Below are 220,792 nucleotides of genomic sequence, written 5' to 3'. Positions count from 1 at the left end.
CAACGAGCATCACGTGGCCAACAGCGCTGTCTTCGTGCCAGGCGATGATGTTCAGTTCCTCCGCGGTCATGACGGCGTCAAGCCAGTCTCGGATGTCTGGCTCTCTCGTCGGAGGAATCCCCTGTGCCCGGTCCTCGGAGTCGAAACTGAGATACATCTCGACAAGTGCCTCAGTGTCACTATCGGCCTGTCTGAGTTCGATTTCGCGACCCTCGCCGTCGGTAATCGTTCGGGGCGGGGCTGGGAAGCCGTCAACAGGTTCGTCGGGATATTCCACGCTCATCTGATAAGTTTCACCGTCGTTCGGGAGTTCATGAGGACGAATTCGTGAACGTCGTCGAGTTTGATTTTCCCCAGTGGACTTCGTTGCCCGCCTGAGAGGACAATTTGGTCGAACTCTTCGCGCTCGGCGAGTTCGACTAATCGACTCCCTGGGTCTGATTCGATGCGTTTGATTCCACAGTCGACGCCGAGTGTCTGAATACGGTCGCGAACGGCTGACACTGTCTCGTCGAGTGGGCCGTCGGCCGCATAGATGGCGATTGTCAGTTGGTCGCCGGTCTGCTTGGCGCGTTCGACTGTCGATTCCAGCGCCTCGATGCCGTGGGTGGTATCTTCGATCCCGACGAGGACACGCATATCTGAACTGTCGGCCGCCGTATATAAAAGCACAGCGGCGGCACCCGGTAGAGCACGTACGTTTTTCACCACGGCGAACCAGCCTCGGATATGCCAACGAACGCAGGCGACGACGCCGACGCAAACCCCGAGGGCGAGGAAGCCGAACCGAGCCAGAACCCCGAGAGTCCGACACCGGACGCCGAGGAGTTCGTCAGCGACGATGAGTCGGCCAACGCAGAGACGACCCCAGAACCAGACGTCCCCGAAGATGTCCAAGCCTACACTAAGTTCTCGAAAATCGACGGGAGCACCTACGACCGGGCGAACGAGTTTCTCCGTGAACGCACCTACATCACGGCCCGTGAGTGGGCGATTGCCCGTCTCTGTGCTGACTTCCGGACCGAGACTGGTGTCGAGATGACCAAAATCGGGGAGAACCTTCCGCATCTCGTCCCTTTCATGACCGACACCTACAGCCCACAGGCTGTCAATCAGGCCCGGCACTCCTTCGAGGAGAAAGTCCGCAAGTCCGGCGCAACCTTCCTCTACGGCGCAATGTCTGAGTTCTTCACCGCAGAAGAACTGGACGATGTGATGTACGAAGCCACCGAGGTGGCGAAGTTCCTGCTGGAAGTCGAAGGCGTCAATCTCTCTGTCGAAGAGGAACTCGAAGCCGAAGACCGCATTACCGAAGTGATGCGGGATGTGCGCCAACACAGCGTCGAACTCAGACACGACGACGTCTGCTGTCCGGAGTGTGGACACGAGTTCGATGCCAGCGACACGTGAGACCAAAAGTACTAATTTGTTGTCAATGCCAGTCAGTCGTATGACCGAGCGTGGCTTTCCGACGACCTGGCGAGACCCGGAGTATCTCGGGGCAATCGCCGGGACAGTGTCGACGGCCGCACTCTTCTATTACAGCGCCGTGGTGAGTTCCGCGCCCTCCTCAGAGACAATTGGATTCGTGCTGCTGTGGGTGTTCGCTCCGGCAATCGCAGTCTACTGGATCGCACAGCAAGCGCTGTAATCAGAGCCGGTCGGAGACATACTGGAAGTCCACACCAGCGCGGTCGGCGGCGATCTCGTCAGTCTCGGAGTCACCGATAAACAGTGCTGAGGCTGGTGAGCAATCGAGTGACTGAATCGTGTGCAGGAGTGGCTCTGGGTCTGGCTTGTACGAATCGAGGGTATCGCGCCCGACAATAGCCTGAACGTGCCTGTCGAGTCCGTGCATCTCGAGTGCGATTCGACAGGCTGCCTCGCAGTTGAGCGAACAGACCCCAATGGGAACGTCGAGGGGAAGTTCGTCAGCGAGAGCCAGTCGTTCAGAGCGGCGCGCGCCCTCGCGTTCGTGTTCCTGAATCGCGTCCTCGACGGCGCGCTGGAGGGGGCCGCCGTGAGCGTGCTCGAACAGTTCCCACAGGTCCATCTCCGCGACATCCACATCACGAGCACGTAGTTTCGAGGCTACGTCGTCACGGACCTGCCCCCAGTTGACAATGAGTCGGGCGAGTGTTCCGTCAAGGTCGTAGACGACTGCCTCGTACTCCGCTGTCACGGCTGGCCGTAAGGCAAGCCCAATCATATGGGCTTCGGTCACGAATACGGGCAGCCTTATTAGGGCGGCCGTCGAACCAGCGCAAGATGGGTATCGACAAGCCAGATCTTTCAGACAGCACAGCTTTCATTACAGGTACAACCCGCGGTATTGGCAAGTCCATCGCACTGGACCTCGCCAAGCAGGGTTGTAACATCGTCTCGACCGGCAAAACCAGCGAGAACGACGACTACAAAGAGGAAAAAGACCTCGAAGGCAGTATCGAGCAGACCGCCCGCGAAGCCGAGGAACACGGCGTCGAGGCACTGCCAATCAAACTCAACGTCCGCGAAGAAGAAAACGTCGAGTCTGCTGTCGAAGAAGCAATCGACCACTTTGGCGAAATCAATATCGTCATCAACAACGCCAGCGCGATTCAGCCAGAAAAGATCGAAGACCTGCCGCCGAATCGCTTCGACCTGCTCAACGACGTCAACGTTCGTGGCACGTATCTCACCTGCCACTACTTCGTTGACCACCTCAAGAGCATCGAGGACAAAGACACGTGGGTGCTGACGAACGCGCCGCCGATCAAGACCGACCGCGCACCTGGCAGTGGGCCCTACACGTGGTCGAAACTCGGGATGACCTTCATGACGCTCTCGCTGGCCGGCGAGTTGAGCAACTTCGACATCGGCTGTAACGCCTTCTGGCCCGCAACAGCTATCGATACACGCGCGACCCGGTACTTCGGGATGGGGACGGAAGATGACTGGCGAACGCCACAGATTGTCTCCGACACAGTGCTCGAAATCCTGAACCGCGACCCTGCCGAGTTCACCGGCAACGCGGTCTACGACGAAGAACTGCTCTGGGAGGCCGGCGTCAAGGACCTCTCGGAGTACAATCTCACCGAGGGCGACCCGGCACCGATGTCGGCACAGATGACCAACCCGGATTACGAGAGTCCCAAATAAGCTGCGACTCGCTCCCCGGTTATTCGGTCCAGTACCGAGCAGCCCGACAGCGCCAGCACTGCCATACTACTCCGACTCGTCCGTGACCGAAACTGTGTCGTCAGTGTCGACGGCACCAGGTCCGTCTGGCTCCGGAGGGGAGTCGTCACGGTCCAGTTCCTCAATTCGGCGCTCGATACGCTGGAACTGCTGGCGTTGTTGGCGGTTTGCTGTGACGATCAGGTCAGACAACACGCCGAACATCACCAGTTGCAGGCCAAAGAGGATAGCAACGCCGCTGGCCAGCGCAATCACCTCCCGGGAGATGCCATATACAACCCAGGAGAACGCGACGAAGCCTGCGAGAACGAACCCAACGAGGCCGCTGAGGAAGCCGACACTACCGAAGTAGAAGATTGGATTGTTCTTTTTCGCCAGTCGGTACAGCGTTATCAGGATGTTGCCGCCGTCGCGGAACGGCCGGAGGTTTGTCTCCGACCCTTCGGGACGGGGCTCGTAGGTGACCGGAACAACCGTCGTGACAATGTCGTGGCGGACACACTCGACGGCGAGTTCGGTTTCGATGCCGAAGCCGTCGGCCGACAGCGACAGTCGCTCGAAGGAGTCGGTGGTGAACGCGCGGTAACCACTGAGAATGTCCTGCAGGTCCCGGCCGTGGACGACGCTGAACACGCGGTTGATGATGCGGTTGCCACTCTGGTTCAGCCGACTCATGGCGCCTGGTTGCATGTCGGCAAAGCGGTCGCCGATAACGTGGTCGGCCACCCCATCGAAGAGTGGTCCGACCAGTCTGTCAGCCTGCTCTGGGCGGTACGTCGCGTCACCGTCGATCATGAGCACGTACGGTGCCTCGACCAGTCCAACCGCCTCCCGGACGGCTTGGCCCTTTCCGTCGCCGCTCTGCTGGACGACGCGTGCGCCAGCGTCGGTGGCAACTTCTCGTGTCCCATCTGTCGACCCGCCGTCGATGACGAGAATGTTCTCGTAGCCGACCGCTCTGAACCGCTCGATCACATCACCAACTGCTGTGGCCTCGTTGTATGTCGGGATGAGGACACAGACCTGCTCTCGGTCGACCATACCCACAGTTGATGACTGACACAAAAAAACGTACGTGTTCGTCCGGTAGCGGGTGGGCAAAATTGACCCGTCGTCGTGGGGACGTTCAGCCAGATGGACGGCTACTGTGTGCAGTGGTCACGAACACCAATCAATACCACTTTGAGTATTCAGACCCTATTTACAGTATGGAATACGTCACAAAATCAGGCGTCGACGTCCCGAAAGTCGGTGTCGGGACGTGGCAGATGGAGACCGAAGTTGCCTACGAGAGCGTCTCGATGGCACTGGAGGAGGGCTATCGCCACGTCGATACCGCACAGTTGTACGAGAACGAACGCGGTGTCGGGCGAGCCATCGCCGAATCAGACGTCGACCGTTCGGAGTTATTCCTGACGACGAAGGTCAATCCCCAAAACAGAAGCGTCGACGATATCGTGGAGTCAGCGCGAAAGAGCGTGGCGCGACTCGATGTCGAGCAGGTCGACCTGCTGTTGATTCACTGGCCGCACCCGCTGGCGGACCTGCCGACAGTCATCGATGGACTCGACGAGTGTGTGCGCCAAGACCTGACCCGCTTTATCGGTGTCAGCAACTTCGGCGTGGACCGACTCAAACGGGCCCAGCAACTGACCGATACGGGCATCTTCACGAACCAGGTGCTCTTTCATCCGTGGTGGCCACAGCGCGAACTGCTCTCGTACTGCCAGCAAGAAGATGTGATTCTGACGGGGTACAGTCCGCTGGCAAACGGCGGTGCCATCGACGACGAACTGCTCGCCGACATCGGCACCGCGTACGGCAAGAGCGGTCCACAGGTTGCGATTCGGTGGGCGACTCAACACGAGAACGTGATGACAATCCCGATGTCGACCTCTCGGTCACATCTGGCCGACAACATCGACATCTTCGATTTCAAACTCACGCGAGCGGAGCACGACCAAATAACTCGTCCTTCCCTCCTCCAGACGGGCATGTCGATGGTTCGCGGGCAGCTAGGCGTCTAAAAGTGCCACGGGAACTGCCGGAACTCCGGTTCCCGCTTCTCGTTGAAGGCGTCTCGACCCTCTTGGGCTTCCTCGGTCATGTAGCCCAGTCGCGTGGCCTCGCCGGCAAAGACCTGCTGGCCGACCATCCCGTCATCAATCATATTGAAGGCGTACTTGAGCATCCGAATCGCCATCGGTGACTTGCGGGTAATGGCGTCGGCCCACTCCAGCGCCACATCCTCGAGTTCCTCGTGGTCGGTGACTTCGTTGACCATCCCCATCTCCGCGGCCTCTTCGGCGTCGTAATCGCGGCCGAGGAAGAAAATCTCGCGGGCCTTCTTCTGGCCGACCTGCCGGGCGAGATACGCAGAGCCAAAGCCAGCGTCGTAGGAACCAACGTCGGCGTCAGTCTGTTTGAAGACCGCGTTCTCGCTGGCAATCGTCATGTCACAGACGACGTGCAGGGAGTGGCCGCCGCCGACCGCCCACCCCGGCGCGACGCAGATGACCGGCTTTGGCATAAATCGGATGAGTCGCTGGACTTCGAGAATGTGGAGGCGGCCAACGCCGGCCTGTGACGCCGTGTTGTCGTCGTCCTCGTACTCGTAGCCCGACTCGCCACGGATCTGCTGGTCGCCGCCGGAACAGAACGCCCAGCCGCCGTCTTTCGAGGAGGGGCCGTTGCCAGTCAGGAGGATACAGCCAACGTCAGGCTGTTTGCGGGCGTGGTCCAGCGCCGTGTACAGTTGGTCAACCGTCTCCGGGCGGAAGGCATTGCGCACATCCGGACGGTCGAAGGCGATGCGGACCGCGGGCACGTCAGTCCCGCGGTGGTAGGTAATGTCGGTGAAATCGAACGCCGAAACAGACTCCCAGCGCGAGTCGTCGAACAGTTCCGAAACCATATCTCACATCGGGACGGGCCGGTCAAAATGGTTGTTGTCGACCAGTCGGGGCTTACTCTCCGTCGTCGGCGTCCGCACCGTCGCTCTCTGACGCGCCATCTTCGACAACATCAATTTCGACACTCTCGCCGGTCTCTGTAGAGCCTCCAAAGGCAGCCTCGAAGGAGTCGACGAGCGTTTGCTGAACATTTGCGAACGGATTGCCGGGATAGCTCCGGTCAGTCGGCCGCGTCAGCGCCGTCAGGTCGATGGATTGGCCGTCGCCGACTACCTGCTGGACGGCGGCGAGGACAGCAAATGCTGGCCCGCCAAGTTCGCTCGGCGACCCCGGGTCTGTTGGGAGTCTGTCGGCGGGTTTGCCATCGAAGGCGTCGAGTTTGCCGCCCGCGGTCGGCCAGTCCAGTTCCTCGGCGACCAGTTCGGAGGCCTGCCGGATTGCACCGACGGAGCCGAGATGACCGACGCCAATTGCGGCTTTGGCCGCCTTGGCTGGTTCACCGCTGAAGATGAAGGGGCCAACCTGTGCGACTGCGCCGTCGCCGATGCTGACGACCCAGCCAGCCGTTTCGGGGTTGTAGACAGACAGTTCGGGGCGAGATTCGAGCGGCGTCTCCGAGACATCGTCACCGTCATTGCCTTCGTCGGAAACCGCGGTGTCGACCGAGATATCAGCACCGTCTGCCCCGGCAAGCGCGGCGATGTTTGTCGCCGCGACGCGGGCCTGGCGGGTAGCAGTCTGTGCGCTTGCCGGCACAGGTTGGCCGTTCTCGTCAGTGAGGGCTGCTGCGTCGCCGACGACGAAGGTACTGTCGCTGACTTGGAGGTCCCGGGCAGCAGCGCGGCGCTCGCCACCCATCGCCGCTGGGCCGCGGATGCCACCAGTCCAGACGAACACCGCTGCGCCGAGCGAGCGTCCATCGTCGAGATTGACCGTTTCCTCGTCAGCGGAGTCTACCGCAACGCCAGTCTCGATGGTGACGCCGCGGGCTTCGAGTTCTTCTCTGACTGCCGTGGCGAAGGCTTCGTCGAACCCCGGTGCGATACGGTCGGCCATCTCGACAATTCGGACATCGAGGTCCAACTCCTCGCGGTCCGAGAGTGCTGCGAGTTCGCCAGCGGCCTGAATCCCGGAAAGTCCGCCACCGCCGACGATGGCGTTTTCTCCCTCGCTGTCCAGCGCTGACTCCCGAATTGCTGTGGCATCGTCGACTGATTTCAACGGCGTGGCGTACGCTTCGACACCATCCAGCCCGTAGAATTCAGTTTCAGCGCCGAGACAGACCGCAGCGAGGTCGTATTCGAGCGCTTCGGTTCCATCGGGAGTCTCAAGCGTGGCAGTGCCGGCGTCGGTATCGAGGTCGGTTACCGTTGCCTGTCTGAGTTCGGCGCGAGAGAGAATCTTCTCGAGCGAGACAGTGATGGCTGATTCGAGGTCAGGATAGCGAATGAGTCGATGGAGTTCGTGCTGAACGAGGTGGTCGGTCGACTCGTTGACGACGACGATATCTACCGCTGGCGGGAGTAAGCGTTCGAGGCGGCGGGCGACTGTCAGTCCGGCGTATCCTGCGCCGAGTACGGCAACACGCATACCTAACTCTTGGTCCGGGCGGACAAAGACCCTGTGTCATCCAACGGTAACTTACAACGGAGCGACGAGGTCCTGCAGCGCCGCTGCGGGGTCGTCAGCTTTGGCGACGCCGCTTGCCAGCAAGACGCCATCTGCACCGAGTTCGCGGGCGGCAACGACATCTTCACCCGTCGAGATTCCAGCGCCGCAGTAGACATCGACGCTGGGGTCGACCGACTCGGCGGCCTCGACAGCGTCGCGGACGATATCCGGGTCGGCCTTGCTGACGGGCGTTCCGGTGCCGATGAGCTCCGGCGGTTCGACAGCGACAGCGTCAGGACCGAGCGCCGCCGCCGCGCGAATCTGGTCGGGATTGTTCGCACAGACGCAGGTTCCGAAGTCGACACGGTCGGCGGCGGCCAGACTGCCGTCGATGTCGGCGAATTTCAGGCGGTTCTCGGAGTGGTTGAGCAGCGTGCCAGTCGCGCCGGCGTCGGCGGCGGCCTCGGCGAGCGTACTTCCGGTATGGCTGCCGTGCTCGACTGGGCTGACGTGTTGGGCCCATGTTTGCACCCCAGTGTCGGCGACGGCCGAGAGGTGAGCGGCCTGCGGGGCGATAGCAACCTCAGCGGGACCGCTGTCGACCGAGGCAGCGGCCTCGGCCACCGCAACAGGGTCACAGGGATAGGCTTTCAAATTGACAAGGACGAACATACTGCTGTTCGTGACCGGCGGAGACAAATAGGTTGCGTCGTAGCTGTGACGGCCAGCACACTGAAAACGGGTCACCCCCAGAGGGCGTTGGGACTAATTCGTGACCTTTAATTGTCCCTGCCATCAACTGGTGATTGCAAGCGAGGGTTTGTGGTCTAGTTCGGTTATGACACCTCCTTGACATGGAGGAGGCCGGCAGTTCAAATCTGCCCAAACCCACTCCCCAAATTTCTTACATATTCTCTCAAGAGTCGGCAACCAAGTTTATATCATCATGAATCACTCGGGTCAACAGTATTACCGGGTGCATCTGGATGGTGTGTCCGGCATACAGTCGTGAGATTCCGCAATACATGGGCGTCTTCTGGAGATTTGTCCCACTTTTTAAATAACCGAACAGGAGTCTCATGATGGACCTCCAGCCCACGGCCAAATTTCGCTCGATGTGCTTCGTCTGTGATTCCACAAACCGTGCACTCATAATTATCACGTGTTAGGGCTTTTTCTCGTTGTTGTCGCCAAAGTCCGAGATAGTAGCCGTCAGTGTTAGTTTTGTAATCTTCGCCCCAGCAAGCCATGGAACAGTATTCAGTGTCAAGTGACGCCCAGCGCTCGAAAGACGTCTCACAGTTCGGGCAGGTGACCTCAACCTGCCGTTTCCGTGTTTCATTGGCGCACGTAGTTGAGCAGAATGTTCAGTCTCCAACAGAGGGATAGTACCGGAACGATTTTCCGCAGGACTCGCACGTATCAGATTCCATAGATTCGCCATCAGTGATTTCGTGTCGTGAGAGCCAGTAACAGATTGTCGTCTTTGCGACCCCACAATCCGCTGCTATCTCCTGTTGGCCACGCCGTCGGAAGACATACTGTCGGAGAAGCCATTCTCGGTCCTGATATCGACGGTCGCGCTCGATTTCATGACGATCCAGCCAGCGGCTGATCGTACTTGAAGAGACGTTACAGAGGACTGCAATCTCAGGAGCCGATTTCTGCTTGCGAACGTACTGTTCACGAAGAAACGCAGCGTCGCGATATCGCCGAGTCATCTGCCTCTTCCCAATGATGTGTGTCGGTGGTCGTTCGAACGATTCCCAGTAACTTCTTTGTGTGATTCTCTTGTATCTTGCATTGCTTCTCGCCTCCGAGAAGCGCGGTCGCCTGTTCCAGCAGGCGGCCACAGTTACGCTCCTGTGGCGCGCTTCTCCGATTCTCGTATGTATACATTCGTGTTGTATTTTACCATCTGTAAAGTGTGTTTGTAACCTCAGTCTAGGAAGTTAGAAAGTAATACGTGTGGCCCTCGTGAGTGAACAGGTACTGTGTCCGTAGACCTAACCGAAGCCGATTGCGCTATTGTGGAGATGTTGGCCGATGGTCGATGTACGGTCGGCTATCTGGCAGCGGAGTTGACGTATTCACGCCAGCACATCCACAATCGGCTTAACGTACTCCTTGCGGCAGAGTACGTCCAGAAGCGGCACGAGGGGACTGGATTGTACGAATTGGTACGAGACCCTCGAAAAGAGAGCTAGTCTCCTTGCGACGTCGTTTCACAATCGTTTAGCGGTTGACCATTCAACTGTGTAACAGTACATATGCCAGAGGATGACCCAGAGTACGATATCGTCGTGTGGGGCGCCACCGGCATTGCCGGTGAACTCGTTGCCGAGTATCTCACCGAGCGGTACAGTCCAGCAAAGCTTGCGCTGGCGATTGGTGGCCGCAACGAGCAGAAACTGGATGACGTGGCCACAGAACTGCAGGAAGCGAGTGACGAGTGGGACGAGGTGCCAATCGTACTCGGTGACGCAACGGACAAGGATAGTCTGGACAGAATTGCCGAGAAGACAGCAGTCGTCTGTACGACCGTCGGCCCGTACACGAAATACGGGACGAAGCTGGTCGAGGCCTGCGTCGAGGCAGGAACAGACTACTGTGACTTGACCGGCGAGGTCACCTGGGTGCGTGAGATTATCGACCGCTACCACGACAGCGCCGTCGAGAACGACGCCCGCATCGTCCACAGTTGCGGGTTCGACTCGGTACCGGCCGACCTGGGGACACTCCGTGCCCAGAATTTCGCACGCGAGGAGTTCGGCGCGCCCTGTGATACGGTTCGGCTCTACGTCGAGAACACCAGCGGCGGAGTGAGCGGCGGGACACTCGCGAGCGCGGCAGAGATGTTCGAAGCGGCCTCAAGCGACCCAGTCGCCCGAGAGACACTGCGGAACCCCTATTCGCTGGCTCCGGCCGGAGAGCGAAACGGTGTTGACCGCGGTGAGCAACGCTGGTTCAAAAACGACAGGCTCCGCGGGGCGTGGACCGCACCCTCGCCGATGGCGCCAGTGAACGAGCGAATAATCCGCCGCAGTAACGCCCTGCTCGACTATCCCTACGGGCGGGAGTTCCGCTGTTCTGAGGTCATCCCAACCGGTCGGAGCGTCGGTGGTGCGACTGCCGCAGGACTTGTCGCCGGGGGCATCAACCTGTTCACGCTCGGGATGTCGTTCGCACCCACCCGGTCAGCACTCGAACAGTTCGTCTTCCCTGACCCCGGCGAAGGACCGTCGGAAAAGCAGATGGAGAACGGCCGCTTTACCGTGCGAGCACTCGGCCGTGGTACCGGCGAGGACGGGCCCTTCGTGGTCGAGTCGGTCGTCGGAGCAAACCGAGACCCAGGGTACGGCGCAACTGCTCGAATGCTCGGTGAATCTGCGGTCTGTCTCCTGCGTGGGGAAGTCGACTCACCGCTGTCCGGTGGCGTCCTGACGCCTGCGTCGGCGATTGGTGAACCACTGGCTGACCGGCTCCGTGACGCGGAGTTTACCATTACAGTCGGCGAATACGACGACTCTTCAAACTGAGGGTCGCCGGGTCGGCCCGTTCCCAACGCCACTGGGAACTGGGCCGAGTCCGACTCCCCGAGCAGATACGCTGTGAATTTGGTCGTCGTGGCACGGATAGCGTGAATCGAAGCGTGTGCGTACCATACCCATTCGGCTCTACTTTTATCAAAACCGAGCCCTAGTGTATAAACGATGACAACACCACAGACCGGCGACGACGCACCGACATTCACCGCGACAGTTGGAACGAGCGACCACGAACCGTTCGACCTTGCCGACCACATCGGAGACGGTCCAGTCGTCCTCGCTACCTTCCCCGGTGCCTTTACGCCACCGTGCACCAACGAGATGGTCGCATTCCAGGGCCATCTCGACGCCTTCGAGGATGCAGGCGCGACGCTGCTTGGACTCAGCGCAGACTCTCCGTTCAGTCAGGGGTCGTTCAGAGAAGAACACGGTATCGAGTTCGACCTCGTCAGCGACATGTCCGGCGAGGCAATCCGCGCCTACGGGCTGGAAATAGATATTGCCGACCTCGGTCTCTACGGCATTGCCAACCGTGCGGTGTTCGTGATCGACAACGACGGCACAGTCGTTTACGACTGGGTCGCCGATGACCCGACCAACGAACCCGACTACGAGGAGATTCTTGGCGTCGTGCAGGAGCAGTAACTGGGTTCCCAGCGGCCGAGAAGGTGGACAGCACTGAAGTGTAACGAAACTGAACAGTGGCGTATGGCATCAGCAGACGACCACGACGCGAGACCAGTCACCGACGAGATACACGACAACTCTTGGTCTGTTAATCTCGAAACAGACGCCTACGCTGACGCCCCGGACCGAGCGGTTCGTGACGGGATCAGCGCGATCAAGCACACGACCACCGGCAACCACGTCAATCTCGTGACTCACGGCGAGTTAGGCCATCCGTCGTCATTTCTCTACGACGCGCTGGCTGAGTACGACGGGCGGTCCATTGACTGGGAATACATCGACCAATGTGGCTGTGGCGGCCACGTCACTCGCGTCCACGTCGAGTGAGTTCCGCAGATTGACCGCGCAAGATTAGCGGCCACGCCGACGAGGACAGCATGTCGTGACACCAGCCGTGTATTTATTCGTGTGCGCACCAATCTAACACGATGTCAACAGAATCAACGAACCCGTTTATCGACTTCGGGACGCGGTCGGTGATAACTCACGGGATTATGGCGGTGACGTTCATCGGCGCGGTTGTCACGGGGTTGTTCGTCGAGGGGGAAATTGGACTCGTCTCGTTTGTGGCGTTCGTGAACTTCACCGCGGGGATGTGGATCTGCCAGTCGATCCACTCGCTTGGCGGGTCGGCACAGGACGAGGACTACGAGGGCGTTCTCAAGGAACTTCAAAAGTATGTCCAATAACGCAACCGTCGATACCGGGCGATTCGCCCGGATTCTCACGCTGGTCGTCTTCGTGACAACAGTGTTCATCGTGGTGGCGTCCCAGCGCTTAAATGGTGTGCTCTTCCGAATCGGCGCCCTCGCTATCGGTGCAGTTGGGTTCATTACCGCGATAATCGGATTTCTGGTCGCCGCGTCACAGTTCTACGAGGCGACAGCCTGAATCGGGGGGCGTCTGCGAGCACCGAGTTACATGTAGCCCAGGTCGCGCAGGCGCTCCATCAGGTCCTCTTTGTCCTGGGCGCGGCCCGCGCGTTCGGTGGTGTTGGCCATGTCCTGTAGCCAGGCAGGCTCTTCGGCGGATTTGTCTGTGCTCACTTCGCTGCCGAGCGAGCGGAAGCCAGCGAAGTACTTCGGACTCACAGGAATGTCCTCTTTAGTCAGGTCGCCCGGCAGGTCGTCGTCGGCCTGCGGGACGTAGCCGTCGTCCGGATAGCCTTCGACGGTTTCGGGGACGACGAAGTGCCAGAACGCTTCCCACACGTCAGGCTCTGCGAACTGCAGGATCGGCTGGACGCGGTCGTGCGGTGGGTAGATGTCTGGGTCGTGACGCGGCGAAAAGAACGTCTCGTCGGCACGGGCCTCCTGTTCGTCCCAGCGAACGCCAGAGATGACGCCGTCGACATCGTACTCCTCGAGGGCGTCGTTCAGGGCAACCGTCTTGAGCAGGTGGTTGCCGACGTAGGTGTCGAGCAGGAACGGGAAGGTATCTTCCTCGTACTCCAGCAGGTCACGAATGTGGTGCTGGTTGTGCTCGGACAGTTCGTCGACCGGGATGTCGTCGCCGGGAGTCAGGTCGTTCTCCTCGACGTAATTACCAACGTCCTCGTTACGTGCGTAGATGACGTCGAGGTCCCACTCCTCAGCCCACTTGTCGACGAAGTCGTGCAGGTCGTCGAAGTGCTGGAAGTGGTCGATGAAGACGGCTGGCGGGACTTCGAGGTCGAACTTCTCTGCGACCTCCTTGATGAAATACAGCGTAAGCGTGGAGTCTTTCCCACCAGTCCACATGACAACCGGATTCTCGTACTCTTCGAGACCCTGACGGGTTACCTCGATGGCTTTCTCGATTTTGTCTTCGATGCCCGGGTAGTCGGCCGGCTCTTCGCCGTCACCGGCGTCGTAATCGACGTTCAGGTACTCTGGGAAGTCAGATTGCTCTGGCATAATGTAATTAGATGTAATTAGAGTGTGCGTTAAGTACTTTTCGAGTTCTCCGAGCGAGCGATTTCCGTGAGTTTGACCGGAAATCACACGAGAGACACCGGTCCACGAGTCAGGGAATCTCGGCTAACGAGTCGAGTTCACTCCAGCAGGGACAGTCCAAGTCCTCGATAGATTCAACTTCGTCAGGGAGGTCAGAAATCGGCATTCCATCACCCACTTCGTCACAGCCATCGCGGTGAATTGAGAAGTCGTCGCTCGACATGATGGGCATAGATATCCCTTACCTGTCGGTAAACAAAATATTACCGCCGAGTCGGATTTGGTCCCAACTTACTTGTGGATATCATTACAACTACACACGTATCAGGGAATGGGTGCGAGACGACATGAGAACAGAGTTATCGTTGAAGATTCCTCGCTCGACTGTGCTGCGTCAACTGTGACCACCAACATATGACAGACAACTCGACGACAGTGCTGATCGTGGAGGATCAGGAGGGACTGGCAGAGGCCTACGAAACCGTCGTGGGGACAAAGTACGAGACGCGGGTAGCAACCAGCGGAGCGCAGGCGCTCGAAGAAATTGACGACGCCGTCGACGTGGTGTTACTCGACCGCCGAATGCCTGGGATGGCGGGCGACGAGGTACTGGCTGAGTTCGTCGAACGGGGCGTGACCGCGGCCGTTGCGATGCTCACGGCAGTCGAACCGGATGTTGATATCGTGGAGATGCCTTTCGACGACTACGTAACCAAACCGATAGACAACGACGAACTGCTTGCACTGGTCGAGACACTACAAAAACGCAGCCAACACGACGAGCAGATTCAGCGATTTTTCAGACTCGCGGCAAAGAAGCAGGCGCTCGAAAACGCCAACAAGGAAGACTCCACAGAGTACGACCAGTTAGTCGGCGAGATGCGAGCGCTCCGGACCGACATCGACGCCGCGCTCGACGAGGTGGTCGGTGACGCTGACCCGCGCACCGACCTGTAGGCTGGCGGAACCCAAAACCGTCTTGTCGGCCCCTCGCTAGCGTCTTTGCATGCCCTACTCACGGACAGTCGAACTCGACGGCCACATTATCGATTCCGGCAAGATGGAGACATCCTTCCGGGTCATCATGGATATGGGTGGCTCCTTCGAGGTCGAAGAGTTCAACATCGGCCGCAAGAAGACCGAAACCTCTCACGCGCGACTGCTGGTCGAGGCTGAGGACGAGGAGACCCTACAGTCGATAATTCACGAACTCCACCAGAACGGCGCGAATCCCGCCAACCCTATCGACGCAACGCTCGAATCCGCTCCCGAAGACCAGGTGGTTCCGACGGGCTTCTATTCGACGACAAACCACCCAACTGAGATTCGCTACGACGGCGAGTGGCTTTCTGTCGAGGATATCGAGATGGACTGTGCTGTCGTCGTGGACGATGGTGACGACCCCCGAGCCTACACGAAGGTCCTCAACGCTGTCGAAGAAGGCGATATGATCGTAACTGGCAACGCGGGAATTCGCGTCAATCCCCCGGACCGCCCCCGAGACTCCGAAGGGGCCTTCGGCTTCATGCAGGGTGGCGTCTCCTCCGAACGACCATCAGAATCGACAATCCGGAAGATAGCCGGTGCAATCGAGGAGACCAAACGCGAAGACGGCAACGTCCTCGCAGTCTGTGGCCCGGCGCTGATTCACTCTGGTGCGCGTGAGGACCTCGCTGCGCTCGTGCGTGAGGGGTATATCGACATGCTCTCTATCGGCAATGGCTTCGCCGTCCACGACCTCGAACGAGACCTCTACGGCACCTCGCTGGGGATGGATACCGAAGAGCTGGACCACCCCCGAAAGGGACACAAACACCACATCTACACGATCAGCGAGATTATCCGGGCTGGCGGTATCGAGGCCGCAGTCGAGGATGGACTTGTCGAGTCGGGCGTGATGTACGAGTGCGTGAAAAACGACATCCCCTACGTCATTGCCGGGTCAATCCGTGACGACGGCCCACTTCCCGGTACGATCACCGACGCCATCGAGGCACAGGACGCAATTCGCGAGCAGGCCCATCAGGCCGATTTCGTGATGATGCTCTCGACGCTGTTACACTCGGTGGCGGTTGGCAACTGCTTACCGTCGACCACTCGGACGGTGTGTGTCGATATCAACCCCGCGACGGTAACCCAACTGGTCGACAGAGGGAGCGCTCAGGCTGTCGGTATGGTGACCGATATCGGGACGTTCGTGCCTATTCTGGCGGAACATCTCTTCGACGAGCGCGAGTAACTGGTGTGTCAGTGCGGAACAGCAGTCTGAGCTGGCGCTCTCTCAGGCGACGTGAGTCTGCTCACTGGTTTTGGTAGCAGCAAGAACAGAAACGGGGAGAACGCTTACGAGTCGGACTCTGAGCCCATCCCTGAGCCGGACTCCTGAACGATTACGGCACCCATCATCCCGACCGAGCGGTGAGGAATACAGACGTACGGCGCGACACCGGTTTCCTCGAAGGTGAACGAGTAGGTCACGTCACTCCCGCTCTCTGCGGAGCCACTGTTGAGTTCGATATCGACAGGCACGGAGTCTGAGTTGATATCTGTCACGACGTTGTGACCGCCGCCGGCACCGGTCCACTCCCAGGTAACTTCCGTGCCGGGACTGACCAGCATCACCGGCGGGTCGAAAGCGAACCCGTTGCCGGCACCGACGGCCACTGTCGCGCTGTCCTGGCCGGTCATGTCTGCCGCGGACGGCTCGCTGGAGTAGATTTTGGCCGCCTGTCCACCGTCACCGTTCATCATCCACGTGTGGACGGCTTCCGGAACGCCCTCTGGAATTTCACTGCCGCTGCCGTTGTCTTGGCCGCCGTCGTATTCGCTGCCCTCTGTGCCCGGCACACCGCGGCCGTCGACGAAAAAGCCACAGCCAGCCAGCGTCGCAGCCACTCCAGCACCGGCAGTTCCCAGCAACTCTCGTCGGTTCAGGTCAGGTGTCATCGGTGAGTCTAGCTGAGAGTTACTACTTTGCCGGATTGAAAGCTTCGATTTCGAGAGCCGGATAGTGGGGCGGTCGGCGAACCTGTTCGGCTATCAGGCCGAATCGGTCGCCCGGAGGAAGGCAGCGGCGTCCTCGGCCGTCTGTTCGGGAGCCTCTTCCATCGGAATGTGGCCAACTCCCTCGTAGCTCTGGAACACTGAATTCGGCGTTGCGTCGGCCAGTTCACGCCCGAACGACATCGGGAGCCACTCGTCTTCGCTTCCCCACTGGAACAGTGTCGGCACCGACACATCGGAAATGTCGTAGCCGTCCTGAACGTTGGGGTGGATGTCCGGACTCGATGGCAGTGCCGGGGGACGGACGTTCAGCAGGTCCAGCGAATTGTGCTCGTCGTCGTGTTCACGCTGGTAGTTGCTCGCAATCTCGATTACTGCAGCGCGGTTGCCCGAGCGCAACAGCAGGTCGTGATACCGCCGAACGACCTCGGGCGTGACTTTCGAGGGGTCGCCGTAGGCGTCTTTCAGAATGAGCCGAATTACCGACCGCGGCGTGACGTACCGGGGGAGAAACTCACTGCCCAGCGGCGTGTACTTCCGCCCGAGTTTCGAGAGCAGCGTCGCTCCGCCCGCGTCTAGCAAGACGAGTTTCGAGACGAGGTCGGGCCGGTCGACCGAGAGTCGCCACGACACGGCGCCTCCGAGGGAGTTGCCGATCACAGCCAGTTCCGACAGCCCGAGTTCGTCACAGAACCTGGCAACGGACTCGATAAGCCCCTCCAGTCGGTTCGGACCGTCAGCACGCGGACCTGTCAGTCCAAAGCCGGGCATATCCAGGCGGACTAACCGGAACTCCTCGGCTAGCTCTTCGACCCAGCCATCCCAGGTGTGCAACGAGGAGTATGTCCCGTGTATCAACAGCACAGTCGGGCCGGTTTCACAGCCTTCGATTCGGTAGTGAATCTCTGTTCCGTCGACGTCAACAAATCGAGAGGCGTCGGTGAGATAGTCCCGCTCCAGATTTCGCCGTGTCCGGTCAGGCTGGAACGGAACAATTTCGCTGTAGGTCTCGGACACCACTGATTGAGCCATCTCGATACCAGTCGTCAGCGGGAATGCTAACATACCAGCATCCCCCCGGTTGTGGGCTGGGTGGCTCCGAGAGACGGCGTGGCCCCTCTTGAAACACGCCACAGCTGTGAGTCACTAGCACATACCATCGGTGTTGGTTGACTCTGTCGGCGCACATACTTAACTGTGTCTCATATTTTTATCAATTGCTTACCAGTAACGGACGAAATACCCCAAACGCTTACCACCGTTTGAGCACTCGCGCTCAGGGCCGTTCGATGAGGAACTTGTCAGCGTCCCTGGCAGTCGGACCGGGTGCTTCTTCCATGGGAAGGTGTCCGATGCCGTCGTACGTGATGAAATTGCTATCAGGGATACGACTGGCCAGTCGCTTCCCGAACGAGACTGGCAGCCACTCGTCTTCGCTCCCCCACTGAAACAGCGTTGGCACCGAGACCGCTTCGATGTCGTAATGGTCGACAATGTGCGGCGACGGTGTGTACGTCGACGGGAGCGATGGAATCCGCGTGCCGTAGATGTCGTCGGCTTCACTGCCGGGGTGGTCCGTGGCGTAGTTTCGCGCGATTTCGACCACCGAGCGACGGTTGCCAGTCCGCAACAACAGGTCGTGATACCGTCGCACGAGTTCGGGCGTAACCTTCGACTCGTCGCCGTAGGCGTCTCTGATGATCAGCCGAATCACAAACCGCGGCGTGACGTACCGTGGGACGTAGTCACTGCCAAAACTCGTCAGGTTCCCGGCGAGTCTGGCGAGCAGCGTTGCACCGCCCGCGTCGATAAGAATCAAGCGTGAAACGAGGTCAGGCCGGGCAATCGAGAGTCGCCACGCGACGCCTCCGCCCAGTGAGTTGCCGACCAGTGTCGCCGTCGAGATGCCAACCGTGTCACAGAAATCCCCGACAGCCTCGATAAGATACTCAAGTTTCAGCTCACCGTCCTGTCGCGGTCCAGTCAGCCCGAAACCGGGCATGTCCAGCCTGTAGACGTGGTACCGGTCTTCCAGTTGGTCGACCCAGCCGTCCCAGGTGTGCAGCGAAGAGTAGGTGCCGTGCAGCAAGACCAGCGTCGGGTCACTGGGGTTACCTGCTTCTCGGTAGTGGATTCGGGTGTCGTTCACCTCGACGAACTCGGAGCTGTCGTCAATGTATCGCCGTTCCAGCGCAGAAAGCGGCTTGTCCGGCTGAAAGAGGCCAAACTCACTGTAGGTTTCCGTCGCGACTGTCCCCGCGATTCCGAGCAAGTTTGGCAGTTGTAGCATGATGGGTGAGCCCCCAGTTATTCGTCGAGACGCTCTGCGTGCGTCTCTGCGTCGTCAGGGTCGTCAACCGGACTACTCGGGTGATACTCTGTGTCGTACTGTCCAGGGTGGCCATCGAGCCTGTCGGGATTGATTCGGCCACCGAGCAACATGAAGTCCAGAATCGTCAGCCGGAGCATCGCCTCGACAACCGGTACGGCCCGAGGCATCAGGACGGGGTCGTGACGACCGACGACCTGAATTTCCTTGCGCTCGCCGGTCTCCCAGTCGGCCGTCGTCTGCTCTTTCGGAATGCTCGTCGGGGCGTGCCACGTCGCCTCGCCGTAGATCGGTTCGCCAGTCGTGATACCGCCCTGGAGGCCGCCATGGTCGTTACCGACCGGTACGGGGTCACCCTCCTCGCTGACAGTCTCGGAATGGGACTCGCCGTCGTCGAACTCCCAGTCTTCGTTGCGCTCGACGCCGCGCATCGTTCGGGTGTCCCGACCCTTGCCGAACTGGAAAGCCGACGTTGCTGGAATCGAGAACATTGCCTGCCCGAGACGGGCAGCGAAGGAATCGAACCGTGGCGCGCCGAGGCCACGCGGGACGCCACGACACTCGAAGTAAACTGACCCACCGATTGAGTCGCCTTCTTTCTGGTACTCGTCGATAGCGTCGCGCATCTCCTCGGCTGTTTCGGGATGGGCACACCGCACTTCGTTCTCTTCGGTGTGTTCGAGCATCTCCTCGAAACTGACCTCGGGCGCGACGATATCGCCTACCTGATTGACGTGGGCCTTGACCTGCGTGTCGTACTCGCTCTGTTCGAGGACCTGCTTGGCGATTGCGCCAGCAGCGACCCAGTTGACCGTCTCTCGTGCCGAGGAGCGACCGCCGCCGCCCCAGTTGCGCGTTCCGAACTTCGCGGAGTAGGTGTAATCACCGTGAGAGGGGCGTGGTGCGGTGACGAAGGGTTCGTACTTGCCCGACCGGGCGTCTTTGTTCTGGATGACCATCCCGATGGGTGTGCCAGTCGTGTAGCCGTCCTGCACACCAGATTTGATCGACACCTCGTCAGGTTCGCCCCGAGAGGTCGTGATCATCGACTGGCCGGGTTTCCGTCGGTCGAGTTCAGCCTGAATATCCTCCTCACTGAGTTCGACGCCAGCGGGACAGCCACTGACTGTACAGCCCATCGCCTCGCCGTGAGACTCGCCAAACGTCGTCACCTGAAAGAGCCGACCGAATCGGTTGCCGTTCATTGTCATACTGCATGGAGTTGCTATGTAAAAAGACCACGGCTCACGTCTGGTGGCTGCCGCCGGTTCCACACCCCGACAACGCTTTGTGGGACTGCCGTGAACGACGTGCATGGGCGTTCGAGAGCGTGATGGGCTAGCGCGGCGCGGTGCAGTGGCCGGAGCGGCCGCGTACACGCTGGGCTTCGGAGTTGTCGTTGTCGCGGGCCTGACTGGCCTGCTTCCCGAGGCAGGATTATGGACGCGGGTTGACGGCCCCGGTTACCTGCTCGTCCATCAGGCAAGTCACCTCCCTGTCTGGCAATTTCGACCGCAGTGGGCGTTCGTTCCAGTTACGCTGTGTCTCGCCGCACTACTCGTTGGAACCGGGTTCGCCGTGACTACCGAAACAGAAAAGCAAAGCGCTGGGTTTCAGGCAGGACAGGCGGTCGTTATCGGCTACTTTCCGCTAACGCTGGCCGCAACTGTACTCCTGCTCGCGACGAACGGTGCAGTCACGGCGATTCGGATGATTCCCGTGCTGTTGCTCGTCGGACTGGTTGTTCCTGCACTCCTAGGCGGGCTTGGCGGCGAACTCGCGGTGCGGTACCGCTAGAGCTCGCCAGCCTCGGCCATCTCGCGCAGGTTGTCGACGCGCTCGTGAATCTCTGCGAGGTCACCGCTCTCGCGCTTGTTGTCGACGTGGGAGTACATCAGTCCCATCCGGTGATTGCTCCGCAGGTCGTCCTCGTTGCGGGCGAGGAAGTCCCAGTATAGCGCGTTGAACGGGCAGGCGCGCTCGCCGGTGTCCTTGGTTTTGTAGTAGTGACAGTCCCCGCAATAGTCGCTCATCCGGTCGACGTAACTCCCCGAGGAGACGTACGGTTTTGTCGCGAAGACGCCGCTGCCGTACTGCCCCATCTCGATAACATTCGGCGTCGTGACCCAGTGGTAGGCGTCGACGTATGTGGCGTGAAACCAGTCGTTCAACTGCTCCGGTTCGACGCCCCACAGCGTCGCAAAGTTCGCGAGTACCATCAGCCGCTGGATGTGATGGGCGTAGCCGCGTTCGTGGACGTCCTCGACAGTCTCGGCGAGGCAGTTCATCTGTGTCTCGCCAGACCAGTAGAGCTCAGGAAGGTCCGCGCTGGCACCGAGTTGGTTCGCCGTCGACAGTTCAGGCATCGCGTGGCGGTAAACGTGGCGCATGAACTCCCGCCAGCCAAGCAGTTGTCGCAGGACTCCCTCGGCAGAGTTCAGCGGAATATCCTCGCGGGACTCGTACGCAGATTCGATGGCCTCGATTGCCTCCCACGGATGGATGAGACCAAGATTGAGACTCGGGCTGAGCAGCGCGTGGGCCATCGCCCAGTCGTCGGTTCGCATGGCGTCCTGATATGGGCCGAACTCGGGAAGCCGGCGCTCACAGAACTGCGAAAGGACAGCGAGTGCTTGCTCGCGGGTCGTCGGCCAGACAAACTCCTCGCTGGAGCCCCACGTATCGAACTCGTCGCTGACCCACTCGCTGACTTCCTCGACAGTGTCGGCGTGGTCAATCTCGAAGCGGTCTGGCGAGCGCCACTCCGGCGGCGGAAACTCCTGATTCTCGTCGTCGTAGTTCCACTCGCCGCCGACTGGGCCGTCGTCGTCCATCAGGACGCCAGATTCGCGGCGCATCCACCGGTAGAAGTTCTCGTGGCGGAAGGAGTCGGTGTCGCCGTTGGCCCACTCGTCGAAGGCCCGGCGCGTGCTGACGAACAGTTCGTTGTCGACAACTTCGAGGTCACCGCCAATCTCACCGACGAGTTCGGCCATCCGCGGGCCGCTACGGTAACTCGGCGAGCGCATCGCGACCAGCGTGTCCTCTGGGTGGCGCTCGAAATAGGTTTCCAGCCCATCGCCGAAGCTGTCGGCGCTGATGTAGGCGACCTCGTAGCCTTGCTCGCGGAGTTCGTCGCGGAACTGCCGCATCGCAGCGAAGACGAGCGTGAGTTTATCGTGATGGTAGGGCTTTCGGCGGGCAAAATCGTGAGCTTCGATCATGCAGACGCGACTGCCTTCGGGTGCGCGGGCGAGTGGGCCAACGTCAGGATGTAACTGCGTGCCGAGGACCCACGGGACTCGGTTTCCGCCCATCTCGTAGTCGGGGGCAGAGCCAACGACAGGTTCGGTCATCGACGGTAAGTTGGACTACGTGACTGTAAATTCTCGTGCATGAGGGGGAGTTGGATGTAGGAGAGTTGGCTGTGTGACTGCAAACAACCAGAAAGCCCCCGCCTGTTCGAGTCGGGGGACTCGCTGCGGTCCTGTGGGTCCTTGCCTCGTCCAACTTCCTCGAACAGGCGGCCCCTTTCAGTCCCACTCTGTTGCTTGTGTCACGGGCCACCGCGGATGGGATTGAAAGGGGCGGCGCTCTCGGCGAACCCCGACGACGTAAGCACGCGACTGTAAAGAGCGCGCGCAGCGAGTCGCGGGAGTCGAGAGCGCCGGGGCTTTCTGGTTGTCTGCGGTCACAAAGGAATTCATTCCAACAGACAATCCAACTCATAGCCAGCGACACACACAAACCACAAGCCGTCGAACCACTAGTATGGACGACGCCGGAATCTACGCTCGCGAATCAGCCTTTTTGGACCGATACATCCAACTCGGTATCGCACAGGGACGAGTTCTCACCGTCGAGTTTCCACACACCCCCGATGACGATGCGAAATCGGAGCACGAACTGCTCGACCGAATCGAGGCGTACCTGCAGGGCGAGGAAGACGACTTCGAGGATGTGACCGTCGCGCTGACGATGGCGACCGACCAGCGCGATGTGCTGGAGAAGGTTCGAGAGATACCCTACGGCGACAGCGGCACCGTCCGGCAGGTGGCACTGATGGTGCCCGGCCGTAGCGACGGCGACGAGGACGACCTCACCGCGATTCAGGACGCACTCGCGGCGAATCCAGCACCGATTTTCATTCCGACCCATCGTGTCACAGATGGCCCCAGTGGAGTGCCGTCTGACGTTGCCTCGAACCTCCGTGCGCTAGAAGGAATCTGACCGCTATAGCCGGAGTTACAACAGTTCTCGGCCTGCAACACGTGCCGCCCGCTGGCCACTTTCCACCGCACCCTGAATCGAGGACCACTCTGTGAACTCGCCAGCCAAGTAGACCGGTCCGTCGGGCGCGTCGACATCGGGCAGACCCTCAGTGAAGCCGGGCGGTTGCTCGAACTGCGCGAACGGAATCCGATGGGTTTCGAGCAGTTCCAGCCCGGCGAAGTTGCGCGTGGGATACCACGACGCCAGCGTGTCGCGGACCTCCTCGGCAAGTTCCTCGTCACTCTCGTCGGGCGTGCCAAGGAAGGTGGCGCTCAGCAGTTGCTGGCCGTCGGGCGCGTACTCCGGCGCGACTGCCGACAGCGGCGCAATCTGGTTGGGGCGGTCGTCTACAGTGTTGAGAATCAGTCGGCCGTCGGTCCCCAGCGCCTGGGCTTCTGGCAGCGAGAAGTACTGCGTGACACAGCCCGCGCCGTCGGTCGGAATCTGGCAGTCCGTCAGGTCTTCGGCGGCCTTCGGGTCCGTGGCAACAACTGCTCCGTCGGCAGTGACTGTCTCGTCACCAACCACACACTCGACGCCGTCTGCGTCCTGGCTCAGCGAGTCGACTGACCGGCCAGTTTCGATGGTCGCACCGGCGTCGCGGGCAAACGCTGCGAGCTGTTCGGGAATCGCCTGCATCCCATCTTTCGGGACGACAATCTTGCCAGTCGAGAGCATCTTGAACGTGTACTCGAAGACGAGTCGAGAAGTCGATAGCGAGCGGTCGAGCGTAATACCGCCGTAGAAGGGCGCTGCAAAGCGGTCGCGAAACCGCTCAGAAAAGCCCAGTTCGACCAGTGCCTCGTCGATGCTCTCGTAATCGGCTGCGAGAATGTCCGCAATCGGCTTGCGACTCATTGCAAATCGGAGTCGCAGTGTGCGGAGTTTGTCGCCGAGAGTCACGTCGCGGTTGAGCATCGAAGGGAGCAGTGCCTTCGGGTCGCGAAGTGGGTCGGCAAGTGTCGAGCGCTCGCCGGGTTTGGCGAGAATTGCCCCCGGACGGAACGCCCGCAGGTCGAGTGCGCCGAGGTCGAGTTCGTCCTGCACCGCAGGGTAGGCGGTAAAGAGTACCTGAAAGCCGCGGTCGAACGTGAAGCCGTCGCGGTGCTCGGTGCGAACGCGACCGCCGACAGTCTCGCGCTCCTCGAACACCGTTACGTCGAGTCCGTCGGCCGCGAGATTGCGTGCAGCGACCAGTCCAGCGAGGCCCCCGCCGGCGACAATCACGTCGGTCATACTCAAACAGTAGTCAGCCACCAGTAAAACGGCTACGAGGGAGTGCTCGGGACAGAGCTGCGGTACCAGACAGCGCAGGTTGGCCGTTCGTGAGAACAGACGGCAGGAATTAGTGAACCCAGCCCAACTCCACAGTATGCAATACACAGACGGCTTGGATGGATTTCGGTGTCTGGACTGCGGGACGACATTCGGTGTCGACGGGCCGAACCGCTGCGAGGACTGTCACGGGCCACTGGAGCCAGTTTACGATGAAGCTGTTCTCTCCGAGGCTCACGACCAACTTCTGGCTGGTGAGGAGGCCGACGAACTGACAGCCCTGGCCGCTGTCTTGCCGTTCCCGTCTGGGGCGATTCCAACACTCGACGAGGGTGGCACTCCAACAGTTGAGTGCCCGACGCTCGCAGAGGACTCCGGTCCCGAGACGGTGTATCTCAAGGACGAAGCCCGGAACGCAACCGGTGGAATCACTGACCGAGAGATGGCCGTGGCCGTCGCCGCCGCCGACGCCGAGGGTGCCTCGGACGTTGCACTCCCGACGACGGGCAACGCCGGCCACTCCGCCGCAGCATACGCTGCTCGCGCGGGACTGGACTCGACGAGTTTCGTCCCCTCGCGAGCAACCTTCGAGACGAAAGCGATGATCAACGTCCACGGCGGCGAGATGAACGTCGTTGGCGGCCGGTACGGCGACGCCGCCGACGCCTTCGCCGATGCCAGCGAGGACGAAGACTGGTTCTCGCTCGCACCATTTGACACACCATACCGACACGAGGGAGCCAAAACAGTCGCGTACGAACTCGCTCAGCGCGTCGGTGACCCACCGGACACAGTTATCCACCCGACCGCCCACGGAACAGGACTGCTCGGACTCTATCGCGGGTTTCGGGAGTTGGCCGCAACCGGCGCTGTCGAAGACCTGCCACGGCTGTACGCCGCACAACCAGAGGGTTGTGCTCCAATTGTCGACGCCTTCGACGCGGGTGAGTCGGAGACGACGCCGGTCGAACATCCAGATACCATCGTTGGTTCGCTGGAAATCCCCGACCCGGACGGCGGTGAATACGTCCTCGACGCACTCACCGAGACAGACGGCGGCGCGGTGGCCGTCGATGATAAAGACCTGCTCGAAGCGGGCACAACACTCGCAAGTGAGGGTGTCCCCATCAGCGCGACCGGCGCGACAGCCGTGGCCGCGCTCGAGGCACTCACAGCAGCGGGAGCCCTCGACGACGAGTCAGTTGTGCTAGTTAATCCTGCAACGGCCAACCGTGAGGCAGACGTGCTCCGCAGTCACCTCATGAGCAAGGGCATCTGAGGACTCGCCGCTCAGTGTGTGTCTGTCGGCACGTAGATGTACGTCGCGTCGGCGTCACAGACCAGCGTTCCTGTCGGAAGGGCAAGCAGACGAGAGAGCTGTTCGATGTCCGCGACAGAACCCGACGTATTGAGCACGAGCACCGTCACGCCGACGTAGCCCAGAGAATTCGATGGGGCGAGCAGAAACAGCAGACCGACCAGTGTCAAGGTCACCACCGGAGCAGCCGTGATCCACACACTTTCTTCTCTCGTGTGTATCTGCCCCGGCGCGGCGGTGTAGAGCCCACCGCTGGCGAAACCGTACTCCACCTCGTAGCCGAAATACCGGTAGACGAGTCCATGAATTCCTTCGTGACAGAGGGCAGTGAAAACGAGTCCAAACAACACCATGGCCCAGAACGGAGCCTGGATGATCCCCGCGTCTGTCCCCGTGTCGAGCACCGCGAACAGAACAATCGACCCAAGTAGCGCCCCAGTCGTGAGTACGAGGCTGCCGAGCAGAAGCACGAGCATCGACTGTCCCAGTGGTCGGGGGCTGCTGTAGCCCGGCGGCGGAGCTGGAATCCAGACTTCACCCTCACTGCTCGGGGACTCTGTCGTCATCAACGGCTGAATGCCCGACCGAAGAAGGCGAAAATCTTGTGTTTTCAGTTCAGGGTAACGGACGCCGAGTGTTCACCGACCGCCCTTGCGGCGACGATGGACAATACCCTGCATGTCCGCGGCCGTCTCCGCGAACTCACGGAGTTTGTCGCTGGTTTCGCCCTCGCCAAGCACCATCGGTTGGCCGTCGTCACCACCCTCACGGATGGCAGGGTCGAGTGGAATCTCACCGAGGAAGGGCAGTTGCACCTCGTCGGCGAGCGTTTGCCCGCCACCGCTTCCGAAGATGTCGTGTTGGCCGCCACAGTCCGGGCAGTGGAATGTGGACATATTCTCGACGATACCCAGCACTGGTGTCTCGTGTTCGCCGAACATCTCCAGCCCTTTGCGGGCGTCGTCCAGCGCCACGTCCTGCGGTGTCGTGACGATGACCGCTCCCGACACGGGAACGCTCTGGAGCATCGTCAATTGCGTGTCACCGGTCCCCGGCGGCAGGTCGACGACCATGTAATCGAGATAACCCCAGTCGACATCCTCCCACAGTTGCGTGAGGACCTTGTGGACCATCGGACCACGCCAGATAACCGGGTCGTCCTCGCCGAGCAAGAAATCCATACTCATCAGTTTCATTCCGTACTGCTCCGGGGGAATGATCTGTTCGTCCTCTGTGGCGGAGGGGCGCTCGTCGGTGTCGACCATCCGCGGGACGTTCGGGCCGTAGACGTCAGCGTCGAATAATCCCACGCGTGCTCCCATGTCCGCGAGGCCGGCCGCGAGGTTCACCGCGACAGTACTCTTGCCGACGCCACCTTTGCCGGAGGCCACAGCGATAATATTCTGGACGTGTGGGAGAATTTCGTCCTCGGGGTCGAGTCCCCGGTCGACCGACGCCGACAGTTCGAGGTCGTACTCGACACCCGCCAAGGCGTCGCGCACGTCGTCTGCGATGGCGGTTTCGCTCGGTGAAAAGGGAGCGCCGAGGGTAAGATCGAGGTAGATAACCTCCTCGTCGTGGTCGATGTCGATGCCGTTGACGAGACCCAGCGAGACGATGTCGTCGCCGAGGTCGGAGTCCTCGACGGCCGAGAGGCGGTCGCGGATGTCCTCCTCCGTGGGAGGGGCTGCTGTCATAGTTATTTGTAGGCTATGGACGAGAGAAAAGGGTTGTGTCCGACGGATTCCGCTACCGGCTACTTACCGCCGACTTTGTTCCTGCAGTCGTTTCACGAATGTCTCGAACTGCATCGCTATCATCGTCTTGCCCTGATACTTCTCCAGTTGCTCGGGGTCAGTTATCGTCGCCGTCACGACATTCGCTTGTTCGTCGACAGTCGTGTTCAACAGGTCCCACCAGCCAGTGGTGTCATTCCGGACCGCGACACGCAGTTTGGATTCGTTTTCGGGAGTGATCTGGCTCTGGTCGTAGTGGATGCGAATTTCCGCGCGCTCGACCGTATCTAACAGGAAATAGTACCTGGCGATGCTCCCGACCCGCACGGAATTCAGCAGATCGTTCCGGTAGATCGGATTCTCCGAGAGTTGCGGGCCAACGGTCGCAGGTGGGTCGAGTTCTTGTTTCTCGGCGCTCACCTCCAACTCGGCCAGCCCACTCTCCCCTTCGACACTGTAGTTGCGCGTCACCACGTCCCCGGGACCGGGTTGTCTGGCGAAGGCCTTCGCGTCGGCCAGCCAGTCTGGGTCCTCGACGCTGGTCTGACCCACGTCAGTGTACCGAACTGTCTCGCGAAACTGTCTCATTTCCCCCTCGCGGCTGATGGTAACTGCTGCTGTCTCGTTGATGACGTACCCCGAGGGTGCGACAACGACGACACTCCGATAGCGCTCGACACTGGTGGTGCTCAGGTTCTCGCGGTACGCTTTCGGTGCAGCGGCGAGGTCGTCTGCCACGTACACCGTTGCCTTCACGCCGTTTGTCGTCCGAGTTCCACGACGTTCGTAGCGGTCAGCCGCGGAGGCAAGTGGCGTCGACAGCGTCACAGCCTGCTCGGGGTCGAGCGGGTCGGTCTGTTCAGGCGGAACGAACCCACGGCCCCCGCTTCCGAAGCGCTCGTAGACCGTTCCGTTCGCCGTTTGGAATGCTTCCGATGGGTCCCCGCCGAGTGGCTCTGTCGTCTTGTAGGCCCGACCCGACTCGAAGTCGATTTGCCACCGCGTCGTCTGGTCGGCCGCCGTCGTCTCGGAACTAATCTCGAACGTTCGCGTCACCGTGACGTTGCTGGCGGTCCGGAGATACTCGGCGTGTGTCTCCGAGACGTTCGCCAGTTGCGTGCGTCTCTCATCGTCACCCATCGACTCGTTGTCGCTCGGCCCATCGTCGCCGAACCCCGATAACCCGCTACACCCTGCGAGGGCGACGAGTACACAACAAAGCACTACGGCGGCCAGCGTTTGGTTCCGTGGAAGATTCCATCGCACGCTCATGTATCGCCCCTCGGTGGCGCATCGCCTATAAATGTTGGTTGAATACCACACGACAACGCAGGGATAGTGTGTGGGCCGCTCCCGCGCCGGAAGGGGAATCGTGGTGTTTAAATAGGCCGCCATCAGAATACAGGATAGAATCGTGTAGGGGTGTCCGACCCCGAGTCCGCGTCAGCGGGCGAAAATAGACCCGAACTGCAGCTACACGTGTCGTGGTAGCCAAGCGGCCCAAGGCGCATGGTTGCTAACCATGTGGCGTACTGCCTCCGGGGTTCGAATCCCCGCCACGACGTGTACTACCCACCATCCATGAGTGCAGAAGAACCCACAGACGCGGAGGAAGAAGACGAGGACATTCGTTACTTCGTCCGCATCGGTCAGGCCGACCTCGACGGCACCAAGTCAGTCGAGCGGTCGCTGACCGAACTCGACGGTATCGGTCGGCGTTCAGCGCGTATTATCGCCGACAAATCAGGTATCGACCGCCGCGCAACCTTCGGTGCGCTCGAAGACGACGAAATCGAGGAGATCAAAAGCCTCGTCGAAGGTTTCGCAGAAGAAGTCCCCGAGTGGCTTGCAAACCACCGCAACGACTTCTTCAGCGGCGAAACAACCCACGAAATCGGCAACGACCTCCAGCTATCCCAACGGCAGGACATCAACCGCATGAAGATGATCGACTCCTACAAAGGAGTTCGACACAAACGCGGCCAGAAGGTCCGCGGCCAGCGGACGAAGTCCACCGGTCGTACCGAGGGGACCATCGGGGTCAACGTCGAAGCGATCAAAGAGGAGGCCGCCGAGGAAGCGGCTGGCGAGGAGGACGAGTAAGATGGCACTTGGACAGAACACGAAGTTCTACGAGACGCCGAATCATCCCTACCAGGGCGAGCGGATCTCCGAGGAGATGGGCCTGTCGGGGAAGTACGGCCTGAAGAACAAAGAAGAACTCTGGAAAGCCCAGTCGGAACTGCGACTGTTCCGCCGTGAGGCCCGTCGTCTGATTGGCGAGGCCGGCGGTGACGCCGACGCTGCAGGCGTCGAAGGCGAAGAGTTCCTGACCCGACTGAAACGCATCGGCGTGCTCGGTGACGAGGACGGACTGAACGACGTGCTGGCGCTGGACGTGACGGATATCCTCGAACGACGACTCCAGACGGTCGTCTACCGAAAGGGCTACGCGAACACGCCAGAACAGGCGCGACAGTTCATCTCCCACGGCCACATCACGGTCGACGGGAGTCAGGTCAGCATCCCCTCCTACAAGGTCGAGACCAGCGAGGAGGGCACCGTCGAGTTCGACGAGAACTCGCCGCTGACAGACGAACTCCACCCAGAACGAGCGGAGGAACAATAAATGGCTGAAGAAGACAAATGGGGCATCGCCCACGTGCACGCATCGTTCAATAATACGATCATTACGATCACCGACCAGACCGGCGCTGAGACCATCGCGAAATCCAGCGGCGGGACGGTCGTCAAACAGAACCGTGACGAGGCCTCGCCGTACGCGGCGATGCAGATGGCCGAAACGGTCGCCGAGGACGTACAGGCACAGGGAATCGAAGGAGTTCACGTCCGCGTCCGTGGTCCTGGTGGCAACCAGCAGACCAACCCCGGACCAGGTGCACAGGCGACGATTCGTGCACTCGCCCGAGCCGGCCTCGAGATTGGCCGTATCGAAGACGTGACCCCGATTCCACACGACGGAACACGCGGGCCGAAAAACGCTGGGTTCTAACATATGGAGGATTACGAGGTCCAGTTCGTCGACCGATCGGAGCGCGAAGCGCGCTTTGTCGTCCGGCCGATTACGCCGGCGTTTGCCAACGGCATTCGCCGGGCGATGATCGCTGACGTCCCAACCTTCAGCATCGACACCGTCCGGTTCATCGAGAACTCGAGCGTGATGTTCGACGAGCAGATCGGACTCCGACTGGGACTCGTGCCGCTGACGACCTCACCTGGGGAGTTTCAGATGGGTGAGGAAGTCACCCTCTCGCTCGATGTCGAGGGGCCGGAGACGGCCTATTCGGGCGACCTCGAGTCCAGCGACGGGATGGTCGGTCCCGCGGACGACAAGATTCCGATTATCGACCTGAAAGAGGACCAGCGCCTCGAACTTGAGGCCGACGCCGTTCTGGACGTTGGCAAGGAACACGCCAAACACCAGGGTGGTGTTGCGGTCTCGTACCGCCACCTCCAGCAGGTCGAAGTCGTCGGCGACGCCGGCGAGTTCGATGACGAAGAGCCACACGTCCTGCGTGGCGTCATCGAAGAACAGGCTGCTGAGGACGCCGTCGAGACCGGCGGCTTCGAACCCGAGAACGGTCAACTGGTCCCGACGGAAGCGTTCGACAACGACCTGACCAACCGGTATCCTGGCAAGGAACTGGAAGTGACGGATGTCGATGGCGCGTTCGTCTTCGATGTCGAGACGGATGGCTCGTTCAGCGTCGACGAACTCGTCGTCGAGGCAGTTGGAACCATCGAGGACCGCGCGGCAGAACTCAAAGAGTCAGTGCAACTATGACAGGGCACACCTCCCAGACCCGGTTTTCCGTGTCGCTGGAGAGCGGCGACACCGGCCGAACCGAAAGCGGTTTGGGGGGACGCCCACCAACTACAGACGCGTGCAGGGATAGCCAAGTCTGGCCAACGGCGCAGCGTTCAGGGCGCTGTCCCGTAGGGGTCCGCAGGTTCAAATCCTGCTCCCTGCATTTTTCAGGAGGTAGGTCATGAGTAAGACGAACCCGAGACTAAACAGTCTCATCGCCGATCTGAAGTCGGCTGCCCGAAACTCCGAGGGCGACGTCTGGAGTGACGTCGCCGATCGGCTGGAGAAACCCCGGCGCACCCACGCCGAAGTCAACCTGGGCCGCATCGAGCGGTACGCACAGGATGGCGAGACAGTCGTGGTGCCCGGGAAGGTTCTCGGCAGCGGTGTCCTGCAGAAAGAGGTCACCGTCGCCGCCGTGGACTTTTCGGGAACAGCAGAGACGAAGATCGACCAGGTTGGCGATACCATGAAACTCGAAACGGCACTCGAACAACACGAAGATGGATCGAACGTCCGGGTGATCCGATGAGCGTCAGCGCAATCGAGGCCGACCTCGTCGTGGATGCACGCGATTGCATCCTCGGCCGCGTCGCCTCACACGTTGCTGAGCGCGCACTCGACGGCGAGAGCATCGCCGTCGTCAACGCCGAGCGAGCGGTGATCACCGGTCGAGAAGAGCAGATTCTCGAAAAATTCGAGAAGCGGCGAGACATTGGTTCGGACCGCGGGCCAGCCTATCCCAAACAGCCCGACCGCATCTTCAAGCGGTCGATTCGCGGGATGGTTCCGCACAAGAAGCCACGCGGAGTAGAGGCACTCGGAAACGTTCGCGTCTACCTCGGTAATCCGTACGACGAGGACGGAGAGATTCTCGACGGCACCTCGCTGGACCGACTCTCGAACATCAAATTCGTCTCCCTCGGGGAGATCAGCGATTATCTCGGAGCAAACGTCACATGGTAACGAACACATCAGGCAAAAAGAAGACGGCAATCGCGCGGGCGACGATCCGCGACGGCTCGGGGAAGGTGCGAATCGACTCCAAGCCCGTCGAACTCGTCGACCCAGAGATGGCACAGCTGAAAATCCTGGAGCCGTTCCGCATCACCGATGGTGACCTCCGTGCAGACATCGATATCGATGTCAGCATCGAGGGTGGTGGCGTAATGGGGCAGGCTGACGCCGCCCGAACAGCCATCGCGCGAGGACTGGTCCAGCACACGAACGACGCAGAACTGCGAGACGCCTACATGGAGTTCGACCGGTCGCTGCTGGTCAACGACGTTCGCCAGAGCGAGGCCAAAAAGTGGGGCGGTCCGGGAGCCCGGGCGCGCTACCAGAAATCCTATCGGTGATCATCTATGATGGTACCAGTCCGGTGTTTCACGTGCGGTAACGTTGTCGCCGAACAGTGGGAAGAGTTCAAACATCGGACCCGTGAGGCCGACGAGCCAGAAGACCCGGCCAAGGTACTCGATGAACTCGGCGTCGAGCGGCACTGCTGTCGGCGCATGCTCGTCTCGCACAAAGACCTCGTCGATATCGTCGCTCCGTATCAATAATGCCACGGACAGACAATCGCTACGAACGGGCGCGAATCATCGGTGCGCGAGCACTGCAGGTAGCCTACGGTGCGCCAGTGTTGATCGACACCGAGCAGACCGAGCCAATCCTGATCGCGGCCGAGGAGTACGACTCCGACGTACTCCCGTTCACTGTGCGGCGAGGTGACGGGTCGTGACGCTGATCACCGAGGTCGGGTTGCGACGCGTACTCGACTCTCGGGGCAATCCCACCGTCGAAGCCGACGTGTACACCGACGACGGCGGGTTCGGTCGCGCAAAGGCACCGTCCGGTGCGAGTACTGGCGAACACGAGGCGGTCGAGCTTCCAGTGAGTGAGGCCATCGCCAGCGCTCGCGAACAGGCCGTCCCGCGGCTCGTCGGTGAAGTGTATGCCGGCGACCAGCGCTCGGTCGACGCAGCGCTGCACGCCGCCGACGGGACCGACGATTTCTCGGAAATCGGCGCCAACAGCGCAGTGGCGATTTCGATGGCTGCGGCGAAGGCCGCCGCAGATGTGCTTGGTGCACCACTCTTTCAGCACCTCGGTGGCACCTTCCGGGGCGACGAGTTGCCAACACCGCTTGGCAACGTCGTGGGCGGCGGTGAACACGCAGCAGACGCAACGGACATTCAGGAGTTTCTCGTTGCGCCGGTCGGCGCGCCATCGGCCGAGGACGCAGTGTTCGCAAACGCGGCTGCACACGCCGCCGTGGCGGACATTCTCGACGAGCGCGGACACGCCTGCGGCAAGGGTGACGAGGGTGCATGGGCACCGTCAATCACCGACGAAGCGGCCTTCGAGGTCGTCGAGCAGGCTGTCGACGCCGTCGAAGACGAAGTTGGCTTCGAGATGCGTTTCGGACTCGACGTTGCCGCCGCAGAGATGTACGACGCCGAAGCAGGGGTCTACGAGTACAGCGACGGCGACCGGAGCCGCGCGGAACAGATCGACTACATTGCGGGGCTCATCAACGAGTACAATCTCGTCTACGTGGAGGACCCACTGGACGAGGAAGACTTCGAGGGCTTCGCAACACTCACCGACCGCATCAGCACGGACACGCTGGTCTGTGGTGACGACCTGTTCGTCACGAACGCTGCCCGACTACAGGAGGGTATCGAGCAGGGTGCGGCAAACAGCATCCTGATCAAACCCAACCAGATCGGCACGCTTTCGGACACTGTCGACGCCATCGAGTTGGCGACCGAGAATGGCTACGACGCAGTCGTCTCCCACCGCAGCGGCGAGACGGAGGATACGACAATCGCACACCTGGCCACGGCGACGGGTGCCCCGTTCATCAAGACAGGGGCAGTCGGTGGCGAGCGAACAGCAAAACTGAACGAACTAATCAGAATCGAACACAACGCATGAGCGGAAACGATAACGAAGGTCTCGACGCAACCGAGTCGGATGTCGACCCTGCCGACGATGCGGTCACAGCCGACGAGGACGCCGAGACAGCCGAGCACGAACAGCCCGCTGAGGTCGAGGAGGCCGAGGCAGAAACAGACGGTCCCGAACTCGACGAGGACGTCATGTCCGACGAGGAGGCCGACCTGCTGATCCCTGTCGAGGATTACCTCGGCGCTGGTGTTCACATCGGAACCCAGCAGAACACCAACGACATGCAGCGGTTCATCCACCGCGTCCGCACGGACGGCCTGTACGTGCTGGACGTGTCGATGACCGACAGCCGCATTCGAACGGCGGCAGACTTCCTCGCCAACTACGAACCGGAGCAGATTCTCGTCGCATCGTCGCGACAGTACGGTCGCTTCCCCGCAGAGAAGTTCGCCGACGCTGTCGGCGCACGCGCTCGAACCGGCCGATTCATTCCGGGCACGCTGACGAACCCACAGTACGAGGGCTACATTGAACCGGATGTCATCGTCGTCACTGACCCTATTGGTGACTCGCAGGCTGTCAAAGAAGCCATCACTGTTGGCATTCCCGTCATCGCAATGTGCGACTCCAACAACACGACCAGCAACGTCGACCTGGTCGTCCCGACAAACAACAAGGGTCGAAGAGCGCTGTCGGTCGTCTACTGGCTGCTGGCCAACGAGACGCTCGACCGCCGCGGTGCCGAGCCAACCTACGGCCTCGACGACTTCGAGAGCGACATCTAACGCCGAGTTACTTTCTGATTATCATCACAACTATCCCCACTAACCACAGGTTTCAGACGCGATACGACCGGGATCTCTCGGTATCTGTTTTGATATTCGCAGGAATAAGTTAAGTACGACGCACAGAAATTTGTTGGCGATGGAAGACCGGCACACGGGGGGCAAAACTGCAACCGCCTATGTGCCGCTGGAGACGATTCTCGAGAGTATCCCCGACCCAGTGTTGCTTCTCGACGAGAGCCACCAGATAACGGCGGTCAACGACGCAGCCGGGGAGCTGTTCGATTGCCGACCCAACGCGCTTGTCGGGACGCAGTGGGCGGAGTGCTGTCCGGCGACCGACCGCGAGGCGTTTCTCGGACTGCTCGAAACGACGACCGATGGACGCCTCGACCGGTTCGAGGACGGCGCACCGATCAGAATCGAGACGCTGGCAGGCGAACGGCGGCCAGTAGAAATTACCGTCGAGCGAATTTACGATGGCGGCGACTCCTTTCTGTTCTGTCAGTGCCGAGAGATTACCGAACAGATCGAGCGCGAACAGACGCTCCGGGCGACGATTGCCCGACTGGAGGCACTCTTCGAGGCCTCACCGGTTCCGATGATGTTGCTCGACGCCGACGGAACCATCGAGCGCTGGAACCGCGCGGCGTCCACGACGTTTGGCTGGGAGAGCGCAACCGTGACCGACGAGCAGTATCCACTGTTCACCGACGCTGAGACACGAGAGACGTTCATGGAGCGAGTGCTCGACGGCGAGCGTATCGTCGGGTTAGAGACGACCCATCAGGGACGAGATGGCTCACTCGTCGAGGTAGAGCTGTATGCCCACCCGCTCACCGAGGGCGGTGAGGTGAGTTCGATAATTGTCTCCGCGATCGACGTCACCGAACTGAAACAGCGAGAACAGCACCTCGGCGTTCTCCACCGAATTATGCGGCACACGCTGCGGAACAAACTGAACGTCATCTACGCGGTGGGCGAGGAAGTAGTCGACGACGAGGCGAGTGACCAGCCAGATTTCTCGGGCCGACTGATCGACGCAACCGAGGAACTGATCCAACTCAGCGACCAGGCCGAGCGGATCAACAGCGACCTTCGTCGCGTCGAATCACCTGCACCGGTCGCACTCGACGCGCTCCTTGCCAGCGTTGACGAACGAGTTGGGGAACAACACGACGGAGCGTCAGTCCAACTAACTGACGACATTCCGCCCGTGCCGGTACCAGATATCGCGCGACGAATCGTCGAACAGCTCGTCGACCACGCCGTTGAGAACGCTGACAGCGAAACACCTGTCGTCGAGGTTGACGTTGCGGTCGAACGCCGGATTGTCATCTCCGTCACCAGCGAGCGTGAGGAACTAACTGAGGGCGAACGTGGATTCCTCCAGCGGGACGAATCCGCAGCACTGCTGCACGGCAGTCGGATGAATCTCGCGCACGCCGAAATTCTGGCGAGCGAACTTGGCGGCCAACTGGCGGCAGCAGAGCAGAACGGCCAGACCACAGTCAACGTCGAACTGCCTCGGCTGGGTCCAGAACTGAACTGAGTCTATCCTTGCCCGTTGATCGGCGGACGTGTTCCAAGAGTTACCTTGACAGTCCTGGGCGCGCCGTCGCGGATAACCTCAATATCGATGGTATCGCCGGGTGTGGTTTCCAGGGCCAGATATGCTGACAATCGCTCCCGGTTCTGAATCGTCCAATCGCCCATCCGGACGATAAGGTCACCGCCGACGCCCACCTCTCGCCCGCGGATCGTGGTCGTTGTCTGTGACCCCCGCAAGCTCCCGTTACTTGGCCCACTCGGAAGGACCTGATTCACGTAGACACCGAACGTGTAATCGCCGAAGTCGTTGGCCTCGATGACAGCCGGCGAGACGTCCGACAGGCCGATGCCCAGATAGGAGTGGTCGTAGCTGCCTGTCTCGATGAGGGCTGGAATCACTCGCTCAGTCAACGCCGCCGAGATGGCAAAGCCAACGTTGTCACCCTGCGTCGCGTTGACGACGCCGACGACCACGCCATCCAGCGTAATCAGCGGCCCGCCGCTGTTGCCGGGGTTGACCGCAGCGTCTGTCTGAATGCCGTCTGGCGTCGAGAACGGACTGTTTGGAATGGCGATGGTCCGGTTCCGTCCGCTGATGATTCCCGTCGTGAACGACCCAGAGAGTCCAAATGGATTACCCAGTGCTGCGACCTGCGTGCCGACCGGGTAGGACTGTTCAGCAAGGTCGAGCGCTGTCGCCGAGTCGGGGAGCGTGCTCGCTTCCAGTACGGCGAGGTCGCTGTGGACATCCGAGCCGACGAGGTCAGCTTCCAGCCAGCCAGACTCGCGAAACCGCAGGAAATAGTCGGTTGCACCACGAACGACGTGGTTGTTCGTGACGAGATAGGAGTCGTCGTAAACCCAGGCTGTGCCGCCGGAGACCCCGTCAGTGCTTGCTGCCTGGACGGCCGCCACGGAGTCGATAGTCTCCTGATACACTTCACCGAGCCGTGAGTTTGCGGGGAACTCTTCGCTTGTTTCGGGGGCGGCCGGGTCCTCGGGAAAGCCCGTCCTCTCCTCGACAGGACTGGCCTGTGGTGGATTTAACGTACAGCCAGCCAGCAGCGAGGAGAGGGCGAACCCGGACGCCGTCAGAAACGCACGTCGTGAGTGCCGCTTGTCGGACATACCTATCGTTGGGTCGGGACGAAAATAAAGGCCCGGTGGACGTGTGAGACCACCGAACGGGAACAGCACAGGTTCGCCGGTTGGCCCACGTATAAGTGTCTCGTAGGCGATATACCACATGCAATGGAACTCACTTGGTACGGTCACTCGACATGGGGCGTCGAACTCGGGGAAACATCGTTGCTCATCGACCCATTTTTCGACAATCCGAAGACTGACACCTCGCCGTCGGACCTCGACCCAGACCACGTCCTCCTGACTCACGGCCACGCCGACCACATCGCACACGTCGGCGAGTTCGGGGACGCCACGGTGGCGACAACGCCGGAATTGGCCGGCTACGTCGTCGACGAGTACGGGATCGACGAGGACAACACCGTCGGCTTCAACATGGGCGGCACCATCGAACTCGGCGACGCGTTCGTGACGATGGTCCGGGCCGACCACACGAACGGCCTCGACACCGGCTACGAGAACAGCGGTGGAATGCCTGCCGGGTTCGTCATCTCAGATACGAACCCGACGAAAGTCGCCGACGAACAGTCAGAGACGTTCTACCACGCTGGCGATACCGCGCTGATGTCCGAGATGAAAGATGTCATTGGCTCCTATCTCGAACCCGACGTGGCGGCACTGCCTGCGGGAGACCACTTCACGATGGGGCCGCTGCAGGCCGGCATCGCTGCCGACTGGGTCGATGTCGAGTACGCGCTGCCGATGCACTACGACTCGTTCCCGCCAATCGAAATCGACACCGACGACTTTGTCCGAGCGGTCAACGGCAACGCGCCGGGGACCGAAGCGGTCGTGCTCGACGGCGACGAAAGCTTCGAGTACTGAACACTCGCCTCGATACATACTGTTTTCAGCGAGGCCGTCGTAGTAGGTGACATGCCAGACATCGAAGTAACCAGCATTAGCGAAGAAGGATACGCAACGACCAATCTCATCGGCGAGTGGGAACTCGGTATCGACGCGACGGAAGAGCAGGGCCCGAGCCCGAACCAGTCGCTTGCGGCGACGTACGCGTCCTGTTTCATTCCGGCCTTCCGCGTCGGCGCGAACAAAGAAGGACTCGACGACCTCGGACAGATCGAAGTCGACGTCGGAGCTGACCTGGACGAAGACGACGACCTCGAGTACGTCTCCTTCGACATCCACGTCGAAGGCCTCCTTGGCGACTCCGTGAACGATGTCGTCCAGCGAGCGGAAGAGATCTGTCACGTCCACGCGGCGCTACGAGAGGAACTCCACGCCGACATCAGCGTCGAAGACGAAGTCGACTTCTGAGTCAGTCGGAACCCATTTTAGCGGTTTGCCCCAACAGCCAGTATGAGCAATGGGTGGCGAGACAAACTAGCCGGTGCCCGAATGCGCGTCGACCAGGAGTTCAACCAGCGAGTGCTCGACTCGCAGTTCTCGAACCAGGAGTGGGGACTGATTATGACCGCTATCGAGTTCGACATCGAGAGTCCCGACGACCCCGAGCAGGCAGAGATGGTCGCAAACACGGAGAATCTCGAACAGATTATGCCCGAACTGGACAACATCCCACAGGGGATGGCCCGACCCGACGGCAGCCACGACGATAGCGGCGGTGTGGTCGACTCCCTGAAGAGCGTGCTCGGGTTCGATGACTCTGACTCCAACGGCGCAAGCGTCGACAAGGACGAACTCGCGGCCGCGACAGCACTGGTCGAGGAGTACGCGAGCGAACTCCAGCAGTCCCTCGAAGAGGAGGGCCGATGGAAGTCTGTCTGTGCGGCGGCCGCCGACGCCTGAGCGGAGCGATAGACCCAAACCGGAGTGTCGAGTACGGCCAGGCATGGACAATTTCGGCGCTGACGCGGCGGGGGAAACGGTGACGTACGAGCCGATTGGGGTGAAAGACCTGCTGAGCGCGATGAAAGACAGCTCGGAGCTGATTGTTGATCTGGCGTACTCCGCGCTGTTGTACAACAACGAGAACCTCGCTGAGGAGGTGCTCGAACTCGAACGAGAGATGGACCTCCTGCAGTTGCAGGCTCGCATGAACACACTGATGGCCGCGCGCAATCCCGACGACGCCCGCCAACTCGCGCCGGTGCTGGGGATTATCGGCGCTGGCGAGAAAATTAGCGACGCTGCCGGCGACATTGCGGGAATCGTGCTCGGTGAGGAGCCACTCCCGGGTGCGATTCAGACGGCGCTCCCAGAGGCAATCGAAGTGCTCGAACAGGCCACGATGGCCGAGGAGTCAGCGTATGCCGGACGAACGCTGGGTGAAATCGACCTCGAAACCGAAACCGGCGTGCGCGTCATCGGAATCAGGGCTGATGGCGGCTGGAATCTCGACCCCGACTGGGACTCACAGCTCTCTGTCGGCGACAGTCTCCTGCTCCGGGGCAGCGAGTCGGGTGTTGCGACGGTCTACGAGCACGTCACCGGGACGGCCTACGAGCCACCCGAGACGGTAGAGACGGACCTGGCAGACCTCGAACGCGCTGTCGATACCATCGTGCTGATGAAAAACGTCAGCGAACTCGCTGTCGACCTCGCGTACGCGAGCGTGCTGTTCGACGACGAGGAACTGGCTGAGGAGGTTAACTCCTTAGAAGTCGAGGTCGATGGCCTTCACTCCCGCCTCGAAGCGTGGGCGTTACGGGCCGCACAGGACGTCGAGGACCCGGTTGCGCTGCGTGGCCTGCTCAGGCTGGCAAACAGCAGCGAGACGATCAGCGACGCTGCGCTGGAGATTACCGAAGGCATTCTCCGCGATATCGACACCCATCCGGTTATCGCTCAGTCAGTCAAGGAAAGCGACGTGGCAGTCCGTCGGGCAGAGATTGGCGCTGAGAGCCCACTTGCGGACCGAACTGTTGACAGTATCCGCGACGAGACGCCGGGTGTTTCGATCATCGCAATCCACGACGCCGACGGCGAGTGGGTGTTCTATCCCGAGGCCGAGCAGTCAGTCGATAGCGGTGATGTGTTGCTCGTCCGTGGCACGTGGAACGCCACCGAGCGTCTCTTGGAGGCGACCTAACTGAGCACGAACCCCGCGACGCCGATGAAAATGAGCATCCCGAACACGTCGACGACGTTCGTGACGATTGGGATGGTCGTGTCGTCAGGGTCGATTCCGAACCGATAGGAGAGGTACGTGGCGAGGAAGCTAAATACGATAGCGATAACAGCCACGGAGAGGCCGCTGGTGAGCGAGATGAGCAACAGCGTCGGCAACCCCAGTTTCGAGCCGATGACGAACCCAAGCAGGTAGGCACCGAACGCGAGCGCGGTGAAAATCGAGACGGCAAGCGCGAGGATGGCAACCACGTTGGCCCACAGCACCCGGTCACGGGGGTCGAGTGTCGTCGTCCCGAGGTGAAATCGTGTGGAGAGTCGCGAACTCAGCGTCGCACCGAGATTGCCGCCCGTCCCGACCATCGTTGGGACCATGATCGCGAGGATACCGTACTCCTCGAGCAGCGACTGCGCGCTTTCGAGTGTGATGCCCGCCCAGAGGACGATGACCGAAAGCACCGCCAGCATCGGGAACATCGTCCGGACGATACGCGACCACTGCCACGTGCCGAGTGAACTGCCACTCCCGACCATCAGAGCACCACCCCGACAAGCCAGACCGAGAACAGCAGAAAGACCATCCCGAAGATATCGCCCAGTGTCGTCACAATTGGGCCGACCAGATTATCGGGGTTGTAGCCGCGTTTGAAGCCTGCAAAGATGAGCACGAGCATCCCGACAATCATCAGCAGGGAGGTGAGTACACCTGCGACGAACATGATTGCAACCAGTTGAACGAGCATCGCCGGCTCCCAGTTTGGCAAGATCGTTAATACGAGCCACGTGAGCACGCCGATAACAACTGAGATTCCGATGCCGTTGACCAGCGAGGCGAGCGCAGCATTAGCGAGGCGCTCGTCGTACTGGAGTTCTGGCTCGATTAGTCCCTGGTGGAGTCCACTCGCGATACGGCCGCCAAGCGCGCCGTAGACGTTACCCCGCGTTGCCAGAAACACCGGAACCATCACCAGCAGACCAGGATACTTCGCAACACTTTCGAGAAGCCCTTCGAGAACGAGGCCGGCGAAGAGGCCGCCCCCGAGAGAGATGACGAGAATGGGAAACGTCTCGCGGTAGATTGTCGCCGCTTCCCCACGAACGTCCATGCCTCTGCCATCGGTGAGTGTTCGGTTAAAGCTGGCGGGCTGGACCGCGGATGTTTTTACCCGGGCACGCTCATACAAACGGTATGTCCCAAACCGATCTCGGAGCCTTCCAGCAAGGCGACGAGGACGGCGACCGCCCCGACGCCGAGGCCCGCGCCATTGCCGGCTCGAGCGGCGCGACCAACGCCGCCCAGGTCGATACGACCGAACAGCTCTTCGCACCCGTCGAAGAGACGGTCGAAATGGCCGTCATGCAGGTCGATTACACCGTCGAAGGGTACGGCGACGAGGAGTACCCCATCATCCACGTCTTCGGCCGCACCGCGGAGGAAGAACTCGTCCACGCCAAGGTCTTCGAGTTCAAGCCGTACTTCTACGCACCATCGGACAGCGTCACTGAGAGCCGACTGCAAGAGTACGAGCGAATCACCGACTGGCAGGAGGCCGGCGACGACGGCGGCTACGAGTCGATTCGCGGGGAGCAACTGACCAAAATCTTCGGCCAGACGCCGCGAGACGTGGGCCAGATGCGCGACGACTTCGACCACTACGAGGCCGACATTCTCTTTCCGAACCGGTTTTTGATTGATAAAGATATCACCAGCGGGATCGAGATTCCTGCCCGCGACGTCGAGGGCGAGACGCCAAACGACGCCCGGACAGTACGTGTCCACCACGATGAGGTTGACCCGGTCGATGTCGACGCCCGGCCGCGAGTCAACACCTTCGACATCGAGGTAGACGACCGCTCGGGCTTTCCGGAGGACGGCGAAGAGCCGATCATCTGTATCGCAAGCCACGACTCCTACGACGATGAGTACATTCTCTGGCTGTACGAGCCACCGACGGGCGAACAGGCACCGGCCGACCTCGACGGCTACGACCCAATCGACGTGGCCGACGGCGCGACCCGCACGCTCGATTACGACATCCGGAGTTTCCAGCAGGAGGAAGCGATGCTCGAAGCCTTCCTCGACTATTTCGAGCAAACTGAACCCGACCTTGCGACGGGCTGGAACTTCACGGATTTCGACGCACCCTATCTGTTAGACCGGCTGGAAGTCCTCGAAGACAACACTGACCACAACCTTGATATGAACCGCCTGTCGCGGGTGAACGAGGTCTGGCGAAGCGACTGGCAAGGCCCCGACGTGAAGGGGCGGGTGATGTTCGACCTGCTGTATGCGTACCAGCGGACGAAATTCACCGAACTCGACTCCTATCGTCTCGAAGACGTTGGGCAGCGCGAACTTGGTATCGGGAAAGAGCGGTATCCGGGCGACATCGGCGACCTCTGGGAGGACAACCCCGAGCGCCTGCTAGAGTACAACCTCCGGGACGTGGAGCTGTGTGTCGAACTCGACCGTGACCAGGATATCATCGCCTTCTGGAACGAGGTCCGACAGTTTGTCGGCTGTAAGATCGAAGACGCGACAACACCCGGCGACGCGGTGGACATGTACGTCCTCCACAAACTCCACAACCAGTTCGCGCTCCCATCAAAAGGCCAACAAGAGTCTGAGGATTATGAAGGTGGAGCGGTTTTCGACCCGATTTCGGGCGTTCGAGAAAATGTCAGCGTACTAGACTTAAAGAGCCTCTATCCGATGTGCATGGTAACAATTAACGCATCGCCAGAGACGAAGGTTGACCCCGAGGAGTACGACGGCGAGACATTCCGGGCACCGAACGGCACCCGGTTCCGGAAGGAACCAGACGGCGCGATTCGGGAGATGGTCGACGAACTGCTCGAAGAGCGAGAACAGAAGAAATCGCTGCGAAACGAGCACGACCCCGAAGAGCAAGAATACGACCAGTACGACCGCCAGCAGGCGGCTGTCAAGGTTATTATGAACTGCTTCACTCCGGATACGGAGGTTCTGACGCCCGATGGCGTTCGAGGGATTCGGGAATTAACGGTCGGCGACGAGGTGTACTCGCTCGACCCGGAGACGATGGAGATGGAGGTCAAGCCAGTCACTGAGACGCACGAATACCCGGACTACCGGGGGGAACTGGTCGACATCCAGACGAGCAAGATTGATTTCAGTGTCACGCCGAACCACCGGATGCTCGTCAAGAAAAACGATAGAAACGGTATTACTGAGGAGGGATGGAAATTCGCCGAAGCGGGAGAGTTATACGATTACTGCCACTATGAAATGCCTCACGACTGGAACTTTTCGCACTCTGGGAGTCTCGGCGACGAGATTGATCTCGGCGAATTAGCACGGAAACACACTGAGACTCCGCTGATAGTGGCTGATGGCGGCGCGAAAATCGGAGCACAGTATGGAGAGCCAAATGTTGCTCGACAAATTGGTGCCGATCAGTTCTTAGAACTACTGGCTTGGTATATTACCGAAGGAAATGTGTATCGCGCGGACACCGGGAACCATCGTATAAAAATAGCACAAGAGAATGAGACGCAAAGAGAAGAGATTCGTGATACCGTAGAACAAATAGTAGACTACTGTTATACTTCAGAGCGACACGTACAATGCTCCAGTCGTGTCCTTGGAGACCTGCTGCGAGAGTTGTGTGGCAGCGGAAGCGAGAACAAGCGGATTCCAGAACTCGTCTTTGAATCGTCACAGGAGCAAAAAGAACAGTTCCTTCAGGTGCTGATTGATGGCGACGGAGACCGACAAGAAAATTCCTGGCGATATAGCACCAAGAGTAGGCAACTTAGAGATGACGTACTGCGACTGTGCACGCATCTGGGACTGACAGTATCGTACGGGTCTAACAGCGGTGTTTGGCGCATCTACTGTGCAGAAAATGGAAAAAATTCGTTCCGAATGCACCGAGACGGATCGGAAAGTACTGCCGAGGACGGAGTCTACTGTGTCACTGTAGCCGATAATAACACTTTGCTCGCTGGTAGAAATGGCAAATTCCAGAACGTTTCGAACTCGCTCTACGGCGTTCTTGGATGGGACCGGTTCCGCCTGTACGACAAAGAGATGGGCGCAGCCGTGACCGCCACCGGTCGTGATGTCATCGAGTATACCGACGAAGTTGTCCAAAACGAAGGGTACGAGGTGGTGTACGGGGATACCGATTCTGTCATGTTAGAATTTGGACAAGTTGGCCCAGACGATGTCGAGGGTGGTGTAGAGGTCACCGACGAAATGCGGGCGAAACATCCCAAGATGGACGAAGAAGAACTGCAGACAATTGCAGCGACCGTCGAGAAAGGGTTCGAGCTCGAAGCCGTAATTAACAGTTCCTACGACGAATTTGCCCTTGAAGAACTGAACGCACAGGAGCACCGCTTCGAGATCGAGTTCGAGAAACTCTACAGACGGTTCTTCCAGGCGGGCAAAAAGAAACGCTACGCCGGTCACATCGTCTGGAAGGAGGGCAAAGATGTCGACGATATCGATATCACGGGCTTCGAGCACCAGCGGTCAGATATCGCGCCAATTACGAAGGAGGTCCAGAAGGAGGTTATCGACCGAATCGTCACCGGCGAGGATATTGAGTCCATCAAATCCTACGTGACAGAGATAATCGAAGGATTCCAGACCGGCGAGGTCAGTCCCGAAGAGATCGGCATTCCCGGCGGCATCGGCAAGCGATTAGACAACTACGACACCGACACCGCACAGGTCCGGGGAGCCAAGTACGCGAACCTTCTTCTGGGGACGAACTTTAACCGTGGCTCGAAACCCAAGCGCGTCTATCTCGACCGCGTCCACGCTGACTTCTTCGAACGAATCGAGGAGGAAGAGGGTATCAACGTCAACGACGACCCGCTGTACGGAGAGTTCAAACGCAACCCCGACGTCATCTGCTTCGAGTATGCTGACCAGTTGCCCGAGGAGTTCGAGATTGACTGGGAGAAGATGCTCGACAAGACACTCAAGGGGCCAATTGAGCGTATCCTCGAAGCACTGGGCGTCTCCTGGGAGGAAGTCAAATCCGGCCAGGAGCAGAAGGGACTCGGCGATTATATGTAGAACTACCGGCTACTTCGTTCGATAGCCACAGTGTTGTTGCAAACAGCAGGTTTTTTACTGCCCGATTTTGCCATAAACAGTACCAAGAGGCGCTCTACCGACAATTTAATGACAGCCCACACGTAGGACGTTCGAGGTTTTAGAAAATATATTCTCGATAAACCAAAAACAGAGTTCCCAGCAGTGAAACGAGGACGCGCAAATGCGAAACTATTATGCGTCAGTCGCCCCATTTTTCGGATGACCTAAGATTACTATGGCAGTACTTAAAATCAACAACCTTCAGGCAAAGGTGGCAGAGGATGGCGGCGAGCAAATTCTCGAAGGCGTCGACCTCGAAGTGGCGAGCAACGAGATCCACGCGCTGATGGGCCCGAACGGCAGCGGGAAATCAACGCTGGCAAAAGTGATCGCCGGACACCCCTCCTACGAAGTGACAGGCGGGTCGGTGACGCTCGAACTCGACGGCGATGAGTTCGACGAGGATATCACTGACGACCTCAAGGAGTGGGACCTCCTCGACCTCGAACCGAACGAGCGCGCCGCGCTCGGTATCTTCCTCGGCTTCCAGTATCCCGCGGAAATCGAGGGCGTCACGATGGTGAACTTCCTCCGAACCGCACTGAACGCCAAACTCGAAGAGCGAGAAGAGCTATTCGAGGACGAGGACGAAGCGGAGGAAGAAGCCGAAGAGGCGACCAACGAGGACGCCGCCGGCTACGATACGTCGCCGATGGAGGGGGACGTCGAAGAGGGCGAGATTGGCGTTGCCGAGTTCCAGGAGATTCTGCAGGAGAAGATGGAACTGCTGGACATGGACGAGAAATTCGCCAGTCGCTATCTCAACGCTGGCTTCTCCGGCGGAGAGAAAAAGCAAAACGAGGTGCTGCAGGCAGCAATCCTCGAACCCGAATTTGCGGTGCTTGACGAGATCGACTCCGGACTGGACATCGACCGACTGCAGGATGTCTCGAAAGGAATTAACGCGCTTCGTGACGACCAGAACGCTGGCATTCTCCAGATTACGCACTACCAGCGCGTGCTCGATTACGTCGAGCCAGACCACGTCCACGTGATGATCGACGGCAAAGTCGCCAAAAGCGGTGGGCCAGAGCTCGCAGAAGAGCTGGAAGACAAGGGCTACGACTGGGTCCGCGAAGAAGTCTACGAGGCAGCCTAAGGTGAAACTATGAGTTCAGACCAAGACCACCTCGAAGAGACGGACACCGAGAAACGATTCGAATTCAAGAAAGAGGAGAAGTCTGCGTTCCAGGCCGAAAAGGGGCTCACCGAGGAGACGATTCGCGTCATCTCCGAGGATAAGGACGAGCCAGAGTGGATGCTCGAACGGCGTCTCCGCGCGCTCGAGCAGTTCCAGCAGATGCCGATGCCCGACGACTGGCCGGGCGCACCCGACCTGAGCGAGATTGAAATCGACGAAATCGTCCCGTACATCCGCCCGGATATCGAGACCCGTGGCGGTGTCGACGACTGGGAAGACCTGCCTGAAGAGATTCAGGACACCTTCGATAAGTTGGGTATTCCTGAGGCAGAGAAAAACGCTCTCTCCGGCGTTGGTGCCCAGTACGAGTCCGAAATTGTCTACCAGAACATGCAGGAACGCTGGGAAGAGAAAGGCGTCATCTTCTGTGACATGGACAAGGCTGTCCAGGAACACGAAGAAATCGTCAAAGAGCACTTCATGACCAAAGCCGTGCCGCCGAGCGACAACAAGTTCGCCGCGCTGCACGGCGCGATTTGGTCCGGGGGTTCCTTCGTCTACGTGCCAGAAGACACGAACGTCGACATGCCTGTTCAGGCCTACTTCCGGATGAACTCCGATGGAATGGGTCAGTTCGAGCACACACTCATCATCGCCGAAGAGAACTCGGAAGTCCACTACATCGAAGGCTGTAGTGCGCCGAAGTATTCCGAGTTCAACCTGCACAGTGGTGGCGTGGAAGTCTTCGTCAACGAAGGCGCGCACGTTCAGTACTCCACGGTGCAGAACTGGTCGAAAAATACCTACAACCTGAATACGAAACGAGCAATCTGTGAAGCCGACGGCACCATGGAGTGGGTCTCCGGTTCGATGGGCTCGAAAGCCACGATGCTCTACCCATCCACAGTGCTCAAAGGCCCCGGTGCGACGGACAACCACATTACCATCGCCATGGCTGGCGAGGGACAGAACATCGACACCGGCGCAAAGGTCTACCACAACGCGCCAAACACCTCCTCGACTATCGAGTCGAAAAGTATCAGCAAGGACGGCGGCCGCACCAATTACCGCGGCCTCGTCCACATCGCAGACGGTGCCGAGAACGCCTCAACCTCCGTCGAGTGTGACGCATTGATGTTCGACAACGACTCGACGTCGGACACGATGCCGTACATGGAAATCCAGGAGAGCGAAGTCGACGTCGCCCACGAAGCGACTGTTGGGAAGATTGGCGACGAGGACGTCTTCTACCTCGAATCGCGTGGCCTCGACGACGACGACGCCAAACAGATGATTGTCGCTGGCTTCATCGAACCGCTCACGGAGGAGTTGCCCATCGAATATGCGGTTGAGATGAACCGACTCATCGAACTCGAAATGGAGGGGAGTCTCGGGTAACTCCGAGGTGGATACAATGAGTACGCAGGTACACGCAAATCTGACGGAAGAACAGGTAACAGAGATCAGCGAATCACTCGGCGAACCCGAGTGGCTGCTGGAAACACGCCTCGACGCGCTCGACGCGCTCGAAGAGCTGGACATGCCCGCTGTCATCCGGACGCCGGGTCGTGACTGGACGAACCTCGACGCACTGGAGTACGAGGAGTTCATCGACCCGCTGGAGATGGCCCAAGAGAAAGACCGCGTCGACGCCGAGGGCGTCGAGGTGCTCTCGTGGGCAGACGCCGTTGCGGAACACGGCGACCTTATCGAAGAGCACTTCGGTAGCGTCGTCGACCCCGAACGGGACTACCTGACGGCACTGTCGACGGCGCTGTTTAGCGCCGGGACGGTCGTCTACGTCCCCGAAGGCGTCGTTGCAGAAGACGTGAAGATCCGCACGCGGATCAACTCACAGTCGCTGTTCAACTACACGCTCGTCATCGCCGAGGAATCCGCGAGCGTCACGATTCTCGAACGGCAGTCCACCGGCGAGGAACTGGAGGGACGACAGTACTACAGCGGCGTTGTCGAGGCAATCGCCGGTGAGAACGCTCACGTCCAGTACGGCACGCTCCAGAACCTCTCCGAGGAGACCTACAATTACCAGGTCAAGCGCGGCCACGCCGGCCGTGCAGGCCAGGTCAACTGGATCGAAGGCAACATCGGCACTCGCCTCACGAAGAGTTCGGTCGAGACCCGACTGCTGGGCGACGGCAGCGAGTCGAAGATTGTCGGCGCCTTCTTCGGCCACGACGACCAGCACATCGACATCGCGAGTCGAGTCTGGCACGAGGCCGAACACACGACCGCCGACCTCGTGACCCGAGGTGTCCTCGACGACGAGGCACGCTCGGTCTACGAGGGTGTGCAGGACGTTGGTCGAGAGGCGTGGGATACCAACTCCTACCAGCGCGAGAACACGCTCATGTTGAGCGACGACAGCGAGGCCGACGCCTCGCCGAAACTCATCATCAACAACCACGACACCGAGGCCAGCCACTCGGCCACGGTCGGACAGGTCGACTTCGAGGACCTGTTCTACATGAACTCTCGCGGAATCGGCGAGGAGCAGGCGACGAACATGCTCGTCGAGGGCTTCTTCGTGCCCGTGCTCGAAGAGGTGGAAGTCGACGAACTCCGCGACGATCTGGAAGAGCTGATCGCCGCACGACTGCGCTAAGCGGGCGAACCGGATTTCTTTTTGCGGTGGCCGCGAACAGAGAGAGGTATGTTTGGAACCAGCGGGATTCGCGGTCCTGTCGGCACGGAGGTAACGGCGGCGCTGGCACTGCGGGTCGGCCGCGCGCTCGGCGTCGATACCGACCGCGTCGTCGTTGGCCGCGACCCCCGCGAGAGCGGCGAAACACTGCAGGCCGCACTAACCGCAGGACTCCGGGAGTCGGGCACAGACGTCGTCGACCTCGACGTCGCGGCAACACCCACGGTCGGGCGGGCGGTCGCCTGGGAAGACGCTGACGCTGGCATTGCCGTGACGGCGTCGCACAACCCGCCAGAAGACAACGGCATCAAACTCTGGCAGCCCAGCGGGCAAGCATTCGACACCGCACTCCGGGAAGAGATTACGGAGCGCATCGAATCAGAAACGACGGCGCTGGCCAACTGGGACAAGTTCGGAAAGCACCAGCGCGTCGACCATCAGCCCAGCCACAGGGCCGCGCTGCTCGATGCTGTCACACTCGACCAGCCTGTGTCTGTCATCCTGGATGTTGGCAATGGCACAGGCGGGGTTACTGCCGAGGCACTCGACGAACTCGGCTGTCACGTAGAGACGCTGAACGCACAGCCAGACGGCTCCTTTCCCGGCAGACCGAGCGAGCCGACATCGAAAAACTGTGAGTCGCTGTCAGAACTCGTCGGCGCGTCCGACGCCGATTTAGGAATTGCCCACGACGGTGACGCCGACCGAATGCGCGCCGTAACGGCTGACGGTGAGTTTCTGTCTGGTGATGTCCTGCTCGCGCTGTTCGGCCGCGAGGCTGCCTCTGAGGGCGAGGCTGTGGCCGTGCCGGTCGATACGAGTCTGGCTGTCGAAGACCATTTCGCGGCGGGGGGCATCGAAACGCGCCGAACACCGGTCGGCGATGTCTACGTGGCGGAGGCAGCCAGCGAGACGGGCGTTGCCTTCGGCGGCGAACCCAGCGGTGCGTGGATCTGGCCGTCAGAGACGCTGTGTCCCGACGGACCGCTGGCAGCGTGTCGAATCGCAGCGATGGCGGCAGAGCGACCGCTGGCAGCGCGTGCGGCCGAAGTCGAAACGTATCCTATCGAGCGCAACAGCGTCGAAGTCAGCCAAAAAGCAGCGGTGATGAACGCGGTCAGTGAACTCGTCGCTGAGCGGTTCGAGTCTGTCTCGGCGCTCGACGGCGTTCGCGTTGACCTCGAGGGTGGCTGGTTCCTGCTCCGAGCCAGCGGGACGCAGTCACTTATCCGAATGACTGCCGAGGCGCGCACTGAGGCCCGCACAACCGAGATTGCGGAGTTGGCGATGGAATTGCTCGCCAAGGCCCGCGAGAGCTAATCTGAGCGGGTCACGGGCGACTCAGAAGTGGGTTGTTGACAGGCAAGCCTACAGTGGCTATACGTTGACAATCAGAGGTGTCGAAAAGGCAAAAACGTGGAAAGCGGTCCGCTATTACCCCCGCCGCGTGGACCGGGCCTGGCGCACATCGGCACCGTCCCGGATTTTGTCTTCACACTGTGGACACACACGCGGCTTGTCGATCCCGTTCGGTGTGAATACTCGTGCGTAATCCGCCGTCACAAACGCACCGCAGTTCTGACATTCCGGCATACAGAGTACCAGTATGGCCGCGTCGTAATAATGGTTGGTGCTCAGCCAAATTGTGCCCTCACAGCGAGGACGAAACAGTTCCGGACTCGTCGAGGTCGATAACGCCGTCGAACAACTCGCTGAACGAGTCCCGAACGTCGTCGTCGTGGACGCCCTGGGCGAGGTGGAACAGCCCAACAGCGTCGTATTCGTCCAACAGGTCGAGAATCTCGGCGACCGCCTCGCGGGCCTGCTCTTCGTCGGCGTAGTAGATCATCTCGGTGATGGAATCGAGGCTTACGCGTAGTTTGCCTTCGCGGGAATCAAGGAACTTGCGAGTCTCTTCGATGATTGCGTCGAGGTCCTCTGGCGTGGTGACGTACTTGACGTGGTCGCTCTGGCGGCGGGTGTATCCCCGCTCGACCGAGAGCGTGTCGAGAATCGTTGCGCTGTCCTCATCAACCTCGTAGTGTTCGAGTTTCTGTTCGACTTCGCGCGCGGTCGTCCGTGTCGAGATGACGAGCAGGTGGTCGGTGTCCGTCTTGAGAAACTGCGTGTCGATTCGGTCGGTTTCGCCGATGCTCGGGTGCAAGAGCAACAACCCAGTGCCGGCAGGAATCGTCTCCGGCGTGTTTTCGATCGCCAGCGTGTACTCCATGTACCAGTACTCGGGAATGGTAGCGTCTTAAGTTTGCGGGCTCATTACCGCGTCGGGACAGTGCCTGCCAGTCCCGCCGCGTCCAGTCGGCGGGCGAGCGCTGCTGGACCGATAATGGAGACGCCCGACTGCTCGGCCGCTGACTCCGCCGACGGTGTCGTCGACGCCGTCGTAACGACGACTGCTTCGTCAGTTCGCGAACTGTTCTGCGTCGCCGCCTCGCACTGGTCGAGAACCGTCCTGTCAACTGGGCCGGCCCCAGACTCGACGACCCACAACAATGCCCGGTCGTTGCTCTCCTCGGCCATCGCCACAACATCGTAGACAGCGTCACCAGCCCCGTCGACAACGGAGGTTGTCCAGCCATTCGCGTCCCAGAGGCGCGCGACGAGGTCCCGGAGTGTCTCTCCATCCAGCGCTTCGAGACGTTCTTGGAGTTCCTCGAGGGGGATGTCGGCGGCTGCTGTGTCAGTGTCAGCGTCTGTAGCCTCTGGGGCGTCAGCGTCGTTGGTGGTGTCTGTCGACGCCCGCTTCTGTGCCTGAATCTGGTCGAGAACCGATGTTGACTCTGAGCTCGAGGACTCGAACTGCGGCGACTTGTCTGGGTCCGCTGAAAAGTCGTCGCGCTGTGCTGCTGTCGACATAGAATCGTGAAACGAGAGGCCCTCGATTCCGTCCTCGACCGGGCTCTCGTCTTCGGGGAGTTCGTCGCCCGTGTCCTCACTCGGCTCGAAGGCAATCGGGTCGTTTGGAACAGTGTCTGTCGGACGGGTACCATCGAGACGGTCTTCAGCCGCCGCAATCGCAGTTTCGACCTCCGACAAGCGGTCGGGGCGGATCTCTGTGGCGAGGTTGTGGGCGTGCTGGAACTGTTCTGTCGCTCGCTCGTAGACCTGTGTTGCCTGTGTCTGTCTGTCTTGTACGGCGAGTTTGTCGCCCGACCGGAGCCACTCGACCCCCGCCTCGTAGTGGTCGCCGATGGCGTCGTCGGCGATATCGTTCGTCTGCTCGCGAATAAGGTCGTGGTTGGCGACGAATCCATCCTCGGTCTTCCCCCAGTCGAGTCCAAGCAAGTCGCGGTACAGGTCCAGTGCGCGCTCCCACTCACCGGCGGCGTCCTCTGGGTCGGCAAGCGCGAGCGCACGTCTGCGGGCGGTGTCGGCGTCGACCAGCGGCCCGACCCTGAGCAGTTCGCGCTCGGCAGCCCCGGCCCGGAGCCGACTCCAGAGCGTCTCTGACGTTGGTGTCGAGCCCTCGACATCGAGCGCCGTCTGGTAGTGTTTGATTGCTCGGTCGTACGACGTCGCGGCTGACTCGTACTCGCTTGCCTGCCACGCCTCGTGAGCGCGAGCGTGAGCGCGAGCCCCGTCACTGGCGATCAGTTGCCGTTCAAGCGCAGTGAGCCAGGAGCGTAACTCCGCCGCGCGGTCTGCAATCTGGGCGTGGGCGGCGGGACCGACTTCCTGAATTCTGGTTGTCGCAGTCTCGATAGTTTCTTGTAGGCCGTCAATACCCTCACGAGCGGTCTCGAGTTCCCCCTGGCTGAGTCGGTCTCCCGCGCTGCCCAGCGCCGCCTCGACGTCGTCGAGTAACCGGGCGGCGTTGGCCCACACCTGTGCCGAATTTTCGATATGGGTCGCGACAGCCGTCGGGTCGTCCGAACACGGGAACGACCATTGCTCGCCCTCGAGCGTCTCGATTGTGAGCGTGCTCGTCCGGATGCCGCTGTCGGCAGTCGTTTCGACGATATCTTCGAGAGCGAGCGAAAGCGACTCGTCACCGCCCGCCTGTCCGACGACAAAGAGGACGCGGAGGTCAGTTACGAGGGCAAATGCCTGAAAGTCACCCTCGGGTTTGAGCGTTCGGCTGGATTGGCCGTCGATTTCGAGGCCCGATTTCTTGTTCTGGAGGACGTAGGCGGGCTGTTCGTCCGGTTCGAGGTACGTCTCGAGGGGCTGGCCGTCGAGATACGTGCCGCCGAACAGCCCGTCCGCTGCTGTCGTGTGTAACACGTCGTGGTCCTGTCCGTCGGTGAGGTCGATTATCGTACCCATACCCGGTTTGGCTACTCTTCTCCGTGGGGCACAGTAAATACTTCGGCAAACGAGTCGACACGCTCTTTGGACCGGCCGGAGTACTGACAGCTATGACTGACACCGTGACCCCCCAACGCGAGTACGGCAGCAAGGGCGGGATGAGCGTAATCGGCTGGGTGATTGCGATTACGATTGGACTGCTCTTCTTGCCAATTCTCCCCTTTGCTCTGATCGTTATCGGTGTACTGCGGCTGTTCGGAGCCGGACAGCGACCGAGATAACCCACGGCTTTTTCTGTGAAGGGCCGACCAGGCGGCCCATGAGTTTCGACGGAGGGCGTCCGTGAGCGAACGCGTCTTGCTGGCGAAGCGCCACCGAGACGGTCGCTACGAGTGCTTCCGGTCACAGTTCGCCGATACCGAACGCCTGCTCCGGGCCGTAAGCGAGGGAGACGCCATCGCCAAATTGCTACGGGACGACACCTGGACCACGTGTAGCCGATGGCACTGCGAAGACCTCCTCGATGACCTCTCGTATCTGACGCTCGACCTCTGCGTCGAGTGCGCTGGTCCAGAGGTCACAGCATACCTCCCGGTCTGGACAGGCGTCCCAGCGGGTAAGCATGACAGGACGCCAGCCAACTGTGGCGTCCTCCTCCGAGTGGATTCAGTCAGAGAGTACAACCGACTTCGCCGTCGACTCCGGTTCGAGAAGGCCCATTTCGGGGAGGCAATCGAGTGTGGGAACATCGACGCGACGACAGCACAGAAGCGACTGCTGGCTCGTTTTCGAGCGCGAATCGAACACGTCTCTACGAGTGCGCGACACCTGCTCGGCGACCCGGAGACGTGAGCGCCAGAATCGCCAGTCACATATCGGTTCACGCCGGAAGAGTAGCTGTGACTGAGCAGGGATTACAGGCCAAAACAGCGCCGACGGCGGCGGCGGCGCTGGAGGTACTCGAAGCCGGTATCCAGGCCGAGCGCCTCACGACGATGTTCGGCCGCTGTCGCGTCGAATACGACGGCCGTGCGGCGAGTTCGCTGGACTGGGGTAACCGACTGGTCGTCCTCAAACCCGACGGGACGGTGCTGGTCCACACCGACAGCGGCCAGAAACCGGTCAACTGGCAACCGCCGGGCTGTACCCACGACGGCTACATCGTCGAGGACCGCCTCCACGTCGAGAGTGTCCGCTCGAATCCAGAAGAGCAGTTGCTGGTGGTGTTCGAGACGGTCGACCAGATTGTCACCTACGACGGCAGCGGCGAGCGCGACGTGACCGTCACTGGTACCGAAGAGGACCTGCGCGAGCGGATTCTCGACAGCCCCGACCTCCTCGAACCGGGCTTCGAGCCACGGGCGACCGAACGAGACACGTCGGCGGGTGCGGTCGATATCTACGGAACTGACAGCGACGACAGTGCCGTGGTGGTCGAACTGAAGCGTCGCCGTGTCGGACCGGACGCTGTGAGCCAACTCAACCGATACGTGGAGGCACTCGGGTCGGAACTCCACGCAGAGCGCACAGTGAGAGGAATTCTCGTCGCACCGTCAGTGACAGACAGAGCACAGGAATTGCTCGACCGACGTGGGTTGGAGTTCGTTTCGCTATCTCCGGACCCGGAGTGAAGGAATTCAGGAGCGTAGAGACAGTGTCGTTCGAGGACACCGCCACAATCGAACGCCGACGGCCCAGCTACTCGATAAACGAACGGAGAAGCACACCCAGACCGACGACAAGCGCCACAGATTCTGCGATGTGGACCTGCGTGAGCGTCAATCTGGTAAGCTGGTACAGCACTCCTTCGATGAGGACACCGAGCGTGATGAATCCGAAGCCAATCGTCGCGTCACGGAGATATCGAGTTTTCTCTCGGCGGTAGGCCCGAGCGCTGATTGCTGTCGTCGCGAGCCCCATCACGAGCAAGAGGATACGAACGAGAATGAGCGCGAGCTCCCAGTGTGCGGTCATCGGCCCTCGTCCCCCGTCCCCTGCTGTGGGATTTGGCCGTACAGGGAGTACAGAATGACGAGCATCCCGACCGCGACGATAGCAGTCTGGATGGTCCCCGACAGGAATATCGACAAGCCGACGACATCGAAGAGAACCCCCTCGATGACGGACCCGACGCTGATGAACAGGAAGCCAACAGCGACGTAGAGCATCGGCTCGCTCCCGTACGTTCGATATCCCTTGTACGCCTGGTACGTTATCAACAGTCCTAATCCGACCGTGACGAGCTTCGCGATTACGAGTTCGATGTGCATGGTGTGTTCAACTCTCCCGGATGTCGCTCCAGATGCGCGAGAACCGCTGGGCGGGGTCTTCACGAACGTGGACGCTCACGTCTATTGTCCCGTCCTCGATGTCGACGTCGAGGTGGTCGATGTTCGCCTCGTAGACGCTGTGGTGGCTCCCGTCTGATTCGAGCTGTGTCCGCTCAACGAGCAGTTCGCTCTCGACCATGTCTTCGACCTGTCGATAGATGGTCGAAAGGGCAACGTCACACTCCTCGCTGAGTTCTTTCGCCGACCTGGGTTCACGGCTGGCCGCCGACAGGATTTGCCGGACCCGCTCCTGACCGAGCAGTTCCAGGAGCTCGTCAGAGCGGTCGGTAGTGGGCACAGCTGTTCCTCGCAATATGCACTACGTACTTCAGGGTACTTAGATAAGAAGCAGGTTTGCGTCGCGTGCAAAACAGGGAGCCTGTCTATTATCTCGGTCGTCCTACCTCCATATGTGAGGTGACCTGTGCTATGAGTCAAAAACAAGTTACTCGACGGCGATTGCTCGAAGGAACTGCCGGTCTTGCTGTCGTTGGACTGGCTGGCTGTACCGGCGCTCCGACCGAGTCAGAGCAACAGCCGACAGATGACACTCCCACGGACCACGAGTCCGAGGGGGACGACCACTCCGGTCACGGAGAAGAAGGCCACGGTCACGACACGGTGAGCGAACCAAAAGCGTCCCGCGAGGTGGCGATCAACACGGTGGGTCAGGAAGGGTCGGCCGAGTACCACTTCGACCCCCACGTGACGTGGGTCGAGCCAGGTGGAACGGTCACGTGGCGACTCGAAAGCGGTAGCCACACCGCGACTGCGTACCACCCCGGCAACGACCAACCGCGACTCGTCCCCGAAGGGACCGAGGGCTGGGACAGCGGAACGATGTCGACGGAAGGTGAAACGTTCAAGCACACCTTCGAGACCGAGGGTGTGTACCACTACCTCTGTACCCCCCACGAGCAGTTCGGGATGGTGGCCACCGTCATCGTCGGGCAACCCCATCTCGAAGACCAGCGGGCCCTCCAGGCGATGCCTGCCGACAAGCCCGAGAAAGTGCACGGGAAACTGGAAGAACTCAACACGATGGTCCGGGACATTCTGGGCGAGGGTCACGACGACGACACGTCTACTGAAGACGGTCACCACGACGAAGAAACGTCGACTGAAGACGGTCACCACGACGAAGAAACGTCGACTGAAGACGGTCATCACGACGAAGAAACGTCGACTGAAGACGGTCATCACGACGAAGACACGTCCACCGAGGACGGTCACCACGGGTAAGAAGCATCCACCGAAGCGACACACCGTGGAAAGAGCCCGAAATACCAAACTGAACACCTTCTTTGGCGGAGGCGTTGTGCGCCGTCATCCCGTCTAACCCCAGCTGAACTGTCTCAACATACGAATAATTAAGAATTCTCTCCCGGAGCGGTGGTGTCGCCCGGAACACTAACGACCGGCATCGTCCCAAACGGTGTGCTCCGGTCAGCCGGCTAGCCCTCGTGCCGGGCGGGTCGTGCCACTGAACGGAGACCTCCGCCACGTCAAGATCCAGCGGGCCGGCAATGGCAACCAGTTCCACGTCCCAGGCGAAGCCGAACTCGTAGCGGTGCCGGCGGACCCGCTCCCAGCCCGCTGCCGTGATCGCCTTCGCGCCACACTGGTAATCGTACAGATTCACCGCGAGCAGGCGCCGCACCAGCCCAGACGAGCGTGCTGCTACGGCCGCTGGCTACCTGCTGCTTGCGGGGAGAAAATTCGGGCATTTAGGCTCGGCGGGGCCTACTACTGGGAAAAGCTTAGCCGTTGTGCCTCTCACATCCACAGTTTGCCTGCAGAGCTACTCGCAACTGTAGATGAACGATTGAGAGGAAAGCTGGATTACTCAAGCGGTTGGACGTACTCGACTTGTTTCGGCTGGAAATCCAGTTTACGGTAAAACCGCCGTGCACGATCATTCTGCCACTCACAAGAGAGCTTGAGATGGTCACAATCACGCTGTTGGGCCAGTTCCTTCAGGCGTTCGACAGCCGCTGTCCCGTGCCCCTGATTTCGGTACTGTTCGTCGATAGCGATATCAACGAGGCGGAGATACTGTGAGTACTGGCGAGACGGATGCTCGCCCTCACGAACCATGAGATAACCAATGGTCTCACCCTCCGTTGTAATGAGATAGAGCATTGTTTCATCGTCCGCAAGCAGATTCCGGAACCCTTCTTCGGAAACTTCGCTAGCGTCGTCATAGACGAGTTCGTTCAACTCGGAGTAGTTCTCCATAGATTTCGCGAGGCGATACCAGCGGTCCGTAATCGCACCAAGATCAGCTTCGGTCGCTTCGACGAGTTCCATATCTCGATATCTGGCCCACTGTGTTTGAATGTTTATCTGGTATGTTTCGGTTTGACAGACAGTGTGAACGGGAACGAAGGTGCATGGGTAGTGGCTTCTACCACATGTTCAGAGAACGCTCTCAGATAGTAATGTCGCCCGGAACACTACCGGGCGAGAGACTACTAGTAGGCTCGGTGGCGGTGAAATCGAGTGTTCTATGATTAGTGTTCGATGGCTGTCACGGTGAATAGCGAGTCGTCGGAGAGGACACTCTGGACGCGCCCGCGCCACACGTCGGCGAACAGTTCGCGGTCGTCTTCGCTCGCGGTCCCGTCGATGATCTGCTGGAGGTGGCTGAGTGCTGGACCACCATCCGGCACCTCGCTAACGTGATAGGTTACCTCGACGGTCTCGCCCGTATCCGTCCGACGAAAGCGAAACGTCGGTGCCGCGCTGTCGGGCTCGAACGCGTCGAACATCAGCATATCGTGGCGATCACCGTAACCGCCGGCGAGCCCACCGAAGCCGTCTTCCTGGGCTGCACCGGTCACGTACGAGATAAGCCGACTCATCACGCCGTAGGTGGCATCATCGCGCGGCCCTGCCGCGAGTACTTCGATCTCGCTTCGGACCGGCTGGTCGTCTGGGTACAGCGCGTCGAGACCCAGTTGTGCGATGCGGTAGGCGCCGGACGCGGTCGGACAGGAGTGGCCTGCCGCTTTGACCAGATCTTCGTAAGTGACGACGAATGGTTCGCCTGGTTCGAGGACCGCGAGCGTCTCTGCGACGGGGTCGTGGATCCGGATCGGTTCGACATCGTATTCGACTGCCCAGTGCTCTTTGCTGCGGTTCGTGTCGGTCGGATTCGTTGTTTCTGACATTGGTCGTGACTTGTCGAGGGTAGTTGTGGCTCTGTGCTGTTAGTATCGGAGTAGGCGCATCCCGTTGCCGATCACGGCGAGGACGCTGGCCTCGTGGACGAGCATCCCGAGCGCGAGCGTGACGTAGCTCGTCAGGACGCCCGCCAGTAGGAGCGTCACCGTCAGCACGGCGAGCCCGACGTTCTCGTAGATATTCCACCGGGTGGCCTTGCTGAGTTTCACCGCGTAGGGGATGCGTTCAAGATCGTCGGCCATCAGCGCCATGTCCGCCGTCTCGATGGCGGTATCCGTGCCGGCAGCACCCATAGCGATACCCACGTCGGCAGTCGCCAGCGACGGCGCGTCGTTGATGCCGTCGCCGACCATCGCCACGACGTGGCCGTCCTCGCGGTACTCCTCGATGACTGCCTGCTTGTCTTCGGGGAGCAGTTCCGCGCGGTAGTCGTCGATGCCAACTTCCTCGGCCACCGCGGCCGCGACGCGTTCGTTGTCGCCGGTCAGCATCACTGTCTCGATACCGGCGTCCTGGAGTTCCTGGACGACGCCGCCCGCCGCCTCCCGTAGTTCGTCGCGCATGGCGATAGCGCCGATGACGACACCGTCACGGACGACGTGGACGACAGTCTCGCCAAGCTTCTCCCGCTCGCGGACGTAGTCGGCGACCTCGTCGGGAACGTCGATCCCGCGTTCGTCGAGCAGTGCGCGGTTTCCGACGACGATTTCACGACCACCGTCGGACTCGTCCGACGAGCCTCCGGTTTCGCCGGAGACATCGGTGTGGGCGACGACGCCCTTGCCGGCGACCACGTCGAACTCGTCCGGGTCGGGGAGCGACCGCGCGTCCGTGGCCGCTGAATTGTCGGCCGCCCGGGTAGTCGTCGTCCCGCCATCAGTGACTGCGGCCGGACGGTCCTGCGCTGCGTCGAGGATGGCGTCGCCGAGGTGGTGTTCACTCTTCTTCTCGGCGATGGCCGCAAGCTCCAGCACGTCGCCGGCTTCGGCGTCGAACCCAGCAACGTCGGCGACGGCGGTCTCGCCTTTCGTGAGCGTCCCCGTTTTGTCGAAGGCGACGAGGTCGATCTTCCCGGCCTGTTCGAGGTGCTCGCCGCCCTTCATCAGAACGCCGCTCCGAGCAGCATTGCCGATCGCGGAGACGATACTGACCGGCGGCCCGATCACCAGCGCTCCGGGACAGCCGATGACCAAGAGCGTCAACGAGAGGATCGCGTTCTGGGTGACGGCGAAGGCGCCGATTGACAGCGCCATCACGCCTGGCGTGTAATATTTGGCGAACCGGTCGATGAGGCTCTCCGTCGGTGATTGGGCTTCCTGGGCTTCCTCGACGCGTTGGATGATCCGCTGGAGCGTCGTATCCGTCCCGGAGCCGGTCGTCCGCACTTCCAGCGAACCTTCCTGGTTGATCGTGCCTGCGTAGACTTCGTCTCCGTCGGCCTTGTGAACGGGCGCGCTCTCACCGGTGACGGGGGCCTGATTGACGGCGCTTTCACCCTCGACGACGTCGCCATCCACGGGAATCTTCTCACCGGGCTTGACGATCACAATCTCGCCATCTTCGACCTCACGGGCGGGCACTTCTTTTTGTTCGCCGTCGCGGCGCACGGTGGCCTCGTCGGGCGTCATCTCCAGCAATTCTTCGAGGGCGTTGCGCGTTTTGCGCATCGTCCGCCCTTCGAGGTACGATCCCAGTGCGAACAGGAAGACCACCGCGGCGGCCTCCCAGTACGAGCCGATGACGATTGCTCCGACGGCGGCCAGCGTCACGAGCGTCTTGATGCCGAGCGTCCGGCTTTTGACCTCGTGGTAGGCGGTTCTGGCAATGTCGTAGCCGCCGACGATAGTTGCGAGGATCAGAATTGCGGCGCTTGCCGTATCGAAGGTGGAGACGTAGCCGAGCGTCCAGCCGCCGGCGTACAGCAGGCCGCTCACCACGACGATGATGGCCTTCCGGTGTTTGCGGTAGTGTTGTTTGACTGATTGAGTATCCATGATCTTCCTCCTTAGGCGGTCTGGGGCGTGTAGCCCTGGTTTTCGATGGTCTGTTCGAACGTGGCGGGGTCGGCGACGCTGTCGTCGTAGTCGATCTCGACGCGACCGGTCGAGTAGTGTACTTCAACGTCTTCGACGCCGTCCTGATTCGAGAGGGCGCGTTCGACGGTGCTTGCACAACTCGGACAGTCGAAGTCCATCACGCGGAACTGGGTCGTTTCGCTCATCACAGTTCTACGTAGTACCCGTACCCACTAAAGTATTTTTTAGATGATATGTTTGAATGCCTATACAAGGTGTTTGAGCGGACAAACGAGTCGTCTAGATCTTTCACTGAACCAGCGGAAAAGGCGTCAAACACGGCCTATGTACCGGTCGTTACTACTTAGCGTGTACACGCCATCGATTCACATATGAGCACCTCCGATGGCGAGAATGAACTCGAAGATATCGCCGTTCGAGATACACGGGTGTCTGATGCCATTGATGAACCGATGCGGGCTATGATTCTCGATATACTCGCTGATGAGACGCTAACAGCAAGCGAGGTCCATGACCGTCTCGCTGACAGAGGCATCGACCGCACAGAGAACACGGTGCGCCACCATATCAACGAACTTCGCGACGCCGGCCTCGTTGATGTCGTCCGGTTCGAAGAGGGGCGTGGCGGGACGACGAAATACTACGGGGCCAACACGACCGTTCTCTCGTACTCGCTGCCGGACTCAGCCGACCCGGCTATCGAGGAGATGATCGATGCCGTCCAACCACAGGTTGAGGCAGCACTCGCCACGCTGACCGACGAGTACGACAACGAGATCGACGACATCACGGCAGAGATGCAACCCTGTGAGCACTGCCGAACCCAGAAATACGAGACGTATGTGTTGTTGACAGTCCTCCGACGGGCCTTCGTCCGTGCACATCACGACGGAAAGTCGGCATACCCCAGGAACGAAAGCTAAGACGTATGGTTTCAACCTGAGAAAACAGGACGTTGTGCGTTTGCGCGTTGTATACAGCGCGGTCATCCGAAGCCGATAGATGCCAGTATCCCCGGCAGACCTCACTCCTGGGTCGTCATTCATCGAGAGTTTTCGAGATCCGGCGAGAAAGAGGGGCTACTACGGGTAAATCTCGTTCATCGAACGACACTGACTGAAGCAGCTTATATTATTTTCAAATAAGTGTACTAATCTACTCGAAATGTACGCACGGAACACTACCGGGCGAGAAACTACTAGTAGGCTCAATGGAAGTGTAATCGGGCGGTGTCGGCTATTTATCCGTCGGAAAGACTACTGATCGGCTTCGGAGAGAATCTGTTCGTAGAGCTCGTCAGTAATCCAGAACCCAGCTTCACGGAGGGCCTGCAGTTCGTGTTCCAGGTTCACTACGCCGGTCTTCGCTCCGCGAAGCAGGACGCCGATCACGCCCGTGACGTTCAGGTCGTGTCTGCGAGCGACGCGCCGTCCGTCGCGCTCGTCGAGTAGAACGAGATCGGCATTCTGCTCGACGGCATAGCAGATCGCCGCTGTCTCACCGAAGTCGAGCTCGTGGAAGAGCTCCACGAACAAATTCGAGCGTTCCACCTCCACGAGATGTAGAAGTCCGTCGTCGCGCAACTCACGGAGCCCCTCCAGTCCATCTTCCCCACCGGTAAGTTCGTTCCAGACCTATTATGGAGCCGTAACTTCGGAGAACTGCGATTCGAGGAGGTCAAGCCGCTCGATGAGCGCGAGATTCAGGAGTGGCGACGTGTCAGAAACGACCAGCCCGCTATCCGGCATAGTCGAGATCGTCTTCGAGTTCTCGTTCACCGTAGTGCCGGGCAATTTCACGTTCGCCGAGGAGTTCCTGAAACTCTCGTTTCGACATCTCCGCCAACGTACGGGCTTTTCCGAACGAGAGAATATCGCGGGCGTACAGCGAGACCGCCAACTCCCGCTTCATCGCGGGCGAGCGCTCTCCTTCCGGGAGCTGTAACGCCTCGTAGACGTCGTCGTCGATCTCGATTGTCGCCATACCTGAGATACGTGTACGCGATTCTTGAGTGTTTGGCCGAGGATTCTCAAGCGAACGGCGCGCAAAGCGAGCGCTCGAAGCAGTCGAAATGTCCGCCCGGAACACTACCGAGTGAGAAACTACTAGTAGGCTCGGTGAAACTGAAATCGAGCACTTTACAGGCTGAAATTCAATAACTTGATATATCTATCAAGGTTCGACTGCCTGTATCAGAATGAAAACGTATCTCTAACTGATTGGAACGCGAGTCTTCCGAGCAACTGACTGGGGCCACGTTTTGGCAGGTCGCGGACGACATCCATCGTACTCGGCGGCTCACTTCCGCCGATGCCGAGTTCCCAGTTCGTCTCTGACTCAAAACGGTCCACGGCGGCCTCGACGCGGTCGCGTACCGCATCGGCGTCCATCGTCTTCGCGTCGCCGTCTTCCAGTAGCACGTTACCGTCCACTATCACCGTCTCCACGTCAGCCGGCGCTGCGTTATTAGCCACCTGTGCTGGGATGTTCGTCAGTGGGGTGAACTTCGGCTTTTCGACGTCGAGCAGAATGATGTCGGCCCGTTTTTCAGGTTCGAGGCTCCCGATTTCGTCACCGACACCGAGCGCCTCCGCCCCTTCGATGGTGAGCATTCGCACGAGTTCCATCGAGTCATACTGACCGGTCGAACGCTTGAGGTTCGCTGCGAGCCGGGCCTGCCTCGCCTCGCCGAACAGACTGTAAGAGTCGTGCCAATAGTGGTCGTCGATACCCAGACCGACATCGACGCCCGCGGCGCGCAGTTCCGGCACCGGCGTCCACTGCACATCACCGTCTGTATTCCAGTAGCAGAAGATCGACGGGCAGTGTGCCACCGACGCGTTCGCCTCAGCCGTCCGCTGGATGTCTTCATCGTCGGCGAGCCGGAAGTGCGCAGCTACAAGTCGGTCGTCCAGGAGGCCAACGTCGTCAAGAAGGTCAAGCGAGTCTTCGGCTCCGTTCGAGCGCGCCATCGTGTTGCTCGCTTCCAGTTCGAGTAGGTGCGTGTGGACGAGTAAATCGGGGTGCTCGGCGGCGAGGTCGGCAGTACGCTCCCACAGCGTGCGGGTACACGACCAGTCGTCGTGGGGGTTGATCGTCGCCCGGATGCGTCCGTCGAAGGCGCCGTGGTATTCCTCTATAAATTCGCGGGCGCGGTCGAACTGCTGGTCAACCGGGATATCCCAGAAGAGGTCGGAGAGCGCTACCCCGAAGAACCCGCGGAGACCCGCCTCGCCGAACGTCTCTGCGCCTCCGCTGGGACGGACATCCATTGAGTTGACGGTGGTGACACCACCCGTGAGAAAGTTCAGTGCCGCAAGTTCGTAGCCTGCCTCGGTGAGGTAGTCGTACTCTCCCTCAGCGATGTGGCCAAAGATGGCGGTCATCCCGCCCATCATCTCCATCAGATCGAGGTCGCTGAACGCACCGAGCAGCGGCGTCAATTCGAGATGGGTATGCGCGTTGACCAGACCAGGCATTACAACGGCGCCCTCGCCATCAATGAGACGGTCGGCATGACAGGCCCGGTCACGTTCTCGTGTCGTTCGCACATCGGTGATTACACCGTCTTTGACCACGACCGTACCGTTCTCGTAAATTCTGTTGTCTTCGTCAACAGTCACGACCACTGCGTCGTGTACCACGAGATCTGCGTCGGTAACCGTGCCCTCAGTTTCATCTTCCAACTCACCGGTAGTTACCGTCATAGTTGCGGGTAGGACAGTGTACCCGGTGAGTGTTCTGCCAGGTATCGTCATGGGGTTTTTATACCGGAGGTGATGAAACAGGAGGTACGTCTGACGATGTCGTTGACTCGACTCCAGATATCGGCGTCTTTGGCCCCCTCGGTGCTTCCGTCGTTCTACGTCACGGTCACGGAGTCACTGGCGGTCTCGCAGTTGCGGCTCGTTGACTGGAATCTCGCAGCAGAGGATGTGGCAACTGTGCTGTACGATGTTGACGGAGACACAGACGTGTTCGTCGATGCAACTCGTGGGACCGACGGGATTGAGGACGTAACGGTACCTCCTTCTACCGGTGGCTCAGGATTTGTACTGGTCACTGCGACCCCTGAGGCACTCCCGTTTTTCAGGATCTTTCTCGTGTTGACGGCACGGGCGGGGTTACTCGTCAGGTCCCCTGTCGTGTACAGCGACTTCGAAACGAGCGGTGAGGTGGTGGGAGACGCTGAGGCCCTTCAGGCCGCAGTTGACTCCGCACCAAGTACTATCGACGTGACTGTCGAAGAAATCGGGTCACGCCCCTCACTACGGACAGACCCATTTTCCGAGTTGAGCACTCGGCAGCGTGAAGCTGTTCGCCTCGCGTTTGAACACGGGTACTATCGGCACCCTCGGGAGACAACACACGCAGAATTAGCCGATCAACTTGGATGTGCGCCGAACACGGTCAGTGAACATCTTCAGAAAGCTGAAATGAAACTCATCAAAGCACTCGTTTCGCAGCGTGACGTTGGGCCGTAGTATCAATTGGAACTACCTCCGCGTAGTTCCAAATACAGTATCTTGTAGTAGATCTGTAGAGAAAGATATCTGCCGTATTGTCGTGGTATTGGGGTTCTATCCTCGATAGTTAGTGTGCGGGACACTGACACCGGGTGCGATCATCATTGAAAATGCGCGTTGTAACCAGCAAGGGTATCCAAAGCTGACAGCTGTCAGTCTTCCCAGCAGACTTCCGCTCTGGCTGGTCATCATCGGCTGCTTTTATAAACACAGCGATAGAGGGGTCAATATCGAAGGAATAGTCATAGAAAGGAATGATAATTGAAGTAATTTACATTATTTCAAATAATTCTAATAGATACATTACTTTTTTTCCATGAAAACAAGATAATAGCTAGTTTCGTGATGTTGACAATGCTATTACTTGTACCCCTGAGCACCCTCCAACCCCCCGATGTGGGAAACAGCTGCTTTGATACTCGGTGTTGACGTGATTGCTCCAACATTGGTTACCGAATATTTTGACCGAAAGTAAGCGGCATGGATGTGCGTAATGTGCTGGCGAGGGGGACAGGATTAGCTGCTGAATAACTCCGCGATATCGGCTGTTGAGTTTGCTCTGTAGCTACTGCCTATTTTTTCACGGGGGTTTCAGTATCCGCCTCCGCTGTCAAAACAACGCCCACATTTGCTTGCAGTCATGGCGGTTTTTGATTGCTCAGTTGTGGTGGGGTGGAGATTATCATGTGAGAGATGATAGTGAATTCCACAGAGAGTCTGACAATCTGACTTACCGGTCTCGTGTTTGTGGACTGTTCCTGTGACTCGGTTCATGACCACTTCCATGATAACTGATAACATGACTGGTGGTATTACATTACTGCTTGGCACACAAAGGCGTTTGACCACCAGTTAGCGTATGTCGGAAGTAACGGTTGGCCGATACGCGCCTTGTATTCAGCAGCGTCGAATCCTTCCAGACGGTTGCTGTCACAAATAGCGTGCAAGACGTAGAGAGTGTATTCAACGCGTGCTACTGTAAAGTGAGGGTCCTGGCCGAATCATAATTCACAGCGCTTCACTGAGTTTCCAGCGCGCGAATCTCGGCAGGTGTCCGAAAACTGCAGGCACGGTCAATCCGAGCTGGTCGCGGAACGTCTGCTGGTCCCAGTAGTCCCGCCAAGACGTGATACCATCATCGGTCACGCTGATAATGGAAACGAGAGGGACGGCAACGGAATTACCTGTCGGCGGAATCCCCTCGATTTCGCCCTCGTGCGTCCCTCGAAACGTGGATTCGATAACTGTCGGCTCGCCAGCGCAGAGTATCCGGTCTATCTCTTGGTGAATATCGGGGAAGGCCGCAATGACCTCAGCCAGGTAATCACGGTGGTCCTCGCCAGTCACACTGCTGTCCAGAACTGGATCGACGAACGTCGCCCCGTCGGCAAACTCCGTCATATGTTGGTCGAGGTCGTGTTCATTAAACGTCTCCATCGCTCGCTCAATATGGGGATCTAGCTCAGATTCACCCATAATTTTGCAAATGATTGAGACAGATTAATAAGTTCCGGCAAGATTGAGTGTCGGCACACTACTGGAAACTCATTCAGATAGACTACTTGTACCGACCGATTCCCGCACTCAGACTCGTGGCCTGTTACCGCGCGAGATACGCCCCCTGTATTCAGCACAGACGTTCAAACCTGACAAATATCAGTACTCCCGGCAGATCTCATACCAAGCGTATCATTGGTTTCTTTCCTACAAGTACGGCAAAAAAGGGCGTCAACGCTGGATACTGTCTCAATGAGTGGTTGTAGCCACGGCTACTGATATTATTTATAAATAACTCTAATGGTATACTCAAAATGTACGCCCGGAACACTACCGGGCGAGGAACTACTAGTGGATCCGCACTCAAAGTACGGCAGTACATTCATTACGTAAGCACGCTAATTTTGCAGTATGCCCGTGAGTATTGACGAGTTCGAATCGGGGGACTTGCCGAAGGGGCCGAGCGTACCCGAACAGGTGATTACGTACCTCCACACGCACCAGGACGCGGCGTTTACCCGGTCGGAGATAGCTACTGCCATCGACGAGAACCCGAACACGGTCGGCACCGCGCTCACGCGATTGAAAGAACGTGGTCTCGTCCGCCATCGAGGGCAGTACTGGGCAATCACCGAGGACGAACAACGGGTCGCCGCAGCGTACGATCTGCACGACGTGAGCGAACAGCTGGACGAAGCCGACGGTGGAATCGAGTCGGAGCGTTGGGACGCTGTCGCACCCGACCAGCCCCATCCGAGCGAACAGAATTCGGGCGAGGACGAGTGATCGATGGAGCCGGAACGCGGCGATGTCGTCAGGAGTACCGACCCGTTCAAACTCGGCACTGATCGCCAGCGACCGTGGCTCGTCGTGAACAACAGTTCCCACCCCTTCGCCGACGAGCAACACGTCGCGGTCGCTATCTCGACGAAGGGATACGACGACTCGCTTCGTCTCGGGGAGGATGTCTGGGAAACGGGCGGTGTTCCCCGAGAGTCGTTCGTCTCGCCGTGGGCGATTCACTCGCCCCGGAGCGAAGACCTCGTCGCGTGGCAGGGCCGAGTTACTGATGAATTCGCGGATCGCGTCGTAGACTCACTGGAGATGTATCTGCGGTAGTTCGAAAGTGTACGCCCGGAACACTAACGACCGGCATCGTCCCAAGCGGTGTGCTCCGGTCAGCCGGCTAACCCTCGTGCCGGGCGGATGGCCCTGTGGGCCATCAATTGCCAAGACGGCGTCAGCCGTCACATATGTCGCATGCCCGGGTTCACCGCGGTGTCATTGCACCCGAATGGGTGGGCTCGTGCGGGGACTGGGGCACGCATCACGACAGTGGCTGGCCAGCGGTTTATCACCTTCGTCACCCCGGGCACAGTTCGACGATACCGCACCGAGAAAGACGTGTATCTTCAATCACAGCGACAGGAATATTGGGCTCGCTGCTCACACTCTCGGATTTGCCGTTACGGCCGCTCCGCGAGTTTCGTCGGCTAAAACGGAATAATAAACAGTATGAACGGTTGTGGACGGTAGGGGTGATTAAGTAGGAATGCATTACTACGATAAGATAGATGACGGGACCACTTGACGTGCTGATTGTCGACGATACGGATGGCTGCCGTGATCTCTATTCACTCTGGTTCGAGGGGGAGTACAGCGTATCGACCGCGCCCAACGGAACGGTCGCTCTCGACCAGATTAGCAACGAGACTGATATTGTGTTGCTCGACCGCAACATGCCTGGCCCATCTGGGCTCGACGTGGCAACAGAAATCCGCTCGGAGGGATACGATTGCCAGATTGTGATGGTCAGTTCCGAGCGACGGGAATTCGATATCTCAGACTCGCCGGTTGACGACTACGTTCAAAAACCCGCCGACCGCGAGACACTCGTCTCGACTGTCGAGCAGATTGCAACCCAGCGTCTCTACCAGAGTGCGCTCTCTGAGTATTTCGCCGTCAGTGCGACCGTTGGTCGTGCAGAGACGAGAGCGCCACGCGACCAACTCGAAACCGTCGAGGAGTATCTTCGACTCCGCGAGCAGGCTGAACGGAAGCAAGCGGACGCAAACTCGATTCTCGAAGGCAGGCAACTCGACTGGGAAACAGCGTTCCAGTCGCTGCAAGGCGTCGCTGGAGACAGCAACGCTCCCGCTGCGCCACAACTGCAGTGAATTGGTTCGTCCCGTCGCTTCTCAGTCGGTTTCTAGAAGTTCTTTTACCGGGAGTTTCTCCTCGAGTTTCGGAATCTCCGGTAGCTGGGCACCCGAAACCACCATCGTATCGTAGCTCCGGTCCGTGACAACACTCGCTCCGACGCTGGTCGAGCGAACGATTCGGCCGGCATTCTGACTGCCTAGAAAGACGATTGTTGCCCCGTTGTTTCGGGCGAACTTCCGTATCTTGTTGCCGATCACCCCGTGTGGCGCAAAGCGGTCGACAGTGATGTACTCGAACTCGGCGTCGGGAGCGACCGCCTCGACGGCCTCACGCAGTGTTGCCACGATTTGCTCGCCGTCGAAGGGTTCATCTTCACCAATCCAGCCGCGCTCACGGGCGTACTCCGCGTTCTGAGCCGGGATGACACTCACCACGATGACCCCCTCCTCGAGGATCTGGTCGAACTGTCGTGCGCGGACGAGCGCCGCTTTAGCGAGTGGAGAGTTGTCGAAGGGGACGATGAGACTCATACTGGAGTCGTTGGACCCGGAGCGCAAGAAGCTACCGTCCACTCGGAACGGGTGACCTCCTCCTCGCCGTGAACGGAGAGGGAGCGAAGCTCCCTCAAGCAGTCGGGCGTAGCCCGACGACGGCGAGGCTTCCCGAACCGCACCGCCAGCGTTGGGATATTTGCTGGTCTACGGGCAGACCTGTTCTTGTGGGGCGACTCGCCCCGTGGATTTGTCGAACAGGCGCACCGATGGCTGGGCCAGACAGCCGTTACTCCTATCCTGTGCAGGATTCGGAGTTACCGTCTGTCGCATATTCTCCGCCGCGTTCAAGTCGCTGTTAGCGACCAGTTCGCAGTTCTCACACACGTACAATCCACGCTTGACACGGTTCGAATCGGCTTTCATCCCACACGCACAGCAGGTTATCGACGTGGCCAACTTGTACTCGTCAACCCGCTCTACCTCGATACCACGTTCCTCGGCCTTGTACTCGATGTGACTCAGAACGGTGTCAAACGCCCAGTCATGCAGACGCTTGTTCCCGTGGCGACCCCAGTCTTCATCCGCACGAATGTCCTTCGGATGTCCAACCGCTATCGTCTCCACGCCACGGTCTGCACATTGCTCAACGATGTCTTTCGAGAGTGCGTGCAAGAAGTGGGTCTGCCGGCTTGATTTCTTCTGACGCGCCCACTCAGCATGGGTGCTATGACCGGTTTCGCCTTCCGTGTCGTATTCTTCCTGGCGGAAGTAGTGGGCGTCCTCCTTCAAGGCGTTCCCCGGATACAACAGCGTCTCGTCACCAACAGAGACAGCCGCAGTGTTGCAGATACCGAGGTCAACACCAGCAGTCTTCTCGCCAGACAAGTCAGTGGCGTCAATGGCAACTTTACAGACAAAGTGCAGTTCCCACTGCTCACCATTCCAGACGATGCGGACCTGTTGTACGTCTTCTCCGGCAGTCAGGTCTGCGTCTGGACCGGTATCGTATTCGCAGAGAATGAAGTCACTCCACCCATCTTTCAGGTTCTTGCCTTTCGACAGCCGGACCTGCTGGTGTTTCGTATCGAGCTTAAAACCGTCTTCTTTGAACGTGATTGTTGAACGTGGTCGTTGGTCGCCGTGTTTGCGGTAGCCTGGTGGGTTGGCATTGGGGTTGTCTTGTTCGAACCAGGACTGGAAAGCGCCAGCCAATTCTTCAACGATTGCCTGGCTTGATTGGGCGTTCAAATCTTTCCAGCACGATTGGTTCTTCATGTAGGACTTGAGTGGCCCTTCCTCGGGTATTTCACCCGTTTCGTCCCAGATGCGGCCAGTGGTCCACCGCGCAACGTTCCAGATTTTACTTCCGGAACGAGCGAGTGAATCGAGGTCACACACGACACCCTCACGGTCGTTGGTGAGTGCCACTGTAATGGTGCGCGTTGTGACCAAATCCACCATACATAGCCTATGACATCACAATGACTTAATTTTTCGGGTCGAAGTGAATATCCTGCTATGAGAAACAATGTCGGCTGGGTGTCGGAGCTTACGCGATTCACTCCCGTCCCCAGAAATCTCTGATTTCTGGTGTGCTAATAAATCGCTCCGCGATTTGTCAACGCCCTGTTCGGTCCGCGGTTCCGACTAAGCGTCGGAACACTCATCCCTCACGGGAAGGGCGAGATTCTCTCGCTGAATCAAGATAGCAGTGGATTTAAGCACCGAGTGGCTGGCCTACAGGTATGGAGCGTGTCGACGTTGCGATCGTTGGTGGTGGCCCCGCCGGGATGTCCGCGGCAGCGGCAGCCGCGTCGGCGGACGCGAACGCGCTCGTCATCGAGAAGGGAGTCCCACGCGAAGACCGCGAGGGGTTGGGACCCGACTCGACTGACGCGGCCGGCCTGCTCGATTACTGGATCGACCTCATGGGTTTCGAACCGGGCGAAATCCCTGACGACGTGATTTTACGCTCGCTGGATGGCGCAGACTTCATCGGCCCGTCAGAGAAGTTCCAGATGGACGAGACGGGTATCGACGCGAGCTACCCCGAGTTCGGGCTGGCCTTTCACCGGGCAAAGTTCGACGACTGGCTCCGTGACCGCGCCGAGAACGCGGGCGCGAACTATCACCTTGGTGATAGCGTCACCAGTGTCGAGAGCACGGTCAACGGGAGCGGTCACGAACATACACTAACGCTGTCGAACGGCGAAGCGGTGACCGCAGAGCACCTGATTCTCGCGGACGGTCCACAGCGGACGGTCACGACCAAAGCACTGGACCAGTTCACAACTGACCGGGTTATCGAGGACGTGCTCAACCCGACCGAAGTGAACCACATCGCCTATCAGGAGCACCGCGAGGTACCCGAGGAGCTGTACGAACCCGGTCGGCTGAAGTTCTGGTGGGGACTGATGCCGGGCCACACTGCCTATCCGTGGGTCTTCCCGAACGACGGTCAGGTTGCCCGAATCGGCCTGACGATGCCCATCGGGCTGGATATCGACGATTACGACACCCGAATCTGGGAGCTGCTCCGCGAGGACGACACGCAGATTCCACAGGGCAAGACGTACATCGAGCGACTGATCGAGCGGGAGTATCCCGGTTACGATGTTGCAGACTTCCCGCTGGCCGAAGACCGGGGCAAACGAACGGGCACCGAGACGTACCCAATCTCCTCGACCCGACCCATCGAGTCACCAACCGACGCGGGAATTGCGGTGGTCGGCGGCGCAATGGGCGGCACCTCGGCCTTCCACGAGGGCGGCGACCACGTTGCCGTCAGAACCGGAAAGATCGCCGGCAGACTCGCGGGCGAAGGAGACCTGAGCGGCTACAACCGCGAGTGGCAGGACGCGCTGGGAACCGAGTTCCGCCGCAACGTAACGATGGCCGAACTCGTCGGAGGGTACCAGCCGAGTGACTGGGACCGAGCCTTCGGCGCGGCAGCGACGATGGTCAACCGCGGGGAGTACAACTGGCGAAGTACGATTCGTGCAGGATTGACCGGATTCAAACTGCTGTACGGCTACAAGCGAACCAAGCGCCAGTTCAGAAACAACGGCTACGTCCAGTTCCGGGAGTCCGAGTACTCGGTCTAGGATTCCTTGTCGAGAATACGGCCATCGGGGTCGATTTCCCCGTTTCTGATCCGCGTACTACTGATCCGCGTGCCGTCCTCGGCGACGACGAATGGTGCCGTATGAATTTCCAGCCTATCTAGCCCCCGCTCAATCCGTTCCTCGTTGAGTTCGTTTGCACGGCGCTGGGCTTTGGCTTCCGGAGAAACAATGAGCGCGTCAGCGTCTGGTCGTGTGGCCGCGGGACCGTACGTGTCTTCGAGTTTGACGATCTCGTACGACGCTGTGTACGTGTCCACGAGAATATCGAGTTCTCGCTGCAGTTCCGCGTGGCGGTCCTCGTAGGTCCCCAGTCGCTTGGCGTGGCCGGCCGAGTCTCGGGTTTCGGTCGCCAGGTCCGAAGACGTGAGCCCGATAATGACGTGGCCATCGCCGGAGCCGTCGTGTGTGGCCGTCTGGAATGCCTTGTGCAAGAGCGCTCGATGCCCGTTGTGAATCGGTGTAAACGTCCCGCCGAGGATCGCTGTCCGGTCGCTCCCTGTCACACCGGCCCTTCGTGATACGGTCACCTATACGTACTGGTCTGTGGATACGGGAGTGAACAGTGCCAGCGTGCTCGGCGCGTCTGTTCAGAGATAGCCGCGTTCGAGAAGGAGTTCGCCGTTGAGGACAGAGGCACCGGCCGCGCCGCGCAGCGTGTTGTGGGCCAGACAGTTGAACTGGAGGCCGCTGTCGGTCTCCTGAATGCCGCCGGCAGCAATCGCCATCCCATTCTCAGCGTCCCGGTCCAGTCGGGGCTGTGGTCGGTCTGGCTGCTCGAAGACGTGGATCAACTGTTCGGGTGAGGTGTGCAAGTCGAGCGACGGATAGCTCCTCATTGCGTCTTTGGCTGCCTCGACGGTTGCGTCCTCAGTCGTGTCCGTCCAGACGTTTTCGAGGTGGCCGTCAAGCGTTGGAATCCGGTTGCAGGAGGCGTCAACCTGCGCGTCGAGCCACGACACTTCCGCGCCGTCGAACTCGCCGAGCAGTTTCCGCGATTCAGTCTCCATTTTCGTCTCCTCGCCACCGATGTGCGGGATGGCGTTGTCGATGATCTCCATCGACGAGACGCCGGAGTAGCCAGCGCCCGAGACAGCCTGCAGCGTCGAGACGGTGACACTGTCGAGTCCAAACGCGTCTTCGAGCGCAGCCAGCGGCGGCACCATCGTAATCGTCGAGCAGTTTGGATTCTTGATGAGTGCGCCGTCCCAGCCACGCTCGTCACGCTGGACTTCGATCAGGTCGATGTGGTCGGCGTTGATCTCTGGAATCGTCAGCGGCACGTCGTCGTCTGCGCGGGCGTTCGAGGAGTTCGAGGAGACAAGATAGCCTGCCTCACAGAACCCCGGTTCGACTTCCTCGCCGATGCTTGACGGAAGCGACGAAAAGATGAGGTCGACGTCGTCGGAAACTGCGTCGGGATCAGTCTCGGTAACAGTCATCTCAGCTACGGAGTCCGGAATCGGCATGTTGATTCGCCATTTCGCTGCCTCGCGGTACTGCGAGCCAGCGCTCTCTGCACTCGCCGTGAGTGCCGCAATCTCGAAGTCAGGATGTGGTTCGAGCAACTGAATAAGCCGCTGTCCGACCGCCCCAGTCGCGCCCAGGATACCTGCACGTACAGTCATACCCCGTCATAGGTCGACCACCGGTCTTTACAGTTTGGAAATGACTCAGAGCTCGGCAACCGCAGCCTCGACTTCCTCGCGCGGAACCGGCGAGATCCAGTCGTCACCGACCCACTCGTAGGCAATTTCGCCCTCGTCGTCGATGACGAACACTGACCGCATTGGGGTTGAGGTATCTGCCATGCCGCCGCGTTCGGTGAGCAGGTCGAACGCCTCTGAGGCGTTGCCGTCAGTATCGGAGAACATCCGGAACGGGCTGTCGAGATACCTGATGAAGGCATTCTGTGCGTAGGGGCCATCACGACTCACGCCCAGCACTGGCACGTCGAACTCGTCCCAGTCCGCTCGGTCGTATCGCTTCCACCAGTTCTCGTCGATGGCCGAGAACGCAAAGCCAAAGAACACGAGGACGCCCCCGCCGTCCAGCGCCGCCGATAGTTCAGTCGAGCGGAACGTCTCGCCCGTGCAGAGCAACGCCTCAAACTCAGGTGCCTGGTCGCCTGTCGTCGGTGCCATACCAACCCGATAGAGGGCAGGGCTCAAAATACCGCCGGTAGTCGCGTCCCTATCTCGTCGGGAACTCCGAGGCCAGTTGGTCGAGACGCTCCGACGGTTCGGTGACGTGTGGTGCCTGCAGCGGCGAGACGCTGATTTTGCCGTCCATAACCGCCCGCCGGTCGGTCCCCCCAGAGTCCGGGATATCGCCGCTTGCGAGTTTCTCCCAGATGGGATTGACGAGATTGAGTTGATTACCGTCCTGTTCTGCGGCGAGTTCGTAGACCTGCGATGGCCGCGTAACCGCCATCTCGCCGTTGTAGATTCGCGTCGTCGGCGCGTTAATGTTCAGGTAGTCAGCCTTCTCGAACAGTCCCGACCCGAATGCGCGGTCGACGAGATACGTCGTCGCGTCGACAGCGGGGACGTACCACTCGGTGGGAATCTCTTCGGCTTTCTCCCAGTCCGGACTGGGGATATACAGCGATGTCGCGATGCCGGGCACGCCGTGGAAGGCCGACTCAACTGCTGCGCTGACCGTCCCGGACCGGCCCAGTACTGCCGCTCCCATGTTTGCACCCTGATTACAGCCCGCGACAACGAGGTCAGTCTCGGGACACAGCGACGAGAGACCAGCAACGACACAGTCCACAGGCGTCCCATCGATGACGTACCCAAGTTCGTGGTCCTCGACGGTGACACTCTGTGAGACCGTCCGACCAACAGCACTCTGGTCGTCTGCCGGCGCGACGGCAGTCACCGACCCAACCGCAGAGAGCCCCTCGTAGAGCGCGTGAAAGCCGGGGGAGTCGATCCCGTCGTCGTTCGTCACGAGAATATCGAAATCGTTCATACCACCGTTCAGGCGGGCGAGACTTTCAAGGCTCCGCTCTCTGAGTGTCAGCCAAACAGAGGATTAGTCTGGCAGTCCCTCGACAATCGTTTCGTCATCGACCACCAGATTGTACGCCGCCTCGTCGTCGTTCCAGAGCACGAGCACATTTTCAAACTGGAGGAAATCACCGTAGTCGGCTTCAGCTAAATCCCCATTCAGCAGCGTCTCTTTGGTCAACACGGCGAAGTGGTCGACCATCTCGCTCCCATCGCCGATGAGAAAGAGTGGATTCCCGCTCTCGGCGAGGTCGTGGCTCAGTTTGACGCCAGCCAGGTCGATTCGGTCGGTGACGTGTTTCTCGCTCTCGGCCAGTTTTGCGAAGCGACCGCCAGTGAGGTCGATATCGAGAGCGCGAGTCCCGTCGCGACGCAGCAGTGAGTACGCGTACTGCACATCGACATTGATGAACTCGCCGTCACCACGTTCGCGGTCGCTGTTGCGCTGCTCGAACTCTTGCGTGCGCTCGCCCTCGTCGAGTCGGCGCTGGAACCCCGGAACGTCCAGATCTGGCTTGCGGTCGAACGACCACGACGTGCTCTCGGGGCGTTCGTGGGGCCACAGTCGAACTGTCGGCCCGTAGATCGTTGCGCCCGCCTCGCGTTCCACGGCCCGCTCTAACTGCCGGAGGTCGATTGCCGTGTTGCGGTCGGCAGGGGCGATAGCACAGAGCGTTCCGTCCTGAGACAGTGACTCGAACAGCTCCAGCAGGACTGCCTCGGCGTCGTCGAGTTCCGAGAGCACGTTCGCACAGAGAATCAGGTCGAACTCTCCTTCGACCTCGGCAGTCTCGACGCGCTCGCGGTGGATTGTCGGGTGAAAGTTTCGCCCGGTCTCGTCAAGCAGTTCTGCCAGAACGTCGGCGGCCGCACTGGGTTCGATTGCGTGGTACTCGACCAGCGCGTCGGGCAACAGCGCGTCCAGCGCCAGCGCTGGGCCGCCGACGCCAGCTCCGACATCGAGCACGCGGAGCGACCCCGACAGCAGCCCATCAGCCGCCAGGTCTGCAAGGACGTGCTGGGTCGCCGCGAAGTACGTTGGCAGATGATAAATTGCGTAGCCCAGTGCCGTCACCTCGTCGTAGGTCACCTCACCGCCGCTGAGATACTGCTGTTTGAAATCTCGAATCGTCGCTCGCAGACGGTCGCCGTCGGTCCCGTCGGGCCAGCCCGCGCCAAAGGCGTCGAGCAGTTGCTCTTCAACCGCTAAGGCAAGCTCTTGGGGGAGCGCCTCGACTCCCTCGAAGGAAACAGAAACTGGTTCGTCTGGAGCCGGCTCGAAACTCCCGTCAGCGCGTTCGAGTAATCCAAGTTCTACTGCCGACTCCCTGAGCACCTGTCGGACGGCCGCTGGGTGTGGCTGGCCGTCGACGTACTCGTGGATTTCTTCGGGGTCGATTGGTCGAACTTCTCTGAGATACTTCGCGTTGTCGTGTACTTGGTTCCGTTGTGTGTCGTCCATGCTCACTCACTGCCGTCCGTGTCGGATAGCCGCGCTGCCTCGTACAATTTGTCGAACTCCGCGTCGTCTGCCTCGGCGAGTTGTCGGGCTGCATCGGCGACGTCTTCAGCACCATCGAACGCTGACTGGATGTCAGCGTAGACGCGACTCTCTCCGCCAGTGACCTGTTCGACCAGGTCGGTCAGCGCCGCCGAGACCGGTGTCTGGAACTGCTCGGAGACCGACTCCGCGCTCAATCCGAAGGCCAGGACGGCGGCGTGCGTCTGGGCCTGCACTGTCTCCATCGCCCGGTCGTGTTCGTCGACAGTCGTCTCGAAGACATCGTTGCCGCGAGCTTCCAGCGCCGCAAGGACGTCGTCAGTAATCGGTCCCCCGGCGTCGATGACTGCAGGAATGTTTCCGGGCTCATTTTCAGGGGCAAAGAGCGGGTGGAGGCTGAGGCGTTCGGCGTCGGGCGCGTGGTCGGCCATCGCCGCGACTGGCGTCGCCATCGTGCCTGTGACATCGAGAATCGCGCGGTCGGCGTAGCTTCCGTACGCTGCGATTACGTCGGCTGCGGCGGGAATCGGGACAGCAATACAGACGAGGTCTACCGTCGAAACTGTCTCGGGGGTGACTGCAGTCCCGTTGAGGGCGTCGGCAGTCTCGCCTGCTAGCTCGGCGTTCGTGTCGAGCACCGAGACACTGGCTGGGCGGGAACTCTCGGTGAGAACAGTGCCGAGCCAGCGACCCATTGCGCCGGCGCCGACGAGCAGTACGTCCATCTGTCGCTGTTTGCGCTGGCGAGGTCAAAAGCGGTTCGGTGCGGCAGCCAACGATGGAGCGACGACACCCTTTTCCCCCGGGACACGAAACACGACAGTATGCCAGAAGAACCTGAAGACACGGATTCAGAAGCGGGCGAGAACACACCAGAGGGCGGAGATGGCGAGGAGAAATCCTTCCGCGAGCGCGTCGAGGAGATTCGACAGCGCCGCGCCGAAGAAGGCGACGGCGAGGGCGGCGAGGGTGAGCGCGCACCCCCAGAAGAGATGATGGGCGGGATGGGCGGTGGCGACATGGGTGGCGGCGGTGGCGGCAACCCATTCGCACAGATGATGGGCGGGATGATGGGCGGCGGCCCTGGCGGAATGGGCGGCGGTATGGGTGGCGGCCCCGGCGGCCCACCTGGCCGACCCGGTCAGGAAGAGAGCGGCTCTGACAACGAAGAACTCACCCGTGAGATGCGGAAGCTCCGCGACGAAGTGCACGATATGCGGCGCTCACTCGACCGGATTGCCGACGCGCTCGAAGACAACTAACCAGCGGATTTCTGCGGCCGTTTTCAAACGGTCGGAGAGTCGCTATTCTTCGTACGCGAGGTTCATAACCCACTGCGAGAAGGTGTCGCCCTGCGCGTCGACTTCCTCGTCACCGACAAACGGCGAGAGCATGTCACCGGCCATCAACAGCGAAAATTCGAGGTCGGCAGCCGTCGGAGAGAGATAGTAGGTGTTGTGGCCGTCGTGGACCGTTTCTTCGCGGTCGATCAGTTCTTTCTCGACCAGCGATTCGACGATTCGGCTCCCCTTCCGGGAGGAGACATCCAGCTCTTTCCAGAAGTTGCTCTGGTGGATGCCGCCAGTCTCGCGGATGAGTTCCAGCCCCCGGTATTCGTCCTCGGAGAGTTCGTCTTCGGCAGTCTGCGTACTCATGTTCGATACACCGTAGGTTGGCCGGATAAATTTGACCTTCGATTCACTGCGGCCGATGTGTTCCGGTGACGGAGGAACAGTTGTGGGAGCACACGATACGACAGTCCACAGTGAGAGCGCTTCAGAAGGGAATATCGACCGGCTCAAACGCAGTTTCACAGGGTGGGCCGTCGGCGTAGCGATAGCGCGTTTCCTCGCCGAAATACAACAGCGAGGACGAGCGCGTCCCGAACTGGTCGCGGTGAATACAGACGCCGTAGTCGTGGTCCGCGATTGTCGTCGCGGCGCGGTCGAGCCACCCCGTTCCGGATTCGCCGGGTTCGGGCCGGAGCGTCGAGCGGAGTCTGTCAGCGTTCTCGGCCTGAGCCTGGCCGTCTTCCTGGCGCTGGGTCGGGATGTCGTAGTGACCGTCGGCGCCGACATTGACGATGACGTGGACGCCGGGGTCGAGCGTCGAGATGCGTCGGTTACCGTCGTACTCCGCGAGCAGTGCGCTCGCAGTATCGGCAACAAGCAGGTTGAACCCATCGTAAGAGCGCTCGTCAAGTTCGCGCTCGACCAGTCGCATCGCGTCGTCGGCAGTCGCTTCGCCGAGTGCGTCCCGGACGAGCAAACCTCGCGAGCGTTCCGCCTCGATTGTCTCTGGGGTCCAGCGGTTCGTAATCGCGACAAGCACGCCCGCGTCGTTGTATCCGATCCACGTCCCCGCCGCTTCGCGGTCCTGGGGTGCGACCACCTGCCGACCCCACTCGCGGAGAGCGGGCGGTTCAGATGGACGCGCGAGCAGTTCGTCACGGTTTGCCGCGACGAGCAGCGGCGCGTCCTCGAAACACTGCCAGGCGAGGGTGAGTGTGCACACACAGCGTTATAGAAGAGCCACGGCTAAAAGACAGTGGGATAGCGCAAAATCAGGTAATCAAGAAGTCGTCGGCGGCAGTCAGCGGGGACAGCTCTCGTGTGCTGGCTCGCTCACGAGTGCCGTCTTGTGCCGGACCGCGGCCAACAGTAAGCCGCCCTCGCGTCGGGGCGGGTCGCTTACCCGAGCTGCGACCCCGACAGTCACCAACAGGCTGGCACCGACTACGACGGGGAGTACGTGGCTGAGCGCGACGATAGCTGCAGCCAACAGTGCCACTGCGATGTAGGCACTTGTGACCGATTCGACCGAATCGTGCTGGGAACTGTAGTGTTTTGCCATTGTATCTAGTTCGAGGGGCTGTACAGGGATAAGTGTAATCTGAATTAAAATTCTGTAGTCGTAATTACTGAAATTCGCTTCAGTCCCTTGGCCGAAACTATACAACGATGGCCGCCGCCGTTTGAGGTATGTTTGCGAGCTGTCCGGTAGCCGACCTGAGGAATGGACGCGAAGACGGCAGTGCCTGCTCGCTGAGACCACTTGCGACGTCCATGGGGGTGGCTACATGAAACTCGCCAGTTTCGCTGTCGAGACGCGCGTTGGGACGAAGCGCCGGGTTGGCGTCGTCGACGACGACGAGTTGGTCGACGTAACCACCGCCTACGCTGGAGCACTCGACGCCGACGGTGAGGCTGACCCCGAGACGATTGCACAGGCCCACGCGCCGCCGAGAATGGTCGAGTTCCTGCAACGCGGGGACCGCGCGATGGACGCGGCCGAACGCGCCCGTGAGTACGCCAGCGAGACGGACGCGGAAACCGGACCCAGCGGGGGGCAACTGCGGTTCGAGGAGGCCGAGGTGGACCTACTCGCCCCGGTGCCACGGCCCAACTCGCTTCGTGATTTCATGGTGTTCGAGGAGCACGTCAAGAACGCGATGGGTGAGGACCCACCAGATGTCTGGTACGAGATGCCCGTCTACTACAAGAGCAACGCCGACAGCGTCGTCGGCACTGGCGAGACAATCCAGTGGCCCGAGTACTCCAACCTCATGGATTACGAACTCGAAATTGCTGCCGTCGTCGGCAAGAAAGGGACCGAAATACCGGCCGAGAACGCAGACGAGTATATCGCCGGCTATACCATCTTTAACGACTTCAGCGCGAGAGACATCCAGGGCCAGGAGATGGAGGCCCGCCTCGGCCCAGCCAAAGGGAAGGATTTCGCGAACGCTTTCGGGCCGTATCTCATCACAGCCGACGCCTTCGACCCGGAATCGGCACAGATGCGCGCCGAAATTGACGGTGAGACGTGGTCAGAGGGAACACCGGGAGAGATGTATCACTCCTTCGCCGACATCGTGGCACACGTCTCTCAAAGCGAGACACTCTATCCCGGCGACATTCTCGGTAGTGGAACTGTCGGCGAGGGCTGTGGCCTCGAGCTCGGTCAGTTCCTCGAATCGGGCAATACTGTTGCACTGCACGTTGACGGCGTCGGGACACTCGAAAATACGGTCGAGTGAGTCCGGCCCAATTTTCAGCGTCGATAATTGCAGGGCGATGTTTAAGCAACTCAGTCCTGAAGCTGAGGGTATGGGACGGGCGGAATCCGGTAGAGCGTCGACGGACGTAGACGAGGAGCAGTCGGGCACACAGTCGACTGCGTACATTTCGCCCTTCGTTGATTTTCTCGTGTTGTTCGTGCTGACAGCAGCAGCGGCGGCGACAGTGCTCGTCGTGCTATAACGAATACACTTACATATCTGCGTGCAAATCGCCGAGTGTGTCAGGAAGTACCGGACTTGTCGCGACGGTGGTCGACAATCAGCCAGTGCTGTGGGTCGTTGCAGTTCTGTTCTACGGCCTCGGTGACGCAGTCACGACACTGCTTGGCCTCCACGGAGAGGGAACAGGAGAGGCAGGGCCCGTCGCCCTATACGCCCTCGAATACGGCGGTGTCTCTGGATTTCTCGGCGTGAAGCTGTCATTTATTGGGGCGTGTTTCCTTGTCTGGTATCTCGTTGGAACGCCAGGACGGGTTGCGATTCCCCTCGCACTGGCCGTCGTCGGCGTGGCCGTGACCGCCTGGAATCTGTTTGTCTTGCTTTCTTGACCCTCTCCGGCCTTTCCAGCGTTTTATCCGGGGTCAGCCGAATCATACACCGTATGTCACGGAGTTTTACAATCAACTGTCCAGACGTCGAATCTGGACAGACGTTGCTCGTTGGCCTCGCCGCGCCCGGGATGGCGAGTCTCACCGCCGTCTCACACATTGTCGACAGCGTCGAGTCGACAGAAATCGGCCACATCTCGCCGGCCGAACTGCCCGCAATCACGCCCTTCGAGGACGGTGTCCCCCGTCATCACACCCGCCTGTATGACCTCGAGAATACGGATATTGTCGTCCTGTTGAGCGAACTGTTCGTCCCACCGTTTGCCGCACGTCCGTTCGTCGAACAGGTCACCCAGTGGGCCGCAGACGCTGAGATTGCGGAGATTGCGATGTTGCACCCGGTTCCCTACGAGCATGCACCCGAAGACCATCAGGTGTTTTTCGTCGCGACCGAACCGTACCGTGAGCAACGGCTAAACGGTGAGCTCCAACCGATGAGCGGCGGCGTGTTAGACGGCGTCCCCGGCGAATTCCTCAGTAACAGCCTCACGGAAGATGCACCCCCGACAGGAGTATACGTCACCCCTGCGCATCCGCCCGGCCCGGATGTTGACGCTGCCTTGCTCTTTCTCGACGCGCTGGAGTCAGTATACGACTTCAGCGTCGACCAGAGCAGTCTCGAAGACCTCTCCCAGAAAATCAAGACGCACTACGAGACACTCGGCGAGCGGATGGCCGAACTCGAAGCCGCCGAGCAATCGCGCGACGACCGGGATTTCTACGCGGACCGGATGTACATGTGACCGGGCGAACAGCGTCACAACTATGAGCCACCTGGACGGAGTGGCTGGTAATGAACTGCTTCGCCGATGGTGAGCCAGCGCTGCCGGTCGCCGGAGGGCAGCGATGATACTGGCCGTCGGGACGTTACTCGTCTTGCTGGCCGGGTTCGTCGGCGGTGTCCTCGGGGCTGCAGTTGGAGCCCTCGCCGCGCTCGCGCTGTCCGGCCTCGCTATCGTTGTCGGCGAACTCGCACAACTGTTTGTCGACGGCCGTGCTGTTGGGCTGGTTGCGACACTGGGCGTCGACGCTGCGCCACTGACTGCGGGGCCACTCTCAGCGCTTGGCCTCGGGCCACTGCTGGGTCCACACGTTGCCTTCGCTGGCGGCGTCGGCGCGGCGGCCTACGCGGGTCGGAAGGGGACAGTCGACACAGCGTTTCGGTACCATCAGGCAAAGCAAATTCGACAACCGCTGTACGACCGACCAGCAGCGCTGGCTGTCGGCGGCGTCTTCGGACTACTTGGCGTCGGGTTGGCCGCCGTTGGCAGTCTCCTGCCGGTGGACGCGGTTGCCTTCGCCGTGGTCGGGTCGGGGCTGCTTGCCCGCCTGACTGTCGGCTACCCGGTACTCGGTCGCTTCGACGGCACAGGAGTGCTCGATATGTCGCCGTTCCGGGCAGGAGCGTACTGGGGCGACGGCGGCCACGAGACCAGCGAGGGAATCGCCGGCCGCCACGTGGTCGAACCGTGGCAACCCAGCTACTACGAACCGCTCGTCGTCCTCGGAGTGGGCGTCGTTGGCGGCGCTCTCGCCGCGGCGATTGCACTCGTCTCCGAGAGTGTGCTGTTACCGTTTGGGCTCGCCCTCGCCAGTCTGTTCGGAGTGGTTGCTGGCCGCAGAGTCCGTGAGTACCCGGTTCCGGTCACACACCACATTGCGCTGCCGGCAGCCATCGGCGCGCTCGCCGTGGGTGGAACGCTCCCGGTCGGGTTGCTGGTCGGAACAGCCTTCGGGGTAAGTGGCGCAGTGCTCGGTGAACTCGTCCAGCGAGTGGTGTACGCCCACGGTGACACACACGTCGACCCTGGGTTCGGTGCCTTGCTTGTAGCGAGTCTAATCGTTACACTACTTGTCTTCGCGGGAGTCTTCGACGCGTCTGCAGTCCCGTACCTCTGACGCCGACACCGAGTTCACGCGGTCCGGCTGTCTTCCTGCGTCGCGTCCTCGCGCCACTCGGCAAACGAGTCGAGCAGGTCTGTCTCCTCGAAGCGTTCGACGCAGGGCACCTCGTATGGATGCAGTTCGACGACCCGTTCTTTCAGTGAGTCGTACCGGTCGTCAGTCGTTTTCGCCAGCAGGAGACGTTCCTCGTCGTCGTGAATCTCGCCATCCCAGCGGTAGACCGACTGACAGTCGAGAATATTCACACAGGCCGCGAGATGGTCTTCGACGAGGTGACGAGCAATGTCCTCGGCAGCGTCAGGCGGCGCGGTGATATACGCCGTCGGCATCTCAGGATTCAGATTCCTGTAGAGGGTTGTACTGGCCGTTGATATCCCACTCGTGCAGACAGTGCGGGCGGCCCGGTTCGTTCTGGTCGGCGGCAACGAAGGTTTGTTGCTGGTCGTCCCACCGCTCGACACGTCCGCACCGTTCACAGCTTCGGTCCGTCGGGGGCTCAATAACACTCATACTCGCCCGGAGGAGACGGAGGGTTATGAATCGTGCTATCTTCTCTCAATCAATCAGTACCACGTCATCCCGGCGTCGACGTTGATATCCTGTGCGGTTATCTGTCGCCCCGCGTCACTGGCAAGATAGGCGATCATTTCAGCAATACTGTCTGGGTCGATGAACTCCGAGAGCGCGAGGTCGGAGAAAAACTCCTCCTCGCGGACGGTTTCGGGCGGGAGGTCACGCTCCTCGGCCTGTGCTTCGATGACGCGCTCGATCCGTGGCCCTTCGACCGGCCCGGGACAGATCGTATTGACAGTAATCTCGTCACCCCCAAGTTCGTGTGCCCACGTCCGACTCATTCCAATCATCGCCATGTTGGCTGCCGCGTACGGCGTCCGATTCGGATACGGGCGCTTTCCGCCGATTGAGGAGATATTGACGACTGTCCCACGGTCGCTCTCACGGAGGTGAGAGACGGCGTGTTTCAGACAGAGGAACGGCCCAGTCACTTTCACGTCCGTCATCTGGGTGAACGCCTCGGTATCGATTTCGCCGACCGGCGCGGTCGGACCTTCGATACCCGCGTTGTTGACGAGAATGTCCAGTCCGCCGAAGGTCTCGACAGTCTCCGCAATCGAAGCCTCAACGGTGGCCTCGTCGGTCACGTCCGTCTCGACGGCGAGGGTCTGCTCTGGCGCGTCGATTCTGTCGGCTGTCTCGTAGATGCCATCCGAGCGCGCCGCCAGCGCGACGTTGACGCCATACTCAGCAAGCGTGACCGCAATTTCTTCGCCGATACCCTGGCTCGCGCCGGTGACAAACGCTGTGGCTCCCTCGAGTTCGTCCATAGCCGCTCGTTCACGCCGCCCCCTCTTTAGCGTGTCTGCTGGCCACCTGCTAACGGTTCGCGCCGACCAACCCGCTGTCAGTGATCCGGAACTGCGCAGTCCCGCCAGCCTCCTTGCTGTGGTGTTTCTCCAGTGTTGCGCGGCGGTTCCCACCACGGAAACGGTCGAGGCGAAGAATCATCGCCGACCAGTGGTCGAGCGTGTGGCCGCCAAGCCCACTCGTTGCGTCGTTGTCCGGGTTGGTGTAGACTTGATTGGTGAACGCCACCGCGAGGTCGTGTTTGCGCGCCAGCGAGAGCAGATGTGTAATCTGACGACCCACCGCCCGCAACGCGTCACCCTCGTCCTGCTCGGTCCGTTCCAGCCGGTAGAACCCCGTCGCGCTGTCCAGCGCGATGAAATCAACCTGCTCTGCAAACTCTGCGGCGTCCTGCACTGCTTCCTGTTGTTCGGCGAAATCGACAGCCTCAGTGATAATGATACGAGAGGCAATTGTTTCGACATCGTCCTCGTATGGCTCGGCGAGTTGTTTGAGGCGTTCGACCGGCATCCCCTCAGTGTCGATGTACAGCGCAGAGCCGCCAGCCGCGGCCACCTCGACAGCAGCGGAGAGCACAATATTGCTCTTGCCTGCTGCCGGCGCGCCGTAGATTTGTGTGACCGCAGACCGCTCGAAGCCACCGCCAAGCAGGTCATCAATCGGCTCGCATCCGGTCGAAATCGAGTCTGTCACTATCTGGATGCTTGTGACCCACCATCATATAAGGATCAGTATCACGTCGAACGTCGCTGGTCGCGGACGAGGGAGGCCACGTCGTCCCAGAAGCCGTCCTCGTACTTCGTGGCGGCGTCGATCGTCGGCCGGGCGTTCGTCTCGTTGACCACAGCCCGCTCATCGGTGACGAGCAAATCGACGCCGAGCCACGGGATGTCGAGGGCATGGGCTGCCTGTTCAGCAAGGTCACGCAGTGGTGGTTCCAACGTCACACCAGTCGCCTCTGCGCCGCGGTGAACGTTGTGTTTCCACTGTCCAGACTCCAGTGCCTCGTTGGGGAGACGACGCTCAACCGCGCCGACGACTGTCCCATCAACGAGCATCACGCGATAGTCTCGCGCTCCCGGCAAATACTCCTGCACGAGAAACGATTGGTCGCCAGTCGCCTTGTAGTCGTGAACCAAGTCGAGATAATCGCAAATACCAAGGAAGGAATCGAGGTCGTGTGCCTTCGCAACGCCGACACCACGGGTCGTCGAGTTTGGTTTGATTACGACCGGGGGGTCGAACTGCGCGAAGGCCGCCTGCAGCGTCGATTCGTCGGTTGGGTCTGAGACCACGACTGAATCCGGGACTGGCACGTCGGCGGTCGACAGTCGAGCCAGCGTCTCGCCTTTGAATCGCGAGCGGAGAATCTCCTCGCGGCCGTTCACCCACGGGATGTCCAGCAAGCCACTTGCGACACCGCCCTCGGCAATTCGGGACGGGAAGACGAAGCCGACATCGAACGGCTCCTCGGCGTCGGTAGAATGGTAGGCTGACGCTCCCGACGCAAGTGATACTGACCGTTCGGCTGTCTCGATATGTCTGGGGTCGATTCCCCGCTCGCGGAGCGGCTTGTGCATCCGCTCGTACGTTTCCGCGTTGGTCGCCACGGCGAGGCGGAGCATACCGTTCTGTTGGACGGCAGGCAATTAGCCTTGCTGATCATGAGTTCAGAGGGAAAACGTATTTACCGCTGGTCGTTAGGATTAGGGTAATGACTACGCGGAGCTTACCCCGAATATCGAGCGGAGTTCCTGGGCTGGACACGCTCTTTCGTGGTGGGTTCGTCCAGGGCCGGATGTATCTCGTCCTCGGTGAGCCCGGTACTGGGAAAACACTACTGGGGATGTCGTTTCTCGAAGAAGGCATCGACAACGGCGAGGACGTGCTGTTCATCCACGGCGAGGAATCGAAAGAGGATATCCTCGTTAACGGCGCGGCGGTCGGTATCGACCTCTCCGAAGCGACATTTCTGGACCTCGGCCCGGACTCGGACTTTTTCTCCGAAGACCGCTCGTACGAACTTGTCGACCCGCGAGATATCGAAAGCGAGCGAATTATCGAGCGCATTCGAGAGACTATCGACGAGTTAGACCCGGACCGCATTCTGTTCGACCCGATTACGCAGTTGCAGGCAATCGAACCGAACGAGTACCAGTACCGCAAGCGACTGGTCTCCTTTATGCGCTTCCTGCAGGGACAGGGTATCACCGTCTTCTCGACACAGACACCCGGGACGAGCACCGACGCGACAATTCGCTCGCTCAGCGACGGCGTTGTCCGTCTCGAACGAAACACGACGGGCCGGCGAATCACCGTCGAGAAACACCGCGGCGTCGGCCAAGAGTCGGGCAGTCACGGCCTCGAAATCCGCGAACAGGGACTGGAAGTGTATCCCTCTCTCACGCCCGACGCCGGCGGCGCGACGGTCGAACCCGAGCAGTTCTCGACGGGCATCGAGGAGTTCGACGCGTTGCTTGGCGGCGGCTTCGAGCGCGGGACAGTGACGGTGTTCAGCGGGCCGACGGGCGTCGGGAAGACAACGCTCGCGACGAAACTGCTCGAAGCGGTTACAGAGGCCGGCCACACCGCAAGCATGTACCAGTTCGAGGAGTCTGTCGCGACGGTTCGGCACCGCTCGGAGGCGCTGGATATCGACCTCTCTGGGGTAGGCGACAATCTGCGTCTCGAAGATATCGAACCGCTGGCGCTCTCACCAGAAGAGTTCGCACAACAGGTTCGAGAGGATGTCGACAGCCGAGACACCGACCTCGTCGTCCTCGACGGGACCGACGGCTATCAGCTCTCTCTGCACGGTGCCGAGGGCGACGTTGTCCGCTCACTCCACGCGCTGTGTCGGTATCTCACTGCCCGGAACGTGACGGTCGTTCTCCTCGACCAGAGCGACCACAGCGACGGTACGACAGACCCGACAGACGAGAACTTCAGCTACCTCGCCGACAACATCGTCGTACTCAATTACATCGAACGAGACGGCCGGAAAGAGCGCATCGCGAGCGTCCTGAAAAAGCGCATCGGCAACCACGAGGAGACGGTTCGTCCGTACAGTTTCGGAGCGGACGGTATCGAGATGCGAGCGCCAGAGACCGCAGTCGAGAACTTCCTGACCGGCTCACCGACCTATAGCGAGGGGTCCCAGAGGCAGGACGACGGATGAGCGAGGTTCAGGTCCTCATCGGGAACGCCGGCGAACGCGAGGCCGTCGTTGCGCTGTTAGCAAAACGCTACGAGGTCCGGACTGGAGAGTCTGTCGAGCAGGCCGACCTCTATCTCATTGACGACCACTCCGTGCCGGCCCACCGCGAGGCGCTGCGCGAACAGAAGCGCGCGGCAGGAGCCGTGTTCTGTCCGGTCGTGCTCGTCCGCCGCGAGCGGACGCGAATCGACGAACAGGCGCTGCCGGGACAGGGACCGTCTGGGTCGGGCGTTATCGACGAGGTGATTACGGCACCACTGGATTACGAAACGGTCGTCTGGCGGCTGGATAACCTGCTCACGCGACGCGATACGACGAGGAATCTCGTCGAAAAAAACGAGCGCTTACAACAGCGCGAGCGAGAGTTACAGCGCTATCAGACTTTCGTGGAGCGGTCGAGTGATATCATCACCGTTCTGGACGAATCCGGCGTCGTCAAGTACCAGAGTCCGGCAATCGAGCGTGTGCTCGGGTACGGGCAAGACGAACTTATCGGCGAGAATGCCTTCGAGTTGTTCCACCCCGAGGACCGGCCCGAACTCGAAGAGACCTACGCAGAACTGATTGCCGACCCGGGGCGGACCGTCGCGAGCGAAGGTCGGATTCAGCGTGCCGACGGAGAGTACTGCTGGCTGTCGGTGATGGCGACCAACCACTTCGACAGTAGCGTCATCGACGGTATCGTCGTCAATAGCCGCGACATCTCCGACCGCAAATACGAACAGCAGCGCCGCGAGCGCACCGTCGAACGGATGACCGACGCGATTCTCGACCTCAACGAGAACTGGCGGTTCATCGAAATCAACGACCAGGCCGAGCAGATTCTCGGCATCGAGTCCGCAGAAGTGCTCGGGAAATCCATCTGGGACATCTTCCCGTCGGCCGTCGACACACGGTTCTACGACGCCTACACGACGGCGATGAACGAGCGCGAACCCGTCGCCTTCGAGGAGCGGTTCGATGAGATGGACACGTGGTTCGAGGTGAACGCCTATCCCGAACCACACGGTGGCATCTCGGTTTACTTCCGGGACATTACCGACCGCAAGGCCCGCGAACACCGCATCGAGCGGTTGAACCGCGAGTTCGAGACTGTCTTCGAGAACGTCCGAGACGGCCTCTTCCTGTTCGACAGGACACCCGAGGGGACGCTTATCTTCCAGCGGTCGAACGCCATCGCGGGACAGTTGCTCTCCGAGGAGATTCTCACTCCGGGCGAGGAACTCGACGGCCGGGTCGACCCGGTACTGCTCGAACGGGCACGGGAGTGTCTCGAACAGGAGCGAACCGTCGGCATCGAACATCGTGTTCCCGACGACGGCGACGAATCGGTGTTCGACGTGGTGTTGTCGCCGGTCATCGTCGAGGGAACCGCCGAGATGGTCGTCGGGTCGGCCCGCGATGTCACCGAACGCAGGCAGTACGAGCAGCAACTCGAATCCCAGCGTGACGACCTGCGACTGCTCAACCAGATGGTCCGTCACGATATCCGCAACGACCTGCAGGTCATCCAGACCCACGGCGAACTGCTGGCTGCGGAGGTTTCCGAGGAGTTGCGCTCGTCGGCCGACAGCGTCGTCGCCAGTGCCAAGGACGCGATTTCACTCACTGAGGAGGCCCGCGATTTGGCAGCGGTGATGCTCAGGTCTGGCGACACACAGGAACCGATATCGCTGTCGGCAACGCTCAGGACACAGGTCCAGCAGGCGGGCGACAGCCACGACCACGCGACCATCGAAATCGACGGGACGATTCCGAGTTGCGAGGTCAGCGCCGACGATATGCTCGACTCGGTGTTCGACAACCTTCTGCAGAACAGCGTCGTTCACAACGACAGCCCGGAGCCACGAACAGTCGTCTCCGCGAGCATCGATGATGAGTACGCGGTGGTCCGAGTCGCCGACAACGGGCCGGGCATCGACGACGACCAGCGGGAGGCGATTTTCGAGAAAGGACAGCAGGGCGAGGCCAGCGAGGGGACCGGCGTCGGCCTCTATCTCGTGCGGACGCTCATCGAGGGGTACGGTGGGTCCGTCGATGTTGAAGAGTCAGCCGAGGGTGGGGCGGCCTTCGTGGTCCGACTCCCACTGGCGGACTGAGCTCAGGCGGCGTCAGCCGTGACGAGGTAGTAGCCCAACACACCAGCCCCGAGGAGACGGTCAATTTCCGATGAGGCGACGAAACTGTCGAGTTGGGTGTCCGAGACAACACCGAAAACGCCGAGCACGCGGCCGACTGGGTGTGCAAGACGGGCGAAACTCCGGCGACGCTCGGTGCAGCGCTTGATTCCATCTGTGAGGTCTCTGCGCTGGACGTTCTCGAAGCCCGTTTCGTCGAGTGTCTGCTCGAACTGTGTAAACACGCTAATGCGAAGTCCAAGTCCGTCCTCGATACGCTCGAGTCGGTCGCGCTGCTCTGCGGTGAGTTCGTCTCGGGCAACGGTGAGAAACAGGTCAGTGAGTGCGACGCGGCCATCGTCCCGGAGCGTGCGCCGGGCAGCGGTCAGCGCGCGGGCAGGGTCGGGCGAGTGTGAGAGCGCTTCCAGCCCCCAGACAACGTCCATCGAGTCGTCGTCGATGGTACTGAGGTCGTGAAAATCGTCGTAGTTGAACGTCGTCAGCTCAGAGACGCCGTGTTCGGCGGCGTTCTCTCGTGCGAGGTCGAGTTGGCTCTCGCTGATGTTGACGCCCACGACTGTTGCGCCGTGGGCGCGGGCATTCCAGACAGAATCCTCGCCAGCGCCACAGCCAATATTGAGGACGCGGTCTGAGCTATCGATGCCCGCTGCTTCGGAAAGGACGCGCATCGTGTTCATCGCGGCCGCTCCGGGCTCGTCGTGGTCCTCGTCGTAGTATTCCAGATGGAGACTGCGGTGGCCGCGGTAGGCCCACTCCGTCTGGTATGTCTTCAGCAGTTCGTCGTAGATATCCGCAACCTCGTCAGTGTCGAGGTCCGAGTTACTCATTAGGAGTGTCTACGAGCGATTCAGACCTAAGGGTTGGTATTCAGCATACTTCGCAGGCATGACAGTCCCGGAACGTACAAGTCTGCGTACCCCTGAGCCAGAGGCAATGACAAACCCAACCCGACGTGAACTGCTTGCGGCGACTGGGGCCACCGTCGCAGCGTCACTGTCGGGCTGTCTCGACGCAGTCGGAAGCTATCTCGGTGCCGACGAAGAGGGCGAACTCGTTGTGGCCCTCACCAACATCCGACGGCCGACACCCGACGGGGCTGGCCCCGGCACGCCTGAGGACATCGTCGCGCGAATCGATATCGAAAACCGCATTCCAGAGCGTGTCTCGGGACGGCTGGAAATGGAACTCAGGTACGTTCCGAATGGTGAGACTGAACAACGCTGGAACAAGACTGACGAACTCGAGTACGTCCGCGGGATTTCGCCACAGCCACTCTACGTCTTCGAGTCGGCCTACCAACCGGGGAGCCAGATACCAGGAGATTACGAACTCGACGCCGAGATTGTCAACGTACAAGTCATCAAGTCCTGATATTCGCCGGACTGAAACGGGATTCGACAGGCTCGACCGAGAGCACCCGTTTTATTTTCCCACCGCTTGACTGTGGAGTATGGCAACGCATGGACTCGGACTCTCCGTGGTCGTATTCGCGGTAAGTCTACTCATTGGCGGGTTGGCAATTCACATCGGAGCGAAGTTCGCATTCGCCTCCAGAGACTACAGCGACGCAGTTGTCACGGCACTGCTGGGCGCAGTGGCGTGGGCGCTGGTCGACATCGTTCTCGCGAGCGTCGGCATCGGAGGCCTGTTTGCCTCGATTGTCGGCCTGCTCGTCTGGATTTCAGTGGTCAGGTGGCAGTACGGTGTCGGCTGGCTGCGAGCGAGCATCGTCGGCGTAATCGCGTGGTTCTCGGCGCTGTTTGTGCTTGGATTGCTCACCCTGGTTGGCGTCGGGAGTCTCGAAGCACTTGGCGTCCCCGGGGCGTAAGCGAGAGAGCGACCGGCCCCGACAGTTTTTGTCACGCCGGCTGAAAGCGGTAGTATGATTGCTGGTTCGGAGATGGCGGTCATCGACGCGAACGCGGCCGCACTTGGAATCCCCCGCAAACAATTGATGGAATCGAGCGGGCACGCCACTGCCGGCGTCGCCAGAGACCTCGTCGACCCGGGGGCAACGATTACGATTGTCGCCGGCCGCGGCAACAACGGCGGCGACGCCTTCGTCGCGGCGCGCTTTCTGGAGTCCTACGACCTGCGCGTCCAGTTGCTCGGTCGCCCCGAGTCCATCGGGACCGAAATCGCCCGGGAGAACTGGGACGCACTCGAAAACTGCGAATTCGACCGTGAGCAGATTCGTGACTCGACAGCGGTCGACCTCGGTGACCCCGACCTCGTCATCGACGCGATGCTCGGCACCGGCGTTACCGGAGCGTTGCGAGAACCCGCGGCGACGGTTGCCGCGGCCATCAACGACAGCGACGCCACAGTTCTCTCCGTCGACGTGCCGTCTGGCTTCGACAGCGAGACGGGAACAGTTCCCGAGGGAGCCGTCGACCCCGACCACGTCGTCACATTCCACGACAGCAAGCCCGGCCTCGACGACTTAGACGCCGTGATATCTGTCGCCGACATCGGCATTCCCGAGGCGGCGGAGACGTTCGTCGAACGCGGTGACCTGCTTCGACTCTCTCGGGACCCCCAGAGCCACAAGGGCGACCACGGCAAGGTGCTGATAATCGGCGGTGGTCCGTACGTCGGCGCACCAGCACTGTCCGGACAGGCGGCGCTCCGGGCGGGGGCCGACCTCGTCCGAGTCGCCTGCCCGACAGCAGTCGCCCACGAAGTGCAGGGATACAGCGAGGACCTGATTGTCCGACCACTGGAAGGACGACAGCTCGAACCCGGTCACGTCGGACAGGTGATGGAGTTTGCTGCCGAACACGATACGCTGGTTATCGGTCCCGGACTCGGGGCTGATGGGTCGACACTGGAAGCAGCCGAGGCGATTCTGACCGCGTTCACCGGCACCGCCGTCGTCGACGCAGACGCGCTGCAGTTGGTGCCCAACATCGACACCGAGGCGACGCTCATCTGCACGCCGCACCAGGGCGAACTGGCGAAGATGGGTGGCCCGCGGGCCGACGACTGGCGCGAGCGACGCGACGCTGTCGATGAGTTCGCCACCGAACTCGGACACACGCTGCTGGTCAAGGGCAACTACGACGTGGTCTCCAACGGCGAGCGCACCCGAGTGAGTCGAACCGGAAATCCGGGGATGACCGTCGGCGGGACCGGCGACGTGCTGGCGGGCGTTACGGGCGCGCTCGCTACCCAGCACGAACCGATTCACGCCGGCGGACTCGGTGCTTACGTCGCCGGCCGGGCGGGCGACATCGTCGCCGACGAGCGCGGCGATGGGTTGGTTGCCAGCGACCTGCTGACGGCGATTCCGACAGCGATGCGCTACGAAGAGTGAAGGTTTCGACGGGCTTAATCGGCCCAAGACCAACTAGACCACGATGAACAACGGCGGCGTGGGCACGCTTGAAGACGACGCGGCAGCCTTTAGCCTGCTCGGCACCGACCTTCGGGCGGCACTCTCCGAGCGAGGCTTCGAGACGCCGACGAAGCCACAGCGTCGCGCACTGCCACCACTAATCGACAGCGAGAATGTCGTCGTCGTCGCACCGACGGGCAGCGGCAAGACAGAGACGGCGATGTTGCCAGTCTTCGACCAAATCGTCGGCGAGGAAACCTTCGGGATTAGCGCGCTGTATATCACGCCGCTGCGGGCGCTGAACCGCGACATGGAAGAGCGACTTGAGTGGTGGGGTCAGACGCTGGATATCGATATCGACATCCGCCACGGCGACACCACCGACTACCAGCGCCAGAAGCAGGCCAACGACCCGCCGGACGTGTTGGTGACGACGCCGGAGACGTTGCAGGCAATGTTCACTGGCGAGAAGCTGAAGCGAGCACTCGAAGATGTCGAGCACGTCATTATCGACGAGATTCACGAACTCGCGGTCTCGAAACGGGGCGCGCAACTCTCGATTGGATTGGAGCATTTGCGCGAACTCGCCGGCCCGATGCAACGAATCGGTCTCTCTGCGACTGTCGACGACCCCGACGAGATTGGAAAGTTGCTGACGGGTGACCGCGACTACACCGTTGCCGGCGTGGATATCGGCAGCGAACTCGATGTTGACGTTCGCTGCCCGACACCGACCGAGCGAGACGAACAAATCGCGAGCGAACTCGTCACAGACCCCGAAATTGCGAGCCATGTCAGAGTCATCGACGAACTCGTTGCCGAGAACGAGGCAACGCTGATATTCGTCAATACTCGCCAGACTGCAGAGGCAATTGGCTCACGCCTCAAGGAGTACGGCAGCAACGTCGGCATTCACCACGGCTCACTCGCCAAGGAGAGCCGCATCGAAATTGAATCGCAGTTCAAAAACGGCGAGATTGACGGGCTGATGTGCACCTCGTCGATGGAACTCGGTATCGACGTCGGTCACGTCGACCACGTTGTCCAGTACAACAGTCCGCGACAGGTGACTCGATTACTGCAGCGAATCGGCCGCGCAGGCCACCGCGAAGACGAGATTTCGAGCGGGACAATCATCGCGAGCCACCCCGACGACGTGCTCGAATCGATCGTTATCGGCCACAGCGCGCAGGACGGCCACGTCGAACCCGCGGCGATCCACCACGGTAGCCTCGACACCGTTGCCAACCAGATTGCCGGGCTGGTGATGGGCTGCGGCGACATTCAGGCGATGCACGCCTACGAAATTATCACCCGGGCCTACCCGTTTCAGGACCTTTCGACGGAGCAATTCAAAGAGATTGTCCGAGAGCTAGCGAGCAACAACGTCGTCTGGCTGGAAGAAGACGCCGACCGACTGGAGAAACGGCGTGGGACGTGGCAGTATTTCTACCGGAACCTCTCGATGATTCCCGACGAAGCGACCTACGATGTCGAGGACGTTGCCAGCGGGCGACAGGTCGGCACGCTCGACGAACGCTTCGTCGTCAACTTCGCCAGCCCCGGCGAAATCTTCATTCAGGGCGGCGAGATGTGGCGCATCACCGAAGTGGACGACGAGGATGACGTGGTGACGGTTTCGCCAATCGAAGACCCTGCAGGAGAGGTTCCGTCCTGGACAGGCCAGGAGATCCCCGTCACTCGGCAGGTTGCCCAGCACGTCGGACAGGTTCGCGCCGTCGCGAGCAGCCAACTCGCCGAGGGTGCCGAGGAATCAGCGGTGGCCCGTGACCTCGGCCGGCGCTACGACTTCGGCACGGAGACCATCGAGGCCGGGTTGGACCAACTGACTGACCAGGCCGAGACGGGCCATCCCGTCGCCACGGAGGACCGAATCGTTGTCGAAGGAGGTGCCGGGTCCCTCGTCGTCAACGCCTGCTTCGGTCACAACATCAACGAAACACTCGGACGGCTGCTCTCGGCACTACTAGGCCAGCAAACCGGCTCCAGCGTCGGCATGGAAGTCGACCCGTACCGCATCGAACTCGACGTGCCCCACGGCGTCTCTCATGCGGATGTCGAAGCAATTCTGCACGATACCGACCCCGAACACGTCCGGGGGCTGATCGAACTGAGTCTGAAGAACGCCGACGCCCTCAAATTCAAACTCGCACAGGTCGCCGCGACGTTCGGCGCGGTGAAGCGCTGGCGCGGAAGTGGATCAACTGGATTCGGCAAGAACCGCTTGCTCGATGCCCTCGAAGGCACACCGGTCTACGATGAGGCACTCCGAGAGTTGATTCACGAAGAACTCTCTATCGAGGGTGCACAGGAAGTGCTCGCGTCCGTCCAGTCCGGCGAGATTACCATCGACACCGTTGGCGAACACACGCCAGTTGGTATTGGTGGCCGCGGGTCGGGCACCGAACTGCTGACGCCGGAAAACGCCGACGCGAGCGTCATCAAGACGGTCAAGGAGCGACTGCAGGGCGACCGGGTGATTCTGTTCTGTCTGCACTGCGAGGAGTACGAGCGGACGAAAGAGGTCAACCGGGTGCGCGACCAGCCGAGTTGTCCCCACTGCGAGTCGACACGAATTGCGGCGCTGAATCCGTGGGACGAGGAAACGGTCACTGCGGTCCGGACCAACAACAAGGACGACGACCAACAGAAGCGCACGGAGCGGGCCTATCAGGCCGCCAGTCTGGTCCAGAGCCACGGCAAACAGGCTGTCATCGCGCTGGCGGCCCGCGGGGTTGGCCCGCACAACGCGGCCCGAATTATCAACAAACTCCGCGAAAATGAGGACGATTTCTACCGAGATATTCTGTCGCGAGAGCGCGAGTACGCTCGCACGCGGTCGTTCTGGGAGTGATTACTCGACATCTCGGCGCATTGCAATCTCGAACCACGGGCAGAGTCGCAGCTGTCGATACCACTGCGGATTCTCGTGCAGGCGCTCGTATGGTACCCACATGATGCCGCCGACTTCTTCGGGGTCGGGGTCGAGACTCGTATCCTCGAGCGTCGCGTTGAGAACGGCACAGACCTCGTGCTCGACGCCGGCGTTCTCGTAATATCGTTTGTACTCGAAGCGGTCAGTCACCTCCAGATTGTCGTACTGCTCGGGAGCAATCCCGAGTTCTTCTTCGAGGCGGACCGTCGCGGCCTCGACCTGCGATTGTCCTTCGACGGGGTGTGAAGCGACGGTACCGTCCCAGAACGTATCCCAGAGTCGTTTGTCTGGGCTCCGCTGAGCGAGCAGAATACGTCCGTCACCGTCGAACAGAAGCGTCGTAAATGCGCGGTGGCGAATACCGTCGCCGGTGTGTGCGTCCAGTCGGTTGACCATTCCTTCTTTGTTGTCGTCGGCGTCGACAGCGATCACGTCCTGCAGTGCATTTTCGTGATCGGCGTCTCCCTGGCCAGTCATTATACATTCAATACAGGAGGTGCCTCATACCGTCTTCGTTTTGGGGCCCGCGTTGGCGGCAGACAGACGACAGTCGTCCGTCTGACACAGCACTATACCGCTGGGACTACGACTGGGGATATGAGCAGTGAGTCACGCACAGAGACTGACAGCGGGGTTGGCGAGCAGTGCACGGCCTGTGGCGCAGGGCTGAGCGAGCAGGTGCTCGCACTCCAGACCTATCCCGAATCGGACGAGCAAACACTCGACGGACTGACCGGTGGTGGGCTAACGCACTGCCCGGAGTGTGCGGCCGAACCGGTTGCGCTGCTGGACACCTGGACAGACCACGACCAGCCACCGGTCGACCCCGACCAGCCACTCGGTGCTGGCTACCGGGAAGTCAGTGATAACTGCAGTTTCTGTGGCAACGACTGTGACCAGCCAGTGGTAGGCGTCGAACTCTACCGCCGGCCCGGCGGAGGATTGCCGGCGTATGCGAACTACACACTCTGTGGAGACTGCCAGGACGTCTTCGAGGAATTTCTGGCGAACATCCGCGAGTGACTACCCGATCCACTCGCGTGGGACGAGGTCGACAGCTTCGATAGCTGCGCCCTCGAAAAAGACAGGCGCAAGTTCGTCGGCGAGGTCGCGATACGCCGCGGCCGCCGGGCTATCAGGGGCGTTCGTGACCATCGGTTCGGCCCCCACAGCGTCGTAATCCTCTGGAATCCCGCCGAGCAGCGGGAAATCGAACTCCGCGTCGATATCTGCGATCGGCGTCTCTGCAGTCGCGCGGACGAGCAACGCACCGAGGATTGGACTATCAACCATCTCCGAGAGTGTGCCAGTTTTGCCGGTATCTGTCAGCGAGACGTGGTCTGGTGTCGTAACGAGAACGACGCCATCAGCGAGTTCCAGCGGTATCGTCGTTTCGGTGCTCAGGCCGGCAGCAGTATCAATCAGCACGGCGTCGTACGTGCGGGCAAGTGTGTTGACGACCTTCGGGAGTTTCTTCGGGTCGGCGCCGGCGTAGGCGTCGAGACTCGTCTCGCCGGGGATAATCGTCAGACCGCCGGCGTCGGTGAGTGTCTCACTGAGCGTTGCCGACCCGGCGAGGACATCGTGGAGAGAGGTGTCGACATCGACACCGAGCAGGTCAGCAACGTTTGGCATTGCCAGGTCTGCGTCGACGACAACTGTCTCGTAGCCGCGCGCCGCGAGCGCCGCGCCGAGGTTGATTGCCGTCGTCGTCTTTCCAACACCGCCGTTGCCACCAGCGACGGTACACACGTACCCACCCATTACCTACCGGGAGGTGGCCCGCGAATAAATATCTGTACACCGCCGTCGATATCCCAGAGGGCGCAGAGATGGAACTCCCGTCACAACTGTCAGGAAAAGTCGGTACGAAAAGCGGTTTGGCTGGGGTGGGGCCGTCAGCCGTCGTAGTAATCGAAGCCGTCGCGCTCGTAGGCCGGTGAGGAACTCCGAATCGCAGTCGCAACGTGCTGGAGTTCCATACCCAGCAGGACAACGACGTCGCTGATAGAGATGATTCCGACGAGTTGCCCGTCCTCGACGACCGGAAGTCGCCGAATACCGCGCTCGGACATCACCTCGACAGTGTCGTACATCCCCTCGTCCGCCTCGACAGTTGGGATGTCGCCGTCGATGAACTCCTCGACCGGTGTGCTCTCCGCGTCGAACTGGTCGTCGAGGACCGCAGGGAGCAGGTCGCGACTCGTCACTAGGTCGAGCGGCTTTCCGTCGTTGACGACAACGAGACCGGCGACTTCCTCATCGTGAAGCTTCCGTACGACGTCCGCAACGGAGGTATCTGGACTGGCGGTGACAACAGTGGTCCGTGCAATATCGATTACGGCCATACTCCCACCTTCTCAGCAGATGCCTACAATAGTTTCGTTTCTCCTATGATATATCACAGCGCGTATAATTCTAGCTGGGTATACCAGTGGCCACACCCGGTGGAGCGCTGAACTGGTGAGTGTAGCCAAGCTGAACGGTGAAGAATATAATTATTGTTTATTCAGGGGTGTCGGAGCGATTTCTTGTGTTTACGGTAAATTTTGCTACGGTTTCACGGAGCAAATCCACGGCAAGCGCGGGGGTGGCAACCTCTCTCTGAGACAGATACATAAAATACCCGCCAAAGTAACTATTAAACAAGCCTCACACGTTCGTAGTAGCAATGCAAGGACGAAGACTGGCAACCACGGACAAGATTATCGTTCTCACAAGTCCCGACGGGGGAGAACCCCTGGAGCGGCTGCAGGACTGGGCAGCGAAAAAGGACATCGATGTCTCTGTCGTCGAACTCGGCGAGGACATCGGCGACGCCTACGACCCTGACAGGGCAACGCTTGGCGTCACACTGGGCGGTGACGGAACGTTCCTCGAAGGGATCAAACTGTTCACACCGCTTGGCATCCCGCAACTCGGCGTCAACGCCGGGTCGCTGGCCTTCCTGGCGCGTGTCGAACTCGAAGAACTCGAAGCAGCGCTAGACGAAGTCGTCAGCGGCCGAGCGACCGTCGACAGCCGCCAGAAGCTCCACGTCGACGCGCCGGGTGTCGACGCGACCGGTATCAACGACGTGATGCTCCAGCACGTCCCACCGGAGAACCCATTTGACCGGAAGATTACCCGACTCGACGTCTTCGTCGACGGCGAGTACGTCGGCCAGTACGAAGGGACAGGGCTCGCTATCTCGACACCGACGGGCTCGACCGGTGTTGCCCTCTCTGCGGGCGGCCCAATTCATATGTCTGCAGACAACCACACCCTCCAGATTACGCCGCTGCAGACACACAGTATGGGTGTGCGTCCGATAGTCGTCTCCGCGGACGCAGACATCAAGGTTGTCAGCCGAGAGCAGGCCAGCCTCCTCGTCGATGGCGGGCGCGCACACAAGATTGTCAGCGGCGGTGATGTTATCGATGTCACCGGTGCCGAGGGCCGCGCGCACGTCGTCAGAACGAGTTACGACGACCAGTTCATGACAGCGATGACCGAGAAACTCAGCTGGGGAATCCGCGACGACCCCGATGGGCCGCGCGAACTGCTCGACGACGACTTCCCGGCCGAGGAACAGAGTGTCGTCGAGAAGGCTCGTGATGTCGCAACTGAGGCCGCACGCAGCGCGGGCGAACCGCTGCGAGAACTCCACGGCCGTGTCGAGGATGTCACGGTCAAAACCAACAAATCCGACATCGTCACCGAGGCCGACCACCAGGCGAACAAAATTATCACGACGATTATCGAAAACGAGTTCCCGGATCACGCAATCTTCTCGGAGGAAGCCGAATTCAAGGACGGGTCGAGCGACTTCAAGTGGGTTATCGACCCCGTCGACGGGACGGGGAACTTCGCACACGGGAATCCACAGTACTCCATCTCGATTGGACTTATCGAAGACGACGAACCCGTCATGGGCGTCATTTACGTTCCCGAAACCGACGAGATGTTCCACGCTGTTGCCGGCGGCGACGCCTACAAAGGCGACAAGAAAATCCACGTCAGCAACCGCTCGGAACTCGACGAGAGCATGCTGCTCTCGGGCTGGGACCCAGACGGAGAGTTCCTCACGCACTTCTATCAACAGACTCGCGGTGTGCGAGCACTCGGGTCGGCCGCGCTCAGTCTCTGTTATCTCGCGAACGGAAGCGCCGAAGGGACCTGGGAATACGGCACTTATCCGTGGGACGTCGCCGCAGGCGTCGTGATTGCCCGGGCCGCCGGCGCGACGCTCACCGACCGCCACGGGGAGCCGTACACGGTTGAGTTCGATTCCGACGAGCGCAAGGAGTTGCTGGGCTCGAACGGCGCTGCACACGAAAATATTCTCGAACACCTGCAGAAAAACGACGACCTGATGGACTAACTCCTGGCAGTTGCCAGCCCTGAGACAGTACCCAAGGAGTTTGCGGCTATCTTTGCTCGCAGAACCCCGCCGCCAGCAGAGTATTTATGCCCGCCTATACCTAATGAGTTAGTATCTATCACCCATGAGCGCGACGACGCAGGTTTGTGTGGTCGGTGCAGACGACGGGTTGTTCGAGCGGTTGACAACGGCGTTCGCCGAGGAGCCCATCGACGTACAGCGTGTTGCAACAGTCGAAGCGGCCAGCGGTGCGTGTCTGGTCGGCGTTGCCGGTGCGGACGGCACCGAGTTGGCTGCTGCGCTCGGTAGCCAGTCTGTTCCATCAGTACTCTACATCGACAGCGAGGCCGACGCGGCCGAACTGTACGACGCCGGCGTAACGGATGTTGTCAGGCGTGACGGGGCTGGTGCCGTTGCTGGGCTTCGCCACGCAGTCATGCAGTGTCTCGAGCCTGCACCGATGACAACTGACGGCGGCCAGCAGGCTCAACCGGCCGATTTTCCGCTGAAGGAACTCCACGAAATTGCAACCGACCGCGAACTCTCGCGGGACGCAAAGATCGACGCACTGCTGACCGCAGGTCTCGAGCAACTCGACACGTCGAGCGCGTTTCTCTCCCGTATCACCGACGACCAGCAGGAAATTGTCACGAGTGTCGGTGACCATCCGGAACTGACGCCGGGCAAGCAGACACCGCTCTCGGAAACCTACTGCCAGTACACTATCGCTGCCGGCGAAACACTGTCAGTCGGCGATGTCACCGAGAGTGATACCATCCCGGACGAGCGCTACGAACAGTGGGACCTGCAGTGTTATCTCGGTGCGACGGTAACCGTCGACGACGAACAGTACGGGACGATCTGTTTCGTCGACGACACGGCGCAGCAGTCGGCGTTCACCGACGGCGACCGACACTTCGCAGAGGTGGTGACCGACTGGATTGGCTATCTGCTCGAACAACAGGCCTACGAGGAAGAACTCGACCAGCAGCGCGCCTTCACCGAGAGTCTGATGGACAGCCTCCCGGACCCACTGTTCGCGACCGATAACGGTGGCCGGTTGATCCGCTGGAACGAGCGCTTCGAGGAACTGGCCGGTACCGATATCGAGGGGAGACGGCCAGCGGAGTTCATGGTCGAAGAGGACCGAGCAGCCGTGACCGAAGCGATCGAAAACGCACTCGACGGCGTTGGAAGTTCAGTCGAGGCAACGATGGCGGTACACGAAGGGCAGCAATATCCCTACGAGTTCTCGAACGCGCCGCTTCGTGACGACAGTGGGGCTGTCACCGGGGCCGCGACGGTCGGCCGTGACATGACCGAGCGCCAGGCCGCACAGGAACAACTCGCGGGCATTCTCGACACGACACGGTCGCTGATGCAGGCCCGCGACCGCGAGCACGTCGCAGAGATTGCGGTCAACGCCGCCAAAGACCTGCTTGGATTCGACCTCAGTGTCTTCAGACTGTACGATAGCGACGCGGGAACACTCATTCCTGCGGCGATGACCGATGAAGCTGCCGACGTACTCGGCGAGCGTCCAGTTTACGATGTCGGTGAGGGCAACCCCGGAGAAGTGTTCGCGTCCGGCGAACCGCGAACTATCAACAGCCTCGGGGAGGGCGAAGGGCCACCAGCGCTGGGTGCCGGTGCCTCAGTCATGTACTATCCGGTGGGCGTTCACGGCACAATCAGTGTCTCGACAACCGAAGCCAACGCCTTCGACGAGCGAGACGAGCAGATGCTTGCGCTGCTGGCGACCAGTGCTGCGGCGGCCTGTATGCGGGCCAAACGCGAACAGGACGTCCGTGAGGCACAGGAACACACCGAGCGAGTGCTCGACCGCGTCAACGGCCTCGTCCAGAACACTGTCGAAGTGCTCGTCCAGGCACAGACCCGTGAGGAACTCGAAGATGGCGTCGTCGAGCAACTCGCCGCAGCGGAGCCATACGCCTTCGCGTGGATTGGCCAGCCAGACGTTGCGGCGGAGACGCTCAGTCCATCGGCGTGGTCTGGCTCGGCCGCAGTACCAGTCCGTGGCCGGTCGTTCCCCCTCGTTGGCGGTAACGAACCAGTCAGTCGTGCCTACAACGAGCAGGAACCGCAGATACTCACTGACTTCGATAGCGCCGGTGCGGGCCCCTGGGCCGAGATTGCCGGCGACAGTGGAGTCAACTCACTCATCGCTATCCCCCTCGTGTACAAGGACGCCAACTACGGCGTGTTGACCGTGCTCGCCGAGGAGCAAGACGCACTCGACGAGCGTGAACGAATCGTGCTCGAATCGCTCGGACGAGTCATCGCAAACGCAATCAATGCCATCGAACGCGGCCGGATTCTCGACGCGACAGAAATCATCGAACTGGAGTTCTCGATCTCTGACCAGGAACTGTTGTTCAGCCGACTCTCGGGCGCGACTGACTGCGTGCTCGAATCGGCAGGGACAGACTACAGTTCGGACGGGTCAATCCGACTCTATCTCACCGCCCGCGGTGTCGCAGCCGATGAACTCATCGCAATCGCTGAGGAAGACGTTGCGGTCCAGAGTGTGACCTGTATCGTCGACCACGAAGAGGAGTGTCTGCTCGAACTGACCGTCGAGGACTCCCTGCTCGCGATGCTGACTGAGTACGGCGCTGTGCCGCGGGAGGTCACCGCCGAACACGGCACGGCGCGGTTTATTGTCGAACTGCCCTACGAGGCCGAGGCGCGAGACCTCTTCGAACTCGTCGAAAACCAGTACCCGAGTACGGAACTGCTGGGCTATCACGAGCGCGAACGGCCGGTCGAGACCAGACAGGAGTTCCGTGCGGCGCTCAGCGACCGGTTCACCGACCGACAGGAGACGGCCCTCCGGACTGCGTATCTCGGGGGCTTTTTCGACTGGCCCCGAGAGGTCGACGGGAACGAACTCGCCGAGGCGATGGATATCTCTCGGCCGACTTACCACCAACATCTCAGGTCCGCACAGAAGAAGGTCTTCGAGGAACTGTTCGATTAGTCTGTGAGTTCGACTTCGAGTTCGAACCAGTTCGTCCCCGGTTTTTCGGCTGGCAAATCGAGTTGGCTGTTGATAATCGAAGAGCTCGCCGAATTCTCGATAACAAACTCGTTGTCCACCAGCGTCGCTGTCGGTGGCTCCGCGTCGAAGTTCGTCTCGCCGGTCAACGCGTTGCTCTGCTCGGTCGTAGCGTTGACCTCGAAGCTGAACTCGTCGTCGAGAAACTCGATGACAACCCGGAGTGTTCCGCTTGCAGTCATTCTATTCTCAGTAAGGACGCCCGAAAGCCCGTCCGGGGACTCAATTTGTGCCTCGATGCCGGAGGCCTCGATGGGTGGGAACGCTACGTCCGTCGACTCCCACGAGCCATCGTCGGCGACGGTGGCCTGAACAGAGATGGTCTCGTCAGCCTCGCCATCAGACAGAATATAGCCTGCTTTGCGGGCCTGCGTTCGTGTCTCGACGGCCTCATTGATTGCGAGAAAGCCGCTCTGGCTCGTCACCGAAAACGACTCTGCAAACAGTGGTTGACTATCGGGTTGGTCCGACGAGTCCTCGTCAGACGTGTCTTCGGTCTCGTTTGTCGGAGCCGGTTCATCAGGAGAGTCATCGTCTGCAGAGTCAGAGCCGGTGCTGAGACAGCCAGCAGCCAGCGGGAGCGTTGCCACGCTAGCGATTTGGAGAAACGGACGGCGGTCCATTGCCACAATGGACAGTCCCGCCGGGTATGAACTTGACGGTCAGCCGACGCGTCGACAGAGAGAAGCATTGAAGCGGGTGGTTGCCGAATCCGGTGATATGTACGACCGAATCAAGGGATTTCGTGATTTCTACCCCGAAGAGATGCAATCTCGACGGCAGGTGATGGACACCGTCGAGTCCGTTGCACGCCGCCACGGCTTTCGTGAGATTGGCACGCCAGCGCTGGAATCCGCCGCACTGTACGCCGACAAGAGCGGCGAAGAAATTCTCGACGAACTCTATTCGTTCGAGGACAAGGGTGGCCGGTCAGTCGCGCTGACGCCCGAGCTGACACCGACCGTGGCACGGATGGCCGTTGCCCGCCAGCAGGAACTCTCGAAGCCGATCAAGTGGATGTCGACCCGGCCGTTCTGGCGCTACGAGCAGGTCCAGCAGGGTCGGTTCCGGGAGTTCTACCAGACGAACATCGATATCTTCGGCTCCGCGGAACCAACCGCCGACGCCGAAATTCTCGCTGTCGCCGCAAACGCGCTGACCGAACTCGGCCTCTCGGGCGAGGACTTCGACTTCCGTGTCTCTCACCGGGATATTCTCGGCGGGCTGCTCGAATCCTTCGAGGGTAATATCGACACGGAGGCCGCAATCCGAGCAGTCGACAAGCGCGCGAAAATCGACGCCGACGAGTACGCCGACCTGCTGACCGACGCCGGGCTCTCGACGGCCCAGATTGATGACTTCGACAGCCTCCTCGACAGCGGCGAGGATGACCTCGACGAGTTAGTCGAGTTTGCAGACACCGACCGCGTCGAAGCGGCCGTCGAAAACCTGCGGGACGTTCTCGCGGCAACCGACGACCTTGGCGTTGGCGAGTACTGTACACTCTCGCTGACGACAGCCCGGGGACTGGATTACTACACTGGCGTCGTCTTCGAGTGCTTCGACTCGACTGGCGAAGTCTCGCGGTCGGTCTTCGGCGGTGGGCGCTACGACGACCTGATCGAAGGCTTCGGCGGCCAGCCAACCCCTGCGGTCGGCTTTGCGCCCGGATACGCAACGCTGTCGCTTTTGTGCCAGCGTGCCGGTGTCTGGCCCGAAGAAGAACTCTCGACGGATTACTACGTTCTGCAGGTTGGCGACACCCGGGACGTTGCGTCTCGGATTGCCCGCGAACTCCGGAGTAACAGTCACGTGGTCGAGTCTGACGTTGCCGGTCGCTCCTTTGGCGCACAACTCGATTACGCCGACAGCATCAACGCCGAGACAGTCGTTATCGTCGGCGAGCAGGACCTAGAAAACGACGAGGTGACGCTCAAAGAGATGGATAGCGGCGAGCAAGTTGCAGTCCCAGTCGACTCGTTCCCCGGCGACCACGAGCGGCCGACTTACGACGATTTCGCCTGAAAAGCAGTTCAGCGCACCGCGACCTAGTCGGCAGTAGCAGGCGACTCGTCGGTGTCGATGGTCTGGTCGGTTCCAGCGTTGCCGGCGCTCGCTGGGTCAACCGCGAACGACGCGCGTTCACTCCAGACGAAGTAGACGTACGGCGTTTTTGCGACCAAGTCGAGGTACGCGATAATCATCGCTGTCCCGACTGCCGAGACGTAGCCGAGTCCGGCAGGACTGGTCAGCCAGAGTAGGGGGTATGCAATCCACAGCAGGCCGACGTGATTCTGCAAGATTTTGAACAGCCGGTAGCGCTCGCGGTTTTCCTGCGCGTACCGTGGGAAGACCAGATAGAGAATCGCCAGCAGCACGACGTGGAACCCGCCCGAGATGGCGAAGCCAATCCACGTTGCGATTCCGGTTGCAAGCGTTGCACCCAGTCCGACGGCAATCATCAGCGCGTCTGCGGCCGCGACGCTGAGAATCCACTTCCGGGGCGCGCCAGCGACGTAGCCGACGTATCCCACCAGCAGCGGGGTCGTCACGATCCAGTCGAGGTACCGGAACAGGTAGACCTCGTTCCCGCCGACCTGGACGACACCGATGTTCGCAGCCATCAGAACGTACGACAGCCCCGCAAACCCTGGAATGATGAATAGCCACGCAAACTTGCCGCGGTTGGCGTCAACCCGGGAACTTCGCATCAGCGCGAAGACAACGCCAACGCCAGCCAGCAATCCGACCGCCGCCAGCGAGTACGAGACAGTGATTGCAAGCTCAGACATCAGCGGTCACCTCCGTCGGATACGGCAGGTGAATGCGCCGGGCTGTCGGCCGCGTCGAGTCGGAATCGTGAGAGTTCCGTGACGAGGTCCTCTGCGTTGCGCTCGAACTCGTCGAGCGTACTGGCAATCGATTCGAATCTCTCACGCTGGCTCTCGATCGAATCAGCGACCGTCCCCGCAGTCGATTCAGTCTCGCGGCTAATCGCTGACACCTCGTCAATGGCCGCGGCCGTCGTCTGGACCGTTTCCGCCTGTTGAGCCGTCGCACCGCTGATATCCGCTATTCCGTTGTCAATTTCTTCGGTTGCGTCGGCAATAGTGTCGATTTCATGAAGCGCAGATTCGACGGTGTCGGTGCCACGTTCAACACGTTCCCGCGTCGAGCGCACCGACGCGGCAGCGTCGGCCGTCTCGTCTCGGACATCTTCGACCATCCGGGAGATTTCTTCGGCCCGTTCTCTGGTCTCCTCGGCCAGCGATTTTACCTCGTCAGCGACGACTGCGAAGCCGTCGCCCGCGTCGCTTGCGGTGTCACCGCTGGCGCGGGCAGCCTCGATCGAGGCGTTCAGCGCGAGCATATTGGTCTGGTCAGCAATTTCGTTGATCACTTCGACAATCTCGGTAATCTCCTCGGTGCTGTCGGTCAGCGATTCGATCTGTTCGACCGCGTCGGCCGTCTCTTTCTCGATGGCTTCCATCTCCTCGATGGCCTCATTCGCCGCGGTGCGAGCTTCCTGACTGGCCGCCGTTGCGCTGTCACTGGTCGACGAGAGGTCGTCGGTCGTCGCCGCAATCTGCTCGGCTGCCGCCGACATATCGTCGATATCCTCTGCGACCGCTTCGAGGCGTTCGCGCTGCTCTTTCGAGTCGGCGGCGATGTCGCCCGTCGTCTCGACCGCGCGGTCGACTGTCGATTCCGCCTCGTCGGTCAGGCGAACGAGTTCGTCAGCGTCACTCTGGATGTCGCCAGCAAAGGTGTTGACTGCCGAGAGCGCGTCTTCGAGGTCTGCCATCGTGTTGTTGAACTCTCGACCAATGGTCTCCATCGCGTCGTGTTCGGTATCGATGTCGATGCGTGTCGAAAGGTCACCCTCGGCGGCCTGCTGCATCGCCTGTGCGTACCGCCGGGCAGTTTGCTGGTAGGCTTCTGCGAGTTCGGTTGCCTCCTGCTCAGCTCGTTCAGCCTCCTTTCGCGCCTCCTCGGCGCGTTGTTGTTCCTCCTGTGCCTCAGCTCGGGCCTGTTCGACCGTTTCGATCTGTTCAGACAGCGAGTTGCGCATGATATCGATGGCGTCGTAGAGTTGTCCGAATTCGTCCTCTCGGCCCGACCAGAGGTCGGTGTCGAGGTCACCGTCTGCGATAGCCTTCGCTTGTCGCTCCAACTCGACAATTGACGCGATGGTGTTCGTTCCTGTTACCGAGCCCAGCGCAAGCAGTCCAGCCCACGTCATCAAAATCGCGGCCGCTGCACTTCCGGTTACGAGTCCAACCGCAGTCACCATACTCCCCGTGATTACGTATCCGAAAACGAGTTTGATTCCATAGGAGCTGCGTATCGGATTTGCCATGCCTGACTATACGATTTTTTGAGTATAAGCGTTAGTGAGCAGTTATTAGGTATGATAACTGACCGACGGAGACGCCTCACTCGCTCGTTCGAAAGGAGAGGTCGAGTGTCGGTGCCGAGTGGGTCAGCGAGCCCATCGAGATGATATCGACACCAGTCTTCGCGTACGCTGGGACCGTTTCTTGAGTGATGCCACCGCTGGCCTCGGCAAGTGCAGACTCTCCGAGTAAATCCGCGCCGCGTTCTGTTTCCTCAGGAGAAAGGTTGTCGAGCAGGACGATATCCGCCCCTGCGTCGGCCGCGCGGGGCGCGTCTTCTGGCCGTTCGACCTCGACTTCGATTTTTGTCGCGAAGGAGGTTCGCTTCGCGAAGTGGGCAATTGCGTCGTCCATCCCCATCTCGGCGATGTGATTGTCCTTGACCATCACCATATGCGAGAGGTTGAGACGGTGGGTGTCACCGCCGCCGGCCGCGACAGCGCGTTTCTCGACACCACGGAGGCCGGGCGTCGTTTTTCGAGTTCCCGCGATTCGCGGCGGTTCGACCCCGGCAGCTTCGGCGGCTTCCTCGGCCGCAGACACTGCTTTGCGGGTCTGGGTTGCGACGCCAGAAGCATGACCGACGATGTTGACGGCGACGCGCTCGCCGCGGAGTACGTCCCTCGCTGGCCCCGAAACTCGAAGCACTGTCTCGCCAACCTCGATTTGGTCGCCAGCGTCGACGAGCAGTTCGGCCTCGGTGTCGAGATAGGAAAACACTGCCTCTGCGGCCTCCAGACCGGCCACGACACCAGCTTCCTTGGCGACAAGTCGGCCCTCGGTCTGTCCGGGGACGTGATTGGTCACGTCGTGGTGGCCAAGGTCTTCTTCTAACCAGCGTTCAACCTGTGTCGTTGGAATCATCGTGCGTCGGCGGCCGACTCAGTCTTGGCGTCTTCGACGAGGTAGTGACAGCCGAGAGACTGGTCGTTCTCCGCGGCCGCCCGTGAAATGAGCAGTGAAACAACCGACGCCGACCGGAGTTCGTACAGCGACCGTGAGGTCCGGGTCCGGACGTAGGCGTCAACCTCGCCTTTGAGTCGCCGAAGCACCGACTGTGAGCGCTTGAGACCCTCAGTAGTGCGCTCGATACCGACCATCTCGTCCATCACGCGGCGGAGTCGGTGGAACTTATCGCGGGCAAAGTTGCCCGGCAGTTCAGGGTCGCGTTCGAGGAGTTCGGGAGCCTCGATGCGCTCGATGTCGTTGCCGACCGCGTCCTCGCCGGCGCGCTGTCCCCAGACCAACCCTTCCAGTAGCGAGGTGCTCGCAAGGCGGTTCGCGCCGTGGACGCCGGTCCGTGAGCATTCACCGACGGCGTAGAGGCGGTCGAGAGAGGTTCGCCCGCGGTTGTCGACAGCAACCCCACCACAGAGGAAGTGCTGGGCAGGGGCGATTGGGATTCCCTCGGTCCAGTCAACGTCGTGCGCAGCGCATTTCTCGGCGAGGTCAGGAAATTCCTCCTCGAAGGCCATTTCCGACACGTCAAGGGTAACGTCGCCGGTTTCCTCCCGCTCGGTTTTGACTGCGCGGGCGACGACATCTCGCGGTGCGAGTTCGGCGTCATCGTGATATTCGGGCATGAATCGCTCGCCGTCGCCGTTCCGGAGGAGGCCGCCTTCGCCGCGAACAGCCTCGCTGATGAGGAACGTCCCACTCTCCGTGTGGCAGGCTGTTGGATGGAACTGGACGTACTCCATGTCCTCGATGTCAGCACCGGCGAGTGCGGCCATCGCAATGCCGTCACCGGTCGCGGTATCTGGGTTGGTCGAGCGAGGATAGAGTGCGCCGATCCCGCCGGTGGCGAGAATTGTCGACCCGGCGTAGGTCGGTGCCCACTCGCCGTCCTGTTCGAGAATCGCACCGTAGACTTTGCCCTCGTGACGGATTAGCTCCAGCGCGGCTGTATCTTCGAGCACCGTCACGTCCGTCTCGTCGGCAACGTAGTTGAGGAACGGGACGTGGATGTGCTTGCCAGTCTCGGCGTTGACGTGGAGGATGCGGGCCTCGTCGTGGGCAGCCTCCTGACCGAAATCGTACTCTCCACCGGTGGTATCGAACTCGATACCGAGGGTGTCGACGAGAATGTCACTGACAGTATCCGTGGCGTTCTCGACGAGTACCTCGACAGCCTCGGGGTCGGCGGTGCCCGCGGAGGCGTCGAGGATATCCTGTTCGAACTGTTCGGGGTCGTCTCGGGTGACGGCGATGCCGCCCTGTGCCCACCACGTCGAGGCCTGTTCGGGCCGTTCGGCTTTCGTCGCGAGAGTTACGTCAGCCCCGGCCTCGTCTGCAGCAAGTGCTGCCGAGAGGCCGGCGATGCCTGTACCTACCACGAGGACGTCTGTCTCCTGTTCGTTCATATTTCGAGCATTCGGTCGAGGGCAACCTGTGCGAGTTCCTTCTCCTCTGGCGCGACCTCGATGACGTTGCGCTCGCGGCCCTCGGTGAGTTCTTCGAGCACCCAGGTGAGGTAGTTCGGGTCAATCTGGCGCATCGCGTTGCAGTCCATGCACGCGTCGCCACAGAGCGGAATCACGTTCACGTCAGGGTGCCAGCGGCTCAGGTGGTTCGTCAGGTGAACCTCGGTACCGATGGCCCACGTCTCGCCGGGGTCTGCCTCCGCAACCGTCTCGCAGATGGTCGACGTCGACCCAACGACATCGGCTGCTTCGACTACCTCTCGGCGGCACTCGGGGTGGACGACGACGTTCGCGCCGGGGTTCTCTGCGCGGACCTGGTCGATGTGGTCGGTCCGGAATCGCTCGTGAACCTGGCAGTAGCCCTCCCAGAGGATGATGTCGTTGTCGACTACTTTGCTCGCGTCCTTGCTCTCTGGGTCCCACGGGTCCCACTCGACAGTTTCGTCTTCCATCCCCAGTCGGTGAGCGGTGTTCTCGCCGAGGTGTTTGTCGGGCAAGAACAGTACTTTGTCACCCTTGTCGAACGCGTACTCGAAGGCCTTGTGGGCGTTCGAGGAGGTGCAGACCAGACCGCCCTGCTCGGCACAGAACGCCTTCAGGTCTGCATACGAGTTCATGTAGGTGATTGGGATGATGTTCTCGTCAGTTTCGGCGGTGATTTCGGCCCACGCGTCGTCAACCTGCAGGGCTTCGGCCATGCCCGCCATCGGACAGGAGGCCTCCATCGACGGCAGGATAACCGACTGCTCGTCGTCCGTGATGATGTCGGCCGATTCAGCCATGAACGTCACGCCGCCGAAGATTACGTACTCGGCGTCGGCGTTGGCGGCCTCCTGGCTCAGTTGGTAAGAGTCGCCGATGAAATCCGCGTGTTCGACGATTTCCCGGCGCTGGTAGTTGTGCCCCAGGATGACGACATCGTCACCCAACTCCTCGAGTGCGGCCTCGATACGCTTGGTGCGCTCGTCTTCGTCGAGGTTGCGATAACTCGGTGGCAACTGCTCCAGATTATCGTACTTGAACAGGCTCAGGTCGGTCTCGAACGCCGCGGTTTCCATCTCTGGCACGCTATGTCACCTTCTAGTACGTCTATACGAACCCTGTCTATGAAAAGATTTTGTATTCAATAGTTAGTTATGAGTGAATTTTTGTCTCCAAAGACCGACACTGGAATTCGTGCTCCGGCTGCAATCGGTCACTCACGGAATACAATATACCGTTTCCGTAGTGAAACTTCTATTCGTTGTTAAAAGTTTTCAATCGTCGGGAGAGCGTCGTTCGCAACGCTGGGCGGCCACGGGTGTCACCGACACTCACTCGTGGGTGTGGGCGAACTTCGACAGTGGTGCAACGTCGGGAAGGGAGTCGTGGGGCCGATCGACGACAATATCGCCCGCAGTCTGGCTGCCGACGCCAGGAATCGCGGTCAGTTCGTCCATCGAGGCGTCGTTCAGGTCCAGTGGGTAGGGGACGCCAGTAATCGAGCGATAGCCGTGGGCAGTCACCGCGACATCGAGTATCTCACCCAGCGGGCGCTCGCCCGGAATTGCGACCAGCAGCGGGTAGGTGCCGAGTTGGCGGCCAAAAGTCTTGCCGTCCTGGTGATATTCAAGGTGGACGTCTTCAAGCACTGTGCCCGGCGGGGCAACCCGCTTGAGCATCGGGTTGTCGATTGTCTCCCGGACCTCCTGTTTGTACTGCTTGAACAGTTTCTTGTGGTCGTTGGCAATCTCCGCGCCGGTATCGGACATCTCGGTGCCATCGAAGGCCATCACCTGCCGGATGTTGATGCGCCGCAACATCAGCCCCTCGTCGTAGACCCGCTGCAGGAAGTCCTTGTTGTGCTGGAAACTCTCCCTGCGTTCGCCCATCAGGCCGTGAACGAGGTTGATTCCCGGCAACAGTTTCGGCAGTCGCTGGGCAGCGTCGGAGCCGAAGTTCGGGGCACTGTCGCGTCCGGAGGTCCGGGGGTCCCCCGCACCTCCCGGCCGCCAGCCGGCCTCCTCGTTAACAATCTTCACTGCGCGGAAACACTCCTCGGCGCTGACGTTGAGGTTGTTCTTCTCCTGAACGACGGGGTCGGCTGACTCCAGCCCGAACGCTGCAGTGTCGCCGGGCGTGTTGTGTTCGGCGATAATCCGGATTCCCTCGCGGGATTTCTCCGGCCACCGGACAATCGTAATCGGGTTCATATTGTCCAGATGAAGCGTCCGCAGGTCCGGCACTGCCTCGCGAATGCCGCCGTAGAGTTCTCGCAACGCCTCGGGGTTCGGTGCTTCGCCGTCGCCGCCGTAGGCGAGAATATCTGCCTGCCGGCCCAGTCGGAAGTCCCGGACGCCGTGGTCGGCCAGCGCCGCGACCTCGCCGACGACAGAGTCGGGACTCCGGAAACTCGGGTCCGCGCCGTAGAGCGGTTCGGTACAGAACGAACACCGGTACGGACAGCCACGGGAGGTCTCCATCTCTGCGATGAGATACTCGGGGTGGTTGGGGTGTTGTTCGACAACGAATGCGCCCTTGCTCGCCCACCGTGTGATTTCCTCGTTGTCCCGCATCCGGTTGCTAAAGCCTTCCATCCCACCGTGGACGAGGTCGTAGGCGGCGGCCTCGATGTCGCCTTTCGCGACGAAATCGTAATCGAGGTCGTCGCGTTCCATATCTTGCGCGCCGGAATTTTCGTCGCCGACGCCGAATCGAACTGGGCCGCCCATCAGTGTCGTTCCCTCTGCGGTCCAGGCCAGTCGCTTCACTTCGTCAGGTTCGGCTGGTGTGCCGCCAACGTACTTGCCGGGGACTGTCATTCCGCCGACGTAGATGAGCAAGTCAGCCTCTTCGACCTGCTGCCAGCGCGAGCGCTCCTCGCGAAGGGCGTCGATAGTGAGATATCGAATCGAATCCTGTTCGACACCGGCGTCGACGAGCGCGCCGGCAGTGTACCGCGGATATGTCGAGATGTACGGCGGAACGCCGAAGTGTGCCGGCTCGTCGACGTAGCCGTCGACGATAGTTACGTCGAGAGTGGCCGGGTCGTGCATACGAACTGGTAGCCGTTCGACGCTCAAAACCTCCCCGGTCGCCTGCCAGTGCGGTATGGAGTTACTGCGGTGGGCGCTTCCAGTGCCGGCTGTGCATCGCTATCGTCAGTCTGCGAAAGTTATCTATTTGCCGACACACAAGTTCCGATACGATGATACTCTCTCGACGGCACCTGCTTGGTAGCTGTCTCGCCGGCGGTGTCGCGCTCGCGGGCTGTACGAGCTCCAGCCCCGAGTCGGAGAGTGGCGGTGAGGACCAACCGGACAGCGGCACGGAGGGGCCACAGGTCGGTGAGACAACACTGAGGTCGTCATTTCCGGTAGAAATCTACGAAGGCGATTCAGACACACGCCTCGTCCAGATTCACTGGCACGGAAAACTGTCGAACAGCCACTGGCACCAACAGCCCATGGACGTCCCGGAAGGTCGCTGGACCTCCTACGACGTTCGAGTGTACGACCAGACTGGCGACCCGATTCCGCTCGGCGAGGGCGCGCAGTTTTCGCTCGCAATCAGCCCAACAGAAGAGACCCAAGACGACCTGATCGAAATCGAAATCGCGGGCCGGACCCTCAACGCCAACGGACAGAAAACTGGGCTGGGCGAGTACAGACTCGAACTAGTCGACGGGGACCAGGTGCTGTGGGCCGCGCCGCTGTTACAGATAGAAGTTCCCTAACCGCGCTGTTCGAGGATGCGGTCGATAATTCGCCCGCTAGAGAGGAGTTCGTCTGCGCCTGCTGCCCGGCCGGAGACGCGCTCGACAGCACAGTCGAGACCGCGGTCGGCGAGTTGACTCTCGAGTTTCTCGATATCGTGGTGCTGGTCGTGACCCAGTGCGATAACCGCAGGGTCAATTGCTTCAATCGGGACGAAGATATCGTCGGGGTCACCGAGTCGGGCGTCGTCGACGGGGTCCAGCGCCTCGACCATCTCGACGCGCTGTCGTTCGGGCACAACAGGCGCGGCTTTGTGTGTCACGTTCGTCTCGCGGGCGACGATGACGTGGAGGCGGTCACCCATGGCTTTGGCTTCTCGAAGGTAGTGAACGTGGCCGGGGTGAAGGATATCGAAGGTCCCCTGAGCGACCACCGGTCTCATCGGCACTCACCGGGAAGCCCCCGTCCTGTTGCCGTGGTGTGGTCGCCGTCCCAGATGGGCTCGGTACCGCCGGGACAGAGTCCCCGAAGGCGTCGCATAGCCGTCAGTCGGGACTGCCGCCTTCTAAGCGTTCCGAATCGAAGAGTAAAAACCTGATAACGTCGTACATGGTGCATATGTCTACACCCAATGGTACCGGGGAGGACGGTACCGACCTCGATCGCTCCACTGTCGTCTACGATCTCGATTCTCAGTGTGGCGTAGAGGACGTTGAAACAGGTAACAAGTATCATGCGACAGTCAACGGCGTTGTCGAATACGGCGTCTTCGTCGATATCTCCGAGCAGCTCTCTGGGCTCGTCCATAACTCGAATCTTATCGGCACCTACGATGTCGCCGACGAGCTGATCGTCGAACTTGACGCGGTTCGGGAGGACGGCGATATCAGTTTCATCGAAGTGCAGGTCGCCGAGTACGAGACAGAACCGGTCGGTCCGGGGACTCGTGCAGTGACCGTCGATTTCGGGGAGATTGCTGGCGAACAGGCACATCTCGACGGGCAGGTCGTCCAGATCAAACAGACCGGCGGCCCAACCATCTTCCAGGTCCGTACGCCAAACCGAGTCGTTCCGTGTGCCGCCTTCGAGGAGGCAGGCGTCCGAGCGTACCCTGAAGTTGAACTGGACGATTACGTTCGCGTGACCGGCACCGTCGAACAGCGCGACGGCGCACACCAGCTCGAAGTCGATAACCTGAGCGTACTCGCTGGTGAGGCAGCCGAACAGGTAGAGGACGACCTCACGAGCAGTGACGCGATTGGTGCCGCCGACGTCGAGCCGCTGGTCGAATGGCCTGCCTTCGAGAAACTCCGCGACGACCTCTCGGCGGTGGCGACGCGGCTGCGAGAAACTGTGCTCTCGGGCCGCCCAATCAGAATTCGCCACCACGCCGACGGTGACGGACTCTGTGCGAGTGTCCCGCTGCAGTACGCACTCGAGCGGTTCATCGAGCAGACGTGGGAGGACCCCGAGGCACCGCGTCACCTCCTCAAACGACTGCCGAGCAAAGCGCCGTACTACGAACTCGAAGACGTGACGCGAGACCTCAACTTCGCTCTAGAGAACCGCAACCGACACGGCCAGAAGCTCCCCCTGTTCCTGATGCTCGACAACGGGAGTACCGAGGAAGACACGCCAGCCTACGAGAATCTCGCACACTACGACGTGCCAATTCTCGTGGTCGACCACCACCACCCAGACCCGGACGCAGTCCAGCAGTTCGCCGAACACCACGTCAATCCGTACCTGCACGACGAGGATTACCGAATCACGACCGGGATGATGTGTGTCGAGATTGCGCGGATGATCGACCCAGAGATCACCGACGAACTCCGACACGTCCCTGCCGTTGCCGGCATTGCGGACCGCTCGGAAGGCGAGGCAATGGACGACTATCTCGACCTCGCGGCTGAAGAGGGCTACGAGACGCCAGACCTTCGCGACATCGGCGAAGCACTCGATTACGCAACCTATTGGCTCCGATACAACGACGGTCGGGAGTACGTCAACGACCTCCTGAACGTCAACTGTGAGGACCGTGACCGCCACGAGCGCGTGGTCGACCTCCTCAGCGAGCGGGCCGCCCGCGACGTCGACAACCAACTCGACGCGGCGATGCAACACGTCACCGAGGAAGACCTCGACAACGGCGCGCGCCTCTACCGGATCGACGTGGAGAAACACGCCCGCCGATTCACCTACCCGGCACCCGGAAAGACGACCGGCAAAATTCACGACAAGAAGGTTGCCGAGACTGGCGACCCAGTCATCACCATCGGGTTCGGGCCTGACTTTGCAGTGCTCCGCTCCGACGGCGTCCGACTGGATATCCCGGAGATGGTCGCAGAACTGAAAGAGGATGTCGAGGGCGCGGGCGTCAGCGGTGGCGGCCACCTCGTTGTCGGGTCGATCAAGTTCGTCAGCGGAATGCGCGAGGAAGTTATCGAAGCGCTCGTCGAAAAGATGGCTGACGCCGAAATCGACGAAGAACTCGGGAGTTCGGCCGTGATGCCCGAAGAAGCCTGAGCTACTCGGGACGTTTTTGACGACTACCTGAAAAAAGCGCCAGCGGAAACTCTTACTGCTCGGTTTCGTTCTGTTCAGTCTCGTTGCCGTTCGACTCGCTCTCGATTTGTTCGTACTCGACGGTTACGCCGCGTGCGACCGGCTGGAGATTGTAGCTGCCGGAACGCCCGCGTTTGACCGGCGTGAAGTCGGCCGTGAACGTCGTCCGGGTGTTGGCTCGAATCTCGAAGGCCTTGTTGAACTTCAGCGGTGCGTTGCCGGGAACCTCGACGGTTGCGGACTCACCGTTGTCGAGCGTCGCTTCGACGCCATCGGTGTCCAGTTGCATGAAGGAGTACTCGTCCACCTCGAGCTCGCGCTCGTCGATCAACTGGGTACTCTCGCCCTGCAGTTCGACGAGGTCAGCCTCCTGTGGCTCGTCGAACTCGATGTACTCGCGGCCGCCCTCCTCGCTCTCACCGTCTTCAGTCGTGTTCTCGCCACCGTCTTCGGTCGTGTTCTCACCGTCGTCGGAGCTCTGCTCACCGGCAGGGGCGAGCCAGATGCCGACTATCGTGACGACACAGGACTCGAAGTCTGCGATGTCGCCGGGCTGGTCGGTTACGGCTGTCGCGAGTGTTCCTGTTGCTGCTGCAGTGCCGCCGGAACAGCCCGCAAGGCCAGCGACGCCTGCTGCGCCGAGCCCTGCGAGATACGTCCGTCTGTCCATAGTATAGTCTGTCATGTGTATCAGTTATTAGAGTTTGAAACGGATGACCCTTGGTAATTATGCGGGGACATCAGCGGGAGCAGCCGTCTCGTTGCCGTCGTCCAGTTTCTCGTCGTCCATCTGCTCGTCATCACTCATTTCCTCGTCGCTCATCTCTTCACCGTCAGCGTTACCAGCGTCCTCGCTCGCGTCCGCGGACGAGTCGAAGATGCTCGAGATAGTTTCGCCGAGGTTGGCAATCGTGTCGTTGAGGAACGACTCGATTGCGCTGTGAATCTCGCTCACGTGCTCGGGGACTTGCTCGGGAAGGCCGTCACTCGGGCCAACAGTGTTCGAGCGGTCAGCCGCGTTGGAGCCGTTTTCTGCGCCGCCCGCCTGTGCAGGCATGTCACTGTCCGCGTTCTCGGCTCCCGCGTCTGCGTCCTCCGTGTTCTGTGCCAGTGCTTCGTCCGGGACCTGGTCGGTCGATGCGTTCTCTGCGCCCATTGCGCCTGAGTCGGCCGCACTGACGGCGGCGACGCCGCCAAACAGTAGTGCCGACACCGCTGCGATCGTCAGTAGCTTTTGTGCGCTCATTGCATCCAACTCTGGGCGAGACAGCCACAAAAGGGGGGAAGATGGTTCTCGAAATTGAACCGTCCAGGACCGAATGGACCGATTTAAACGGATTTGAACGATTCACAGCCCATCTCGGAAACGGACGTAAACGGACGAACCGAGCGCAGCGTCAGTTCGCGGGCAAAATGGTGGGACGTCCGCGCTCAGCCGCGCCCTCGAGACTGCGATTCGAAGCGAATCTTGCGGGTTCCACCAGCGGTGAGCACAGCCATAATCGCGACTGCGCCGAGCAGACCAACCGGGACGCGCCGGGACTCAGACTCTGGGGCTGCCCCAGCCCAGTCGCTGGCAAACACGTGGCCATAGTATCCCGCCACACCCTTACTGTCGATTAGGAGTGCGACTTCTCGATTGTGCCGGAACGAGTTGTTGTTCCAGTTGAGACTGCCGACGACTGTTGTTTCACCGTCGACAATCAGGCCCTTCGCGTGGATCTTTTCGTATCGGTCCTGCGGATTGGCGACTCGAACGCTGAGCGGGAGATTTGCGACGTCCGCTCGTTCGTTGAGGTTCCGAGCGAGGCGGTTGTTTTCGTCTTCGACGTACCACGCACCGCTCAGCAGAATTTTTACTTCGACACCGCGTCTGGCGGCGGCGAGGACCGCCTCTAGCAGTGGAAACGCCGGGTTGATGGACATCTGCTCGATCCGAATTTGTTCACTGGCGTTGGCGAGGAGTTTGCGAAGTCGACGCTCAGCGTTGTCGGGCGCGAGGAGCAACGCAGTTTGCTCTACCTCGAACGAGGTCGGGCTGAAATTCGTCGGGTAATCCGTAGTTGGCGGTTTCTCTTCGCCGCCTCGCTTCGCTGTGGATTGCCAGTTCTTCGCGTCGACCCAGCCCCGGTCGCTGTGAAACGTTTGGTTGAGTGCGCGGACGATGCGCTGTTGTCTGGTAATCACGGCCCAGCCGCGGCTTGAGTGGCCCCCGAGGCCGCTTGGCTTCCAGTTTTCTGTGGTGATGAGCGCGCGCTGATCGACGATGGCGTACTTCGCGTGGTGAAACCGCACTCTTGCGCGTGGCCCGTCGATTACTCGGAGGTCAACGCCAGCGCGGGAGAGCTCTGAGAGCGCGTTCGCGGCTGAGGTGCTGAGTCCGCTTACCGGAGACCCATCTAGCAAGAGCGTGACTTCGACGCCGCGCTTGCGCGCCGCAAGTAGCGTGTCGACCACCGCCTCCGAAGAGAGCGTGTAGCCCCCCAGAGAAATGCGGTTGTCGGCAGAATCGAGAAACTCGACAGCCCGTGTTGGATTGTCAGGAAGTACGAAGGCTTCGACAGTGCCGCCAGTGGCGGTTGTAATTGAGAAGTTACTGCCCCGGAGTGGTCGCCACTCTCTGGAGCGCACCAGATACCGTTCAGCACTGTCTGCGGATTCGTAGCTGACCCGCTGGATTACCGTACTATCCCGGAGCAGTCGAATATCGTCACCGCTGTTCGCCATTCGAACCCGGTCAGGAAGTTCCTGAACTGTTCTGTTCGTCAGGCGTTCGGTCACAGCAGGGTCCGTCGAGAGGGTAATACGGCGAGGTGCAGAGAGTTGGTCTCGCTCGACCACGGCGGCGAGGCTGACTGGCTCTGTCTCGTCAATCAGTGCGTACCGGCGCAGGTCTATCCCTTCCGGGAATTTGACCGTCACGAACTCGCCGTCGTCTTCGTCTGCGACGGGATTGGGATACACCTCGACAATCTGTGGCTGGGCCGTCGTGTTGCCCGTATTCGTGGCTGTGGCGGGGGGTGTCGCAGTGACAGCCACCAAGCCAGTACAGAGCAGCAAACAGCACACCAGCAGGCTCCGGCGCACGCGGGGGATTGGTCGCGGGATTCGGTATAAATTCGAGGGCTGGGTCAGACGAGTGTGGACTGGCCGATACCCGCGCGAACGGCCAGTAAAAAGTGGCCGTCAGCCGTGCGTCAGACAACCGTCAGACGCAGCCTGAGGCTTTAATACGTCGGAAACCACGGATATAGCTGTGTCGACGTTTGGCTCAGACCCGCTGGACGAACTGGTGATCCCCGACGGGATTCACGTCGAGGAGCATGACCTCGTAACCGAGGGCGACGTGATCATCGGGAGCCAGAGTACCGTCGAGTTTGGGGTCCGGGCAGGCAACGTCATCGCTGGCGAGCGAGTCGTCTTCGGTGGTCACATCGAAGCAGAGGGAGATTGTCGGCTGGACATGTGGTGTGAAGTTGCTGACAACGTGCTCGTCGGGGAAGACGCCTATCTCGGCGAGCGCGTCCAGATTGGTGGCGGCCTGCGCGTTGCAGGTGACCTGGATATTGGCGACGACGTGGATATCGCAGAGGGCTTCGACGCAAACGGGCGCATCATCATCCGCGACCCGATGCCGACGATTGTCTTCCTGTTCATGTACCTCACCCAGCTGTTGCGGATCGGTGAGGAAGAAGCAGCAGAGCAGTTAGTCGCCTCGATGGTCGACGACGAATCCGGGCAAAAACCCGTCCTGATCCCAAAAGGTAGCCGCGTCAGCGACGACGCGTGGCAGGTTTCGACGCCGGGTCGAATCGGCGACGACTGCCGCCTGCACGGCAACATTCGCGCGGAATCGCTGGTGGTCGGTCGGGACAACGAACTCTTTGGCAGTCTCCGCGCACGCGAGGGAATCACAGTCGGTGCACGAACGGAGGTAACTGGCAACGTGACCACCCGTGAGGGGACGGTCCGAATCGGACCGAATGCGGTGATCCGCGGCGACGTCTCAGGAGAATACGTCGAAGTCCACCACGACGCGACCGTCGAAGGTGGAATTCGAGCAACTGAGGAGACCTCGATGGTCTCGGAGAATGTCATCGAGGACTCGGTCGTTCCCGAGCCTGAGGTCACAGAGACAGCGGGCACCGAGTCGGACGCGCCTGTAGAGACAGACGAGGGTAACACAGAGCAGTTGGGCCCGGAACGTCCCGAACAGAGTTCTGATTAACCGCCAGAGTCGCGTTGCTGTTCTCACTCTAAGACTGGGTCGAAGAGTGCACAGAGTGCTGTTCCATCGTCGGAGGGTCGATACTCGACGCGCGGCGGGATTTCGTCGTACGGTCTCCGTTCGAGCAGTGCTACCTCAGTGAGCAATTCACCGAAGCGCTGGAAGCGCAGTAACCAGGGCAAGAACCGAAAAGCCATTTCCCCCGGCCCAGCAAGGGACAGTATGCTCTCGCTCGCGCTTGCAGGCAAGCCAAACGCCGGCAAGTCGACCTTTTATACCGCCGCGACAATGGCCGACGTCGAAGTCGGCAACTACCCCTTTACCACGATTGACGCCAACAGAGGAGTCAGTTACGCCCGCACCGAGTGTCCCTGTCTCGACCGTGACCGCCGCTGTGACAGCGACAACTGCCGCGACGGCAAACGCTACGTCCCCGTGGAACTGTACGACGTTGCCGGACTGGTGCCGGGTGCTCACGAGGGAAGGGGACTGGGCAACCAGTTTCTCGACGAACTGACCGACGCCGACGCAATCCTCCACGTCGTCGACGCCGCGGGCGCGACCAACGAGGAGGGTGAACCGGTCGAAGTAGGCGAGCACGACCCCGTCGAGGACCTCGATTTCATCGAGCAGGAGATGGACCGCTGGCTGGCGTCGATTATCGAGCGTAACTGGGAGACGATCGAGCGCCAGTCTCGCTCGCCCGATTTCGACATCGACGACGCCCTGTCGGAGATGCTGACCGGCGTCGGCGCGACAGTTGCGGACATCGCGCTGGTTTTGCGTAACACCGAGTATCCAGAGGACCCGCGAGAGTGGGAGGAGGAGCACCGTCGAGAGTTGGCCCGTGAACTGCGTGCCCAGACCAAGCCGATGATTGTCGTCGCAAACAAGGCTGACATCGCCCCCGAGGGGAATATCGACCGTCTGCGCGAGGCGGCCGACCGGGTGATTCCGGTGACTGCCGACGGCGAACTCGCGCTCCGACGCGGGGCCGAGGCTGGCGTCGTCGAGTACGACCCCGGCGACGAGACGTTCGACATTAGCGGCGACGTGAGCGACCAGCAACGGGAGGGTCTCGAACAGATTCGAACAGTCACCGAGCAGTGGGGCGGAACCGGCGTACAACGAGCGCTGAATACCGTGGTCTACGACGTCCTCGACCAGATCACCGCCTACCCTGTCGAGAACGAGACGAAGTGGATCGATGGCAAGGGCCGAATGCTCCCCGACGCAGTTCTGCTCGACAGTGGGTCGACACCACTGGATTTGGCCTACGCCGTCCACTCAGACATCGGCGAGGGTTACCTCCACGCTGTCGACGCCCGCGAGAGTCGTCGGATTAGCGAAGACCATGAACTCGGAAAAGGCGACGTAATCAAAATTGTCAGCACCGCAAACTGAGCGCCAGCGTTAGCTGCTGGCGGGACTCGAAGCGTCAGACCGACTCTTTAGTTGCTCTCGAAGGACAGCACCAGCGTTGACTGCGATTAACCCGAACCCAACTTTCGTCACCAGGTCGAGATAGACGACGAGCAACACGTTCGTGAGCATGGTCAACAGGTCGAAGCCCGAGGGACTGAGCAGCCAGATAATCGGATAGATTGACCAGAGAATAACGGTCAAGTTCCGCAACCCACGGAACAGCGACTCTGTTGGCTGCCCGCGAGCGCGCTCAGTGAGTGGCCCGAGGAGGAGATAGGCGAGCACGAGGTAGGCAAGCCCACCGATGGCGAACGGAATGAACCGTTCGAGGCCGGGGAGGAGCGCTGCGCCGAGGCCACCGAGAATTACGACGACGTTGACCGCGACAATCTTTGCAACCAGCGACCGGCTTGCGTCCACCAATAGTGACAGATATAGTAGCAAAAGCGGCGTTGTGAGCAACCAGTCGATATATCGTGGCACCAAGACCATCCGGTTTCCAACGGAGACCGAACCGATTCCAATCGTCATCAACACGTACGCCACCGCAGCGATACCGCTGATTGCCGTCAGCGTGGCGTAGTATTTTCGAACGCTCTTGTCAGCCCGGACCAGCCCGATTCCGAAGACTGCTGTTCCGAAGACCATTCCGACCGCACCGACGGCAAACCACGTCGACGGTTCACCAATCATAGTGTGCCCTCCAGTGTTTGGCCATCAGTAGCGTGCTTCTCGCGTACCTCCGTCTCGTCGAGAATCTCCTGGAGCGAACTCGCCCGTTCGGAAAGTTCGTCAGTTTGGGTAAACACCGACTCGACTGACTCCTGCTGTCTGTTTGCCGCCTCGACAACTTCCGAGGACTGAGCGGCAGTCTCTTCGGAAATATTCGCCACGTCGTCAGTCATCGAGACGACCTGTTCGGCGGAGTTGGCCTGCGTGTCGGTGGACCGGTCGATCTCTTCGATTCCCGTATTGACCTCTTCAACATTTTCGACAATTCGTTCGAGCGCGTTGACGGTCTCTTCGACAGTCTCCAGTCCAGCAGAGATTCGCTCGCTGGTCTCCCGGATGTCGCTCGCTGTCTCGTCGGTCTGGCTCTGGACCTGCGTAATCAGCTCCTCGATTTCGGCGGTCGCTTCTTTCGTCTCCTCCGCGAGTGATTTGATCTCGTCGGCGACAACACCGAATCCTTCGCCTGCTTCACCCGCGCGAGCAGCCTCGATTGAAGCGTTGAGCGCCAGCATATTCGTCTGTTCGGCGATTTCGGCGATCAAGTCTGTCACTTCGCCGATGGCAGCCATCTCCGATTCGAGTTGTTCGATCGACCGGACCGCGTCCGTCGTCTGCTGTTCGACAGCGTTCATCTCACTGATGGCCTGTTCTGCGGTTTCGCGGCTCTGCTGGCCGGTCTGGACCGCCTCGCGAGACGTTGACGCCATCTCCGCCGCACTGGAGGCAATCTGTTCGGTCGCAGCCGAGATGTCCTCGATTTCACCGGCGATCGTCTGGATTTGTTCGGTTTGCTGGTCTGCGCCGTCAGAGATTTCCTGTATCGATGTGCTCACCTCCAGACTCCCTTCCTGAACTGCCGACGCTCGGTCGTTGACTTCCGCAGAGGCCACAGCAACTTCCTCTGCAAAGGAGTGAATCCGGCCGACCAGTCCCTCGATCTGTGTCATCATCTCGTTGAACGACGTTTCGATTTCAACCATCGCCTCGTTCTCAGTCTCTGCGTTCAGGCGCTGCGTGAAATCGCCGGCCGCACAGGCGTCCATCGTCTCGCTGAATCTGTCGGCGTCTCGCTGTAATTCCGCGTTGATTGTTTCGAGGCGTTCACGCTCCTGTTCGACCTCTGTACGGGCCTGTTTGGCACGTTCTTTCTCCTCGGTTGCCTCCTTGCGAGCCTGTTCGGCCTCCGCAATCGAGCCCTGAAGTGAGACGCGCATCTCCTCGAAAGAGTCGTATAGCCGGCCGATTTCGTCCGAACGACGAGTCGAGAGGTCAACATCGAGGTCACCGCCAGCGATCTGCTCAGTCTTGTATTCCAACCCGCGTAGCGACGTGGCCAGGTTCCCACCAACTGTCGCCGCGAACAGGCCAAGGTTGATCACCATGAGCAAAATTAGTCCCACAAACCCTGACAGTGCAACGTTGCGAACCGCCGTCGCGTCACCACTGGTCGCGACGGTTGCAAGCTCTGCACTCACTGCTGCCCCGAAAATTAGTGTGACGAGGAGGATCTGAGCAAACCCGACCCCCATCTTGAGCGTAAGGCTCTGTCGGGCCCGTTCCGGAAACAGAACGCTTGTTATGTTCATCAACTCTGAGTTGAGTTGCATCTTGTAAATACCCTTCAGCCTAATTTTCATTTTTGAAAGGGATCGTGACAGAATATGGAATTGTGTCGGTACAAAATTGTGTGTGAATATCAGGCACAGATTTATGCTGTTAGGTGAATAACACTTGCGTATGAGTGAGACAACAGACCGGCGTGAACTGAAGCCAGGGATGGTCGTGTACGACGAAGGGGGGGAACGGGTTGGAACGATTCGAGGCGTCGACGAGCACGGTTTCTACATCAAGGCCGACCCCGACGTGGAGGTGTTGGCAGGGCCGAACCAGTCGACCGAGCACGGCGACGCGCTGATGTGGCGCTGCTGGGAGTGTGGCGAGATGGGCCAAATCGAGAACATTCCAGAAAAGTGTCCGTCCTGCGGCGCAGCCAAGGAGGAAATTTACTACTGGCAAGAAGACTGACTCGCTGCGCTCGACAGGACTGCGCTGTGATAATTACTAAACGGCTGGGTCGACGACTCTGTGTATGAGCGAGATTCATCAGAATCAGCGTGTGGCCGTGCTTGCGGATTCGCAGAACCTCTATCACACGGCCCAGAGCATGTACACCCGGAATATCGACTACGCCGCGCTGCTGGAGGAGTGTGTCTCCGACCGAGAGTTGACCCGCGCGATTGCTTACGTCATCAGAGCAGACGCGCCCGAAGAGGAGTCCTTTTTCGACGCACTCGTCGACATCGGCTTCGAGACCCAGATCAAGGATATCAAAACCTTCGCCGACGGCTCGAAGAAGGCAGACTGGGACGTTGGTATCTGTCTCGACGCCATCACGCTCGCTAATCACGTCGATACAATTGTGCTCTGTACCGGCGACGGCGACTTTACGCGACTCTGTCACCACCTCAAACACGAGGGTGTCCGAATCGAAGTTGCCTGTTTCGCCGAATCGACCGCCGAGGAACTCGTCGAAGCGGCGGATAGCTTCCGGGACATGAGTAGTGATACGGACCGCTTCTTACTCTAAGCGAAGGCATTTGAGACTGGCCGCAAAATCACAGATAATGGCTGACGATATCACTGCGTTGCGGACCGTCGCGGATTACCAGTTCGGCCCCACCGCGGGCGAGCTGTTGTTTCCGCCGACAGAGGAGCTCTCAGTCACGCGGACAAGTTCGGGACGACTCCGACAGATTCACGCCGGTGAGCAGCGCCTCGGCACGTACGAACAGGACGGGCGCATCCGGCTGGGCATCGAGGGCGGCCAGCGCCTGCAGGACGGACTACAGGGAGCGTACCGCGTCGTTGTTGGTGACGAGAGCGAACCGTTCGTCAGAGACGGCAGAAACGCCTTCGCGAAGTTCGTCACCCGTGCAGACCAGGCAATCAGACCGCGAGACGAAGTGCTGGTCGAACACGAAGACGGTCGGCTGTTAGCCGTTGGCCGTGCAGAACTCTCCGGGCAAGGGATGCTCAATTTCCACACTGGAATGGCCGTTCAGGTGCGAGATACAATCGGAACCGCCTGATTAGTCAGCGGTGCTCGACTCTTCTGTGGCTTCTTCGTTGGCGTCGATGCCGAGTACCTCTGTCGGGTCGAGGTCAGTCGGTTCCTCTTGGCCGCCGACGTGGACTTCGCCGTCCGGCCCTTCGACGTAGACATCGTCGGCAAATCCGCCTTCTGCGTAGGGGTGTTCCGGTTCTTCGAGGTTCTCCGGCGTCGAGGGCGCGTCGGCAATTCCATCAGCGGGCCGGAAGTTCCCGAGTGGGTCCTCGATCGAAATACCGTGTGTCTCGAAAAACGTCTCGTACCGGTCGTAGTGCTCGCCGAGTTCCTCGACCGGGAACTCCATCATCTCGGTCCAGCCGTGATTGTAAAAGTCGAAGTTCGCCTGGATGTGGGTGATCTCTCGTGCGTCTGCCTCTGAGTGGCCTTCTTCCAGCGCCGCAACGTAGGTGTCCATCGTCGCGTCGAAGAAATCGTGCAGGTGCTCACGGCGGTCCGCTCGCCCGCTCTCCGCAGCCCGGTCCAGAAAGATATCGGTGTGCATGTCGACAAGTCGGTCCTCGACGATATCGCCGACGACCGGCATAGTCAGCGCCTGCTTCGATGCCCAGTGACGAACGTTCTGGCGGATTTTCATCGACTGAGTATTGGCGAGCGAGACATTTCACCTCGTCGGTCCCGGCGGTCGAACACGCCGACTGACCGCTGTTGTCCCCGATTTTGTTCCACAACTGAGAACGATCACTCAGATAGGACAACAATCGAATGAATCGATATTCAGCACCCGCAAAACGCAGGGAGTTCTCGTCCAAAACATCACGTTAATTCGTGTATAATCTGATAATTCGGAGTTGAATCGGTATTTTTCAGCACGAATGGGAGAGATGACAGCGTGAATTACACGAATAGCAACCCACATTAACCCCGGCGTATAACTACCGATATGAGCACGTCGCACGTAATCGTCGGCGACGGAATCGCGGGGAGTTCGGCGGCCGAAACCATCCGAGAGGAAGACCCCGACGCGGACGTGACGGTCATCACGGACGAAGGGGAGGCGCTGTACAACCGCATTCTGATCAAGGAGTTCGCGAAGGGGAAACTGCCGGAAGCACCGATTTCAATTCACGAACCGGAGTGGTACGAAGAGCGCGACATCGACCTCCAGTTGAACACACACGTCAACCGGGTCGACGCCGAGTCACAGACGCTGCACACCCACAGCGGAGAGAGCTACGACTACGACAAGCTGCTGGTGGCGACGGGGGGAACGCCAACACAGCTTCCAGTCGAGAACTCTGACGCTGAGGGAATTCACCACTTCTGGACGTTCGAGGACGCCCGTGAAATCAAAGAACACGCAGAAACGTCCGAGACGGGCGTCATCGTCGGGGCGGGCCTGCTCGGAATCGACCTCGCGGCAGTCTGTGCCGCACAGGGACTGGAATCGAAGTACCTGATGCGTGGCAATCGCTGGTGGCGATACGCACTCTCACTGGAGGGAGCCGAGATCATCCACGACGCACTCGAAGAGAAGGGTGTCGACCTGGAGTTCGACTCCGGCGTCGACCACTTCGAGGTGGACGACGACGGTCACGTCGAGGCTGCAGTTGACCCCAACGGCAAGCGATTCGACGCCGACTGGGTTGGGGTTGCAATCGGCCTGAATTTCAACACCGAGTGGCTGCACGGTAGCGGCGTCAAGTGTGACGACGGCGTCGTCGTCGACGAACACATGCAGACCAACGTCGACAACATCTACGCTGCTGGCGACATTACGCAGTTCTACGACACGCTGCTGGGCGAGCAGGCCCAGAACGGTGCGTGGGGCTCAGCCAAAGAACAGGGCGCAGTCGCGGCACAGAACATGGTCGCTGACGAGCCCGTGGAGTCCTTCCAGTGGGTCTCCTCGTACTCGATTACGCACTTCGAGTTCCCGTTCCTCTCCTTTGGACATCCGACGCTTGGCGACGAGACGGCCGAGCGAAAGTACTCCGACACCGAATGGCGACGGCTGGCGTTCAAGAACGGACAGCTGATCGGGGGCGTGCTGATTGGTGACCTCTCACAGCAGTCCGCGCTGAAACGAATTATCCGCGAGCAGCTGCAGGTCGCCGACCAGAAAGAGAAGCTGCTCGAACCGGATATCAACGTCGACAAACTCGAAGAGCCACCGCAGGCGGACTAGGCTCTGAAGGGACCGACGGCCTTTTTTTAGTAGACACCGGAGGATCTGGTATGGATGGCGGCAATGGCGATATGACGCTTGCGTTCGAGTTGGCCGCGCTGAAAGAGCTCCGTGCGCCGGATTCAGTCTTCACAGACGCCCGGCAGTGGACGAACTACGTGGGCGTGATTTCGGAGAAACCGACCTACGTCGTGACGAATTTCACGCGGAAACACCGAATCAGACAGGACTTCTTCTCGGGGCCGCGCAGCCGCGAGGAGAGCCTCGAAAACATCAAAGAGCAGTTCGACAGCGAGCGATACGTCTTCGTCGGCACGGAGTCGGCTGACGAGGAACTCGCCGGAAAGACTGGCTGGGAGTACGTCAACGTCGAAGACGCGGCCGAAGCCGCCAGTTGGCAGCTTGCGCCAGACGAGCAGCCCGAGCAAATCGAGCAGGAGAGTCGCGAAGACTGGCCGTAAGATGGCGGAACCACACGTCCCGGGCGGCACCGACGACCACCTCGATTTGCCCTGCGGCGAGACAGTCCACACCCACGACGTAGACCTGGGAATGCGCGAACTGGCCTGTGGCTGTGGCGCAACCCACGCCGTCGTGATGGATGTCCACCCGCTGGGCCGGTTCGTGCCAGACTTTCTCGTCGATACGCTCCGGGCAACGATTACGACCGACGACGATTACGACGAGTTCAGCACCGCTCACGCGCTCGCAATGGTCCGCGAGGAGCACCCAGATGATGTGGCAGTCGCCGACTGCTCAGCCGACGGGGAGGTCGGCTACGGCCTCGTCTGGGTTGCTGATATGGATTCTTACGAGCTCCACCGAACCGTCGTGGAACTGCTGGTCGAGCTGATGGAACACGCAATTAGCCACGCTGACGACGGTCCAACCGTTTCTGAGTTCGAGAAACAGCTCGAAGAATTCGAACTTGACGCCTTCGTTGACGCCTATCGGAGCGAACGGGACTTCGAGGACGAGTTCGACTCGGCGGTCTGAGTCGAGCGAGGACGAGACGTCCCTGTGGGAGTTCCGCGAACAGCGTGAGCGGAACAACGATGGACTCGTCCATCGGTTTTTCGAGGACGAGTACGACTCGGCGGTCTGAATCGACCCCAGCAGGAGCTTCCTGAGAACACCAAACCAGCAGACAGAGCGTGTCAGCTGTCGGGTGACTGGGCATGTCAACCAACCACACGAGTGCCGTGTATTTATAACGCGCTGTGGACAACAATGGCCTATGTCAGAAGAGCAGACGCAGTCGACCGCGGAGCGAATCAAACAGGAGCGACAGAACGCCGTCCAGCCAGAGCCATTCCTGAAGGAGGCAGGTGCTGTCAAGGACACGGGCGACGAGCAGAAACTCGCCTTCACCGACTCCTTCGCAGAGCGGGTCGCCGGTCACATCGAGAACCTACAAACCGAAGAGATTGATATCACAGACATCGCACAGTTGTTCGACGCTCCGGAGTCGGAAGTACTGGAGAAAGACCACGACTACACCGCCTGGCGGGTGTACAACACCGTTTACAACTGGCCCTCGGAGGGCGCGTTCGTGTTCGACGTTGCGACCGACCGCGCGCTTCGCGAGATTGAGCCCGCCTGGGACGACGTGCCCACGAACCAGCGTTTTATGATAGCCCAGTCTCTTCGGTCGTTCCAGGACTGGTGTCTGTTCTGCGATGGGACGATGGACTTCAACAACACGCCGGTGCAGTCCTGCTGTAGCGACAGGCAGGTCATCACGCTGTACTGCACGGACTGTGACCGCCGGTTCCTCGAGTTCAGGATGGAAGAGGACCAGGGTGTCGATATGAACAGCTAGGAGATGTAGACGGTGGTCTCGTCTGTGAGATTGGCCGCCTCTGGGTCGGCGACGTTGACTGCGGCCCGGATGGTGTGTTCGCCTCGCTCGGCGTGTTCCCACTCTCGTTTGCTCACCCGGAACATCCCCGACCAGGTGCGCCGAATCCGGAGGCGCTCGCCGCGGTCGAGTTTGAGTTTGTTCGTCTCTGTCGGCGGCTTCTCTAGAGAGACGTGTGACGCGCTCTGTGCGCCGTCGACAGTCCAAGTCCACAGCCGCGGCGAGTCGGTCGGTATCGTGACCGGCATCGGCAGTCTGTTCTTCAGGGTAAACTGAAACGGGATATCCTCGCCCTGTCCGATGGGGTCGTCCGGCGCCGTCAGGTCGACCGTCACGGCCCACCGCCGGACCCTGTGGGGGAGCAGTCGGTCACTCCAGGCAGAGCCGCTAATCGAACGAAACGACTGGGGCTTGGTCTCGCGCTGGCGCTCCCGGGGTGCAAGTGGCTCCTTGTCGTCGCGTTCGAGGGCATCCGATTCGTAAATCCGACGCATTAGTTGACGTAGCGGCTCAGAAGTAAACAACGTATCGTTTCGGTCAGTCGTCGGCCGCGGCGTCGCCGGTCTGGTCGGTCACGACCGGCTCTCCGGTGTTGTACTCGTCGGTGTACAGCAGACAGGAGACTTTCGTCTCGGCCGTCTGTTCCAGTTCGGGCTGCTGTTTCTCACACGGCGAGACGAAGACCTCTTCGAGTTTCTCCGCGGCGGCCGGCGGTTCCGCCTCGACGAGACGCTCGATAGCGGTCGAAAGGCTCTCCTCTGCGGTCGTGTCCGGCAACTGGGAGGGAATGCCGTACGCGTCTCGGAGCATCCTGTCGACGGCGTCTGGGTCGTCCTCGTCGTACTCCTCCTGGAGCTGTCCGCTTTCGCCCAGCGTGACGAGTTCTGTCGTTGACTCAGCCTCCCGTGCGTACAGTTTCAGCGTCAGAACCGAGCGGAACGTCTCCTGCTCGATACTCAGCTCTTCGGGCGGAATTACCCGGTGACACCGGGTGTGGAATCGACAGCCCGACGGCGGGTCGATAGCCGAAGGGACCTCGCCGTCCAGCAGAATCTTGTTGCCTTCCCAGCCCGGGTCCGGCTCCGGAATCACCGAGAGCAACGCCTCAGTGTAGGGGTGCCGTGGTGCGGTGAACAGCTCCTCGGTGGTGCCGACCTCGGCAATTTCGCCGAGATACATCACCGCGACGCGGTCGGAGATGTGCTCGACCACGCTCAGGTCGTGTGCGATGAAGATGTACGAGAGGTCGAACTCTTCCTGCAGGTTCGACAGCAGATTGAGAATTTGGGCCTGCACGGACACGTCCAGCGCACTGACCGGCTCGTCACAGATGATAACCTCGGGGTCGACCGCCAGCGCACGGGCGATGCCGATACGCTGGCGCTGGCCGCCGGAGAACTCGTGTGGGTAGCGGTAGGCGTGACTGCGGTTCAGCCCGACCGTATCCAGCAGTTCCTCGACGCGTTGGGCCCGTTCCTCGCCGGAGGCCAGGTCGTGAACGTCCAGCGGTTCACCGACGATGTCGCCGACGGTCATCCGGGGGTTCAAACTCGAGAACGGGTCCTGGAAGATGTACTGCAGGTCCGTCCGGAGGTCCCGGAGTCGGGAACTCGACAGTTCGGTCAGGTCGAGTTCGTCGACGGTACCGTCGTCGTTTCGCTGGCGGTACGTGACTGAGCCGTCGGTTGGCTCGATTAGCCGGAGCAGTGCGCGGCCGAGTGTCGTCTTGCCACAGCCACTCTCGCCGACCACGCCGAGAGTCTCACCCGGTTGCAGTGTCAGGTCGACGCCGTCGACTGCTTTGACTGTGTTCGAGCGACCCAGCAGCGAATCGACGAAACTGCCACCTGTCTCGTAATACTTCTTCAATCCGTCAACTTCGAGAATCGGCTCTGTGGTCCTACTCATGTTGCTCACCTACTGCCGTGTTGTCGACACTCACGTCGAAGGAGAGCCCTTGCGTGAGGTCACCGGTGTATTCGAGACAGCTTACACCGCGTTCGTCCTCCGCTTCTGCCGGTTCGCCGGTCTCAGGTTCGACCAGCATCGGGTCCTTCTTGGTACAGGCTTCCTCTGCGTAGGGACACCGAGGGTGGAACGAACAGCCAGATGGAACCTCGATGAGGTCCGGCATCGTCCCCGGGATGGTCTTCAGCCTGTCCGCACCCGTTCCGATACGGGGAATCGAGGCCATCAACCCGACCGTGTAGGGGTGTTTCGGGTCGTAGAACAGTTCGTCGACCGGCGCCTTCTCGACCGGCCGACCGGCGTACATCACGACCACCCGGTCGACCAACTCTGCGATGACCCCTAGGTCGTGGGTGATGAGCGTAATCGACGTGTCGAACTCGTCGCTGAGTGTCTCCAGTTCACCGAGAATCTTCGCCTCGGTCATCACGTCGAGCGCAGTCGTCGGCTCGTCGGCAATCAACAGGTCCGGGTCGCACGACAGTGCCATCGCGATGATGACACGCTGTTGCATCCCGCCGGAGAACTCGTGGGGATAATCTCCGTAGCGCGCCTCTGCGTCCGGAATACCAACCTGATCCAGCAACTCGATTGTCCGCTCCTTGGCCTCTTTGTCGCTGTAATCGAGGTGGTGTCGAATCGCCTCCGAGATTTGCTCGCCGACGGAGTAGACCGGATTCAGCGCGGTCTGTGCGTCCTGGAAGATCATCGCAATTCGGTTGCCCCGGATTCGCTGGATGGCCTTCTCGGGTGCTCGGAGCAGTTCGATGTAGCTCCGGTCGCCGTTTTTGACGATAAAGTCCTGCTCGTCGATGAGGCCGACATCCGAGCCGTAGCCGCCTTCGAGGACTCGCTGAATGCTGAGTTCGTCGGCTGGCACATCGGTTAGGTCGTCGCCAGCGTACCGGCTATCGCCAGTCAGTTCCTCCGCAGAGGCGCCCTCTTCGTCGAGTGACTCCGCGAGTGACGTCCGGTCGGTCTCGTTGCGGAGTTCTTCGAGGTCAACGACCTTGTTCGGGAAGTCCTCCTCGAACGTCTGGACAGCGTCGTCCTCGTAGAAGCGGATTGCGCCGCTGTCGATCCGTCCGGGGTCTTCGATGAGCCGGAGCAGCGACAGCGCACTCACGCTCTTGCCGGCACCGCTCTCACCGACGACGCCGAATTTCTCTCCCCGGTCGATCTGGTAGGAGAGGTCATCGACCGCTCGCACGACACCGTCGGGGGTGTAGAATTTCACGGTCAGGTTGCTGACTTCCAGCAGCGTCATCCGCCACCACCTGCGGCGTCGATTCCTTCGCCACCCTGTGCGTCCAAGGCGTCGTTGATAGCATCACCAATCATGTTCATCGCCATCACGAACAGGAACAGCATCATTCCCGGGAAGACCGTGACCCACCATCGAATCCAGCCACGGGCGCTGAGAACCGTCCCCTGTTCTGCGTTAATCATCGTTCCCCACTCAGGCGTGCCGGGTGGGAAGCCGAGCCCGAGGAAACCGAGTGCCGCGACACCGATGACGACAGTCCCGATTGAGAGCGTCGCCTGGACGATAACCGGTGCAATCGAGTTCGGGACGACGTGACGGAACAGCACCCGACGGTCCCGGGCACCCAGTGCCTTCGCTGCGAGCACGTACTCGTTTTGCTTGACTTTCAGAATCTCACCACGGATGAGACGGGCGTAGCCTGCCCAGCCGGTCGCGGTAAACGCGAGCACCAGCGGCCAGTAGCCCTTGCCCAACAGCGACAGGATCACAATCGCCAGCACGAGTCCGGGGAAGGCGAAAATCATGTCGACGAAGCGCATGAGAACGCCGTCGACTTTGCCGCCGAAGTAGCCCGAGATACCGCCGTAAATCACGCCGAAGGTTCCCGAGATGGCCGTCACGATGAGGCCAATCGTCACGCTGTAGCGCGTGCCCGCCATGACCCGCGAGAAGACGTCACGACCGAGCGTGTCGGTCCCGAACGGGTAATCCAGCAGCGACCCCTCCGACCACGGGAGGAAACTCGGGTAGGCGTAGTTTTCTGTCGTGCCAGCCACGAACTGCTGACCCGGGTCGTACGGCGTAATCGAGATGGGCTGGATGGTGACTCCGAACGCCCGGATTGGCTGGGAGAATATCGCCAGCAACACCATCACGAACACGACAGCCCCACCGATGAGTGCCAGCCGGTCCCGTCTGATTTCGCGAGCGACCCGTCGCCACCTGCTCTCGAGGTTGGTGTCTTTATCGTCACTCCAGTCGGACAGCTCCTCTCGCTGTTCGACTACATCCGCGTCGAATCCGTTGATTGTGATTCGTCCTCGTTTCGTTGACATAGTTAGTATTCGTCTCTGATTCGTGGGTCGAGTACGGCGTACATGATATCAGCGACCAGGTTCATGAGCACAATCGCAGTCCCGGTGAACAGCGTGATAGCGAGAATGAGATTGATTTCCTGTCTCGTGGCCGCCGTAACGAATGCCCTTCCCAGACCCGGCCAGCCGAACACCTGTTCGACGACAACCGAACCGGCGACGATACCTGAGGTCAGGAAGGCTGCAACGGTGACGACCGAGATGAGCGAGTTTCGCAACACGTGTTTGAGCATTACCGTCCGCTCAGGAAGGCCCTTCGCACGCGCAGCGGTCACGTACTCTTTGTTCATCTCCTCGATCATCGACGTTCGCATGATACGCATCAGGTTCGCCGCTGCTGCCGACCCAATCGTGATTCCTGGCAACAACAGCCACGTGAGTGTTTTCGCGTGGAGTAACGGCGTCTGTGGCGTCGATGCGCTGAAAATACCCAGTTGTGCGGAGAAGAACCCGAGCAGTATCAGCCCGAGCCAGAAGTTCGGGATCGAGATACCGGTCAGTGCGGCGAACCGGCCGACATCGTCGCCGAGTTGGCCTTTCTTGAGTGCGGAGTAGATACCAATCGGGATGGCGATCAACAGCGCAATCACCCACCCGTACAGCCCGAGGAGGACTGTCTCCTTCCAGCGGGCGGCGATCAGCTCGCCCGCGTCCAGTCCACGGGAGTAGACCGGCCCGAAGTCACCTTGAAGGGCGCTCCCGAGCCAGTCCAGGTACCGGATATAAATCGGCCTGTTGATCCCGAGTTCCTCGCGTAACCTCGCGTAGTCTGCCTGCGTCGCGTCGGGATTGATCCCGATAATCACGTCCACCACGTCAATCGGCGCGAGGTTGACGAGAAAGAAGGTGATCATCGACACCCCAAGCAGGATTGGGATAGAAACTAACACGCGGCGAATGATAAACCGTCGAAGGCTCATAGTTGTAATAGAGTTACCGGAGCCGCCTAGTTGCCGTCGCCGTTACCGCTGTCTCCTTCACGGTCGATGTACGCGATGAGTCCTTCACCGTCGTTACCATACGGTGCGTGGAGCGAGTACGTGAGGAGGGCCCGCGGGTCAGGATACGCGTTGTATCCCTGGACGGGGGGACCGGCGACAGCGACGTTCAGCGAGTAGTCGATGATGGTGTTTCCAACTGTCTCGGTGATTCCCGGCCAGACATCCTGGTAGGCTTCCTGTCGAGCGCTGACGTCCGTGACGGCATCGAGTCCGAACCGAGCCTCGTCGATACTATCGGTGAAGTCGAAGGTGCCCGGCGGGTGGAAGAAGTTACAACAACCGTTGTAGCTGTCGGGGTGGTGAATCCCTCGGGCATAGCTGTCGGGGTCGAAGCCGGCAGTCAACCCGAGCATCGCCGTCGCGTTTCGGTCCATGTAATCCGCTGTCGCCGACTCCTGAATGAGGGTCTGGCGGAACCAAGTGGTGAGATCCGCAGGGAGATTGACTTCACAGTCCTCGAACACGTCGGTTTCGTTCATCTCGCCGGTGATGAGCTGGTTTTTCTGCTGGCGAGACGCGTTGCCCGAGTTGGTGTCAATGGTGACCGAAAGCGGCGTTTCGACACCGGAGTCGTTAACCAGCGAATTCACTTCGTCGGTCTGGGGTTCGACAGGGTATGCCCAGTCGGCATTCTCGGCGACTTCTTCGTAATCGCCTTCGATTGCCGGCCCCGCGGACGGTACCGGGAAAGGCAGGCGGGCGGGCGACGCCCAGCCGTCCTCGACGGTGTCGACAATTTGCTTCCGAGGAATGACACTTTGGATTGCCTGGCGGACGCCCTGGTTGCTCAGCGGTCCGTCGCCCTCAATCGGAATCTGCATGAAGTTGTACCCGGTCGCGTCTGCTGCAGAGACCCGGTAGTCACTGAACTGGTCACTTTGCTGGAACGTCGTCTGGTCCGCCGGCGAGAGTCCGTAGGCAACATCGACCGAGCCGTCTTTGAGCGCTGCGGTTCGTTGGCTCTGGTTGGACTGGAAGCGAATGTTAATCTCGTCGATGACCGGCCCAGCCGGGAAGTCCTCCGGACCATTCCACCACTCCTTGTTCTCGAGGCCGATATCTTCGAGCCAGTAGTTGTCTGTCCGCGACAACAGCAGCTGATTGCCCTCCTCGAACTCTTCGACTTCGTAGGGACCGGTGCCAACCGGCGTCGGACCGCCGCCACGTGGGTCGAGTTCGCCCGGCGGGACGTCGATGTGTTCCGACGGGAAGATGGTGAACGGGATAATCGAGACGCTCGCAGTCGCGTCCGGTTCCAGCGAGTACATCTCGACGCTGTAATCGCCGGTCGAACGAGCGTGCAGGAAGGAATCGAACTGCTGGCCTTCGAGCGTGCCGCCGACGAACCGGTCGTACGAGCGGACGATGTTCTCCGAGGTCAGTTCTTCGCCGTTGTTGAACGTGATGCCTTCGTGGACGCTGGCCTCGATTTTTGTCCCGTAGGTGCCGCCGTCGACTGCAGCGCCGGCCTCCTCACGAGTCAGCAGCCGCATCATGTCGCCCTCGCCCAGATCACCGTTGCCGACGGCGGACACATCGTCGGGGTGTCGACTGATGACGAGATTGTTCTCGCCCAGCTCGAATGTGGCGATGCCGTTTGTGACGCTCGCAATCTCGTACTCCGCCATATACTCCGTATAGTCGTTATTCGAGGCGTCTGAGGTGGACGCGCTGACATCCTGTGCGTCAGTCACCTCGAAGGAGTTAGCCATCCAGTTCAGGCTTTCACCCTGTGGCGTCGTGACGCGGAGTCCGTCGTAGACGGTGTTGAATGCAACTGCGTCTGCCGCCGACCCGGACTGAGCCTGGTCGTACTGGCCGATGCTACCGACTGGGAGCGCAAAGTTCAGCCGTCCCCCTTCTACGATGTCGGTCGTGTCTACGTCTGCTTGGTCACGCGCGTCATCTGGGTCTGCGTCTTCTTGTTCACCGCCGAAACAGCCAGCGGTGGCAGCGACGCCAGATGCTGCAAGGCCGGCGAGAAGCCGGCGTCGGTTGAGATCCGGTGCACGGTCGTCCGAGTGTTCTGAAGATGCCATGAGTGTTGTGTTGTACTGCAGTGTTGTTTTCTGCGCTGTGCTGGGTCCGCGTGTAGCAGGTAATCCCTATGACGCTACGATATGTATCACCAATTTCCCACAATAGTAATAAAGTTTTCCCGGAATCTGACCCACGCATCTAAACAAAATGAATGTACAGCTTAGAAAATAATCTCCACTGTTTGTCACCAGTTGTCAGTGTGCCGTCGGTGGGTTTTTGATGCGGTACAACTCCTTGGTAAGTGAACTCTACACACAGTAACATACGATACCTGACACACAGCGGCTGAGAACTCTGGCTGAACCGGACGAAAACCTGTTACCAGCCAATTTGAGGTAATAATGGATATGTCAAAACAGCCTCAGGCGGGCCTCACAAACCAGTTTGCTGGAATTACCTTCAACTGTACAACCTCACTCCAGCGGAAAGCCGGCGTCGGTAGACACAGTCACAATTTCAGTATCCGAGTGGGCCACCGAGTTTCTTCCGAGTGACGTCTCCGACCAGAGAGCCGATATACGCCACCGGAAGCAGGATCACAACGGTTAGAATCAGCCAGACAAGCGCGATGGCTACGGAGGTAAACAAGATATCGCCGGTCCCCCGGATGCCAAAGACGAAGACAACCCGCAGGTACACGAGCACTGGCGTTATGAGGAGCGTTCCGAATAACGTCCCGATAGCGGCACTGTTCCCCGAGTTCTGATAGTAGTCGCTTCGGAATGAACTGACAACGCCGGCCAAAAAGGCGCCGTGAGCGAGTAACTGCGGTTGGCCCAGCACGAAGTTTCCAACCAGCCCACAAATGATAACGACCCCTGCCGCCCAGAGGACGGGACCCAGGTCAACCTCGATAGCGGGGTCAACTGTGTCTCGCATTATGTGTCGATGAGAGAGCAACGCAGTTGTACCTTTATGTTCAGGAGGACGTGCACGCAGTCCAGCGCCAGCGTCAGCCACAACTGAAGGAAATTTCAGTAGCGCGGTTTACAGAAATATCATTCAGATTGAACTTATACGATACCGGCCACTACAGACAGATATGATGAAACGACAGCAACCCAGAGATGACTCGGTTACGAGTGGCTATCTCACAGCTGGCCTGCTCGGCGCAGTACTGGTGGTGGTAGCCCACCCCGTGCTTGTAGCGCTGAGTGTCTTCACTGTGGGCGCTGTGGCCCTGTCTGCCCGGACGGCGTGGCAACAGGCGACCAGTCACGGTCTCGGCCTCCCCGGAATCAGCGCCAGACTCTGCGTTGAAACCGGAACAACACACGAGAGAGACGCGTGGGCGATGAGAGTCTCACTTACCGAGCGTTAACACCCCGTGCAGGAACACGTACGAATCGAGTGAACAGTGTTCAGAAGACACCCTACTCAAGACAGATGTAAGTGCGCGTGTCGACGACGCCGTCGAGACTCGTGAGGTCAGTCGCAACCGCGTGGATGACTTCGTAGACTTCTCCGCCCTGCACTTCAGCAATCACGTCGTATTGCCCCGCGACAACGTGCGCCTCCAGTACGGGGTCCATCTCCAGTACACGCTCGCGAACCGTCGCGGACTCGCCCGCAGCAGTTTTGATCATAATAAATGCCTGAACCATTATGGTATGTTACGACATGTCAGGAGAAAAGTGTTCCCCCCGGGATAGTTTTATCCCCCTCCTTGTCGTACGGTAACACATGCGTTTCGTAATTCTGGGCGCGGGTCGGGTTGGACTGCGGACCGCGCGGGCAATTCGGGAGTCCGACCACGAGGTCGTGCTCATCGACCCCGACGAGACAGCCGTCAGGCGGGCACGCTCAGAAGGGTTCGAGGTCATCCATGGCGACTGCACAGACGAGGCAATACTCAGCGAGGCGGGGATCGAAACCGCCGACTCCGTCGGAGCATTGACCGGCAACCTCAACGCTAACTACGCGGCCTGTGCGATTGCCAACCAGTACGGCTGTCGGACAGTCATGCGGATCGACGAGGACTACCGCGAAGATATCTACCGTCGCTACGTCAAGGAGGTCGACCAGATCGTCTATCCGGAGCGTCTCGGCGCAATTGTCGCGAAAAACGCCCTGACCGGCGGCAACATCCGCGCTATTGCGGATATCGAGCAGTCCCTGCAGATTGTCGAGTTCACTGTTACCCCCGAGTCGCCAATGGAAGACTACACACTGAGTGAACTCGAACTCCCGGGAGCAGCACGACTGATTGCATACGGCCCGGCAGGCGAGGCGCTTCGACTTCCGGACGCGGACGACTCTCTTGAGAGCGGTGACAGAGTCGTCGTCCTCGGAGAAACAGAGAATATCAACAAGGCCCGGCAGTTGATCGTCGGCGAATCAGCGCAAGCGCAACTTGGAGGTGCCTAAGATGGTACGAGCATACGTCATGATCAAGGCGAACACGAGCGAGGCGGACCGACTCAAAGACGCAATCACGGCTATCGACGGCGTCGAGCGGACACATATCGTCGCTGGCGACGTGGACCTCATCGCCGTCGTCGCTGTCGATGCGCCGAGTCAGGTCAAAGATATTGCTGCAACAGAAGTCCAGTCAATCGACGGCGTCAGCGGTACACAGACCTATATTGCGATGGACTAGAGCGGCGTGCCGCCGCGGGTGGCCCCGTCGTCGCCCTGACTTGCTGCCGAAAGCAAGTCAGCAACCGGTGAGACGTACTCGTAGCCCGGCACAATCCCCTCGACGTACGTTCCCTCGACATATTCGACGAAGGTTTTTGCAATTGCGGCGGCCCGGTCAGCGTCGCCCCACTCGAAGGTGAAGGTGATCTGGAGTTCGTCGTCAATTTCTTCGACAGAGAGGTCGTGCAAGTCGACGTTCGAGCGGGTAGCCTGCGGGGCGTCTTCGAGTCGCCGTTCGAGGGTGTCTCGCCAGCCATCTTCGACGGCCGGACCGACCGCCTCGGTGGTCGCTGCCGAAAGCGTCGGCACAAAGACGGTAACGGTGTAGGTATTCTTCCAATCTGGCCCCTCGCTTGCGCGAACGAACCCGTCGAACACAGTCGTCTCGACGGCGTATCCTTCCTCGGTGTCAGTAATTGCGTCGTGGCCCTCGAACGCGTCGCGGGCAGAATCAGGAATCTCCGCTGTCATACCCCAATGTAGGCGCTGAGCCGTCAAAAGGTCGGCGTCTCTCTCTGCACGCAGTCAGGATTTTTGCCGGCCGAGCGAGTAGCTGTTGTATGGCCGAACGAACGACACTCTGCGAACGGTGTGGCTATCGAGTTCGCTGGGACCCTGAGACCCGCGCGGGACCGCGCGTCTTCTACGAGGATGGCGAGTGCCCAAGCTGTGGGGAATCGTTCGGCGACCGCGCACCAGTCTCGGCGCGCCGCGGCTCGAAACGCCGGTGACGGTAGGCATATCAGTCACGGCCGCGACGGTACGGCCATGCAAGCAGTACTGCTAGCTGCGGGGCAGGGAACTCGGCTGCGACCGCTGACCGACTCCCTCCCGAAGCCGATGGTACCAGTCGCCGACCGCCCGCTGGTCGCCCACGCCGCCGACGCGGCCGTCGAGGGCGGCGTTTCTGAATTGATTATCGTTGTCGGATACGAACGCGAGGAGCTGACCGCGTATTTCGGCGAGTCCTACCGGGATGTTCCGGTGACGTTCGTCACACAGAGTGAGCAACGCGGGACCGCGGACGCAGTGCGGGCGGCAGCACCCGAGCTCGATGGCCCGTTTGTCGTCATCAACGGCGACAATCTCTACGACGACAGTATCGCTGCACTGTTCGAGGAGGGCCCCGCAGTTGCTGCGATGCCCGTCGACGACCCAACGAACTACGGCGTGCTGTCGACGGACGGGTCGACAGTGACCGACATTGTCGAAAAACCTGCGGACCCACCGTCGAATCTCGCGAACGCCGGAGCCTATCAGTTCCCGGCCGCCGCACAGGAGTATCTCGATGTCTCGGAATCTGAGCGCGGCGAATACGAACTCACAGACGTGCTCGCCCGCGTCATCGACGAGTTCGACGTCCGAGTTGTCGAACTCGACCGCTGGCTCGATGTTGGCCGACCGTGGGAACTACTCGAAGCCAACGAATGGCGACTCGGAACTCTTGACCGTCGACTCGACGGCACTGTCGCCGACACTGCGACGATTAACGGGGCTGTTGTGGTCGAAGACGGTGCGACCGTCAAGTCAGGGTCGGTCATCGAAGGCCCTGCATATATCGGCGAAGGCGCGACCGTGGGACCCAACGCCTACGTGCGCGGGCGAACACTGCTCGCCGAGAACACGAAGGTCGGCCAATCGGTCGAAATCAAAAACAGCGTCATCATGGCAAAGAGCGCGGTTCCCCATCTCTCCTACGTGGGCGATAGTGTACTCGGCCGGGAGGTGAACTTCGGTGCCGGAACCAACGTTGCAAACCTCCGTCACGACGGCGGAGACGTTCAACTGACCGTCAAAGGCGAGCGCGTCTCGACCGGCCGGCGAAAGTTCGGCGTTGTCGCGGGTGACGATGTAAAAACAGGAATCAATACGAGCCTGTCTCCGGGCGTCGTGCTCTCGACGGGTGCGCGGACAACACCTGGCGAGTCCGTCACTAGAGACCGGTGACATGACGACAGCGTTGCGCTTCCGGCGGTACGACCCACGAGACCAGTCGGCAGTTGTGGAGCTACACGAGTGGGCGATGCGTGAGGCGGGCACCGACCCAGCCGACATTCCCGGGACTGAGGACGTTCGACACATCGAAGCGACATATCTCGACGGCGACGGCGAGTTCGTGGTCGGTATTGTCGACTCACTGGACCCGTCAGTGCCGGAAACGTTCGACGGACAGGTAGCTGCAATGGGTGGATTCCTGCCCAACGAGTCGGGCCACGACGACGAGCGAACCGTTCCGGGCAGTGTCGAACTCCACCGGATGCGCGTCGCGCCGCCGGCACAGGGCCAGGGATTCGGTCGGGCGTTACTGGCCGAACTCGAAGGGCGAGTCGACGACAGCTACGAGCGACTGCTGGCGACAACAGCACAACGCCAGCGCCGAGCACTCGCACTGTACGCCGACGCTGGCTACGACGAAGTCGAGCGGTCCGAGCACGGCGAGTACGAACTCATCCACTTCGAGAAACAGATGCGTGAGCACTGAATACGCCACCGCAGCTATCACGTATTGAAACCAGACCTCGTTGGCCACAATGGATATAAGACGGGAGTTCGTTAGTTCCGGCGAACAACGTGGCGAACCACGGGAGGCCAGACAGATGTCGGGGAGGCTGGCCGCACCGAGCGCGCCCGAACGGCCGCTGCGATAGGGGAGCGGCTACTATCAGATGAAACGATTGCGAATCAAGACGAGGATATGACAGATAACCATACTGAGCGAGCACAGACACAAATAGACTTCACGATTGGGATCAGCGTGTTTCTGGGTGCAATCATCTTTATTTTCGTGTTTGCACCCGGAATCCTGACACCGTTTACTATCACCGGACAGTCAGAAGCTGTGACCGTCGACCGGACTGCCGACTATCTCGCACAGGATACACTGGGCAGCCCCGACGAACCGTACATCCTCGACCGCGGCTGTACGGTGGCCTTTTTCGACCGGGCAGACGACGAGGACCCGGACACGAACGACGACACCTGCCGATACGACGACAAGCCACTGAACGAACAGCTCGGGCTTGCTGACTATCGGGCGGTCAACATAACGCTCCGTGCGAATCTGACCGGCGGCAGCGGGCTCTCGCAATTGTACTGGGATGAGGACGACCGCGAACTGACGACTGACGAGTCTGTTGGTGACGTGGAACTGACGATTGGTGACCCGCTCGAACAGCAGCGCTCGACCACGACCGCAACGCGAATCGTCACCCTCGCTGGCGAGGATGTAACAATGGAGGTGGTCGTCTCCTGATGCGCTCTCGTGATGACCGCGGACAGGCGTACACGCTCGAAGCCGTCGTCGCCGCAATCGTGCTACTGACTGCCGTCGCGTTCGCGCTACAGGTGACGATTGTGACGCCGCTATCGGCGAGTACTTCGAGCCAGCATATCGAGGGTCAGCAGCGTGCAGTCGCACAGGGCGTGCTCGCGAGCGCGGCCGAAGATGGCTCGCTGGAAGCGGCAGTGCTGTACTGGAACGAAACTGGACAGCGATTCCACAACACGGCCGGACAGGGGTTCTACACGGACGACCCACCGGACAACGAGTTCGGGCAAAAACTCGAACAGGCGTTCACTCAGGAGGGAATCGCCTACAACGTCATCGTCCGGTACCAGTCGACGACGGGGACGATAAACCAGGAGACGATGGTTCTGCAAGGGACACCGAGTGACAACGCGATTTCTGCGACGCGGACGATCAGTCTCACCAACGATACACGAATCGTGAACGAGGACGGAACGCGCAACGAGACAACTGTGGCCGAGGCCGACCTGTACATCAGAAACGGCCCACCACCACAGTTAGAGCCAAATAGCGACGGGCTGTACAACATCGTCGTCGTGGAGGTGGTCGCATGGCGAATCTGAGTCCGGGCGATGACCGCCGGAGCGACCGCGCACAGCTCATCCTCGTCACAGCGTTCGCACTGGCAGCCATTTTCCTCGGTCTCGCCATCATCGTCAACTCGGCAATTTTCACCGAAAATCTTGCAACCCGTAGCGAGAATGTCGACTCGACGGAGGCGCTCGAATACCGACACAGCACGACACAGGCCGTGGGCAACGTGATTGGCTATGCCAACAAATTCAACAGTACCGGAACTGACCCCACACCCGTCTGGCGGAGCGTGAGTCGAAGTATCGGGGAACTCAACGATTACACCGGCATTCAACAGGCTCGAAGCGGTACGGCAGTCGCTCTCGAACTCAACAGCACGACAAACGGGTCGCGTATCTTCCAAACCGATGGGACGAGTTTCGAGTCGAACAGGTCCAATGCAAGTTGGACACTGGCGGACAACGTTGACCAGACTCGCGCGTTCGAGATCAACGCATCGAACATCGACAATCCGTTCTCAGTCATCGTCAACGATAGCTCGAATACGTGGGAAGCCGAGATCGACAGCGGGTCGATAACCGTTACGAGACCGAGCGGAGCGTCCGAGACGTGTTCGGAAACCATCGAGACGGTTGACCTGACCGACGGAACAGTCAACGGCGAGCCGTGTCCGGCACTGATCGACACCGAAAACGGCGAGCCACTGCACTTTGGAGCAGGTGTCGGTCCAGACTACACCGTCCGATTCGAGAACGCCGACGAGATTTTCGGCAACTACAGCCTCGTCGTCGACAATACAAGTCTCAGTTCGTCGAACGACAACTACGCCGATGTCGGCGGCCCCGGTGATGGCCCTCGCGTGACGCCCGCAATGTACAGTGCCATCGTCGAGATGCACTACCAGACGCCAGAAATTGAGTACCACACATTGGTTCGGGTTGCCCCGGGTGAGCCACGATGACGAATCGAGCGCTCTCAACGGCGCTGGGATACGTGTTGACGCTTTCTATCACCGTCATCCTGGTCTCGGGGCTGATCCTCGCTGGCGGAAGCTTCGTCGAGGATCAACGCGAGGAAGTCATTCGGACTGAACTCGATATTATTGGCGAACAGGTGGCAACACACGTCAATGCAGCAGACCGACTCAACCAGAGTGGCATGGGCGAGAGTACAGTTCGTATTGAACAGCGCTTCCCTGCACGGGTGGTCGGGAGTTCCTACCAGATATATCTGGAGGAAGACGGGCCGCAATTGCGTCTCGAAAGCTCACGGCCTCAGATAGAGGTGACCGTCGCGCTCACAAACACGACTGCACTGGCGGATTCGAGTGCGTCTGGCGGGGAAATCATCGTCAGGTACGACCAATCTGAGGACGCGGTGGTGGTCGACAGTGCCTAACCTTCCCGGTGGGCCGGCCGGCCCTGGCGAGCGTGACCGGGCACTGAGTGAGGTCGTCGGCTACATCCTCATCTTTTCGCTGATTTTCCTGACCGTCGGGTTCGTCTCGATCAGCGGATTGCCGGCACTGGACTCGGCCAAACAGTCCGAGCAAAGCCGGAATGCCGAGCGCGCGTTCGACATTCTCGAGAACAACCTCGCAGAGATCTACGGTCAGGGAGCCCCCTCCCGAGCGACCGAGATCAGTGCTGAGACAGGTGCCGTCGAGCTCCGAGACCCAGTCGTGGTCAACGTCAGCGTGACTGAGGCTGGGAGCGGCAACGTCACCTTCGACCGGTCTGAAATCAATCCAATCGCGTTCACCGGGCTCGGCGACACTGAATACATCTACTCGGGCGGTGCAGTGTTTCGCCAACAGTCTGGAGCCAGCTTCATGTTGCAGGAACCGCCAATCGACTTCGACGAGGAGCGAGGATTCGTAACCGTTGTCCGAACGTTCGGAGACGCCTCAATATCTGCTGGTGGTGCCACGGTTCTCGTGCGGGCAAGTTCGACGAGGCGGTCGGTGGTCGCCACCGACACGTCACTGTCAGATAACCGATACAAACAGCTAACAATCAACATCTCTGGCTCTCCGCGACAAGGGACCTGGCGAGAGTTCCTCGAATCGGAGTTGCCGGACCCGAACACGAGCTGTACGGCCAGTGGCGGGAGCCTCGAATGTGAGGTCGACCTCGACGACGGCGGTAACGAGATTAGACAGACGTTCGTGACGGTGCAGGGAATCAGAGTTACGATAGAAATCTAACGCCAGAAACAGCGGGGGTCAATCGGCCGTGACCGTGACCGGGTTGGTACTGATGTGCAGGAACGTGAGGACGTTCGTCGGCGCGCCGAGTCTCAGTTCGAGATCGTCCGGCGGCACGTGGTTGATAACACCGTTTCCGACGTCAATTTCCTCGGCGACGACGCCGCCGACGATGTTCTCGTCGACGCTGCCGCCACCGTTTATGTTGAAATTACTGTTCGGTGCGTAGATGTACCCAGTGAACTGTGGCGAGCCGTTGTTTCCGACTTCGTCGACGCTCGAATGAACGAGCATCAGGAGTTGTTCGGGGTCGCCCCCGGTGTTGATGTCCGGGGTACCGCTGAAGTCGACGGTGTCGTTGACGTAAAATTTAACCCGGCCATCGCCGGTAATGTCCAGCTCGGTACTTCCGCTGAAGCTCAGTTCGTCGTCGACGACGACCCTGATATCACCGTCGCTCGTGTCGAGTACGGTGTCTTCGACCTCCAGTTCCTCGTCAGTGAAGTAGGTGCCGGCGGTCTTCGTGCCGCTGAGTGTCCCATCAATGTCGGTACAACCAGACGGACAGTTCGAAATCTGGTCTTCGACGTTCGGACTGACCGACGCGCTCTGGATGTTCGTCCGGGTGCTGCCGATAATTTCGCCGTTATTTTTACTCTGTGGCGGGTTTGGGCCAGTCGTCGCCGCGCCGTGCTCGAACTCCTCGACTGCCGGCGCGGTGAGGTTCACCGTGACGCGGTTTTGACTCGGCGTATAGGTCACATCACCCTCGGTCCGCTCGTTGAAGTAGGTCTTCCAGCCGAGGTGGTACTCACTCTCGATGGTAACTTGGACGATCTCGTCTTCGAGTGGGTTGCTGAGGCTTTTTGTCGCGTTCGGGAAATAGCTCTGGCTCGGTCCGTCTTTTCGGATGACCGCGTCGCCGCTGAGAGATTTGTCACCGGAAATCGTCACCAGCGGCAGCGTCAGTGTCTGGTCGCGGTAGTTGAACTCTGGAGGTGAGATCATCGAACTCCCCGGGCCACCGTCGGAGCGCCAGACACCACCACCCTGGTAGGCGATTTTCGTCTCTCCACGCTCGAACACGACGGCACCCAGCTTGGTATCGGGCATAATCACGGTGTCCGGGCCGCTGCCGACAGTCGTGATGTTGATAGTTCCGGCGTCACCGTCGACGCTGAACTGCTCGCGGTCGCTGCGCTCGAACTGCATCTCCTGACTGTTGGTCCGACCCAGTGCGACCATCGATATCTCCGAGTCCATCTGTGTCATCACCTTCTCGGCACGGTCGCCCGAGAGACTCTGCTGGGAATCGGACACCGCAACTGCACCGAACACGAGCACTGTCGCCGCACCGAGAATTACAATTGAGAATAGCAAAATAAATCCGAGCGTCTCGCTCTGGGCACGCACTCTTCCGGAGTGCGCGTCTGAAACGGTTTCATGGTCGTTTCCCCTCATTCTTTCAGACTACACTCGGACCACGAATAAGCGTTTTTGCCAATTATCACGAGAGATATTAAGGAACGTTGTCACGAGTCAGCCAGCGGACGAACAGAAATGATTAACCGTCGCTAGCTGTTCGTCAGGAATGGGAACGCACGACCGCAAATCTGACTCGCCGCCTGATTGGGCGGCTTGGGATTGTGGGAGTGTCGGCCAACACGGCCACAGCATCCATCGCGACCGCACGCAGCGGTTCGTGCAGTTCCAAGACAACAATGGCACGAATGCACTCACGCCGCCGTGGCTCGTCCGGATCGGACAAGCCAGCGGCAGACGACCCACCGGAGTGGAGCGACGTAGATGCCGACGCAATCGAAGAGCGCGTCGTCGAACTAGCCGAGGAGGGCCACAGCCCGAGCGAAATCGGCCTGAAGCTTCGCGACGAGGGCGTTCAGGGCACCCCGATCCCTGATGTCACACTCGCGACGGACAAGAAGGTAACCGAAATCCTCGACGAACACGACGCAGACCCGGACATCCCGGAAGACCTGCGCAACCTGATGGCCAAGGCTGTTCGCCTGCGCGACCACGTGCAGGAGAACCAGACCGACCACCAGAACAAGCGCGCGCTCCAGAACACGGAGTCGAAGATTCGCCGCCTCATCAACTACTACCGAGGCGACGAACTCGACGAGGACTTCAGTTACAGCGTCGACGAAGCCCGAGACCTGATCTAAGATGTCGACCGCCGGCCACCCGACCAAACCGACCCCAACTGATCTGGAAGGTGCGCTCCGCGAGGCGGAGTTTGTCCGTCTCGTCGCAGCGGCCGACGCCGATAGCGTCGCTGCCGCCGCGTTGCTTGCCGACGCACTCGGCCAGCAAGGGACGCCGTACCAGACGTCAGTCGTGGCGCTGGCGCAGCCAGCCGCACGCGATACCGACGCAGACCTGACGGTCGGAATCGGACGAACGGTGGCCGGCAGCGACTCGACAATCGGATTGGACGATGCTGCTGCACGCACTGCACACGCTACGGCCCGCGAACTCGGTGCCGGCGACCTCCCGCTCGCGCTGGCCGGGACCGTTGCCCGTGAGGGTCATCCCGGCGACGACCTCGCGACGGTTGCCGCCGAGCACGGAATCGAGCGCCGGCCCGGCGTGGCGGTGCCAACATCGGATCTCAGAGACGGACTTGCCCACTCGACACTCGTCCACGCGCCTTTCTCGGGCACAGACGAGGCTGAACTCGGTTTCGACTTTCAGGCAGATCCAACCGACGAGGACCGTCGACAACTCGCGTCAGCAGTTGCGCTGGCCGTTGCAGACGACCCCGGCGGGACGACCCGCGGGAGCGAGGCCGTCGAGAAAGTGTTGCGTCCGCTCGCAGGCGGTCCCTTCGAGACCATCGGCGGCTACGCCGACGTGCTCGGGGCACTTGCCCGCGAACAACCCGGACTCGCGATTGTCCTCGCGGTCGGGAAACTTGACCGTGAGACAGCGCTCGACCACTGGCGCACGCACGGACAGCGTGCACACGACGCGCTTCGAGCGGCGACGACCAGCCGATACGATGGGCTGTTCGTCGTCCAGTGTGAGCCAGGCGCGCCCGTCGAGACTGCTGCCGAACTCGCCGCCGACTACCGCTCGCCGGAACCGGTCGTTCTCACGGTCGGCACAGACCGCGCGGCGGTCGTCGGCGATGGGTTCGAAGACGCTCTCTCAGCCGCGACGAGCGCGGTCGGCGGGACCAGCGAGGCGGTCGGCCGTCGCGGCCGGGCGCAGTTCGACGGTGACGCAACCGAGTTCGTTGCAGCGTTCACGGAGGCACTATGACCGGACGCAGACGCGCTCGGGTCGAAACCGAGCACGGTAACGCCGAGACGGCTCAGGCAGTCGCAGCAGCACTCACACCCGACAACACTGCGTCGATGGAGACCACTGTCGACGGACCGGCAGTGGTCACGACCATCGAGCGCGATTCGACAGGAGGCTTGCAGTCGACAGTCGACGATTACGTCGTCAATCTCCAGGTGGCGGTACAGCTATTGCCCACGGACGGGGACGCGTCCACAGAGACAACACAAATATGAGCGAACGATCAGTATCCAAGCAGAAACAGGAAAAGCGGTGGTACACCGTGCAGGCTCCCGAGCAGTTCGACAGGGAGGAACTCGGTGAAACACCAGCAGACGAACCGGACCAGGTGCTCGGTCGCACCATCGAAACAACGCTGGGCGATCTGAAAAACGACGCCAGCGGGAACAACACCAAACTCAAGTTCAAGATCAACGAGGTCGCGAGCGACACGGCATACACGGAGTTCATCAAGCACGAACTGACGCGGGATTACCTGCGCAGTCTCGTTCGCCGTGGCTCCTCGAAAATCGAGGCCTACATCACGGTGCTGACTGCAGACGACTACCGTGTGCAGATCCAGCCGGTCGCGCTCACGACCAAGTCCGCAGACGAGAGTCAGGAGAAGGCAATCCGCCGGACGATGATCGACATCGTCCGCGAGAGCGCCCGCGAACGAACCTTCGAGGACATCACCGACAGTGTCGTCGAAGGCCGACTCTCCTCGGCAATCTACAACGAAGCGAAGACGATCTACCCGCTTCGCCGCGTCGAAATCCAGAAGATGACACTGGAAGCCCGACCGGAAGAAGTCGAAGCCGAAGAAGAAGCGAGCGTCAACGTCGAAGAGTAAGTCGCCGCCTCAGTGCGGACCCTTTTGTTCAGTATCCGCTCGTCGTCTCGTTGCCAGACTCGTCTTCGGGTTCGACGTAGACCACGCCGACCATATCGGCCCGCAGGTGTGGAATACAGACGTAGTCGTAGCGTCCGGGCGTCGTGAACGTGTTCTCGTAGGCTTCGCCAGGTTCGAGGATGCCGCCGGAACGGGCGTCCCACGCGTCTTTGGCGGCGTCGTAGTCGTCGAACCCACCAGAGGCGAAGTACTCGGACTCGTCGGTGGCGTCGGGAAGGCCAGAGGCCGTCACGGTGTGGCTGTGACTACTCGTGTTATCGAAGGAGACGGTAGTTCCGACCGGGACCGTGAGTTCTTCGGGGCGAAAGTCTACCTGTGTCATCGTGACACGGTTGTCTTCACCCGCAGCTGCGGAGCCGTCGAAACAGCCCGCGAGACTCGTGGAGACGCCTGCACCAGCGAGGGCCAGGAAGGCACGACGTTTCATAGTCGGGACTCAGGACTGGATAGGCTTAGACCACTCGGTTACTGGACCGAGGGTTCAAATACCAGCACCGGACCAGCGGGCGTATGGACGACTCACTACGGGAGCGCGTCGAGGCGCTCGAACGGACCGTAGCGGATGGAGAGTTCGATGGTGGTGGCGACACAGCAGCACACGACGAGCGACTCTCAGACCTCGAATCTCGTCTCGATACCGTCGAATCCACGCTGGATGACCTCGAAGCGGCGACACAGGCACTCCGTGGCTACGTCGGTAACGTCCGCTCGGTCAACGACGAAGTCGAACAGCGTGCCGACACGGCACTCGCGAAAGTCCGGGCGCTCGAAGACGAACTCGACGAGTCGACAGCCAACACAGCGCAGTCGGAATCGACTCCGCAGCCACCAGATCACCAGAACACCCCACACACCCAGCCCGTCGACCCGACCGACCGTTCAGGCAGGCCTGCCCACCAGCAAACCTCAGCCGCGAAGGAGACGAACGAGCGGCGCTGTCAGCCCTGTGGTCACGTCCACAGTGAGAACACGGCCGAAACAGACGGCGGAGCGACCCATCAACCACCTGAGAATAGATCCAGTGAAAACGCACTCGTGCCTGATGAGTCCGAGGAGACCGGAAGACTCCAGCGGATTAGAGAGCTCCTGTAGACGATGTCGTTCAGCGAACGCCTTCCCGCGGCGCTGCAGTCACTCCTTGGAAGCGACGAACAGACTGATGGCTGTGGCTGTACCCACCAGTTCGCAGACGAGACACTCCGGGTCGACGCGACGGCCTGTGAAAACGAGGGCCGGGTAACCGAGAGCCCTGACTGCCGCGAGCGAGTCATCGGCGCGCTCACCGAGCGAGACGCGACAACTGTCCAAGTCGAAACCGACGGCGTGGTTCGTGCCTACGAAGGTGACGCTGCGGCGTTGCTGCTGGCCGCCGGCAGATTCGTCGAAACGATGCAGTTTCACGACGAGCGACTCGCAGCCACCTGTGCTCGTGACCCACTCGGAGCAGCCCGAGAAGCAACGGGTCGCGCTGACGCCGCGCGACGAGTCGCGGCCGAGACTGGCCTCTCCGAACTCGCCGCGGCGGCCGAGAGCTACGAGACGGCACTCGCACCGACGGTTGGCCCAACCGTGAGCCACTGGCGAGTGACAACCACGCCGCCGCCAGATAGTCAGCTCAGAGATGTTCGCGACCTCGATACCGGGGCGACTGTCCGCCGATACGAGCCAGAAGCGGGCGTTGACCGGTACTACCTCTCACCGGTCGAGCGGTCGTTTTCAGACGCCGAGTTAGCCCTGCTGGCCACCGCATACGAACGCCTCGCTGACGGAGAGTTCGAGGGTGAACAGCGCGCGCCGGGACGGGCCGTCAGGGCCGTGCTGGCAGCAGAAGAGTACCCCGACACGGTCTCGGTCGAGACGGTGACTGCAGTGTTGGAAAAGCATACGAGAGGGTTCGGACTGCTCGAAGACCTCTTCGCAGACCCGACAGTCTCGGACGTGTTCGTGACCGCACCGGCACCGGAAAACTGGCTCCGTGTCACCGCAGACGGGAACAGCTACCGGACGAATGTCCGGCCCACTGAAGCGGGCGTCGCGGCGCTGTCTTCACGGTTCCGCCGCGAGAGCGGCCGGGCGTTTTCACGGGCTGACCCGACACTCGACGCCACCGCGACTGTCGCCGACAGACAGGTTCGTGTCGCTGGCGTCACCGACCCGCCCAGCGACGGGAGCGCCTTTGCCTTCCGGGCACAGGACGACGCAGTCTGGACGCTGCCCGCGCTGGTCGGAAACAACACCCTCTCGACATCGGCCGCAGCGGTGCTCTCCGTCGCCGTCGAGCGAGGGACGGCGACGCTGGTCGCGGGACCGCGTGGTGCTGGCAAGACGACACTACTTGGGGCGTTGTTGTGGGAACTCCCGCCGGCAGTTCGGACTGTCGCCATTGAGGACACGCCAGAGCTTCCAGTCACACGACTGCAAGAGGCAGGCCGTGATGTCCAGCAGTTGCGCGCCAGTACTGACGACGACTTTTCCCCAGCGGAGGCCCTGCGGACCGCGCTCCGCCTCGGTGATGGTGCTATCGTCGTCGGTGAAGTCCGCGGGTCCGAAGCGAGCGTTCTGTATGAGGCGATGCGCGTCGGAGCAAACAGCGAGGCAGTGCTCGGAACGATCCACGGCGACGGCGCGGGCGCGGTGTACGAGCGTGTGGTCGAGGACCTTGGCGTGTCAGCGTCATCGTTCGGCGTGACGGACCTGGTGGTCACCTGTGAGTTGACCGCCGACGGGACCCGTCGCGTCAGCGCAATCGAAGAAGTGTGTGGCGATACCGATCCTGAGTTCGAGGCACTGTTCGAGCGGAGTGAGGACGGACTCGAATCGACCGGGAGAATCGAGCGCGGCAACAGCACAGCCATTGACGGGATGCGCGCCGCGGACGAGGCGTACGCCAGCGTGCGCGAGCAGTGCCAGCAGCGCGAACGATTGCTCGAATCGCTCGCTGAGCGCGGCACAACAGAGCCCGGCGCACTCGTCGCGTCACACGAGGACCGCTAATGACGGGCGACACGCACCCACTGGCTCGCGTCCTCGACGGACTCGCTGCCTGCTACCCGTGGGACGTTGAGGCAAGCACAGAGCTCCGGCTGGCACTCGATGTACTCGGCCGGCCGGTTCGTCCTGCAGTCGTCGTCAGGGCTGGCTACGTCGCCGGCGTAGTGGTCGGATTCGTTCTGTTGCTGTGTGCGCTTGCAGTGCCAGCGACGTTTCGACTCGCGGCGCTGCTCGGGGCCGTCAGCCTCGCACTGTTAACGACTCACGTAGTGCACACGGCACCGAAACTGTGGGCAACGGCGCGTCGGACCAGCGCGCTGGGAGCCGCGCCCGACCTCGTCGCTCGGATGGTCTTGAGTATGCGCCTCACCCCGACGCCGGAGCGGGCGGCTGATTTCGCTGCGAAGACTGGTGATGGATTGCTCACCGGGAGTCTGGCGGGCCACGTCCGACAAGCCCAACACACCGGCAAGTCTGGATTGGTTGCGTTCGGGGAGTCCTGGACCGACCTGTTTCCCTCGCTGCGGCGCTCAGTCTCGCTGGTGTCAGCAGCAGGAACTGCGGCCGACCGCGACCGAGAGCGCCTGCTCGACCGCGCGCTGGCGGTCGTCTTAGAGGGAACTCGCGAACAGATGGAGAGTTTCGCCGCAACCGTCCGGACGCCAGTGACGGCGCTGTACGCCTTCGGCGTGTTACTCCCAACGGCGCTCGTGGCACTGTTGCCGGCAGGGAGTGCCGTCGGTATCGCGGTGACGCCACTGACCGTTATCGCGATGTACGATATCGTTCTGCCGGGCATACTGCTCGGTGCCGCGGTATGGCTGCTGGCTCGCCGGCCGGTCGCCTTTCCGCCACCGGGAGTGGCAACGAGTCAGGACGGCGTGGCTAACCGACAGTGGTTCGCGGTCGGTGCCGGCACCGCGACTGGAGTCGGCGCGGCGCTCGCGGCGGCGCTAGTTACGCCGTCTTGGGGGCCGCCAGTCGCCGGAATCGGAATCGGTGTCAGCGTTGCACTGTGGCTCTACTACCAGCCAGTCGTCAGTCAGTACGAGCGGATCCGCGAGATTGAGGCGTCGCTGCCGGACGCGCTGACGCTGATTGGCCGCCGAGTCGCGAATGGGCGAGCCGTTGAAACGGCAATCGAACACACTGGCTCGGAACTCGACGACGAACTCGGAGCGGTGTTGCTCGCTGGCGCGCGCCGGCACCGACAGCTACAGATTGGTGTCGAAGAGGCCTTTCTCGGTCAGGACGGCGTGCTGGCAGACGTGCCAAGCAAGCGCGTTCGAGGGAGCGTTGCGTTGCTCGCACTCGCGGCGCGAGAGGGGCGGCCGGCCGGGAGTGCGCTGCTAGCGCTCGGTGACCACGTCGAGGACTTGCGGACAATCGAACAGGAGTCCAGACGCTCGCTCGCACACGTCTGCCAGACACTCCAGACGACCGGCATGCTCTTTGGCCCACTCGTTGCTGGGGCAACTGTGGCACTCGCTGCGGGCATCGGCGGCGAGGAGTTTCTCGCAGAGCAGACCCAGTCACTGGTCTGGCTGGGCGGGCCAGTCGGCTGGTATGCGCTGTTGCTCGCGGTGGTGTTGACCGCGCTGGCGACGGGACTGACCCGCGGGCTGGACCGGGAACTGCTGGGCTATCGAATCGGCCGCGCGGTTGGAGCCGCGACAGTCACGTATTTTGCGTCGTATCTGCTCGTTGGGACGTTACTGTGAGTTCTGGTGGCCGAGGCCGTCGGTTTTCTCTCGCTGGGAGCGAGACCAACTTTGATTATGCCACGTATTGAAGATTCATATGGATATTACGATGGATATTTCTAACATAGCCACTCCTGATTACGCCGAGATCGACGCGGACGAGCGTCTTGGAAAAGTCCGGTCGATGTTCGAGGACGACCAGCGACCGAAAGGGATTGTGGTCACTGAAGACGGCGAATACACGGGGATCATCAACCAGAAACAGCTCATCCAGTCACACGTTCAGGATGACGCGAAAGTCCGGGGACTTGTGCGGTCGGCACCGAAGGTCCGGCGAACGGACGACGTGCGCGAAGTGGCGCGGGTGCTCGTCGAGAGTGGCGCAAAGATTGCCCCGGTGTTCGAGGGCGAAACGCTGTGGGGTATTGTCAGCGAGGAGGCCATCCTCGAGGCCGTCCTCGACAATCTCGACACCCTCGATGTCTCCGACATCTACACGGCCGAGGTTGTGACGGTCACCGAGGACACGCAGGTCGGACGGTGTATCAACATGCTCCGGGAGAACAGCATCTCCCGGCTGCCGGTTGTCGACGAGGACGGCCAACTCACCGGGATGGTGACGACCCACGACATCGCCGATTTCGCTGTCCGTGACATGGAGCGCCAGCAAAAAGGCGACCGCTCCGGCGACATCGACCGCGTCCTCGATATTCCAGCCTACGACATCATGTCCAGTCCTGTCGCGACGACGACTGCCGGCGCGACGGTCAAGTCAGCGGTCAAGCAGATGCTCGACAACAACTACGCCGGTCTCGTCGTCACGCCCGAAGACAACGACTCCATCGTTGCTGGCGTCGTCACGAAGACGGACGTGCTCCGCGCGCTGACGTACACCGAAGAGGACCATATGGATGTCCAGATTACGAACATCAAGTTGCTGGACACGCTCACCCGCGAGGAGATTCGCGAGGAGATTCAGGCAACTGCGGATAAGTATCAGGAGATGCAGGTCCAGCATGCACACGTCCGGTTCCACAAACACAAAGAGAAACTCCGCGGGACGCCCCTGATCCAGTGTCAGGTCCGACTGCGGACCAACAAGGGCCAGGTTGCAGGCTCCGGTGAGGGCTACGGTGCCGATATGGCCTTTAACGTCGCGCTCGACAAACTCGAACGGCGTGTCCTCGAACTGAAAGGCGTCCGCGCTGACGAGGAGTACCGTGGCCAGTTGCTCAGAAAACTGGGCGAACTCTAGGATTCGACGACCGTATTTTTCAGTCGGCCGATTCCTTCGTACCAGATTTCGATATCGTCGCCGGGTTCGATCAGTCCCGGGTTCGCGGGGCTGCCAAAGGAGATGACATCGCCGGGTTTGAACGTGTATCGTTCCGAGAGGAAGGCAAGCGCCTCGTAGGGGTCGAAGATCATCCAGTCAGTCGTCGCGTCCTGACGTTTTTCTCCGGAAATGTGTGTCTCGATCTCGATATCTCGCGGATCGAGGTCCGTCTCGATAACAGGCCCCAGCGGTGCTGACCCGTCGAACGCTTTGCGCGCAGTCCGCCGTTCCTGGTCCAGCGCGTCGAGGTCGTTGAGAATCGTCCAGCCCCGAAGCACGTCTTTGACCTCGTCCTCGCCATCGAGGTCCGTACACTCCTCGTCGATGACGGCAGCCAGTTCGCCAGCGTAGGTCAGTTCCTCGGTCCAGTCGGGATACTCGATTGGCTGCTCCGGCGGGTGGAGTGAAACGGCAGGCTTGATGAACCAGTCCGGAATCTCCGGAATATCGTAGTCCATCTGGTCGATTTTCTCCGCGAAGTTGCGGCCGATGCAGTAGAACGTTCCGGGCTCACAGGGCGCACGTAGCGTTGCGTCCTCGCCGAGTTTGTATTCGTCGCCGTCGACGGTCACCGTCCCGTCATCGTATTCGCCGGTCAGAATGCCATCGTCGGTCTCGATGCGTGCCAGTTTCATGCTCGGGCCTTCCGCGCGACGGTTTACAACAGTTTCGAGAACGGGCCGGGCGATTGAAGGGGCTCCGGTGTCGTCTGGTAGACGAGCAATGTCGACAGCGGTCTGGGGGGTCAGGGGAATCTATCTCGCGGCCAGTGTCTTCGCCATCGCGCTCGCAGGACTCGTCTGGCGGAACCGGGGTCGGAAGGGAGCACTGCCGTTATCCGTAGAACTGGTCGGTGCCGGGCTGTGGGCGTTCTGTCTGCTGGTCTCGACAGTGCCCCAGGAGTGGCTTGCCAGGGCAGCCATCCGGGTGATGTACTTCCCCGTCGGCCTGACTGTCGCCGCGACGCTGGTGTTCGCGCTCGAGTACACTGGCCGAGAGCGGTACGTGACTCGCAGGTTTCTCGCGGCACTGTCGGTCCATCCGATACTGGCCGGCCTCGCCGCCCTCGTCAACCCCAGTGAGTTGTTCTTCGCAGCACTCCGTCCGGCCAGTGTGGTCGGCGTCGAGCAGGTCTGGGGACCGCTGTTTTGGGTGCACTCGGCGTACAGTTACGCGCTCATCCTCGGCTACACCGTGTTGCTGGTGGGGTTCATCTACCGGACGCGACACCAACTGTACCGCGGGCAGGCCGCCGCGCTGGTCTTGGGCATCTCCTCGCCGGTGCCGCTGAATCTCATCTTCCTCGCGGGCTCGGTCGAGTTCGACACGACACCGATTGGGTTCGTCGTCGCCTCGGCGTTTTTCGCCGTCGCCATCGTCCACTACGAGTACACGAATATCACGCCCATCGCCCGCGAAAAGGTAATCACGAACGTCAGAGACGGGATGTTGGTCGTCGGCCCAGAGGGCCAGATTGTCGATAGCAACCCGGCGGCCGAACAGATGCTTGGAGCGAGTGACTCACTCGTCGGGTCGCCCGTCGAGAGGGTCGTCACCCCGGAGATGGCGACAGTATTCGAGAAGCTGATGGACGACGACGACGGCGAGCAGACCGTCTCGTACGGCGAACTGTACCTCCGAATCGAGTCGACGCCAATCGACAACGACCGCGGCGAACGTCTCGGCTGGCTCTTTTTACTTGACGACGTAACCGAACAAACCCGCCGTGAACGCGACCTCGAACAGCAGATTGAGAAACTCGACCAGTTCGCCAGTCTCGTCAGCCACGACTTGCGCAACCCGCTGACCGTCGCCGCGGGCTATATCGACCAGGCGAAAGCAACAGGCGATGTCTCCTATCTCGATAACGCCGAAGACGCGACCGAGCGCATGGAGGCGATTATCGAAGATGTACTCGCGCTGGCACGAGAGGGGCAGGAAGTGACCGACCCGAGTGAGGTCTCACTCGAGACAGTTGCACGGGCAGCGTGGGACAGCGTCGAGACCAGTGGGGCGACGTTGCGCGTCGACGCGGACGTGACCATCGTCGCGGACCAGCAACGGCTCCAGCGACTATTCGAGAACCTCTACCGCAACGCTGTGGAACACGGAGCGAGCGACGAGGCCGACGGTGCGGGGGATACGATGAGTCTGTCGGAGTTAGTCGTAGAAGTGAGCGTTGCAGAAGAGACAGCCGCAACGCTGACCGTCGTGGTGAGTGACAACGGAACCGGAATCCCCGAAGAGAACGTCGACCAAGTCTTCGAGGACGGTTTCACGACTGACCGGGAGGGGACTGGACTCGGGCTGGCTATCGTCAAGCAGATTGCGGGCGCCCACGGCTGGGAGATAGGGGCCGGAATCGCGGCCAGCGGTGGCGCGGAATTCGAGATTTCGGGCGTCCGGAAGCCAGTGTCGTAGTCGGTCAATGCAGGCCCTCGACAGCGAACGCAGGATGGCTGTATCGAACTGCTTCGAGTCACTTATTTGCCTCGCGGCGCAACCTTTGTGAGAATGAAGGACCCGGAACTCGCTGTCGTCGAGTTCGTGTTGACGACGACCGTCTACAACGAGACCGAGCGGTTCGAGGCCGATGATCTGCCTGCCGCGTATCGAAGCCCATTCTGGAGCGACGGCCGGATAGAGCGGCCGCTCTCGCCGACAGTCGGCGGCGCACAGACCGCGACAGGCGTCGATCGCCCGTGGGACGCAATCTCCGGGCTGATGTTCACCGACCACGACGACTTCTCCGGGTCGCTCTCGTTTACCGACCAGGACATGGCCGAGGAGTGGTATCTCGACCGTGCCTCGGACGGCCAACTCGAAGCCAACCCGGTGCTCGCGGGTCACTTCGAGGAGAGCCGAGATGTCTCCTACGACCTCGCTGCCGAGCAAAACCGACCTGCCCGGGCTGACCGAGAGTTCATCGACTCGCTCCTGGAGGAGTACTTCGACGACGACGAAGAAGAGGAGATGCTCGACCTTGTCGACATTCGCGCCCCAGAAGAAATCGAGCAGACGCTCGACGAAATTGTGCTGACTGGCGAACAGGAAGGCGAGATTCAGAAAATCGTCAAGGCCATCGAGCACCGTGAGTATCTGGCGAGTATTGGTCTCCGGGAGATCGGGAAACTCCTCTTTGTCGGCCCACCGGGAACCGGAAAAACCAGCGTTGCGCGGGCGCTCGCCGCAAAACTCGGCCTGCCATTTGTCGAGGTGAAACTCTCGATGATCACCAGCCAGTATCTCGGCGAAACCGCCAAAAACGTCGAGAAGACCTTCGAGGTCGCAAAACGACTCTCGCCGTGTATCCTCTTCATCGACGAGTTCGACTTCGTGGCGAAAACGCGTTCCAGCGACGAACACGCCGCAATCAAGCGTGCGGTCAACACACTGCTCAAAAGCATCGACGAAGTATCGCTCATTCAGGACGAAGTGTTGCTCATCGGCGCGACGAACCACCCCGACCAGCTCGACGCCGCCGCCTGGCGACGGTTCGACGAGATTGTCAACTTCCCAAAACCCGACCACGCGATGCGGGCGGGGATTCTCGATATCGTCACGGAGCAGATGGAGATTGTCGACTTCTCGTCGGACGAACTCGCCGAGATAACCGAGGGACTCACCGGGAGTGACCTGCGACTCGTCCTCCGGGAGGCGGTGCTCGAAGCGCTCACCGAGGAGCGGACGACGCTCACTCAACAGGACCTCGTCGACGCCGTCGAGGCCTTCGAGGAACGAGATACGCTGAAAAATATGGATATGATCGAGGGCGACCACGACGCCCTCGTCGCAGGCGGTGGCTTCGACGACGACCACGACCACAGTCACGACTGACTACAGCCACTGCCACGGCCACCTGTTGACCGAATCAGTGAGTTCGTCACTCTCGTGTGCGAGTCGCTCCGTCGCCGCAGCAAGTCGTTCGACTGCCTGAATGAGCCTGAGTGTGAAGTAGCCAGCAGCAAGCAGTGCGCCGACAACGAGCGTAAGTTCGAGTGAAAGTGAGCGGAGAAGCGGGGAGGGCGTCGCATCCATACGGCGCAATACCGGCAACGGCGACTTAATGATAGCGAAATGAACAACCTGCAGTGGCGACATCGCTTCGTTCGTCAGCCACAACTGCCTCAGTCTTTGGGCATCATCCCCTCGACGGTGCCTGTCAGGACCGTCTCACCGGCCTCATTCTCACAAACTAACTCCGACGTGAACACGTAGTCGTCCTCACGTTCAGTAACGCTCTCGTAGGTCGAGTGGCAGGTGATTGTTTCGCCGGTGTAGACTGGACGACGGAACCGAAACTCCATCAGACTGGCGAGCACCTCGTTGTCGCTGCCGATACTGGTCGGCAGCGTGGCAGTGAGCAGCCCCTGGACCATCACCCGGCCATCCTCGTCAGGTTCGGTATGGCGGGACTGGTCGTCGCCCGAGACGGCCGCAAACTGTTCAACGTCCTCACGAGTGAATGTACGCTCGATTGTTCGCGTCTGCCCTTCTGTTGGAGTCGTCATCGTATGGTCACATCGAACGCGGCCAGCCTAACTATTTCCCTCCTGCGAGTCAGCGAACCATCACTTAACCGGCCCCCACTCGTCCCACGGGATATCTCGGCCCGGATAGGCGAAATTGTTCAGTGGCCACGCCTCACTGAGCCAGTGGCGAATGTGTGACTCGATTGTGTCTTCGAGTCCCTGCTCGACGGCGGCGTCCGAGACCCAGAAGTAGACTGCCGCGTCGTGGTCGGTGTCTGTCGGCACCACGTAGAGACAGCCGAATTCGACGGTTTCGTCCGTGTTCGTAACCGCGTACGTGAAAGCGTCCCGTCGCTGGAACTCCTTGTGATGCCACGCGACATCGATGCTGTCCTGCTCGCGGGTGAGGTCATCCGACGGCCACTCGTCAGACGGGCCGAAGGTGCCCCTGATGCGGTCACAGCTGGACATCACCGCCTCGTAATCCATGTCGACATCAGCGATTGTGAGCGGTCGAATGACGAACTCGGCTGTTTCTGTTCGCTCGGGGACGGGTTCGGACTCGGGAATGAGGTTTGGTGTATGGAATGGCATTGGAAATTACAACCTCTCCGTGTGGATAGGCTTGGTTCTGTACTCAGACTGGTTCATTCCCAGTCCTCCCATTCCCCTTTGTTCGGGAAATCCAGAAACGCGTCAATCTTCTCCCGGGCGTCCTCGAACACGGACGAGCCGTGAAACACAAGTCCAATGTCGAACTCGTACTTCTGTAAGCGCTCGACATTTCGCTCTGCAGCGATCAGGTCATCAGAGTAAATCGCCTCGACCATGACGAAGTATCCCTTCGGGAGTCCCCGCCAGTCTGCCCCGATCATCGCGTCGCCCATTACCGCAACGGACTTCTCCGGAGCGACGAGCGCGTAGTTGTCATCGCAGTGGCCGGGAATGTGGACTGCGGTAAAGTTGCCAATCGTGTCTTCGTGGTCGTACCGGTGGTCTGGGTCGTTGGCAGTGTCGACCGTCGACTGCGCCGGCACGTACGTTTCGGGGTCGTACCGGTCGACCACGGCGTCGAATCCGTCGATGTGGTCGTGGTCAGCGTGCGTGATGACGAGTCGTTCTGGCTCGATACCGAGCGTGTCGAGTCGTTCGAGCAGTGTGTCGCTGGATTCACTGATGCCCGTGTCGACAACTGTCGGGACGTCCCAGTCGAAGACAAACGAGCGGTAGCGAGCCGGCTCCTCAGTCAGTGTGAGGTCGTAGATGTTTTCCGTGATATTCGTGATCGGTTTCGCGGTGTCTGGGGTATTCATGTTGGTTTGAGAGTGCTGAGAGTGCTGCAGGGTCAGTCACGGCCCCGGAGCGGTTCGCGTCGAGGTGACCTCGTAGATGGAGAGTTCAGCGTCCGCCGCAAGGTGTGGCTCCATCGCTGTTTGAAACTCGGCGACGTGGTCGCTCGATTCGTGAGACTGCTGGGCTCGCTCGTCTTCGTACTGTTCGATGATCCGCAGTGTGTTCGGGTCTTCCAGGTCACTCGTCACGCGATAATCGACGACGCCTGATTCCGCGCGAGAGCGGTCGGCGATATCTTCCAGCAACTCGATGGCTGCTGTTCGCGAGTCTGGCTTGACCGGAACTTCAGAGTGGATGACAATCATTGGATTAGGCAAGTGTCGTCTCGACAGGGAGTGTCTGGAACCCGACCTTCGAGGCTTTCGACATCGGTGTTGCTTCCTCCTCGAGTAACTCAATTTCGTCAAAGTACTCCAGAACAGTTCGCATGATGATAGGGGCTTCCAGTCGGGCGAGTGGCGCACCGATGCAGTTGTGCGGCCCGCTGCCGAACGCCAGGTGGTCTGGATTTCGGTCTGGAACGAACTGTTCGGGAGTCTCGTACTGCGCTGGGTCCCTGTTTGCGGCACCGATCCAGAGGATAACGGTTTCGCCCGCAGGAATCTCTGTCCCACCGAGGGTCACCGACTCTGTCGTTTCTCGTGCCCGAGACTGCAGCGGGCTTCGGTATCGAAGGACTTCCTCCAAGACAACACTCAGTTCGTGCGATTCGCCAGTGATGTCGTGGTGCTCGAACAGGTACAGTGCGTTCGAGAGCAGTTCGGACATCGTCCCCTGTCCGGCCAGCAGGAAGTCAAAACAGTTCGCACCGATTGTGGCGTCAGAGAGCTCTGATTCGTGGGCGAGTTCTGAGATGAGGTCGTCCTGTGGGTTGGCCGTGCGCTCAGCGACGAGGTCCTGGAAGTACTCGACTGGTTCTTCCATCTTGTGTTCGTCCCTGCTTCCTGCGGCACTGTATTCGCTGTTCATCACCGCACGGAACGTGTTCAGCCAGTCCAGCATCTGTTGGTGCTCGTCCCCGGGAATCCCAACAACGTCCATGATGACGCGCAGCGGTACTGGGTCGGCAAACTCGGTCACAAAATCGAAGCGAGTTCCGTCTTCCAGTGCCGTCTCGAGTTGTGCTTCACAGAGTGCCTCGATCGACTCCTCCAGTTCAGCCAACAGGCCCGGTTGGAAGTACTTGAACAGTTGGCCTTTCGTCTGCTTGTGGTCTGGGCCGTCAGACCAGACCATCCCCTTGTCCAGGTAGGAAAACGGAGACTGTCCATCCATGTGGCCCCCCGAGAGTTGCTTTCGGTGAAGCGCCTCGGCGTCCTGAAGCCCTGTTTTCACGTGTTCGTGCGAGAAGACATCGTACACAGCTCGCTTGGGGTCGTACTGGACGGGTGCAGCCGCTCGTTGCTCTCTGTACCAGTCGAATGGGTCGTGGAGCGCTTCTTCGGATTGAAGCGGCTCCGGCAATAAATCTTGTCTATTTTTATCATTATCCGGGCCTGTAGACATGGTATGGATTTCTTTTACGCCGTTTGATAAACGTTTCTGTACTCGTGTGGAAATTAGGCTGAATAATTAATATTGTCCCACCAACGATAAAGTATGGTTGCTGATACAAACAGTAGTGCCCGATATATATTGTTTAATCTAGCTTCAGAATAGCTGTGGGCGGCGCGCTCCTCACAGAAATAGGAATTATGTATAATTCTACTATTTCATGGACAAGTCTTAGATTACGTCGTAGTTCTCAGACAGTCTGGCTAATCATATTCTCCAAACGTGAGAAATATAAATCCCCTATAACACATAGGTTCGATACTGAACAACCCCTACTGTGCGGAGTATCTACCAATCGTTAGGCCGTGTTGTCCTTATTTTATTTCTTGTTCTAATATGAGGGTAAAGCTTTTGAATGCGAGTGGTTAGTGGGTAGTCGAAGAAGACATGTACGGTAATTCCTCGAAAGAACGCAAGAATGACAACTCAGGAGAGTACAGCCGAAATACTGCAGAGACCACGGAATCGAGTCCGTTTGATGTATCGCGACGACAGGTTCTGGCAGCAGGGGCGGGCGCAAGCGTCGTGGGGCTGGCAGGCTGTGCCGGTGGCGGCGGCGACGATACGCTGACAGTCTCCGTGTTTGGAGGTGCATTCAAGGATATTCTGGACGAGGAACTGTTCGCGCCATTCGAGGAGGAGACGGATATTGCGGTCCAGTCGGAAGCGCAGGGCGGAATTTCAGAGGTACTGCCACAACTCGAAGGCGCAGTCCGTGGCGGAAGCGCGCCGGTGGACCTGCTCATTTCGACGGTGCCAGGTGTCCTCCGTGGACTCAACTCCGACCTGTGGTACCGGTGGGATTCGAGTAACTTCGAGAATACGCAGTACATTAGCGACGACCTGATCTCGGAGGACGACGGCGACCTCATCGGCGTCGGGTCGATGGGATGGTTCATCAACCTCGTTCACAATACCAACCAGATAGACAGCCCACTCACGTCGTGGGATGCGCTCTGGGATTCCCAATACGAGGGACAGCTTGGGCTGTTGACCCCAGCAGTGACCGGTTTCCTCCCGGACATTGCCGCAGAAGTTCGTCTCGACGGCCAGCAGATGCTCGACAACGAGGAGGGAATCCGAGAAGTCTTCGAGGAACTGCAAGGCATCGTGCCGCAATCTGGACTCTGGTACACGAACGAAGCAAACTTCCAGTCGCGACTCGCCGAGGGCGAGGTTCCGGCCGGAATGCTGTATCACGACATCACGCGCGTGCTCAAAGTTACGCAGGACGCGCCCGTCGAGAGTACCTTCCCCGAAGAAGGCGGTGTCCTTGGCAGCGGCCGGTGGGTCGCGCCGAAAACGACCGACCTTGCTGACGAAGCTCGAGAGTTCATCGAATACGCCTCTCGACCAGCGGTGCAGGACCGCATCACCAAGACCCTGTTCACCGTTCCAGCAATCGAGCGACAACACAGTGAACTCAGCGACGAGGAGTACACGAAAGCCGCCGGTCCAGGCCTCGATGAGGCGATTCTTCCGAGCTTCGACCTCTACGTCGAAGAAGAGAAACTCGTCAACCAGCTCTGGAACGAACTGATCGTCCAGGAGGGGTAAGCATGTCTGGGATCGTATTAGAAGGGATTACGAAACGATATCCGGGCGGTGTCGAAGCAGTCAGCGGTGTCTCCCTCGACGTCGAGGAAGGAGAGTTCGTCACACTCGTCGGACCGAGTGGCTGTGGCAAGACGACGACACTCCGGACAATCGCAGGGTTCGAGGACGTTACCGAGGGAATCGTCGGCATCAGTGGCGAGCGGATGAACGGCGTGCCGCCTGACAAACGCGATATTGGAATGGTGTTCCAAGACTTCGCGCTGTTTCCACACAAGACAGTTGCCGAAAATATCGCATACGGGCTCGAGGTCCGGGACCGAGAGAAGGAGTATATCGAATCACGCGTCGAGGAGATGCTCGAACTCGTCGAGTTGCCCGAGACTGCGGACCGCGAACCTGACCAGCTTTCCGGCGGCCAGCAACAACGAATCGCACTCGCCCGTGCGCTCGCGCCCGAACCAGACGTGCTGTTGCTCGACGAGCCACTCGCCAGCCTCGACAAGAAGCTCCGGGAGACGATGCAGGTCGAACTGCGGCGAATTCAACAGCAACTCGGAATTACCACGTTGCTCGTCACACACAACCAGAAGGAAGCGCTGACGATGTCCGACCGAGTGGTCGTGATGAACGACGGGCGCTTCGAGCAGGTCGGTGCGCCAGAGGAGGTGTACTCTGACCCAGCCTCGCCGTTCGTGGCTGATTTCGTCGGAACTGCAAATCTGTTCGAGGGGACAGTCTCGTCGGTCGAAGACGGTGTCGCAGCGGTGGAGTGTGGCCCAGCGACGCTCAACTCGACGGACTGCGCAGATATCGAACCGGGAACCGACGTGACTGTCGTGTTCCGACCGGAGCATCTGAGTCTCGGTGACGGTGCCGTGGCGACAGATGGGGCCGGTGGGCCTGGGACAGCGTTCGACGGGACAGTCTCGGTCCGGCGGTACGTGGGTGACCAGATCGAATATCACGTCGACGTCGCCGGTGACGAGACCATCATCGCGGCCCAACGTGTCGAAGAAACCAACGCTCGGGTTGGTGACAGTGTCAACCTCCAGGTCCCGGCGACGAATTGCCTGTTACTCAACCAATGAGCACTGACGAATCAACAATCGAGGAGACTGTCCCAACCGAGGGAGTGTTGCCTCGAACGAAATATCTGCTCGTCTCGTATCCAGCCCTGACGCTCGGCCTCCTGTTCGTCGTGCCGGCTATACTGCTCATTATCGTGAGCTTCTTCAACAATGTTGAAGGTGGCTTCTTCGAGGTGGGCTTTACCCTCGAGAACTACGTTCGGTTCTTCGAGAGCGAACTGTACCGCAACCGGATGCTATACACGCTACGGTTGGGCGCACTGACGTCGCTTACGTGTCTTGCCGTGGGCTATCCGCTGGCATACTACATCGCTCGGCTTGAAAGCGAACTGTGGCGGCGGCTCTACCTCTCGGTGATTATCTCGTCGCTGTTCCTGACGTTCATTATCCGAGGGTTCGCGTGGCAGGTGTTGCTGGCGAGCAAGGGACTCGTGCCACAGCTACTCATGTTCCTTGGCCTGCGCGGAGACACTTCGGCGCTCGTGCCGGGATACCTCGCACTCGTCATCGGGATGGTGTACGTCTTCCTCCCGTTCATGGTGCTGACGCTGTTTACCAGCATCCGCGACGTTGACCGGAGCCTCGAAGAAGCCTCACGGAGCCTCGGTGCTGGGCCGCTGACCACGTTCAAGGAGGTGACGCTACCGCTGACGAAAAACGGCATCATCAGCGGGACGATGCTCGTCTTCGTCCTCTCGCTTGGGGTCTACGTATTGCCCCGGATTCTCGGTAATCCGTCGGATTGGACGCTGGCAGTCCTCATCGGCCAACAGGTCGGTATCCAGGGCAACGTGCCGTTCGGGGCCGCGCTGAGCATCGTGCTGTTGACTATCGTCGCAACCATCCTCGGGGTCGGTCGGTATTTCCTCGGCGATGACGGAGGTGATGCGATATGAGCATCTCCGATGGGCTCGACGCAAACGTCCGAGACACGCTCGGTTCGGTGTTCCTGCGAGGATTCGTCTGGCTCGTCATGCTGTTCGTCGTCGCGCCACTGGTCGTCATCAGTCTGATGGCCTTTACCTCCGGTGAGTTTCTCACCTTCCCACCGGACGGCCTCTCACTTCGGTGGTTCGAGGTGCTATTCACCAGCAGTTCGTGGATTAACGCGATTGGGACCAGCGTGATGGTTGGAATCCCATCTGCACTGCTGGCGACGAGCATCGGCGGATCGGCAGCGTACGCGCTCGACCGCCACGACTACAAACTCGGGAAAGCACTCGCTGCGGTGGCGACGCTGCCGATCATGCTTCCGCCAGTGATCATCGGTGTGATGTTCCTGGCGTTTTTCATCGGCATCGGCTTCTCGGGAACGGTCTGGAATCTCATCATCGCACATGCGATTTTCCTCACGCCGTTTCCGTTTGTCCTCGTCAGTCAGGGACTCGTTGAAGTCGATAGAAGTTACGAAGAAGCCGCGCGCAACCTCGGTGCCTCACAGCTAACCACCGTGCGGACGGTGACATTGCCATTAGTGAAGGATAACGTCGTCGCAGGATTCCTGTTCGCGTTCATCCTCTCGCTGAACGAGTACATCATCGCGTGGCTGCTGTCCGGATTCGTGATCCAGACTGTGCCGATAAATATCTTCACGAGTCTCCGGTACAACTACTCCCCAATCATCGCAGTCGTGAGCTTCCTGTTCATCGTGGTGACCTTCGTTGCACTCGCCATTGCAGACTACCTCGCGGGGGGCCTGTGGGAATGACTGAATCGACATCGAACGCTCCGAACACAGCAGACAGACTGATATGACAGACAAACACTACGACGACATCCCGGAGCTATCGTTCGCAAATGACGGAACGTTCCTGAAAGCACCAGCAGCCGACCCACCGGACCTGCCAGCAGACACCGACGTTGCGGTCTACGGCGCACCGTTCGACGGGAGTGTCTCCCGGCGGCCGGGAACCCGATACGGGCCACGCGCACTCAGAAGCGCCAGTGCGTGGTACGACCACTTTGCTGGCGTGTCGGAAGGTGCGTACAACGCCGACATGGACCGCCACGTCAACCACAACTCGCTCACAGTTCAGGACTGCGGTGACGCACCGACAGTGCCGAACGATGTCGAACGAACCAGAGAGCAGGTCAAAGGGTTCTCTCAGACAGTGTCGGAAACGGCGTTTCCCGTGATGCTCGGCGGTGACCACTACCTGACCTATCCGGCCTTCGAGGGCTTCGCCGAGACAGTCGCCGGCGATGTCGGACTCGTCCACCTCGACGCTCACAGCGATACGATGAGCGACGGTGAACTCTACGGCCGCCACTGGCACGGGTCACCGATGTCCCGAATCGACGAACTCCCAAGCGGTGGCTACGAGAACCACGCGATGGTCGGTATCCGGGGCTACGAGCGGACCGGCTTCGAAGAGTTGGTCGATTCCGAGGGAATCCTCGTCAAGTACGCTCGTGACGTGCGAGACGAAGGAATCGGAGCGGCAATCGAAGCGGCAATCGACCACGCCAGCGACGGGGTTGACCACGTCTACGTCACCGCCGATATCGACGCTGTCGACCCGGCGTACGCACCGGGAACCGGAACGCCAGAGCCCGGCGGCTTGACTAGCGCCCAGTTCCTCGACGCGATGGAGCTGCTCGGTGATTGTGACGCCGTCGGCGCGATGGACCTCGTCGAAGTCTCACCGCGACTCGACGACGACAGCGAAACCACAGCAATGCTGGGTGCCAACGCCGTCGTCAGATTCCTCGAATCCAAGTTCTGCTGAGTCGACTCAGCAGAACTCCCGAGCGGCCCGAAGGAGCGTTTCTTCCTCGAATCGACCGGCGACGAGTTCTACTCCAACCGGGAGCCCGTCGACAGTGCCACACGGAACCGACAGTGCCGGGTGACCGGTCTGGTTGAAGATGCCGGTGTTGGCTGGCAGCCACCCGAGCCGTGCGAGTTGTGTCTCTCTGTCGTCGGCCGGTTCGAGCGCCGTCGTCGGAGTGGTGGGAAGCGCAAGCAGGTCGTACTGCTCCAAGGCAGCGTCGTAGGCCCGTCCAGCAGCGAGCACGAGATTTTTCGCACGGGCGTAGCCCGCCATCGTGTCGTGTTGGGCAATCTGCGCTCGGAATAGTTGCGCTGCGACGACGGCCGGGAGCAGCGTCTCGGGTGTCTGCTCGGCCGTGCCCAGCGCTTGGGCCAGTCCCTCCCAGTGCCAGCCAGTTGCGTCTGTGCCGACGCCGTCGCCTGCAAGCGTCGTCGCACCGCCGACCGGTGCGGTTGCCCCAACGATGGCTGGCGAGAGTCGGTGGTGAGTAAGTGACACGGAGCCGGTTTCCCAACTGCTCGCTTCGAGCGCCTCCGAGACACAGCGGTCGACAGCCTCCGCAGAGAACGGCCAGTCGAAGCCCTCCTCGACGATACCGACGGTCAGGTCAGGTGGCCCGGTGTCGGCGTCGTAGCTGTCCGTTGGCACCGTCGATGGCTGGCGAGGGTCGAGTCGAACGCCGTTCTGTCGGTCGATACCGGCGATGACCGACAGCACGTCCGCCACGGTCTGGGGGTCCGAGGCAATGATGCCGGCGTGGTCGAAACCACGGTCCATCGGTACGATTCCGGTGTACGGTACCAGCCCGTATGTTGGTTTGAGCCCGATTACACCGCACCACGACGCTGGGTTTCGGACGGAGCCGGCCTGGTCAGTCCCAATTGCCACATCGCACTCTCCGGCGGCGACGGCCGCCGCACCGCCGCTGCTCGACCCACCGGCGAGTCGCGAGTCGTCGGCCGGATTCAGCGTCGGGCCACTCGGCTGGAACTCGCCGGCGTCACCCATCGCGAAGGCGTCCATCGTCTGCTTTCCGACGAGCGTTCCCCCGGCGTCGAGCAGTCGGGAGACAACCGTGGCGTCGATATCCGGAACGAACTCCGCCATCGCGGGCGTGCCCAGTGTGCACTCGTAACTAGCAACGGCGATGCTGTCTTTCAGACCGACGCTGTAGCCATCGAGCGGGCCTGTCTCAGCACCCGCGAGTTCGAACTGAACCTGCCACGCGTTGTACGGGTCGTCGGTCGGTTCTCGTCCATCGTCCCGGTCACCGTAGCGGTCGGGTGAGCCGTGAATGCCCTCGAACGTCGGCGTGGTCGTGTCTGCTACCTCCGCAAACGCCCCGGCCATCTCTTCGAGGACCGCACTGTAGAGGCTGAGTTCCTCGTCGTCGAGTGACAGCCCACAGTCCTCGGCCAGTGACCGGACGCGCTCGGGCGGCACGGACGCAGTCACCGCCGACCCCACTTGCAGAGCAGAGGGTTACTCGCCGAAAACGTCGACGTGTGTTGTGACATTTCTTGTTTTGTGTCTATATTGTGTAGAACGTTGTCTCTCTTCCAGCAATCAGCGATCATAGTGATCTGAAGGCTGGTAAATTATCAACGAGTATAAAATCTCGGTCGGCAGTATGAATATATACTCTCATTTTTGATCCCTACTGTGCAATTCTGTTATAACATCTTACAGAGGTTATACAAAAGAAGTTAGAAGGCCCGAAAGCTGAACAACTGTATAGATGAATCCGTTTGAGTCAGAGCAGTTGATCGGCGAGCGCCCGGCGCTGTTGGTTATCGACCCACAGCGAGACTTTCTCGACCCCGAGGGGGACCTCTTCTGTGGTGTGACCTCTGACGGCGCTTCCGCCTCGGCCGTCATCGAGCGAATCAACGACCTTGTCGAACTCGCTCGGACGAGTGATATCCCGATTATCTGGTCGAAAGAGCGCCATCGCGCGGACGGGTCGGACAGAGGGACCGAACTCCTTCGAGAAGACCCGACCCATACAACAGTCGAAACGTGGGGCGAGGAATTTGTCGACGAACTCGCGGTGGACGCCGACGCGCTCAAACCGGCAGAGTATCTCGTCGAAAAGCGGCGATACAACCTCTTCCACGGCACAGACCTCGACCATCTCCTCTCCACGTTCGATGTCGATACGGTTATTCTCACAGGCGTGACGACCAGCGTCTGCGTGCACTACACCGCACAGGGCGCACTCGAACGCGACTATGTCTACCGAACGGTCGAGGAGTGTACGGCGGACAAAACGCAACGTTTGCACGAGGCCGGGTTACGCTGCCAGCGACAGATTCAGCCCGGCGGCGTCCAGCCACTGTCGGCCATCCGTGAGGAAGTCGCCGTATACGAGGGGAATCCAGCCGTGAAAGAGATCAAATCGGCGGAGTCGTTGCCACCGGCCGGCGGCCAATGACGGCCACCCTCGGCGAGACACTGAACGTAACTGGCCGAACGCAGGACCAGCAGTATCCACCGACTTTTTGTCCGTCGTCACCCTACGGCAGTTGAGGATGCAGGTAACGTTGCTCGGGACGGGCGACACGACGGGGACGCCGACCGTCGGCTGTGAGTGTGAAACCTGCCAGCGCGCCAAAGAGCCTGACGACGAACTGCTGGAGCGAGCACGCGAGCAGGGAGCAACTATCACCGCAGGAGGCGGCGTCGAGCGGACGCGATTTTCGGTCCATATCTACAACGAGCGCACCGACGAGACGCTCCTTGTCGACCTCAGCCCGGATTTCAGACAGCAGTTTCTCCGCGAGGAGGTTCCGCTGCCCGACGAAGCGATTATCTCTCATATTCATTTCGACCATCTCGATGGCCTCGGAAACTGTTTCAGGCTTATCGAGGACCTCGATGTGCACGCGGCCAACGAGACAGACCCCGAGACAGGAAAAAGCGTTGCCGAGACCGTCCAGAGCGACTATCACTATCTCGACCAGATCGAAGTACGCCCACAGACGCCGCTCGAATCGTTCGAGGCCTGCGGGTTCGAGGTTACGCTCGTTCCGGTCGACCATCCGCCGCTGGTCTGTTACGGATTGGTGGTCGAGGACCCCGAAACCGGCGCGAAACTCGCACTCTCTGGGGATACGAGCTACGACATCCCCGAAGCGTCCCGTGACGTGCTGGCAGACCCGGACCTGTTACTTGCCGATGGCATCGTCCCGGCCCAGCTCTGTGAGTACCACCCGATGGGTGGGGCGCACCACGACGACGACGGCACGCCGCGAACATTCGGGACGAAACACATGACCCGAGAAGGTGCGCTCTCGCTTGCCGAGGACCTCGACGCAACTGAGACACGGCTTGTCCACATTGCGCACTACTATTCTGCCGACGAAGCGTTCGAGCAACCGCTGGCGCTCGATGGCGAGCGCTACCAGCTATGAGTTCGACGTGAGCGTGTCAGCGGCCGGGTTCGCCTCGGGCAGACGGACCGTGACGGTGGTTCCCTCCGGTCCGGTCTCGAACTGACAGTCTCCATCGGAGTGGTCGGCGGCAATTTGAATTAACCACAGGCCAGCACCGCTGCCGTGGTTCAGTGAGGTTTCTTCGCCGCGGTCGATGACAGCAAGTTCGTGCTCTGGAATGCCGGGGCCGTTGTCACTGACCCGGAGTTCGACGCCGCCGTCGACGCGGCCGCCGGTGATGGTGACTGTCGGGTCGTCGTCGTTGTGGACGATTGCGTTTTCGAGGAGTTCTGTGAGCGCAGCGTCGAACTCTGGGTTGATCCGCACTTCGACGTCTGAAACGTCGGTTTCGATTGTCGCGTCAGGGTAGGAATCGCGTGCAGCAGCGGCCGTTCGGTCCACGAGCGCAACCAGCGAGACAGGAACCGGTTCGGCGCTGTCGATGACGTTTTTGATTGCACGGGCAGTCTCGCTCGTCTTCAACAACACATCTGTTCGGTCGACGATGCGGTCGGCTTCGTCAGCGACGCCGTCGTCGCTCTTGTTTGCAATCGAGGAGGCGTAGCCACGGATGACCGTGATTTCGTTGCGAAGGTTGTGCCGCAGGACACGGGAGAGCACCTCTTTGAGGATGTCGAGGTCCTGTGCGCGCTCGCGCTCTGCGGTTACTTCTCGGAAGACAACGAGTTTCCCGGCGGACTCCGGGCCGACAGAGAGGTCAGTGCTCCGAACCGAGAAATACTCGAGTTCGCCATCGGTGACGAGTGCGAAGTCTGTCTCGGGAATATCTGCACCGTCGTGGAGTGCCTCAACCACCGAATTGCTCGGGTCAAACTGTCTCCGGTCGCCCACGACGACTGCGCCAAGCAGGTCTGCTGCCGTCGACGGGACGTTTTCAGGGACAGAGAGTTCTTCAGCGGCGAAGACCGTCTCTGCGGGCTGGCCAATGAGGTCGTCACCGATGGCGAAGGCGTCCATCGCTGCTCGGTTCACGTCGGCGACGCGTGACTCACCATCGATGGCAACGACAGGGTCTGAGACGTAATCGAACAGCGTCTCTCGGGCCACCGGCGCTGTCTCGAAGAGGTCGTACCGAAAGAGTGCCACGGCGAGTACTGCACAGCCGCCGCTCATCCCAAGGAGGGTGAACTCGACGAACGGAAGCGGGTAGAATCGTTCGAGCAGGCCGAGTCCGGCACCAATCGCGAGTCCAACGGTGAGTGTGCCGGCCTGTTTTCGATAGACACCGCGAGACGCCAGGTACTGCCGAGCGAACAGCCCCAGTCCGACTGCTGCGAGGACAACTCGATACAGAAAGTCAGCGTCCGCAAGCGGTCCGAACGCAGGGCTCTCCGCTGCCCCGGCCAGAATCCGGCCAACCGGGAGCCCAATAGCCGTGAACGCGAGCGCGCCGACAAGCCACGAGCGGGTCAGCCGGCCCCGATTGGTGTACTCGACGGCAACGTACATCGTACCGAGGACGGCGATGTTGACGCTGGCGAGCAGGGCAATATGCAGCGCCAGCGAGACTGGCGTCGGAATCGCCAGGACCAGTTCCAGAAACCGACCAGCCTGAACGACGCTCGCCGTCGTGGCACCAACACCGGTGACGAGCAACGGCACGGCACCCGCCGTCTCCCGGTTGCGAAACGAGCGGACGGCAACAGCCGCGGGAATCACTCCGAGGAGCGTGTAGACGACTGCTGCGACGACTGGCAGGTGTGTACTCATTGCTCGCGGGGTGTTAGTGACGCAGTTGGCGCCGGCGTAAGAAAGTGTGGGCTGGTCATAGCGAGACGGCCGACTCGACGTGCTCGAGGGCGGCAGTCGGTGACTCGACGTGCTCGACACCCTCGATGTCGTGGGTGTCAAGTCCCGCGACCGGTCGGCCGTAATCGAGTGCCAGCCCGATTTCAGAGAGCGTGCCAGTGCTGCCGTCGATTGCAATCGCGGCGTCGCCGTTGAGCACCACCAGTGCATTGCGGGCGTTGCCCATCCCAGTCGCTATCGGGGTCGTGACGTACTCGTTTGCGTTGCTGCGGTCTGCGCCGGGCAAAATGCCGATAGTCTGGCTCTCGAATTCTCTGGCACCGCGACAGACTGCTTCCATCACGCCACTGCCGCCGCCACAGATGACCTCGTGGCCGCCCTCGCCGAGTAGCTTGCCAACCTCGAATGCCTGCTCACGGGCCGACTCCGGCGGGACAGAGCCACCGATGACACTTACGCGCATAGGAACTCTCTGGTGGCCGTGGTTCTAAAGCTCTGGTAACTCAGTCCCGCACGCGAACGATACCGGAGTCGAACACACGCTGGTTCGGGATGATATACTCTTCACCCTCGGTTTCGATGTGCGTGACAAACACATCTATCTCCTGGACGATGCCGCGTTTGTCGTCGATGCGAACCTCGTCGCCGATGGTGTAGGGTTCGACCAACAGGAGATAGACACCGGCGGCCCCGGCGGCGAGAAACTGCTGGAACGCAACGGCACAGAGGAACACGAGCCCAAAGCTGTAGGCAGCGAGCAAGACGAGCAACGCCGTGGTGGCAACTCCGAGTTGTGCCAGCGCAATCAGTGCCGCGATGTAGTAGATGCTGTATTTCGCGATGTCGCCGATAACGGTTACTTCGGGGAGTTTTACCGAGCGGAGCCGCTCTTGAATGCTAATCTCGGCCTTGTCGCCGGCAATAAGGCCAACGATGACCGCGAGCACAGCAACGAATAGCCCCGGCAAGTTGCGGGTCACTTGTGCCCAAAAAACCTCGAAGTTCAGCAACCGCGCGACGTTGAACGCGGTAATCGCCGTCAGGATGTAGACGAACACGGCCAGCAGTGTCGCGATGATACCGCTCGTCGATGTTCCAAAGCGATTTACAGAGCGCTCGAAGGTCGTTCCTTCGACAGCGTCGTTCAGCCCGGTGCGGCGGAAGATGGTGTGGGTCCACCGCCATGTGAGATAGGAGAGAAAGACGCCAGTGACAAGCAACAGCACCGCAACGGTCAGCGCTGCTTCCTCCGAGAAGAGACTACGGATCAGTTGGGCCCAGTCGAACTGCATTTCAGTACTCCTCCGGGTCAAGCTCGAATATCAGCTCACCGGCCTTGAACGCTCGCACCATCCCATCGCTTTCCGAGAGCACGATTGCCGTCGCGTTCGTGTCCTGCGTAATCGCCCCAGCCGCCATATGTCGCGCGCCGAGCCCTTTCGGAATGTCTACGCCTTCGGCTGCGGGTTCGAGATACCGGTAGGCCGAGACGATTTTCCCGCTGTCTGAGATGACGAATGCCCCGTCAAGCCGAGAGAACTCTTTGAGCATGACGTTGACAATTGGGTCGCCGACGTGGACGTGCGATTTCTCGAATGGGTTGTACGACAGCGGCCGGGATTTGTTCATCACTTTCCCCGCGTCGCCGACGACAAAGAGCGCGCCGACGGGCTTGCCCTTCTGGCCTTTCTTGCCGAGTTCGATAGCAACCTCGAAGACGTCCCGAACCACGGCAGGGTCGGCCCGGGAGTTGACAAACAGGTCGTACAGCCCTGTCCGGGTGAACTGGTCGGCCTTGACGCGGATAATCGAGTCGATGGCGTCGCTGAAGGAACTCGTCAGGCAGACCACCTCGTCGCCATCGGCGATCAGTTCCTGGTCCAGCGCCCCCTCGATTCCGAATCGAATGCGGCTCTCAACGTCCTCAAAATGTAAGGGCAGCGAGACAAAGGCGTCGGCGTCGGGCGCGTTTGTCGTCCCGACCACAATTGTCTGGTGGTCATCCTCGTCGAATCGCTCGAACGTGTCGCTATCTTCGGTGAAGAGCAAGACGGCGTCGATCTCACCGACGACTTCGTCCAGCGTGTCCCCCAGCCCGGTCATTGGTGTATCGACTCGCGGGGTGGGAAAAAGCCTTGCGGCAGACGCTTCCGGCGTGTCGGCTTAGCTTCGCAACACCACGATGTATCTCGTCAGCGAACGGTGCACGCGACGGTCGAAGACCGCTTCGGTCGTCCAGCCAGCGTTGTGTGCTGGCTGTGCCCACGGTTTGTCGCCGACGACGACACACCGAGAGGCGAGCCGACGGGCCTCACAGAGGGCGTCGTAGACAAGTTCACCAAGTTCGCCCTCGATTTTCGACTGGCGGCCGTAGGGTGCGTCGAAGACGACCGTATCGACCGCTTCGTCGGCAAGCGGCAGTTCCCCTGCAGTTCCACGGATGACATCGTAGCCGTCACCGAGCGCGTCGTCGAGATTTGCTCTGCTGCCCCGCACCATCTTCTCCTGTACGTCGAGACCGATCACCTCTGCACCTGTGAGGCCGGCTTCGATGAGAATGCCGCCGGTCCCGCACATCGGGTCGAGCACCGTCGCGCCGGGTCGCGCACCAGCGATGTTGGCAAGTGCCCGGGCGAGCATCGGTTCCATACTGCCGGGCTGGAAGAACGGGCGGTCGGTTGGCGTCCGCTGGCCGAAGCCGCGGTCGGTTTCGGCGACCAGCCAGCCCAGCGCACACGTACCGGTTTCGCCGCCGGAGAACAGAGCACGAAGTTCGTGGTCCGGGTCCTCGAGGTCGATCTCGAAGCCGCGGTCGACCAGTTGGTCACCGAGTTCGCGTTCGACAGCCTGCGTATCGATACCGGTCGTCGACCGAACGTCGACGGCCCGAACCGCAACCGAGCCCTCGCGGTCGAGCGAGGCCGCGGAAAGAATTGCGACCGCGTCCGCGACTGTCGGCACACCGCGACCGATCAGTTCGCTCGCCCGGTGGGTGTAAGCGAGGTCAGTAACTCGGTCGGTAATGCCCCGTGCAGTCACCAGCCCTGGCGCGAGATGGGAGACGTCACTCGCCGCGTGTTCGGCCTCGTAGGCCGCGAACTCGTCGTCCTGTCCTGCGAGTTCGAGAACGTACACGCCTGCAATGACGGCCGAATCCGTATCAGCGTATCGGTTGCCGTAACGCGACTTTCGGCACCGATATAAACCGAACATATCGAATTCCAAATACATACACGTCCGGTTCCTAGCTTGCGGGGTCACGAACCTTTATAAACCTTAAATACGATATTTAAATTGAATCATGGTGAATCCAAAGGAGACCATCAATATCGAAAACGTCGTTGCGTCGACTGGTATTGGCCAGGAGCTTGACCTTCAGAGCGTGGCCATGGACCTCGAGGGTGCGGATTACGACCCCGAGCAGTTCCCGGGTCTTGTCTACCGAACCCAAGAGCCAAAGTCGGCAGCACTCATTTTCCGGTCCGGCAAAATCGTCTGTACGGGTGCAAAGAGCACAGACGACGTCCACCAGAGCCTGCGAATTGTCTTCGATAAGCTACGAGAGCTGAACATTCAGGTCGAGGACGACCCGGAGATTATCGTCCAGAATATCGTCACCTCTGCGGATCTCGGTCGGAATCTCAACCTCAACGCCATCGCGATTGGACTCGGTCTCGAAAAGATCGAGTACGAACCGGAGCAGTTCCCCGGACTGGTCTACCGACTCGAAGACCCCGACGTGGTTGCACTGCTGTTCGGGTCGGGTAAACTCGTCATTACAGGCGGCAAAGAACCCGACGACGCCAAAGAAGCCGTCGACAAGATTGTGACGCGACTCGAAGAACTGAGCCTGCTCGACTGAACGTTTTCCTGCGGCGGCAGTTGATTTTGCTCCCCAAAAGTTCTATAGTGGCGGGCTTGCCGGTACACGTATGGAGGAGATCTGGAACGAGGACGGCGGCCTGTCGGAAGATTTTGCCACCTCGTTCGGGAAATGGGTCGCTCGAAACAGCGGCGACCTCGACGAAGTAACCGACTCGAAAATTGTCTGTGAGTTCGACGATATCGGCGTCACACTGGGCGTGTACGAGGAAACGGGACGCAAGGAGTTTCGCCTGCGGACGCTGCGAGAGGAGATTGACCTGCGGATGGTCACCAAGTACAAACTCGGGAGCGAGCGACTCGTTTTGCAGACGGGCCGGGGTAGTCGCCGCTTCGTGTTCGACGTTCCCGAAGAGGAGTGGACGGTGAAAAAACGCTCAGTCTGAGTTGCGTGCCGTATGCAGTTCTATCTGCTCGACAACTGGCGTCTGCTCGGCCGGAAGATGTGAGAGTCTGTATTCGGTCGGCGAGTCGCCTGCTTGCGCCACCTCGTCGACGACGTACAGTCTGAGTGTTTCTTCCTGACTCGTCATCACCGGAAAGTCGTAGTATTCGGAGGTGTAGTCGGGTGCCGTGTCGGAGTCGTCCCGGTCAGCAAGGAAGGCCACGTGGTCGGCGAGTCGCTCGGTGACAACATCACGCGAAATAGCGGGAACATCGGTAACGCTGTCGTCAAAGTGCTCTACGAAGGCCGGTTCTTGCTCGTAGCCGACAGAGTTTCGTCCGGCGACCATCGCCGCAAGCGTGGTCGTTCCAGTCCCCCAGAAGGGGTCGAGGACCGTATCGCCGTACGTGGAGAACATCGAACAGAGGCGGTACGGAATCTCGAAGGGAAAGGCCGCGGCACGGTCACGGAGGGCATCATTCTCGAGGGTTTGCAGGCGGCCACGGACGTCCGACCAGATGTCGGTGAACCAGCGGTTGCGTTCCTCCCAGAAGTAGGCGGCCTCGTACCGTCGGTCAGCGCCAGGTTCGAACGCGCGGCGACTTCCGTTGCGGAACACGAGGATGTGCTCGTGTTCGAGCGTGACGTAGGCGTTGGGCGGGACCATCCCGCTACCCATGAACTTCGCGGCGCTGTTGGTGGGTTTGTGCCAGAGGATGTCCGGCATCGGGTCGAACCCACGGCGCTCGAAAGCCGCGGTGATTCTGGTGTGGTTGGGGTAGACCTGAAACTGGCCGTCGACTGTTCGCGTCGCGTCGCCGACGTTGAGACAGACGATGCCGCCCGGCGCAACGACACGCTCGAGTTCGTCCCAGACCGAATCGAGAACGCCGTGCATCGCCTCGAACGCCGCGTCACCCTTCCCGGCGTCGAGATACGAGTCGATATCTGGTTCGAGGTCGCCAAAGAGGTCGTCCCACATCTCGACCATCGGGTACGGCGGAGAGGTAACGACCAGGTCGACAGAGTCGGTCGCGAGCGCGCTCTGGTCGCGGGCGTCGGCCGCGTGGACTCGATGGGTGGTCTCCCGGCGCTGCTCGACGTCCATCTTATTCGACCAACCGTTCAATTTCGGTGACGAGGATGTCACTCGCGCCAACTGTCTTGAGGTCGCTGATGGCCTCGAAAACCGTCTCCTCACCGACGACAGCGTGGACCGCAACCTGGTCCGTCCCGGCGATATCCATCACCGTCGGGCCACCCATCCCCGGAAGCACCTCACGGACATCCTCGAGCCGGTCCTCCGGTGCGTTGAGCATGAGATAGCGCTTGTCCTCTGCTGCGAGTACCGAATCGAGCGCCGTCGCAACCTGGTCGACTTTGGGGTCATCCTGCACGTCATCGCGGGCAAAGAGTCGCACCGACGACGAGAGCAGTTCTTCGACCTCTGCGAGGCGATTCATCCGGAGCGTTGTCCCTGTCGAGGTGATGTCGACGATGGCGTCAGCCATATCTACGTGAGGTGTGAGTTCCGTCGCGCCGGAGACTTCGGTGACGCTCACGTCAACACCTGCGTCGGCAAAATACGATTCTGTGATACGCGGAAATTCGGTCGCGACGGTGCCACCTTCGAGGTCTTCAACAGACGTGATGTCGCCATCCTCTGGCGCGGCGAGCACGATTCGACAGCGACCGTATCCCAGATCGAGTAGTTCAGTCAGGTCGACGGGTGACTCTCTGGCCTGGTCGTAGCCCGTGATGCCGAGTTCAGCCGCGCCGTCGGCGACATACTCGGGAATGTCCGAGGCACGGGCGAACAGGATGCTCACGTCGGGGTCGACCGTGTCAGCGTACAGTTTTCGGTCGGCACCGTCGACGAGGTGGAGTCCGGCCCGTTCCAGCAGCGAGACGGTTGGCTCGTGAAGACGGCCCTTGTTGGGCACAGCGATTCGCATATCCCATCTCTCGGCGGGGCGGAACAACTGTGTTTCGACCGCGGGAGACAAAGGCTCTTTTTTGCGGAGGACTAAGGTATGGGTAATGGACGAGCCCTCCGAGTCGGACGGCGCCTGTCACAGTTGTGGGACCGCGGTTCACCCAGCCGACAACTTCTGTCAGGAGTGTGGCGCGCAGTTGGCTGGCTCCGGCGGCCAGCCCGCAGAGTCAGCAGACGGCGGAACGGTGCCCCTTGACGGGGCAACCGACCAGCACACGGAGTTCGACGACGGAGCGTCGCCTCCGCAAAAATCTGGACCGGGCGCACCGGGGTCGAAACGCGGTCAGGAGTCACCGTTTCGAGCAGTTGGGGCTGCGCTTGGACTGAGTGTCGCTGGCCTCGGAGTGCCATTAATCGCCCTCTCGATTATCGGCGCAATCCTCATCGGGATTGGCCTTCCGGTTGGCCCAGTTATCGTCGGAATGGCACTGTTGCAGTTTGCCTGGTTCGTCGCACTGGGCCTCTGGTTTCTGCGCCGCCAGGGCTACGATTGGGACGGTGTTCGAGCGTATCTCGGTATCGAAATTCCCTCGCTGAAGGAGATCGGACTCGTGCTCGTCACCTGGGTTGGCATCATCATCACGGCGGGTATCGTGCTGACGGTTGTAACCGAGGTTGCCGCGGAGCTAGTCGGCCCCAGCAACGCAGAGCCAGCAGAGAACTCGACCGGTGAGGCTATCGCCGCGAATCCGGAAATCGTCGTCTTCGCTGTTATCGGGATGTTGCTGGTGGTCGGCCCAGCCGAGGAGACACTGTTCCGCGGCGTGGTACAGAACCGGCTTCGGGAGTCACTGTCGACAGTTCCGGCGATTTTGCTGGCGTCGCTGCTGTTCGCGATGGCACACGTCTTCGCGCTCGCCGGCGGCGGCAGTGCAACCGGGATTGCGATCACGATGTCTGTGCTCTTCGTCACGAGTATCGGCCTCGGCTGGATCTACGAATACACAGAAAATCTCGTTGTCCCAGCCCTGTTACACGGCTTTCACAACTCTGTGGTTGTCGTCGCTACCGTCTCTGCGGCCACCGGCCTCACTGTCCCAGAGCTTCTGCTAAGCGCGCTATGAGCGAGACAGTGTCCGTGACCGTCGTTGACGGCGATGACGAACAGACTATTGAAGTGGCGCGTGGTCGCAAACTCCGAGACGCCCTGTTAGAGCGTGATTTCGAGGTGTACGGGACGGTCTCGAAACACGCCAACTGCGGTGGGCGCGGGCTCTGTGCCACCTGCACGGTTAACATCGACCCGACCGTTGCGCCAGAGCACTGGCACGACGCCGCGGCCGTCCAGTTCGGCTATCCGCGACTCTCCTGTCAGATTACCGTCGAGGAACCCCTGACTGTCCGCCTGCTCGACAAACACGTCTGGGGGCAGGTCTTCCCGCGACATCTGTAACGTTAAGAACCGGGGCGACGCAGACGGGATATGGACACACTTGCAGTCACCGGCGGACAGGTGCTCCGGCCCGACTTCAGCATCGAGCGGGCCGACGTACTGGTCGACACCGACGCCGGAACAATCGAAGCGATTGCTGAACCCGGAACTGTGGACGCCGACCGGACGCTGGACGCCGACGACGGACTGGTCATTCCCGGACTTGTCAACGCACACACCCACGTCGCGATGACGCTCTTTCGCGGCAGCGCCGACGACAAACAACTGGACGACTGGTTGCAGGAGGATATCTGGCCCGTCGAGGCCGAACTGCAGGCAGGGGATGTGCGGGCCGGCGCGGCGCTTGGCGTCGCGGAGATGATCCGCTCGGGAACGACCGCCTTCGCTGATATGTACTTCTTCATGCCGGAAGTCGCCGACGTTGTGGAGGAAGCCGGCGTCCGCGCCCGGTTGGGACACGGCTGTATCACTGTCGGCAAAGACGACGAGGCCGCCCACGAGGACTTCGAGGCCGGACTCTCTTTCGCCCGAGAGTACGACGGCGCGGCTGATGGGCGCGTCCAGACGATGTTCACACCCCACAGCCTCACGACTGTCGACGAGAAATTTTATCGTGAGTACGTCCCCGAAGCCCGAGAGGATGGAATTCCGATTCATCTCCACGCCAACGAAACTGAAAACGAGGTCGACCCACTCGTCGAAGAGTACGGGAAACGACCCCTTGCGTACGCCGACGAGTTAGGGCTGCTCGCCGAGGATTCTTTTGTTGCCCACGGTGTCCACGTTGACGAAAGTGAACTCGACTTACTCGCCGAGCGAGAGACGGCAGTTATCCACAACCCAGCCTCGAACATGAAACTCGCGAGCGGGATGGCTCCCGTCCAGGAGATGCTCGACGCGGGCGTCCCAGTCGGACTCGGGACCGACGGCGCGGCCTCGAACAACGACCTCGATATGTTCGACGAGATGCGTGACGCGGCGATGCTCGGCAAACTGGCCGCTGCGGACGCACGGGCCGTCGACGCGGAGGCAGTCGTTGAGATGGCCACGGCAGGGAGCGCAGACGCGATTGGTATCGAGAGCGGACGCGTCGAAGCCGGCGCGAACGCCGACCTTGCGGTACTCGACCTCGACGCCGCACACCTCACGCCCCGTCACGACCTCCTCAGCCACCTCGTGTACGCCGTCAAAGGCAGCGACGTCCGACATACCGTCTGTGACGGGCGTGTTCTGATGGAAGACCGAGAGCTCCAGACCCTCGACCTGGACAGTGTGATAGCAGAAGCGACCGAACACGCCGCCGCGCTGTTCGAGCGAGCGGGCAAATGAACGGGCGGACAGTCGGAGAGAGATAAACGCTATGCAGCCGTTTTAAATCTTTTAACAGTCTAAGAATCTGTCAGAGTGCGTTCGGAACGTCCGGTGAACGAACTGAACGGGATGGGGGGTTTAGATGGAATTCGACCCAAGTCGCAACTACGATGCAACGGAAATCACTACTGATCGTGTTTGCGCTGGCAATGGGGGCGGCTGTCCTCGCTGCTGGTGCAGTGACTGTCGCGGCAGACGGACACGCGTCCGTCGACGTAACGCAGAACGACGACGGAAACGTGACAGTGACAGTCGCACAGAATGACACGGCAGTAGCGAACAGCACAGTCGAGGTATCGACAGTTGACAACACGACCTACAGCGGTACGGGCGAGTACAGCACCGATGAAAACGGGACGGTTGGGCTCCCCGCACCGGAGAACGACACCACCGTCGCAGTGACAGCCACTGTCGACAACGAGACGGTTAGCACCGAAGCAGAACTTGACGCTGCTGGTGAGGCCGAGGAAGACGAGGAAGAGGAAGGTAGCTTCGGACAGCTTGTCTCCTCGTTTGTCCACTCGCTGCTCGGCGGCGAGACGACCGACGACAACACCACGGAAAACGAGACTGCGATGAACGACACTGACCAGCCGTTCGGTCAGTTGGTCTCTGCGTTCGTGCTCGACAACAACCCCGGAAACAGTGACGCAAACCAGACCGGCCCGCCGGCCTTTGCCGGCCCCGGTGGTGACGACGAGAACGAAAGCGACGCTGGCCCGCCGGAACACGCTGGCCCACCAGAGAACAAGAGTAACGCCGGCCCGCCAGAAGACGCCGGACCGCCTGCTGACCGCGGCCCAGGCAGCGATGACGCTGACGACGAGGATGGCGAAGATGTAGAGGAAGAAGCTGAGGAAGAGGAAGAAGCTGAAGACGAAGAAGAAGACGAGGAGGAAGAAGAAGCTGAAGACGAAGAAGCTGAGGAAGAAACTGAAGAGGAAGACGAGGATAACGGTCGACAGGGGCCCCCGGACAGCGCTGGCCCGTAACGACGCGACACGGTTCTCGAGTTACTCACCGGAGTTTTCTCTTTTCGCCCGGCCCGCAACCAGGCACTGGCAAGGCTGGGGCCGGACCGACCGGCTTAACAGGTTCAAAGCCAACACGTGTGTATGCGAACTGTCGACGCGGCCGGACTGGAGATTGGAGACGACCAGCCGCCACGGATCATGGGCGTGTTGAACGTCAGTCAGGAGTCCCCGTACAAACCGTCGGTGTTCGACGACGCGGGTGAGGCTGCCGAATACGTCGATACACAACTCATCGACCAGGGCGCAGATATTGTCGACGTCGGGCTGGAGTCCGCCAACAAGAAATTCGAGGTGCTCTCTGCCGAGGAGGAACTCGACCGACTCGACACTGCCATCGAAACCATCGAGAGCGTCAGCGGCGACGCCGTCTTCTCTATCGAAACACGGTACCACGAGGTCGCCGAGGAAGCGCTCAAACGGGGCTACGATATGGTCAACGACATCTGTGGCTTTGCCGACCCAGAGATGCCGCGCGTCTGTGAGGACTACGACGTGGCAGTTGGGAAGATGGCGAGTCCGGCTGACCTGGAACGACCCGGTGCGGTCGAGGATGTCGACGATATCTACGACGCACTCTTCCAGAACGGACTGACCGACAAGACAATTATCGACCCTGCCTTCGGGGGGTGGAGTGAGGAGAAAACGATAGAAGACGACCGCGAGACGTTCCGCCGCCTTCGGGAGTTTCGTGCCTTCGGCCAGCCGATGCTGGTCTCGATCAACCGCAAGAACTTCCTCCGGTCGATTGCTGGCCGAGACACCGAGGGCGCGCTGCCCGTCTCGCTGGCCGCAACCTCGATGGCCGTCGAGCGCGGCGCTCACGTTATCCGGACCCACGACGTGGCCGAAACCCGCGACGCCGCACTCGTCGGTGATACGTTCACGCCAGACCGAACAGAGACGACCATCGACGGTGTCGAAATCGAGGAACTGGACGTGCGAACGCTCGGTGACGCTCGCAGATACACCGACGACGACACCGCAGCAGCCGGCGTGACAGTCGCGTGTGAACTCCGCGGACTCGACGACGCAACGCTAACCCACCTCCGCACGACAGGACAGGAGGCGAACGTCGCTGTCAGCGGTGGGGAGTCAGCCTTCGTGGCCGGCTCAATTCAGTCGGTGGAGACACTCATCGGCGAGCTTGAAGATGAGAACCTAACCACGGCGTTGACGGCGGTTGTGGAGGGTTCTCGGTGAGAAAACTTATACCCCAAGAGCCAAAATCAGGCAATGACGGCCGAAAGGGCATACTCGGGCAGGGGCAGTTCGGTATGCCATTTCGGCTCAATCCGGTTTATATCGGACCCACTCGTAATACCCGACAGAGAGGCCTCTAGCCGTGGAATTCGAGCAGTGGGAGCCAGTGTACGAGGCTATCCTCGCTGACTTCGGTTACGGGCGCGCGGGCGACGAGCGTGCGCGCGACCGACTCGCAGAGCTACTCGAGTCGAGTTTCGACCCCGGGGCGCTGGACTGGAGGGGCCAGACCGTCGCTATCGCTGGCGGTGCCGACTCCATGGCAAAGGAGTCAGAACTACGACTGGCAGCGGACGCTGACGTGGTCGTTGCGGCGTCGATTGCGGCTGACCGACTCCGTGAACACGAGATTGCTGTCGACTGTATGGTGACTGATCTGGACAAAAACCCGGAGACGGTGGTCGAGCTCACCACAGCGGGGACGCCCGTTGCTGTCCACGCTCATGGCGATAACACAGCCGCGCTGGAGGCGTGGGTGCCGAAACTCGACCACGAGTTTGTGGTACCGACCACACAGGCCGCGCCGGCTGGCATCGTCCGGAACTTTGGCGGATTTACTGACGGCGACCGAGCAGCGCTTCTCGCTGACGCCCGCGGAGCAGCAGAACTTGTGTTTCCGGGCTGGGCGTTCGACGACCCAACAGTCGACGCAGAAAAAGCCGAAAAGCTCCGGTGGGCCGAGCGGTTGTTGTACTGGCTCGAACGCCGTCGTGAACAGCAGTTCACCGTGCTGGACGGCCGACGAGAGCAACTCGACAGTTCTGGACTCCCAGTGGAGTAACTGGGAGACCCAGTGCTGCTGGCAAGTGGGCTAAAACCGAAAAACAGACTGTTAGATTATAGCAGACCCGTCTTCTGCAGTTTCATCAGATCCTCGGTGTCGAGGGTTTCGCCTTCCTTGAACTGCTGGTAGATCTCTTCGGCCTCCTCGCGGGCGGCCTCCTGTTTCTCTTCGCGCTGTTCGCGCTCTTCTTCTTCTTCCTTTTTGTCCAGTTCGCGCAGGCGCTTCTGGACACGAACGAAGTCTTCGTGGTGCTGGTCGGCCGCTTCCTGGGCGTCGACGAATTTCTCGTGCATCTCGTCGGCTTCGTCACGAATTTCGTCAGCCTCGCGGTAGGCCTCGATCATCTCGTTGTGGTGTTTCTGGGCCTCGTCGGCGAGCTCAGTCACCTTCTGGTGGTGTTTGGAGGCTTCGGCGCGGACCTCTTCAGCTTCGTCTTCGATCTCATCGATCTCTTCGTTCTGGTCGAGTTTCTCCTTTTTTTCCGCGAGCTTCTCGCGTTTGTCTTCGATTTTCTCGATGAGTTCGCGCTCGTCCTCGGTGTCCAGCACTTCGGTCTGCTGTTTGAACTCGAGATCTTCGATCTCGGATTCGAGCTCCTCAATATCCTTGCCCTCGTCGAGCTTGGCGTCGTCTTTGAGCTGTTCGACGCGGTCGAACAGTTCGTTGGCCTCGGCGTTGAGTTCGTTGCGCTGCTCTTTGTGCTCCTGAACCTGCTCGTTCAGTTCGTCGCGTTTCTCACGGTGTTCCTGAGCCTCGTCGACTTTCTCTCGGGTGTTAGCGTTGAGGTCGTCGCGGTTAGAGGCCCGTTCGGAGGCCATCTGGTTTAGCTCGTTGCGCCGGTCGCGGAGCTTGCCAGCGAGTTTGATAAGTTCGCCTTTGGATTTGTTTTCGAGCTCTTCGTCTGTAACTTCAATGTTTTTGGACTGGTCTATCGAATCTGCCATGGTTGAACCTCGATTCCATATGCGGTGCGGCTGTCGTTGACACTCTCCCTGCGGATCTGCTGTCGTCGAAAACAGGCGTTCCCTATCATGTTGGGCGGAGTGCTGTACGACCAAATCGCCGCACGCGTTCTGGTGTCTGATACTTTTGCAGGATTGGGTTTAAACATTCCGGTCGGATGACTCCTTGACTGCCGTTCCCACGACTCAGGGCCACACAGCGAGGTCGTAGCTGTTCGTCACCTGGCCAGCGTCGTACGACAGCTCGAGCGTGACCTGACTTACCCCCTCGCCGAGGTCAACCGACCCGCCGGTCCAGCGACCACTCGCACCGACGGTTAACTCGGCACTCCCACCGGCAGTGTCGGTCTCCCAGTGGAGTGTTCCGGAGAATGCCTGCGGCGTGTCGTTGATCACAGTAACGGTGCTTTCCATCTCGCCGGGTGTGCTCAGAAACGCCTGCACTGGCTCGAATCCCTGGCGAACCGTCTCGACGGCTGTTTTCTCCTCACCGTCGGCACTGTATACTCCCATTCCTGCACCCGACGCCGTATCGCGCAGGGCGAAGGGAATCGCTCCGCGGCGCTCGCAGCGGAGATGTTCGACGAGACGTCGGAGCAGCTGAGACTGGTACTGCTGGGAGCCCTCGACGCCGCCGTCGACGTGTCTGTCGTGTTTGTCGGCCTCGAAGCCGGGGATATCTCCCGTCGCTCCTGAGTCGGCGAGCGCGCCGGCACCGAACTCCGCGACGACGCTTGCGGGGTAGCGGCTCAGAAGCTCCTCGATATCGCCCGCCTCACCGTAGGACCAGCCGGGATAGTACGAGCCAATCTCACTCCCGACGCCGGCGCCGCCAACGACTGGGAACGAGGGCCGATGGTCGGGCAGTGCCGTTGCCACCTCTTCGGCGGGACCGGTGTCGTAGTTCGAGCGCCAGGCTCGATAGCGAAAGCGAAGTTGGTCGAGTGTGCCCGTCCCAAGCCCGTCACCGAAGGCGTCGACCGGGTCGTCGTGGGCAGACGTGACCGCGAGCGCGGGGTAGCGGCTGTACTGGCGGTCGAGCGCCCGCGCGTGGTCTATCCCACCAGTCGTCTCGAAGGAACCGGGGCCGGTCAGCGGCAGGTCCTGCCAGACCAGCAGTCCTGCGGCCGAACACCGTTCGTAGAACTCCTCGGAGGGGACGTGGCCGTGGGCACGGACAAGGTTGGCGTTGCACTCGATAGCGCGGTCGATATCAGCTTCGTCGTCGGTGAGGACGTTGAGTCCGCGGATCGACATGGGTTCGCCGTTGGCCACGAGTCGTCCATCGTCGAACTCGATATCACAGATACCGGTCGTGCAACTGTACTCGCTCTCACCGAGTTTCGCGCGGAGTGTATACTGGTGCTGGTCGCCCAGACCACGGGGCCACCACAGTTCTGGGTCGTGGACATCGACGGTGTGTTCGACAACTGTCCTGCCAGCCGCGTCGGTCTCTACGCTGCCGCGTTGCATCATGCCCCGCGATTTAGTGTCGCCCGCTGGCCGAATCGAATAGGTGATGTGGTCGTCGATTGGGCCATCGGTGAGCACGGTTGTCCGGAGTTCGAGTTGGACACCGTCGTTGCTGACAACCGGCGACACGTCGATACGGTCGACACAGGGGAGGGCGTGTGATTCGATGTCAGCACCCCACCAGATGCCCGGCACAGACTGCTCGTCTGGAACGAGGTCCGTGTCGTGGATGCCACCGAAGCGGCCAGTTGGTGCGTGGCAGGTAACGGTGAGGTCGTTCTCGTCGTCTGGCTCGAAAGGGATGCGCAGTGGTCGGAAGTACGTGTCGTGTTCGACGGTCCCCTCACCGTCGAGGAGGTCGGCACTCAGTTCGACCGCAGTGTCTGCGTACAGTCCCCGAAGTTCCAGAACAGCAATGTCATCCGCAGCCTCGCGCGGGTCCGCAAACGAAGTCATGTACTCGACAACGTCTGCCCTCGCAAACGCCGCCGGTCGGCCGGGAACAGTGACCGACTGCCCGGAGGCGTCAGTCGCTGGAGCCGTGGCCCGCCACTCATCGAACATGTTACTCGCCGCGTCCCCTGCCGGTATAGCCTTTTCGCGTTTCGGTAGGGGAACGACTATCGGCGTCGGTGCCGTTGCACGCAATATGACAAACGGTTCGCTCAACAGACCGGCCCGGACAGCCGTCGAGCAGTGTATGAATCTCCAGCCCGAGGAGTCCTGCGCCATCGTCACCGACGACAAGCGACAGGCCATCGCGGAAGCGCTGTACAGCGTCGCCGCCGAGATTACTGACGACACAGTGCTACTGCGATATCCGCCGGGCAACCAGCACGGCGAGGAGCCACCGGACCCAGTCGCGGCCGCGATTCAGCACAGCGATGTCGTGCTCGCACCGACAACGAAAAGTCTCAGTCACACGACTGCCCGCGTCGACGCAACGGAGGCAGGTGCGCGCATGGCGACACTGCCCGGTATTACGGACGGCGTCTTTCTGATGGGACTGGACGCCGACTACGAGCGTATCCGCAAAGAGTGTGCGAATGTGCTCGCACAGGTCGAAGACGCAGGCGAGATTCGCGTCACCTCGCCACAGGGCACCGACATCACCTTCGAGCCAGGAGACAGGGAGTGGCTCGAAGACACTGGCATCGTCCACAGCCCTGGCGAGTTCTCAAATCTCCCCGCAGGCGAGGTGTTCGTCAGCCCCGAAACCGCCGACGGGACCGTCGTGGTGGACGGGACGATGATGCCCCACGGCAAACTCGACGACGGCCAGACTATCGAGTACACCGTCGAAGATGGAATGGTGACCAGCATCGAAGACGACGCGCTCCGAGAGGAGGTCGAGGCTGCCGCAGCGACGGCCGGTGAGGACGTGTATAATCTGGCTGAACTGGGCATCGGGACGAACGTGGCTGTGACTGACCTCGTTGGCTCCGTCCTGTTGGACGAGAAAGCCGGCGGGACGGTCCACATCGCGATCGGCGACGACCACGGAATTGGCGGCGATATCGAGGTCCCGATTCATCTGGACGGAATTCTCACCGAACCCACTGTGTACGCCGACGGCGAGGAAGTTACGCTGCCGTCGAGTGCGGTGTGACGCTTCGGACAGAGAGCGGTCGCTGAACCGGTCACGGAGGCGTCTAGTTACTAAGGCAACGGATTCATATGTACGCAGTAGTTCTAAACAGCAACATGAATCCGCTCGGAGAACAACAAGAGTCGGAGGTCCTGTTCGGTGGGCACCGGCAAAAAGAGCGGTTGTTTGCGGAGTTAGACCGGACCGACCTGTCCCGACATCTCGCGTTCTTTTATGAGGACTCAGAAGCACAGATGGATGTCGCGACGATCTATCTGTGCTACGGGTTGATGACAGGGCGGCGAGCGGTATACTTTTTCGAGAGTTCCGACCCGGCGCGAATCGAGGAGTCACTGCGGGAGGCGGGTATCGACGTCGACGAACGACTCGCTGACGGTGACCTGGTGTTTGCGGATGCGACGGAAACGTACGTCGAGCCGGAGTTCGACGCCGACGGAATGATTTCGACACTCGAACGGGAGGCTATCCAGAGTGTCGAAGACGGATACGAGGGCCTCTGTGTCGCGGGCGAGAACACGTGGTGTTTCCACGCAGACGCGTCTTTCGAGGAAATTCTCGACTTCGAGTCAGACTTCGACGCCGTCTGCCCCGATTTGCCCGTCGTCGCGCTCTGTCAGTACGACCTCAACCGCTTCGACCGGGAAGCGGCGGCGAAAGCGCTGTGGACACACGACCAGCTGATTTACCAGTACACGCTGTGTGACAACCCCTACTACGTCCCGCCTTCGCAGTACACCGCCGGCGACGACACCGCGCTCGATGCGAAGTTGATGCTCGAACAGACCCACGAGCTCGCGCGCACCCAACGCCAGCTCTCCCGGCGAGAACAGCGTCTCGAGGTCGTCAGTCGGGTGTTGCGACACAACATCCGCAACGACCTCAACGTCGTGTCCGGAAATATCGAACTCGTCCGGGAGGGCGATGCGCTGAGTGACCAAGACCGAGCGCGTCTCGAGCAGGCAATCGACCACGTTAACCAGGTCTGTGATATCGCCGAAAAGTCCAGATACGTCCAGCGAACCCTCGAGCAAACGGCGATGAGTTCGTTCACGGTTGGCCCCTTGTTAGAGCGAGTGACCGAGGCGGTCCGGGCAGCGAATCCGGATGTGGATATCTCGGTTCAGGGAGAGCTCGGTCAGACGATTGGAGTGAGTGAAGCGTTCGGAGAGGCGCTCGTTCACCTGCTGCTGGACGTCGTTCGCAACTACAACGGAGCCTCCCCGGTCATCGAGATTACCTGTGAGCCGGTGCCGCCAGAGAATGTCTGCATCAGTATCGAGACTGACCAGCGACTCATCCCGGCGACAGACCGGGAGGTGCTCCGTCTGGGGACGGAGACACAGCTCAAACACGGCACCGGTCTGGACCTGTGGCTGGTAAAGTGGATTATCGAAAGTGGATACGGCACGCTCGAATTCCCCGAGAACGAGAGCCGTCTGCGAATCAACTGCAAGCGAGGAGCCGGGTGAGCTACCGACGGCCCAACCAGTGGGTTTAATTACCAGCCCTTTGCATCAGCGGTCCATGAGGCAGAACATCAAGTTGTTGGGTCGGATTTCGTTGACGATGCTGTCGGTCGGAGTGGGGTTGGCAATCACCTCGTGGATGCTTATGTGGTGGGTTGGCGCAAACGAACTTGCCGGCGAAGGCTCGCTGATTGCTGGTGACGCGCTGTTGAGCCTTGCGTCACTGGTCGCGCTGCTGGTTATTATCATGTCAGCGCCGATCGTCGCCGGTATTGTCGGCGTCTTCGAGGGGCTTCGCGAGTCGAGCATAGTAAAGGGACTCTGGGTCAGTATCGGCTGTCTGATGGGCACTGCAGTGATGATTCCTGTTGCAGCAATCGTGCTGGGACTCGCGACGAGCGGTAGCGGCGGGCCGTCAGCGCTGGAACTCGTGACCATTACTGGACTGGTGGGGCTTGCCAGCGCCTTCGCTGGTGGACTCAGTTCCCAGATGACCGACTAAAACGAAGCGTTCACTCCAGTGAGATTACGCCGGTCACCCGTGCGACCAGCGTGACGAGGATTGCGAGCACTGCGGTGGCTAGTCCGGCAAAGCCAACAGCCTGTCCGAGGACGGTCAACACGAGTGTTTCCGTGCTCTGTATCTCCTCCTCACCGCCGTCGTCTGTCGTGCTGCGGTCCTGAAGTTCCTGTTCGTTTAGGGAGACATCCATGTTGAGCACCAGCCAGTTCTCGCCCGGTTCGTCGGCCGGGAGGTCCAGAAAGCCGTTGATCGTCGAACTGCTGGTCTCCTCGTCGACAGTGAACTCGTTATCAACGAGCGTGACCTCAGCAGTGTCGCCGTTGAATTCTGCAGAGCCAGACAGCGACCCGCTTTCGCCTGTCGTCTGGACCGATTCGTACGTGAACGACGCACTCTGAATCGTCACGCGGAATCTGCCCTCGACGGTGAAGACTCCTTCTTCGCGGTCAATTTGGCCCTCAAGCCCGTCGATCACTTCGACGTCGGCCGTGAGACCAAGGTCTTCGTTGACTGTCAGCTCCGGGAACGTGAGATTTTCAGACTCCCACGTCCCGTCCTCAGGATTCACCGTAGCTTCGATTTGAATCGGCTCTTCACCCTCTTCGAGGGACGGAAACGGTACTCCCTCGGTTTCCGCGGCCGACTCTGAGTCCTCCGAGAAGGCGACATACCCGCCCTGACTCTCGGCGACGAAGGCCGTTACCTCTGTCTCGTTTGTATCCTGTGCAACGCTGGGTGTCGTTGCCGTGTCGTCGGCGTGGCCGCCGGCCACCACACCGGCACCCGCCGTGACGACGACCGCGGCGACCACCGCCACAACCGTTACCAACCCCACAGTTCGGATTCGTGTCATTGTATCTCCATCTGGCATCTGTGTTGCAGTTCCTCTGAGAGCACCGTTTGCTATCCCCCATCTTAATAACTATGTCATCGACAGGTAGAAATTATCCACCTGTTTCGAGTTTACTCGGGCACTCAACACAGTCGGACGACGGCCACAACTGTCTCCGAGTGGGTGGGGGTCGCGGCCAACTAGCAGGTAGACAAATATATATGTCTGGCTCGTCCTTCTTTGAATGCTTATGTCCAACAACGAGGATACGTCGGGATCCCCGGCGGATCGAGTTCTTCCAGGGTACACTGGACAGTACGTCTGAAATCACAGACGCACGAATTTTCGACACCACGCTCCGCGACGGAGAGCAGACGCCGCGAACATCGTTTTCCTACGAGGACAAACGAGAGATAGCAGCGCTGCTCGACGAGATGGGAACACACGTCATCGAGGCGGGATTCCCCGTTAACAGCGACGCGGAATTCGAGGCCGTCCGAGATATCGTCGACGCGAGTTCGACGACAATCTGCGGGCTGGCGCGTGTTGTCGAGGAAGATGTAGAGGCCGCGCTTGACAGCGGCGTCGATATGGTCCACGTCTTCGTGTCGACCAGCGACGTCCAACTCGAAGATTCGATGCACGCTACCCGCACAGACGCGGCCGAGCGTGCCGTCGAATCGGTCGAGCGCGTGAAAGAGGCCGGCGTCGAGTGCATGTTCTCCCCGATGGACGCAACACGCACCGACGAAGGGTTCCTGCTCGATATTGTCGAGCAGACCGTCGACGCCGGCGCGGACTGGATCAACATCCCCGACACGACGGGGGTTGCGACGCCGACCCGCTTCCAGAAGATGGTCGGACAGGTCGTCGAAGTCGCCGACGCCGGCGGCGCTCGCGTGGACGTCCACACCCACGACGACTTCGGGTTGGCGTCGGCAAATGCACTGGCTGGCTACGAGGCCGGGGCCAGTCAGGCGCAGGTGTCGGTCAACGGGATTGGCGAGCGTGCCGGCAACGCCGCCTACGAAGAAGTCGTCATGGCCTTGCGGTCGCTGTACGATGTCGACACTGGCATCGACACGACGAAGATTACGGAACTGTCCCGCATCATCGAGGAGAAGTCGGACGTGCCGGTACCGGGCAACAAGCCCGTCGTTGGCGCGAACGCCTTCTCACACGAGAGTGGCATCCACGCCGCCGGTGTCATCGAAAACTCAGACACCTTCGAGCCGGGCGTGATGACCCCGGAGATGGTCGGTGCCAAACGCGAACTCGTGCTGGGGAAACACACGGGGACGCACTCCGTGCGGGAACGACTGGTCGAAGCTGGCTTCGACCCGACCGACGAGGAGGTCACCGAAGTCACGCGCCGAGTCAAGGATTTCGGCGCGGAAGCCCAGCGGGTGACGATGTCCGAACTGGAGAAGTTCGCCCGTGAGGTCGGTGTCGACCGTAACCGCGAAGGGGAGGTCCGGGCGTAGGGCCATGACCACCCCGGTTGCCCGATACCGAACAGCGACCGCCGGAGACAGACGCCCCACACTGGCCGGAACCGCCGGAGACAGGGGCTCCAGACCTGTGGGTCCGTCACGGAACGTTTATTATCGACCCCGAATAGAGATACGTACTGATGCGAGAACACGCTGGCCGAGCGCGTTCGACCCTCGCCAGCAGCGGTGCCGTTTTCCGGCCACTGGCCGTCAGCGGTCGTATTGTAGGGGCGGTCTAGCCCCTCACTCTACTCACCAGTTTTCCGGTTCGTATCGCCACCCAGTTGACCGACACCAGCGACTACCACATATGCAATTCACACAGTCGACGGAGGGATGCACATGAGCGAACGTGCATCAGTCCCGAAAGAACACGACGACGAACAGACGACGACAACAGAGATCGAAACAGGCGCAGACGCGGCCGTTGCAGCGCTCGAAAACGCCGGCGCTGACACGCTCTTCGGCGTGCAAGGCGGAGCAATCATGCCCGTTTACGACGCACTGTACGAGCACGAAGCGATGGACCACTACACGATGGCCCACGAACAGGGCGCGGTCCACGCCGCTGACGCCTACGGTATCGTCACCGGCGACCCGGGCGTCTGTATGGCCACCTCTGGCCCCGGTGCGACGAACCTCATCACCGGCATCGCCGACGCGAACATGGACTCTGACCCGCTGATTGCGCTCACTGGTCAGGTCCCGACAGAGTTCGTCGGCAACGACGCCTTCCAGGAGACCGACACCATCGGCGTCACCCAGCCAATCACGAAGTACAACATTTTCGCTGACGACTCCGATACTGTCGGCAAGGATGTCGGCGAGGCGTGGGCACTGGCCAACGAAGGCCGACAGGGGCCGACGCTCGTCGACCTGCCCAAAGACGTGACCAACGGCGAGACCGACAGTGAAGCCGCCGTTGCGGAGAGTCCGGAGACGTACAATCCGCCGACGACAGCCGACGAAGTCATCGTCGAAGAAGCCGCGAAGACGCTCGAAACTGCCGACCGGCCGGCTATTCTGGCTGGCGGTGGCGTCATCAAGGGCGAAGCCTGCGATGAGCTGCGCGAATTCGCACAGGAATACGAGATTCCAGTGCTGACGACGATGCCCGGCACCGGCGCCTATCCCGAAACCGACGACCTGGCGCAGGGAATCGCCGGGATGCACGGGACCGGCTACGCCAACCTAGCAATCTCGAACTGTGACGTACTCGTCGGTATCGGCACTCGCTTCGACGACCGCCTGACCGGCGAAATCGCAACCTTCGCGCCGGACGCAGCGGTCATCCACATCGATATCGACCCCGCGGAAATCTCGAAAAACGTCGAGGCAGATTACCCACTGGTCGGCGACGCCGGACTCGTCATCGACCAACTCGACGAGGCGATGGACCAGACGCCACCGGCCGACGAGTGGCGCGAGCAGTGCCAGACCTGGAAAGACGAGTATCCGATGGAGTACGAGATGCCCGACGACGACCCACTGAAACCGCAGTACGTCGTCGAGAAATACGACGAACTGACGCCGGACGACACCATCGTCGCGGCGGGCGTTGGCCAACACCAGATGTGGGCCTGGCAGTTCTGGACCTGGCGAGAGCCACGGACGTGGGTTACCTCCCACGGCCTCGGGACGATGGGCTATGCGGTGCCCGCAGCTATCGGCGCTAAGATTGCTGCACCCGACAAGGAAGTTGTTGCCTTCGACGGCGACGGCTCCTTCCTGATGACCGCACAGGAACTCTCCGTTGCGGTCCGCGAACAACTCAACATCACCATCGTCGTCCTGAACAACGAGGCTGTCGGGATGGTCCGACAGTGGCAGGACGGCTTCTTCGAGGGCCGACGGATGGCCTCGGAGTACCCGTGGGTGCCAGAGTTCGACAAACTCGCCGAGGCCTTCGGCGCACAGGGACTGCGCGTCGAGGACCCCGACAACGTCGAGGAGACAATCGAGCAGGCCCGCGAGTACGACGGGCCGTCTGTGATTGACGCGATTATCGACCCGGCAGAGAACGTCTACCCGATGGTGCCAAGCGGCGGCGACAACGCCCGCTTTGCACTGAACGAAGACCACCTGGAGGAACTATGACCAAAGGCGAACTCCCCGGTCCCGGCCCGGACGAACGGATGCATCCGGAGGGACGGCGAAACAGTCAGGGAATCAGAATCGACCCCGAGACAACGGCAGAACACCCACCACGGCGAGCGGTATTGTCGGCGCTGGTGAAACACGAACCCGGCGTCCTCGCAGAGGTGTCAGGGCTCTTCAGTCGCCGACAGTTCAATATCGAATCACTGACGGTCGGCACGACTGTGGACGACGATTTGGCGCGGATGACAATCGTCATCGAGGAGCCACGGCCCGGTGTCGACCAGGCGAAAAAACAGCTCGAAAAGCTCATTCCCGTGATTTCGGTGCGAGAACTCGACCACGACGCCGTCCAGCGCGAACTGGTCATCGTGAAGGTCAACGGCCGCGAACCGGACAAGGTCAACGCCATCACCGACATGTACGACGGCCAGACGCTAGACGCCGGCCCGCGGACAATTACAATCGAAATCACCGGCAACGAGCAGAAAATCGACGACGCGATCGACGCCTACGACCAGTTCGGCATTCGTGAGGTTGCCCGGACAGGTTACGCCGCCATCGCGCGCGGTGAAGCCCCGACAGCACAGGTCTCACGGCCGAATCAGGCACCGACAGAGGCACAGGTCGAAACCGAGGAGGCAGACGACTGAATCATGACAGACGAGTTTACGACGACAGTGTACTACGACGACGACGCCGAGGAATCGTACATCGAAGACAAGACAGTTGCAGTGCTTGGCTACGGAAGCCAGGGCCACGCCCACGCACAGAATCTCGACGACAGCGGTGTCGATGTCGTTGTTGGCCTTCGTGAGGGGTCGTCCTCGCGTGCGGAGGTCGAAGCCGATGGGCTCGACGTCGCAACGCCCGACGCGGCGGCTGATCAGGCCGACACCGTTGTCATGCTCATCCCCGACACCGTCCAGCCTGCCGTCTACGAGGCAATCAAGGACGGACTGGACGAGGGCGACACGCTGCAGTTCGCACACGGATTCAACATCCACTACGGCCAGATCGAACCGCCAGCAGGCGTCGACGTGACGATGGTCGCGCCGAAGTCACCGGGCCACCTCGTCCGGCGAACGTACAAGCGCGGTGAGGGCACGCCGGGACTGCTCGCGGTCTACCAGAACGCCACCGGACAGGCCCACGAGGAAGGACTGGCCTACGCGCAAGCAATTGGCTGCACGCGAGCAGGCGTCATCGAGACGACCTTCCGCGAGGAGACCGAAACCGACCTCTTCGGCGAGCAGGCCGTCCTCTGTGGCGGCGTCACCGAGATGGTCAAAGTTGGCTTCGAGACGCTCGTCGACGCGGGCTACTCGCCGGAGATGGCCTACTTCGAGTGCCTGAACGAACTCAAGCTGATTGTCGACCTGATGTACGAAGGCGGCCACATGGAGATGTGGGATTCAGTGTCTGACACCGCGGAGTACGGTGGCTTGACGCGAGGTGAAGAGGTCATCGACCGCGAAGGAATGGAAGAGATCCTCGAGGGCGTCCAGAACGGTGAGTTCGCCCGCGAGTGGATTTCCGAGAACCAGGCCCACCGGCCGGCCTACAAGCAGTATCGCAGCGCAGAACAGAACCACCAGATCGAGGAAGTCGGCGAACGACTGCGCGACCTCTTCGAGTGGGGTGACCAGCAATGAAGATGCAAGATATCGACCACACACATCCACACACAGGGACAGCATTCGGGCGGAACTACTACGCGACCGAGGAGATCGCCGCCGACGGCGGCCACGAGGCCGACGAAGAGACGATGAAAGATGTCGACCACGACAACGCCGAGGGCGCAGACCGCGCCTTCGAGCGCGGCACAGAAGGACGCGAGAGGTCAGTATGAGCCAAAACACACTGTACGACAAGGTCTGGGAGAAACACAAGGTGACCGAGCTGCCGAACGGACAGGACCAGCTATTCATCGGCCTCCACCTCATCCACGAGGTGACGAGTCCGCAGGCCTTTGCGATGCTCGAAGAACGCGGCATCGACGTTGCCTTCCCCGAGCGAAACTACGCGACGACCGACCACATCGCGCCAACCGAGGCCGAGAAGCGCAACCGCCCGCTTGCGGACGACGAAGCCGAGAACATGCTCTCGGCGCTCGAACGCAACGTCACCGACAACGGAATCACCTTCTTCGGCTTCGAGTCGGGCCAGCAGGGGATCACCCACGTCGTCGCGCCGGAACTCGGCCTCTCTCAGCCCGGGATGACCGTTGCCTGTGGTGACTCACACACCGCAACGCACGGTGCGTTCGGTTCGATTGGCGTTGGCGTCGGCACCAGCCAGATCCGCGATATCCTCGCGACTGGCTGTATCGCCGCCGACAAGCAGAAGGTTCGACGAATCAACGTCGAGGGAAGCCTCGGCGAGGGCGTCTACGCGAAAGACATCATCCTCAAAATCATCCAGGAACTGGGTGTCGACGGCGGCGTCGGCCACGTCTACGAGTACGGCGGTCCCGCTATCGAGGAACTGGATATGGAGGGCCGACTCGCCATCTGTAACATGTCCATCGAGGGCGGCGCTCGCGCGGGCTACATCAACCCCGACGACACCACCTACGAATACCTGAAGGGCCGGGAGTACGTCCCTGATGGCGACGAGTTCGAGGAGCGCAAAGAGTACTGGGAATCCATCAAGTCCGACGAGGACGCCGAGTACGACGATGTCGTGACCATCAATATGGACGACGTCGATCCGCTCGTGACCTGGGGAATCAACCCCGGACAGGTCATCGAAGTCTCCGAGCCGATTCCCGAGCCAGACTCGTTCGAGGCCCGGTCGGACCAGGAGGCCGCCGAACGTGCACTCGAACACATGGACCTGGAACCGGGCGACTCGATGCTCGGCTACGATGTCGATGTTGCCTTCCTGGGTACCTGTACGAACGGGCGGGTATCAGACTTCGAGGTCGCTGCGAAGATTCTCGAAAACAACACCATCGCTGATGACGTTCGCGCGCTCGCAGTCCCCGGGTCGGAGACGGTCCGCAAGGAGTGTGAAGCCCGCGGCATCGACGAGACGTTCATCGAGGCTGGCTTCCAGTGGCGACGTGCTGGCTGTTCGATGTGTCTGGCGATGAACGAGGATTCCCTCGAAGGAGACGAAGTCTGTGCCTCGTCGTCGAACCGCAACTTCATCGGTCGACAGGGCTCGAAGGAGGGTCGAACCGTCCTGATGAGTCCGGCGATGGTCGCCGCGGCGGCAGTCGAAGGCGAGGTGACCGACGCTCGTCGGTTCTTCGAGGACGACGTGCAGACAGTGAGTGCAACCGATGTCGAGGAGGTGGCAGACTGATGGCTGACGAAGCCCACATCACCGAGGTCGGTGGCACCGGCGTGCCGATTCCAGGCGATGACGTCGACACGGACCAGATTCTGCCCGCGCGGTTCATGAAAGAGGTAACGTTCGACAACATGGCGGATTACCTCTTTTACGACGCTCGGCGTGACGAGGACGGCGAATTCAACGACCACCCGCTCAACCGCTTCGAGGGGGCCTCGATTGCAGTCGTCAACCAGAACTTCGGCTGTGGCTCCTCGCGTGAACACGCGCCACAGGCCATGATGCGCTGGGGCGTCGACGGCGTTGTCGGCGAGTCTTTCGCCGAGATTTTCCGCGACAACTGCAAGTCTCTGGGCATCCCGGCTTTGACGGCCTCTCACGAGGATGTGACAGCCCTGCAGGAGTGGATCGAAGCCAACCCCGACGCCGACATCGAAATCGACGTCGAGGAAGAGACGGTCACCTACGGCGACACTGTTATCCACGGGAACATCGACGACGCGATGAAAGAGGCGCTCGTCGACGGCATCTGGGACACGACACAGCTCATGTACTCGAATCTCTCGAAAGTCGAGCAAACGGCAGCGGAGCTTCCGTACGTCGAAGAAGTCTAAGCGGCGAACTGATTTTTGCGCGGTGAGCCGAGTTACGAAGAGCCGGTCTGAGTCGTTTCTGTGTAGGTCGGTGTTGGGTCTTCGACCCCAGAGAGATACGCTGCCAGGTCAGTCGTCGAGAGCATCCCAATGACATGATTGTCGTTGTCGACGACCGGGAGATGGTGGATGCCGTAGGTAATCAACTGGTCGGCAGCCTCCTGAATCGAGTCCTGTGCGCCGACGGTGACGACATCGCTCGTCATGTAATCGCGGACGGTACTCTCGTCTTTGGGGTCGTTTTCGGCGACGATGTGAACGAAATCAGTACTCGTCAGGATGCCGCGTAGTTGCTCGTCCTCGTCCACGACAACCACTGAGCCGATGGTCTTGTCCCGGAGCAGTTCTGCCGCAAACTCAACGCTGTCTTCGGGCGTCACTGTGACGACGTCTGGGGACATGAGGCGTCCGACGAAGATGTCTTCCATGAATATTCCTTATATTCCAGGCTCCTAAGTGGTATCGGTTTTGGTTACCGTTTTGCTCGGCCAGCGACGGCTATCGACACCCTCTTTTCCGCACCACCTACAAGTACGGGCATGACTCACGAGATTGCGGTGATTCCCGGCGACGGGATCGGTCAGGAAGTGACGCCCGCAGCGGTCGATGTGCTCGAAGAACTGGACGTTCACTTCGAGTTCGTCCACGGCGAGGCCGGCGACGAGACACAGGCAGAGACCGGCGACGCGCTCCCGGAGGAGACAGCAGCGATTGCGGCCGACGCCGACGCGACGCTGTTCGGCGCGGCCGGCGAGACGGCAGCGGATGTCATTCTCCCACTCCGGTCCATTGTCGGGTCGTTCGCAAACGTCCGTCCCGCCCGCGCCTATCCTGGACTCGACGCGCTCCAGCCCGACACTGACATGGTCTTCATCCGGGAGAACACCGAGGGTGTCTACTCGGGCATCGAAGACGAAATCACCGACGGCGTGCGGACGCTCACCCGTGTCATCACCGAAGACGCCTCAGAGCAGATTGCCGAGTTTGGCTTCGAGTACGCCAAACGAAACGATTACGACGACATCACTATCGCACACAAGGCAAACGTCATGCGGGAAACTGATGGGCTCTTTCTCGACGTCGCCGAGCGGGTTGGTGAGCAGCGAAGCGCCGAGTACGATACAGCTCTCATGGACGCCCTCGCCATGCATCTCGCGATGACGCCCGAGGACTACGGCGTGGTCATCTGTCCAAACCTCGCGGGTGACATGCTCTCTGACCTCGCTGCCGGACTGGTCGGCGGGCTTGGGCTACTTCCCTCCGCAAACATCGGCGAGGAAAACGCACTATTCGAGCCAGTGCACGGCTCTGCGCCGGATATCGCCGGCGAAGAGGTCGCAAACCCTTCGGCGATGATTCTCTCGGCAGCGATGCTGCTCGACCACCTCGACTATCCAGGCGAAGCAGCAGCGGTCCGCACGGCCGTCGAGAGTGTGCTGGATTCAGGACCGAAGACGCCAGACCTCGGTGGCTCCGCGTCGACGACCGAGATGACCGACGCGATTATCGACGAGCTGTAGCTCAGTCTGGCTTCACCAGTTTGTTACCGTCCTGGGCAAGAAGCCCACGTTCGACCGCAATATCGAGTACCGCTTCACAGTCTTCTTGTGAGAGGTCGTAGGTACTCGCTGCGACGGCGAGCAGTTCCATCCGGTCGACGGGGAACTCTCGGTTCTGCAGCAGGCGCATCACCTTGTTGTACTCGAGTGCTGAAATCGAACGGCGATTGTCCGGCTCGCGGTCGGAATCATCCGAGTCCTCGACTGGTGGCTCACTCGGTGCCTCAGCGTTGGTTTCTTCGACAGTGTCTGGCTCAGACTGCGATTCGTCGAGTGGTTCAGACTCGGACTCGTTGAACGCGATCTCTTCTGGAGATGGGTCCGCAACCTGCTGGTCGAGAGAGTCGTCGTCAGACTCCTCGAATGCAACTTCCTCGTCGGGCACCTCTGTTCCTGAATCCGCAGCTTCGTCTTCCAGGCTGTCGGCAATTTCCTCGGCAGTACTGCTGAACTCCTCGGGAATGTCTGGTTCCATCTCCGACTGGAGGGTATCGTCAGCGTCATCTTCGGTCTCGAGACTGTTATCGAAGTCGAAGCCGCCGTCGTCGGGTTCGGCCTCCATCTCGGGTGACTCATCGGGACCAATATCGAACGGTTCCTCGTCCATCACGGACTCATCTGCGTCGCTCGTCTCGTTCGGGTCCGGCTCAGTATCTGCGCTGCTGTCTGCGGCGTCCGGTTCGTCATCGAACAGCGAAGTCTCGTTGTCAGCCTGACTGTCGATGTCGTCACCGAGGACGTCCTCGATGTCAGCGTTGCCAGTCGCAATCTCGTCAGCCTGGAGAATACTCGGGTCGACGCCGCTGTCCGACGCGTCATCGTGGCTGTCGTCGGGGTCGTTCAGGGCAGACTCACTGGCATCGTCGCTCGCTGGCAGGTCATCATCGGCACGCTCGGATTCTCCGTCAACTGGCGTCGTGTCGATATCCTCGACACTGCCCAAGTCGCTGTTGTTGTCGGTATCGTCGAGCACGGCATCGTCTTCGAAAGTTGCGTCAGCTTCAACCGGGTCGACAGCATCGTCTGTCTCGGTCGTCAACTCCTCGTCGAGAGACTGCTCGTCCTCGTCACCCGAATCCGGCTCGTCCGCTTCATCTGCGTCGGAGTCGTCGGTAAACTCGCCGAATTCGTCGGGAACGTCTGGTTCCATTTCGTCGCTGAGTGTCGACTCCTCGTCTTCGTCTTTCTCGACAGCCAGGCCGGGAACCTCGTTCACATCCTTGTCGTCGGGGAGTTCGTCTGGGTCGGTCGTGACTGGCTCGGGACCGGGTTCGGCCACGCGTCCGGGGGCAATCGAGGTTTCTTCGAAGGCATCAGTGTCAGAAGAGTCCTCCGTAGCTGTCTCCTCGTCAGCTTCCGAGGACTGCTCTGCAACCACCTCGTCAACGTCTGGCTCTGCTTGCAGTTCTGACTCGCTGTCTTGGCTCTCATCGGGCGTTGTTTCCTCGGTCGTCGATTCAGTATCAGCGTCAGTAGACAGCTCAGATTCTGAATCGTCGGTTTCTTCCGCTTCGGCTGAAGAAATTGCCGACTCCACAGCGTCGTCTTCTGCCGGGGGGGCGTCAGTCGAGGTGGTGTCATCTGCAGCTTCGGCGTCGGGAGCTGTTTCGCTGGACGTGTCAGTGTCCGCCGGAACAGTCGCACCGACGTTGTTGGCTTCGAGCAAGGTGTCGAGTTTGTGCCGACAGCTCGCACAGAGCGTCACTGGTCGACCTCCACCCGCGGAGTCGAGCGAATACGCACCCAGGGGCTCGTCCAGCGCCGCCCCACAGAAGTAACACGATGAGAGATGGTCCATACAGCTACGACTGTTCCATCGGGGCAAAAAGCCAGCGACCGTTTTTCAGTTGTGATTATACACGAACTCACGGAGCAATTTCGCCCCCAGGGCGGCCGCTTGCCCGTCGTCACGGTCGTTTACTTCGACGATATCGAAGCCAATTGCCTGGGGTGCAACGGCCCGAACCACCGACCGCATCGTTGTTGGGTCGAGTCCGAACGGCTCTGGCGTACCAGTCCCCGGCGCGAATCCGGGGTCGGCAGCGTCGATATCGACGCTCAAGTAAGCGTCGCCGGCGGGTGGCTCCCACTCCGCCACAGCCTCCGGCGGGACGACGGTCACGTCCTCGCCCGCAGCCCGGTCCCACTCTGCTTTCGCGCCGGCGCGTGCGCCGAGGATAATCGCCTCGTCGGCTACGTCGAGAGCGTGGCGGGTAACGGTGGCGTGGCTCAGCGGATTGCCGGCATACCATTCCCGGAGGTCGAGGTGGGCGTCGAGACAGACGAAGATATCCGGGTCGAGTGCGCGAACTCCGGCGACAGTGACCGTGTGCTCGCCGCCAAGGGTGAGTGGTAGCAGTCCGTCGTCGGCGAACTCCGAAAGCGCGCTGGCGAGAAAATCGAGGTACTCGGCGACATCGTCGGACGGATAGATATCGCCGTGGTCGTAGACTCCGCAGTCGGTGAAGTTGGTCTCAGTCTGGTGGTCGTAATCCTCGAATGGACGGGCGGCGTGGCGCAGTTCTCGCGGGCCAAACCGCGTTCCCGGTCGAAAACTCGTGGTTGCGTCAAGCGGCGCGCCGACGAGTGCGTACTCTGCCGCGTCACGGTCGGCGGCCGCTCCTGGAAACATCAGACGATCTTTCGCTGGCCCTCGAATTCGAGGAACTCGATTTCGTCGTCAGCGGCCAGCCCTTCGTCGCCGGCTTTCATCACGAAGTTGTCGTAGGTTTCCAGGTCCATGACCTGAATCTCGTCAGAGCGGACGTCGATAACCTGTCCCTGTTTGCGGTTGATGATCGGCACCCAGACCTTGGCGTCGACTGGCTGGGACAGCGAGCGCTTCTGGCTGTCGAAGACCCCCTTTGCGTCGATGCGGGCCTTGGCGCTGCCGTGTTTGCCCGGTTTGGCTGTGCTATAGGACGTAATCTTACACGGAATATCCTCGATCAGAACGTAACTTCCCTCATCGAGTTCGCGAACTTCGGTCTGCTGTTTTGCCATGTCCCGCTGTTGTCTACCTGCGAGTATAAACGGTTTGGAATCGACCGCGGCGGTCTCAGGACTCGGAGCGTTCGTCCGGGTCCGCCTCCTCAGGTGGACGTTCCTCGACCGCAATTGTGCTGGCTTCGTCGTCGGCGTGTTCGTCCTCGCCACCGGACAGCATTCCCGGCGGCGTGGCGTCGCCACCGAGTGCTTCACCGAGGCCAACAGCGTCCGGGTCGTCCTCGTCGTCGCGCTCGCGTTCACGCATCCGCTGGCGGGTGAACTGTGGCTGTGCGTTCACACCTCGGCTTTTCGTGAACGACCGATAGAGTAAGGCACCGACGATGGCCGTCGGGATAGCGGCGACAGCCACCGCGGTGAGCGTCTCGAAGATATACAGCAGCGTGACGGAGACGGCTCCGGCGGCAAACAGCATTCCAAGAATCATCCGCTTTGCCATGCGGTCGAAATACTCGTTGTCCTCTGTGAGTTCAGCCTTGACTCGGAGGTCGTTTCGCTGCATCCGGTCGAGCGTCGACTCCAGTTTCTGTGGTACGCGAAGCGAGGAACTGGCAGCGCTTCGGGCCTCTCCGGCGCGGTCAGAGACGTACTCTCGCGCGCCCTGTTCGAGATAGCCCTGGTCGCCGAGGTAGCCCGTCGCCACGTCGATAAAGTCGAAGTTGGGGTCGAGCGTGACACAGACCCCCTCGACAACTGTCGCGACCCGGAGCACGAGCGCCAGATTCGACGGCAGTCGCAGCGGGAACTCGTAGATAGTGTCCTCGACCTGTTCGATAATCTGCTGGACGCGGTACTGTTCGACCTCCTCGCCACGAACGTCTGCGATGGCAATTTCCATCACATCGGCCATCACATCTCGGTCGGCCTCCGGTGAGAGCGTCCCCATCTCGACGAGTGTATCGAGGATTGCGTCGATGTTCTGGCGCGCAACGGCAGTGTAGAAGTCGATAATCTTGTCCTGGACGAAGGGGTCGACGAAGCCACTCATCCCGAAGTCGTAGAAGATGAGCGTCCCGTCGTCTGCGACAGCGAGATTTCCGGGGTGGGGGTCAGCGTGGAAGACGCCATCTTCGACAATCATCTGCAGATAGGTCTCCTGCAGCGTCGTGGCGAGTTCGGAACGATTCAGGTGTTTCGCGTCGAGTTCGTCAATGTCGTTGATTTTTGTCCCCTCGACGTACTCCATCGTGAGAACGCGGTCGGCCGAGTGCGAGTCGATCATCCGCGGCATCCGCACGTTGTCGTTGTCCGAGAAGTTCCCGCGAATCCGCCGAAGCATCTCGCCCTCACGCTTGTAGTCCATCTCCTGATGGATCGTCTTCTCGAACTCGTCGGCAAGCGTTTCGAGCGAGAACGAACGTGCGTCCTCGACGAAGCGCATCAGAATCGGCAGCGACCATCTGATGACGCGCAGGTCGGCCTCGACGAGTTCTTCGATGCCCGGCCGACGAATCTTCACTGCGACATCCTGTCCGTCAATTCGAGCGCGGTAGACCTGTCCGAGACTCGCGCCGCTGATCGGGTCGCGGTCAAACTCCTCGAACCACTCCTCGACAGGACCGAGTTCGGCCTCGATAACCTGCTCTGCCTCGGCCCACTCGGCGGCGGGCACGTCGTCCTGAAGCTTCGAGAACTCGGCGATGTACTCCGGGGGAAGGACGTCGGGACGAGTCGAGAGCAATTGGCCGAGTTTGATGAACGTCGGGCCGAGCGTGAGCAGGGAGTTGAGCAGTTTCTTCGCACGAGACCGGCGCTGTGCGCTGGAAACCGTGCGTGACTTGCCGAAGATGAGAAAGCGACGGCGGTCCCGCAGGTAGGCGATGATGAGCGGGAAGAACTGCCAGATGACGATAACGAACCGCCAGTAGGCACGTGGATTCAACTCGACGACACCTCGAAGTCAGGCCTCGTCAACGGGAACCCGTGTCTTGTCGGTGACAGCCTGCTTGGGGATAGTGAGTTCGAGAACGCCGCGCTCGACGGTTGCCTCGGCCTCGCTCGGGTCGGCGTCCGGCGGCAGCGGGAGGTCGACATCGAGAAATAGCGAGCGCTCCTCGGAGAGAAACCGAAATTCACGGGCAACGTCCTTGCTGCGCCGGGCCTCGACGCGCAGTTTGTTGCGCTCGGCGCTGATGTCGATAGTCTCGGCTGTCGCTCCCGGAAGGTCGATGACGAGAAGATAGCCCTCCTCAGATTCCAGGATATCGGCGAACACGGCCTCTGGCAGATCACGCAACGCGTCGCGCAGCGCTGACATAGCCGACAGTATGGACGGAACGTCGTTAAACCCCCCGGTCTCGGAGGCAAACGCCGTCGTTTTACGGACTGAGCCGATATATGGGTGCAATGAGCCACGACTCGAGCGAGCGACCTGACGGCGACCTGCGGAACACCGGCATGTCTCTTCGCCACGACCGCGAGTGGGATTACGAACTCGACCGGATTACCGAGGCTGTCGCCGAACGCGACGCCGAGACTGTGGGCCTGCAGTTCCCCGAAGGACTGAAACGCCGCGGCCCGGGTGTTGCCGACGACTTGCGTACGCTGCTTCCGGACGACGTCTCCGTGATGATTTCGGGCCAGCCCTGCTACGGCGCCTGCGACCTGGATACCTACATGATGAAACGGACCGACGTGTTCGTGCACTTCGGCCACTCGCCGATGAAAGACTCCGACCGCATCATCTACGTGCCGCTGTTCTCCAACGTCGACGTCTTCCCGATTGTCGACCAGGCACTCGAGGAGGAACTCGCACCACCCGAGGAGGACCCGGACGTTGGACTGGTCACCACCGCCCAACACATGAACAAGTTCGACGAGATGCGCGACTATCTCGAAGACCGCGGCTACACCGTCCACGTCCGCCGTGGCGACGAGCGTCTCACCCACGAGGGGCAGGTGCTCGGTTGTAACTACGCCTCCGCAGATGTCGACGCCGACCAGATGCTCTACGTCGGCGGCGGCAAGTTCCACCCGCTCGGTCTGGCGATGGAACACCCCGAGAAACACGTCGTCATCGCCGACCCTGTCAACAACGCCGTCTCGGTCGCAGACACGGAGAAGTTCATGAAACAGCGCTACGCCACAGTGCACAAAGCGATGGACGCCGACAGTTGGGGTGTCATCTTCTGTACGAAAATCGGCCAAGGACGCTGGGACCAAGCAGAAGAAATCGTCGAGAACAACGAGAACGCCTACCTCATCACGATGGACGAAGTCACCCCGGACCGACTCCGGAACTTCGGCCTCGACGCATACGTGAACACTGGCTGTCCACGAATCACGACCGACGACGGCCCGCAGTTCCACAAGCCGATGCTCACTCCCGGCGAGTACAAGATTGCAATCGGTGAGGAGCCACTGGATAGTCTGGAATTCGACACGTTCCACGGCACCTGGTGAAAGCCAATCCTACTTACCACCGGCGCTCGTAGCGTCGGCAATGGGATTTCACACGTTCGACCCGGCCGAGACAGAGAGACTGGAGGACCCGACTCGCTTTCGCTTTTGCTCACGCGAGGAGTTGCTCCAGTGGCTTCCGACAGGACGCGAGCACAACCTCCTCGATATTGGGAGTGGCTCTGGGTTCTACACCGACGAAGTCGCGCCCTTCGTGGGCCACGTCGTCGCACTGGACGTGCAGGCAGAGATGCACAGACAGTATCGCGAACGCGGGATGCCCGACAACGTCGCGCCGATGACCGCAGACGCAGGAGGACTCCCCTTCGGAGACGATACCTTCGACGGCGCGTTCTCGACGATGACGTTTCACGAAAGCGCCACCAACGAGTCGATGGCAGACCTCTACCGAGTGCTGTCGCCGGGTGGCCGTGTCGTCATCGTCGACTGGTCGGCCGAGGGCAACGGCGAGGCGGGGCCGCCGCGCTCGGAGCGCTACGACCTCGACCGCGCCCGCGTCTTCCTGAGTGACGCCGGATTCACTATCGTCGAGGGCAGCGAACGCTCAGAGACGTTCGCGATTGTTGCGGAGAAGTAATTACTATCAATTATTCCAAACTCTTTTGGTATTAACGAGAGTATTCTGATGTAGATGTCGACACGAAGCCAACTCACACAACAACTGGGAGTGGTCGCGGGGTTCGACAACCCGCGGGTCGACCTGGAGCAGTACCGGACACCGCCGGAGTTGGCCTCCTATCTCGTCCACGTTGCCGACCTGCAGGACGATATCGAGGACCAGCGAGTGATTGACCTGGGCTGTGGAACGGGGATGCTGGCGCTGGCGGCAACGCTGCGTGGCCCGCGACAGGTTGTCGGCGTAGATATCGATGGGGGAGCCCTGCGGACTGCCCAGCAAAACCGCCAGCGGATTGCCGCCCGGAGTTCAGTCTCGTGGGTGCAGGCCGACGCGACGCAGATACCGCTGGCTGCAGATGGAGAGCCAACGGTCGTGATGAACCCACCGTTCGGCGCACAGGACGGCAACGAACACGCCGACCGGGCGTTTCTGGAGACGACTGCCGACCTGGCTGGCGTCTCGTACTCGATTCACAATGCGGGCAGCGCAGAGTTTGTCGAGTCCTTTGCAGACGACAACGGCGGCGAAGTGACCCACGCCTACAGCGCAGAGTTCGACCTCCCGGCGACCTTCGAGCACCACACTGAGGACTCCCAGACTATCGAGGTCGAACTGTTCCGAATCGAGTGGTGACGAAGAGGAGACGGATTTATTGGGACTTGGCTACACCTATCGGACGTGACAGCCCACGGTGACGCGGACTCGGAAGACATCGGCCCGACGGCACCCGACGAACGAATCGTCAGCCTCGACGTACTCCGAGGCTTTGCTATCTTTGGAATTCTCGTCATCAACATTCAAGACTTCGGCTATCCCTCCGCAGCGCGACTGAATCCAACCCAGTACGGCGAGTTTAGTGGGGTTGAGCTGGCTATCTGGCTCGGAAGCCACATTTTCTTCGAGCAGAAATTCATCGCGTTATTCTCGCTGATGTTCGGGGCCGGTATCGTCCTCTTTATGCAGTCAAAACAGTCGGCCAAGCGGTCAGCAACCGCCCTGCATTACCGCCGGACATTCGTCTTGCTGCTCATCGGGCTAGTCCACGCCTACGTGTTCTGGGACGGCGACATCCTGACGATTTACGCACTCTGTGGGTTCATCGCGGTGCTGTTCTGGGAGGAAAAACCGAAACAGTTGCTCGGACTTGGGGCGGTCCTCATCGCAATTCCGACATTTCTGGAGATTAGCACGGCCTTCTCTATTGGACTCTCGATGACACACGACGCCTGGACAGCAACCGACGCGGCCATCCAGTCCGAGATTCAGGCGCTGGGTGGGTCGTGGCTCGAGGGATTCGCTGTGCGCCGTGAGGCCGCGTTTCGGGCACAGACGGTACAGTTTCTCAGCTCCAGCGGCTGGCGGTACACTGGGCTAATGTTGTGGGGAATGGCCGCCTACAAGACAGGCTTGTTGACCAACAGTTGGTCGCGACAATCCTACCGACGACTCGCCCTCGGCGGTGCTGTCGTTGGGTTCAGTTTTGTCGGCGCTGGGCTCTTTACAGTCTTTCAGTACGACTGGGCCGGCGGCGCAGGGATTCTCTCGTGGGGACTGAACAACGCCGGTGCGCTGGCGATTGCGCCAGCGTATGCGAGTCTCGTGATGCTGTACTGCAAAGGCCGGAGTTCTGGCCCACTGGTCACCGTGTTCCAGGCCGTCGGCCGGACAGCGCTCAGTAACTACCTGTTTCAGACACTCGTCGCGACGACGATCTTCTACGGGTGGGGACTCGGGCTGTTCGGGCAGGTTGACCGCGTCGGGCAAGTCGGTCTCATCGTTGGTATCTGGCTGGCCCAGGGGACGCTCTCTGTACTGTGGCTCCGCCGGTTCGAGTACGGACCAGTGGAGTGGCTCTGGCGGCGCGGGACCTACGGCGACTGGCGATAATGCCAAACAGATCGAATTGTTTATACTTAGTTAGCGTCGTATCAGATCTATGTCGAAGGGCACGTCTCGGCGGACTGTACTCGCCGGTGCCGTTGTGGTCACAACCAGTCTGGCAGGCTGTCTCGGGCTTGGGAGTAATGAACAAATTGACGTAACGGTGAGCAACGCCTCGGAGACACCCGTCGATTATCGAGTCTCAATCGAGGATTTCGAGCAGTCGGGGTCGGTTGACCCCGGTGGTTCCGACCAGTACGAGGACAAACTCTCACAGCCCGGTTCCTCCACACAGTTCGAGGTCACTGCTCGGTTTGGGAAAGCCCTGAGCGCAACCAACGAGACAGAGACCAACAACGAGACGCCCGAAGAGGCGTTTGTCGAACTCGGGGCAATCGACGACACTGTCGACGTGAACGGAAGCGTGGTTGAACTTTCGGTCACGTTCTCTACCGACCGAATCATCGTTAATCCAGTGGTCGAAAGCGATTCCTGATCAGGGGCGATACTCCGCCACCTGGAGGACGGTCTGGTCGTAAACAGCCAGCAGCGCTCGGCCGTCCCGCACGAACTCGATATCACCGATAGTGACTTCCTCGCCCTCTGCCGGAACTGCCTTCGCACCGAACTTCGCTCCGTCCTTCGTGAGTACGATCTCGAAGCCACTACTCGTCGGACGAATCGTTACTGCACTCCCGTTGAGGCGGAGATTCGCAACCGCTGGATCGTCGGCGTACAACTGGGTCCGCTGGCCGTCGTGGCTGCCGACAACCTTGTAGGTTGAATTTTCGCCAGCGACGTTCCAGCCAGTCCGGCGGATTGTGACCGTTTCACGCCAGGTTGCGTCACCGAGCGCAACTGTCGTCGAGCGCTGGACCGCAAGTTGCTGTGCTGAGGCGGCAACCTCCCAGCTGTTGCGTCGCTCGCTGACAACAACCACCCCGCTTCTGGTGACCGAGGGACCACCGATTCCGGGGATTCCAACCGCGGAGATGTACTGGTCTTCCACCGACTCGGCGTACGTGATGGAGTAGTCTCGGATATCGATTGTCTCTCCGTCAGCGGTTGCAGGACCACTCTCGACCTGTACGAGATTGTATGGAACCCCTACCACAGCAAGTCCGACGACCAGCGCGAGGAGGATACCCACTGCTGCCGTGCCAGTTGTGACACCCACGGCGGGCAGGGAGTGTCCACCGCGGCCGCGTGCTGCGACGGCGACCACTGTGGCGAGAACGACGACGCCGGCGGCACCGACAGCCGTGAACAGCACGTAGGTATCGTTGCCGAGAAACCAGTAGACGGACTGGAGTGATCGACTGACAGCGAAGACCAGCGCCGCGGCGAAAACGGCGTAGTATCGCGGGTCGCGGCGTCGGTACTGCAGCAACGCGACGCCGAGGACGACTCCGACAACAAGTCCATAGAGGTGTCCCTGGACTGCGATATTCGCCCACGATGGTCGGACAAACTGCTCCTGAGACCGGGCGACGAGAAAGGGGTCAGTGAGGGCACGGTAGGCCAGTCGGACAACCCCAAGGCCAACCATGGCGAAGATGGTCCGAACCGGCGCAGTGACGAGTGTGAACCCAGCGAAGGCAAAGACAACGCCAGAGAAGCCGATGACGGCACCGGGGACGATTACACTCCCGAGAATACCGACCAGTCCGACGACCGCGACGAAGACAGCGATTCGAGCGCGTGGGTCGCCACGCCAGCCTGCTCGGGGTTGCTCGGGATAGTGTCGCCACACGTACTCCGCCAGCGGCGCGAAGGCGACAGTGCCGGTCATATTCCCGACAAGATGGCCGTCGCTGAAGTGAGCGAACGACGAGAACAGAATCCCCTGTGGATACCACAGCGACCACGACCGGAAGCCGGTGATAATTGGGCCACCCGGTCGACCGCCACCCTGTAGTCCGTAGTAGATGGCCACGACGACAGAGATGGTGATGAGCGTGCCCCACGGGACTCCATAGACGAACCGTTCGCGGGGGCCAGCGAGTAGACTCGAAAGGTCACCGAGGCGGGAGAGCACCAGCACCGAGACAGCCAGTGCGGCCGCGAGTACCACGTAGCTGCCGACGCGGAGCAGGGTCTCGTCGAGACCCAGTAGCTCACTCATTGGTCACACAGCAGGCCGGGAGCCTCTTAAGCGCTTAGCGACCGGTCGACGGGTGTCGATTACGCGTCAGGGTCGTACGGGTGGGCGATGTCGCTGGCTGGTGCGCCGACGCCAAGCACCTCGACAGGCTCCTCCGCGGACTCGGGATTGTACGGCCGGTGTGGACTTCCCGGATGGGCAACGAAAAGTTCCCCGGCGGAGAGTTCGTCCTCGCCCTCGGGCGTCTCGACGGTGAGCGTTCCCTCACGGACGGAGAACAGTTCCTCGCGCTGTTCGTGATAGTGGTAGGTTCGAGGGAGTTGCTCGCCGGGGTCGATTGTGTAGACAGCGGCGGCGAGGACACCGAGACCTGCGTCGTCGCTGACCGAGCGGCGGTCACAGGGATAGTCTGGCGTGGGTGAGAGGGCGTCAGGGTCGACGCAGTGGTAGGTTGGGTCGGAGTCAGGCGTGGGCATACTCCTCTGGATGGGCGCGAGCGTTCTGTTCCTTTCGGCGGCATCGTGGGGGAATTTCACAGACGGCAGTCGAAGCACAATCCTTAAGCGGCGACCGGAGTTACGAATGTGTAGCGGGATGGGATAGCTAGGAGATTCCGGCGGGCTCATAACCCGCAGATCGGTGGTTCAAATCCACCTCCCGCTATTTTTGATGAACTCATTCGCGGAGTCTGTCTCCGCGAAACGATGAATCGATAAATCGCTGGCGTGGTTTGAACCAGAAGACGAGTGTAGCGAGTCTTCGTGGTTCAAATCCACCTCCCGCTACTTCTTCCGAATCCAACTTCCAGCGAGGCGTTTCATCGCCGAGCGACAGTGTGGATTCGGCGAATCGCAACGAGTGGATTTGAACGAAGGAACGAAGCGTAGCGAAGTGACTGGCGTTCAAATCCACCGCCTACTGATTGTCACAGCCAGAGAATTCAAATTCTGCCAGCTAACGTGTGCGTGAACAGCCAGCATAGCAAGCGCGCGGAGCAAAAGCCTATTTTTCTCGACGGCAAAAGCTGGTGCAATGGAAGTCGCGATTATTACTGTCGGGGACGAACTACTGGCGGGGGATACGGTCAACAGCAACGGGACGTGGCTGGCCGACCAGATCGAGCAGCGAGGCGCGACCGTCGAGCGGATTCTCGCGCTCCCTGATGACCGCGCGGTCATCGCCGAGCGAGTGCGGGCCTACAGCGACACCTTCGACGCGGTCATCGCCACCGGCGGGACGGGGGGAACGCCGGACGATATCACGATGGAGGCCGTCGCCGACGCCTTCGACCGCGAGATGGTCGTCCGCGAGTCAGTGCTTGAGACGATCGAAGAGAAGATTCGCCGCTACGAGGAGGCCCGCCCAGAACTCGAACTCGATATCGATATGGAGGCTGAGGCGTCTCTGCCGGCGGAGAGTCGCCCGCTCGCGAACTCCGAAGGACTCGCGCCGGGCTGTGTCATCGAGAATGTTTACGTCATGCCCGGGATTCCGGACGAACTCAAAGCGATGTTCAAATCCGTCGAGGAAGCCTTCAGCGGCGACAGTCGGTCGATGTTTCTCTACACCGTCGAACCCGAGGGAAACATCGTCTGGGCACTCGACGAGGTCCAATCGACCTTCGACGTATCCGTGGGCTGCTATCCCGACCGTGACGCGGGCCACAACCGGCTGAAAATCACCGCCACCGACCAGGAAGCCTTAGACGGCGCAGTAGCGTGGCTGATGGAGGAAATCGACGCGAGCGAGAGCAAAGTCTCACGCGACTGGTCCTAGCGGTCTTTCAGCGCGTCGAGTTCGCCCTCCTTCTCGTTGATTTTCCGGCGGTAGGCCTCCTCGTTCTCGAAGTTTGCCGAGTCGAGCTGGGCCTCGAGCACCAGCAGTTGCATCTGGAGTTCGCGGGCCTGTTCTGCGTGTTCCTCAGGAATCCCCTCCGGCAACTCGTCGGGAAAGTCCTCGCTCATAGCTGCAGTTGGTGTCGAAGCCCCTCTGTGTTTCGCTCCGAGTCAGTCGTCATCTGCGGGCTGGCCAGCGGTGTCGGTTGCCGACGCTGAGTCGGCGAGCACACCCATCATCTCGTGGATACCGAGCACCAGCCCGGGGACGACGAACATGAAAATGTGCTCCTCGATTGGGATGCCAAACAGGTCGTACCCGGTGCGCATCGTAATCTCGAAGACGCCAACCTCCAGCGTGTACCAGTCCCAGATGTACGCAATCGGGTAGACCGCGACAATTGTTCGCAGCGCGGAGCGCAGTGCATTAGCGTAGGTCAACAGGGCAAGCGCGGCTGCGCCGAAGACGACCTCCGTCGCCAGGTAGGTGTACGGACCGAGGATGGTGATATCGGGCAGGGCAGTCCCCGACAGCGGCCGGAACCAGACAGCCACGAGCAGGAAGGCGAGAAAGACGTACGCACCGCGGATGAGCAGCATCGTCGCAATTGTCGGCCGGGCGCGGCGGGCGACGATGACGATTGAGCCAAAGGCAAGCGCCGCGACGGGTGCTGCTGGCGGAAAGAGGCCGCCGAGCGTGCCCCAGAGGACGCCGAGCAGTCCAAGCGACAGCAGCCCCACCGCGAGGCTTCGGGCTGGCGAGGGACCGAGCAGCACCGACACGGTTCGTTTGTCGATGGAGCGGTCGTAGTCGTAATCCTGCTCGTCGTCGATAATCTTCACGCCAGCGAGCGTCACGAGAAAGACCGCAGCGAAGCCGATGACCTCAGCGCTGAGCGTGCCGGTCTGGACGAGGTAGCCGCCGAGAATCGACAGCGCGATCCCGGTTGGGTAACCGAGCGTCGTCGTCACAGGATTGGTATCGAGTTGGGGGGCGTGCAGGTAGCCGATAAACCACGTCGGAATCGTGATTGCGGCCGCGGCCGGGCCAACGAAAATGCCAAGCGCGAGCGTGCAGGCTGCGAAGCCGAGGCCGGCACCGAGCAAGGCGGTTCGACAGCCCCATTCGGTCAGGGGGTGGTCGTCGTCCTCGCCGCGGCCGTAAAAGTCGATGTAGCCATCTTTGACGTGAGCGGTGTAGACGGCGAAAAACATCGCCGCCATGTGGACTGCGCCGACAGCCATCGCCACGTCGCCGGCGATAACAGCGCCGAACCACGAGGCCGCCAGCGGCGGCAGCATAAAGACAGGATGAACTTGCGAGAGCAGGGCCGCAAGTTCAGCCCGGACCCCCGACTCGTGCCGTGCGAATGCCATATTGTCTCGTCGGCCCGACGGGGATTAACAGTACCGGCGTTGCCGGCTACTCGATGACGAACATCGGGTCGCCCATGTCGACGCTCTGTCCTTCGCTAATCGCCACTTCGGCGACGGTGCCGCCGTACTCGGCGACGATGTCGTTTTCCATCTTCATCGCTTCGAGCACACAGAGCACGTCGCCCGCGCCAACCTCGTCACCCTCCGCGACGTTGACTTCGAGAATTGTGCCCTGCATCTCGGCAGAGACCGTCTCGCCCTCAGCGCTGACGCTTGCAGAGCCGGAGTCATCGTCACTCGGACCTGCACGGTCGGGAGCCTGTGAGCCGCCGCCACTGCCGCCACCCGAGCCGCTAGGGGCCTGAATCGGCGGCGCGCCGCGTTCTTCGAGTTCGACCTCAAATCGCTTGCCGTCGACTTCGACGGTGAACTCGCGCTGGGTCACCTCCTCGTCTTCGCCCGCCGAGGTTTCGGTGCCCCACTTCTCCTGGGCCTCCTCGATGCGCGAGCGGTCCATGTGCTCGTCGAGGTATTTCGTCGTGTGCATCCCGTCGACGAATCGCTCGTCGTCGAGCATCATCCGATGGAACGGGATGATGGTCACGATACCATCGATTTCGTATTCGGCGAGGGCACGTTTGGCACGGGCAATCGACTCGGTGCGGTCCTCGCCGCTGACGATGAGTTTGGCAACCATCGAGTCGTAGTCCGTGACCAGGTCATCGCCCTGTCGGAGCGCGTCGTCCATCCGAACGCCGATGCCGCCGGGCGGGTCGTACGTCTCGAGGCTCCCGCCGGTCGCTGGCGCGAACTCGTTGGCGGCGTTCTCGGCGTTGATCCGGAACTCGAAGGCGTGGCCCTCGATGTCGACGTCGTCCTGCGAGAACGAGAGTTCCTCGCCCTGGGCGATGCGGAGTTGCCACTTGACGATATCGATGCCCGTAATCTCCTCGGTGACGCAGTGTTCGACCTGAATTCGGGTGTTGACTTCGAGGAAGTAGAAGTCCGTGTCGGGGCCGAGCAGGTCGTCGGGGTCGCGGTCCGTGTCCTCTTCGACGAGGAACTCGACGGTGCCGGCATTAACGTAGTCCGCGTCGCGGACGCCCTGACGGGCAGCCTCGCCGATTTGCTCACGGAGTTCGTCCGAGAGCGCAGGCGAGGGACCTTCCTCGATGACCTTCTGGTGACGTCGCTGGAGCGAACAGTCCCGTTCGCCGAGATGGCGCACGTTGCCGTGGTGGTCCGCGACGATCTGAACCTCGACGTGGCGCGGATTTTCGAGGTAGCGCTCCAGATAGACCGAATCGTTGTCGAAGTAGGCTTCGCCCTCTCGTTTTGCGGTGTCGAGTTTGTCCTCGACCTCGTCTGGGCCGCGGACGACGGTCATCCCGCGGCCACCACCGCCACCCTCGGCTTTGATTGCGACCGGATAGCCGTACTCGTCGCCGAACTCTTTGACCTCTTCCGGGTCAGTGACGGGGTCAGTCGTCCCGGGAACAATCGGGACGCCCGCATCGCTCATGATCGTCCGGGCTTTGGTCTTTTCGCCGAGTTGTTCCATCCCCTCGCTGGACGGTCCGACCCAAGTGATTCCCTCGGTGTCTTGGACCTTCCCCGCGAAGACGGCGTTCTCTGCCAGAAACCCGTAGCCGGGGTGGATGGCGTCCGCGCCGGCGCGCTGGGCAGCGTCGATAATCGCGTCGTGGTCGAGATAGGAATCGGCCGCCCGCGCCGGGCCAACGTTGTACGCTTCGTCGGCATACCGAACGTGGCCGCCGTGTTTGTCCGCCTCGCTGTAGACTGCGACGGTGTCGATTCCGAGGTCTTCACACGCACGCATGACCCGAACCGCGATTTCGCCACGGTTCGCGACCAGTACCTTGTTGAATGTATCTTCTGTCATAGCTTAGTATCTGTCAGTTCGGCCCGCTGCACTCCAGCGGTCAGTCGGAACGGACCGGGGAACGCGCCCGGCCTCGAGTCCCACCGCTTCGAGACGACCGGCGAAGGCGAACCGCTCGCCGTCCCAGTCGTCAGCGTCCGTCTCCCTGCCAGCGTCAGCGGCCGCCGCGGCGGCTACCTGTTGATCCCTGATGTGGGCCCCCATCGCCGCCGAGATGGCCGCAGCTTCCGTCGGACTCGCGTCCGCCGGCAGTTGTAGTCGTCGCCCCTCGAGTTCTACCGATGACATCTGCTCACTCATACTCAGTCCCCCTTTATCAAAGTGGGATATTCCCGTGTTTCTTCTCCGGTTGTGACTTGCGCTTCGAGCGCAGCATCTCCAGGTCGCTAATCAACTGCGGCCGGGTCTTCTCGGGTTCGATTACCGCGTCGACGAAGCCACGGTCGGCCGCACTGTAG

At 60.5% G+C, this 220,792-nt stretch carries 238 protein-coding genes, 4 tRNA genes and 2 pseudogenes (2 of these 244 cut by a window edge); 130 read left to right on the top strand and 114 right to left on the bottom strand.

Going from position 1 to position 220,792, the window contains the following annotated elements; genetic code table 11:
• A protein-coding gene (locus ACMGFM_RS01805; protein WP_436900608.1) for a GNAT family N-acetyltransferase crosses the window boundary here: on the bottom strand, window positions 1-283 show its 5' portion. 239 nt of this gene lie to the left of the window's left edge; only the first 283 of its 522 coding nucleotides appear in the window; its start codon is at window positions 281-283; its stop codon lies beyond the left edge, outside the window.
• Entirely contained in the window at window positions 280-639 is a 360-nt protein-coding gene (locus tag ACMGFM_RS01800; RefSeq protein WP_436900606.1) for a universal stress protein, read from the bottom strand. Before ACMGFM_RS01800 ends, ACMGFM_RS01805 begins: the two co-directional genes overlap by 4 nt.
• A gap of 90 nt (window positions 640-729) precedes the next feature.
• Between ACMGFM_RS01800 and ACMGFM_RS01795 the strand changes: the two genes are divergently transcribed.
• Window positions 730-1,410 carry a DUF5806 family protein gene (locus tag ACMGFM_RS01795; RefSeq protein WP_436900605.1) on the top strand — a complete coding sequence of 227 codons (681 nt, stop codon included), beginning with the start codon at window positions 730-732 and terminating at the stop codon, window positions 1,408-1,410.
• 40 nt (window positions 1,411-1,450) lie between these two features.
• Window positions 1,451-1,651: a hypothetical protein gene (locus ACMGFM_RS01790; protein ID WP_436900604.1), complete on the top strand. Its 201-nt coding sequence runs from the start codon at window positions 1,451-1,453 to the stop codon at window positions 1,649-1,651.
• On the opposite strand, the gene ACMGFM_RS01785 is transcribed toward ACMGFM_RS01790, so the two are convergent.
• On the bottom strand, window positions 1,652-2,209 hold the full coding sequence (locus ACMGFM_RS01785) for an HAD family hydrolase (protein ID WP_436900602.1): 558 nt from the start codon (window positions 2,207-2,209) through the stop codon (window positions 1,652-1,654).
• 59 nt (window positions 2,210-2,268) lie between these two features.
• Here ACMGFM_RS01785 and ACMGFM_RS01780 point away from each other — a divergent pair, with 59 nt between their 5' ends.
• On the top strand, window positions 2,269-3,138 hold the full coding sequence (locus ACMGFM_RS01780; protein ID WP_436900601.1) for an SDR family oxidoreductase: 870 nt from the start codon (window positions 2,269-2,271) through the stop codon (window positions 3,136-3,138).
• Between the two features lie 66 nt (window positions 3,139-3,204).
• Here ACMGFM_RS01780 and aglJ read toward each other — a convergent pair whose 3' ends face one another.
• Window positions 3,205-4,218, bottom strand: coding sequence for an S-layer glycoprotein N-glycosyltransferase AglJ (gene aglJ / locus ACMGFM_RS01775; RefSeq protein WP_436900600.1), 1,014 nt, complete (start codon window positions 4,216-4,218; stop codon window positions 3,205-3,207).
• Window positions 4,219-4,385: 167 nt separating this feature from the next.
• Here aglJ and ACMGFM_RS01770 point away from each other — a divergent pair, with 167 nt between their 5' ends.
• Window positions 4,386-5,204 (top strand): aldo/keto reductase, encoded by an 819-nt coding sequence (locus ACMGFM_RS01770; protein WP_436900598.1) that lies wholly within the window; start codon window positions 4,386-4,388, stop codon window positions 5,202-5,204.
• On the opposite strand, the gene ACMGFM_RS01765 is transcribed toward ACMGFM_RS01770, so the two are convergent.
• The 3 genes from ACMGFM_RS01765 to tpiA are packed head-to-tail and all read right to left on the bottom strand — an operon-like array spanning window position 5,201 to window position 8,372.
• Complete coding sequence (locus ACMGFM_RS01765; RefSeq protein WP_436900597.1) at window positions 5,201-6,091, bottom strand: 1,4-dihydroxy-2-naphthoyl-CoA synthase; 891 nt, start codon at window positions 6,089-6,091, stop codon at window positions 5,201-5,203. The two genes, ACMGFM_RS01770 and ACMGFM_RS01765, sit on opposite strands and share 4 nt — an antisense overlap.
• Before the next feature lie 52 nt (window positions 6,092-6,143).
• Window positions 6,144-7,679 (bottom strand): NAD(P)/FAD-dependent oxidoreductase, encoded by a 1,536-nt coding sequence (locus ACMGFM_RS01760; protein ID WP_436900596.1) that lies wholly within the window; start codon window positions 7,677-7,679, stop codon window positions 6,144-6,146.
• A gap of 51 nt (window positions 7,680-7,730) precedes the next feature.
• The gene (gene tpiA / locus ACMGFM_RS01755) at window positions 7,731-8,372 is read right to left on the bottom strand and encodes a triose-phosphate isomerase (protein ID WP_436900595.1); all 642 of its coding nucleotides are present in this window, start codon (window positions 8,370-8,372) and stop codon (window positions 7,731-7,733) included.
• A gap of 144 nt (window positions 8,373-8,516) precedes the next feature.
• Between tpiA and ACMGFM_RS01750 the strand changes: the two genes are divergently transcribed.
• The 7 genes from ACMGFM_RS01750 to ACMGFM_RS01720 all read left to right on the top strand — a co-directional run bounded on the left by ACMGFM_RS01750 (window position 8,517) and on the right by ACMGFM_RS01720 (window position 12,826).
• Window positions 8,517-8,591: transfer RNA gene (locus tag ACMGFM_RS01750), tRNA-Val, on the top strand.
• Between the two features lie 1,103 nt (window positions 8,592-9,694).
• The gene (locus tag ACMGFM_RS01745) at window positions 9,695-9,907 is read left to right on the top strand and encodes a helix-turn-helix domain-containing protein (RefSeq protein WP_436900594.1); all 213 of its coding nucleotides are present in this window, start codon (window positions 9,695-9,697) and stop codon (window positions 9,905-9,907) included.
• 63 nt (window positions 9,908-9,970) lie between these two features.
• On the top strand, window positions 9,971-11,239 hold the full coding sequence (locus ACMGFM_RS01740; protein ID WP_436900593.1) for a saccharopine dehydrogenase family protein: 1,269 nt from the start codon (window positions 9,971-9,973) through the stop codon (window positions 11,237-11,239).
• 174 nt (window positions 11,240-11,413) lie between these two features.
• Complete coding sequence (locus ACMGFM_RS01735; RefSeq protein ID WP_436900592.1) at window positions 11,414-11,893, top strand: redoxin domain-containing protein; 480 nt, start codon at window positions 11,414-11,416, stop codon at window positions 11,891-11,893.
• Between the two features lie 63 nt (window positions 11,894-11,956).
• Window positions 11,957-12,262 carry a CGCGG family putative rSAM-modified RiPP protein gene (locus ACMGFM_RS01730; protein WP_436900591.1) on the top strand — a complete coding sequence of 102 codons (306 nt, stop codon included), beginning with the start codon at window positions 11,957-11,959 and terminating at the stop codon, window positions 12,260-12,262.
• A 101-nt stretch (window positions 12,263-12,363) separates the two neighbouring features.
• A complete protein-coding gene (locus ACMGFM_RS01725; protein ID WP_436900590.1) occupies window positions 12,364-12,624 on the top strand; it encodes a hypothetical protein in 261 nt (86 codons plus the stop codon).
• Window positions 12,614-12,826, top strand: coding sequence for a hypothetical protein (locus tag ACMGFM_RS01720; protein ID WP_436900589.1), 213 nt, complete (start codon window positions 12,614-12,616; stop codon window positions 12,824-12,826). Before ACMGFM_RS01725 ends, ACMGFM_RS01720 begins: the two co-directional genes overlap by 11 nt.
• Window positions 12,827-12,852: 26 nt before the next feature.
• Here the strand turns inward: ACMGFM_RS01720 and ACMGFM_RS01715 are convergent, their stop codons facing one another.
• The gene (locus ACMGFM_RS01715) at window positions 12,853-13,830 is read right to left on the bottom strand and encodes a phosphoadenosine phosphosulfate reductase family protein (RefSeq protein WP_436900587.1); all 978 of its coding nucleotides are present in this window, start codon (window positions 13,828-13,830) and stop codon (window positions 12,853-12,855) included.
• Window positions 13,831-13,939: 109 nt separating this feature from the next.
• Window positions 13,940-14,101, bottom strand: a complete 162-nt coding sequence (locus ACMGFM_RS01710) for a hypothetical protein (protein WP_436900584.1) — start codon at window positions 14,099-14,101, stop codon at window positions 13,940-13,942.
• Between the two features lie 182 nt (window positions 14,102-14,283).
• Here ACMGFM_RS01710 and ACMGFM_RS01705 point away from each other — a divergent pair, with 182 nt between their 5' ends.
• Together ACMGFM_RS01705 and ACMGFM_RS01700 are read left to right on the top strand one after the other, a co-directional pair.
• Window positions 14,284-14,826 carry a response regulator transcription factor gene (locus ACMGFM_RS01705; protein WP_436900582.1) on the top strand — a complete coding sequence of 181 codons (543 nt, stop codon included), beginning with the start codon at window positions 14,284-14,286 and terminating at the stop codon, window positions 14,824-14,826.
• 49 nt (window positions 14,827-14,875) lie between these two features.
• Entirely contained in the window at window positions 14,876-16,108 is a 1,233-nt protein-coding gene (locus ACMGFM_RS01700) for an ornithine cyclodeaminase, nickel-pincer nucleotide-dependent (protein ID WP_436900581.1), read from the top strand.
• A 104-nt stretch (window positions 16,109-16,212) separates the two neighbouring features.
• On the opposite strand, the gene ACMGFM_RS01695 is transcribed toward ACMGFM_RS01700, so the two are convergent.
• The 4 genes from ACMGFM_RS01695 to aroC form a co-directional block, all read right to left on the bottom strand.
• On the bottom strand, window positions 16,213-16,815 hold the full coding sequence (locus ACMGFM_RS01695; protein WP_436900580.1) for a halocyanin domain-containing protein: 603 nt from the start codon (window positions 16,813-16,815) through the stop codon (window positions 16,213-16,215).
• Window positions 16,816-16,908: 93 nt separating this feature from the next.
• On the bottom strand, window positions 16,909-17,937 hold the full coding sequence (locus ACMGFM_RS01690) for an alpha/beta fold hydrolase (RefSeq protein WP_436900579.1): 1,029 nt from the start codon (window positions 17,935-17,937) through the stop codon (window positions 16,909-16,911).
• Between the two features lie 211 nt (window positions 17,938-18,148).
• Window positions 18,149-19,162 (bottom strand): alpha/beta fold hydrolase, encoded by a 1,014-nt coding sequence (locus ACMGFM_RS01685; RefSeq protein WP_436900578.1) that lies wholly within the window; start codon window positions 19,160-19,162, stop codon window positions 18,149-18,151.
• A 17-nt stretch (window positions 19,163-19,179) separates the two neighbouring features.
• Window positions 19,180-20,406 carry a chorismate synthase gene (aroC, locus tag ACMGFM_RS01680; RefSeq protein WP_436900576.1) on the bottom strand — a complete coding sequence of 409 codons (1,227 nt, stop codon included), beginning with the start codon at window positions 20,404-20,406 and terminating at the stop codon, window positions 19,180-19,182.
• Between the two features lie 109 nt (window positions 20,407-20,515).
• Here aroC and ACMGFM_RS01675 point away from each other — a divergent pair, with 109 nt between their 5' ends.
• Window positions 20,516-20,998, top strand: a complete 483-nt coding sequence (locus tag ACMGFM_RS01675; protein ID WP_436900575.1) for a DUF7978 family protein — start codon at window positions 20,516-20,518, stop codon at window positions 20,996-20,998.
• Here ACMGFM_RS01675 and ACMGFM_RS01670 read toward each other — a convergent pair.
• Window positions 20,995-22,557 carry a cryptochrome/photolyase family protein gene (locus ACMGFM_RS01670; RefSeq protein WP_436900574.1) on the bottom strand — a complete coding sequence of 521 codons (1,563 nt, stop codon included), beginning with the start codon at window positions 22,555-22,557 and terminating at the stop codon, window positions 20,995-20,997. The two genes, ACMGFM_RS01675 and ACMGFM_RS01670, sit on opposite strands and share 4 nt — an antisense overlap.
• A gap of 415 nt (window positions 22,558-22,972) precedes the next feature.
• Here ACMGFM_RS01670 and ACMGFM_RS01665 point away from each other — a divergent pair, with 415 nt between their 5' ends.
• Window positions 22,973-23,431: an MGMT family protein gene (locus ACMGFM_RS01665; RefSeq protein WP_436900573.1), complete on the top strand. Its 459-nt coding sequence runs from the start codon at window positions 22,973-22,975 to the stop codon at window positions 23,429-23,431.
• Between the two features lie 15 nt (window positions 23,432-23,446).
• Here ACMGFM_RS01665 and ACMGFM_RS01660 read toward each other — a convergent pair whose 3' ends face one another.
• The gene (locus ACMGFM_RS01660) at window positions 23,447-24,709 is read right to left on the bottom strand and encodes an NAD(P)/FAD-dependent oxidoreductase (RefSeq protein ID WP_436900572.1); all 1,263 of its coding nucleotides are present in this window, start codon (window positions 24,707-24,709) and stop codon (window positions 23,447-23,449) included.
• A 136-nt stretch (window positions 24,710-24,845) separates the two neighbouring features.
• On the opposite strand from ACMGFM_RS01660, the gene ACMGFM_RS01655 reads away from it, so the two are divergent.
• The gene (locus ACMGFM_RS01655; protein WP_436900571.1) at window positions 24,846-26,027 is read left to right on the top strand and encodes a threonine synthase; all 1,182 of its coding nucleotides are present in this window, start codon (window positions 24,846-24,848) and stop codon (window positions 26,025-26,027) included.
• Window positions 26,028-26,038: 11 nt separating this feature from the next.
• Here the strand turns inward: ACMGFM_RS01655 and ACMGFM_RS01650 are convergent, their stop codons facing one another.
• The 3 genes from ACMGFM_RS01650 to ACMGFM_RS01640 all read right to left on the bottom strand — a co-directional run bounded on the left by ACMGFM_RS01650 (window position 26,039) and on the right by ACMGFM_RS01640 (window position 29,074).
• Entirely contained in the window at window positions 26,039-26,632 is a 594-nt protein-coding gene (locus tag ACMGFM_RS01650; RefSeq protein ID WP_436900570.1) for a DUF3267 domain-containing protein, read from the bottom strand.
• A 72-nt stretch (window positions 26,633-26,704) separates the two neighbouring features.
• Window positions 26,705-27,763 (bottom strand): Mrp/NBP35 family ATP-binding protein, encoded by a 1,059-nt coding sequence (locus ACMGFM_RS01645; RefSeq protein ID WP_436900568.1) that lies wholly within the window; start codon window positions 27,761-27,763, stop codon window positions 26,705-26,707.
• A 63-nt stretch (window positions 27,764-27,826) separates the two neighbouring features.
• A complete protein-coding gene (locus tag ACMGFM_RS01640; RefSeq protein WP_436900567.1) occupies window positions 27,827-29,074 on the bottom strand; it encodes a DUF7537 family lipoprotein in 1,248 nt (415 codons plus the stop codon).
• Between the two features lie 209 nt (window positions 29,075-29,283).
• Between ACMGFM_RS01640 and ACMGFM_RS01635 the strand changes: the two genes are divergently transcribed.
• From ACMGFM_RS01635 to ACMGFM_RS01570, 14 genes are all read left to right on the top strand, one after another.
• A tRNA-Ser gene (locus ACMGFM_RS01635) sits at window positions 29,284-29,366 on the top strand.
• 17 nt (window positions 29,367-29,383) lie between these two features.
• A complete protein-coding gene (locus ACMGFM_RS01630) occupies window positions 29,384-29,905 on the top strand; it encodes a 30S ribosomal protein S13 (RefSeq protein WP_436900566.1) in 522 nt (173 codons plus the stop codon).
• Window position 29,906: 1 nt separating this feature from the next.
• Window positions 29,907-30,431 (top strand): 30S ribosomal protein S4, encoded by a 525-nt coding sequence (locus ACMGFM_RS01625; RefSeq protein WP_436900565.1) that lies wholly within the window; start codon window positions 29,907-29,909, stop codon window positions 30,429-30,431.
• Window positions 30,432-30,815, top strand: coding sequence for a 30S ribosomal protein S11 (locus ACMGFM_RS01620; protein WP_436900564.1), 384 nt, complete (start codon window positions 30,432-30,434; stop codon window positions 30,813-30,815).
• Between the two features lie 3 nt (window positions 30,816-30,818).
• Complete coding sequence (locus tag ACMGFM_RS01615) at window positions 30,819-31,607, top strand: DNA-directed RNA polymerase subunit D (protein WP_436900562.1); 789 nt, start codon at window positions 30,819-30,821, stop codon at window positions 31,605-31,607.
• Window positions 31,608-31,709: 102 nt separating this feature from the next.
• Window positions 31,710-31,794 (top strand) — tRNA-Leu (locus ACMGFM_RS01610).
• An 18-nt stretch (window positions 31,795-31,812) separates the two neighbouring features.
• A complete protein-coding gene (locus ACMGFM_RS01605; RefSeq protein WP_299279523.1) occupies window positions 31,813-32,163 on the top strand; it encodes a 50S ribosomal protein L18e in 351 nt (116 codons plus the stop codon).
• Window positions 32,160-32,597 (top strand): 50S ribosomal protein L13, encoded by a 438-nt coding sequence (locus ACMGFM_RS01600; RefSeq protein ID WP_436900561.1) that lies wholly within the window; start codon window positions 32,160-32,162, stop codon window positions 32,595-32,597. Before ACMGFM_RS01605 ends, ACMGFM_RS01600 begins: the two co-directional genes overlap by 4 nt.
• Window positions 32,591-32,989: a 30S ribosomal protein S9 gene (locus ACMGFM_RS01595; protein ID WP_299279519.1), complete on the top strand. Its 399-nt coding sequence runs from the start codon at window positions 32,591-32,593 to the stop codon at window positions 32,987-32,989. The genes ACMGFM_RS01600 and ACMGFM_RS01595 overlap by 7 nt, the downstream gene beginning before the upstream one ends.
• A gap of 6 nt (window positions 32,990-32,995) precedes the next feature.
• The gene (locus ACMGFM_RS01590) at window positions 32,996-33,196 is read left to right on the top strand and encodes a DNA-directed RNA polymerase subunit N (protein WP_299279517.1); all 201 of its coding nucleotides are present in this window, start codon (window positions 32,996-32,998) and stop codon (window positions 33,194-33,196) included.
• A complete protein-coding gene (locus ACMGFM_RS01585) occupies window positions 33,196-33,375 on the top strand; it encodes a DNA-directed RNA polymerase subunit K (RefSeq protein ID WP_436900558.1) in 180 nt (59 codons plus the stop codon). Before ACMGFM_RS01590 ends, ACMGFM_RS01585 begins: the two co-directional genes overlap by 1 nt.
• Window positions 33,372-34,574, top strand: coding sequence for a phosphopyruvate hydratase (eno, locus tag ACMGFM_RS01580; protein WP_436900557.1), 1,203 nt, complete (start codon window positions 33,372-33,374; stop codon window positions 34,572-34,574). The genes ACMGFM_RS01585 and eno overlap by 4 nt, the downstream gene beginning before the upstream one ends.
• Window positions 34,571-35,332, top strand: coding sequence for a 30S ribosomal protein S2 (rpsB, locus tag ACMGFM_RS01575; RefSeq protein ID WP_436900556.1), 762 nt, complete (start codon window positions 34,571-34,573; stop codon window positions 35,330-35,332). Before eno ends, rpsB begins: the two co-directional genes overlap by 4 nt.
• A gap of 139 nt (window positions 35,333-35,471) precedes the next feature.
• A complete protein-coding gene (locus ACMGFM_RS01570) occupies window positions 35,472-36,884 on the top strand; it encodes a PAS domain-containing protein (RefSeq protein WP_436900555.1) in 1,413 nt (470 codons plus the stop codon).
• 2 nt (window positions 36,885-36,886) lie between these two features.
• Here the strand turns inward: ACMGFM_RS01570 and ACMGFM_RS01565 are convergent, their stop codons facing one another.
• A complete protein-coding gene (locus ACMGFM_RS01565) occupies window positions 36,887-38,011 on the bottom strand; it encodes a S1C family serine protease (RefSeq protein ID WP_436900554.1) in 1,125 nt (374 codons plus the stop codon).
• A gap of 123 nt (window positions 38,012-38,134) precedes the next feature.
• Between ACMGFM_RS01565 and ACMGFM_RS01560 the strand changes: the two genes are divergently transcribed.
• Genes ACMGFM_RS01560 through ACMGFM_RS01545 form a run of 4 tightly spaced genes read left to right on the top strand, consistent with a single transcriptional unit; the run spans window position 38,135 to window position 41,036 of the window.
• On the top strand, window positions 38,135-38,851 hold the full coding sequence (locus ACMGFM_RS01560) for a metal-dependent hydrolase (RefSeq protein ID WP_436900553.1): 717 nt from the start codon (window positions 38,135-38,137) through the stop codon (window positions 38,849-38,851).
• Window positions 38,852-38,902: 51 nt separating this feature from the next.
• Window positions 38,903-39,301, top strand: a complete 399-nt coding sequence (locus ACMGFM_RS01555; protein WP_436900552.1) for an OsmC family protein — start codon at window positions 38,903-38,905, stop codon at window positions 39,299-39,301.
• A 42-nt stretch (window positions 39,302-39,343) separates the two neighbouring features.
• Complete coding sequence (locus ACMGFM_RS01550; RefSeq protein ID WP_436900551.1) at window positions 39,344-39,793, top strand: DUF5799 family protein; 450 nt, start codon at window positions 39,344-39,346, stop codon at window positions 39,791-39,793.
• 43 nt (window positions 39,794-39,836) lie between these two features.
• Window positions 39,837-41,036 (top strand): potassium channel family protein, encoded by a 1,200-nt coding sequence (locus tag ACMGFM_RS01545; RefSeq protein WP_436900550.1) that lies wholly within the window; start codon window positions 39,837-39,839, stop codon window positions 41,034-41,036.
• Here ACMGFM_RS01545 and ACMGFM_RS01540 read toward each other — a convergent pair.
• Both ACMGFM_RS01540 and ACMGFM_RS01535 read right to left on the bottom strand, forming a co-directional pair.
• Window positions 41,033-41,608: a magnesium transporter gene (locus ACMGFM_RS01540; protein ID WP_436900547.1), complete on the bottom strand. Its 576-nt coding sequence runs from the start codon at window positions 41,606-41,608 to the stop codon at window positions 41,033-41,035. The genes ACMGFM_RS01545 and ACMGFM_RS01540 overlap by 4 nt on opposite strands.
• On the bottom strand, window positions 41,608-42,180 hold the full coding sequence (locus ACMGFM_RS01535; protein WP_436900545.1) for a magnesium transporter: 573 nt from the start codon (window positions 42,178-42,180) through the stop codon (window positions 41,608-41,610). The genes ACMGFM_RS01540 and ACMGFM_RS01535 overlap by 1 nt, the downstream gene beginning before the upstream one ends.
• 83 nt (window positions 42,181-42,263) lie before the next feature.
• Here ACMGFM_RS01535 and ACMGFM_RS01530 point away from each other — a divergent pair, with 83 nt between their 5' ends.
• The 5 genes from ACMGFM_RS01530 (at window position 42,264) to glmM (ending at window position 51,349) form a co-directional block, all read left to right on the top strand.
• The gene (locus ACMGFM_RS01530) at window positions 42,264-46,145 is read left to right on the top strand and encodes a DNA polymerase domain-containing protein (protein ID WP_436900543.1); all 3,882 of its coding nucleotides are present in this window, start codon (window positions 42,264-42,266) and stop codon (window positions 46,143-46,145) included.
• 256 nt (window positions 46,146-46,401) lie between these two features.
• Complete coding sequence (locus ACMGFM_RS01525) at window positions 46,402-47,325, top strand: ABC transporter ATP-binding protein (RefSeq protein ID WP_436900542.1); 924 nt, start codon at window positions 46,402-46,404, stop codon at window positions 47,323-47,325.
• A 9-nt stretch (window positions 47,326-47,334) separates the two neighbouring features.
• Window positions 47,335-48,765 carry a Fe-S cluster assembly protein SufB gene (gene sufB, locus ACMGFM_RS01520; protein ID WP_436900540.1) on the top strand — a complete coding sequence of 477 codons (1,431 nt, stop codon included), beginning with the start codon at window positions 47,335-47,337 and terminating at the stop codon, window positions 48,763-48,765.
• 16 nt (window positions 48,766-48,781) lie between these two features.
• Window positions 48,782-49,990 (top strand): Fe-S cluster assembly protein SufD, encoded by a 1,209-nt coding sequence (gene sufD / locus ACMGFM_RS01515; RefSeq protein WP_436900539.1) that lies wholly within the window; start codon window positions 48,782-48,784, stop codon window positions 49,988-49,990.
• A gap of 48 nt (window positions 49,991-50,038) precedes the next feature.
• Window positions 50,039-51,349 (top strand): phosphoglucosamine mutase, encoded by a 1,311-nt coding sequence (gene glmM / locus ACMGFM_RS01510; RefSeq protein ID WP_436900537.1) that lies wholly within the window; start codon window positions 50,039-50,041, stop codon window positions 51,347-51,349.
• 114 nt (window positions 51,350-51,463) lie between these two features.
• On the opposite strand, the gene ACMGFM_RS01505 is transcribed toward glmM, so the two are convergent.
• Genes ACMGFM_RS01505 through ACMGFM_RS01495 form a run of 3 tightly spaced genes read right to left on the bottom strand, consistent with a single transcriptional unit; the run spans window position 51,464 to window position 54,313 of the window.
• A complete protein-coding gene (locus ACMGFM_RS01505) occupies window positions 51,464-51,622 on the bottom strand; it encodes a DUF7563 family protein (RefSeq protein WP_436900536.1) in 159 nt (52 codons plus the stop codon).
• Between the two features lie 58 nt (window positions 51,623-51,680).
• On the bottom strand, window positions 51,681-52,259 hold the full coding sequence (locus ACMGFM_RS01500) for a DUF7090 family protein (RefSeq protein ID WP_436900534.1): 579 nt from the start codon (window positions 52,257-52,259) through the stop codon (window positions 51,681-51,683).
• Between the two features lie 44 nt (window positions 52,260-52,303).
• Window positions 52,304-54,313, bottom strand: coding sequence for a restriction endonuclease (locus tag ACMGFM_RS01495; RefSeq protein ID WP_436900533.1), 2,010 nt, complete (start codon window positions 54,311-54,313; stop codon window positions 52,304-52,306).
• A gap of 92 nt (window positions 54,314-54,405) precedes the next feature.
• On the opposite strand from ACMGFM_RS01495, the gene ACMGFM_RS01490 reads away from it, so the two are divergent.
• The 3 genes from ACMGFM_RS01490 (at window position 54,406) to nucS (ending at window position 55,926) form a co-directional block, all read left to right on the top strand.
• Window positions 54,406-54,576 carry a DUF7535 family protein gene (locus tag ACMGFM_RS01490; RefSeq protein WP_495849252.1) on the top strand — a complete coding sequence of 57 codons (171 nt, stop codon included), beginning with the start codon at window positions 54,406-54,408 and terminating at the stop codon, window positions 54,574-54,576.
• A 61-nt stretch (window positions 54,577-54,637) separates the two neighbouring features.
• Complete coding sequence (locus ACMGFM_RS01485) at window positions 54,638-55,147, top strand: hypothetical protein (RefSeq protein ID WP_436900531.1); 510 nt, start codon at window positions 54,638-54,640, stop codon at window positions 55,145-55,147.
• A 47-nt stretch (window positions 55,148-55,194) separates the two neighbouring features.
• Window positions 55,195-55,926 (top strand): endonuclease NucS, encoded by a 732-nt coding sequence (gene nucS, locus ACMGFM_RS01480; RefSeq protein ID WP_436900530.1) that lies wholly within the window; start codon window positions 55,195-55,197, stop codon window positions 55,924-55,926.
• Between the two features lie 67 nt (window positions 55,927-55,993).
• Here the strand turns inward: nucS and ACMGFM_RS01475 are convergent, their stop codons facing one another.
• From ACMGFM_RS01475 to ACMGFM_RS01465, 3 genes are read right to left on the bottom strand one after another with little or no spacing between them, the layout of a single operon-like run.
• Window positions 55,994-56,269 carry a DUF7521 family protein gene (locus ACMGFM_RS01475; RefSeq protein ID WP_436900529.1) on the bottom strand — a complete coding sequence of 92 codons (276 nt, stop codon included), beginning with the start codon at window positions 56,267-56,269 and terminating at the stop codon, window positions 55,994-55,996.
• On the bottom strand, window positions 56,266-56,565 hold the full coding sequence (locus ACMGFM_RS01470) for a DUF7521 family protein (protein WP_436900528.1): 300 nt from the start codon (window positions 56,563-56,565) through the stop codon (window positions 56,266-56,268). The genes ACMGFM_RS01475 and ACMGFM_RS01470 overlap by 4 nt, the downstream gene beginning before the upstream one ends.
• 7 nt (window positions 56,566-56,572) lie before the next feature.
• Window positions 56,573-56,923 carry an ArsR/SmtB family transcription factor gene (locus ACMGFM_RS01465; RefSeq protein ID WP_436900527.1) on the bottom strand — a complete coding sequence of 117 codons (351 nt, stop codon included), beginning with the start codon at window positions 56,921-56,923 and terminating at the stop codon, window positions 56,573-56,575.
• A gap of 131 nt (window positions 56,924-57,054) precedes the next feature.
• On the opposite strand from ACMGFM_RS01465, the gene ACMGFM_RS01460 reads away from it, so the two are divergent.
• Window positions 57,055-57,867, top strand: a complete 813-nt coding sequence (locus ACMGFM_RS01460) for a plastocyanin/azurin family copper-binding protein (RefSeq protein WP_436900526.1) — start codon at window positions 57,055-57,057, stop codon at window positions 57,865-57,867.
• Between the two features lie 211 nt (window positions 57,868-58,078).
• Here the strand turns inward: ACMGFM_RS01460 and ACMGFM_RS01455 are convergent.
• The 5 genes and pseudogenes from ACMGFM_RS01455 to ACMGFM_RS01435 all read right to left on the bottom strand — a co-directional run.
• Window positions 58,079-58,288 (bottom strand): annotated as a pseudogene (locus tag ACMGFM_RS01455) (glycosyltransferase); the annotation flags it as partial.
• Window positions 58,289-58,467: 179 nt separating this feature from the next.
• Window positions 58,468-58,935: a GNAT family N-acetyltransferase gene (locus ACMGFM_RS01450; RefSeq protein ID WP_436900525.1), complete on the bottom strand. Its 468-nt coding sequence runs from the start codon at window positions 58,933-58,935 to the stop codon at window positions 58,468-58,470.
• Between the two features lie 203 nt (window positions 58,936-59,138).
• Window positions 59,139-59,798, bottom strand: a complete 660-nt coding sequence (locus ACMGFM_RS01445) for a hypothetical protein (RefSeq protein ID WP_436900523.1) — start codon at window positions 59,796-59,798, stop codon at window positions 59,139-59,141.
• Between the two features lie 39 nt (window positions 59,799-59,837).
• Entirely contained in the window at window positions 59,838-61,805 is a 1,968-nt protein-coding gene (locus tag ACMGFM_RS01440; protein ID WP_436900522.1) for a heavy metal translocating P-type ATPase, read from the bottom strand.
• Between the two features lie 11 nt (window positions 61,806-61,816).
• The gene (locus ACMGFM_RS01435) at window positions 61,817-62,032 is read right to left on the bottom strand and encodes a heavy-metal-associated domain-containing protein (protein WP_436900521.1); all 216 of its coding nucleotides are present in this window, start codon (window positions 62,030-62,032) and stop codon (window positions 61,817-61,819) included.
• A 186-nt stretch (window positions 62,033-62,218) separates the two neighbouring features.
• On the opposite strand from ACMGFM_RS01435, the gene ACMGFM_RS01430 reads away from it, so the two are divergent.
• Entirely contained in the window at window positions 62,219-62,770 is a 552-nt protein-coding gene (locus ACMGFM_RS01430) for an ArsR/SmtB family transcription factor (RefSeq protein WP_436900519.1), read from the top strand.
• A 333-nt stretch (window positions 62,771-63,103) separates the two neighbouring features.
• Here the strand turns inward: ACMGFM_RS01430 and ACMGFM_RS01425 are convergent.
• The 4 genes and pseudogenes from ACMGFM_RS01425 to ACMGFM_RS01415 all read right to left on the bottom strand — a co-directional run.
• Window positions 63,104-63,469 (bottom strand): annotated as a pseudogene (locus ACMGFM_RS01425) (PIN domain-containing protein); the annotation flags it as partial.
• Window positions 63,470-63,484: 15 nt separating this feature from the next.
• Window positions 63,485-63,595, bottom strand: coding sequence for a PIN domain-containing protein (locus tag ACMGFM_RS16640; protein ID WP_495849251.1), 111 nt, complete (start codon window positions 63,593-63,595; stop codon window positions 63,485-63,487).
• Window positions 63,585-63,830 carry a UPF0175 family protein gene (locus ACMGFM_RS01420; protein ID WP_436900516.1) on the bottom strand — a complete coding sequence of 82 codons (246 nt, stop codon included), beginning with the start codon at window positions 63,828-63,830 and terminating at the stop codon, window positions 63,585-63,587. Before ACMGFM_RS01420 ends, ACMGFM_RS16640 begins: the two co-directional genes overlap by 11 nt.
• A 209-nt stretch (window positions 63,831-64,039) precedes the next feature.
• Window positions 64,040-65,554, bottom strand: a complete 1,515-nt coding sequence (locus ACMGFM_RS01415) for an amidohydrolase family protein (protein ID WP_436900514.1) — start codon at window positions 65,552-65,554, stop codon at window positions 64,040-64,042.
• A 72-nt stretch (window positions 65,555-65,626) separates the two neighbouring features.
• Here ACMGFM_RS01415 and ACMGFM_RS01410 point away from each other — a divergent pair, with 72 nt between their 5' ends.
• A complete protein-coding gene (locus ACMGFM_RS01410) occupies window positions 65,627-66,331 on the top strand; it encodes a helix-turn-helix domain-containing protein (protein WP_436900513.1) in 705 nt (234 codons plus the stop codon).
• Window positions 66,332-67,381: 1,050 nt separating this feature from the next.
• On the opposite strand, the gene ACMGFM_RS01405 is transcribed toward ACMGFM_RS01410, so the two are convergent.
• Window positions 67,382-67,849, bottom strand: a complete 468-nt coding sequence (locus ACMGFM_RS01405; protein ID WP_436900512.1) for an ester cyclase — start codon at window positions 67,847-67,849, stop codon at window positions 67,382-67,384.
• Between the two features lie 432 nt (window positions 67,850-68,281).
• Here ACMGFM_RS01405 and ACMGFM_RS01400 point away from each other — a divergent pair, with 432 nt between their 5' ends.
• The 3 genes from ACMGFM_RS01400 (at window position 68,282) to ACMGFM_RS01390 (ending at window position 70,047) form a co-directional block, all read left to right on the top strand.
• Window positions 68,282-68,656: a hypothetical protein gene (locus ACMGFM_RS01400; protein ID WP_436900511.1), complete on the top strand. Its 375-nt coding sequence runs from the start codon at window positions 68,282-68,284 to the stop codon at window positions 68,654-68,656.
• A gap of 3 nt (window positions 68,657-68,659) precedes the next feature.
• Entirely contained in the window at window positions 68,660-68,989 is a 330-nt protein-coding gene (locus ACMGFM_RS01395) for a hypothetical protein (RefSeq protein ID WP_436900510.1), read from the top strand.
• Between the two features lie 455 nt (window positions 68,990-69,444).
• A complete protein-coding gene (locus tag ACMGFM_RS01390; RefSeq protein ID WP_436900509.1) occupies window positions 69,445-70,047 on the top strand; it encodes a response regulator transcription factor in 603 nt (200 codons plus the stop codon).
• 21 nt (window positions 70,048-70,068) lie between these two features.
• On the opposite strand, the gene ACMGFM_RS01385 is transcribed toward ACMGFM_RS01390, so the two are convergent.
• Together ACMGFM_RS01385 and ACMGFM_RS01380 are read right to left on the bottom strand one after the other, a co-directional pair.
• A complete protein-coding gene (locus ACMGFM_RS01385; protein WP_436900507.1) occupies window positions 70,069-70,563 on the bottom strand; it encodes a universal stress protein in 495 nt (164 codons plus the stop codon).
• 168 nt (window positions 70,564-70,731) lie between these two features.
• The gene (locus tag ACMGFM_RS01380) at window positions 70,732-71,988 is read right to left on the bottom strand and encodes an RNA-guided endonuclease InsQ/TnpB family protein (protein ID WP_436900506.1); all 1,257 of its coding nucleotides are present in this window, start codon (window positions 71,986-71,988) and stop codon (window positions 70,732-70,734) included.
• Window positions 71,989-72,272: 284 nt separating this feature from the next.
• Here ACMGFM_RS01380 and ACMGFM_RS01375 point away from each other — a divergent pair, with 284 nt between their 5' ends.
• The gene (locus tag ACMGFM_RS01375; protein WP_436900504.1) at window positions 72,273-73,631 is read left to right on the top strand and encodes an NAD(P)/FAD-dependent oxidoreductase; all 1,359 of its coding nucleotides are present in this window, start codon (window positions 72,273-72,275) and stop codon (window positions 73,629-73,631) included.
• Here the strand turns inward: ACMGFM_RS01375 and ACMGFM_RS01370 are convergent.
• From ACMGFM_RS01370 to ACMGFM_RS01345, 6 genes are all read right to left on the bottom strand, one after another.
• Complete coding sequence (locus tag ACMGFM_RS01370) at window positions 73,628-74,155, bottom strand: phosphopantetheine adenylyltransferase (RefSeq protein ID WP_436900503.1); 528 nt, start codon at window positions 74,153-74,155, stop codon at window positions 73,628-73,630. The genes ACMGFM_RS01375 and ACMGFM_RS01370 overlap by 4 nt on opposite strands.
• 84 nt (window positions 74,156-74,239) lie before the next feature.
• Complete coding sequence (asd, locus tag ACMGFM_RS01365; RefSeq protein ID WP_436900502.1) at window positions 74,240-75,277, bottom strand: aspartate-semialdehyde dehydrogenase; 1,038 nt, start codon at window positions 75,275-75,277, stop codon at window positions 74,240-74,242.
• A gap of 45 nt (window positions 75,278-75,322) precedes the next feature.
• Entirely contained in the window at window positions 75,323-75,793 is a 471-nt protein-coding gene (locus ACMGFM_RS01360; RefSeq protein ID WP_436900499.1) for a peroxiredoxin family protein, read from the bottom strand.
• 49 nt (window positions 75,794-75,842) lie between these two features.
• Window positions 75,843-76,625: a 5'/3'-nucleotidase SurE gene (gene surE, locus ACMGFM_RS01355; protein ID WP_436900497.1), complete on the bottom strand. Its 783-nt coding sequence runs from the start codon at window positions 76,623-76,625 to the stop codon at window positions 75,843-75,845.
• Window positions 76,626-76,688: 63 nt separating this feature from the next.
• Window positions 76,689-78,125 (bottom strand): small ribosomal subunit Rsm22 family protein, encoded by a 1,437-nt coding sequence (locus ACMGFM_RS01350; RefSeq protein WP_436900496.1) that lies wholly within the window; start codon window positions 78,123-78,125, stop codon window positions 76,689-76,691.
• 2 nt (window positions 78,126-78,127) lie between these two features.
• Window positions 78,128-78,889, bottom strand: coding sequence for a prephenate dehydrogenase/arogenate dehydrogenase family protein (locus ACMGFM_RS01345; protein WP_436900495.1), 762 nt, complete (start codon window positions 78,887-78,889; stop codon window positions 78,128-78,130).
• A gap of 99 nt (window positions 78,890-78,988) precedes the next feature.
• On the opposite strand from ACMGFM_RS01345, the gene ACMGFM_RS01340 reads away from it, so the two are divergent.
• Window positions 78,989-79,426 (top strand): hypothetical protein, encoded by a 438-nt coding sequence (locus ACMGFM_RS01340; protein ID WP_436900494.1) that lies wholly within the window; start codon window positions 78,989-78,991, stop codon window positions 79,424-79,426.
• A 42-nt stretch (window positions 79,427-79,468) separates the two neighbouring features.
• Here ACMGFM_RS01340 and ACMGFM_RS01335 read toward each other — a convergent pair whose 3' ends face one another.
• From ACMGFM_RS01335 to ACMGFM_RS01325, 3 genes are all read right to left on the bottom strand, one after another.
• Window positions 79,469-79,819 (bottom strand): helix-turn-helix transcriptional regulator, encoded by a 351-nt coding sequence (locus tag ACMGFM_RS01335; protein ID WP_436900493.1) that lies wholly within the window; start codon window positions 79,817-79,819, stop codon window positions 79,469-79,471.
• 121 nt (window positions 79,820-79,940) lie between these two features.
• Window positions 79,941-80,678 (bottom strand): NRDE family protein, encoded by a 738-nt coding sequence (locus tag ACMGFM_RS01330; protein WP_436900492.1) that lies wholly within the window; start codon window positions 80,676-80,678, stop codon window positions 79,941-79,943.
• A 78-nt stretch (window positions 80,679-80,756) separates the two neighbouring features.
• Window positions 80,757-81,017 carry a hypothetical protein gene (locus tag ACMGFM_RS01325; protein ID WP_436900490.1) on the bottom strand — a complete coding sequence of 87 codons (261 nt, stop codon included), beginning with the start codon at window positions 81,015-81,017 and terminating at the stop codon, window positions 80,757-80,759.
• A gap of 226 nt (window positions 81,018-81,243) precedes the next feature.
• On the opposite strand from ACMGFM_RS01325, the gene ACMGFM_RS01320 reads away from it, so the two are divergent.
• The 5 genes from ACMGFM_RS01320 (at window position 81,244) to ACMGFM_RS01300 (ending at window position 84,752) form a co-directional block, all read left to right on the top strand.
• Entirely contained in the window at window positions 81,244-82,203 is a 960-nt protein-coding gene (locus ACMGFM_RS01320; RefSeq protein WP_436900489.1) for a fumarylacetoacetate hydrolase family protein, read from the top strand.
• Between the two features lie 70 nt (window positions 82,204-82,273).
• On the top strand, window positions 82,274-82,426 hold the full coding sequence (locus tag ACMGFM_RS01315) for a hypothetical protein (RefSeq protein ID WP_436900488.1): 153 nt from the start codon (window positions 82,274-82,276) through the stop codon (window positions 82,424-82,426).
• Window positions 82,427-82,463: 37 nt separating this feature from the next.
• A complete protein-coding gene (locus tag ACMGFM_RS01310) occupies window positions 82,464-82,793 on the top strand; it encodes a DUF5658 family protein (RefSeq protein WP_436900487.1) in 330 nt (109 codons plus the stop codon).
• Window positions 82,794-82,846: 53 nt separating this feature from the next.
• Window positions 82,847-83,596 carry a proteasome assembly chaperone family protein gene (locus ACMGFM_RS01305; RefSeq protein WP_436900486.1) on the top strand — a complete coding sequence of 250 codons (750 nt, stop codon included), beginning with the start codon at window positions 82,847-82,849 and terminating at the stop codon, window positions 83,594-83,596.
• Window positions 83,597-83,699: 103 nt separating this feature from the next.
• Window positions 83,700-84,752, top strand: a complete 1,053-nt coding sequence (locus ACMGFM_RS01300; protein WP_436900485.1) for a DUF7973 family transport facilitator — start codon at window positions 83,700-83,702, stop codon at window positions 84,750-84,752.
• 14 nt (window positions 84,753-84,766) lie between these two features.
• Here the strand turns inward: ACMGFM_RS01300 and cutA are convergent, their stop codons facing one another.
• From cutA to ACMGFM_RS01275, 5 genes are read right to left on the bottom strand one after another with little or no spacing between them, the layout of a single operon-like run.
• On the bottom strand, window positions 84,767-85,087 hold the full coding sequence (gene cutA, locus ACMGFM_RS01295) for a divalent-cation tolerance protein CutA (protein WP_436900484.1): 321 nt from the start codon (window positions 85,085-85,087) through the stop codon (window positions 84,767-84,769).
• A gap of 1 nt (window position 85,088) precedes the next feature.
• Complete coding sequence (locus ACMGFM_RS01290; protein ID WP_436900482.1) at window positions 85,089-85,268, bottom strand: HEWD family protein; 180 nt, start codon at window positions 85,266-85,268, stop codon at window positions 85,089-85,091.
• Window positions 85,269-85,321: 53 nt separating this feature from the next.
• The gene (locus ACMGFM_RS01285; RefSeq protein ID WP_436900481.1) at window positions 85,322-86,101 is read right to left on the bottom strand and encodes an SDR family NAD(P)-dependent oxidoreductase; all 780 of its coding nucleotides are present in this window, start codon (window positions 86,099-86,101) and stop codon (window positions 85,322-85,324) included.
• Window positions 86,102-86,150: 49 nt separating this feature from the next.
• Window positions 86,151-86,834 (bottom strand): DNA repair and recombination protein RadB, encoded by a 684-nt coding sequence (gene radB, locus ACMGFM_RS01280; protein ID WP_436900480.1) that lies wholly within the window; start codon window positions 86,832-86,834, stop codon window positions 86,151-86,153.
• 41 nt (window positions 86,835-86,875) lie between these two features.
• Entirely contained in the window at window positions 86,876-87,766 is an 891-nt protein-coding gene (locus tag ACMGFM_RS01275) for an ATP-grasp domain-containing protein (RefSeq protein ID WP_436900479.1), read from the bottom strand.
• An 89-nt stretch (window positions 87,767-87,855) separates the two neighbouring features.
• Between ACMGFM_RS01275 and ACMGFM_RS01270 the strand changes: the two genes are divergently transcribed.
• Entirely contained in the window at window positions 87,856-89,319 is a 1,464-nt protein-coding gene (locus ACMGFM_RS01270) for an ATPase domain-containing protein (RefSeq protein WP_436900478.1), read from the top strand.
• Window positions 89,316-91,457, top strand: coding sequence for a PAS domain S-box protein (locus tag ACMGFM_RS01265; protein WP_436900477.1), 2,142 nt, complete (start codon window positions 89,316-89,318; stop codon window positions 91,455-91,457). Before ACMGFM_RS01270 ends, ACMGFM_RS01265 begins: the two co-directional genes overlap by 4 nt.
• A gap of 2 nt (window positions 91,458-91,459) precedes the next feature.
• Here the strand turns inward: ACMGFM_RS01265 and ACMGFM_RS01260 are convergent, their stop codons facing one another.
• Entirely contained in the window at window positions 91,460-92,323 is an 864-nt protein-coding gene (locus ACMGFM_RS01260) for an SAM-dependent methyltransferase (protein WP_436900476.1), read from the bottom strand.
• Window positions 92,324-92,429: 106 nt separating this feature from the next.
• On the opposite strand from ACMGFM_RS01260, the gene ACMGFM_RS01255 reads away from it, so the two are divergent.
• The 4 genes from ACMGFM_RS01255 to ACMGFM_RS01240 all read left to right on the top strand — a co-directional run bounded on the left by ACMGFM_RS01255 (window position 92,430) and on the right by ACMGFM_RS01240 (window position 97,708).
• On the top strand, window positions 92,430-92,867 hold the full coding sequence (locus tag ACMGFM_RS01255; protein WP_436900475.1) for a hypothetical protein: 438 nt from the start codon (window positions 92,430-92,432) through the stop codon (window positions 92,865-92,867).
• Window positions 92,868-92,946: 79 nt separating this feature from the next.
• Window positions 92,947-93,324 (top strand): hypothetical protein, encoded by a 378-nt coding sequence (locus tag ACMGFM_RS01250; RefSeq protein ID WP_436900474.1) that lies wholly within the window; start codon window positions 92,947-92,949, stop codon window positions 93,322-93,324.
• A 54-nt stretch (window positions 93,325-93,378) separates the two neighbouring features.
• Entirely contained in the window at window positions 93,379-94,812 is a 1,434-nt protein-coding gene (locus ACMGFM_RS01245) for an NAD(P)H-hydrate dehydratase (RefSeq protein ID WP_436900472.1), read from the top strand.
• Window positions 94,813-94,855: 43 nt separating this feature from the next.
• Window positions 94,856-97,708, top strand: coding sequence for a DEAD/DEAH box helicase (locus ACMGFM_RS01240; RefSeq protein ID WP_436900471.1), 2,853 nt, complete (start codon window positions 94,856-94,858; stop codon window positions 97,706-97,708).
• Here ACMGFM_RS01240 and ACMGFM_RS01235 read toward each other — a convergent pair whose 3' ends face one another.
• The gene (locus ACMGFM_RS01235; RefSeq protein ID WP_436900470.1) at window positions 97,709-98,266 is read right to left on the bottom strand and encodes an NUDIX hydrolase; all 558 of its coding nucleotides are present in this window, start codon (window positions 98,264-98,266) and stop codon (window positions 97,709-97,711) included.
• A gap of 120 nt (window positions 98,267-98,386) precedes the next feature.
• On the opposite strand from ACMGFM_RS01235, the gene ACMGFM_RS01230 reads away from it, so the two are divergent.
• A complete protein-coding gene (locus ACMGFM_RS01230; protein ID WP_436900469.1) occupies window positions 98,387-98,812 on the top strand; it encodes a hypothetical protein in 426 nt (141 codons plus the stop codon).
• On the opposite strand, the gene ACMGFM_RS01225 is transcribed toward ACMGFM_RS01230, so the two are convergent.
• Together ACMGFM_RS01225 and ACMGFM_RS01220 are read right to left on the bottom strand one after the other, a co-directional pair.
• Window positions 98,813-99,553 (bottom strand): P-loop NTPase, encoded by a 741-nt coding sequence (locus tag ACMGFM_RS01225; RefSeq protein ID WP_436900468.1) that lies wholly within the window; start codon window positions 99,551-99,553, stop codon window positions 98,813-98,815.
• Window positions 99,554-99,687: 134 nt separating this feature from the next.
• Entirely contained in the window at window positions 99,688-100,137 is a 450-nt protein-coding gene (locus ACMGFM_RS01220) for a CBS domain-containing protein (protein ID WP_436900467.1), read from the bottom strand.
• A gap of 323 nt (window positions 100,138-100,460) precedes the next feature.
• Here ACMGFM_RS01220 and ACMGFM_RS01215 point away from each other — a divergent pair, with 323 nt between their 5' ends.
• On the top strand, window positions 100,461-102,152 hold the full coding sequence (locus ACMGFM_RS01215) for an inositol monophosphatase family protein (protein WP_436900466.1): 1,692 nt from the start codon (window positions 100,461-100,463) through the stop codon (window positions 102,150-102,152).
• 124 nt (window positions 102,153-102,276) lie between these two features.
• Complete coding sequence (locus ACMGFM_RS01210) at window positions 102,277-105,153, top strand: bacterio-opsin activator domain-containing protein (protein WP_436900465.1); 2,877 nt, start codon at window positions 102,277-102,279, stop codon at window positions 105,151-105,153.
• On the opposite strand, the gene ACMGFM_RS01205 is transcribed toward ACMGFM_RS01210, so the two are convergent.
• Entirely contained in the window at window positions 105,150-105,854 is a 705-nt protein-coding gene (locus tag ACMGFM_RS01205) for a hypothetical protein (RefSeq protein WP_436900464.1), read from the bottom strand. The genes ACMGFM_RS01210 and ACMGFM_RS01205 overlap by 4 nt on opposite strands.
• A gap of 97 nt (window positions 105,855-105,951) precedes the next feature.
• Here ACMGFM_RS01205 and hisS point away from each other — a divergent pair, with 97 nt between their 5' ends.
• The gene (hisS, locus tag ACMGFM_RS01200) at window positions 105,952-107,256 is read left to right on the top strand and encodes a histidine--tRNA ligase (protein ID WP_436900462.1); all 1,305 of its coding nucleotides are present in this window, start codon (window positions 105,952-105,954) and stop codon (window positions 107,254-107,256) included.
• Between the two features lie 23 nt (window positions 107,257-107,279).
• Here hisS and ACMGFM_RS01195 read toward each other — a convergent pair whose 3' ends face one another.
• The 6 genes from ACMGFM_RS01195 to ACMGFM_RS01170 all read right to left on the bottom strand — a co-directional run bounded on the left by ACMGFM_RS01195 (window position 107,280) and on the right by ACMGFM_RS01170 (window position 115,086).
• Window positions 107,280-108,023: a bacteriorhodopsin gene (locus ACMGFM_RS01195; protein ID WP_436900461.1), complete on the bottom strand. Its 744-nt coding sequence runs from the start codon at window positions 108,021-108,023 to the stop codon at window positions 107,280-107,282.
• Complete coding sequence (locus ACMGFM_RS01190) at window positions 108,023-109,591, bottom strand: methyl-accepting chemotaxis protein (RefSeq protein ID WP_436900460.1); 1,569 nt, start codon at window positions 109,589-109,591, stop codon at window positions 108,023-108,025. Before ACMGFM_RS01190 ends, ACMGFM_RS01195 begins: the two co-directional genes overlap by 1 nt.
• A gap of 76 nt (window positions 109,592-109,667) precedes the next feature.
• Window positions 109,668-110,492 carry a carboxylating nicotinate-nucleotide diphosphorylase gene (gene nadC / locus ACMGFM_RS01185; protein ID WP_436900458.1) on the bottom strand — a complete coding sequence of 275 codons (825 nt, stop codon included), beginning with the start codon at window positions 110,490-110,492 and terminating at the stop codon, window positions 109,668-109,670.
• Window positions 110,489-111,991 (bottom strand): L-aspartate oxidase, encoded by a 1,503-nt coding sequence (locus ACMGFM_RS01180; RefSeq protein ID WP_436900457.1) that lies wholly within the window; start codon window positions 111,989-111,991, stop codon window positions 110,489-110,491. The genes nadC and ACMGFM_RS01180 overlap by 4 nt, the downstream gene beginning before the upstream one ends.
• Entirely contained in the window at window positions 111,988-113,109 is a 1,122-nt protein-coding gene (nadA, locus tag ACMGFM_RS01175; protein WP_436901725.1) for a quinolinate synthase NadA, read from the bottom strand. Before nadA ends, ACMGFM_RS01180 begins: the two co-directional genes overlap by 4 nt.
• A 255-nt stretch (window positions 113,110-113,364) precedes the next feature.
• Complete coding sequence (locus ACMGFM_RS01170; RefSeq protein ID WP_436900455.1) at window positions 113,365-115,086, bottom strand: radical SAM protein; 1,722 nt, start codon at window positions 115,084-115,086, stop codon at window positions 113,365-113,367.
• A gap of 152 nt (window positions 115,087-115,238) precedes the next feature.
• Between ACMGFM_RS01170 and ACMGFM_RS01165 the strand changes: the two genes are divergently transcribed.
• Complete coding sequence (locus ACMGFM_RS01165) at window positions 115,239-115,766, top strand: hypothetical protein (RefSeq protein ID WP_436900454.1); 528 nt, start codon at window positions 115,239-115,241, stop codon at window positions 115,764-115,766.
• Here the strand turns inward: ACMGFM_RS01165 and ACMGFM_RS01160 are convergent.
• The gene (locus ACMGFM_RS01160) at window positions 115,763-116,188 is read right to left on the bottom strand and encodes an FAD synthase family protein (RefSeq protein WP_436900453.1); all 426 of its coding nucleotides are present in this window, start codon (window positions 116,186-116,188) and stop codon (window positions 115,763-115,765) included. The two genes, ACMGFM_RS01165 and ACMGFM_RS01160, sit on opposite strands and share 4 nt — an antisense overlap.
• Window positions 116,189-116,364: 176 nt before the next feature.
• Here ACMGFM_RS01160 and han point away from each other — a divergent pair, with 176 nt between their 5' ends.
• Window positions 116,365-118,272: a Hef-associated nuclease gene (gene han / locus ACMGFM_RS01155; RefSeq protein WP_436900452.1), complete on the top strand. Its 1,908-nt coding sequence runs from the start codon at window positions 116,365-116,367 to the stop codon at window positions 118,270-118,272.
• Window positions 118,273-118,324: 52 nt separating this feature from the next.
• Here han and ACMGFM_RS01150 read toward each other — a convergent pair whose 3' ends face one another.
• From ACMGFM_RS01150 to ACMGFM_RS01140, 3 genes are all read right to left on the bottom strand, one after another.
• Window positions 118,325-118,996 (bottom strand): DUF4382 domain-containing protein, encoded by a 672-nt coding sequence (locus tag ACMGFM_RS01150; protein ID WP_436900451.1) that lies wholly within the window; start codon window positions 118,994-118,996, stop codon window positions 118,325-118,327.
• A 42-nt stretch (window positions 118,997-119,038) separates the two neighbouring features.
• Complete coding sequence (locus ACMGFM_RS01145; protein WP_436900450.1) at window positions 119,039-119,557, bottom strand: hypothetical protein; 519 nt, start codon at window positions 119,555-119,557, stop codon at window positions 119,039-119,041.
• 185 nt (window positions 119,558-119,742) lie between these two features.
• Window positions 119,743-121,350: a phospholipase D-like domain-containing protein gene (locus ACMGFM_RS01140; RefSeq protein ID WP_436900449.1), complete on the bottom strand. Its 1,608-nt coding sequence runs from the start codon at window positions 121,348-121,350 to the stop codon at window positions 119,743-119,745.
• A gap of 217 nt (window positions 121,351-121,567) precedes the next feature.
• On the opposite strand from ACMGFM_RS01140, the gene ACMGFM_RS01135 reads away from it, so the two are divergent.
• Entirely contained in the window at window positions 121,568-122,539 is a 972-nt protein-coding gene (locus ACMGFM_RS01135; protein WP_436900448.1) for a polymer-forming cytoskeletal protein, read from the top strand.
• Window positions 122,540-122,562: 23 nt separating this feature from the next.
• On the opposite strand, the gene ACMGFM_RS01130 is transcribed toward ACMGFM_RS01135, so the two are convergent.
• Window positions 122,563-122,736, bottom strand: a complete 174-nt coding sequence (locus ACMGFM_RS01130) for a winged helix-turn-helix transcriptional regulator (RefSeq protein ID WP_436900446.1) — start codon at window positions 122,734-122,736, stop codon at window positions 122,563-122,565.
• Between the two features lie 25 nt (window positions 122,737-122,761).
• Here ACMGFM_RS01130 and ACMGFM_RS01125 point away from each other — a divergent pair, with 25 nt between their 5' ends.
• Complete coding sequence (locus ACMGFM_RS01125) at window positions 122,762-123,943, top strand: redox-regulated ATPase YchF (protein WP_436900444.1); 1,182 nt, start codon at window positions 122,762-122,764, stop codon at window positions 123,941-123,943.
• A 9-nt stretch (window positions 123,944-123,952) separates the two neighbouring features.
• On the opposite strand, the gene ACMGFM_RS01120 is transcribed toward ACMGFM_RS01125, so the two are convergent.
• Both ACMGFM_RS01120 and ACMGFM_RS01115 read right to left on the bottom strand, forming a co-directional pair.
• Window positions 123,953-124,657, bottom strand: coding sequence for a bacteriorhodopsin (locus ACMGFM_RS01120; protein ID WP_436900442.1), 705 nt, complete (start codon window positions 124,655-124,657; stop codon window positions 123,953-123,955).
• Window positions 124,654-126,303 carry a methyl-accepting chemotaxis protein gene (locus ACMGFM_RS01115; protein WP_436900441.1) on the bottom strand — a complete coding sequence of 550 codons (1,650 nt, stop codon included), beginning with the start codon at window positions 126,301-126,303 and terminating at the stop codon, window positions 124,654-124,656. Before ACMGFM_RS01115 ends, ACMGFM_RS01120 begins: the two co-directional genes overlap by 4 nt.
• Before the next feature lie 130 nt (window positions 126,304-126,433).
• Here ACMGFM_RS01115 and ACMGFM_RS01110 point away from each other — a divergent pair, with 130 nt between their 5' ends.
• The 3 genes from ACMGFM_RS01110 (at window position 126,434) to ACMGFM_RS01100 (ending at window position 127,785) form a co-directional block, all read left to right on the top strand.
• Window positions 126,434-126,721: a DUF7130 family rubredoxin-like protein gene (locus ACMGFM_RS01110; RefSeq protein ID WP_436900439.1), complete on the top strand. Its 288-nt coding sequence runs from the start codon at window positions 126,434-126,436 to the stop codon at window positions 126,719-126,721.
• A gap of 64 nt (window positions 126,722-126,785) precedes the next feature.
• Window positions 126,786-127,283, top strand: coding sequence for a LabA-like NYN domain-containing protein (locus tag ACMGFM_RS01105; protein ID WP_436900438.1), 498 nt, complete (start codon window positions 126,786-126,788; stop codon window positions 127,281-127,283).
• 37 nt (window positions 127,284-127,320) lie between these two features.
• Window positions 127,321-127,785 carry a PUA domain-containing protein gene (locus tag ACMGFM_RS01100; protein ID WP_436900437.1) on the top strand — a complete coding sequence of 155 codons (465 nt, stop codon included), beginning with the start codon at window positions 127,321-127,323 and terminating at the stop codon, window positions 127,783-127,785.
• Here ACMGFM_RS01100 and ACMGFM_RS01095 read toward each other — a convergent pair whose 3' ends face one another.
• Window positions 127,786-128,400 (bottom strand): DUF6149 family protein, encoded by a 615-nt coding sequence (locus tag ACMGFM_RS01095; protein WP_436900436.1) that lies wholly within the window; start codon window positions 128,398-128,400, stop codon window positions 127,786-127,788.
• Window positions 128,401-128,706: 306 nt separating this feature from the next.
• Between ACMGFM_RS01095 and ACMGFM_RS01090 the strand changes: the two genes are divergently transcribed.
• From ACMGFM_RS01090 to ACMGFM_RS01075, 4 genes are all read left to right on the top strand, one after another.
• The gene (locus ACMGFM_RS01090) at window positions 128,707-129,951 is read left to right on the top strand and encodes an NAD(P)/FAD-dependent oxidoreductase (RefSeq protein ID WP_436900434.1); all 1,245 of its coding nucleotides are present in this window, start codon (window positions 128,707-128,709) and stop codon (window positions 129,949-129,951) included.
• A 50-nt stretch (window positions 129,952-130,001) separates the two neighbouring features.
• Window positions 130,002-130,412 (top strand): DUF7124 domain-containing protein, encoded by a 411-nt coding sequence (locus ACMGFM_RS01085; RefSeq protein ID WP_436900433.1) that lies wholly within the window; start codon window positions 130,002-130,004, stop codon window positions 130,410-130,412.
• A gap of 1 nt (window position 130,413) precedes the next feature.
• Window positions 130,414-130,947: a DUF5815 family protein gene (locus ACMGFM_RS01080; protein WP_436900432.1), complete on the top strand. Its 534-nt coding sequence runs from the start codon at window positions 130,414-130,416 to the stop codon at window positions 130,945-130,947.
• A 241-nt stretch (window positions 130,948-131,188) separates the two neighbouring features.
• Entirely contained in the window at window positions 131,189-131,773 is a 585-nt protein-coding gene (locus tag ACMGFM_RS01075) for a DUF8054 domain-containing protein (protein WP_436900431.1), read from the top strand.
• On the opposite strand, the gene ACMGFM_RS01070 is transcribed toward ACMGFM_RS01075, so the two are convergent.
• The 7 genes from ACMGFM_RS01070 to ACMGFM_RS01040 all read right to left on the bottom strand — a co-directional run bounded on the left by ACMGFM_RS01070 (window position 131,770) and on the right by ACMGFM_RS01040 (window position 140,061).
• Entirely contained in the window at window positions 131,770-132,306 is a 537-nt protein-coding gene (locus tag ACMGFM_RS01070) for a DUF7974 family protein (RefSeq protein WP_436900430.1), read from the bottom strand. The genes ACMGFM_RS01075 and ACMGFM_RS01070 overlap by 4 nt on opposite strands.
• Before the next feature lie 43 nt (window positions 132,307-132,349).
• Window positions 132,350-133,720, bottom strand: coding sequence for an ABC transporter ATP-binding protein (locus tag ACMGFM_RS01065; protein WP_436900429.1), 1,371 nt, complete (start codon window positions 133,718-133,720; stop codon window positions 132,350-132,352).
• Window positions 133,713-135,047 carry an ABC transporter ATP-binding protein gene (locus ACMGFM_RS01060; RefSeq protein WP_436900428.1) on the bottom strand — a complete coding sequence of 445 codons (1,335 nt, stop codon included), beginning with the start codon at window positions 135,045-135,047 and terminating at the stop codon, window positions 133,713-133,715. The genes ACMGFM_RS01065 and ACMGFM_RS01060 overlap by 8 nt, the downstream gene beginning before the upstream one ends.
• Window positions 135,044-136,102 (bottom strand): ABC transporter permease, encoded by a 1,059-nt coding sequence (locus ACMGFM_RS01055; RefSeq protein ID WP_436900427.1) that lies wholly within the window; start codon window positions 136,100-136,102, stop codon window positions 135,044-135,046. The genes ACMGFM_RS01060 and ACMGFM_RS01055 overlap by 4 nt, the downstream gene beginning before the upstream one ends.
• A 2-nt stretch (window positions 136,103-136,104) precedes the next feature.
• Complete coding sequence (locus ACMGFM_RS01050) at window positions 136,105-137,061, bottom strand: ABC transporter permease (RefSeq protein WP_436900426.1); 957 nt, start codon at window positions 137,059-137,061, stop codon at window positions 136,105-136,107.
• Window positions 137,062-137,087: 26 nt separating this feature from the next.
• Window positions 137,088-139,181: an ABC transporter substrate-binding protein gene (locus ACMGFM_RS01045; protein ID WP_436900425.1), complete on the bottom strand. Its 2,094-nt coding sequence runs from the start codon at window positions 139,179-139,181 to the stop codon at window positions 137,088-137,090.
• A 457-nt stretch (window positions 139,182-139,638) separates the two neighbouring features.
• On the bottom strand, window positions 139,639-140,061 hold the full coding sequence (locus tag ACMGFM_RS01040) for a DUF5518 domain-containing protein (protein ID WP_436900424.1): 423 nt from the start codon (window positions 140,059-140,061) through the stop codon (window positions 139,639-139,641).
• 163 nt (window positions 140,062-140,224) lie between these two features.
• Between ACMGFM_RS01040 and ACMGFM_RS01035 the strand changes: the two genes are divergently transcribed.
• On the top strand, window positions 140,225-140,503 hold the full coding sequence (locus tag ACMGFM_RS01035) for a hypothetical protein (protein WP_436900423.1): 279 nt from the start codon (window positions 140,225-140,227) through the stop codon (window positions 140,501-140,503).
• 52 nt (window positions 140,504-140,555) lie between these two features.
• Here the strand turns inward: ACMGFM_RS01035 and ACMGFM_RS01030 are convergent, their stop codons facing one another.
• Window positions 140,556-140,786 (bottom strand): Lrp/AsnC ligand binding domain-containing protein, encoded by a 231-nt coding sequence (locus ACMGFM_RS01030; protein WP_436900422.1) that lies wholly within the window; start codon window positions 140,784-140,786, stop codon window positions 140,556-140,558.
• A 79-nt stretch (window positions 140,787-140,865) separates the two neighbouring features.
• Between ACMGFM_RS01030 and ACMGFM_RS01025 the strand changes: the two genes are divergently transcribed.
• Window positions 140,866-141,549 (top strand): potassium channel family protein, encoded by a 684-nt coding sequence (locus ACMGFM_RS01025; RefSeq protein ID WP_436900420.1) that lies wholly within the window; start codon window positions 140,866-140,868, stop codon window positions 141,547-141,549.
• Window position 141,550: 1 nt separating this feature from the next.
• Window positions 141,551-141,781: an Lrp/AsnC ligand binding domain-containing protein gene (locus ACMGFM_RS01020; RefSeq protein ID WP_436900419.1), complete on the top strand. Its 231-nt coding sequence runs from the start codon at window positions 141,551-141,553 to the stop codon at window positions 141,779-141,781.
• Here the strand turns inward: ACMGFM_RS01020 and ACMGFM_RS01015 are convergent.
• Window positions 141,778-142,293 carry a DUF5813 family protein gene (locus ACMGFM_RS01015; protein WP_436900418.1) on the bottom strand — a complete coding sequence of 172 codons (516 nt, stop codon included), beginning with the start codon at window positions 142,291-142,293 and terminating at the stop codon, window positions 141,778-141,780. The two genes, ACMGFM_RS01020 and ACMGFM_RS01015, sit on opposite strands and share 4 nt — an antisense overlap.
• Before the next feature lie 89 nt (window positions 142,294-142,382).
• Between ACMGFM_RS01015 and ACMGFM_RS01010 the strand changes: the two genes are divergently transcribed.
• The 8 genes from ACMGFM_RS01010 to ACMGFM_RS00975 all read left to right on the top strand — a co-directional run bounded on the left by ACMGFM_RS01010 (window position 142,383) and on the right by ACMGFM_RS00975 (window position 147,869).
• Complete coding sequence (locus ACMGFM_RS01010; protein ID WP_436900417.1) at window positions 142,383-142,553, top strand: hypothetical protein; 171 nt, start codon at window positions 142,383-142,385, stop codon at window positions 142,551-142,553.
• 37 nt (window positions 142,554-142,590) lie between these two features.
• Window positions 142,591-143,769 (top strand): bifunctional sugar-1-phosphate nucleotidylyltransferase/acetyltransferase, encoded by a 1,179-nt coding sequence (gene glmU / locus ACMGFM_RS01005; RefSeq protein WP_436900416.1) that lies wholly within the window; start codon window positions 142,591-142,593, stop codon window positions 143,767-143,769.
• A gap of 1 nt (window position 143,770) precedes the next feature.
• Window positions 143,771-144,304, top strand: coding sequence for a GNAT family N-acetyltransferase (locus tag ACMGFM_RS01000; protein ID WP_436900414.1), 534 nt, complete (start codon window positions 143,771-143,773; stop codon window positions 144,302-144,304).
• Between the two features lie 213 nt (window positions 144,305-144,517).
• Window positions 144,518-145,075 carry a DUF7287 family protein gene (locus tag ACMGFM_RS00995; protein ID WP_436900413.1) on the top strand — a complete coding sequence of 186 codons (558 nt, stop codon included), beginning with the start codon at window positions 144,518-144,520 and terminating at the stop codon, window positions 145,073-145,075.
• Window positions 145,075-145,692 carry a DUF7288 family protein gene (locus tag ACMGFM_RS00990; RefSeq protein WP_436900412.1) on the top strand — a complete coding sequence of 206 codons (618 nt, stop codon included), beginning with the start codon at window positions 145,075-145,077 and terminating at the stop codon, window positions 145,690-145,692. The genes ACMGFM_RS00995 and ACMGFM_RS00990 overlap by 1 nt, the downstream gene beginning before the upstream one ends.
• Window positions 145,680-146,624 (top strand): hypothetical protein, encoded by a 945-nt coding sequence (locus ACMGFM_RS00985; RefSeq protein ID WP_436900410.1) that lies wholly within the window; start codon window positions 145,680-145,682, stop codon window positions 146,622-146,624. Before ACMGFM_RS00990 ends, ACMGFM_RS00985 begins: the two co-directional genes overlap by 13 nt.
• Entirely contained in the window at window positions 146,621-147,061 is a 441-nt protein-coding gene (locus ACMGFM_RS00980) for a DUF7266 family protein (RefSeq protein WP_436900408.1), read from the top strand. Before ACMGFM_RS00985 ends, ACMGFM_RS00980 begins: the two co-directional genes overlap by 4 nt.
• A complete protein-coding gene (locus tag ACMGFM_RS00975) occupies window positions 147,054-147,869 on the top strand; it encodes a DUF7289 family protein (RefSeq protein ID WP_436900406.1) in 816 nt (271 codons plus the stop codon). Before ACMGFM_RS00980 ends, ACMGFM_RS00975 begins: the two co-directional genes overlap by 8 nt.
• Window positions 147,870-147,887: 18 nt before the next feature.
• Here the strand turns inward: ACMGFM_RS00975 and ACMGFM_RS00970 are convergent, their stop codons facing one another.
• Entirely contained in the window at window positions 147,888-149,330 is a 1,443-nt protein-coding gene (locus ACMGFM_RS00970; protein ID WP_436900405.1) for a DUF7289 family protein, read from the bottom strand.
• A gap of 260 nt (window positions 149,331-149,590) precedes the next feature.
• Between ACMGFM_RS00970 and ACMGFM_RS00965 the strand changes: the two genes are divergently transcribed.
• Genes ACMGFM_RS00965 through ACMGFM_RS00950 form a run of 4 tightly spaced genes read left to right on the top strand, consistent with a single transcriptional unit; the run spans window position 149,591 to window position 152,025 of the window.
• Window positions 149,591-150,052, top strand: coding sequence for a 30S ribosomal protein S15 (locus tag ACMGFM_RS00965; protein WP_436900404.1), 462 nt, complete (start codon window positions 149,591-149,593; stop codon window positions 150,050-150,052).
• A gap of 1 nt (window position 150,053) precedes the next feature.
• On the top strand, window positions 150,054-151,151 hold the full coding sequence (locus ACMGFM_RS00960; RefSeq protein ID WP_436900403.1) for a hypothetical protein: 1,098 nt from the start codon (window positions 150,054-150,056) through the stop codon (window positions 151,149-151,151).
• Window positions 151,148-151,408 carry a KEOPS complex subunit Pcc1 gene (locus tag ACMGFM_RS00955; RefSeq protein ID WP_436900402.1) on the top strand — a complete coding sequence of 87 codons (261 nt, stop codon included), beginning with the start codon at window positions 151,148-151,150 and terminating at the stop codon, window positions 151,406-151,408. The genes ACMGFM_RS00960 and ACMGFM_RS00955 overlap by 4 nt, the downstream gene beginning before the upstream one ends.
• Window positions 151,405-152,025: a 30S ribosomal protein S3ae gene (locus ACMGFM_RS00950; protein WP_436900401.1), complete on the top strand. Its 621-nt coding sequence runs from the start codon at window positions 151,405-151,407 to the stop codon at window positions 152,023-152,025. Before ACMGFM_RS00955 ends, ACMGFM_RS00950 begins: the two co-directional genes overlap by 4 nt.
• 28 nt (window positions 152,026-152,053) lie before the next feature.
• Here ACMGFM_RS00950 and ACMGFM_RS00945 read toward each other — a convergent pair whose 3' ends face one another.
• Window positions 152,054-152,512 (bottom strand): cupredoxin domain-containing protein, encoded by a 459-nt coding sequence (locus ACMGFM_RS00945; RefSeq protein WP_436900400.1) that lies wholly within the window; start codon window positions 152,510-152,512, stop codon window positions 152,054-152,056.
• An 83-nt stretch (window positions 152,513-152,595) separates the two neighbouring features.
• On the opposite strand from ACMGFM_RS00945, the gene ACMGFM_RS00940 reads away from it, so the two are divergent.
• The 4 genes from ACMGFM_RS00940 (at window position 152,596) to ACMGFM_RS00925 (ending at window position 158,034) form a co-directional block, all read left to right on the top strand.
• Entirely contained in the window at window positions 152,596-153,177 is a 582-nt protein-coding gene (locus ACMGFM_RS00940) for a DUF7310 family coiled-coil domain-containing protein (RefSeq protein WP_436900399.1), read from the top strand.
• A 3-nt stretch (window positions 153,178-153,180) separates the two neighbouring features.
• The gene (locus tag ACMGFM_RS00935; protein ID WP_436900398.1) at window positions 153,181-155,079 is read left to right on the top strand and encodes an ATPase, T2SS/T4P/T4SS family; all 1,899 of its coding nucleotides are present in this window, start codon (window positions 153,181-153,183) and stop codon (window positions 155,077-155,079) included.
• Complete coding sequence (locus ACMGFM_RS00930; RefSeq protein ID WP_436900396.1) at window positions 155,079-156,797, top strand: type II secretion system F family protein; 1,719 nt, start codon at window positions 155,079-155,081, stop codon at window positions 156,795-156,797. The genes ACMGFM_RS00935 and ACMGFM_RS00930 overlap by 1 nt, the downstream gene beginning before the upstream one ends.
• Window positions 156,798-156,888: 91 nt before the next feature.
• On the top strand, window positions 156,889-158,034 hold the full coding sequence (locus ACMGFM_RS00925) for a CBS domain-containing protein (RefSeq protein WP_436900395.1): 1,146 nt from the start codon (window positions 156,889-156,891) through the stop codon (window positions 158,032-158,034).
• Here the strand turns inward: ACMGFM_RS00925 and ACMGFM_RS00920 are convergent.
• Window positions 158,031-158,750, bottom strand: a complete 720-nt coding sequence (locus tag ACMGFM_RS00920) for a fumarylacetoacetate hydrolase family protein (RefSeq protein WP_436900394.1) — start codon at window positions 158,748-158,750, stop codon at window positions 158,031-158,033. The two genes, ACMGFM_RS00925 and ACMGFM_RS00920, sit on opposite strands and share 4 nt — an antisense overlap.
• An 88-nt stretch (window positions 158,751-158,838) precedes the next feature.
• Between ACMGFM_RS00920 and ACMGFM_RS00915 the strand changes: the two genes are divergently transcribed.
• Together ACMGFM_RS00915 and ACMGFM_RS00910 are read left to right on the top strand one after the other, a co-directional pair.
• On the top strand, window positions 158,839-160,536 hold the full coding sequence (locus ACMGFM_RS00915; RefSeq protein ID WP_436900393.1) for a histidine kinase N-terminal 7TM domain-containing protein: 1,698 nt from the start codon (window positions 158,839-158,841) through the stop codon (window positions 160,534-160,536).
• 93 nt (window positions 160,537-160,629) lie between these two features.
• Window positions 160,630-161,952: an ATP-binding protein gene (locus ACMGFM_RS00910; RefSeq protein ID WP_436900392.1), complete on the top strand. Its 1,323-nt coding sequence runs from the start codon at window positions 160,630-160,632 to the stop codon at window positions 161,950-161,952.
• Here ACMGFM_RS00910 and ACMGFM_RS00905 read toward each other — a convergent pair whose 3' ends face one another.
• The 6 genes from ACMGFM_RS00905 to ACMGFM_RS00880 form a co-directional block, all read right to left on the bottom strand.
• A complete protein-coding gene (locus ACMGFM_RS00905) occupies window positions 161,953-162,153 on the bottom strand; it encodes a DUF8066 domain-containing protein (protein WP_436900391.1) in 201 nt (66 codons plus the stop codon).
• An 89-nt stretch (window positions 162,154-162,242) separates the two neighbouring features.
• Complete coding sequence (locus ACMGFM_RS00900) at window positions 162,243-162,626, bottom strand: MaoC family dehydratase (RefSeq protein ID WP_436900390.1); 384 nt, start codon at window positions 162,624-162,626, stop codon at window positions 162,243-162,245.
• Between the two features lie 60 nt (window positions 162,627-162,686).
• The gene (locus tag ACMGFM_RS00895) at window positions 162,687-163,181 is read right to left on the bottom strand and encodes a hypothetical protein (protein ID WP_436900388.1); all 495 of its coding nucleotides are present in this window, start codon (window positions 163,179-163,181) and stop codon (window positions 162,687-162,689) included.
• 53 nt (window positions 163,182-163,234) lie between these two features.
• Window positions 163,235-163,900 carry an MBL fold metallo-hydrolase gene (locus tag ACMGFM_RS00890; protein ID WP_436900387.1) on the bottom strand — a complete coding sequence of 222 codons (666 nt, stop codon included), beginning with the start codon at window positions 163,898-163,900 and terminating at the stop codon, window positions 163,235-163,237.
• Window positions 163,901-163,936: 36 nt separating this feature from the next.
• Window positions 163,937-164,245, bottom strand: a complete 309-nt coding sequence (locus ACMGFM_RS00885) for a putative quinol monooxygenase (protein ID WP_436900386.1) — start codon at window positions 164,243-164,245, stop codon at window positions 163,937-163,939.
• Window positions 164,246-164,249: 4 nt separating this feature from the next.
• On the bottom strand, window positions 164,250-165,446 hold the full coding sequence (locus tag ACMGFM_RS00880) for a cytochrome P450 (RefSeq protein ID WP_436900385.1): 1,197 nt from the start codon (window positions 165,444-165,446) through the stop codon (window positions 164,250-164,252).
• 435 nt (window positions 165,447-165,881) lie between these two features.
• On the opposite strand from ACMGFM_RS00880, the gene ACMGFM_RS00875 reads away from it, so the two are divergent.
• The 5 genes from ACMGFM_RS00875 to ACMGFM_RS00855 are packed head-to-tail and all read left to right on the top strand — an operon-like array spanning window position 165,882 to window position 170,868.
• A complete protein-coding gene (locus ACMGFM_RS00875; RefSeq protein WP_436900383.1) occupies window positions 165,882-167,051 on the top strand; it encodes an ABC transporter substrate-binding protein in 1,170 nt (389 codons plus the stop codon).
• A gap of 2 nt (window positions 167,052-167,053) precedes the next feature.
• On the top strand, window positions 167,054-168,139 hold the full coding sequence (locus ACMGFM_RS00870) for an ABC transporter ATP-binding protein (RefSeq protein WP_436900382.1): 1,086 nt from the start codon (window positions 167,054-167,056) through the stop codon (window positions 168,137-168,139).
• Window positions 168,136-169,035, top strand: a complete 900-nt coding sequence (locus ACMGFM_RS00865; protein ID WP_436900381.1) for an ABC transporter permease — start codon at window positions 168,136-168,138, stop codon at window positions 169,033-169,035. Before ACMGFM_RS00870 ends, ACMGFM_RS00865 begins: the two co-directional genes overlap by 4 nt.
• Window positions 169,032-169,847, top strand: a complete 816-nt coding sequence (locus ACMGFM_RS00860) for an ABC transporter permease (RefSeq protein WP_436900380.1) — start codon at window positions 169,032-169,034, stop codon at window positions 169,845-169,847. Before ACMGFM_RS00865 ends, ACMGFM_RS00860 begins: the two co-directional genes overlap by 4 nt.
• A 43-nt stretch (window positions 169,848-169,890) precedes the next feature.
• Complete coding sequence (locus tag ACMGFM_RS00855; protein WP_436900379.1) at window positions 169,891-170,868, top strand: agmatinase family protein; 978 nt, start codon at window positions 169,891-169,893, stop codon at window positions 170,866-170,868.
• Window positions 170,869-170,874: 6 nt separating this feature from the next.
• Here the strand turns inward: ACMGFM_RS00855 and ACMGFM_RS00850 are convergent, their stop codons facing one another.
• A complete protein-coding gene (locus ACMGFM_RS00850; protein ID WP_436900378.1) occupies window positions 170,875-172,380 on the bottom strand; it encodes an amidase family protein in 1,506 nt (501 codons plus the stop codon).
• A 271-nt stretch (window positions 172,381-172,651) separates the two neighbouring features.
• On the opposite strand from ACMGFM_RS00850, the gene ACMGFM_RS00845 reads away from it, so the two are divergent.
• Together ACMGFM_RS00845 and ACMGFM_RS00840 are read left to right on the top strand one after the other, a co-directional pair.
• Window positions 172,652-173,347 carry a cysteine hydrolase family protein gene (locus ACMGFM_RS00845; protein WP_436900376.1) on the top strand — a complete coding sequence of 232 codons (696 nt, stop codon included), beginning with the start codon at window positions 172,652-172,654 and terminating at the stop codon, window positions 173,345-173,347.
• A 97-nt stretch (window positions 173,348-173,444) separates the two neighbouring features.
• Window positions 173,445-174,326, top strand: a complete 882-nt coding sequence (locus ACMGFM_RS00840) for an MBL fold metallo-hydrolase (RefSeq protein ID WP_436900375.1) — start codon at window positions 173,445-173,447, stop codon at window positions 174,324-174,326.
• On the opposite strand, the gene ACMGFM_RS00835 is transcribed toward ACMGFM_RS00840, so the two are convergent.
• The 5 genes from ACMGFM_RS00835 to ACMGFM_RS00815 are packed head-to-tail and all read right to left on the bottom strand — an operon-like array spanning window position 174,321 to window position 179,252.
• Window positions 174,321-176,078 carry an ATP-binding protein gene (locus ACMGFM_RS00835; protein WP_436900374.1) on the bottom strand — a complete coding sequence of 586 codons (1,758 nt, stop codon included), beginning with the start codon at window positions 176,076-176,078 and terminating at the stop codon, window positions 174,321-174,323. The two genes, ACMGFM_RS00840 and ACMGFM_RS00835, sit on opposite strands and share 6 nt — an antisense overlap.
• A 55-nt stretch (window positions 176,079-176,133) precedes the next feature.
• A complete protein-coding gene (locus ACMGFM_RS00830) occupies window positions 176,134-176,580 on the bottom strand; it encodes an SLOG cluster 4 domain-containing protein (protein WP_436900372.1) in 447 nt (148 codons plus the stop codon).
• A gap of 40 nt (window positions 176,581-176,620) precedes the next feature.
• Window positions 176,621-177,409 (bottom strand): mechanosensitive ion channel domain-containing protein, encoded by a 789-nt coding sequence (locus ACMGFM_RS00825; protein ID WP_436900371.1) that lies wholly within the window; start codon window positions 177,407-177,409, stop codon window positions 176,621-176,623.
• Window position 177,410: 1 nt separating this feature from the next.
• Window positions 177,411-178,220, bottom strand: coding sequence for a diadenylate cyclase DacZ (gene dacZ / locus ACMGFM_RS00820; RefSeq protein WP_436900370.1), 810 nt, complete (start codon window positions 178,218-178,220; stop codon window positions 177,411-177,413).
• Window positions 178,221-178,280: 60 nt separating this feature from the next.
• Window positions 178,281-179,252, bottom strand: coding sequence for a methyltransferase domain-containing protein (locus ACMGFM_RS00815; protein WP_436900368.1), 972 nt, complete (start codon window positions 179,250-179,252; stop codon window positions 178,281-178,283).
• 166 nt (window positions 179,253-179,418) lie between these two features.
• Between ACMGFM_RS00815 and ACMGFM_RS00810 the strand changes: the two genes are divergently transcribed.
• Complete coding sequence (locus tag ACMGFM_RS00810) at window positions 179,419-179,979, top strand: TATA-box-binding protein (protein WP_436900367.1); 561 nt, start codon at window positions 179,419-179,421, stop codon at window positions 179,977-179,979.
• Window positions 179,980-180,049: 70 nt separating this feature from the next.
• Complete coding sequence (locus ACMGFM_RS00805; RefSeq protein ID WP_436900366.1) at window positions 180,050-180,385, top strand: hypothetical protein; 336 nt, start codon at window positions 180,050-180,052, stop codon at window positions 180,383-180,385.
• Here the strand turns inward: ACMGFM_RS00805 and ACMGFM_RS00800 are convergent.
• Together ACMGFM_RS00800 and hisG are read right to left on the bottom strand one after the other, a co-directional pair.
• Window positions 180,377-181,492 (bottom strand): DNA-methyltransferase, encoded by a 1,116-nt coding sequence (locus tag ACMGFM_RS00800; protein ID WP_436900365.1) that lies wholly within the window; start codon window positions 181,490-181,492, stop codon window positions 180,377-180,379. The two genes, ACMGFM_RS00805 and ACMGFM_RS00800, sit on opposite strands and share 9 nt — an antisense overlap.
• A 1-nt stretch (window position 181,493) precedes the next feature.
• The gene (gene hisG, locus ACMGFM_RS00795; protein ID WP_436900364.1) at window positions 181,494-182,339 is read right to left on the bottom strand and encodes an ATP phosphoribosyltransferase; all 846 of its coding nucleotides are present in this window, start codon (window positions 182,337-182,339) and stop codon (window positions 181,494-181,496) included.
• Window positions 182,340-182,424: 85 nt separating this feature from the next.
• Here hisG and ACMGFM_RS00790 point away from each other — a divergent pair, with 85 nt between their 5' ends.
• From ACMGFM_RS00790 to ACMGFM_RS00765, 6 genes are all read left to right on the top strand, one after another.
• Window positions 182,425-183,444, top strand: coding sequence for a CPBP family glutamic-type intramembrane protease (locus tag ACMGFM_RS00790; protein ID WP_436900363.1), 1,020 nt, complete (start codon window positions 182,425-182,427; stop codon window positions 183,442-183,444).
• Window positions 183,441-183,773, top strand: coding sequence for a 2Fe-2S iron-sulfur cluster-binding protein (locus tag ACMGFM_RS00785; RefSeq protein WP_436900361.1), 333 nt, complete (start codon window positions 183,441-183,443; stop codon window positions 183,771-183,773). Before ACMGFM_RS00790 ends, ACMGFM_RS00785 begins: the two co-directional genes overlap by 4 nt.
• 30 nt (window positions 183,774-183,803) lie before the next feature.
• On the top strand, window positions 183,804-185,102 hold the full coding sequence (locus ACMGFM_RS00780; protein WP_436900360.1) for an amidohydrolase: 1,299 nt from the start codon (window positions 183,804-183,806) through the stop codon (window positions 185,100-185,102).
• Window positions 185,103-185,254: 152 nt separating this feature from the next.
• Window positions 185,255-186,136 carry a hypothetical protein gene (locus tag ACMGFM_RS00775; protein WP_436900359.1) on the top strand — a complete coding sequence of 294 codons (882 nt, stop codon included), beginning with the start codon at window positions 185,255-185,257 and terminating at the stop codon, window positions 186,134-186,136.
• Window positions 186,137-186,259: 123 nt separating this feature from the next.
• Window positions 186,260-187,378 carry a dihydropteroate synthase gene (gene folP / locus ACMGFM_RS00770; protein ID WP_436900358.1) on the top strand — a complete coding sequence of 373 codons (1,119 nt, stop codon included), beginning with the start codon at window positions 186,260-186,262 and terminating at the stop codon, window positions 187,376-187,378.
• Window positions 187,379-187,520: 142 nt separating this feature from the next.
• Complete coding sequence (locus ACMGFM_RS00765) at window positions 187,521-188,219, top strand: 6-hydroxymethylpterin diphosphokinase MptE-like protein (RefSeq protein WP_436900357.1); 699 nt, start codon at window positions 187,521-187,523, stop codon at window positions 188,217-188,219.
• A 56-nt stretch (window positions 188,220-188,275) separates the two neighbouring features.
• Here ACMGFM_RS00765 and ACMGFM_RS00760 read toward each other — a convergent pair whose 3' ends face one another.
• Together ACMGFM_RS00760 and ACMGFM_RS00755 are read right to left on the bottom strand one after the other, a co-directional pair.
• Window positions 188,276-189,166 (bottom strand): coiled-coil protein, encoded by an 891-nt coding sequence (locus ACMGFM_RS00760; RefSeq protein ID WP_436900356.1) that lies wholly within the window; start codon window positions 189,164-189,166, stop codon window positions 188,276-188,278.
• Window positions 189,167-189,370: 204 nt separating this feature from the next.
• Window positions 189,371-191,221 (bottom strand): glycoside hydrolase family 2 protein, encoded by a 1,851-nt coding sequence (locus ACMGFM_RS00755; RefSeq protein ID WP_436900353.1) that lies wholly within the window; start codon window positions 191,219-191,221, stop codon window positions 189,371-189,373.
• Window positions 191,222-191,306: 85 nt separating this feature from the next.
• Here ACMGFM_RS00755 and ACMGFM_RS00750 point away from each other — a divergent pair, with 85 nt between their 5' ends.
• The 3 genes from ACMGFM_RS00750 to ACMGFM_RS00740 all read left to right on the top strand — a co-directional run bounded on the left by ACMGFM_RS00750 (window position 191,307) and on the right by ACMGFM_RS00740 (window position 194,234).
• A complete protein-coding gene (locus tag ACMGFM_RS00750; RefSeq protein ID WP_436900352.1) occupies window positions 191,307-192,266 on the top strand; it encodes an aminopeptidase in 960 nt (319 codons plus the stop codon).
• 95 nt (window positions 192,267-192,361) lie between these two features.
• Window positions 192,362-193,735 (top strand): MEDS domain-containing protein, encoded by a 1,374-nt coding sequence (locus ACMGFM_RS00745; protein ID WP_436900351.1) that lies wholly within the window; start codon window positions 192,362-192,364, stop codon window positions 193,733-193,735.
• A gap of 55 nt (window positions 193,736-193,790) precedes the next feature.
• A complete protein-coding gene (locus tag ACMGFM_RS00740; protein WP_436900350.1) occupies window positions 193,791-194,234 on the top strand; it encodes a hypothetical protein in 444 nt (147 codons plus the stop codon).
• 10 nt (window positions 194,235-194,244) lie between these two features.
• On the opposite strand, the gene ACMGFM_RS00735 is transcribed toward ACMGFM_RS00740, so the two are convergent.
• Window positions 194,245-195,108: a hypothetical protein gene (locus tag ACMGFM_RS00735; RefSeq protein WP_436900349.1), complete on the bottom strand. Its 864-nt coding sequence runs from the start codon at window positions 195,106-195,108 to the stop codon at window positions 194,245-194,247.
• Window positions 195,109-195,308: 200 nt separating this feature from the next.
• Between ACMGFM_RS00735 and ACMGFM_RS00730 the strand changes: the two genes are divergently transcribed.
• From ACMGFM_RS00730 to ACMGFM_RS00700, 7 genes are all read left to right on the top strand, one after another.
• Window positions 195,309-196,571, top strand: coding sequence for a LeuA family protein (locus ACMGFM_RS00730; protein WP_436900348.1), 1,263 nt, complete (start codon window positions 195,309-195,311; stop codon window positions 196,569-196,571).
• Between the two features lie 351 nt (window positions 196,572-196,922).
• A complete protein-coding gene (gene ilvB / locus ACMGFM_RS00725; protein ID WP_436900347.1) occupies window positions 196,923-198,677 on the top strand; it encodes a biosynthetic-type acetolactate synthase large subunit in 1,755 nt (584 codons plus the stop codon).
• Window positions 198,674-199,330: an acetolactate synthase small subunit gene (ilvN, locus tag ACMGFM_RS00720; protein ID WP_436900346.1), complete on the top strand. Its 657-nt coding sequence runs from the start codon at window positions 198,674-198,676 to the stop codon at window positions 199,328-199,330. Before ilvB ends, ilvN begins: the two co-directional genes overlap by 4 nt.
• Before the next feature lie 3 nt (window positions 199,331-199,333).
• Complete coding sequence (ilvC, locus tag ACMGFM_RS00715; protein ID WP_436900345.1) at window positions 199,334-200,332, top strand: ketol-acid reductoisomerase; 999 nt, start codon at window positions 199,334-199,336, stop codon at window positions 200,330-200,332.
• Window positions 200,329-200,529: a DUF7989 family protein gene (locus tag ACMGFM_RS00710; RefSeq protein WP_436900344.1), complete on the top strand. Its 201-nt coding sequence runs from the start codon at window positions 200,329-200,331 to the stop codon at window positions 200,527-200,529. The genes ilvC and ACMGFM_RS00710 overlap by 4 nt, the downstream gene beginning before the upstream one ends.
• On the top strand, window positions 200,526-201,989 hold the full coding sequence (gene leuC / locus ACMGFM_RS00705; protein ID WP_436900343.1) for a 3-isopropylmalate dehydratase large subunit: 1,464 nt from the start codon (window positions 200,526-200,528) through the stop codon (window positions 201,987-201,989). Before ACMGFM_RS00710 ends, leuC begins: the two co-directional genes overlap by 4 nt.
• Window positions 201,989-202,591: a 3-isopropylmalate dehydratase small subunit gene (locus ACMGFM_RS00700; protein ID WP_436900342.1), complete on the top strand. Its 603-nt coding sequence runs from the start codon at window positions 201,989-201,991 to the stop codon at window positions 202,589-202,591. The genes leuC and ACMGFM_RS00700 overlap by 1 nt, the downstream gene beginning before the upstream one ends.
• Window positions 202,592-202,623: 32 nt before the next feature.
• Here the strand turns inward: ACMGFM_RS00700 and ACMGFM_RS00695 are convergent, their stop codons facing one another.
• Complete coding sequence (locus ACMGFM_RS00695; RefSeq protein ID WP_436900341.1) at window positions 202,624-203,058, bottom strand: CBS domain-containing protein; 435 nt, start codon at window positions 203,056-203,058, stop codon at window positions 202,624-202,626.
• Window positions 203,059-203,169: 111 nt separating this feature from the next.
• Here ACMGFM_RS00695 and ACMGFM_RS00690 point away from each other — a divergent pair, with 111 nt between their 5' ends.
• On the top strand, window positions 203,170-204,150 hold the full coding sequence (locus tag ACMGFM_RS00690; protein ID WP_436900340.1) for an isocitrate/isopropylmalate family dehydrogenase: 981 nt from the start codon (window positions 203,170-203,172) through the stop codon (window positions 204,148-204,150).
• Window position 204,151: 1 nt separating this feature from the next.
• Here the strand turns inward: ACMGFM_RS00690 and ACMGFM_RS00685 are convergent, their stop codons facing one another.
• Genes ACMGFM_RS00685 through ACMGFM_RS00665 form a run of 5 tightly spaced genes read right to left on the bottom strand, consistent with a single transcriptional unit; the run spans window position 204,152 to window position 209,452 of the window.
• Window positions 204,152-205,987 carry a midas domain-containing protein gene (locus tag ACMGFM_RS00685; protein ID WP_436900339.1) on the bottom strand — a complete coding sequence of 612 codons (1,836 nt, stop codon included), beginning with the start codon at window positions 205,985-205,987 and terminating at the stop codon, window positions 204,152-204,154.
• A 45-nt stretch (window positions 205,988-206,032) separates the two neighbouring features.
• Window positions 206,033-206,821 (bottom strand): agmatinase, encoded by a 789-nt coding sequence (gene speB, locus ACMGFM_RS00680; protein WP_436900338.1) that lies wholly within the window; start codon window positions 206,819-206,821, stop codon window positions 206,033-206,035.
• Window positions 206,821-207,192 (bottom strand): translation initiation factor IF-5A, encoded by a 372-nt coding sequence (locus tag ACMGFM_RS00675; RefSeq protein ID WP_436900337.1) that lies wholly within the window; start codon window positions 207,190-207,192, stop codon window positions 206,821-206,823. Before ACMGFM_RS00675 ends, speB begins: the two co-directional genes overlap by 1 nt.
• A 55-nt stretch (window positions 207,193-207,247) precedes the next feature.
• Window positions 207,248-209,077, bottom strand: coding sequence for an ABC1 kinase family protein (locus ACMGFM_RS00670; RefSeq protein WP_436900336.1), 1,830 nt, complete (start codon window positions 209,075-209,077; stop codon window positions 207,248-207,250).
• Window positions 209,078-209,095: 18 nt separating this feature from the next.
• A complete protein-coding gene (locus ACMGFM_RS00665) occupies window positions 209,096-209,452 on the bottom strand; it encodes an Hsp20/alpha crystallin family protein (protein ID WP_436900335.1) in 357 nt (118 codons plus the stop codon).
• An 89-nt stretch (window positions 209,453-209,541) separates the two neighbouring features.
• On the opposite strand from ACMGFM_RS00665, the gene dph2 reads away from it, so the two are divergent.
• From dph2 to ACMGFM_RS00640, 5 genes are read left to right on the top strand one after another with little or no spacing between them, the layout of a single operon-like run.
• On the top strand, window positions 209,542-210,597 hold the full coding sequence (dph2, locus tag ACMGFM_RS00660; protein WP_436900334.1) for a diphthamide biosynthesis enzyme Dph2: 1,056 nt from the start codon (window positions 209,542-209,544) through the stop codon (window positions 210,595-210,597).
• 40 nt (window positions 210,598-210,637) lie between these two features.
• Window positions 210,638-211,192, top strand: coding sequence for a class I SAM-dependent methyltransferase (locus tag ACMGFM_RS00655; RefSeq protein WP_436900333.1), 555 nt, complete (start codon window positions 210,638-210,640; stop codon window positions 211,190-211,192).
• A gap of 54 nt (window positions 211,193-211,246) precedes the next feature.
• A complete protein-coding gene (locus ACMGFM_RS00650) occupies window positions 211,247-211,867 on the top strand; it encodes an METTL5 family protein (protein WP_436900332.1) in 621 nt (206 codons plus the stop codon).
• Window positions 211,868-211,912: 45 nt separating this feature from the next.
• Complete coding sequence (locus ACMGFM_RS00645) at window positions 211,913-213,121, top strand: DUF418 domain-containing protein (RefSeq protein ID WP_436900331.1); 1,209 nt, start codon at window positions 211,913-211,915, stop codon at window positions 213,119-213,121.
• 49 nt (window positions 213,122-213,170) lie between these two features.
• Entirely contained in the window at window positions 213,171-213,611 is a 441-nt protein-coding gene (locus tag ACMGFM_RS00640; protein ID WP_436900330.1) for a hypothetical protein, read from the top strand.
• Here ACMGFM_RS00640 and ACMGFM_RS00635 read toward each other — a convergent pair whose 3' ends face one another.
• Both ACMGFM_RS00635 and ACMGFM_RS00630 read right to left on the bottom strand, forming a co-directional pair.
• Window positions 213,612-215,240, bottom strand: coding sequence for a rhomboid family intramembrane serine protease (locus ACMGFM_RS00635; protein WP_436900329.1), 1,629 nt, complete (start codon window positions 215,238-215,240; stop codon window positions 213,612-213,614).
• Window positions 215,241-215,299: 59 nt separating this feature from the next.
• Window positions 215,300-215,695 carry a cupin domain-containing protein gene (locus tag ACMGFM_RS00630; protein ID WP_436900328.1) on the bottom strand — a complete coding sequence of 132 codons (396 nt, stop codon included), beginning with the start codon at window positions 215,693-215,695 and terminating at the stop codon, window positions 215,300-215,302.
• Between the two features lie 112 nt (window positions 215,696-215,807).
• Here ACMGFM_RS00630 and ACMGFM_RS00625 point away from each other — a divergent pair.
• Both ACMGFM_RS00625 and ACMGFM_RS00620 read left to right on the top strand, forming a co-directional pair.
• A tRNA-Met gene (locus tag ACMGFM_RS00625) sits at window positions 215,808-215,882 on the top strand.
• Window positions 215,883-216,251: 369 nt separating this feature from the next.
• Entirely contained in the window at window positions 216,252-216,995 is a 744-nt protein-coding gene (locus ACMGFM_RS00620) for a competence/damage-inducible protein A (protein ID WP_436900327.1), read from the top strand.
• Here ACMGFM_RS00620 and ACMGFM_RS00615 read toward each other — a convergent pair.
• The 5 genes in view from ACMGFM_RS00615 to ACMGFM_RS00595 are tightly spaced (at most 46 nt apart) and all read right to left on the bottom strand, a layout consistent with a single transcriptional unit that may run on beyond the window.
• Complete coding sequence (locus ACMGFM_RS00615; protein WP_436900326.1) at window positions 216,992-217,183, bottom strand: hypothetical protein; 192 nt, start codon at window positions 217,181-217,183, stop codon at window positions 216,992-216,994. The two genes, ACMGFM_RS00620 and ACMGFM_RS00615, sit on opposite strands and share 4 nt — an antisense overlap.
• 42 nt (window positions 217,184-217,225) lie before the next feature.
• Window positions 217,226-218,431 (bottom strand): UbiA family prenyltransferase, encoded by a 1,206-nt coding sequence (locus ACMGFM_RS00610; RefSeq protein WP_436900325.1) that lies wholly within the window; start codon window positions 218,429-218,431, stop codon window positions 217,226-217,228.
• 46 nt (window positions 218,432-218,477) lie between these two features.
• Window positions 218,478-220,334 (bottom strand): acetyl-CoA carboxylase biotin carboxylase subunit, encoded by a 1,857-nt coding sequence (locus ACMGFM_RS00605; RefSeq protein ID WP_436900324.1) that lies wholly within the window; start codon window positions 220,332-220,334, stop codon window positions 218,478-218,480.
• Between the two features lie 3 nt (window positions 220,335-220,337).
• Window positions 220,338-220,634, bottom strand: a complete 297-nt coding sequence (locus tag ACMGFM_RS00600) for a DUF8022 family protein (RefSeq protein ID WP_436900323.1) — start codon at window positions 220,632-220,634, stop codon at window positions 220,338-220,340.
• A 16-nt stretch (window positions 220,635-220,650) separates the two neighbouring features.
• Window positions 220,651-220,792, bottom strand: partial view of an acyl-CoA carboxylase subunit beta gene (locus ACMGFM_RS00595; RefSeq protein ID WP_436901724.1) — the 3' end only. It continues 1,403 nt past the right edge of the window; the window shows 142 of its 1,545 coding nt (coding positions 1,404-1,545); its start codon lies beyond the right edge, outside the window — the gene reads right to left on this strand; its stop codon occupies window positions 220,651-220,653.

The sequence above is a fragment of the Halovenus halobia genome (assembly GCF_051414135.1).
Lineage (GTDB): Archaea > Halobacteriota > Halobacteria > Halobacteriales > Haloarculaceae > Halovenus > Halovenus halobia.
The sequence above is the reverse complement of the archived record's forward strand: the minus strand, read 5'-3'. Positions and strand labels throughout refer to the sequence as shown.

Coding starts and splice junctions, on each gene's coding strand:
- ACMGFM_RS01285 (WP_436900481.1), bottom strand. CDS start 86,101: ATGGACGAACTCGAGGGAGCCACAGCGTTTGTCACCGGCGCGAGCCAG.
- ACMGFM_RS01730 (WP_436900591.1), top strand. CDS start 11,957: ATGGCATCAGCAGACGACCACGACGCGAGACCAGTCACCGACGAGATA.
- ACMGFM_RS00710 (WP_436900344.1), top strand. CDS start 200,329: ATGAAGATGCAAGATATCGACCACACACATCCACACACAGGGACAGCA.
- ACMGFM_RS00775 (WP_436900359.1), top strand. CDS start 185,255: ATGCAACGGAAATCACTACTGATCGTGTTTGCGCTGGCAATGGGGGCG.
- ACMGFM_RS01040 (WP_436900424.1), bottom strand. CDS start 140,061: ATGCGAGACACAGTTGACCCCGCTATCGAGGTTGACCTGGGTCCCGTC.
- ACMGFM_RS01015 (WP_436900418.1), bottom strand. CDS start 142,293: ATGACAGCGGAGATTCCTGATTCTGCCCGCGACGCGTTCGAGGGCCAC.
- ACMGFM_RS00675 (WP_436900337.1), bottom strand. CDS start 207,192: ATGGCAAAACAGCAGACCGAAGTTCGCGAACTCGATGAGGGAAGTTAC.
- ACMGFM_RS01160 (WP_436900453.1), bottom strand. CDS start 116,188: ATGAGACCGGTGGTCGCTCAGGGGACCTTCGATATCCTTCACCCCGGC.
- ACMGFM_RS00605 (WP_436900324.1), bottom strand. CDS start 220,334: ATGACAGAAGATACATTCAACAAGGTACTGGTCGCGAACCGTGGCGAA.
- ACMGFM_RS00860 (WP_436900380.1), top strand. CDS start 169,032: ATGAGCATCTCCGATGGGCTCGACGCAAACGTCCGAGACACGCTCGGT.
- ACMGFM_RS01080 (WP_436900432.1), top strand. CDS start 130,414: ATGGCGGAACCACACGTCCCGGGCGGCACCGACGACCACCTCGATTTG.
- ACMGFM_RS00875 (WP_436900383.1), top strand. CDS start 165,882: ATGTACGGTAATTCCTCGAAAGAACGCAAGAATGACAACTCAGGAGAG.
- ACMGFM_RS01685 (WP_436900578.1), bottom strand. CDS start 19,162: ATGCTACAACTGCCAAACTTGCTCGGAATCGCGGGGACAGTCGCGACG.
- ACMGFM_RS01170 (WP_436900455.1), bottom strand. CDS start 115,086: ATGCACGACCCGGCCACTCTCGACGTAACTATCGTCGACGGCTACGTC.
- ACMGFM_RS01205 (WP_436900464.1), bottom strand. CDS start 105,854: ATGGACCGCCGTCCGTTTCTCCAAATCGCTAGCGTGGCAACGCTCCCG.
- ACMGFM_RS00945 (WP_436900400.1), bottom strand. CDS start 152,512: ATGAAACGTCGTGCCTTCCTGGCCCTCGCTGGTGCAGGCGTCTCCACG.
- ACMGFM_RS00870 (WP_436900382.1), top strand. CDS start 167,054: ATGTCTGGGATCGTATTAGAAGGGATTACGAAACGATATCCGGGCGGT.
- ACMGFM_RS01600 (WP_436900561.1), top strand. CDS start 32,160: ATGAGCGTCAGCGCAATCGAGGCCGACCTCGTCGTGGATGCACGCGAT.
- ACMGFM_RS01010 (WP_436900417.1), top strand. CDS start 142,383: ATGGCCGAACGAACGACACTCTGCGAACGGTGTGGCTATCGAGTTCGC.
- ACMGFM_RS01555 (WP_436900552.1), top strand. CDS start 38,903: ATGCCAGACATCGAAGTAACCAGCATTAGCGAAGAAGGATACGCAACG.
- ACMGFM_RS01345 (WP_436900495.1), bottom strand. CDS start 78,889: ATGGACGTACTGCTCGTCGGCGCCGGCGCAATGGGTCGCTGGCTCGGC.
- ACMGFM_RS01725 (WP_436900590.1), top strand. CDS start 12,364: ATGTCAACAGAATCAACGAACCCGTTTATCGACTTCGGGACGCGGTCG.
- ACMGFM_RS01620 (WP_436900564.1), top strand. CDS start 30,432: ATGGCTGAAGAAGACAAATGGGGCATCGCCCACGTGCACGCATCGTTC.
- ACMGFM_RS01210 (WP_436900465.1), top strand. CDS start 102,277: ATGAGCGCGACGACGCAGGTTTGTGTGGTCGGTGCAGACGACGGGTTG.
- ACMGFM_RS01460 (WP_436900526.1), top strand. CDS start 57,055: ATGAGTCAAAAACAAGTTACTCGACGGCGATTGCTCGAAGGAACTGCC.
- ACMGFM_RS01435 (WP_436900521.1), bottom strand. CDS start 62,032: ATGAGCGAAACGACCCAGTTCCGCGTGATGGACTTCGACTGTCCGAGT.
- ACMGFM_RS01360 (WP_436900499.1), bottom strand. CDS start 75,793: ATGGCACCGACGACAGGCGACCAGGCACCTGAGTTTGAGGCGTTGCTC.
- ACMGFM_RS00855 (WP_436900379.1), top strand. CDS start 169,891: ATGACAGACAAACACTACGACGACATCCCGGAGCTATCGTTCGCAAAT.
- aglJ (WP_436900600.1), bottom strand. CDS start 4,218: ATGGTCGACCGAGAGCAGGTCTGTGTCCTCATCCCGACATACAACGAG.
- ACMGFM_RS00880 (WP_436900385.1), bottom strand. CDS start 165,446: ATGTCTACAGGCCCGGATAATGATAAAAATAGACAAGATTTATTGCCG.
- ACMGFM_RS00700 (WP_436900342.1), top strand. CDS start 201,989: ATGGCTGACGAAGCCCACATCACCGAGGTCGGTGGCACCGGCGTGCCG.
- ACMGFM_RS01245 (WP_436900472.1), top strand. CDS start 93,379: ATGATTGCTGGTTCGGAGATGGCGGTCATCGACGCGAACGCGGCCGCA.
- ACMGFM_RS01120 (WP_436900442.1), bottom strand. CDS start 124,657: ATGATTGGTGAACCGTCGACGTGGTTTGCCGTCGGTGCGGTCGGAATG.
- ACMGFM_RS01720 (WP_436900589.1), top strand. CDS start 12,614: ATGTCCAATAACGCAACCGTCGATACCGGGCGATTCGCCCGGATTCTC.
- ACMGFM_RS01125 (WP_436900444.1), top strand. CDS start 122,762: ATGCTCTCGCTCGCGCTTGCAGGCAAGCCAAACGCCGGCAAGTCGACC.
- ACMGFM_RS01065 (WP_436900429.1), bottom strand. CDS start 133,720: ATGAGTAGGACCACAGAGCCGATTCTCGAAGTTGACGGATTGAAGAAG.
- ACMGFM_RS01045 (WP_436900425.1), bottom strand. CDS start 139,181: ATGGCATCTTCAGAACACTCGGACGACCGTGCACCGGATCTCAACCGA.
- surE (WP_436900497.1), bottom strand. CDS start 76,625: ATGAACGATTTCGATATTCTCGTGACGAACGACGACGGGATCGACTCC.
- ACMGFM_RS01025 (WP_436900420.1), top strand. CDS start 140,866: ATGCGTTTCGTAATTCTGGGCGCGGGTCGGGTTGGACTGCGGACCGCG.
- ACMGFM_RS01020 (WP_436900419.1), top strand. CDS start 141,551: ATGGTACGAGCATACGTCATGATCAAGGCGAACACGAGCGAGGCGGAC.
- ACMGFM_RS00925 (WP_436900395.1), top strand. CDS start 156,889: ATGGATATTTCTAACATAGCCACTCCTGATTACGCCGAGATCGACGCG.
- ACMGFM_RS01595 (WP_299279519.1), top strand. CDS start 32,591: ATGGTAACGAACACATCAGGCAAAAAGAAGACGGCAATCGCGCGGGCG.
- ACMGFM_RS01230 (WP_436900469.1), top strand. CDS start 98,387: ATGAGCAGTGAGTCACGCACAGAGACTGACAGCGGGGTTGGCGAGCAG.
- ACMGFM_RS01540 (WP_436900547.1), bottom strand. CDS start 41,608: ATGGTCGGGAGTGGCAGTTCACTCGGCACGTGGCAGTGGTCGCGTATC.
- ACMGFM_RS01590 (WP_299279517.1), top strand. CDS start 32,996: ATGATGGTACCAGTCCGGTGTTTCACGTGCGGTAACGTTGTCGCCGAA.
- ACMGFM_RS01325 (WP_436900490.1), bottom strand. CDS start 81,017: ATGGCAAAACACTACAGTTCCCAGCACGATTCGGTCGAATCGGTCACA.
- ilvC (WP_436900345.1), top strand. CDS start 199,334: ATGACAGACGAGTTTACGACGACAGTGTACTACGACGACGACGCCGAG.
- ACMGFM_RS01740 (WP_436900593.1), top strand. CDS start 9,971: ATGCCAGAGGATGACCCAGAGTACGATATCGTCGTGTGGGGCGCCACC.
- cutA (WP_436900484.1), bottom strand. CDS start 85,087: ATGCCGACGGCGTATATCACCGCGCCGCCTGACGCTGCCGAGGACATT.
- han (WP_436900452.1), top strand. CDS start 116,365: ATGTCTACACCCAATGGTACCGGGGAGGACGGTACCGACCTCGATCGC.
- ACMGFM_RS01260 (WP_436900476.1), bottom strand. CDS start 92,323: ATGAGTAACTCGGACCTCGACACTGACGAGGTTGCGGATATCTACGAC.
- ACMGFM_RS01615 (WP_436900562.1), top strand. CDS start 30,819: ATGGAGGATTACGAGGTCCAGTTCGTCGACCGATCGGAGCGCGAAGCG.
- ACMGFM_RS01570 (WP_436900555.1), top strand. CDS start 35,472: ATGGAAGACCGGCACACGGGGGGCAAAACTGCAACCGCCTATGTGCCG.
- ACMGFM_RS01265 (WP_436900477.1), top strand. CDS start 89,316: ATGAGCGAGGTTCAGGTCCTCATCGGGAACGCCGGCGAACGCGAGGCC.
- ACMGFM_RS01335 (WP_436900493.1), bottom strand. CDS start 79,819: ATGAGTACGCAGACTGCCGAAGACGAACTCTCCGAGGACGAATACCGG.
- ACMGFM_RS01565 (WP_436900554.1), bottom strand. CDS start 38,011: ATGTCCGACAAGCGGCACTCACGACGTGCGTTTCTGACGGCGTCCGGG.
- ACMGFM_RS00965 (WP_436900404.1), top strand. CDS start 149,591: ATGGCACGAATGCACTCACGCCGCCGTGGCTCGTCCGGATCGGACAAG.
- ACMGFM_RS00825 (WP_436900371.1), bottom strand. CDS start 177,409: ATGCAGTTCGACTGGGCCCAACTGATCCGTAGTCTCTTCTCGGAGGAA.
- dph2 (WP_436900334.1), top strand. CDS start 209,542: ATGAGCCACGACTCGAGCGAGCGACCTGACGGCGACCTGCGGAACACC.
- ACMGFM_RS00655 (WP_436900333.1), top strand. CDS start 210,638: ATGGGATTTCACACGTTCGACCCGGCCGAGACAGAGAGACTGGAGGAC.
- ACMGFM_RS00805 (WP_436900366.1), top strand. CDS start 180,050: ATGGAGGAGATCTGGAACGAGGACGGCGGCCTGTCGGAAGATTTTGCC.
- hisG (WP_436900364.1), bottom strand. CDS start 182,339: ATGCGAATCGCTGTGCCCAACAAGGGCCGTCTTCACGAGCCAACCGTC.
- ACMGFM_RS01050 (WP_436900426.1), bottom strand. CDS start 137,061: ATGAGCCTTCGACGGTTTATCATTCGCCGCGTGTTAGTTTCTATCCCA.
- ACMGFM_RS01660 (WP_436900572.1), bottom strand. CDS start 24,709: ATGACCGACGTGATTGTCGCCGGCGGGGGCCTCGCTGGACTGGTCGCT.
- ACMGFM_RS01165 (WP_436900454.1), top strand. CDS start 115,239: ATGATACTCTCTCGACGGCACCTGCTTGGTAGCTGTCTCGCCGGCGGT.
- ACMGFM_RS00640 (WP_436900330.1), top strand. CDS start 213,171: ATGTCGAAGGGCACGTCTCGGCGGACTGTACTCGCCGGTGCCGTTGTG.
- ACMGFM_RS00810 (WP_436900367.1), top strand. CDS start 179,419: ATGGTGAATCCAAAGGAGACCATCAATATCGAAAACGTCGTTGCGTCG.
- ACMGFM_RS01560 (WP_436900553.1), top strand. CDS start 38,135: ATGGAACTCACTTGGTACGGTCACTCGACATGGGGCGTCGAACTCGGG.
- ACMGFM_RS00895 (WP_436900388.1), bottom strand. CDS start 163,181: ATGCCATTCCATACACCAAACCTCATTCCCGAGTCCGAACCCGTCCCC.
- ACMGFM_RS01650 (WP_436900570.1), bottom strand. CDS start 26,632: ATGACGACAGAGTCCCCGAGCAGTGAGGGTGAAGTCTGGATTCCAGCT.
- ACMGFM_RS01525 (WP_436900542.1), top strand. CDS start 46,402: ATGGCAGTACTTAAAATCAACAACCTTCAGGCAAAGGTGGCAGAGGAT.
- ACMGFM_RS00620 (WP_436900327.1), top strand. CDS start 216,252: ATGGAAGTCGCGATTATTACTGTCGGGGACGAACTACTGGCGGGGGAT.
- ACMGFM_RS01670 (WP_436900574.1), bottom strand. CDS start 22,557: ATGACCGAACCTGTCGTTGGCTCTGCCCCCGACTACGAGATGGGCGGA.
- ACMGFM_RS00800 (WP_436900365.1), bottom strand. CDS start 181,492: ATGGACGTCGAGCAGCGCCGGGAGACCACCCATCGAGTCCACGCGGCC.
- ACMGFM_RS01535 (WP_436900545.1), bottom strand. CDS start 42,180: ATGGACGTTCGTGGGGAAGCGGCGACAATCTACCGCGAGACGTTTCCC.
- ACMGFM_RS00730 (WP_436900348.1), top strand. CDS start 195,309: ATGTCTGGCTCGTCCTTCTTTGAATGCTTATGTCCAACAACGAGGATA.
- ACMGFM_RS01000 (WP_436900414.1), top strand. CDS start 143,771: ATGACGACAGCGTTGCGCTTCCGGCGGTACGACCCACGAGACCAGTCG.
- ACMGFM_RS00890 (WP_436900387.1), bottom strand. CDS start 163,900: ATGAATACCCCAGACACCGCGAAACCGATCACGAATATCACGGAAAAC.
- ACMGFM_RS00980 (WP_436900408.1), top strand. CDS start 146,621: ATGACGAATCGAGCGCTCTCAACGGCGCTGGGATACGTGTTGACGCTT.
- ACMGFM_RS01550 (WP_436900551.1), top strand. CDS start 39,344: ATGAGCAATGGGTGGCGAGACAAACTAGCCGGTGCCCGAATGCGCGTC.
- ACMGFM_RS01500 (WP_436900534.1), bottom strand. CDS start 52,259: ATGGAGTACACGCTGGCGATCGAAAACACGCCGGAGACGATTCCTGCC.
- leuC (WP_436900343.1), top strand. CDS start 200,526: ATGAGCCAAAACACACTGTACGACAAGGTCTGGGAGAAACACAAGGTG.
- ACMGFM_RS00635 (WP_436900329.1), bottom strand. CDS start 215,240: ATGAGTGAGCTACTGGGTCTCGACGAGACCCTGCTCCGCGTCGGCAGC.
- ACMGFM_RS01225 (WP_436900468.1), bottom strand. CDS start 99,553: ATGGGTGGGTACGTGTGTACCGTCGCTGGTGGCAACGGCGGTGTTGGA.
- folP (WP_436900358.1), top strand. CDS start 186,260: ATGCGAACTGTCGACGCGGCCGGACTGGAGATTGGAGACGACCAGCCG.
- ACMGFM_RS01320 (WP_436900489.1), top strand. CDS start 81,244: ATGAAACTCGCCAGTTTCGCTGTCGAGACGCGCGTTGGGACGAAGCGC.
- tpiA (WP_436900595.1), bottom strand. CDS start 8,372: ATGTTCGTCCTTGTCAATTTGAAAGCCTATCCCTGTGACCCTGTTGCG.
- ACMGFM_RS00865 (WP_436900381.1), top strand. CDS start 168,136: ATGAGCACTGACGAATCAACAATCGAGGAGACTGTCCCAACCGAGGGA.
- ACMGFM_RS01215 (WP_436900466.1), top strand. CDS start 100,461: ATGCAAGGACGAAGACTGGCAACCACGGACAAGATTATCGTTCTCACA.
- ACMGFM_RS01705 (WP_436900582.1), top strand. CDS start 14,284: ATGACAGACAACTCGACGACAGTGCTGATCGTGGAGGATCAGGAGGGA.
- ACMGFM_RS01585 (WP_436900558.1), top strand. CDS start 33,196: ATGCCACGGACAGACAATCGCTACGAACGGGCGCGAATCATCGGTGCG.
- ACMGFM_RS01190 (WP_436900460.1), bottom strand. CDS start 109,591: ATGGCAAATCCGATACGCAGCTCCTATGGAATCAAACTCGTTTTCGGA.
- ACMGFM_RS01530 (WP_436900543.1), top strand. CDS start 42,264: ATGTCCCAAACCGATCTCGGAGCCTTCCAGCAAGGCGACGAGGACGGC.
- ACMGFM_RS00600 (WP_436900323.1), bottom strand. CDS start 220,634: ATGAGTGAGCAGATGTCATCGGTAGAACTCGAGGGGCGACGACTACAA.
- ACMGFM_RS01700 (WP_436900581.1), top strand. CDS start 14,876: ATGCCCTACTCACGGACAGTCGAACTCGACGGCCACATTATCGATTCC.
- speB (WP_436900338.1), bottom strand. CDS start 206,821: ATGTTTCCAGGAGCGGCCGCCGACCGTGACGCGGCAGAGTACGCACTC.
- ACMGFM_RS01055 (WP_436900427.1), bottom strand. CDS start 136,102: ATGTCAACGAAACGAGGACGAATCACAATCAACGGATTCGACGCGGAT.
- ACMGFM_RS01300 (WP_436900485.1), top strand. CDS start 83,700: ATGATACTGGCCGTCGGGACGTTACTCGTCTTGCTGGCCGGGTTCGTC.
- ACMGFM_RS01110 (WP_436900439.1), top strand. CDS start 126,434: ATGAGTGAGACAACAGACCGGCGTGAACTGAAGCCAGGGATGGTCGTG.
- ACMGFM_RS01715 (WP_436900587.1), bottom strand. CDS start 13,830: ATGCCAGAGCAATCTGACTTCCCAGAGTACCTGAACGTCGATTACGAC.
- ACMGFM_RS00755 (WP_436900353.1), bottom strand. CDS start 191,221: ATGTTCGATGAGTGGCGGGCCACGGCTCCAGCGACTGACGCCTCCGGG.
- ACMGFM_RS00955 (WP_436900402.1), top strand. CDS start 151,148: ATGACCGGACGCAGACGCGCTCGGGTCGAAACCGAGCACGGTAACGCC.
- ACMGFM_RS01545 (WP_436900550.1), top strand. CDS start 39,837: ATGGACAATTTCGGCGCTGACGCGGCGGGGGAAACGGTGACGTACGAG.
- ACMGFM_RS01150 (WP_436900451.1), bottom strand. CDS start 118,996: ATGACAGACTATACTATGGACAGACGGACGTATCTCGCAGGGCTCGGC.
- rpsB (WP_436900556.1), top strand. CDS start 34,571: ATGAGCGGAAACGATAACGAAGGTCTCGACGCAACCGAGTCGGATGTC.
- ACMGFM_RS00995 (WP_436900413.1), top strand. CDS start 144,518: ATGACAGATAACCATACTGAGCGAGCACAGACACAAATAGACTTCACG.
- aroC (WP_436900576.1), bottom strand. CDS start 20,406: ATGAACGGCAACCGATTCGGTCGGCTCTTTCAGGTGACGACGTTTGGC.
- ACMGFM_RS01780 (WP_436900601.1), top strand. CDS start 2,269: ATGGGTATCGACAAGCCAGATCTTTCAGACAGCACAGCTTTCATTACA.
- ACMGFM_RS00935 (WP_436900398.1), top strand. CDS start 153,181: ATGTCGTTCAGCGAACGCCTTCCCGCGGCGCTGCAGTCACTCCTTGGA.
- ACMGFM_RS01430 (WP_436900519.1), top strand. CDS start 62,219: ATGAGCACCTCCGATGGCGAGAATGAACTCGAAGATATCGCCGTTCGA.
- ACMGFM_RS00760 (WP_436900356.1), bottom strand. CDS start 189,166: ATGGCAGATTCGATAGACCAGTCCAAAAACATTGAAGTTACAGACGAA.
- ACMGFM_RS01795 (WP_436900605.1), top strand. CDS start 730: ATGCCAACGAACGCAGGCGACGACGCCGACGCAAACCCCGAGGGCGAG.
- ACMGFM_RS00750 (WP_436900352.1), top strand. CDS start 191,307: ATGACAAACGGTTCGCTCAACAGACCGGCCCGGACAGCCGTCGAGCAG.
- sufB (WP_436900540.1), top strand. CDS start 47,335: ATGAGTTCAGACCAAGACCACCTCGAAGAGACGGACACCGAGAAACGA.
- ACMGFM_RS01410 (WP_436900513.1), top strand. CDS start 65,627: ATGAAACAGGAGGTACGTCTGACGATGTCGTTGACTCGACTCCAGATA.
- ACMGFM_RS00790 (WP_436900363.1), top strand. CDS start 182,425: ATGGACGAGCCCTCCGAGTCGGACGGCGCCTGTCACAGTTGTGGGACC.
- ACMGFM_RS01695 (WP_436900580.1), bottom strand. CDS start 16,815: ATGACACCTGACCTGAACCGACGAGAGTTGCTGGGAACTGCCGGTGCT.
- ACMGFM_RS01645 (WP_436900568.1), bottom strand. CDS start 27,763: ATGACAGCAGCCCCTCCCACGGAGGAGGACATCCGCGACCGCCTCTCG.
- ACMGFM_RS00785 (WP_436900361.1), top strand. CDS start 183,441: ATGAGCGAGACAGTGTCCGTGACCGTCGTTGACGGCGATGACGAACAG.
- ACMGFM_RS01390 (WP_436900509.1), top strand. CDS start 69,445: ATGACGGGACCACTTGACGTGCTGATTGTCGACGATACGGATGGCTGC.
- ACMGFM_RS01735 (WP_436900592.1), top strand. CDS start 11,414: ATGACAACACCACAGACCGGCGACGACGCACCGACATTCACCGCGACA.
- ACMGFM_RS01640 (WP_436900567.1), bottom strand. CDS start 29,074: ATGAGCGTGCGATGGAATCTTCCACGGAACCAAACGCTGGCCGCCGTA.
- ACMGFM_RS01415 (WP_436900514.1), bottom strand. CDS start 65,554: ATGACGGTAACTACCGGTGAGTTGGAAGATGAAACTGAGGGCACGGTT.
- ACMGFM_RS01420 (WP_436900516.1), bottom strand. CDS start 63,830: ATGGCGACAATCGAGATCGACGACGACGTCTACGAGGCGTTACAGCTC.
- ACMGFM_RS00695 (WP_436900341.1), bottom strand. CDS start 203,058: ATGGAAGACATCTTCGTCGGACGCCTCATGTCCCCAGACGTCGTCACA.
- asd (WP_436900502.1), bottom strand. CDS start 75,277: ATGACTGTACGTGCAGGTATCCTGGGCGCGACTGGGGCGGTCGGACAG.
- ACMGFM_RS01070 (WP_436900430.1), bottom strand. CDS start 132,306: ATGCGTCGGATTTACGAATCGGATGCCCTCGAACGCGACGACAAGGAG.
- ACMGFM_RS00735 (WP_436900349.1), bottom strand. CDS start 195,108: ATGACACGAATCCGAACTGTGGGGTTGGTAACGGTTGTGGCGGTGGTC.
- ACMGFM_RS01440 (WP_436900522.1), bottom strand. CDS start 61,805: ATGGATACTCAATCAGTCAAACAACACTACCGCAAACACCGGAAGGCC.
- ACMGFM_RS01665 (WP_436900573.1), top strand. CDS start 22,973: ATGGACGACGCCGGAATCTACGCTCGCGAATCAGCCTTTTTGGACCGA.
- ACMGFM_RS01350 (WP_436900496.1), bottom strand. CDS start 78,125: ATGGACGACACACAACGGAACCAAGTACACGACAACGCGAAGTATCTC.
- ACMGFM_RS01445 (WP_436900523.1), bottom strand. CDS start 59,798: ATGTCAGAAACAACGAATCCGACCGACACGAACCGCAGCAAAGAGCAC.
- ilvN (WP_436900346.1), top strand. CDS start 198,674: ATGACCAAAGGCGAACTCCCCGGTCCCGGCCCGGACGAACGGATGCAT.
- ACMGFM_RS01130 (WP_436900446.1), bottom strand. CDS start 122,736: ATGGCTTTTCGGTTCTTGCCCTGGTTACTGCGCTTCCAGCGCTTCGGT.
- glmU (WP_436900416.1), top strand. CDS start 142,591: ATGCAAGCAGTACTGCTAGCTGCGGGGCAGGGAACTCGGCTGCGACCG.
- ACMGFM_RS01630 (WP_436900566.1), top strand. CDS start 29,384: ATGAGTGCAGAAGAACCCACAGACGCGGAGGAAGAAGACGAGGACATT.
- ACMGFM_RS00905 (WP_436900391.1), bottom strand. CDS start 162,153: ATGGATGCGACGCCCTCCCCGCTTCTCCGCTCACTTTCACTCGAACTT.
- ACMGFM_RS01220 (WP_436900467.1), bottom strand. CDS start 100,137: ATGGCCGTAATCGATATTGCACGGACCACTGTTGTCACCGCCAGTCCA.
- ACMGFM_RS01240 (WP_436900471.1), top strand. CDS start 94,856: ATGAACAACGGCGGCGTGGGCACGCTTGAAGACGACGCGGCAGCCTTT.
- ACMGFM_RS01180 (WP_436900457.1), bottom strand. CDS start 111,991: ATGAACGAACAGGAGACAGACGTCCTCGTGGTAGGTACAGGCATCGCC.
- ACMGFM_RS01270 (WP_436900478.1), top strand. CDS start 87,856: ATGACTACGCGGAGCTTACCCCGAATATCGAGCGGAGTTCCTGGGCTG.
- ACMGFM_RS01400 (WP_436900511.1), top strand. CDS start 68,282: ATGCCCGTGAGTATTGACGAGTTCGAATCGGGGGACTTGCCGAAGGGG.
- ACMGFM_RS01090 (WP_436900434.1), top strand. CDS start 128,707: ATGAGCACGTCGCACGTAATCGTCGGCGACGGAATCGCGGGGAGTTCG.
- ACMGFM_RS00990 (WP_436900412.1), top strand. CDS start 145,075: ATGCGCTCTCGTGATGACCGCGGACAGGCGTACACGCTCGAAGCCGTC.
- ACMGFM_RS01235 (WP_436900470.1), bottom strand. CDS start 98,266: ATGACTGGCCAGGGAGACGCCGATCACGAAAATGCACTGCAGGACGTG.
- ACMGFM_RS00780 (WP_436900360.1), top strand. CDS start 183,804: ATGGACACACTTGCAGTCACCGGCGGACAGGTGCTCCGGCCCGACTTC.
- ACMGFM_RS01605 (WP_299279523.1), top strand. CDS start 31,813: ATGAGTAAGACGAACCCGAGACTAAACAGTCTCATCGCCGATCTGAAG.
- ACMGFM_RS01375 (WP_436900504.1), top strand. CDS start 72,273: ATGGAGCGTGTCGACGTTGCGATCGTTGGTGGTGGCCCCGCCGGGATG.
- ACMGFM_RS01255 (WP_436900475.1), top strand. CDS start 92,430: ATGACAAACCCAACCCGACGTGAACTGCTTGCGGCGACTGGGGCCACC.
- ACMGFM_RS01625 (WP_436900565.1), top strand. CDS start 29,907: ATGGCACTTGGACAGAACACGAAGTTCTACGAGACGCCGAATCATCCC.
- ACMGFM_RS01475 (WP_436900529.1), bottom strand. CDS start 56,269: ATGACCGCACACTGGGAGCTCGCGCTCATTCTCGTTCGTATCCTCTTG.
- ACMGFM_RS00950 (WP_436900401.1), top strand. CDS start 151,405: ATGAGCGAACGATCAGTATCCAAGCAGAAACAGGAAAAGCGGTGGTAC.
- ACMGFM_RS01710 (WP_436900584.1), bottom strand. CDS start 14,101: ATGCCCATCATGTCGAGCGACGACTTCTCAATTCACCGCGATGGCTGT.
- ACMGFM_RS01075 (WP_436900431.1), top strand. CDS start 131,189: ATGTCAGAAGAGCAGACGCAGTCGACCGCGGAGCGAATCAAACAGGAG.
- ACMGFM_RS01450 (WP_436900525.1), bottom strand. CDS start 58,935: ATGGAACTCGTCGAAGCGACCGAAGCTGATCTTGGTGCGATTACGGAC.
- ACMGFM_RS01250 (WP_436900474.1), top strand. CDS start 92,947: ATGGCAACGCATGGACTCGGACTCTCCGTGGTCGTATTCGCGGTAAGT.
- ACMGFM_RS01100 (WP_436900437.1), top strand. CDS start 127,321: ATGGCTGACGATATCACTGCGTTGCGGACCGTCGCGGATTACCAGTTC.
- ACMGFM_RS00650 (WP_436900332.1), top strand. CDS start 211,247: ATGTCGACACGAAGCCAACTCACACAACAACTGGGAGTGGTCGCGGGG.
- ACMGFM_RS01035 (WP_436900423.1), top strand. CDS start 140,225: ATGATGAAACGACAGCAACCCAGAGATGACTCGGTTACGAGTGGCTAT.
- ACMGFM_RS00685 (WP_436900339.1), bottom strand. CDS start 205,987: ATGGACCATCTCTCATCGTGTTACTTCTGTGGGGCGGCGCTGGACGAG.
- ACMGFM_RS01785 (WP_436900602.1), bottom strand. CDS start 2,209: ATGATTGGGCTTGCCTTACGGCCAGCCGTGACAGCGGAGTACGAGGCA.
- ACMGFM_RS01275 (WP_436900479.1), bottom strand. CDS start 87,766: ATGCTCCGCCTCGCCGTGGCGACCAACGCGGAAACGTACGAGCGGATG.
- ACMGFM_RS00615 (WP_436900326.1), bottom strand. CDS start 217,183: ATGAGCGAGGACTTTCCCGACGAGTTGCCGGAGGGGATTCCTGAGGAA.
- ilvB (WP_436900347.1), top strand. CDS start 196,923: ATGAGCGAACGTGCATCAGTCCCGAAAGAACACGACGACGAACAGACG.
- ACMGFM_RS00835 (WP_436900374.1), bottom strand. CDS start 176,078: ATGAGTACACACCTGCCAGTCGTCGCAGCAGTCGTCTACACGCTCCTC.
- sufD (WP_436900539.1), top strand. CDS start 48,782: ATGAGTACGCAGGTACACGCAAATCTGACGGAAGAACAGGTAACAGAG.
- ACMGFM_RS16640 (WP_495849251.1), bottom strand. CDS start 63,595: ATGCCGGATAGCGGGCTGGTCGTTTCTGACACGTCGCCACTCCTGAAT.
- ACMGFM_RS01800 (WP_436900606.1), bottom strand. CDS start 639: ATGCGTGTCCTCGTCGGGATCGAAGATACCACCCACGGCATCGAGGCG.
- ACMGFM_RS01505 (WP_436900536.1), bottom strand. CDS start 51,622: ATGCCGGAATGTCAGAACTGCGGTGCGTTTGTGACGGCGGATTACGCA.
- ACMGFM_RS01675 (WP_436900575.1), top strand. CDS start 20,516: ATGGGCGTTCGAGAGCGTGATGGGCTAGCGCGGCGCGGTGCAGTGGCC.
- ACMGFM_RS01405 (WP_436900512.1), bottom strand. CDS start 67,849: ATGGGTGAATCTGAGCTAGATCCCCATATTGAGCGAGCGATGGAGACG.
- ACMGFM_RS01340 (WP_436900494.1), top strand. CDS start 78,989: ATGCCAGAAGAACCTGAAGACACGGATTCAGAAGCGGGCGAGAACACA.
- dacZ (WP_436900370.1), bottom strand. CDS start 178,220: ATGACCGGGCTGGGGGACACGCTGGACGAAGTCGTCGGTGAGATCGAC.
- nadC (WP_436900458.1), bottom strand. CDS start 110,492: ATGATTCCAACGACACAGGTTGAACGCTGGTTAGAAGAAGACCTTGGC.
- ACMGFM_RS01305 (WP_436900486.1), top strand. CDS start 82,847: ATGTCACGGAGTTTTACAATCAACTGTCCAGACGTCGAATCTGGACAG.
- ACMGFM_RS01765 (WP_436900597.1), bottom strand. CDS start 6,091: ATGGTTTCGGAACTGTTCGACGACTCGCGCTGGGAGTCTGTTTCGGCG.
- ACMGFM_RS01315 (WP_436900488.1), top strand. CDS start 82,274: ATGGGACGGGCGGAATCCGGTAGAGCGTCGACGGACGTAGACGAGGAG.
- ACMGFM_RS01655 (WP_436900571.1), top strand. CDS start 24,846: ATGCAATACACAGACGGCTTGGATGGATTTCGGTGTCTGGACTGCGGG.
- ACMGFM_RS00885 (WP_436900386.1), bottom strand. CDS start 164,245: ATGATTGTCATCCACTCTGAAGTTCCGGTCAAGCCAGACTCGCGAACA.
- ACMGFM_RS01770 (WP_436900598.1), top strand. CDS start 4,386: ATGGAATACGTCACAAAATCAGGCGTCGACGTCCCGAAAGTCGGTGTC.
- ACMGFM_RS00970 (WP_436900405.1), bottom strand. CDS start 149,330: ATGAGGGGAAACGACCATGAAACCGTTTCAGACGCGCACTCCGGAAGA.
- ACMGFM_RS01115 (WP_436900441.1), bottom strand. CDS start 126,303: ATGCAACTCAACTCAGAGTTGATGAACATAACAAGCGTTCTGTTTCCG.
- ACMGFM_RS01195 (WP_436900461.1), bottom strand. CDS start 108,023: ATGTCTGAGCTTGCAATCACTGTCTCGTACTCGCTGGCGGCGGTCGGA.
- ACMGFM_RS01380 (WP_436900506.1), bottom strand. CDS start 71,988: ATGGTGGATTTGGTCACAACGCGCACCATTACAGTGGCACTCACCAAC.
- ACMGFM_RS00940 (WP_436900399.1), top strand. CDS start 152,596: ATGGACGACTCACTACGGGAGCGCGTCGAGGCGCTCGAACGGACCGTA.
- ACMGFM_RS00900 (WP_436900390.1), bottom strand. CDS start 162,626: ATGACGACTCCAACAGAAGGGCAGACGCGAACAATCGAGCGTACATTC.
- ACMGFM_RS00960 (WP_436900403.1), top strand. CDS start 150,054: ATGTCGACCGCCGGCCACCCGACCAAACCGACCCCAACTGATCTGGAA.
- ACMGFM_RS01030 (WP_436900422.1), bottom strand. CDS start 140,786: ATGGTTCAGGCATTTATTATGATCAAAACTGCTGCGGGCGAGTCCGCG.
- ACMGFM_RS01470 (WP_436900528.1), bottom strand. CDS start 56,565: ATGCACATCGAACTCGTAATCGCGAAGCTCGTCACGGTCGGATTAGGA.
- ACMGFM_RS00910 (WP_436900392.1), top strand. CDS start 160,630: ATGAAGGACCCGGAACTCGCTGTCGTCGAGTTCGTGTTGACGACGACC.
- ACMGFM_RS00745 (WP_436900351.1), top strand. CDS start 192,362: ATGAATCCGCTCGGAGAACAACAAGAGTCGGAGGTCCTGTTCGGTGGG.
- nadA (WP_436901725.1), bottom strand. CDS start 113,109: ATGGAAACCGCGGCGTTCGAGACCGACCTGAGCCTGTTCAAGTACGAT.
- ACMGFM_RS00840 (WP_436900375.1), top strand. CDS start 173,445: ATGCAGGTAACGTTGCTCGGGACGGGCGACACGACGGGGACGCCGACC.
- ACMGFM_RS00630 (WP_436900328.1), bottom strand. CDS start 215,695: ATGCCCACGCCTGACTCCGACCCAACCTACCACTGCGTCGACCCTGAC.
- ACMGFM_RS01085 (WP_436900433.1), top strand. CDS start 130,002: ATGGATGGCGGCAATGGCGATATGACGCTTGCGTTCGAGTTGGCCGCG.
- ACMGFM_RS00915 (WP_436900393.1), top strand. CDS start 158,839: ATGTCGACAGCGGTCTGGGGGGTCAGGGGAATCTATCTCGCGGCCAGT.
- ACMGFM_RS01290 (WP_436900482.1), bottom strand. CDS start 85,268: ATGAGTGTTATTGAGCCCCCGACGGACCGAAGCTGTGAACGGTGCGGA.
- ACMGFM_RS00930 (WP_436900396.1), top strand. CDS start 155,079: ATGACGGGCGACACGCACCCACTGGCTCGCGTCCTCGACGGACTCGCT.
- ACMGFM_RS01790 (WP_436900604.1), top strand. CDS start 1,451: ATGACCGAGCGTGGCTTTCCGACGACCTGGCGAGACCCGGAGTATCTC.
- ACMGFM_RS01095 (WP_436900436.1), bottom strand. CDS start 128,400: ATGAAAATCCGCCAGAACGTTCGTCACTGGGCATCGAAGCAGGCGCTG.
- ACMGFM_RS01395 (WP_436900510.1), top strand. CDS start 68,660: ATGGAGCCGGAACGCGGCGATGTCGTCAGGAGTACCGACCCGTTCAAA.
- ACMGFM_RS00830 (WP_436900372.1), bottom strand. CDS start 176,580: ATGCGCGTAAGTGTCATCGGTGGCTCTGTCCCGCCGGAGTCGGCCCGT.
- ACMGFM_RS01495 (WP_436900533.1), bottom strand. CDS start 54,313: ATGGGTACGATAATCGACCTCACCGACGGACAGGACCACGACGTGTTA.
- ACMGFM_RS00845 (WP_436900376.1), top strand. CDS start 172,652: ATGAATCCGTTTGAGTCAGAGCAGTTGATCGGCGAGCGCCCGGCGCTG.
- ACMGFM_RS01145 (WP_436900450.1), bottom strand. CDS start 119,557: ATGAGCGCACAAAAGCTACTGACGATCGCAGCGGTGTCGGCACTACTG.
- hisS (WP_436900462.1), top strand. CDS start 105,952: ATGTACGACCGAATCAAGGGATTTCGTGATTTCTACCCCGAAGAGATG.
- glmM (WP_436900537.1), top strand. CDS start 50,039: ATGTTTGGAACCAGCGGGATTCGCGGTCCTGTCGGCACGGAGGTAACG.
- ACMGFM_RS01385 (WP_436900507.1), bottom strand. CDS start 70,563: ATGAGTCTCATCGTCCCCTTCGACAACTCTCCACTCGCTAAAGCGGCG.
- ACMGFM_RS00610 (WP_436900325.1), bottom strand. CDS start 218,431: ATGGCATTCGCACGGCACGAGTCGGGGGTCCGGGCTGAACTTGCGGCC.
- ACMGFM_RS01690 (WP_436900579.1), bottom strand. CDS start 17,937: ATGTTAGCATTCCCGCTGACGACTGGTATCGAGATGGCTCAATCAGTG.
- ACMGFM_RS01760 (WP_436900596.1), bottom strand. CDS start 7,679: ATGCGTGTTGCCGTACTCGGCGCAGGATACGCCGGACTGACAGTCGCC.
- ACMGFM_RS00740 (WP_436900350.1), top strand. CDS start 193,791: ATGAGGCAGAACATCAAGTTGTTGGGTCGGATTTCGTTGACGATGCTG.
- ACMGFM_RS00665 (WP_436900335.1), bottom strand. CDS start 209,452: ATGTCAGCGCTGCGCGACGCGTTGCGTGATCTGCCAGAGGCCGTGTTC.
- ACMGFM_RS01105 (WP_436900438.1), top strand. CDS start 126,786: ATGAGCGAGATTCATCAGAATCAGCGTGTGGCCGTGCTTGCGGATTCG.
- ACMGFM_RS01490 (WP_495849252.1), top strand. CDS start 54,406: ATGACTGACACCGTGACCCCCCAACGCGAGTACGGCAGCAAGGGCGGG.
- ACMGFM_RS01060 (WP_436900428.1), bottom strand. CDS start 135,047: ATGACGCTGCTGGAAGTCAGCAACCTGACCGTGAAATTCTACACCCCC.
- ACMGFM_RS00985 (WP_436900410.1), top strand. CDS start 145,680: ATGGCGAATCTGAGTCCGGGCGATGACCGCCGGAGCGACCGCGCACAG.
- ACMGFM_RS00690 (WP_436900340.1), top strand. CDS start 203,170: ATGACTCACGAGATTGCGGTGATTCCCGGCGACGGGATCGGTCAGGAA.
- ACMGFM_RS00920 (WP_436900394.1), bottom strand. CDS start 158,750: ATGAAACTGGCACGCATCGAGACCGACGATGGCATTCTGACCGGCGAA.